Raw genomic sequence first — 217,960 nt, forward strand, 5'->3', positions numbered from 1 at the left:
CTGCATCCGGGATCCCGGCTCTTTAGATCTAGAAGACCTCGATATCGCCGCTCCAAGCGTTGACTTGCGGTCGGCTCTGGCGGAACGATCGGCGCAGATCATCAGCGCCAGCTGTGGCGTGAGCTGCAAAGGCCAGAGGCTCAATGCATCAATCGACATATGGCAAGTCCCTCGACCTTCCCGCGCTGTGCGCGGCGGAGCGGCTCTTCATCTGGGGATTTCGGGCCAAGGCACGCAGCGGAAGCGCCGTTCCGACCGCGGCCGATATCCAGCAAGTGTACGACCACTTTCGCGTCGGCGACGCCGTGCCGTCGCTGGAATCCATCATCGAGATCTTCGCTTGCACGGCGCATACGGCCATCGAAGTTCATTGCCCGACCTGTCCGAAGATGTCCGACAGCGAGCATGGAATCTTGCGGGCGATCGCCGCGGCACAGCAGGAACGCATCGACGTCGCGCGCGAGCAGTTCGAGAGCTGGCTGCCGCCGGTCGGTGCCGATTGGGCTCTCGCGCCCGTGCAGGGGCTTGCAACGATCTTCCGCATGGCCGGCCTCATTCTGCCCGACCGACACGTTCAGTCTTTCGACCATGACCGGACGATGGCGATGAAGAGCTGGCTGGTCGGAAGTCCCACGCTGCACTGACGGGATCGTTCATGCTCCACGATACGTGTGGTTCTGCGCCAGTCGAAACAGCCGGCCAGCCGCGGCTCTGTCCGCTCCAGGCCGCGCTTGCGGCGCGTCCCTGCGTCGAGAGCTACGATGAATTTTCCCGCGTTGCGCTGTCGCTGTTCCGATTCATCGGAGCGGCCTATACGACCGGCGCCTCCGATTGCTGGGAAGCGGCCTATCGCTTCGCCGACGAGGCGTCGGGCATCGCCGACAGTCCGCTGCTGGTGGCGCGTGCTGCTGCGCTCGTCAGGATCCTGCGCAGCGGCCGGCCGTGCGAACTGTGCTTCATGCCGCCCTCGTGCCGGCGCCTCTCGCAGGACGAGGCGGAATTGATGCGACTGCTGGCGGTCGCGCGCCGCAACCAGCCGGGCGAACTCGAATCCATCGTTTGCCAGTTCGTCGGGAACGAGAACGAGATCGCGACAACGCGGGCCGTCAACGCGCTTGCCTTGTGCTGACGCTTTGATGGGTTCTAGTCGCATCTCAAGCGACCTTGCGCTATCAACGTCCTCATGGAGACGCAGTGCTCGATGCCCTCCATAAAACCTCCAGACGGCCCCAGGGATCACCACCGCTGGGGTCGTCGTTTTGCGGCCTGACCTAACCGCCCTTCTTGCCGAGCACGAGATCGATGGTGTGAGCCGCGATCTTGCGCAGCTGCGGCTCGTCGCCGAAGGCACGTTCGAGCACGCCAAGGCCGCGCGTCACCGTGATGATGTGCAGCGCTGCGGCCGCGGGATTGCCATTGAACTCGCCGCGCTCTGCGCCTGCCGCCAACGTCTCTTGAACCAGCATGGTGATGCGCGAGATGAGGCCCGCAAAGGCCTGACGCGCGTCTTCATCCAAGCCCTCCCCTTCGGCCGCGCCGAGCTCCATCAATCCGCGCGTGGTCGGACATCCCCGCGGTGGCGAGCCCGAGCGGAAGTTGGTGATGGTCAGGTCGAAAAACGCGGTGAGGCGTTTTCGCAATGAGCCCGCGCCGAGCGCCTTTTGCAGGGCGAGGAGATAATCGCCCGCATAACGCTCATAGGCCTGGAGGAACAGCGCCTCCTTGCTGCCGAAGGCATTGTAGAGGCTGCCGCGCTGAACACCGGCATCGCGCGCGATGTCCGACAGCGACGTGCCGCGCACGCCCTTGCGCCAGAACTGGTCGAACGCGATACGCAGGACGTCGTCGTGGTCGAACTCGCGCGGCCTCAAATCCTGCTCCTCTGCCCGGCAAAAGTATTTGACACGACGTCAATAACGTGTTTTCTCGACATCGTGTCAAAAACTAATTGGGATTGATAGCCCGTTCCGTCAATGGGCCCAACGGCCGGCGCTTGCGTGCGCCCTGGCCGATCGGGCCCGCATGCCAAAAGGGACCCGCCCATGCCTCTCCTTCACATCTCGATGCGCGCCGGCAAACCGGAAGCCTATCGGCAGGCGATCCTCGATGGTTTGTACCTCGCCATGCGCGAGGCGCTGAACGTGCCCGAGGGCGACGAGTTCATGACCATCAGCGAGCATGACGCCTCGAACTTCCGCTGCGGCAATGCCTATGGCGTCAAACGCAGCGACGACGCCGTGCTGATCCAGATCACTGTGTTCGCATCGCGCACGGCGGAGCAGAAGAAGGCGCTGTACCGGCGGATCGCGGAGCTTCTCGGCGAAAACCCGGGCATCCGCTCCGAGGACGTGTTCGTCAACGTGCTCGACGCCCCCGCGGAGAACTGGTCCGTCGGAAACGGCATCGCGCAATTTGCGTGAAGTGAGGGGCGTGCTTCTGGCGTGATCGCTTGCTTCACCCACCCGCAATACACGCCTCCATGATCCCGTCGAGCTCGGCCTTCGAGAGCACGCCGAGTTCGGCGATGAATACGATCCGCGCGCGCGGCACGCCCGGTGCCGGCGCATCGCCGGGCGCGAGCGTCGCGCGGCCGGCGGCGAACTGAAACACCATCTGGCGCCCGGGTTGCTCGACGGTCTCGAACAGGCCTTTTGCGCGCGCAAGCTTTGGCGCCAGGCGGCCGATCGCCTGCTGCAGGCGCGGCAGCGACAGCGGCTGGTCCGAGGTCCAGCTCAGCGTCTCGAAGCGCTCCTCGGACGGCCGTCGTGGTCCAGGGTCGCGCGGCGCGGGCGCACGATTGACAGCCGCGGGAAACAGCAGCACGGACGGAATCTCGCCGTGCCTGGCATCGACCACCACGGCGGGGACGCGTTGCGCGCGGATGGCTTCGCGCATGCGGGCGCCTGCGCCCTCGTCCGCCAGGTCGAGCTTGCTCAGCGCCACGATATCGGCGACGCGCAGCTGCGACCGCATCAGCGCATCATCCAGAGCCGCCGGCAGCGTCGCCGCATCCATCACGCAGAGCACGGTTTCCAGCGGCGCCTCGCGCAGGATCACGGGGTCCATCAGGTTGCGGACGATGTCGGCGGGATCGGCGACGCCGCTGGTCTCGATGACGATATATTCGGGCTTCGGATCGCGCCGAAGCAGCGTCGAGAGCGTGCGCAGGAGATCGCCTTCGAGCGAGCAGCAGATGCAGCCATTGGCGAGGCTGACCACGCCGTCGCTCGCACCCGCGATCAACTCCGCGTCAATGTTGATCGCGCCGAAATCGTTGACGATTGCCGCGATACGCCGTCCCTCCGCGTTCGCCAGCAGATGGTTGACGACCGTGGTCTTGCCCGCCCCCAGAAAACCCGTCACCAGGAGAATGGGGACCGGCATGGGATCAGCCCTCGACGACGGGACGGCGCACGGGGCGGCCGGGCCGCGCTGCCACGTCCAGCACACCATCGCTGATCAGCGGCTGGCCGCTGACGATCAGATGCCGCACGCCTTCCGACGGACGGTTCATCGCCGTGAAGGTCGCGCGGTCCGAGAGCTTCTCGTAGTCGAACACGACGATATCGGCATCGGCGTCCATCGCGAGCCGGCCCTTGGCGCGCATCGCCGGCGTGCTCTGCGACAGGATCTCTGCGGGGATCAGCGCGCATTTGCGCACGCCTTCCAGCAGCGACACGGTCTTGCGCTCGCGCACCCATTCGCGGATGAATTTCGTGAAGCAGCCGGCCGAGCGCGGATGCGAGGTGGCATCATCCGGCAACGGCCAGGCATCGCCGGTGTAGGTCTTGCCGTCCGACGTCGTCCACGGCATCGCATCGGACGCGATCGCGCCGCCGGGATACAGCACCGACATATCGAGCAGATCGCGATGATGCGCATTATTGTCGGTATCGAGGATGTGCCAGAGCACCAGCGAGGACGGCTCTTCGGCCTGCGCCTTCAGCAGCTCCTCGCGATCGCGGAAGCGGTGACCGTCGGTCACGCGCTGCACTGAGTCATAACCGGTGCCGTTGCGCTCGACGAACTGGGGATCACTGAAGAAGGCCGCTGCCAGCACGGTCGAGCCGGTGCCGTAGGGATAGGCCTCGACCGTGATGGGCAAGCCCTGCGCCTGCGCCTTCTCGACCAGCACGCGGCAGCGCTCGATGTCGGTCTTGCTCGACGAGTTGAAATGGCAGATGTGCATGTGCGCGCCGGTGGCGCCGGCATAGCCGATCAGGCGGATATAGGCTTCCGCCGCACTTTCGGGGTCGACGCGCGACATGTAGGCGACGTGGGTGAAGGTCGGCACGTCCTGCCTCGCCGCGAGCTGGCAGACCGCGGTCAGCTCCTGCACGCCGGCACCCGGCGCATAGGCGTTCAGGATGCCGATGCCGATGCCGCCTTCGTTGAGGCCGCGCGAAAGACGCTCGAGGATGCCGGCGACCTCCGCATCGCTCGCCACGTTGTCCATCCAGCGGCGATCGCGCATGGCGTTGCCGAACGCCTCCAGCGAGCTCTCCGCATTCGAGCCGGTCATCGCACCGATGCGCGCAAAGGCCCAGTTGGTGGCGGCGCCGTAGTTCAGCACGCGTCCCTTACGCGCCTGGCGCTCATACCAGGAGGCGACCGGCAGCACGCCGGCCTCGAGATCGAGCGTCGTCGTCACGCCGTCGAACGCCTGCATGCGGTCGGCCGGGATCGACTGGCCATGCGCGTGGAGGTCGATGAAGCCCGGCGCGACCACGAGCCCTGTCGCGTCGATCACCTGCTCGGCGCCGCCGAGGCCCGTGCCGACCGCGGCGATCTTGCCGTCCATCACCGCCACATCGCCAATGGCATCCATCCCGCTCGCGGGATCCACCACCCGGCCGCCAGAGATCACCAAGCCGCTCATGTCAAAACTCCGCATGCTATTGCCAGAACCTCCGAAGGCCCGGCAGCAGCTCCGGAGGCGCGGAGCGCATAGTGCAGATTTTGGGGAGAACGACTACCGCCACTGATGCCGATGCTGCATGCGCTCGCGACCTCGCGGCATGTCTTGCCCGAAGGGCAACGGACCAACAAGCCTCCGGTAGAACGATGGAAAAGATCGCTATAAGGTTGCCGTCGCGGCAGGTCGCGTTGCCTGCGTCGGGATCATCGGCCAAGTGTGTCGTGCAAGGGGGCGAAATGTCTGCAATGTCAAATCAGGGCCTGCGCATCGGCTGCAGGGCAGCTTTGATCATCTTCATCGTCGTCTCGGCGGCAAGCGCGTTTGCGGCCACCCCACAAGACCTGAACGATTGTCAGGACAGCACCGATGTCCCGCGCATGATGGCAGCGTGCAGCAGCCTCTCCCAGGACGCCAGACTACCTCCCGGTGCAAGATCCATGGCATTGCTCAAGCATGGCTTCGGAAATTTTGCACTCGGCAACATGGATGCGGCTCAAGCCGACTTCACCGAGGCGGTCAGGCTCAACCCGAAGAACAACTACGCTCATCACGAGCTGGGACTGACCTTGGCCAAAAAGGGCGACACCACACGCGCAATCGCTTCTCTCACCGAGGCCATCAATCTTGATCCCTCAGGTGCCGCAAGCCGGTTCATTCGCGGGCAGATTTATATGTCCGAGGACAGGCTGGACGAGGCGATCCGGGATTTCACCGATGCCATCAGGCTTGGACCCGACAAGAACACCACCTTTGCCAAAGACCAGGAGGTGAGTCGTCCGGAGGCCGATCGCGTCGCGACTGACTACTACGCGGCCCGGGGAGATGCGTACTATCGGAGAGGCGATTTCAGGGATGCCGCTTCGGACTATGACCGGGAGGCGCGGTTTTCCGATCCCGATGGCTACGGCGTGATTTGGGGATCGGTGGCGCGGATGCAGGGACGATCTGCCGATGCGGGCATCGCGCTGTCTGCTGCACTCGACAAGGGCCAGCTCAGGGATTGGCCGAGAACCGTTGGCGAATTGCTCGTCGGCCGGATCACTCCCGCCGCAGCCCTGGCTTCGGCCAGGAATTCAGATCAAACCTGCGAGGCGCACTATTACGGTGGGATTGTTCAGCTCAAGGCCAACGACACAGTCGCGGCCCGGAACGAGTTTGCGGCCGCGCGAGACGGATGCCCGACCTCGTTTCGAGAGTATCGTGCCGCCATTGCCGACCTGAAGCGATTGCAGGCGCAGTGATCGCAGAGGCGGAGAAAGCGACCGGCAAAATCCTGCGCGAGGAATTTCTCGTTCCGCTCAAACTGACACCCTACGCGATCGCGGCCGCCCTGAACGTGCCGCGCACCCGGATCGGGCACATTGCGCGCGAGGAAAAGCCCGTCACGGCCGATACTGCGCTGCAGCTCGGAAAATTCTTCAAGACTGGCGCTGCGTTCTGGATGAACATTCAGACGCGCTTCGATCTGGAAACGGCCGTCGGCGTGATTATCGACACCCACGAGCACACCGGCATGGCCGAGATCCTTATGAAGAGAGAACACCGAGTTCGATGGTATGCCCTGGGCGAGAAGATCACCTTTAACTCCGCCGAGATCGCCTTCGCCTGCAACATGTTTGCTAGCGACTTGGCGTCGAAGCTACCGACCTTGCCCACCGTGGCCGTGCCATCGACTACGGGGGCAATCGCTGCTCAGCGATTACCTGAACCGGCGGAAAGGCAACGCAATCTGCCACGTCGAACAGCACTTCCATGCTTCGATCAAACGATCGCGCAAAAGCAATCGCGTCATCACGCCGCTCATCGGCGATGCGCAAGCCGAGCGTACAATGCGGCGTCCATGCCCCGGGCCGGTAATGAGGGCGGCAATGCGCCGGGTCGATTGCGGCGCTGACGGAGCTGTGGATGCGGGTTAGCGCCTCATTGGAGTTCGGCTCCGCCCAGAGAACGAGAGGCGAGCCTGCGAACCAACGAATCCGTTTGAACTCGATGCGAAATTGCGCTTCGCCAGCGACGGCCGCCAGCATGGCCGCCCATGCTATCTTTTCGTCGATCGCAGGCGAGTCGTAGATCGCAAATGTAAAATGTGGCCGGTAGCCAAGGGTGCGCATCGAAGGCTCGACTTCGAACGCTACGACCTGATCCCACAGCCGCTCGATCTCACTTGCTGAATTGTTATCGGCTCGAACGTTGATCGCCAATGCCACAAGCGCTCACCCAGCGGGGGGAACAATCAAATCGAGATCAAGGGAAGGTAGCTTCAAGGCAATGGCGCTCCCTAGGGGAGACGACGCTCAACCTTAGAAGCGACTATAAACACCGCGAAAATCAGGCTTGCTGTATTCGCATTGCTACCACTTGTTGCTACCATGGACAAGAGAGTTGGACCGAGCGCGGTTCGGTCGAATAGTCCGCGTCATAGCAGCCTTTAGCTGGCGTTGTGGTCAGTGAGTCGACTAACGTCTCTTAGGGGGGCGAGGATTCTCCGTATCGGCCTTCAGGCCACTTAATAGATCTTGCTGAGAACTCTCTGCAGCAACCTTTCGTTTCATCTCTAGATCACTTGAAATATACTTTTCCATAAGATCAACCCGTTTCGTCAATGCGTCCAGCGACCTTGATAAGAATGCAACTTGGTTTAGCGGCGCTCTAGTTCTTTGATTTTCGGAAATGATATGCGCTTGTTCATCTCGCCGCTGCACCGGGGGTGTCCCTTCGATCCGCGCGGGCTCGGCACGCCCTGTTGAAAACGGACAAGTTACTCCAAGGTAAATTTCGACGCTCAAGGAACGTGCAGCCATTCCTCGTAAAGGCAATTTGGACGCTGTCACACCGGCTAACCACCGAGAGATTTCATCATAGGAAATGTCACAATGAGGCTTTTCCTCCAAATCGCTTTCAGAAAGGAGGGCTTTGGTGACGAGGCGGCCCAAGCCTGCAAAATCACTTAAGACTCGGCTGGGAGTCCTGCTTCTCGCAGAGGCGCTCTGCAATCTGTTGAGTAAGTACTAAATCCATAAGCGGACTCGCGTGCAACCGGGAGTAGACGAATAGCAAACGCAACGTCTTTGACAAGCAGGATAAATGCTTTTGCTGCGCGCCTTCTCATAAAGTAGAAGGCAACGAGAGCCTTGTATAAAATCTAAATGACCGTATAGTTCTTATACAGCATCAGTTTGAGAGCACGGACATGTCCGACATAGCCCCGATGATCACTTACATTCGAGTTTCGACCTCGGGCCAAGGACGCTCGGGGCTGGGCATTGAGGCACAACGACAAGCGCTCGCCCATTTCGCGACCGCTGAGGGCTTTCAGGTCGCGCGAGAGTTCGTAGAGGTGGAGACAGGCAAGGGTGCAGACGCCTTGGACCGCCGCCCACAGCTCAAGGCCGCGCTAGCAGCCGCACGGAAGCTCAGGTGTCACGTTGGTGTAGCCAAGCTGGATCGCCTCAGCCGTGACGTCCATTTCATATCCGGCCTGATGGCTCACAAGGTGCCGTTCCTGGTCGCGGAGCTAGGGCCCGACGTTGACCCCTTCGTGCTTCACCTGTTCGCCGCGCTTGCCGAGAAGGAACGCGCGCTCATCTCGACACGCACCCGTCAAGCCCTTACGGCCGCTAAGGCTCGCGGGGTCACCTTGGGCAACCCTAAGCTCCATGCGGCACGTAGGAGCGCTGTGGAAGCGGTGAAGGCAGAGGCAAACAAGTACGCGGCGAATGTGCTGCCTATCATCCGCGAGGCTCAGAAGGCCGGCGCGACCTCTCTCCGAGCAATCGCTGACGCACTCAATGCGCGTGGGATAGCAACGCCGCGTGGTGGCCAATGGCACGCGACGAGCGTCAAGAACCTACTGGAACGCGCTTGAGCCCACACTGAGAGCTTGGGGGATAGAGCTGATGGCAACGGTCGAGACGGGCTTGTGCGGCCTCGCGGCCTTCGCGGTACATTGGAGAGCCATGGGCCGCGTTTGGGAAAACGAATGGGGCCCCGGAATTCCACCGGGCCCCTTTCTTGGCCGACCCAGCCACCCCGGCTTCAAAAACTCGGGGCTAAAGGCTGCCGCCGCCGCCGAGGTTACTGCAGCAGTGGCCCCCTCGCGAGGTCAGCGACAGCTATCTGAGGCCAGAGGAAACAGCACGATAGCTGGTACCCCGAACTTCTCGGGACATTTCCCATCCTGGATGGAAATGTACGGGTTGCGTCCCTTGAGCAGCCTCTCGACCTCAACCTCACCGTAATTCAATCGAGCCATGTATGTATTGAGGCTCTTCCCAGAGGCGTCAGCACGGGCCAACAATTGTTCGATGATGTCCCTATCGGGATGGCGTTGCTCCCAATCAACCGCCAAGTCGATGTCGCCCACTTCCGGGGCGTCACTAGCATACGAACCGAACGTCCGCACCCGTTTGACCCGGAAGACAAGCTCATCCCGCTCGTTGATTTCGGCGACACGCTCAAGCATCTGCTTGACCAGAGTGTCTCCCTTCGCCCGCGTAATCCGCTTGACGAAGCGGGCCACACATAGGCGCGAGCCGAGTTTAGTAATCGAGTAGTCTGATTTCGATATAGGCCTATCTTTTTCTGCCCTTGGCTCGGCAAATCCCGCGACGATCATGGCTTGTGTGACCAGCTCGGCCTGAGTTCTAGGGACACCAAGCTCAGCTTCCACCTCAGCGACAGTGAAGCTCGTGCCGTCCCGATAGTGGCGAAGGAAATTGCGGATTTCGATCAGCGGAATTCCCGCGACCGTATCGTGTTTGTTGACTTCCACGGCTACTTCCTTCCGGTGTCGTGCAGCAGGTCTCCCCGGGCCTTTAGCAAACCGGCTAGACATACGGAAGCATTGCAAGCCGCTCAACGTTGCCCTCTGCGCCTCGTCTCATAGCGTGATTGGCACCGTCTTTGCTGAATGCCGAAATGCGCGGCGAGCACGTCCCAAAACAGACCAGCGCACGGGCTACTTATGGCAAACTCGTATCTACTTGAGACGCTCCGGGCAACCGCAGCGGCGAACAGACTTCAAATCGCGACACTGATCGAGAGCCTATTGCGCTCGGTCGAGCTGCTCACCGTCGACATCGAGCACGAGGAGACCCGGGTGGGTGTTCGTGACTTGTCGGATCCAACCTACCCGGTGTTGGCGCGGAGCCTGAGGGCACGCAAGGACAACATTCGCGCTACCATGGCTTCGTTGAAAACGCTGGTTCAGTCACCGGAGGCGGCTTAGCTAGCCTAACGGCGACGGAGCACTGTCAAAACAACCACCACCGTCCCCGCCGCGGCCACAGTAGCCGCACGCGGGGCGAACGATAGATAGATAGATCGATCCGATTGGCCTCAAGCAGATAAGATTATATATTGAAAAAGCTCGCAGAACAACCTAAGGTGACGTCTTTCATGCGTTGATGGTGGGCACCACCATGACGGAATTTTTCCAAGCCGTCGCTCAAGTCCTACAGTTCGTAATTGGCTCGTCCACGGCTGCTGCTTTGACGGCGGTGGGCCTCTTACTTTTGCTTCTTACGGCGGCCATGATTTACATTGGACTGGGTAGGAAGCCAGATGAAACGCCTAATTCATTGAGAGCCGCTCTGTACCTCTGTCTGGTCGGCGGTATAATTTTCTCGGCGGCGGGTCCAAGTTTGGCCCTCTACAACGAGGTTTCCCAAGCCGCGCGATATCCGATCCGGATGATGAGTACGGATGAAATGCGCAATCGGCTCGCCGACAATACTCGTGTCCGATACGTCGTACGTTTGATCGCGTACAACAACAGCGACGAGAAGGAAAAAGGACAACTGAGCATCGACGCAATTTCGAAACTGGGATCGAAATTAGGGCCTCCAAAGCAACTTTATTCGTTCGTCGGCGACTATGAGGAGCTGAAAGGTCGCACCGTAGCAGAGGCGATCGATATGGTCGGGATTGAAAGAGGTTACGACCGCGTGACAGCAATCATCTTCCCGCTGCCTAGAAAGAAGGGTGATACGTCGAATTTCTACCCGGCGAATGCTCGTGGTCTCCTCCAAGTAATAAAAATCGCGGAAAAGGACGTGGAAGCAAAAGACCGATTTATCAAGCCCGATACATTCAACGCCGTGGAACTGACAGACCTAGGTCACGCTGATATAAACACTTACCCGATTAAGGCCCATGAAAAGCTCTATCCGGCTTATTGCCGGTCAGCGAGGTCGTATTTTTGCTCTTCTACTCATCCGTCGCGTGAACTTATCGGTGGGCTTTTCCGCGACTGGCATCCCTTGGGGTTTTCGCAAAGTGATCCTCCGGATGCGCCTTGCTCAATTCCTGAAGAGAAATTTTGCGCTTTCACTGGCTGGGACAAAGTCCGAACAGACTTCAAAAATCACTTTGGTGGCCGAGCTTTCCTTATCGAAAATCTCGACGTCAACAATATAACCGGCCGGATCATGATCGACTTCACTGATCCGAAAAATCAAAAGATCCCCGAGATTGCGTTGCCGCCGCAGTAGGAGACCAAAGACACCTCTTGGCCGGAGCTGCTGCCCAATTCGACTATGGCTCAAGGCGACATACGGGGAACTAGTCTTTACCGTGAAACCGCTCACCTTTCCCCCGGCCACCACGTAGACGGCGGGTCACTCGGCTGAAATCTTCCGGTGCCGCAGGTCGACCAAGTGGCTCCCAAGCGCTCAGTTGCGCCAGACCTTGCTGAAGGGTATCGCGTGCCCGATCATGTTATACCAGTTCGGTACGATATTCACCGACCCCGCCGCTCCGCACTCCGTACAGACCAGACACCAACCCACACGCGACCAAGGGCGATCCGCAGGAATGTCGAGCCTAAAGTCCAGGGCGCGTTTGCAGTCCCCATTGAGGCACTGAATGTTGCAGGTGACGTGACCGCCTGCGATCCACTCGGCGGGGCTCCTCGGTGGAAAACTACCGGCCCATTTTGGTGTCGGGCGTCGGGACATCCTGCGATGAAAGCACCGCCAGACACGAGCGGCAAATGATCAATCTCTTGGGGTCGTTGGGCCTACTTGAATAAGGCCCGTCGGGGGTGTGGATAGGATTTCATCGCGAGCCCTCCCCACGACCAGGAAAATTGGTCGCTAAGGGGCCGAAACGGTATGACACCAGCGATCCCTCAGGTGCCCTTTGGAGTCATTAGGAGAGTCACTGGCGCGATTTGCGCTCGGCGGGGCCCTCCGGCATCTCCGTCCGCGTTAGGAGTCCCTGAGGCTTCTGTGAGCCTCGCAAGCGGCTGGAGTTCCCACTTGGATCGCAGAAGCAACAACTGAGACGCTGATTTACACAAAGTGGTCCCAGTGTACCTATGTCTTCTCTGCTTCGTTCCTATGTCTTCTCTGCTTCGTTCCCCGCCTGCCTGTCCCCTCCTTCCCTCTCTCTGTTGTTCTCTAATTATGGTTATCCATCCTATCCTTCTCCTTGGTTCCCCTTTGGGTCTGCCTTTGCCCCTCCAGTATCCGCTTTGTGACGGCTCCTGTTGGTCTCACTTTGGCCTCAACCTGCGATGGACGGCACAGGTGCGGGCTGATTGATCTTCAATCTTGGGACCACCTTCTGCTGTGCCTGAAACCTGCTCCTCAACGTCTCGCTGGCCAGCTCCGCTTTGGAGACTGGAACGATCAGGCTGTCGTGGACGACAAGACTTGGGACTTGGTGTTCTTGCATCAATTCCCGCATGGTCGAGAACATCACCTCGCTCTCAAGCCACATCAGGTCGGCCCAGCTGTAGTTGCGACCATTGAGCGGCTCGCCCCAGCTCTTCAGCACAGGATACTTGGTGAATACGGCCTTGGAGATGCCGGCGACCCGGTGTTCCCGCAGAGCGGGGTCATCTGCGAGCATGTCCTCTGGCCATCTCTTGATTGGCTTTGCGCTGCCGAATGTCCCGACGAACCACTGCTTCACCGCTCCTCGGTGCTCCACCCCAAGCCCCGGAAGTAGGTAGGGGTCCTCTGAAAGGTCCAGTTGGAGCCCATGGAGCGACAGGAAAATGGTGAGATAGCTTCCGCTGATGTCGATTTCGGCCACCCGCTCGCCATTGATCGTCATCTTCTGCCGACTTGTTGCGGACTGCGTTTGGTAGTTTCCGGCGTGCTGGCTGTAGAGCCTGCCTCCCTTATTCCACTCGAAGTCTGAATCATCACCGTTCTGGAAGATGCGGACGTAGCCTTGATGCACTCCGCCGCGCAGCGTGTACTTGGCGAAGAACTCATTCAGCTCGGAAATGGCGTGCTCCATCCCCTTTAAAACTGGTGTACTTTCGAACTCCATCGGCTTCCCGACAAGCTCAGTCGTGCGGTAGGACGTCTTGAGCTTACGTTTCCGCAGCTGAACAGGGTGCTTGGGAAGTTCGTACTCAAATTCAAAGTGATCGAGTACAGCGGCGGGTGGCACACCATGCTCAGTGCAGAACCCGAGCAATTCCGGTGTTGCGCGGAAACGTGCAGCGTACTTCCCGGTGTCTTCGCGCTCGTCCGAGACCATGTGTCCGGGTACGTGCTGCAAGAAGCCCAATCCCTCAAGCCCGTTGTACAACTGATTGAAGGCGTGCCGCCCGACGGGAGCGCCAGTGAAGGATGCTTTGTTCAAAGACTTGTAAACCCAGCAGCCCTCGTGCTCCTCTGCCTCGAACGGACGCAAGAGGTCAGCCAGGAATGCTCCGGTGGCGTATTGGAGCTTGCCTGCGGTGTCCCTGCGTTTCCTTTCCCGCAATCCGGCGTGGATCGTGTACTCCTCCACCATCGACGCGAGCTTTGCGACAAGGGCTTGGGCTTGCTCGGATGTTGGGTGTGCTCTTAGGGTGGCGTAGGTGGCTGCTTGTAGTTCTTCTCGATGGATCATCATCTGCCCGATAGACCCGAGGCGGGTGTCACGCCTTTCCCCTGATACGATTGAATTCATCGATTTGGCGGACCAGCTCGTTCGTGCGCCTCGTCAACAGGCTTCCTTGAGTGTAACCGGACGCCTCAATCATGCACGTGATGGCCGCCCGGCAAATCCGATCAAGCGCCTTCTCGTATTCACTGCTGGGCTCTTCCTGCCAGCCGACACGTTGTGACGCTCTATCCACCAACTCCATGGCGGGCATCTTCGGTTTGAGTGCCAAGGTTTCGAGGAAAGCGCGCAGGCTCTCCACTGCTTGACCCCGGTAATGTCGATCAGCACTTCGCGAGCAACGCAGGAGATTTACATATAGATCACCGAGGTCTCTAACGACAGAGTACTCCTTGTTGGCCTCCGCTGTCAGCGCAGCGATCCTCTTGTATTCTTCTTCGTTCATAACGGTTGGCTCCAGCTCAAATAGAATGATCGACCATGCGCTCTGGAACAGCGCGTTGGGGTTGGTCAGAACTCGAATTCAGGACGTCCTCTTCTTCGAGGTCCGACTAGCTATGGGCCGAACACGCGACAGATCCAAACCGGGATAACTAATTTCATCGACTGCTCGCTTTAGGGCCGTCACGCCCCAACGCTGCAGCATGGCCTTGGCTCCATAGGTACGACTGACGGATTTGCCGCTACTGCGTCCAGTCAGAGCGTCACGCAACTCTTCATCAGGTGTCGTGCGCCGGAGAGCGTCCTGAAATCCGTGGCGAAAGCTGTGGTAAACCTTGTTGCTGTCGTTGATGCCAACATGATTTCGTAGGTAACGGCCCCACCATTTCGACCAAGCGCTCAATGCGCCCTTCTGATCAGGGGCGACCATAGGGAACAACCATGCCCGCTCGCCTTCCCTGCGCCGTGCAGCCACGTACTCAAGAAAACCGAGCGCTGTGAGCTGGGGATGTACGGGAACGACGCGCTCAGATGTCTTCGTCTTGAGCCGTCGTCCTGCCTTGGTATCCCTCGTGAACCACATGAGCAAAACTCCGGTCTCCTCAGCCTCACGAACGTCAGACACACGAAGCCCCGCGTACTCCGCTTGGCGTGCACCCGCGAACAGCGCGAGCAGAGGTAACCAAATCCCAGCGTCACCTTTCGCCCCTACGGGGAGCTTGTGCTCGGTGAACAGCGGCGTGTTGAAAATGGTTTGGCCGCCACGTTGGCCGCCTTTAGGTGCTTGGTGCCGAGTGACTTCTTGAGGAACACCTGTCGGTCCCGGCCGGTGTTGAGCACACGCGCAACAGCCTCTTGGAGGCGCTCAGGCACCTTCCGCTGGGCGTAGTACGTCCCGTTTCTGTCCTTGATCAGTCCCATCAACGCGCGCATCAAAGCTACGACCGAGTGCTACCACCTGAGCGCAGTCAAAGCCATGATTTGCGTGATGTTTTTGAAATCTCAGCGCTTCTAGAGTCGCTGGCGCTCCCTAGGGGAATCGAACCCCTGTTTCAGCCTTGAGAGGGCCGCGTCCTAACCGCTAGACGAAGGGAGCGTGAGGGACAGGACATAGCCGCGAAATTTGCCGACGGCAAGCCTCGATGGGGTACGAAAATCCCGGATATGCACGGTCAATGCGGCTCAAGCTTAATTGCGGGGCAGGCCGCCGCGCCCCGCGAAACTGCCGGGAACACTCACGGCTGCTTCAGTTTCTCGATCGCCGCAGCGCCGGCGGCCGGCTCCAGGCGGAACAGGCCCGCGCCCGCAAAGGCTGATTTGAACGGCGAAGAGGACCGGATCTGCTGGCCGCTGCTGCCGGCGAAGGCCTGGTTGAGGAGGTCCTGGCCGATGGCGCCCGTCCGCTGCACCCCGACGCCGAAATAGTAGGTCTTGCCGGCCTCGACGGGGACCTCGACCTCATAGTCCGTCATCGACATCTTCATGTGGGAGGCGATCTTGTGGACGCCCGGCGGCCGGTCGACGAAGAAGAACGTCCCCATGTCGACCTTTCCGACGGACTTGCCGTCGATCAGGATTTCCGACGAGGCTGCCATTCCGCCCATCGCGCCGAAAATGCCCTTCTCGCGCAGGAAATAGAGCCTTGCGTTCCGCGAGCCCGTTGGCTTGGCCTGCGCCGCGGGTTGTTTGGCCGGTGCGGCAAGTCCAGCCTGCCTGGCTGGCGCTGTGGGCTGCCTGGCCGGCTCTGCGAGCGCCGCAAATCCAGCGCATCCGTACGTTCCGACAACGAGTGCAATTGCGACGACGCGCGACTTGATACGTCCCATTCCCAGTCCCAGCCCAACTTCCCAAGCCCAAGAGCTAAATCAGAAGTTGCGCGGCAAGACAAACTGGACCGGAGAACGATCAACAGCCGCGGCCGGCCCTACGGCTCATTGGCAAATTTCAGCTTTCCGGCCGGCTTCAGGGTGTGGGCGTCGAAGGTGCGGATCTCGATGACGCCGCCCACGTCCAGCATGACCACGAGGCGGTCGCCGGCGACCCCGGTCGAGACGATCCTGGCGCCCTTGGGCAGGGCGGCGGTGACGTCACCGGCCATTTCGGACGCCCTTCCCTCCGACTTGAAAAGGCGGTAGCCCACCGCAATCAGGACGGCGCAGATTGCCAGCGCCGTGGTCAACCCCGCGATCAGCATCATCCGCCGCACCCGCGCGAACAGCGCGGCCTGCTCGGGGCTCGGTTCGGGAACAGCGGTATCAGACGTCGTCATGGATAGCTCAGGCTCTGCGCAAAGGTTGGAAGTTGTCGTCGCCGGCGACGAGGGCTCGGCTCGGCTTGACCGCGTGCTGGCGGCGCACCTCACCGACCTGTCGCGATCGAGGCTGAAAGCCCTGATTTTGGCGGGCGCGGTGAGCCTCAAGGACGCCGCGATCCGCGACCCCGCTTATCACGTCACATCCGGCGATACGATCACAATCGACGTGCCGGAGGCGGCCCCGCCCGAGCCCAAGGGCGAGGATATCGCCCTCGACATCGTGTTCGAGGACGACGACATCGTCGTCCTCAACAAGCCGAAGGGCCTCGTCGTGCACCCCGCGGCCGGCCACGAGACCGGCACGCTGGTCAACGCGCTGATCGCCCATTGCGGCGGCTCGCTCTCCGGCATCGGCGGGGTACGCCGGCCCGGCATCGTGCACCGGCTCGACAAGGACACGACCGGGCTGATGGTGGTCGCCAAGAACGACCTCGCCCATGCCTCGCTCACCGCGCAATTCGCCGACCACGGCCGGACGGGCGCGATGCGCCGCGGCTACATGGCCTTCGCCTGGGGGCTGCCAGGACGCCACCGCGGCACCGTCGATGCGCCGATCGACCGCCACCCGTATGCGCGCGAGAAGATGGCGGTGCGCCAGGGCGGCCGCGAGGCGGTGACGCATTGGGAGCTTCTGGAGAGTTTTGCGGGGCGTGACGGCAAGCCGATCGCCTCCCTGCTCGCCTGCGAACTCGAGACCGGACGCACCCACCAGATCCGCGTCCACCTCGCCCATATCGGCCATCCCCTGATGGGCGACGCCGTCTATGGCCCGCACTTCAAGACCAAGGCGAACCACCTCGGCCCGGAGTCGCAGGCGACTCTGGCCACGCTTGGACGGCAGGCCCTGCATGCCTATTTGCTGGTATTGGAGCACCCGAGAACCGGAGAATTACTCCACTGGGAAGCGCCTCTGCCGAAGGATTTGCTTCTCCTTCAGGACGCTCTGAAAGCGGCGCTATGACGCAGGCCGCCTTGGAAAAGCGTTACATTACAAAAAGTTATAGCTGCCACACGGGGACGTGACGTCAGCAATCCTTCCCTTTTTGACCCCCCTTGGGGTATATTGCGCTTGCGTTGGAAATGACCAACGGAACATCGCAGCTACGGCCGGCTTTAACACAGCGGTCGTCTGCCTGGCCCGCCGCTATCGGGGGCCTGAACCTTGGAGGGCTTCATCATGGCCCGTACCGCTGCTTTGCCGGTCCTCAATGGAGAATCCGGCCTTTCTCGCTACCTCGCCGAGATCCGCAAGTTCCCGATGCTGGAACCCCAGCAGGAATACATGCTCGCCAAGCGTTGGCGTGAGCATGATGATCGCGACGCGGCGCACCAACTCGTCACCAGCCATCTCCGCCTCGTGGCCAAGATCGCCATGGGCTATCGCGGCTACGGCCTGCCGATCTCCGAGGTCGTCTCGGAAGGCAATGTCGGCCTCATGCAGGCGGTGAAGCGTTTCGAACCCGAAAAGGGGTTCCGTCTCGCCACCTACGCGATGTGGTGGATCAAGGCGTCGATTCAAGAGTACATCCTGCGTTCCTGGTCGCTCGTGAAGATGGGCACCACCGCGAACCAGAAGAAGCTGTTCTTCAACCTGCGCAAGGCGAAGAGCAAGATCAACGCGCTGGACGAGGGCGATCTCCGCCCCGACCAGGTGAAGATCATTGCCAAGCGCCTCGGCGTCACCGACCAGGACGTGATCGACATGAACCGCCGCCTCGGTGGCGACGCGTCGCTCAACGCTCCGATCCGCGATGACGGCGAAGCCGGCGAATGGCAGGACTGGCTGGTCGACAACACGCCCAACCAGGAAGCCATGCTGGCGGAGCACGAGGAGTATGACGAACGCCGTGACGCGCTGAACGGCGCCATGGGCGTGCTCAACCCGCGCGAACGCCGCATTTTCGAGGCTCGCCGCCTCGCCGATGAGCCGATGACGCTGGAAGACCTTGCCGCCGAGTTCGGCGTGTCGCGCGAGCGCGTCCGCCAGATCGAAGTCCGCGCCTTTGAAAAGGTGCAGGCCGCGGTCAAGGGCACGATCGCACGGGCGGAACAGGCCGCACTGGAAGCCGCGCACTAAGCGGGCTTTCGCGGTAGATATTGGCGGATCGACAAGAGGCAGAAAGCCGGCGGCAACGCCGGCTTTTTTGTTTGTGGCGATGCTCTGTTTGAGTGATCCGCCGTGCCTTCTCTGCGCGATGCGACGCGCGCCGTACCTCCACACTCGCTGTCGTGCCCCGGCTTGAACCGGGCGATGACAGCGGTGGTTGTGGCGGAAAGTCTTACCAAGTGAGATCGCCATCACAGTCTCCTTCCCCTGGCCGACATAGAACCGGGCTTGCCTTGAACCCGCGCGTCCGGTCAACCGACCCAGAATGATCGGGCCGGCGGCCTCAACTGAACGGACACCAACCGTGTCGATCATCCTGCAATCCACCGTCGGCGGCTTCTCCGCCCAGTTCATGCGCAAGCTGCCGCTGGTCGAGCAAGCGATGCGCGAGCACGGGCTCGATCCCGCGGAGTTCGTCATCTCCAAGGACTATGCCTCGACCGCGACGATCCCGCTCATGGGCCCGTTCTTCTATAATTACAGCGTGTTCTTCGGCGACGAACAATTCACCGTCACCGAGCCGAACGACATGGTGTTCCTGGACTACTTCTTCAAACGCGTGCTGGCGTCGGACGGCCCGCCGGAATTGCCACGGCGGCCGGGATTGATGCGGCGGCTGTTCGGATGGATGGCGCAGCCGGTTTAGCTCGTCATTCCGGAGCGCGTCATGGATGCTTCCCGCTCAATCGTCCTTGTCGATCACGCTTGCCGCAGGACGCTTGCTGATGTATGTGCTGCCGCCCGGCGCGATATCGCGCCTTTGTTGTTCAGCGCAACCAAGGGAGGCGGCATGAAAAGTAGATCGATACGTTCTGACCGCCGACCTCTTTGATCGGCAATCGGTCATAAGCTGAACGCCGCTTCGCGGCTGTTCTCCATTCATTGCATCTGGCTGCGAGGGGCGCGACGCAACAAGGCGTCGCGCCGTGTCGTCATGTATTTGCGGTTCGTTACACCGCTCATCCACCCGCACAGTCGCGTGGAGAGCGGCTTCTTTCGTGCGTCCTGGTATGTCCAGCGAAACAACTGTCCGGACTGGATCCGGCATGAGCTCTCGGACCAGTTCAATTGGTTCGCGCAGCATCTGCCGCTTCCTGGACGCATCGCGCGTCACTTCAAGCGGCGCGATTCGATCTGGGGCATTTGCTGGTTCGATCCTCAAGCCCGCGAGGCTGTCAGCCGCGCGCGCTACTGCGCTTGGCTGCTCGAGGAGGGTGGCCTGCCGGTGCGCACGATTACAACCTCGCGCCAGCGCGAAGTGATCTGGCGCGACGCGCACCAGATCGTCACGAAGCCTTCCGCCGATCTTCCCAAGGCATTCCCCTGAGCCTGGGAAGACCGGTGGACTTGGGATGGCGATGAGAGCCGATAGCGATCGCTCTCGATGGCCGTCCGGCACCGGAGGTTTCGGCCTTTGGTTGCCGGACGCGCCTGCTCGTCACTCCCCCCAAATCCGCGCCAGCGTCGCGAGCCAGCAGCCTTCGCAATAGCGGGCGTCCTTGTAGTCGATCCAGTTGTGCGCATAGACGTGGTCGAGCGGGATGCCGTAGCGCGCGCGCAGCACCTTCACGAGGATCTTCCAGGCCGCGACCTGCGCCTCGGTCGGGCCCGCGGTGACATCCGGATAGTTGCCGGCGAACTCGACGCCGATCGAGTTGTCGCGCACCACCTGGCGATAGGTCGATCTGTTGTCGATATACTTGTTGTCGTTGCGGTTGGCGCCGTCGCCATGGGTCGGCACGAGATTCTCCGCAACCGCCCAATAAACCGTGCCGTCGGTCTCGACCCACACGGTGACGCCGCGGCGCGTCGGGTTCTTCGATTGCTCCGCCGCGCCACCGCGCGCCGAGCCTGCCGGCCCCTCGGTCTGGTGCACGATGATGTTGCGCCAGGGATGGGCGTCGCGGACATCGCCCCATGGCGCGAGCCAGACCATTTTCAGGCCGGGAATGTCAGGCGTGCCGGAGACGCGCGCGATCTTTGCGAGCTCGGCATCCGTCGCAGCGGCTGGGGTCAACAGAAGAAGGGCGGCGAAAAAAGCCGCGGGCAGGCGGAGGATCATCATACGGGTCCAAGGCGGGCCCAAATCCTAGCAGGCTTCATGCGAATTTGCGCGTGGCCTCGCCGAGCCCGGGCCGCTCAGGCGAGAGCGGCGGAGCCGGATCGTAGACGGCAAAGTCGTTCTTGCCGTTTTTCTTGGCGTCATAGAGGGCGTGGTCGGCATGGGCGATGAGGCGGTCCGGAAACTGGCCGATGCCGCGGTCCCATTCGGCAACGCCGATCGAGATCGCGATCGGGATGTCCCTGGTTGTACAGGCCGCGGCGTCCTGGCGGCAGACCTCAAGCACGCGGCGGGCGATCGCGGCAGCCTCGCGCAGGGACGAGGACGGCAGCACGACGCAGAACTCGTCGCCGCCGGTGCGGGCCAGCATGTCGCCCGGCCGCAGCCGCGTTTGCGCCATCAGGGTGAAGTGCCGCAAGCAGGCATCGCCCGCGGCGTGACCATGGGAGTCATTGATGGCCTTGAAGCCGTCGAGATCGATCACCAGCAGCGAGAACGGCTCGCCGCTGCGCTCAGACCGGGCGCATTCCTCGGACAGGCGCTGCAACAAATGGCGCCGGTTGGCGACGCCGGTGAGATCGTCGAGCAGCGCGAGGTCGGCGACCTCGTTGCGCAGGCGATCCATCGCCATCAGCAGGAAGCCGAAATTGAGCGTCATCGACAGGAACAGGAGGCCCAGCACCATGACGCCATGAGCCTGACCGCCGGCGCGCGCCGAGAAATCGTGGCCGAGCAGATTACCCAGCGTGCGAACCGCAAAGATCCCGATGATGGTGAGGATGACGATGCCGGACAGCCGCGCGCCCGGGCTGACGCGGCCCTCCGGCGGCGCAAGGAGCAGACGCAGCGCCAGCACCAGCGGCAAGGCCTGGCCGAGCGTGTAGCTGAGCATGCGCAGCTGCATGTGCTCGAAGCCGACCATGAAGAACACGACGCCGGCGAGGCTTAGCACCCCCGTTGCGGCCATGACGCGCCATGAGACCGGCCGGTCATAGAAGCGCTGAATGCCCATGGCGGCGAGGCAGCTCGCCGCGATGATACCGGCAGCGCCGACAAGAAGCGGCAGGGGAGAGGCGACGAACAGGCGGACTAGGGCCGTCATCGCGCCGGCGGCGCCGACGAACGACGATGCCATCCAGAACCGCGCGGCCGCAAATTTCGGATAGGAGCGCGTCACGTAGGCCCAGATCAGGCCAAGCGCCAGGAAGTTGACGACGAAGACCGTCCAGAGTGTCGGTACGTTCAGCATGGCGCGTGCGGCACGCGCAGCGTCGCACCCCCCATCTCTGGCAGCCGTTCGTCCATGACCCTTCCCCGCGTTCTTGCGGAGAAGAATGCGCGGATTGCACTTAACGGAACCTCACTGCGATCTGCGAAAGCTCGCCCTTGGTTTTGGATTCATGAACAGTGCGCCGCGATTATCGGATCATTAGGCATGTCGCGGTCTCCCTGCGCGGCCACGCCGATGCGCATCGCGATGCGGATTCGTGGGCAAAAATCACCCGAAAACGCATCTGAGCTGTGGATAACGTAATGACACAGATGTGACAGCACGGGGCAGCCGCCCGCGAATCTGCTGAGTTTGTGGTCGAGGATGTTGCGAGGCTGGCCCTCCGCCGAGCATCCCTCGTGTCGCGTTTAACCATGAACCCTTGAGAGGATACTATGGCTAAGAAAGCGAAGAAGGCGAAGAAGGCGACGAAGAAAAAGGCCAAGAAGGCCGCCAAGAAGAAGTAGCCAGCATGTTCTTTGCCCGGGTGGAGCCTCGCTCCGCCCGGGCGTCGGGTAAGGTCGAGAGAGTTTGAGGATGGCGGGCGCAAGGCCCGCTTTTTTATTGGCCGCACTCTGCTGCGGCGTCTCCCCGCAAGCGGGGAGAGATGAAGGAGAAGCCTAGCGCTCCGCAAACGCCAGCTTGGCACCAAGCGCCGCAAAGCCGGCGGCAAAGCTGCGGCGCAGCCAGGCCATGACACGCGGGCGGGAGATGACGCGATCGCGTACCGACGCCGCACAGAGACCGTAGAGGACGAACACCGCAAAGGTCATAGCCATGAAGGCGCCGCTCAATTCCAGCATCCGCGCCAGCACATGGGCTTCATCCACCGCAATGAACTGCGGCAGAAAGGCCAGGAAGAAGATCGATAGTTTCGGGTTGAGGATGTTGATCAGGAAGCCGGTGACGATGACGCGGCGGCTCGACCGCTCCTTGATCTCGCCATCGACCGCGAGCGCTCCAGTCTCACGCAGCGCCTGCCAGGACATGTAGAGCAGATAGGCGACGCCGCCCCATTTCAGCGCGGCAAAGGCGAGCGCGCTGGTATGCAGCACCGCGGCAAGCCCAAGCATCGCAGCTATCATGTGCGGCACGATTCCGAGCGTGCAGCCGAAGGCGGCAGCGATGCTCGCGCGCGAGCCGCGGGTCAGCGCCGCAGCCAGGGTGTAGAGCACGCCGGTGCCGGGCGAGGCGACGACGATGAGCGAGGTAAGCAGGAAGGACAAGGTCATGGGCAGACCCTATCACCGCGCCTCACGGCAAGAAAGCGAGCCCCCGGATCAATCGTCAGGACAGCTGCGCGAGCTCGGCCTCGCGGAGCACGTCGAGCGGAGCCCACGGCTTGGCCCAGAATTTTGCGCCGTCGGGTAACGGCTGCGCCAAGGGACGGCCGGAGGTGACGACGATATCGAGCTTTGGATTGCGGTCCTTGGCGACGTGCGCGAGCTCGACCCCGGTCATGCGCCCCGCAAGCTGGACGTCCGTCAGCATCAGACAGAGCGCGCCGGCGCTTCTGTCGAGCACCCGCTGGGCAGCCTCGGCGCTGTCGCACTGGATGACCTGGTAGCCGCTCTCCTCCAGCAGAAGACTGAGCATCTCCCGTTGCATGACGTCGTCTTCGACGATCAACGCCGTGGCGCGAAATGGTTCTGCCTGTCCCATGGGGCTGCTCCAGTGCTTGCTTGCGTAACCTATGTTAAGGAGCCAGTTCGCCGGTGGTTCAGTTCCATCATGAAAAATGTAGATCATAGTTCCACACGACCGGCTTGACGGGGGGACATCATGACTGCCATTCGCGGCGCCGCCGCCATCACGGGAGCGGCGAGCGGCATTGGCCGCGCGCTGGCGATCGAGCTCGGAAGTCGCGGCTGCGATCTCGCGCTCGCCGACCGCGACGAGGCCGGATTGAAGACGCTCGCCGCCGAGATCGGTGCCGCACGCAAGGTCAGCGTGCATCGCGTCGACGTCAGCGAGCCCGGCGACATCGCGGAGTTCGCGCGTGATGCGATCGCGGCCCATCCCGCGCTCGGCATCGTCATCAACAATGCCGGCGTGGCGCTGATGGGGACGTTCGAGGAGATCGACCAGGCGCAGATGGAGTGGCTGTTCGACATCAATTTCTGGGGCGTGGTGCACGGTACGCGCGCTTTCCTGCCGCACCTGAAGACGCTGGCAGAGGCGCACATCGTCAACGTCTCCTCGATCTTCGGCATCATCGCGCCGCCCGGACAGTCGGCCTATGCCGCCGCCAAGTTCGCGGTGCGCGGCTTTTCCGAGAGCGTGCGGCACGAGCTTGCGGTCGCGGGCAGCCCCGTAAAACTGTCGGTGGTGCATCCCGGCGGCGTCGCCACCGCCATCGCGCGCAATTCGCGCACCGGGGTCGGCGTCACCGACAATGCGCGCCGCGCGCAATCGATCGAGCGGTTCGAGAACGCGGCAAAGACCACGCCGAAAGACGCCGCGCTGCGCATCATCAAGGGCATCGAGAACAACCAGCCCCGCATCCTGATCGGCAACGACGCCCGCTTCATGGACATTTTGCAGCGCTTTCGCCCCGGGACCTATTGGGCGCCGTTGCAGCGGAAGCTGGAGAAGATGGCAAAGGGGACGGCGAAGTAGGCGTGACGCGACGGCATCGCCGCTGCGTGCTCCGCTGTCGCCACACCACCGCTGTCATGCCCCGGCTTGACCGGGGCATCCAGTACGCCGCGGCTTCTCGGTTCTAGCCGCGCCTCCTCTGGAATACTGGATCGCCCGCCCCAGTACGCAAGTGCGCACAAGGCGGGCGATGACACCGAGTATGTGGTCACTGCCCCGCCAGCCGATCCGCAAAATAGCCGATCGTCTTGCGGTAGATCACCGCTCTGTTCCACTCCCGCATCGCCTCGAAATTGGCGGTGCCTTCGCCGTAAGGCTGGCCCATCTTGAAGCCGCTGGTGTGAAGCAGGTTCGCGGTCGAGGCGAGCACGTCGGGCACGCTGTGGCGCAGATCGACGTGGCCGTCGCCGTCGAAATCGACGCCGTATTTGATGTAGGACGACGGCAGAAACTGGGTCTGGCCGATCTCGCCGGCATAGGCGCCGATGAGGTCGCGCAGCGGCAGGTCGCCGCGCTGCACGATCTTGAGCGCGGCGAGCAGCTCGCCCTGGAACAGCTCGGTGCGGCGGCAATCATGCGCGAGCGTGGCGAGCGTGCGGATCACCGGCAGCTTGCCGATGTCGCCCTTGCCGAAATCGCTTTCCAGCCCCCAGATCGCGACCAGGATATAGCGGGGCACGCCGAACTGCTGCTCGATGCGCGAGAGCAGCGCCGCGTGGCGCTGCAACAGTGCCTTGCCGCCATTGATGCGGCCAGGGCCGACGCGGGTCGAGACATACTGTTCAAAGCTCTTGTTGAAGGTGTAGCGCTGGCGCCGGTCGAAGGCGAGCACCGCGCCATCCTGGGCGATACCGCTGAAGGCCGCGCTGGTCACGCTCGCCGAGACGCCGGCTCCTTGCGCCTCCGAGCTCATGCTGGCGACGAAGCTGTTGAAGTCGCCGCCGCAACGCGCGGCCTGCGCCGATCCGCCGGCCAGACAGAGGATGAAGGCGGTGGCCAGGGCGAGTCTCGACATGCGGGAAAATCCTTTGAAGAATGAACGCGGAAGCGCGCGATCATGCCCGGGAACCGGATTCGCGTCAAAGCGGCAGATCCTCGCCAGAACCGATCGTCAGAACCGATCGTATCTTGGCCGCGACAAATGAATTGCGCTCGCCCCGTCCCCAACCGATCGAGATCACCATGCCCATTCCGCACCGGATGCTCGCTGTCCTCGCCCTGCTCTCCTTCACCGCCACGGCCGCCGCCGCGCAGACCCGCGATGTCGCAGGCAGCCGCGACTATCCCGGCATCGGCCGCTTCACCGGCAGCGTCATCACCGGCTACGTGACGAAGGATTTTGACGCCGCACGGATGCAGGCGGCCGCCTTTAGGGACGGCCAGCCGGCAGATGCGCGGCGGCTCGAAGGCCGCATCTTCCGCATCGCCTATCGCACCAATCCCGGCCCCTCGATCCTGGAAGTGTCGCGCAATTTCGAGACGCAGCTTGCGAAAGCCGGCTTCGAGACCTTGCTCGCCTGCGACACCGACGCCTGCGGTGCGATTCCCTTCACCGAGGCGATCGACACGCTGCCGGTGCCGCAGATGTGGGTCGACGGCTTCAACTACCGCTATTTTGCCGGCCGCAAGACCGAAGGCGGGCGCGAGACCTATGCCAGCGTCATCGTCAGCCAGAACAACCAGGACATTTATGCGCAGGTTACAGTCGCCGAGCTCGGCGCCATCGCGAACAAGATGGTCGATGCCGCCGCGATGGCGAAGGGTCTTGGCGAGACCGGTCACATCGCGCTCTACGGCATCTATTTCGATACCGACAAGGCGGTGCTGAAGCCGGAGAGCCGCCCGACGCTGGAGCAGATCGCAAAGCTGCTGACGAGTCAGCCGCAGCTCAACGTCTTCATCGTCGGCCACACCGACGGCCAGGGCGCTTACGAGTACAATCTCGATCTCTCGAAGCGCCGCGCCGAAGCGGTCGCAGCCGAACTCGTGAAAAGCTTTCGGATCGCGCAGACGCGGCTGCGCACCGCCGGCGTCGGATTGCTGGCACCAGTCGGTTCCAACGCTACGGACGCCGGCCGCGCGCTCAACCGGCGCGTGGAGCTGGTGGCGCCGTAACGGCCTCACTCATCTTCCCACCTGCGCTCCGAGTATCTGTTGAATGGCGTTGTCGGTGGAGAAGTGGCTCGTCGTAGCGGAACTCGTCACGTGTACGCAGTGAGATGTGCAACCACGGATATGGAACTCGTTCGCACAATGGAACACAACCTGTGCACGCGGACGGAAGACGTGCAGGCGAACGCGCATTTTTACAAAGCACGCACCTCTCGTTGCGTTGCGAGAGCGGGAAATATGAACAAAGTGATTTGGCCATCCAAACAATTGCTTTGATGCGCATCGAAACCAGATGTCGCGATCAGCGCATATCTGACGCGCTCGATGCGACATCACGGCGTCAACGATTTGCCTTGCCACGCTATGGCGCAAGTTATAGTATTCTATTCTAGGTTGTCGCCCCGCCAGCCCCGGGCGACGCTGAAGACCAAAAATAAACGGCGGGCTTTGCGGCCCGCCGTTTGTTGAGCGAAGGGTTGCATCGGATTTTACGAAGCGCCGGACGCATCCGAACATCCAGCAAACGGACTTCATCGATCGATTGCGCAGCCGAGACCGCCGCGACAGGTCCGTGTGACCACCGGAAAACCCGCCAAAGTCATTTGACTATAGCGCCCTGATCGACGACAAGCCCGCCATGGCCAAAAAACCTGGAACCAATCCCAAGGGCGAGTTCGCCTTTTTCAACGTCTTCTACGAAGACGGCTCCCAACGCTCCAACCGGCGCGTGCCTGCGGAGCTGCTCGGAGGCCTGGACGGCGACGAGCCCGCGCGCGGTTTCATCATGGAGCAGGACCGCGAGATCGCGGAAAAGTCCGGCCGCCCGCCGCTGGCAATCAAGACCCTCGACCGGGTCGGCGCGAAGAAGAAGTAGGCTCCGTCCGACTCGCGAAGCGTCGGCACAAATAGAAAACGGCGGGCTTTCGGCCCGCCGTTTTCGTTTGGATGAATGCCCGGGACTGGCCCGGGCACGACGATCCGAATTAGTTGTCCAGGAACGACCGCAACTTCCGGCTCCGCGACGGATGCTTCAGCTTGCGCAGCGCCTTCGCTTCGATCTGGCGGATACGTTCGCGGGTGACCGAGAACTGCTGGCCGACTTCTTCCAGCGTGTGGTCGGTGTTCATGCCGATGCCGAAGCGCATGCGCAGCACGCGCTCTTCGCGCGGGGTGAGCGAGGCGAGCACGCGCGTCGTGGTCTCGCGCAGGTTCGACTGGATCGCGGCGTCGATCGGCAGGATCGCGTTCTTGTCCTCGATGAAATCGCCGAGGTGTGAATCCTCTTCGTCACCGACCGGGGTCTCGAGCGACAGTGGCTCCTTGGCGATCTTGAGGACCTTGCGGACCTTCTCCAGGGGCATGCCGAGCTTCTCGGCGAGCTCTTCCGGGGTCGGCTCGCGGCCGATCTCGTTGAGCATCTGGCGCGAGGTGCGCACGATCTTGTTGATCGTCTCGATCATGTGCACGGGGATGCGGATAGTGCGCGCCTGGTCGGCGATCGAGCGGGTGATCGCCTGCCGGATCCACCACGTGGCGTAGGTCGAGAACTTGTAGCCGCGGCGGTATTCGAACTTATCAACCGCCTTCATCAGGCCGATGTTGCCTTCCTGGATCAGGTCGAGGAACTGCAGGCCGCGGTTGGTGTACTTCTTGGCGATCGAGATCACGAGACGGAGGTTGGCTTCCACCATCTCCTTCTTGGCCTGGCGTGCCTCGCGCTCGCCCTTCTGCACGGAGTGCACGATCTTGCGGAACTCGACGATCTCGAGGCCGGTGAGCGCGGCGAGCTGGTGCACCTCGTGACGGAGGTCCTTGATGCGGTCCTTCTCGATATGGACGAAGTTCTTCCAGCCCTTGGCCGAGAGCTTCGAGACGCGGTTGAGCCAGCGCGGATCGAGCTCGGAGCCGGTGTAGTTGCGCAGGAAGTCCTCACGCGCGACGCCATGGCTATCGGCAAGGCGCATCAGGCGGCCCTCGTGCGACACGAGGCGCTTGTTGATGTCGTAGAGCTGCTCGACCAGTGAGTCGATACGCGCCTGGTTCAGGCGCAGCGACTTCACCTCGACGATAATCTCGTCCTTCAGCTTGCGATATTTGCGTTCCTGGTGCGGCGACAGCGAGGGCCCGTGCGAAGTGCTCTCGAGCTGGTTCTGGATGTCCTGCTCCTGAAGCTTGCGCAGCTTCTTGTAGCTGTCGGCGATCTTGTCGAAGATCTCGACGACCTTCGGCTTGAGCTCGGCCTCGATGGCCGCGAGCGACATCTGGTTCTCGAACTCGTCGTCCTCGTCCATGTCGGCTTCGGCGGCGGCTTCGCCCGGATCCTTCTCGCCTTCGCCGGCATTGCCGGGCGCAGGCGCGGCGCGGAACGGGGTCGGCGACGGCGGCGCGGCGGGCGGAGCGACATGCGCCGGCGCAGCTCCGTTCACGACAGCGGCCTCGCCGCCTTCGGCGGACGCTTCGCCGTTCTCGCCGGTCGGACCGCCGATCATCGCGGTGTTCATGCCGCCCTTGGCGTCGGGCCCGGCATAGGTCGCTTCGAGATCGATGATGTCGCGAAGGAAGATCTTGCCTTCGTTGAGCTCGTCGCGCCAGATGATGATGGCCTGGAAGGTCAGCGGGCTTTCGCAGAGGCCTGCGATCATCGCCTCGCGGCCGGCCTCGATGCGCTTCGCAATCGCGATTTCGCCTTCGCGGGACAGGAGCTCGACCGTACCCATCTCGCGCAGATACATGCGCACGGGGTCGTCGGTGCGCTCGCCCGGCTCGCTCTTCTTGACCTCGGTGACGGCCTTCTGGGTGACCTCGACGAGCTCGTTATCGGTCTCGTCCTCGCCGCCCTCGTCCTTGTCCTCCTCGCCGTCGCTATCGTCGGCTTCGGTGACGTTGATGCCCATGTCCGAGAGCATGGACATGATGTCCTCGATCTGCTCGGGGGAGGTCTGGTCGGACGGCAAAACTTCGTTGAGCTGATCGAAGGTCACGAAGCCGCGCTTCTTGGCCTGCTTGATCATCTTCTTCACGGCCGCGTCGGACAGATCGAGCAACGGCGACGGCGCGTCCTGGGAGTCCTTCTCCGGCGCGTCCGCTGCCTTGTCGTCCTTTTCTTTGTCCTTCGCCTGCAGCGTCTTTGCCTTGGTGGCCATCCATTGCTCCTAAACGCGCTTCATGCAGAAGGCCGAACGGCCCGCCCGCCTGAATTCACTTGAACCTGTTGTTCGACGCTCTCGCTTCGTCAGATCGCGACACGGAAAGGGCGGCGCGGATATCTCTCGCCACCCCGACCTTCTCTCTCGCCGGATTTGCCTAACGCTTCGTGAGCCTCTTTGTCGCAGCGGATGCAGGTGTAGTGCCAACAGCGATTGCGCGGATTCATTCCTGACGCGTCTGTTCTGCCTGCGGCCGCCTGGTGGCCAAAGTGCTACAAGACCGTTAAGCCTCGATTAACCCTGTTTTTGCCGCCAAACCTTGGATTTGGCGAGTCTTTTAGCGGTTCCGGTCCCGGCCGTCCGCATGATTCTTTCATCACACGCTCTTCTGGAACCGGCCCGACAGCTCGCCAAAACCCTCGATCAGGGCCTCGGTACCGTCGACTTCTCCTATCCGAGCCTTGACGTCACGCAGCCACGCCAAATTGGCCTCGCTGGGGTCCTCCCCCAAGGCCAGCTCGGCGTCCTTCAGTTCTCTAAGTAGTGAATGGTATTGCCGATGCAAGGCAACGAGCTGGTGCCAGGTGGAGAGAACGTCGTCCCGGGCGGCGCCCTCGCGGGCACCCCACACCGCCGCGGTCGTGATGCCGTTCTCAACCCTTTGAAGAAGCTGTAAAAATCCGCCCTTTTCGATGTCGGCTCGCATCTTCTCGGCCAGCTCGCCGGGGTCCGGCGAGTGGTGGTGGTCGTTGGCGAAGGCGGCGATGATGCCGGCCCGGAGCTTATGGGCCTCGGGATGGGCCAGCTCCAGGGCGGCGACCTCCTCAAGGTGGTCGTGCAGCAGCCAGGGGTGGTTGATCAGGATTTGCAGGATCAGGGCTTCGCGCCGGGATATGGCGCTGCGCTGGCCCTTCATGATCGGGCTGGCCGCCAGCTGGGGGCTCGCCGCCTGGTAGGGGCCGGAGGGAATAAAGGCGGGACCGGAGGCCCCACGCCGCCCCTGGCTGCCGAATCCCTGACCCCCGAATCGATTCGCCTGTCCCCCGTTGCGCGGCTGGAAGGAGCGGCCGGAATTGCCTTGGAAATTGCCCCGGCCGGCAAAACCGCCGCGCCCGCCCTCAGGCGCGAAGGTGCGTCGAAGCCGTTCGGCAAAATCGTCGCGATAATAGCGCCGCACCACCTCGTCGCGGATGCCGTTGGACAGCTCCTTGACGCGCGCTTCCAGCGCGGCGCGACGCTCGGGCGTGGCAAAGTTGCCGCCTTCGAGTTCGCGCGACCAAATCATCTCGGCGAGCGGCTTCGCCGCAGCAATGACATCCTCGATCGCGCCGCGACCGCCCGAGCGGGCGAGATCGTCGGGGTCTTGCCCTTCCGGCAGCAGCGCAAAGCGCAGGCTCTTGCCCGGCGCAAGAAATGGCAAGGCCAAGTCGGCCGCGCGATAAGCCGCCTTCTGTCCGGCACGATCGCCGTCGAAGCAGAGGATCGGCTCGTCCGCCATCTTCCAGAGCAGCGTGAGCTGGTTTTCGGTCAGCGCGGTGCCGAGCGGCGCCACGGCACCTGCAAAGCCTGCTGTCACCATGGCGATGACGTCGACATAGCCTTCGACCACGATCAGCGCGCTACCATCGTGGGTGGCTTTGCGCGCGGTCTGGTGATTGTAGAGATTGTCGCCCTTGTGGAAGAGCGGCGTCTCCGGCGAGTTCAGGTATTTTGCCGGAACGTCCTTCTCCAGCGCGCGCCCGCCGAAGGCGATGACACGGCCACGCAGATCCGTGATCGGAAACATCACGCGATCGCGGAAGCGATCGTAGGGCACGGGAATGTCGTTGCCGGCAACGAGCAGCCCGGTCTCGATCATGTCCTCGATGGAGACGCCGAGCTTGCCGAGATGCTCCTTCAGCGCGAAACGCTCGGGTGGCGGCGGCGCATAGCCGAGGCGGAACTGCACTTGCGTCGCCGGCGAGATCGCGCGATCGGCGAGATAGCCGCGCGCCTTGGCGCCGGCGCGCGAGGCCAGCGTCTCGGCGAAGAATTTTGCAGCGAGCTCCATGACGTCATGCAGCGTGCGGCGCCGCTGCTCGTGCCGCGCCGCATCCGGCGTCACCGCCGGCAGCGGCAGGCCCGCCATGCCGGCGAGCCGCTCCACAGCCTCGGCGAACGGCAGGCCGTCGGTCTCCATCACGAAGGTGATGATGTCGCCGTGCTTGCCGGAGGAGAAGTCGTGGTAAAATCCCTTCTGGTCGTTGACGTAGAAGGACGGCGTCTTCTCCTGCTGGAACGGCGACAGCCCCTTCCATTCCCGCCCGGCCTTCTTCAGCTTCACGCGCTTGCCCACGACTTCGGAGACCGAAAGCCGGGCACGAAGCTCGTCGAGGAACTGGGGCGTGAAGCGCATGGGCTCTGGGTCTGGCGCGAATCAACGTGAGTCGGGCGAAGGGTTACGGATATAGGCGCGGCCTGCCCAAAAGTCAGGTTTGTCCGGCTTATCCGGGTTATTCGACCTATGCACAGGCGTCATTCCGGGGCGATGCGAAGCATCGAGCCCGGAATGACCGCGGAAAGACTTGAACCCGGACCGGTTCCGCGCTTCCATAGGCCATGTTCAGGATGTTTCGCGGCGGCCACAGCGGGGGCTGGCGTGTGACCTCGATTTCACCCGTGGTGGGCGAGCCCCTGCCCTTCGTGCCGGCGCTGTCGGTGACCGACAGCGAGGCGATTTCATTGCCCCTGGTGCCCTCTCGCAATGCGTGGCGGCTGGTCGGCGTTGCGAGCACGCCGCGCTATACTGAGCGCGCCGAGAAGCAGCAGCTCACCGCGGTGCAGGCCGAGCTCGGCCGGTTAGGGGCCACTTCCGCGGCGCTGATTCCGATCCGCAAATCGGAGGCGTGGTGGGAGCTGACGCAGGAAGAGCGCCGCAAGATCTTCGAGGACAAGTCGCACCACATCGCCAGCACTCTTCGTTTCCTGCCCGCCATCGCGCGGCAGCTCTATCACAGCCGCGATCTCGGCGGTCCCTTCGACTTCCTGACATGGTTCGAGTTCGCGCCCCCCGATGCCTCGCTGTTCGAGGAGCTGGTGGCGATGCTGAGGCAGACCGAGGAGTGGAGCTACGTCGAGCACGAGATCGACGTGCGCCTGGTGAAGGAAGTGCTGTCGGCTTAGTGATCGAACGCCGGCCACGATGAAGGTGCGATCCCTCGCTCCGCTTGCGCGGGAGAGGTGAAGTCCGCATCCGCGCCTAGTGCTCGAGAAAGCGCCCGGACTCGATGCGCGGCAGATCGATGACGGGCCAATTGTAGACGTAAGTCCAGGCCTTCTCCGTGGTGCCATCAGGCAGCGTCACGTCGATCAGCTTGCGCAGATATTCGGTCGGCTCCGGAAAGCCCTCGCCGCAGGCCTCGTACATGTCGAGCTCGCGCAGGAGCTCGTCGGGCACGCGCAATTGAAAAAGCTCACCATGGACGACATCGGAGGCCGCGTTCGACAGCAGCAATCCGGGATAATGCTTCACGAGAACGAGCCGGCCGCGACACGTCGCGTCACCCAAAAAGTCCGCATGTCCTGCAAGCAGCCGCGCCATCGGATGGTCGAAGCCGCGCATCAGGGTGCCGTAGACGAAAAGACGATCGGAGGTCATGGGGTGTCTATAGCCGTCAATCGAGCGAAACGACAGCCGCACATTTCCTCGTCCCAGCGAAGTCCCCGGGGGCAATCGAGATTTGGTCTTGTGATGAATCGCCGGCAACGGCATCGTCTGGCGATCATGATGATTTTGGGTGGACCGACCTGCAAGCGATTGCTGCCCAATTTGGACGGTAACTGCTTTTTCCATAGGCAATCAGGATGGACTTGAACACGGCCGACGCGACCGATCAACTGCTCGGCGCGGGGGACATTCCGCCGGTGCATGAGGTCAATGCGGATGGGGCATCGCCTTTCCTGCTCACCTCGGATCATTACGGACGGATCTTGCCGCGCGCGCTCGGCGACCTCGGCGTCGCGGCAAGCGAGCTGACGCGACACATCGCCTGGGACATCGGCATTGCCGGCGTCGCCGAGCGGCTGGCAAGAATGCTCGATGCGCATCTGATCGCGCAGCGCTATTCCCGGCTCGTGATCGACTGCAACCGCTCGCCCGGCGTAGCAAGCTCGATTCCCGTGATATCCGAGGCGACCGCGATCCCGCGCAACGAGGGCATCTCAGAGGGCGAGCGCGCGGCGCGGCGGCGCGAGATCTTCGAGCCCTATCACCGCCGCATCGATGCCGCGATCGACCGCCGCCTGCACGACACGCGGCCGACGGTGCTGGTGTCGCTGCACAGCTTCACGCCGGTTTATGCCGGCGTCGCCCGGCCCTGGCACATCGCCGCGCTGTATAACCGCGACACCGTGCTGCCGCAGCTGCTGCTGAAACATTTGCGCGCTGAAGGCGATCTCGTCGTCGGCGACAACGAGCCCTATGCGGTGAGCGACCTCAGCGACTACACCATCCCCGTCCACGGCGAAGCCCGCGGCCTCGTCAACACCGGCATCGAGATCCGCCAGGATCTGATCGCGGATCAGTCCGGCCAGCAGCAATGGGCGGAGCGGCTGGCGAGGATTTTTGCGGAGATCGAGCTGGAGTTGCGCAGGGAGAGGCTGGTCGACTAGCTGCCCCGCGTCGCGACGAACACCGCGAGCGCAGCGAAAATCGCAGCGATACCCCACAGCAGCCAGGCGATGCGGACGGGGCCGCTTGTATCGAGCGTTGCCTCGGCCGGGTTGTCGGGATTGACGCGCACCTCGACGGTCGCGCCGTGCTTGTAGCGCGACATCAGCTTCTTCAACATCTCGTCGGACCCGGACTGCGTCCCGGCCGCGACGCGCGCGCATTCATTGGTGTAGCTGATATTCTGATAGCGATAGGTGTAGGTCACGCGCTTGCCGAACATCTCGGTGCCGCGGCGCTCGCCCGGCTCGCTGGCCTCGTGATATTGCTCGATCCCCGACAGCTTGATCGTGCCCGGCACCACCGGCCAGCGCGCCGCCTTCAACGCCTGCCGCCGCACCCCATACCCCATCAGCGCGATGACGAGGCCGAACGCGCCGAAGCCGACGACAAGGCCGGCGAGATCGGGCCGCCCGATGCGGTGCGCAAGGTAGGCATAAGTCTGGTTGAGCCCGAACGCCGAGCCGAACACGATGCCAAACGCGATCGCCGTGCCGATGCCGAGGCAGCCCCACAGCCCCTTGGGCAGGTCGCGCTCGAGCACGGCCTGATCGGGATGGCGCGGATTGTAATAGACGGTGACGATGCTGCCGGCGGGATATTTTGCAAGCTTCTCGGCGACCTCGAAATTGCCGAGGTCCTCGCCGATCGAGATGCGGTTACAGCTCAGCTTGCGGCTGCCGACCGGATATTCGTAAGTCACGTTCGCAAAATTGCGGCTCTCGAGCCGATAGCCTTCCTCGCGGTCGCTGTCGGACACCCTGACCTCGCGTACCTCGGCGACCGAGCGGACGACCTTGCCCGATGCCTGCGGCCAGCTTCGCGCCTCGCGCACCTGCCAGGTCTTCACAACGGAGGCGACCAGTAACAGCCCGAGCGGTGCGAACAGCATCGCATAGACGAACCAGGGCAGATCGGGCACGGCCAAATTCCTTCGTCAGCGGCAATGCCCGATTGGACGCATCGCCGCCGCGAAGGGTTCAAGCGCGAACCGGTACGAGCGAGGTTATTTTGCCCGTGTCAGCGCCAGCCAGATACCGCCGCCGATCATGAAGCCGCCGGAGATGCGCGACATCAGCCGCGTCCGGCGGGCCGAGAAGAATTTTCGCGCACGCCCCGCGGCAAGAGCGTAGAGCGCATCCGTCATCGCCGCGGTGACCATGAAAGTGGCGCCCAGCACCGCGACTTGCGGGAAGTGATCGCGGTTCATGTCCATGAACTGCGGAATGAAGGCGCCGAAGAAGATCAGCACTTTCGGGTTCGACAGCAGCACAAGGAAGCCTTGCAGGAAGAACCCGCCGCGCGGCGGCGCCGGCGGCTCGTCGACATTGAGGCCTTCGACCGGCGCCCAGATCAGCTTGATGCCGAGCCAGATCAGATAGGCGGCGCCGGCAAAGCGCACCCAGTCGAACCAGTAACCCATGGTCGCCATCAGCGAGGTCAGGCCGACTGCGACGATGCCGATGACGATGGCGAGCCCGGCCTGCGCGCCCGCGACATTGGTCAACGCCGCGCGCGTGCCGTGACGCAGGCCGTTGGCGACGACGAGGGTGACGATCGGCCCCGGCAGCAAGGCCAGCGCAATGCAGGCGGCGACGAAGGCGAAATAGGCTTGCATGGACATCATGGGGAGGACTCGCTGAGAGCGGTTTGGCGCATTAATGCATGACACTCACTGTCCGTCCAGCGCCGCGGTCGCCCATACCTTCATCTCCCGCGTCTCCAGGAACGCCAGCGCTGCGCGTTGCACGGCGCCTGCTTCGCCACGCCCCTGGGCCGCAGCGACGAAGAGATCGCAGCGGCGCGAGACGGCGATGCCGATCGCGGCATGGCGGACGTCGTCGAGCATATCGAGATCATAGCGCCTGGCACGGCCGCGCATCTCGCCAAGACCCACCTCCTCGCCCGGCGCGACGGCGGCAAAGCGCGGGCTGATCAGATCGATGTCGGCAACGCGATCGACCTCATCATCGTCGGCGACGCCGCGGTCGCAATTGCAGAAGCCACGCTTGGCGCGCACGTAGAGCTCGGTGCCCGCGCAGGCGCCGTCGCAGCGGAACGCGCGGCCGGCGGGCCAGCCGTCGCGCGGGAACGGCCATGCGATTTCGCGCCAGCCTGCCGATTCCGCCGCCGGCGCCAGCCGATAAGCCCCGACGCCGGACACACCGAGCGCGATGGCCACAGCCGCAATCGCCGCCCCGCGCCGCATCGTCAGTTCCTCGGCAGGCCGGCGGCCGCGCGCGCCGGTCCGGTCAGTTCGAGGATATGCAGACCGGTATTGGCGCGGTCGACGATGTAGATGTAGCCGCGATCGTCGGTCTCGACATTGTTGGTCTGGATCGCGACCTTGCAGCGCTCGCCGCCCTCGACGGGAATGCAGCGCTTGTCTGTGGCCTGCGTGATCGCCGGGATGAAATAGCCGACCTCCTTCGGATGATAGGGATCGCGGATGTCGAGCGCCCGCACGCCCGCATTGAAGAAGGCGATGAAGGCCATCTTCTTGTAATAGACCGGCGCCATGCTCTCGTTCGAGGAGTGCGAGCCGAAGCGGCCGCCGCGCTGGCAGAACTGTCCACCCGCCTCCGGCACGGTGTAGCTCGAGATCATCATCGGCCGCGTCTCGGTGGTGACGTCGGCGAACCACACCATCTGCCGCGCCTCGCCGCATTCGTTCAGAATCGCCTCGTCGACGATCATGACGATGTCGCGGGTCTTGCCGTCCTTGTCCTCGGCGAATTCCGCGACCGGCATATCGAGCATCGGGAACGTCGTATGCGCGCCGTTGAAGGCGGACATCGGCATGCGCGAAATCTCGGGATAGCGAAGATTCTCCGGCGTCGGCTCCTTCGGCCCGTTCAGCAACTTGTCGCGATCGACGATCTGCAGGATGCCGCCCTTGTTGGTGCCGTAGCCGAAGAACACGCGATTGCCGTCGGGTCCGGTCGAGATCGGCCCGTGCAATTCGGTCGGCACGGCGCCGGTCGAGCCGGGCTCCTGGCCGGGCAGGCCAAAGTCGCGGATTTTCTGCGGATGCGCGGGATCGCTGAGGTCGTAGACCTGCGTCATGCGCCGCGTGCGCCAGTCCGGCGCGCCGGAGACAAGAAAGGCGATGCCGGTGTCGCACTCCCACCAGCTCTTGTGGGTGTCCTTCAGCCCGCCGATGCGGGTAACGAGCACGGGATTTACGGGGTCGGCGACGTTCCAGATCTCATGCGCCTCGCTGCCGAAGGTGCGGAGCATATAGACCGCATTGGGATCGCCCTTCGGCAGCGACTTGCCGTCGCAAACCCGTACCATCTGCGCGCCGCCGGATTCGTACTTGCCTTCCTGTCCCGGCAGATGCCGCAGATATTTTGGACGCGCGGGATCGGTGACGTCGACGATGGACGTTCCGTTCGGTTCGGCCTGCCCCGTCATCGGGTTGACGGGCGCGGGCACGTCGTCGGTGCCACCGTGATGGCCGATATAGGCGATCCAGCGATCGGCCTGATGATGGATGGTCGGCTGGTACGCGCTGCGCGCCTGCAGGTCGTTGGTGCCGACCAGCTTCATGTTGGACGCTTCCTGCGGCGCGCCGATGGTCTGCTTCTGTTGTGCCTGGGCCGTGGTGCTGCAGCCGAAAAGGACAAGACCTGCTGCGAGTGAGAAGCAACGGAACATCAAAGCTCTCCCGGAACCAATCTGCGTTGGCTGAGCTTCAAGGCTAGCACAGCCATTTCCGGGCGCCAAAGACACCATCTTGACATGCAACCATTTGGTTGCCTATTATCGCCACCATGGATGAGGTCTTCAAAGCGCTCGCCGATGCGTCACGACGGTCGCTGCTGGACAGGCTTCACGCCAGGAACGGCCAGACGCTGAACGAACTCTGCGAAGGCCTCGCGATGACGCGCCAGGCCGTGACCAAGCACCTTGTCATTCTCGAAGAGGCCAATCTGGTCACGACCATCAGACATGGCCGCGAGAAGCTGCATTACCTCAATCCGGTGCCGATCCATCAGATCGGCGAACGCTGGATCAGGAAATTCGAGCGCGGCAAGCTCGCCGCGCTCGGCGAGTTGAAACGTCAGTTGGAGAAGCGCGATGAGTAAGCCCCAATTCGTCTATGTGAGCTATATCGAGACCACGCCGGAAAAGCTGTGGGAGGCGCTGACGTCGAGCGAATTCACCAGGCAATACTGGTTCGGCGCCGAGGTCAGGTCAGACTGGAAGGTCGGCTCCCCCTTCGCGCTCACGCTCGACGGCGAGGTCACCGATTCCGGCGAGATTCTGGAGGCCGATCCGCCGCGCCGCCTGTCCTACAGCTTCAAGCACCAGAAGTTCGAAGAGCTGCGCGGCGAGCCGATATCGCGCGTCGTCTTCACGATCGAACCGTTCGGCTCGCTCGTGCGTTTGACCGTGTTGCATGACGGCTTCGTCGAGGGCGGCAAATATCTCGGCGCCGTCTCCAACGGCTGGCCGGCGATCCTGTCCCAGCTCAAGAGCCTGCTCGAGACCGGCAAGCTGCTCGGCATTCCCCGCGCCGCGCTCAACAAGGGATTCGACGCAAAATGAACCTCGATCAGTTCAAACCACTGACGGTCTACACCATCTACATCGTCTCCACGCCGGAGAAGGTGTGGGAAGCGCTGACCTCGGCCGAGTTCAGCAGGAAGTACTTTTCCGGTTTTGCCGTGGAGATGGAACGGAGGCTCGGCGGGAGTTTCACCGTGCGCGCGCCTGACGGTTCGGAGCACATCTCGGGTGAAGTCTTCGAATACGATCCGCCGAACAAGCTGACGGTGACATGGAACGTCAACTGGCCCGACCTCGTCGCAAAGCTCGGCACCACGCTCGTCACCTACGAGATCGAGCAAGCCGGCGAGGCCGTCCGCCTCACCATGAGCGAACGCCACGACCGCGCGCTCAGCGAAGGCATCCTCTCCGGCGGCCGCACCGGCTGGCCCGCGATCCTGTCGGGACTGAAGAGTTTGCTGGAAACCGGCAAGGCGCCGCAGATCAAAATGACACCGCCAGCGCAGATGCTGGCGGCGTTGAAGGCGATGGGGATCAAGACGCCGTAGCGGCCGAAATCGGCGCTGTTATCGCTTCTTCTTCACCGGCGGTTGAATCTCGTCGATCTTGCGACGGCAATCCCCTTCCGAGTCGTGCGGGCCCGAGACGAAGGTCCCGCTGACCTTGATCGCGTACCAGCCTGACTCCACGCCGAGCCGGAGCGCTTCGTCTGTCTTGACGTGCCGTGGGGAGAGAGTTTGCATCATGTGCTTTCGGTTGGCGTTCGATCTCGTATCGAACCGCTGTGGAATTTTTCAGGCGTCCGCGGCACGCCTGCTGCGTCCGGCTCGCCCGCGGGAAGTGGCAATAAGCGCGACGATCGCCGTTACGACGTCGCGATGAGAAGGCTCCGCCGATGCGAAGAATGAGTCGCTTCAAGTCGCGCGCGAATCGTCGTGACGCAGCGTGTGCGCACAGACGACCGCTCTTTCCGACATTGGCGCACCGTGCGCGCAATCGCCGCAATTAGCTATCGTTTTCTCGCCCGCGCCGCGCTTTTGAAGCGCCAAATGCCGCTCTCGATCGAATAAGGCCGTGAATGCCTTGTGTTCGATCGCTTCGTAGCCATGTTGGGAGCTTGGCCAAGAGAAAGAAGTTTGCATGAAGCTCCGCGTCGGGTTCGAGATGCTGTACGAGTTCCCGCAGCCGACGCCTATGATCATGGTGTTGGGCACGCACTTCACGCGCGCCTCTGATATCGTCGTGCCCGACCTGCTGACCACCCGACCTTCGGTGGCGATCAGTCCCTATCGCGACCTCTTCGGCAATTGGTGCAGCCGCATCGTTGCGCCGGCCGGCGCCTTCCGTCTTGCCGGCGATGGCATCGTTCGCGACAGCGGCCTGCCCGACCCGGTGTTTCCGAACGCGTTTCAGCACGCCGTCGAAGCGCTGCCGGCCGACACGCTCGTCTATCTGCTCGGCAGTCGCTACTGCGAGACCGATCGCCTGTCGGATATCGCATGGAAGTTGTTCGAACAGACGCCGCCGGGCTGGGCGCGGGTCCAGGCCATCTGCGATTTTGTTCATCGCCACATCACGTTCGGCCATGAGCACGCGCGTGCGACCAAGACAGCCCGGGAAGCCTACGACGAAGGCAAGGGCGTGTGCCGTGACTATGCCCATCTCGCCATCGCGTTCTGCCGCAGCATGAACATTCCGGCGCGTTACTGCACCGGCTACCTCAGCGACATCGGCACCCCACAACCATGGCCTGCTGGAGATTTCGCCGCCTGGTTCGAGGCTTTCGTCGGTGGAAGCTGGCACATGTTCGATCCGCGCAACAATACGCCGCGGATCGGCCGCGTGCTGATTGCGCAGGGGCGCGATGCCGCAGACGTCCCGATCGTCCAGACCTTCGGTCCGAATACCCTGCTCAATTTCAAGGTATGGACCGACGAGGTTGCCTGATGACAGACAGCACCCCTGCGCTCACCGCCGATGAATTTGCGTCCTTGGCCATAGTCGGCAAGGGTCAAGGCGACATTCCGCAGGCGCACGGCGAACGTCTGGCCAATCTGGGTTATGCGATCAGGCGGCTCGGCGAACTCGAGCTGACTTCGTCAGGCGCTCGCCGCCTGGCAACGGGCGAATAGCTCGCTTCCGTTGCGTCCGGCTTCCCCTTTACGCCACCGGCACCACCAACCGCCGGTAAAGGTGCCATGTCGCATGTCCGAGCACGGGCAGCGTCACGACCAGTCCGAGAAAGTACGGCAGCGCCGAGACGATCAGCAGCATCACGATCACCGCGGCCCACGAGATCATCGGCAGCGGGCTAGTCACCACCGCGCGTACGCTCGTCACCATGGCGGTGACGAAATCGACCTCGCGGTCGAGCAGCAGCGGAAACGACACCACCGTCAGCGAGAACAAAATCAGCGACAGCGCGGCACCGACCGCATTGCCGATGACGAGGAACAGCAGGCCCTCATTCGTCGTCAGCACCACCGTCATGAATTCCTGCAAGCTCGAGAACGAGGCGTGCAGGCCGAGCAGCAGCGCGATGAGCAGCCGCACCTGGTACATCCAGATCACGAACACGAACAGCGTGACGAAGGCCATCCAGCCGATCTCGCTGCGCGCGCGTATCGCCGACCAGATCGCGCCGAAGGAGACCGGCTCGCCGCATTCGCGGCGACGGCTGACCTCGTAGAGGCCGATCGCGACGAACGGCCCGATCAGCGCGAAGCCGGCCGCAAGGGGATAGACGAGATAGACCATGCCGAAGGCGGTGAGGCAGAGCATGATGGCGATGCCGCCGCCTGCGTAGAGCGCGCCGAAGCAGAGCCCGTAGAGCGGCAGCGCCTGGAAATCGCGCAAACCCTCGACCAGCGCCTCGGCGATGTCGGTCGCCGCCACGGGACGCACCACCGGATCGACTTTGCCCGAGATCGACATGCGGCTCCCTCTCCTCATCACCGGCACGATCTCCGTCGCGCGCGATCCCGATATTAGCGCCCTCGCGACCGGCGCGCACGCGCGCGTTGATTGCGGGATGACGGTATCCCGGGAGGCCCGACACCAGCCCGACAGGGCCTCGCGGGCGAACTTTCCGGGGACTCATCCGTGATGTACGCGGCCGAAATCTTTCCCCGCGGGGCTTTTTCGGCGGATGCCTATGGACTGAGCGGAGGGTGGTGCCGCAGATTGCATCTTCGAACCAGCACGCGCGACGACCAAATTGGACCGCCCGACCGATGAGCTTGCGTACCCGGCTACTGATACTCGTCATTGCGGCCATGCTGGTGCCGGCCATCCTCGTCGGCTTACGTTTCGTGCAAAATCGCAGCAGCGAAATCAACGCAGCCCTGGCCAATCTGACCGCGACAGCCGACGACATTGCGAGCGACCTGGACGAGAAGATCCAGGGCACCGCCCAGCTTCACTATGGTCTCGCCCGTGCACGCGACCTCGACACGCGCGACAAGGCGGCGTGCTCGGCGTTCCTGTCGGAAGTGCGCGAGGAATACCCACAGTTCACCGGGATATTGACCATCGATCCCGACGGCAGCCTGTTCTGCGATTCGCTGCGGACCAACCGCACCCTCGACCTCCGGGATCGCGCCTATTTCAAGCAGGCCCTGGCGTCGCGCGGCATCGCGCTCGAGCCGGTATTCGGCCGGCTGACCGGACTATCGGTGCTCCAGATCGCCTATCCAGTGCGATCGGAGACGGGCGCCCTGAAGCTGATCCTGCTCGCCTCCTTCAACCTGCGCAAATTCGCGGAGTTTCACGACAAGCGGCTGCTCGGCCAGAAGGAGATCCTGCTCCTCGACAGCAAGGGAACGGTTCTGGTCGCCCCCTCCCGCGGAGGATGGACCGAGCCGGTCGGCACGTCGATCGCGGGATCCGATCTGCTCCGCTTCGCTGCAACGCCGGACCGGAAGGCGTATCAGGAGGTGACCGATCGCGACGGCCGGACGCAGGTCTGGGCTGTCGCCGCGCGCTCGCCTTCGACCCGCGATGCCGGCCTCTACATCATGGTCGGACGGTCCAAGGACGGACTGGTCGCCGCGGCGAATCGCCGGCTCTACGAGGATGTGGCGATACTCGCGGTGGCCTCGCTGCTGCTGCTGGCGGCCGTCTGGATCCTTGCCACCGTGAGCGTCGGGCGCCAGGTCGGACGTCTCGCCACCATGGCGAAGAAACTTGGGCTCGGAGATCTCAGCGCGCGAATTCCGCCTCCCCACCCGGGCGGCGAACTGGGCGGATTGATGACCCTGCTCAACGACACCGCCGAGTCGCTCGAACAGCAACGCGCCGCCATCGCCGACCTCAGCCACAAGCTCAGCCAATCCCAGAAGATGGAAGCCATGGGCCAGCTCACCGGCGGCGTGGCGCACGATTTCAACAACCTCTTGACCGTCATTCTCGGCAATTCGGAGCATCTTGCCGACAGACTGGCGGGCAACAAGGAATTGCACCGGATCGCCAACGACATCGCGACCGCCGCCGAGCGCGGCTCCGACCTGACGCGGAGCCTGCTCGCCTTCGCGCGCAAGCAGCCCCTGAGGCCGCGAGACATCGACATCGCCGTGAAGATTCACGAGATGGAGCAGCTGTTGCGCCGGCCCCTGGGCGAGTACATCGAATGCACCTTCGCGCTCGAATCGGATGTGTGGCTGACCAGCGTCGATCCCGGCGAGCTGACAACGGCGCTGCTCAATCTCGTGCTCAACGCGCGCGACGTCATGCCGCTCGGCGGCAAGCTGACGATCGAGGCGCGCAACACCTCGCTCGGTGAATCCGACCTTGACGTCAATGGCGAGCCGCGGCCGGGCGACTACGTCATGGTGGCCGTGACCGACACCGGCAGCGGCATGACCGCCGAGGTGGCGAGCCGGGCGTTCGAGCCGTTCTTCACCACCAAGGAGGTCGGCAAGGGCACCGGCCTCGGCCTGAGCATGGTCTACGGCTTTGTGCGGCAATCCGGCGGCGTTGTGCAGATGCAGTCCGAACCGGGACAAGGCAGCGTCGTCAGGCTGTTCTTTCCCCGCCTTGCGGCGCCACCAAACGAGCATCCGTCACCGGCGGAACGGATCGTCGCCCCCGACGGAAGCGAGACCATTCTTGTCGTCGAGGACGACGACATGGTTCGGGCCTATGTCGAGAGCGAGCTGAAGACCCTCGGCTATCGCGTCATCGCGGCGTCGAACGGTCCCGCGGCTCTCGAACTGTTGCGCCGCCCCGGCGACATCGACCTGCTGCTCACCGACGTCGTGATGCCGGGCGGCATGTTCGGACCAGAGCTTGCCAGGCAAGCGACCGGCTTGCGGCCCGGGCTCAAGGTGCTCTTCACCTCGGGCTACACCCAAAATCCCGTCAAGACGCCCGACGGGGTCGGCGACGCCCGCATCCTGACAAAACCGTTCCGGCGGAAGGATCTTGCCGCGATGCTGCGGTCCGCCCTGTCGGCGTCGCCGCGCTGAAATCAGGAAGAGAACGCCAGCCGGAGCGCTACGCCGAGATTGGCTACGAACAGAGCCGCGTCGATGACGAAGATCCTGAGCATCGGACCTTTCAGCACGGGCCAGTAGGCCACCCCGACGCGCCCTCCGCGCATCAGGACCGGAAGGTTATAGGCGAACTGGCTGAAGTGGCAGGCGGCAAAGAACAGGAACAGCGCGAGCTGCGCCTCGATCGGCTGGAAGAAGGCCGGACGAGCGGCCAGAAGATAGAACGACAAAAGCCCGATCGGCAGATTCATCCCGCCCAGGAACGCCACGCTGGCCGCCAGCGTCGGCGCGATCGGATTGCTGCGCTCTTCGCGCGGCAGGAGTATCTTCAGCGTGTTGCCCTGGGCGACGCTGAACTGGATGAACGCGCCGCCGAACCAGAGCGTGTTGAGGAGCAGGACGAAATCCGAAAGATGCATGATCATTTTCCGTAGAAGGCTTCGCTGCGCACCACACGGCCCGCATCGTCGAAATCCATGAACTCGCTGGCGCGCGTGTCGCCGAGCTGCCACCACACCGTCAGGCGCGCGATCGCCTCGTCCCAGCTCCAGCTCAGGATCTTCAGGTCGGCGCTTTCGATGTGGCCATAAGCCTCGCGCCAATAAGCGCGGATGTTCTCGGCGCCGCTGACGACCGGAGAACCGGTCAATGATAGTGCCAGAGGGCTGCGCATCTGCGCATCGTTGGCGAAATGCGCGACGACCGCGTCGATATCGACCCGGCGCCAGCTCGCGCACCATGCCGCGACAAAGCGCTCGGCGGCTGCGCGATCCATTTTCCATCCGCTCATGGCGGAGCCCTCCCCTGGCTCGTTGCCGGGAAAGTGGCAAAGCTCGCGCCTCATGTCAACTATATTGACTTGAGGAACCGTCAGTTGTTGTCGGCGATCGCCCCCATGACGGCCATCCATGCCGCCGCACCCGACGCCCCGGCGCGATCAAACGCTTCGCGCAGGACCTTGCGCTCGTGATCCGATGCCTTTTGCTCGATGCGTCGCCCGGCCTCCGTCAGGCGCAACAGCTTGGAGCGATGCTGCTCGGGTGCCCGCTTCGACGTCAGGAGCTTGCGCTCCAGCAGCAGGTTGAGCGGCCGGTTCAGGGCCTGCTTGGAGATGCCGAGGATCTCGATCAGCGAGCCGATCGCGATATCGGGACGGCGCGCCACCACGTAGAGGATGCGGTGGTGTGGACGCGACAGGCCCTGCTTCGCAAGATATTCGTCGGCCTCCAGCGTCATCCCGCGCCAGCCGTAATACATCAGCTCCAGCGCCGCATCGAGATCGTGCAGCTTCGGAAGTGAGGCGCGGTGAAGCCCCGCAGCTTGAGACGTCTTTGCCATTGTCTGAAAGAGCCTAACCCCGCGCCCGCAGCTCGCGCCGCAGCACCTTGCCCGTAGCCGTCATCGGCAGCGTCTCCGCGAACTCGACGAAGCGTGGATATTCGTGCGCGGCGAGTTGCACCTTCACGAACTCCTGGATCTCGCGCGCGAGCGTGTCGCTTGCCGCGAAGCCGGGACGCAGCACGATCCAGGCCTTGATCGATTCGGTGCGGATCGGATCGGGGATGCCGACCACCGCCGCCATCGCCACCGACGGATGCTTCATCAGCGTGTGCTCGATCTCGGACGGGCCGACGCGATAGCCGGCGGTGGTGATGACGTCGTCCTCGCGGCTGACATACCAGAAATAACCGTCCTCATCCCGGGTACCGAGATCGCCGGTCAGCAGGAATTCGCCGGCATATTTCTTCGCCGTCGCGTCTGGATTGCGCCAGTATTCGAGCATCGTGCACGGACATGGCTGGCGCACGCCGATGATGCCGCGCTGCCCCGTCGGCAGCTCCTCGCCCTTGTCGTTGACAATGCGGACGTCGAAGCCCGGCGTCGCCTTGCCCATCGACCCCGGGCGGATCGGAAACAGGTTGGAGTTGCTGCCGATCACGAGATTGCACTCGGTCTGTCCGAACACTTCATGCGCATCGATGCCGAACGTCTCGCGTACCCAGCCCAGCAGCTCGCCGCCGAGCGATTCACCGCCGGTGAAAATGCTGCGCAGCTTGACGCCCGGATGCTTCACGCCGGCCTGCCGCATCAGCTTCAGCGCGGTCGGCGGCAGGAAGACGTTGCGGACACCGAGGTCGGCCATCATCTGCATCGCCGCCTGCGGCTCGAACTTTCGCGCGCGGTGACCGACCAGGGGGATGCCGTGATACCAGAACGCGAACAGGCCGTTGACGAGGCCGCCGATCCACGCCCAGTCCGCCGGCGTCCACATCAGATCGCCGGGGCGCGGCAGGAAATTGTGGCACATCTCGACATTCGGCAAGTGGCCGAGCACGACGCGATGCGCATGCAGCGCGCCCTTCGGATTGCCTGTCGTGCCTGACGTGTAGATGATCAGGGCGGGATCATCGGCGGAGGTGTCGACGGTCGCAAAGTCCTCGGACGCGGTTTCGATCGCCGGCCAGAACGGTTTTGCGCCGGCGTGGACGGCGCCGCTCGTGATATAGATGTCCTGCAGATAGGGCAGCCGATCGCGGACCTTCGTGAGCTTCTCCCAGCCCGCCTCATCAGTGATGATGGCTCTTGCTTGCGAATTCGACAGGCGGAATTCCAGCGCGTCCTCGCCGAACAGCGCGAACAGCGGGATCGAGATCAGCCCGGAGCGGAACGCGGCCATATGCGCGATCGGCAGCTCCAGCGACTGCGACAGGAACACCGCGACGCGGTCGCCGCGCACGAGCCCATCGGCCTTCAGCACATTGGCGAAGCGGCGCGACATCTCCGCGACCTCGTCGAAGGAGGTACGCGTGGTTGCGCCGTTCTCGTCGACATAGACCAGCGCGAGGCGGCCCGTGCCGTCGGCATGGCGGTCGCAGCACGCCTCCGTCATGTTGAAGCGCGCCGGGACGTCCCAGCGGAAGTTACGATAGAGCTCGTCGTAGGTTGCGGCTTCGGTCAGCATGGTCGTTTCCCGGCAGCGTCGTCACGGCCGGGCTTGTCCCGGCCATCCACGTTCTTGTTGGACCTGAGTTTATGCGCGTGGGTGCCCGGGACAAGCCCGGGCATGACGATGCGGAGGCATCCCCTAACGGCGCACCGTCTGGAAGAATTTCCTGACGTCGCCAACATACAGCTCCGGCTGCTCGAATGCGGCGAAATGCCCGCCCTTCTCCATCTCGCTCCAGTGCGTGATGTTAGGAAAGTTCGGCTCCATCCAGCGCCTGACCGGCGTGATGATCTCCTTCGGGAATACGGCGACGCCGGTCGGCACGTTGACCCTGGGCGTGGTGCGGCGCTTGCCAAAACTCTCCCAATAGAGCCGTGCGGAGGAGGTCGCCGTCTCCGTTGCCCAATAGAGCATGACGTTGTCGAGCAGCTCGTCCTTGTCAAAAATATTTTCGGGATGGCCGTCGCAATCGGTCCAGGCCCAGAATTTTTCCAAAATCCAGGCCGCCTGCCCGCTCGGCGAATCCGTCAGGCCATAGCCGAGCGTCTGCGGCCGCGTCGATTGCTGCTTGGAATAGCCGGAATCGAGATCGACATAATGCTTCAGGCCGGCGAGCGCGCGCTTCTCTTCCGCCGTCGGCTCGCCCTCGACCTTCGGCGCCGCGTTGAAAGCGAGCGTGATGTGGATGCCGGCGCAGTGCTCGGCGTCCTGCGCGCCCAGCGATGTCGTCACTGCCGAGCCCCAGTCGCCGCCCTGCGCGCCGTAACGCGCGTAACCGAGCCGATCCATCAGCTTCGCCCAGGTCGCGGCGATGTGGTCGACGCCCCAGCCGGTGGTCCTTGGCTTGGCGGAGAAGCCAAAGCCCGGCAGCGACGGGCAGATCACGTGAAACGCATCCGCAGGATTACCGCCATGCGCGGCAGGATCGACCAGCGGCGCGATCACTTTCTGGAATTCGACGATCGACCCCGGCCAGCCGTGGGTGATGATCAGCGGCAGTGCGGACGGCTCCTTCGAGCGCGCATGCAGGAAGTGGATATCGAGCCCGTCGATCTCGGTGGTGAACTGGTCGAAGCGGTTGAGCTTTGCCTCGCGGGCGCGCCAGTCATAGCTGTTGGCCCAGTAGGCGCAGATCTCCTGGATCCATTTCAGCGGCGCGCCCTGGCTCCAGTCGTCGACCAGCTCCGCCTCCGGCCAGCGCGTGCGGGCGAGGCGCGATTTGAGGTCGGTGAGAATGTCGTCGCTGATGGCGATGCGAAACGGTTTGATGGCGCCGATCATCGGTTGCCCCCGATTTGTCTATCGGGAGAGAGTAGACCGAACTCACGCGGCATCAAAGGTGCACCTTCTCCCCTTGCGGGAGAGGGAAGAAGCTAGCCTGTCAGCGCCGCCTTCACCAGGCCGCTGGCCTTGCCGAAATCCATCTGACCGGCGTACTTCGCGCGCAACACCGCGATCACCTTGCCCATGTCCTTCATGCCGGCTGCGCCCGTCTCGGCGATCGCATCCGCGATCGCCTTCTTGACCTCGTCGTCCGACATCTGCTTCGGCAGATAGGCCGAGATCACCGCGATCTCCTCGCGCTCCTGGGCGGCGAGTTCGGCACGGCCGCCCTTGTCGTAGAGCTCGACCGACTCCTGGCGCTGCTTGATCATCTTCTGAAACACACCGAGCAGGTCGGCGTCCGACAGCGGCGGCTTGCCGTTGCCGCGCGCCTCGATGTCGGCGTTCTTGATGGTCGAGTTGACCATGCGCAGGGTGGACAGCTTGCGCTCGTCCTTGGCCTTCATGGCCTCCTTGACCGCGTTGTTGATGTCGTCGCGCAGCATGATCGTGATCCCTTCGAATATCCGACGCCTGATCTAGGCCGTTCGCGGCCCTGAGACAACCGGGGCGGCCAGCCATTCGACCAGCGCCCGCGTCGTCGCCCCGGGCTGCTCCGGCTGCGGCAGGTGCCCGCAACGCTCGAGGATCACCAGTCTCGCGCCCGCTATGCCCTCCGCCATCTCCTTGGAGAACGCGTTCGGAATCGTGTTGTCCTGATCGCCTGTCAGCACCAGCGTCGGGCATTTGATCGTCGCCAGCGTCGGCCGTGAATCCACCCGCGCAATGATCGCGGTCTGCTGCCGCAGATAGCCTTCGACCCCGACGTCCTCGCCCTGCTCATGCACGAGCTTTCGAATGCCGACATCGTCGCGGCGCGAGGGATGCACCAGCTCCGGAAACATCTCCTCGCGCGCCGCGCTCAGCTCGCCGCGCCTGGCCCGTTCCATCAGGCCGCGGCGGCGCGCGGTCGCTTCCGGTGTATCGGGCCGGGCCTGGGTGTTGATCAGCGCGAGCTTCAAAACCCGCTCGGGCGCCTGGCGCATGATCTCGAGCGCGATATAGCCGCCCATGGAGTGGCCGGCGAGCGCAAAGCGCGGCGGGGCCTCGCTCAGCACGCGCCGGGCGATCGCCGCTATGCTGTCGTCGCGGATATGGTTGGCAATCATCACCGGGCCGAACCGCCAGAGCGCGGGGACCACCGGGGCGTAGATCCGGGCCGAAGAGGCCAACCCCGGAACCAGCAGAAGCGGGGTGGTCTGGTCCATTATTGCCTCGCAAGCCCGGGAAATTGGCGGAAATTATTCTGCCAAGCTTAAGTGCCTGAGGAGACCTGTCAAATATGCAAAAACGCATGTGAATCGGCGCTCGTCCGCTTTGACGGCGGCGCCGGCCCGGACTATGAACCGGGCTCATGACACAACATGACAACGATACCGCCTGGCCGGACCATAAACCGACCGCGCTCCTCGTGCTCGCCGATGGCACGGTGCTCGAAGGCTTCGGTCTCGGCGCCGAAGGCCATGCCGTCGGTGAAGTCTGCTTCAACACCGCGATGACCGGCTATGAGGAGATCCTCACCGATCCCTCCTATGCCGGCCAGCTCATCACCTTCACCTTCCCGCATATCGGCAATGTCGGTACCAACGAGGAAGACATCGAGACGGTGAACATGGCCGCGACGCCCGGCGCGCGCGGCGTGATCCTGCGCACCGCGATCACCGATCCCTCGAACTACCGCGCCACCAAGCATCTCGACGCCTGGCTCAAGGCCCGCGGCATCATCGGCCTGTCCGGCATCGACACCCGCGCATTGACCGCGCTGATCCGCAGCAAGGGCATGCCCAACGCCGTGATCGCGCATGCCAGGAACGGCGAGTTCGACCTGCATGGCATGAAGGAAGAAGCGCGCGAATGGCCGGGCCTCGAGGGCATGGACCTCGTGCCGATGGTCACCTCGGGCCAGCGCTTCACCTGGGACGAGACGCCCTGGCTGTGGGACAAGGGTTTTGGCCGCCAGGACAAGCCGGAGTTCAACGTCGTCGCCATCGACTACGGCATCAAGCGCAACATCCTGCGCCTGCTCGCCGGCGTCGGCTGCAAGGTGACGGTGGTGCCGGCGACGACCTCATCGGAAGACATTCTGGCGATGAAGCCGGACGGCGTGTTCCTGTCCAACGGCCCCGGCGATCCGGCCGCGACGGGCAAATACGCGGTGCCGGTGATCCGGGACGTGATCAAGTCGGGCACGCCGACCTTCGGCATCTGCCTCGGCCACCAGATGCTCGGCCTCGCCGTCGGCGCCAAGACCAAGAAGATGCATCAGGGCCATCACGGCGCCAATCATCCCGTGAAGGACGAGACCACCGGCAAGGTCGAGATCACCTCGATGAACCACGGTTTTGCGGTGGACGAGGCGACGCTGCCGAAGGGCGCGACGCAGACCCACATCTCGCTGTTCGACGGCTCCAATTGCGGCATCCAGCTCGACGGCAAGCCGGTGTTCTCGGTGCAGTACCACCCCGAGGCCTCTCCAGGCCCGCGCGACTCGCACTATCTGTTCCAGCGCTTCGCGGATCTGATGCGGCAGAAGAAGAGCGCGTAACGCCGGCTCTCCTGCAATTGCCTTGACGACATCGAGCCCGGGCCTTGACCCGGGCTCTTGTCATTCCGGGCTCGACGCTGCGGTTCGCCCGGACGCAAGGAACGTCGTCTCACGCCCCTCGTTGATTCCTGCTACGCTCACGCAGGAGCCCTGCCATGTCCGTTGTCCGCGACAATGCCGAGCCACGCGCCATCGTGTTCGAAGATGACGGGCTCGTGCCGAACAACATCCTTCCCTTCCTGGTCTATCGGGGTGCGGTGAAGCTCGATTCCAGGCGTCCCGAGGCGACCATCGAAAACCTGTTCGAAGCGAATAGCTGGGGCGGCACGTGGCGCAACGGTGTCTACGACTATCTGCACTATCACGCGACGGTGCATGAGGTGCTCGGCGTCGCGCGCGGAAGTGCCCGCGTCCGCTTCGGCGGCGATCATGGCCAGGAGCTGGAGATCAAGGCAGGCGACGTCGCGATCCTGCCTGCCGGCACGGGGCATCAGTGCATCAGGGCGAGCGACGATTTCTGCATCATCGGCGCCTATCCGCCGGGATCGAAGATGGTGGTGACGCGGGCAACTCCGGAGAACCACGCCAGGGCACTGAAGACGATTCCCGAGGTCGCGCTGCCGCCGGCCGATCCGGTGACGGGCAAGAACGGGGCGTTGATGAGGCTGTGGAGCCGGCCATAAGCGCGACGCCGTAGGGGGGGCAAAGCGGAGCGTGCCCACCAATCAGTTCAAGCCGCAAGGATAGATGGTGGGCACGGCGCGCAAGAAGCGCGCCTTTGCCCACCCTACGCAGTCGCGTACCCCCTACGCCTCGTTGCCACCCTCCTGGCGGGTGGCCTCGAACAGGAACCACGTCCGGCGCTCGGTCTCGTCGATGAAGTTTTCGAGGATGCTGGCGCTGGCGACATCGCCGGCGTCGTCGCAGACCTCGTGTGCCTTGCGCATCGCGCTCGCGACGTGCTTGTTGTCCTGCATCAGCTCGCGCAGCATCTCGCGTGGCGGGACGTAGTCCTCGTTGTTGTCCTTGATGGTCTGGAGTTTGGCGACCTGGCCGATCGACTTCAGCGTGGTGCCGCCGATCTTGCGGACGCGTTCGGCGAGCTGGTCGGTGGTGGCGAAGATCTGGTCGGACTGCTCGTCGAGCAGCAGATGATAGTCGCGGAAATGCCGGCCGCTGATGTGCCAGTGGAAATTCTTGGTCTTCAGATAGAGCGCGAACGCATCAGCCAAAAGCACGTTGAGCGCCTCAGAGACCTTCTTGACCCCATCGGGCGACAGATCGGTGGGGGTATCGAGATCGGGCGAGACCTTGGTGGGGGCTTTGCTCACGGGAAACCTTCCTGTTAGGACGCGGACATTGACGGCGCGCCGTCGCACCCCTAACGCAAGGCGGGCAGCGCCGGTTCCTTGACAGGAACCGTTTGGCCGGGACCTACGAAATACCATGGACGATTGGATCGATTATTACGACTCCACGCATACGATCTATGTCAGCAAGCTGCATCGCGACTTGCACTTCCAGATCATCGCGCGGGACATCATCGGCTACATCTCATCGCCCGAGGCGACCGTGCTCGACTATGCCTGCGGCGAGGCGCTGTCGGCGAGCCAGGTGGCCGCGGCCTGCGGCAAGCTGATTCTCGCCGAGCCCGCCCCCGGCGTGCGTGGCCGGCTGATCGCGCGATTTGCCCCGAACACCAGGATCCGCGTCCGCTCCCTCGACGACGTCCGCAAAATGCAGGACCAGTCGATCGACCTCGCGGTGATGAACTCGGTCGCGCAATACATGACGCCGGACGAGCTCGATGCCGCGCTTGTGAACATCCGGCGATTGCTGACCCCATCCGGCAAGCTCGTGCTCGGAGATATCTTGCAGCCCAATGTCGGCATGTTCAGGGATGTGATGGCGCTGCTCAGCTTCGGCCTGCGTCACGGCTTCCTGAAGGACGCGCTGATCGGGCTGATCAGCACCGCGCTGTCAGATTACCGTCATCTGCGCACGCGCATCGGGCTCCAGCGCTATAGCGAGGACGAGATCGTCGCCAAGCTGACCGCGGCCGGCTTCGCTGTCCAGCGCGCCCACACCAATATCGGCCATAATCGCTGGCGCATGACCTTCATCGCGCGGCCGCCTCTGGTCCGTTAAGCATAATGACTGCCCGAGGTGGCTTGTCACACGCCGATAGGTAAAGATCGTCGCGGCCCGGTGGCGGAAGCGTCTACGCGAGGGCGGTGCAACGCTCTTCATCCTGGTTCAAATCCAGGCCGGGTCTCCAGCCTTCGCTGGCTCCGCCAGCTTCGGCTAGGCAAGCCGTATCGTGCGAAGGCTGCCTCGGCGAAGCCCGAAGGGCGAAGACGGGCACGCTTCGACGGACCGCCCAAAGCGAATTCTCGAAAACTCGCAAACTTCAATCCACTTCAACCGTTTCGCACTCCGACAGCAGCTGTAGCCGGTCGGCATCCTTGGCTGCGGAGCTGAGGACAGCATCGAGCAGCCCCGGAAAGCGTGCGTCCAGATCCTCGCGGCGGAGCCGCATGAAGCGGTTGGTGCCCGCCACGCGCGTCAGCATCAGGCCGCATTCGCGCAGCTTGGCGAAATGGTAGGCGAGGTTGGATTTGCCGGAAAGGCCGCTGAAGTCGCCACAGCAGAGTTCGCTGCTGACACGTTCCTGCTGGGCGAGCTGATAGACGATGGCCAACCGGATCGGATCGCTCAGGCAATCCAGAACCATCGGCAGCTCGATCTGCTCGCGGGTGGGATGAAGGGGCGTGCGGCTCATGGTCTGGAATCATAGCAAACTGACCGTGATGTTCAATAGTTCTTGAACCAATTGACTTCTTAGCCTTTGCATTCAATAGTTCAATAAACGTTGAACATAGGGATATCGTCCAATGAGCGTGTTCTGGCTGGCTCTCGCGGCCTTCGCGATTGGTACGGAAGGCTTTGTCATTGCAGGGCTTTTGCCATCGATCGCCAGCGATCTTTCGATTTCCGTCCCGGCCGCCGGCCAATTGGTCACCGCCTACGCCCTCACCTATGCGGTGGGTTCGCCGATCCTGGCGGTGACGCTGAACAATATCGACCGCCGCACCGTGCTGGCCCTGGCGCTATCGACCTTCATTGCCGGAAATCTCGTCGCGATGGTGGCTTCCAGCTACGCCCTGCTGCTGGCCTCCCGCATGCTGATGGCGCTGGGCTCCGGACTGTGCATGCCGACGGCGCTCGCCGTATCGGTGGCGGTCGCCGCGCCCGAACGGCGCGGCCGCGCGGTGGCGCTGGTCACCTCGGGCCTCACGATTGCAACCGTGATCGGCGTCCCGCTCGGCAATCTCGTCGGCAGCCTGCTCGGATGGCGCGCGACCTTTGCCATGGTGGCCCTGATCGGCGCGGTTGCGCTTGCCGGCCTGCTGCTTGGCCTGCCCCGCGGCCTGCCGCGCAACACCGCCTCGCTCAGCGAACGGCTGGCAGTGGCGCGTCACAGCAATGTCGTGATCGCGCTGCTGATCACCATCTTATGGGCGCTCGGCGGCTTCACCGTGTTCACCTATTTCGCGGTCCCGCTGCGCGGCCTCGGCTTCGACGCCGCGCAGATCAGCCTCGCGCTGCTGGTGTTCGGCGGCGCCGCCGCCATCGGGAACATGCTGGGCGGTGTCCTGGCCGACCGGCTCGGGACTCTCGCCACCGCAGGCCTCGGGCTCGCCGGCATGGCGAGCGCCCTGATCCTGCATTCGCTGGTCCTGAAGTTGATGCCTGGACAGGCGCATTATGCGGTGCTGGGCGCGATCTTCCTCTGGGGCATCTCGGGCTGGGCGTTCTATCCGGCCCAGGTCGCTAGCATCATCCGGATCGAGCCGCAGGCCTCGATGATCGCACTCTCGCTCAACGCCTCCGCCATGTATCTCGGCTTTGCCATCGGCGGGGCCCTGGGTGGCGCGGTGCTGGCCACCCTTTCGCCTACTGATCTTGGCTGGATCGGCGGATCGAGCGTTGCGGCCTCGCTGCTGGTGCATCTCGCCCGTGGCTGGCAGGCACGGCCAAAACCCGTCAAAATTGCCGGTTGATGGGCGTTTTTCGGGGTTTCGCCGCCCCGAAAACTGGTCTAAGACCCACCCGCGCGCGAGGGGAGACCCCGCGCTCTCGGCTCAAGGGGACGCGCGGCAAGCGCGCCCTTTTTTTGTGCCCAAAATCCACTTCGGCGAGAGTTGATGCCCAAACGTACAGACATCACCACCATCCTGATCATCGGCGCTGGTCCCATCGTGATCGGCCAGGCCTGCGAGTTCGACTATTCGGGCACGCAAGCGGTGAAGACGCTGAAGGAAGAGGGCTATCGCATCGTCCTCGTCAATTCCAATCCGGCCACCATCATGACCGATCCGGAATTGGCCGATGCGACCTATATCGAGCCGATCACGCCCGAGATCGTCGCAAAAATCATCGAGAAGGAACGTCACGTCATTCCCGGCGGCTTCGCGCTGCTGCCGACCATGGGCGGACAGACCGCGCTGAACTGCGCGCTGTCGCTGCGCCGGCAGGGCACGCTGGAAAAGTTCGATGTCGAGATGATCGGCGCGACCGCGGATGCGATCGACAAGGCGGAAGACCGTCAGCTGTTCCGCGAGGCCATGACCAAGATTGGACTTGAGACGCCAAAGTCGCGGCTCGCCAACGCGTCCGAGTTGAAGAAGTCCTTCCGCGACAAGCACCGGGCCGAACGCGAGAAGCTGTCGGGTGCCGCCCTCGAGGAACACGAACGGCAATGGGTGCTCGGCGAAAGCGACCGCCGCAAGCGCTACCAGGAATATGCGCTCGGCCAGGCGCTGATGGCGCTGTCCGAGATCGGCCTGCCCGCGATCATCCGTCCCTCCTTCACGATGGGCGGCACCGGCGGCGGCATCGCCTACAACAAGGAAGAATTCCTCGACATCATCGAGCGCGGCCTCGATGCGTCTCCGACCAACGAAGTGCTGATCGAAGAATCCGTGCTCGGCTGGAAAGAGTACGAGATGGAGGTCGTGCGCGACAAGAAAGACAATTGCATCATCGTCTGCTCGATCGAGAACCTCGATCCGATGGGTGTGCACACGGGCGACTCCATCACGGTCGCGCCGGCGCTGACGCTGACCGACAAGGAATACCAGATCATGCGCGACGCCTCGCTGGCGGTGCTGCGCGAGATCGGCGTCGAGACCGGCGGCTCCAACGTGCAGTTCGGCGTCAATCCCGAAGACGGCCGCATGGTCGTGATCGAGATGAATCCGCGCGTGTCGCGGTCGTCCGCACTGGCCTCCAAGGCCACCGGCTTCCCGATCGCCAAGGTCGCCGCCAAGCTCGCGGTCGGCTACACGCTGGACGAGATCGCCAACGACATCACCGGCGGCGCGACGCCGGCCTCGTTCGAGCCGACCATCGACTACGTCGTCACCAAGATTCCGCGCTTCGCCTTCGAGAAATTCCCGGGCGCGTCGACCACGCTGACCACGTCGATGAAGTCGGTCGGCGAAGTGATGGCGATCGGCCGTACCTTCCAGGAGAGCCTGCAGAAGGCGCTGCGCGGACTCGAGACCGGCCTGACCGGGCTCGACGAGATCGAGATCGAGGGGCTAGGCCAGCACGACGACAAGAACGCGATCCGCGCCGCGCTCGGCACGCCGACGCCGAACCGGCTGCTCCAGGTCGCCCAGGCCATGCGGCTCGGCTGGTCGAACGAGGACATCTTCAACTCCTGCAAGATCGATCCGTGGTTCCTCAGCGAGATGCGCGGCATCGTCGACATGGAGGAGAAGGTCCGGAAGAACGGCCTGCCGGGCAACGCCTTCGGCATGCGCACGCTCAAAGCCATGGGCTTCTCCGATGCGCGGCTCGCCGTGCTGGTGGCGTCGACGGAGGCCGAGGTGACAGCGAAGCGCCACGCGCTCGACGTCCGCCCGGTGTACAAGCGCATCGACACTTGCGCGGCCGAGTTCGCCTCGCCCACCGCCTACATGTATTCGACCTATGAGGCGCTGTTTGCGGGCGCGCCTGCGGACGAGAGCTCGCCGTCGGACAAGAAGAAGGTCATCATCCTCGGCGGCGGGCCCAATCGTATCGGCCAGGGCATCGAGTTCGACTATTGCTGCTGTCACGCCTGCTTCGCACTGCATGACGCCGGCTACGAATCCATCATGGTCAACTGCAACCCCGAGACGGTGTCGACCGACTACGACACCGCCGACCGGCTCTATTTCGAGCCGCTCACCGCCGAGGACGTGCTGGAGATCATCGCGAAGGAGCGCACCAACGGCACGCTGCACGGCGTGATCGTGCAGTTCGGCGGCCAGACCCCGCTGAAGCTGGCGCGCGCGCTGGAAGCCGCCGAAGTGCCGATCCTCGGCACCTCGCCCGACGCCATCGACCTTGCCGAAGACCGCGACCGCTTCAAGCGCGTGCTCGACAAGCTCCGGCTGAAGCAGCCGAAGAACGGCATCGCCTATTCGGTCGAGCAGGCGCGCCTGGTCGCAACCGATCTCGGCCTGCCGCTGGTGGTGCGCCCGTCCTACGTACTCGGCGGCCGCGCGATGCAGATCATCCGCGAGGAGAACCAGCTCAGCGACTATTTGCTCGGCACACTGCCAGAGCTGGTGCCGGCCGACGTCAAGGCGCGCTACCCGAACGACAAGACCGGGCAGATCAACACCGTGCTCGGCAAGAACCCGCTGCTGTTCGACCGCTATCTGTCCGATGCAACGGAGATCGACGTCGACTGCCTCTGCGACGGCAAGGACACTTTCATCGTCGGCATCATGGAGCACATCGAGGAAGCCGGCATCCATTCCGGTGACAGCGCCTGCTCGCTGCCGCCGCACTCGCTCGACGCCAGGATGATCGAGGAGCTGGAGCGGCAGACGCGTGAGCTGGCGCTCGGCCTCGACGTCGTCGGCCTGATGAATGTGCAGTACGCGATCAAGGACGGCGAGATCTACGTGCTCGAAGTCAATCCGCGCGCCTCGCGCACGGTGCCCTTCGTCGCCAAGGTGGTCGGCACGCCGGTCGCCAAGATCGCAGCGCGCATCATGGCCGGCGAGAAGCTCGCCGACTTCAAGCTGAAGAAGGCGGACTTCAAGCATGTCGGTGTGAAGGAATCGGTGTTTCCGTTCGCCCGCTTCCCCGGCGTCGACACGGTGCTCGGCCCCGAGATGCGCTCGACCGGCGAGGTGATGGGCATCGACAGCTCCTTCGCGATAGCCTTTGCCAAGAGTCAGCTCGGCGGCGGCACGCGGGTGCCGCGCAAGGGCACGGTGTTCGTCTCGGTTCGCGAGAGCGACAAGACGCGCATCGCCGAGGCCGTTCGCGAATTGCATTCGCTCGGCTTCAAGGTGCTGGCGACATCGGGCACGGCGCGCTTCCTGACCGATCAGGGCATCCCGACCGAGAGGGTCAACAAGGTGCTTGAGGGACGGCCGCACATCGTCGATGCCATCACCAATGGCGACGTCCAGCTCGTCCTCAACACTACCGAGGGCCCGCAGGCGCTCGCCGACAGCCGCTCGCTGCGGCGCGCGGCCCTCTTGCATAAAGTGCCGTATTACACCACTCTTTCCGGGGCCGTGGCGGCCGCGCAGGGCATCCGCGCCTATCTGGGCGGGGACCTTGAGGTTCGTACCCTGCAGAGCTACTTTTCGGAAACCTGATCGCTAGCAACGGCGACGCTTCCGCTAAGTGACTGGCAATGAAGCCACAATGGCCGGAGGAACTGTCCGGCCGTTGTGGTTGTTCTGTTCCGGCGCCAGACCCACATAACCGTTCCGGTGGCCGTATACTCAGCCCCGGAAGTACTGACGAATCAAGGTTGCCGCGCCCTGTGTCTTGCCGGGGCGCGCGGCCGAAGGACGAGAGAAGAGATGGAAAAGGTTCCGATGACAGCGGGCGGCTTTGCCGCGCTCGGAGAAGAATTGAAGAGGCGCCAGTCCGAGGACCGTCCGCGCATCATCGAGCATATTGCGGAAGCGCGCTCGCACGGCGACCTGTCGGAGAACGCGGAATATCATGCCGCGAAGGAAGAGCAGTCCCACAATGAGGGCCGCATCGCCGAGCTCGAGGACAAGCTCGCGCGCGCCGACATCATCGATATTTCCAAGCTGTCCGGCGACACCATCAAGTTCGGCGCCACTGTGACGCTGGTCGACGAGGACACCGAGAAGAAGACGGTGTGGCAGATCGTCGGCGAGGTCGAGGCCGACGCCAAGAAGGGCCGCATCTCCATCACCTCGCCGCTCGCGCGCGCGCTGATCGGCAAGAAGAAGGGTTCAACCGTCGAGGTCAACGCCCCCGGCGGCGCCAAGGCGTATGAGATCACCAAGGTAGAGTGGCGGTAAGGATTTGCCGCTAAGCGTGATGATGTTTTGAAAAGGCCGCGCCCTGCGCGGCCTTTTTGTTTCGGGGTATTGCGAGGGCCGTGTGCCTCTCCCCGCAAGAACCGGGAGAGGGAGAAGGCTTACCTTCTCCCCTTCACATCAAGCGGCACGGCCGCCTCGTATTTCGAATTATGCAGCACCAGCGACGTGCGCACGTTACGCACATGGGGTGCGGCGGTGAGGTGCGTCACGAAATCCTGGAAGGTGGCCATGTCCGGCGCGACGCATTTCAGGATGAAATCGACCTCGCCCGACAGCATCCAGCATTCCCGCACCAGGGGCTCGGCACGGACGAACTCCTCGAAGGCGCGCAAATCCGCCTCGGCCTGGCTGGACAGGTGCACGGCGGCGAACACAGTGACGTCGAAGCCGAGCTTGCGGGCGTCGAGCAGGCCGCGATAGCCGTGGATATAGCCCTCCTCCTCCAGCGCGCGGACGCGGCGGAGGCAGGGTGGCGGCGAGATGCCGACGCGCTTGGCCAGCTCGACATTCGTGATTCGACCGTCGGCCTGGACCTCGGTGAGAATTTTCAGGTCGATCTCGTCTAGGTTCCGCGACACGTGATTGGAACTCCTGGCCTTTGCGGCTGTATTGGTGGATTTGACGCAATCCTCATAGCCAGTCCGCAGCAATTGCGCAATTTTATTGCGCGTGCAGCGCAATCGACTTTTGTTCCCTGTTGGAAAAATCCGCCGACAGGGAATGCAATTCTTGCATAGCTCACCAGAAGGCTTAGATTAGCTCTGATATTTCAGCGCTTCCGCGACGCCTCCCGGCACGTTCCGCACCCGCGCTGCAGATCCCCCGTGAAAGGCGTCCGTCAAAATGTCTGCCACTGTTCATGCAAAGGTCGTCATTATTGGCTCCGGCCCCGCCGGCTACACGGCGGCGATCTACGCCGCGCGCGCAATGCTTGAGCCGATCCTGATCCAGGGGATCCAGGCGGGCGGCCAGCTCACCATCACCACCGACGTCGAGAACTATCCGGGCTTCGCCGACGTGATCCAGGGCCCCTGGCTGATGGAGCAGATGGAGAAGCAGGCGGTCCATGTCGGCACCAAGATCGTCTCCGACCTGGTCACCAAGCTGGAGACTATGCAGCGGCCGTTCCGCCTCACCTGCGACAGCGGCGACGTCTATCTCGCCGACAGCGTCATCCTTGCCACCGGCGCGCAAGCGCGCTGGCTCGGGCTCCCGTCGGAAACGAAATTCCAGGGCGGCGGCGTGTCGGCCTGCGCCACCTGCGACGGCTTCTTCTACCGCAACAAGGAAGTCGTGGTGGTCGGCGGCGGCAATACCGCGGTCGAGGAAGCCCTGTACCTCACCAACCATGCCTCGCAGGTCACCATCGTGCATCGTCGCGATCACTTCCGCGCCGAACGCATCCTGCAGGAGCGTCTGTTCAAGCACCCGAAGATCAAGGTGGTCTGGGACTCGGCTGTCGACGAGATCTGCGGCACCGAGAACCCGAACAAGGTCACCCATGTCCGCCTCAAGAACGTCAAGACCGGCGCGCTCACGAACGTGAAGACCGACGGTGTCTTCATCGCCATTGGACACGCGCCGGCGACCGAGCTCGTGAAGGACCAGGTCAAGCTGAAACGGTCGGGCTATGTCGAGGTTGCCCCGAACTCGACCGCCACCTCGGTGCCCGGCCTGTTCGCCGCCGGCGACGTCGCCGATGAGACCTATCGCCAAGCCGTGACGGCTGCCGGCCTCGGCTGCATGGCAGCTCTCGAAGCCGAACGTTTCCTGGCCCTGCGCGCCAGCGAGCGCGCTGCAGCGGAATAAAGATCATGCCTCGAACACGCGACGGATTTACGGATATGGATTGGGACAAGCTGAAGGTGTTTCACGCGGCGGCGGAAGCGGGCAGCTTCACGCATGCGGGCGAGCAGCTCGGCCTGTCGCAATCGGCGGTCTCACGCCAGGTCTCGGCACTGGAGCAGGAGCTCTCGGTCTCGCTGTTCCACCGCCACGCCCGCGGCCTGATCCTCACCGAGCAGGGCGACCTGCTCTTCCGCACCGCGCATGACGTGTTCATGCAGCTGCAGGCGGCGCGCGCCAAGCTGACCGACAGCCGCGAGCGGCCGAGCGGCGACCTCAAGATCACCACCACGCCCGGCGTCGGCATCAACTGGCTGATCCCGCGGCTCGGCGAATTCACTGCGCTCTATCCGGAGATCCGGATCTCGCTGATCGTCACCGACGAGGAGCTCGACCTGTCGATGCGCGAAGCGGACGTCGCGATCCGCACCCGCAAGCCGACGCAGCCGGATCTCATCCAGCGCAAGCTGTTCGCGATGGGCTTCCACGCCTATTGCTCGCCGGATTACATCAAGCGCTTCGGCACGCCGCGCACGCTCGAGGAGCTCGACTCCCACCGCATCATCACGCTCTCCGACGGCAACTTCGCGCCGCATCTTCAGAACCGCAACTGGCTGGTCGAAGCCGGCCGCAACGGCTCTGGTCCGCGCGAGGCCTATTTCAGAGTGAACAACATCCTCGGCCTCGTCCGCGCCTGTCAGCAAGGCCTCGGCATCGCGGCGCTGCCGGATTATCTGATCGAGGAACAGAGCCGCCTGGTGCAGCTGTTCGGAGAATCGGATTCGATCCAGCTCGACACTTATTTCGTCTATCCCGAGGAGTTGAAGACGGTCGCGCGCGTGCAGGTGTTCCGCGACTTCGTGGTGAGCAAGGCGCAGCGCTGGCCTTCCTGATTTCCGCATGTCTGACATGCGACCTGAACGGTTGCTGCATGGCGCTCGTCGAGCCCATAATGTTTCCACGCTGAGCCTTCGCGTTGCGCATTTGTCCCCCTCCTCCAGTGGCGCGGGAGTTCAGTAATCCCTCTTGGAAGGTGATTGTGTCGGCCTCACGTGGCCAATACCTTAAGCCGGGCTCGCTTGAGCCCGGCTTTTTTTCTGTCCCATTCTGGTTTCACGTTCCGCGTGTATTGACAGTTCCACGTACACCCCGCATCATTTGCGAATGATCACGAAGTCGTGCGCAATCTCGTTCAAGGCAGTCGCCTCGAAAAAAGGCCCCCATCCGGGGACCTCGGATTTTTGCGCGCGCTAACACAGCTTCGTCATCGCTAGCAAATCCCGAAACCCCGCCGCCTGGACGGGGTTTTTTCATGTGCCCTCCGTCTCAGGTTTTTTCCCGAGAAGGAGATGGAACATGACCGGTCTACAAGATCATTTGCACGGACTCTGGCTGCCGCTGGTGACGCCGTTTCGCGACGGCGCTATCGACGAGAGGTCGTTGCGGCGGCTGACGCGACATTACAGCGGACAGGCCGTCGACGGCTTCATCCTGGGGGCGACCTCCGGCGAGGGCATGACGCTGCGCGAGGTCGAGCTCGAGCGTCTCGTCGCCATCGTGCGCGACGAGATGGCGACGGAGCGCCGCAGCATTCCGATCTGCCTCGGACTGTCGGGCGCGGACACTTCGCGGCTGAAGGAACGCCTCGACGAGACCGCGGACTGGCCGATCGACGGTTATCTGATCGCGAGCCCCTATTATGTGCGGCCGTCGCAGCGCGGGCTCCTGGCTCATTTCGAAGCCCTTGCCGATCACGCGGCGTGGCCGATCGCGCTCTACAACATCCCCTATCGCACCTCGGTGAACATCACCAACCAGACGCTGCTGCGGCTTGCCGAACATCGGAACATCGTCGGGCTGAAGGATTGCGGCGCGAACCGCGATCAATCCATCGCGCTCCTGCGCGACAGGCCGAAGGGCTTTCGCGTGCTCACCGGCGAGGATGCGAACTACCTTGAGGCGCTCACCGACGGCGCCGACGGAGGCATCGTGCTATCCGCCCATGTCGAGACCGCGACGTTTGCGGCCGTGTATGCCGAGGTGAAGCGAGGCAACCACGACGCGGCGCAGGCGCGCTGGCACGAGGTCGCCGAGCTGACGCGCCTGTTGTTCACCGAGCCGAGCCCGGCGCCGGCGAAGTACTGGCTGTGGCGGTGCGGCCTGATCGACAGCCCCGAAGTGCGCCTGCCAATGGTGGAAGTGAGCAGCGAGCTCGCAGCCCAGATCGACCGCGAGATCGAGCGACGGATGAAAGTCGCCGCGTAGCGCCTCCGCTTCCTCTCTTCACACGCACGCCGCCACCCCCTTCTCCCCGTGCGGGAGAGGGAAGGCAGCGTCGTGTCCGCTCGACACCATCTCAATCCGGAAAAGAGATCGACCTATGGACATTCGTCAATGGCGCGATGCGCTGAAGGCGGCATGGGAACGCGTTTCATATGCGAGCGAGTTATCCGACTGGCTGCGGCGCGATATCGGATTGACCGCGGATGAGGTGAAATCGCGCGCGGACTACATCGACGAGATCAGAAGGAAATACAGCGAGTGGGTTTAGCGGCGGCGCGAGTCCTTCACCCTCCCCTGGAGGGGGAGGGTCGGTCGCGCGCAGCGCGAGCGGGGTGGGGTGATCTCTCCACTCGGGCACTGTTGGCTGCGGAGGCACCGTCACCCCGCCCCGCTACGCATTTCACTTCGCGCAATGCGTAGCGACCCTCCCCCTCCAGGGGAGGGTTAGAACGTGCCCGTAGTTAACCCGCGCGAACGCGCGCACCGCGCTGGCATGGTTAATCCGTGGTAGCACCTGTGTTCGAATGCGCCCGAAATTGCGATCCGGATTCTTAAAACATCGCGGCTATCACTGGCGCCCATAAGCGAAGAAATCGCGGGGGCGTTTTGTGAATATCCAGAATGAAGTGGCGTCGCATTACGACGCCGGACAGCAGAGCTTTACCACCGAGGACATTCTCTGGGCCGCCGGCATTTGGTCGGTGATCCTGACGCTGTCGCCGGTCATCGTGTTCTACATGCTGATGGTGGCGTAACGCATCTCCACCGGGCCAAAACGCAAAACGCGCGGACTTCCGCGCGCTTTCCGTCCGGGGAATGATTTATGAAAATTATGCCGCCTGCTTGTGCATTGCGCCGGATGCCGACGCCGTGCCGCGAATAGCCTTCACTGAACGCTCGATTGCCGCCCACAGCCTTGCGATTTCCTGGGCCGCACGGCTCTCGGCCTGATACTCGCGCGCGCCTTCGCCGTGGCTGAGCGCCATCAGCAAATCCGAACGGTTGGTGATCTGGCCGCCCCACACCGGCGCGCGGAATTTCGCCAGCGCCTCGCGGGCGATGGTAACGATCGGGCTTTCGGACTCGTCGCGGCGCGCCGGCGCACCGTTGAGCACGACCGCGTAGGGCTTGCGCGCCGCGCGGCACATCTGGATGGTTTCCTGCACTGCGTTGACGTCGAACACGCCGGGACGTGCCGGAATGACCACCATGGTCGCGTTCTTGATCGCGTCGTCGACGACGGCCGAGAGATTCGGCGGCGTGTCGATCAACACCCATTCATAACCGTCGCGCTTGGCAGCGGAGACGATGCCGCTGACCGAGTTCACGGCAGCCTTGATCGGCGGCTCGTTGGTGCCGCGCAGCTTGTGCCACAGCGTCAGCGAGCCCTGCGGATCCGCGTCCACGAGCATCACCTGCTTGCTCGCCTTGATCTGCGCGGCGAGATGTGCGGCCAGGGTACTCTTGCCCGAGCCGCCTTTACGCGATGCAAAAACAATTACGTTCATACCTCTGGCCTCCAGATTGACCCCAGATCACGAAAATGAATCACCGCGCTGATTCGGGAAAGAAAAATTTACCGGCAGTTGCCTCAGAGCCACGAAATAACAAGACGTGTTGGCTTTTGAGTCACACTGCTTCGCGCGACCAGGATACCAATCGCAACGAAACGCCCTTCACGCCGGCAATCCCACGCTTTTTCGGCAGCAACGCGGGAAAAACGGAATGCAACCTCGCCGCGCAAACCCTCTCGCGACTCTTTTCCGTCGAACGCGCTGGTAATTGTCGCAGGCGTCCGCACGGCGAGGCGAACAAAAGGAGTCCGGAGGCTGGCGCGCAGCTGATGCCGGCAACACACATGCAGGGGACACCGACGCGAAGACGCTTCGCGCTGTTGCCCTGACGCGACGAGCTTCAAAGAAAGAACGCTGGCCCCGCGCTCAGCTTTCGCTGGATTTCTTCTTCTTGGCCGCCTTCTGCGAAGGCTTGGTGCTCTTCTTGGCCGTCGGCTTGCCGGCGCGAGCCTCGCCGGGCTCAGGTCCCTGACGGAAGAACACTTTGCACTGCGGCGAGAGCTGCGATTTCTTCTGGATCATGCAGGCGGTGATGGCATCGACGTTCGGAACGAACTCGCCGCACAGCCGCATCGCGTCCGGCGAGCAGGCCTGCTGCTCCTCCTGCGTGTAAGCGAAGCCGGCGCCGGGATGGACCAGGACGGCGAGCGCAATGCCCGAGATCGCAGCAGCCAAGGATTCTTTGAAACGGAGCGCCGGCATCGATCCCCCCACATGTCGAGTTAGAGCGAATAGTGGGTGAACGGGCGTTCGTTGGCAACGAGGCCTGAAGCGAAAACGGCCACCTGTGCGCTCCGGGCAACAGGCCGGTCGGCCCGGCGCGGTCCCATCCCGGGCACGATGTCGCGCTATCAGGCTAAGCCTTTGGCAGGGCTGGCGAGATCGGGTCCGCGCGCGGCTTCAGCTTCGGTCCAGCAAAAAAACGCGAAAACAACCCCATGCACAGTAGCCAGGCCACGGCGGCCATTTACGGATTTTACGAAGTCGATTTGACTCGTCGGGCAAAACAGCGGCATGATGGCATGATCGAGAACGTGGGGTGGTCGTGTGATGTCCCCGTGAGATGAGGGGCGCATGGCCACAGTGTTGATCGTCGCGCCGGTGTTCGCCCTGATCGCGGCCGGCTATGCGTCGGTGCTGTTTCGCTTCGTCTCCGAGACCGCGCACAAGGGCATCTCCGAATTCGCCTTCAGCATCGCCATTCCGGCGCTGCTGTTCCGCACCATCGTCGTGTCGGAATTCCCCGATGTCAGCCCCTGGCGGATGTGGGGCGCCTATTACGGCGCGCTCGCCATCACCTGGATCGCGGCGCTGGCGCTCTCGGCATGCTTGCGCGAACGGCGCGAAGACCGCGAGGACGGCGTCGTGTTCGCGATCGGCTCGGTCTACGGCAACATCGTGATGCTCGGCATTCCGCTGGTGCTCTCAGCGCTCGGCAACGAAGCCGCAGGCCCGATGTCGCTGATCCTGTCGGTGAACACGCCGCTGCTCTGGCTTTGCGGCATCCTCCAGATGGAGCTTGTCAGCCGCAAGCGGACGGGCTCGGTCCTGTCGGTCATCCGCCCCGTGCTCGCGGATCTCGCGCGTAATCCGCTGATGCTGGCGATCGGTTTTGGCGTGGTCTGGCGTTTTACGGGGCTCGGCCTCAACCCCGTCGTCGACCGAACGATCGAACTGCTCGCGCAGGCGGGTTCGCCGGCGGCGCTGATCGCGCTCGGCATCAATCTGTTTCGGTTCGAGGTGAAAGGCGAGATGCTGAGCGTCGCCGCGATGAGCGCGCTCAAGCTGCTGGCGATGCCGGCGGTGGCGTTCGTGCTGGCAAAGCTGCTCGGTTTGCCTCCGGTCGCGGCCGGCGTGATCGTGCTGTTCGCGGCGATGCCGACCGGCGCGAACGCCTACATCTTCGCGGCGCAGTATCAACGGCTGGTGAACCCGGTGTCGGGGGCGGTGGCGCTGGGGACGCTGCTGGCGGCGGTGACGCTGCCGGTGGTGGTGGTGATCGTGGCGGGGGTGAGGTAGCCGCACGAGCAGTCACGCGGTCATCCCGGTTGATCCGTGCGAGGAGCTGACCTCCGCAAGCGCAGGATCAAACGTATCGCCAGCCAGAGCATCAGAACGACGAGCACGAAGGCGGCAACCGGCGCAGCCAGGGCAAGAAGCGATACGAGGAGTGCACCGCCCAGTTCGGCGGTCGCAACGGTTGAGTTGCCGAGGCCAGCCGTCAGGACCGTCGATTTGGCCCGCACGGCCGCGGTGACGCCATGCACTATGCCGGCCGCGCCGCCACCCGCGACGATGGCGGCCGTCCATTTCATCATCGGTGGAAGATCTGCCATGGTCGCCGCCGACAGGATGGCTCCGGCGATCACGGCGACAGGCGCGGCGATGACATCGAGCACATTATCCACGCCGGGAATGAAATACGCACCAACCTCCAGGAGCGCGGCCACGCCAAGCATGAGCATTGCAGCAGGTGTTCCAAGCCACGCGAAACCGTCGCCCAAAGGAAGCGAACCCGAGTAAGCGGCCACGCTGGCAACCAGCATCGGCAGGAACACCCGGAAGCCCGTCGCGGCCGCAAGACCGACACCGAGCGCAATCGACAACGCGAGATCGGAGTTCGACATGAGATCCCCAACGATTGTTGCGCTCGAATTTCCTCGAAGGTTAGACGTGATGCGGCCGAGGTCATTTGGATGAGAACGGCCATCGACGCAGATCGCAACGCGCAATCAGGCTACATCGCGGAGGATGATCAAACCAAGCCAGAAATGTTGACGTAGCCGATCACTGCGCATTTCTTCCACTTCGAGTTCAAAGGCGAGCAGCATCGCAGTGATGGGCGCGCTCAAGCTTCTGGCGACGCCCGGTGGTCGCGTTCGTGCTGGCAAAGCTGCTCAACCTGCCGCCGGTCGCGGCCGGCGTGCTGTTCGCGGCGATGCCGACCGGCGCGAACGCGTACATCTTTGCGGTTCAGTATCAGCGGCTGGTGAACCCGGTGTCGGGCGCGGTGGCGCTGGGCACGCTGCTGGCTGCGGTGACGCTGCCGCGTGGTGGTGGGGGTGAACGTGGCGGGGGGGGAGGTAGCTTTGGTTAGCGTGCGCGTGTCCGCTGCGTGCTCAACGCGCTGCACAAGTGCATAGGCGGGCGTTGAACGAAAACATTACTTCGGTCAGCTCCCCTCCTCTTGCCCCCTCACCAACCCCAAGAGCCGGCGGAACTCCTCATCGTTCGAATCGCTCTTCCAAAAATTGATGAATTGGCAAACTACTTGAAGGTTGCCTGCCTCGTAATGACCGTCGCTGTCGATCCGATCCAGCGATGGCAGGAGGTTCTTGTTCGCATTGGGATTGACAAATTCAAACGGGATTCCGGTTAAGGCGCAACAGTTACCCTGTAGATCAAGCAAAGATGCGATAAGCTTCTCTAATTCAGCCGCAGTCATCCGCAATTCTTTGTTCTTCAAAATCCGTTGGACGCTTTGTCCGTTGGCGTTCCTTACCGTATTCTCGACCGACAGGCGCATTTCGATGATGGACTTCTCGCGTCCGCCAAGGATGCGCCCATCGTCTCTGGCGCCTGGCGCTTTAGCGATCGAGCCTTCCGATTCACGCTTTAGCAGCGTCGAAAAAACCCAGCAGAAGGTGTGTGCGTCAATAAGGCGGATATGTCTTAGGCCGGCGCCCTCTTCAATAAGCGGCCGCAACGAAGCGAGCGTACGGTTGTACGTCGAATAGTTCTCCCAGCCACATTGGAGTATGGTCGAAAAGTATATATTGAGTGCTCGAAATGCGCGGTCGAAACCGGTTGGCTGAATCGGCATAAATCGATCCATGTCCTTAAGAAAGAACAGATAGGCCAACAACGGATATTTGCGGGCCGTCAGATCGCTCAGTCGATCAAATGTTGCGCCTTCATCAGCGTTGCCTCGATAGAGTCCAAAAAGTAGACCTTCGATGTCACGGCGAAGCTTCGGTTTCGCCCGCGCTTCCAACAACTCCCGATGGTCGCGGTTGGCATGACCGTAGCGGTTTTGCCAGAACACAAGATTATTCGTAAGTTTGCGGCCACTGTCCTGTATCTCAATAGCCTCGATCGTACGCTCCAAGATCGCGCCTGAGCCGATACTCTCTTCCGTCCATTCCCCTGCTCGAAGCAATCCAAGGGCATGATCACGCAGACGCGGCTTATAGCCTTCCCAGACCGCAGCAAGTCCTTCGTCAAACCCTTTGAACGGATGACCGGACTTTGTCGTGACGAGTCTCTGGAAGCGTGCGAACGCTTCGCTGAAGGCAGACGGGTCAATGTCAGCGGCCATAGTCGGCCGAGCAGCGTTTCCGGAACCGGCATACCAATCAAGAAACCTGTCCAAAGCGCCGGGGCTATCGACTTCGACACGCAGCGTGGAGGGCGACCGAAGCCGTAAAAGCGGCCCGTTGATGTTGGAGTTTCCGTTTGAGGGATTATCCATCAGGCGCACACCATCGAGCTTCGGTGGAGCCGGCGGCTCGAACCAAATACGTGTTTCGCTGGCCTCGCGATGAAGGGCCAGGACCTTCCCGGTTGGCGTCGAGAAGCCGATCACATAGTCGGTGGGCGGTTTAGCGGGCTTGCCCAACCGTGACCTAAGAGTTGCTTCAGCGTCTGCAGTCACGAGCGGCATTCACAATCTCCGGCTTGCAATACCCGGCCGCTATCTGCTTCGGCCTTCCATCCCCATGAGGCCAAGGGCCTTCTCTTATCATCGAGCTATCAAGAGCTTTATTACTTTCGTTTGCTGGCTGAGAGTTTTGGTATCGCATCAATCACTACAATCTCTGACGCGCGTTCGCCGCGCGCAAGTCGCCCTTCTCGAACTTTTCTAATCTCATTGAACTTATTGCCTCCATCTCCGTAGTCGATAATGACAAATACTGCGAAATCAGTTTGTGAGGCTGTTTTGTAAAATTCCAACTGCTTTTCGTATCCGTGCACAACGGTGCCACCGGATCGCTTCATTTCAACTAAGACGCGCGCCTGATAGCCGCTTGAAAACTTGAAGTCGATGGGGCCACCACCCATGTTTGCTTCAGGTGAGATGTCAACGTCGTTCGCTTTACAAAAGCAATCCGCGATCGCGTAGTAGATTAGTTGAGAGGCCCGTTCTTTCTTTGGCTTCCCGTTCACCCACAGCTCTTCCCACAGATTACCTGCCTCAACATGACGCCTAAACAGCTCAATGGTGTCGATGACCACACGAAATATCTCGTGCGCTCCGAGTTTGAGATTGTAGGCAGCCGCCTGCTTAAGGTCCGGAAGTCCGTTTGTGAGAATTTCTTTGAGGCGATAGTAGCCGAGCGCATCCAAGTTGGGGTCGTAGTTACTTACATTACCCTTTACGGCTGCTAAGAAGAAATCAAAGTCGGACGCTGACCCTAACGCGGCGGTACGCAGCGCAGCCTTCCGCTCCGCCACTGTCGGCTCCGCAATGCCTCCCAAGAGTCGGTTGACGCGTTCTCGGATACGCGCGTTTTCCATGGCTGCCCGCTCTATATCCGACCAATCATTCGCGATTGGCAAATCGCGCACGATGTCGGTCGGCACGAGAACGATGGGCACCTGCTTGCCTCTGGCGTTCACATATTTTGGCAACTTGTGAGTTGGACAAACGTCAAACGAGAAGACTGGCACCCCATGCGCTTGACAGAAAGCCTCTGTGATCTGCGCCAAGTCATCCATGATCACCGTTGTTGTCATATCGCTGATTGTATCAGGCCCGACATCCTCCTCGAAGAAGCCCATCAGAGAGATCATTTCCGGGTCGCTTGCGCCCAGCGTGATCACCTCCTTGCTTGTGCGGAGGATCGTTTCGCGAATTAGCTCTGGCCTCGAATTTCCTGATCGGCCGGTTCCGCCGTAGCCAAGTCCGTTTTCTGGCGGCTCGCTCAAGTCAAGCTGTCGTCGAGCACCTTTCCATGCTGCATCACCTTCGCCATTGGAGATTGCAAGCATGCGGACCAATATCTCGAAGTGCTTGCGAAATCGCTCGGCTGCGGCTGTTGCGATAATTTGGTTTCCGGACTTCGCTAGGAGGACCGGATCGATGAACAATGGTACGTCTACATCCACGAATGGATCTATCAGTCCGGCGGCCGCCAATGCTTGCGACTGAACTTTGAAGTAGGTTGAAAATAGGGTGGGATTATGCACGCGAGCCATGATGATGGCACTCTACTCGCGTCCTAATTGAATCCAAATGATACTTTGGCGATGATCGGCGAGAACGAGTGCGTACAAACTCAGGTGTGCGCCGCATCCTAAATTCGCTACCCAAAGGAAGCGAACAGAGTGGTTCGATTTAGAGGGTTAGTAAGACTGGTACAGTTGGGTGGGTACTGCCGCCGCTCAACTTTGTCTTTGATAAACCTAGCTTTTTTGCTCGCCAAAGATCGGCTTTTGCAGCGCGTTTTTGTATTCTTGAGAAGCTCGACGTAGCCGGAGCACGACTGGCACTGAAGCTTCACGACCATCTAATAGGGAAGGCACTTGCGTGCTCTGCGTCGGCTTCCAGAGCTTCTTCTCTATTCTGGCAGCCCTGCCTGCCGTAGCGCGCTGTTCATTTTCTCGATGTATTCGGGCTGAAAGCAGAACATTCGATAATAACTGTCGGCCTCGCGCATGGTGAAATCCGGGCGCAATTTCAGCAGCTTTCCGACCTCCGCCTTGGCCTCGTCGAACCGACCGAGAAACGGCAGCGCGTACGCCTGATCGAGATGACTGAGCCAAAAACCCTCAAGGTAGGCGTGCCGGAAATCCTCAAGCGCCTGTTGGTATTCGCCTTTCCACCAGTGTCGCTTTGCGGGCGCTAACCACCAAGCAAACGAGGCATTGGGACCCGCCAAGCGAATGGCCCTTTCGGCCATTGCGGTCCCGTCATCCCAGTCCCCCATGAAGGCGAGCCACATACCTCCTGAGAGGGTTCGCGCATCGTTGGAATTGAGCGCGAGGGCCTTTTCCAATTCTTGTCGGTACAGGTGGATTTGACATTTGGTACTCATCGCCAGAGCGTAGGTTCTTTGAGCGAACGCATCGTCGGGTGCAAGCTCCACGGCCCGTGTCGCGCCCCGTAAGATTTCCTCGTTCAAATACAGACGCTTATCGGTGTGTTGAATTTGGTCGGACGGTAGACCGATCCCCATGCTTCTTTGGTTAAAAAGAACAGTGGCGCGTGCTGACCACGCGAATGCGTTATTCGGCTGTCGCTCGGTAAGTCGCTTGGAGCACTCTAACGCTTTCAGAATTGCGGATGACAATCCACGTACAGACCCGACTACCGCATGAACAATACATTCATATGGACTGAGTTCGAAGACCGGCTTGTTCTGGGATTGCGAGTAATCTGCGTTCATAATTGCGCCGGGGTAGCCACCAATCTGCACGGCGGCGGCGTCGCCAATTTCGTACGCGGACGTTTCCGTTTGCACGCCTTCGGCATTCGCATCGAAGGACTTCGACCAAATCTCTGTACCAGTGCGCAGGTCCGAAACGTGGATATTCGCGCGAGCACCGCCGCCCAATGGATGAACCTCACCGCTCACCAGATAGTCGACTTGCGCCTTCCGGGCCGCTTTGATGGCATCATCACCTTCCTTTAGAAAGTTTGCAGCGGTTGCGCGCGGTATCACTCGCAAAGTGCTGAACCTGCCGAGGGAGGATGCAAGTTGTTGGGTTACCCTGTCGGCAAACGAAACAAGCCCCGGCGCGGCGATGGGGCTCGAAACAGGCAATACAGCTACTGAAGGCCCCTTCGAGACGATCAGACCGGTGGACGCGGCAGTCGTGGTCGTATCTCTGCCGACGTGGCTGTGCAAAATGTCCCATGCGTGCCAGTAGCCCGCGAGCCCGCCGACCACAGCACCAACGGACGCAATGATCGCGCCGAGTTTCCCAAGGCGAAGACGCAGGCGAGTGGAGAACGATGCGGATTTGCTATCGTTCAACTTCGGAGCGTCGTTTAGGGGCGTGTCTGCCACCGTCCACCGTTCCTCCGAACGTCAACCTTTGGAAAGTTACAACCAGGTTGCAAAGCTGTCCATATAAGGGTCTTCGTGGTAGCTGTCGGGCGCCTCGGGGTAGATGACATTCCACACGAGATGGTCACCGAACTCCCGCCAGTATTTTGCTGGATCGGGATTGGCCTCGTGCTGCTTCACGAACCAAACGTACCAGCGCCCAGCGAGTGCTATAGCGTTAAGCCTAGAGGCTGGCCTTCGCCATTCCTATGCGCCCGTAATGCAGCGATACGGGTCTCAATCTCAGCTAACCACTCGCCGTGCTGTGACTTCGCAAAGGGGATTGGCGTCCCGCTCGGTATCCGAAGCTGAGCTTCCCAGCGCACCCCATACAAGCGCTCATAGTCGTCGCGCACATCGGCCGGGATACCTTTTCGAGCGATAAAGCCGCCACCCTTCGCTCGAACTAACTCAACCATCCGCAATGCCATTTGTAGCGCCTTTTGTATTTTAGGCGGCGCAAATACATCAGGCCTATCAGTAAGTTGCTGGGAAAGCGGACTTATCCGCAACGGTGGTACAGTTGGGTGGGCTCGAACCACCGACCTCCTGTTCCCACAGACAGCGCCGAAGGGTCGACACGGGTTCGCTCAACTGTCAATCACAGGAGGCCTGCCACACGCAAAAGCCGCCAAGGTCTCCCTCGACGGCTCGTGCCGTTGCGTTTGCGTAGAGGTACTGTGTCGAGCGGTGCTCGAACGCAGCCCGTACTCGCTCTTATTGGACGCACGCGACCTTCAATGAGGGCCGGTGGGTGCGTTGCCAGTGTGCCGGGCCAACGATCCCCGATCCCTATGAGATGTGACTGGCGGCGATGCTCTTCAAGCGAGCACTGCTGTCCCATTCGATGAAATGGCAAAGCGCGTTTTCAATTGAGCACACTTCGATCATCATCAGCAATCAAGGTCAGCAACTGATCCACCACAACCCGGATACACGTGTCGAAACTCGTATCGGTGATGATTTCGCCGAGGGCGGAAGGGGTCTAGCGGCCTTAAAACGTGCGCCCGGCGTTCTACATGCTAGGCCTTCCGGAGCTAGGTCGGAGGGACCACTCTCGCTGCATCTCAAGGAAAACGGCCCGCCAACGGGTCACCGTCTTCGGCGCCGGCTTTGTTGCAAGCACGAAAGCCTCAAAAAGCTCCCAGCAACTCACACTGGGCGAGCGCGGCGCCCCGTCTGCGAACGGCGGGAAGGTATCGGGCCTCTCGTCACGGGCGTAGTCGCCATTCGCGCGCTTCTCCAATAGCTGGATTGCGGGCAACAGATTGTCGCTGACAGCGTCCACGAACAGCGCATGCGCGGTAAGGTTCAACGCCTTCCCCTCGTTGGCGAGGAAGGTTGCGACCCGCGCCAATTCGGCAATCTGCGGCCTCACGGCTTCCCGCACCTCTGGGTCATATTGCCAATCTGCGTGAGGGTCGGACCCTGGATCCTCTTCGTACTCGTCAGGCGCCTCTGGGCGGATCACATTCCACACGACGTGATCGCTGAAGTCCCGCCAGTACGTTGGCTTCCCTGGATCGGCCTCGTGCTGCTTCACGAACCAGTTGTACCAACGGCCCGCAAGCGCGATTGCGTTGAGCTTGGTGAGTGGTTGACCCTCGCCATTCCTTTGGGCCCGCAGGGTCGCGATGCGGGTCTCGACCTCGGCCTCCCACTCTCCGAGGCGGGCCTTGGCTTCGTGCTTAGGCGTACCGGCCGGAAGCCTGAGGTGCGCCTCGCGCTTGTGCCCATAGAGCCGTTGGTAGTCCTCGCGTACGTCCTCGGGGATGCCCTTACGGGCGAACCACCGACCATCTGCGGCTCGATTCAACGCGACCATTCGCAACGCCATTTGTGCAGCCTTTTGTATTTTAGGCGGCGCAAATCCTGCTGGTCTATCAGTAAGATGCTGGGAACGCGGTGTTATCCGCAATCTTGGTACAGTTGGGTGGGCTCGAACCACCGACCTCCTGTTCCACAGACAGGCGCTCTAACCAACTGAGCTACAACTGCATCCTTGCGAGCCGCCTTGGGCGCCTGGACGGGCCGTCGACCTAAGGGGGGCTGGACGGGGCGGAAACTAGGTGCAACGGGCGTTTTTGGCAAGGCCGCAAAACCCGAGAATCGCGCTTCCGACGAGGTTATTTCCAAAGCAAAACCCGGGCTCTAGGCCCGGGTTTCTTAATTTAAACCAGCCGGCCTAATCAGGCGGCGGGCTTGTAGAACTTCGAGGCAGAGGCCTTGATCGGCTCGACGGTCTCGGCGGCGACGCGCTGGGTCAGCTCGGCCAGCTCCTTGGCCTGGGACTGGAAGGTCTCGAGCTGGGTGCGGGTGTGGCCGGTCCACAGCTCCAGCGCTTCCGCCGGCGACTTGAGGCCGAACAGCTGCTGGGCGAAGTCCAGCTGGGCGCTGGTATTGGCCTTCATGAACTCCACCAGCTTGGCGGTGTACTCGCTCGCGCCCTTGTTGGCGGAGGTGAACACGGCCTCGACGGTGCCGTTGTGGGTCTCGGCCGCGTCCTTGAACTTGGCGTAGCTCTCGCGGGCCTGCGACACGCCCTTTTCGGCGAACGCACGCATCTGCTCGGGAACCTCGAACGGAATGATCGAGGCAGAAAACGGATCAGTCGCACCTGTCATGATGTCCCTCACGATAAAGAAAAAATGGAGTGAGCCTTCTGGCGCGCCCGCCGGCCCCGACCTAGGCCTCAAATTCAGCGGGAACGAACACTGGAACGCGATACAAGAAGATGGCTCGCCCAGCGCCGATCACTATCGCTGCCTAAGATGTCAACATTGTGCAACGCAAACGTGATCCGGGCTGCGCCGCGAAATTTAATCGCGGTCAGGGTGATGGTTCCGCCTGAGGGAACCCTGGGTTGAGGTAGTCTGGTGCCTGCTGGCCGCTCTCTTACCCTCCCCTGGAGGGGTCGAGACGAGCGGAGCTCGCTCGGGGGTCGATCGCGCAAAGCGCGAGCTGGGTGGGGTGATCTCTCCACTCGGGCACCGCCTCCATTGAGAGACTGTCACCCCACCTCGGTTCGCATGCCGCTTCGCTGCGTGTGAACCGATCCTCCCCCTCCAGGGGAGGATGGGCACCTGTGATGCCGCTGACGATCTGGCGCATTTCGCTGGGCTGCCCCGCCCGCGAATCCTGCGGATGCCGTTGGGCTGCGGCTTGCGGGGGCGGCTACATTAAGGTTATCGCGGCTTTAGGCTTGGCCGTGTAGACCGGAGCCGTGGACCTGCCTGCGCCTGCGCGCGATACTAACCCTTTCTTAAGGCTGTCATTCCGGCAGCCTTGCACCCTGATGTTGACAAGCGAGACTTGAAGCCGGTCGGATGACGAGTTCGGATTTCCAGTTGCGAGGCGTGGGCGATCCCCGGCTGGCCGTGCACGCGACCTCTCCGTTGCCCGCCTGGCTCTGGTCGATCGACGGCACGCGCGTGCTCTGGGCCAATCCGGTCGGCGCAAGGCTGTTCGGCGCGGCCCATGGCACAGCGCTCGCGGACAGGACCTTCGGCCCGGCGGACAGCCATCGCCGCCAGGTCGCCCGGCTCGCGCGCCGGCTGGCGCCGAACGGCGCGATCAGGCTCGAACGGCTGCACGGGTTCGGCGCCCGCTTGGGCATGCTGATGACCTGCGCCTGCGCCCGCCTCGACTTCGCCGATGGAAGCTCCGGCGTGCTCGTCACCGCGATGGATCCGACGCTGCGCTCCATGCCGCTGGTCGAACGCCTGCATCGTCTCGTCGAGGGCGCCAGGGTGCCGATGGCGGCGTTCGCGCCCGACGGCCTGTTCGTCGGCGCCAGCGAAGCCGCCCGCTCCCTGCTCGGCTTCCGCGATCTCGGCGATGCCGGCCTCGACCAGGCCCGCAGCGATGCGCTGATGAAAGGCCGCGCCGAGACGCCGATCGGCATCGGCCAGATGGTGCTGCAACGGGTCGGCATCGGCGCCGATGTCGGCCTGGTCGCGCTGATCGAGCCTGCCGCCCGGCCGGCGGCGCCCGATGTCGAAGAGAATAGCGCGCGCGAACAAGATGCTCAGCCCGCGCCCGACGCTCCGCCGGTCCCTCCGGCTGCGGTGCCGGACCATGCGCGGCCTGCGCGCCCGAACGAGGCCGCCTCCGGAATCGCGCTGTTCGACGCCTTCGCCGAGCCGGTCGAAACGCCGGCTCCGAGCGAGACCGTCCCGCCATCGGAGGCGATCGCGGACGCGCACGCCTCGAGCGACGCGATGCCGGAGGTCGTCACGATCCAGGAGGCGGCCGAAGCGCCTGTCCAGGAAACTGTCAGCGAAGCGATCGACGCCGCGCCCAAAACTCCGGTTGAAAACCCGCGAGAAGCCATTGTGTCGCCGCAGGCCGCGCCGATCACCTCACACATGGTCGAACCGCCGCCAGCGGAGCCGTCCGCACCGCGTCAGCATCCGCTGCGCTTCCTGTGGCAGGTGGATGCGGAGGGGCGCTTTGTGCTCGGCTCAGACGAGTTCATCCACCTGATCGGCGCACACACCGCCGCCGGCTTCGGCCGCCCCTGGCGCGAGATTGCCGACGAGTTTGCACTCGACCCTGATGGCCGCGTGGCGCAGGCGCTTGCAAGCCACGACACCTGGGCCGGGATCACCGTGAACTGGCCGGCCGACGGCGGCGAGCATCTGCCAGTCGAGCTCGCGGGCCTGCCGGTCTACGACCGCGAGCGCAATTTCGCGGGCTTCAGGGGCTTTGGCGTCTGCCGCGATCTCGACGGACTGAACCGGCTCGATGCGCTCAGGCGCTTTGAGCTGTTGGCCGCGCCGCCCGCACAGCACGGCCTCTCCGCCGACGTCGTCGAACTGGATCCGGAGCCGGAGCCCATGGCGGAGGCACCGCCTCCGCCGAGCGAGCCGCCCGCACCCGAGCCTGAGCCTGAGCCGACACCTGAACCCGAACTGCCCGAACCCGTAGCCGACGCGAATTCACACCCAACCGATCCGGAAACACCAGTGGAAACGCCTCCCAATGTCGTGCCGTTCCGCCCGCCCGGCGATGCGCGATCGCCGACGCTGACCCCGGTCGAGAACAGCGCGTTCAACGAGCTCGCCCGGCAATTGTCCGAGCGCCTCGAACGCGAACGCGAGACCATTGCCGCCGTCGCGTCCGAGCCGCCGACGGCGGAAACCACGCCCGAACCTCCGATGCCGGAGCCCGAGGCGCCGCAGGCGCCGGCCGAATGGCTGACCGAACCGGCGCCGCCCGCGCAGGGCCACAGCGTGCGCGACCGCGCGCTGCTCGATCTGCTGCCGACGGGCATTTTGATCTACCGGCTCGACCGGCTGCTCTACGCCAACCCCGCCTTCCTCGCGCGCATGGGCTATTCCAATTTGGGCGCGCTCGAGGATGCCGGCGGGCTGGACGCGCTCTATGTCGAGCCCGGCGTGTCGTCGGCGAGCAGCACGTCGCAAGCCGGCACGCCGGTGACGATCAGCGCGACGGTGGCGAACGGCGAAGAGCCGCTTCCGACCACCGAAGCGCATCTGCACACGATCGACTGGGACGGCGCGAGCGCGCACGCGCTGATCTGCGCGCTGCCGCAAGCGGCGCCCGTCGTTGTTGCGCCAGTCATCGCGCCGCCTGTCGTCGTCGAACCCGTCGTCGCGGAATCCTTCCCCTACGCGCCCGAACTCGAGCCCGAGGCCGGCGATGCCGACGCCCAGGATCTCGCCGCGATCCTCGACACCACCGCCGAGGGCATCGTCATGTTCGATGCCGAAGGCAACATCCACGCCTGCAACCGCAGCGCGGAAGCGCTGTTCGGCTATGACGGCGAAGCGCTGATGCAGCGGAACCTGGTGACGCTGTTCGCGCCGGAGAGCCAGCACGTCGTGGTCGACTATCTCGAGAGCCTCAAGAGCCAGGACATCGCGAGCCTGCTCGACCACGGCCGCGAGGTGCTGGGGCGCGAGAAGAAGGGCGGCGTCATTCCGCTCGCCATGATCATGGGCCGCACCAGGCCCGACGGCCCGAACTTCTTCGCCGTGTTCCGCGACCTCTCGCAGAACAAGAAGGGCGAGAGCGAGCTCAAGAACGCCCGCCGTCTCGCCGACGGCGCGGCGAATGCCAAGGCCGACATGCTGGCGCGGATCAGCCACGAGATCCGCACGCCGCTCAACGCCATCATCGGCTTCGCCGAGGTGATGATCTCCGAGCGCTTCGGGACGCTCGGCAACGAGCGCTACGGCGAATACATGAAGGACATCCGCGCCTCCGGCGAGCGCGTCATCACCATCATCGACGATCTGCTGGAGCTGTCGCGGATCGAGACCGGCAAGCTCGATCTCAATTTCGCCAACCTCAATCTCAACGATCTCGTCGAAGCCTGCGTCACGGTGATGCAGCCGCAGGCCAACCGCGAGCGCATCATCATCCGCACTTCGCTCGGGCATGCGCTGCCGCAGGTGAGCGCGGACGCGCGCGCGATGCGGCAGATCACCATGAACCTGATCTCGAACTCGATCCGGCTCGCCAGCGCCGGCGGACAGGTCATCGTCTCGACCGCGCTCACCGACCGCGGCGAGATTGCCCTGCGCATCCGCGACACCGGCCACGGCCTGAGCGAGCGCGAGGTCGCCGCCGCGATGGAGCCGTTCCGCACGCCACCGCCCGGCGATGCCGCGGACAGTTCGGCGCTCAGCCTGTCATTGACCAAGGCCCTGGTCGAAGCCAACCGCGCCCGGTTCAACATCAAGAGCGCAGGCAATTCCGGCACGCTGATCGAGGTGGTGTTCGCACCGGTGGCGGTGGGGGCTTAAGTTGCCTTCAACCTCTCCCCGCCCTTCTGCGGGGAGAGGTCGGATCGCCCCCGGCGACGCGCAGCATCGTCCGGCGCGATCCGGGTGAGGGGCAGGGCAACGTGCAGCCACGATGGGCGGTCCACCCGACATCTCTGATGCCGCCGAACCCTTCATACCCTCAACTCAAATCAAGCCTGTGGAGACAGCCCCTCACCCCACCCTCTCCCCGTAGGAGCGGGGTGAGGGAGCGAGAGAGCGGCGCGTCCCTTACTGTTCAACCAAAACTCATCTCGCTCTCTGGCAAAGCCCAAGCAAAAAGGGCACGGCGCGCGCCGCTATGCAGCCTGTTTCCCGTCCATGAGCCAATAGACGATGGCGGTCAGGGCAAGGGTCGATGCGCCTGCAACGATGAACGCGGCGAGATAGTCGCCATTCGGGCTGAGTTGCAGGGCCGCGCCCAGAAGCGCGATCCCGAAGCTGAAACCGATTTGCCGCATCGTGACGCAAATGGCCGATGCGGTCGCCGCACGATCGCCGGGAACCGCCGACACGGCGGCGGCGGTGATCTGAGCGTTGATCACGGCACAGCCTGATCCGCTGACCAGCAACGCGATGACGGTCATGGCCAGCGTGCCCGGCCCCGCATGTGCGCCGGAGATCGCGCCAAGCGCCAGGTCAGCCACGCCGATAAGAGCGAGACCACCACAGAAGAACGACCGTGACGGGATGCGGGTCGTCAAGGCCGCGCCATAGCGCGGCAACACCATCATCGGCAACGTGAGCGCGACCAGGAGCCAGCCCGCCCCGAGCGGACTGAGTCCCAATGGTCCGCGCGCCAATTGCGGCACGTAGACGAGCAGCGACCAGAATCCGGTCGATCCCGCGATCGGGACGAGGCACATCGCGATGAATTGCCGGGATCCGAACAGCTTGAGATCGAACGCCGGGTTGGGGTGCCGGCGTTCCACCCAAACGAACAAAAGCAGCGCAATCCCCGAAGCGGCGAGGCCCGCCAGGAACGTCGCCGACGCGATGCCGCCGAGCGCGGGCGCTTCCAGCAACATAAACGCGAGCGTCGCCGACGTGATCGCAAGAAGGCCGGCACCGAGCCAATCCACCTTGGCGCTCGAACGCTGCTGGTCGAGCCCATTGCCAATTCTGCACAGCACCAGAACAACCAAGAGTGCGCAAAGCGGCAAGTTGACCCAAAAAATCCAACGCCACCCGATCGTATCGGCCAGCAACGATCCGAGCGGCGGGCCAGCGACCATCGAGGCACCGACGATCGTGCCCCAAAGTCCAAACGCCCGCGCACGGCGAGGCCCCTCGTAGGCACCGGCAAGGAGGGCGGACGAGGTGCTGGTGATGCAAGCACCGGCGATACCTTGCAATGTGCGGAATGTCAGCAGAACGTCGAACGTGGTCGCGCACGCACACAGCAGAGAAGCCAGGCCAAACAGCCCTGCACCCCAAGTGAACATTTGAACGCGTCCGTATCTGTCGGCAAGGCTACCTGCAATCGGCAGACAGAAGATCAAGGCAAGGCTATAGACGTCGATGGCCCAGGCCGCTCGCGCGGAAGCGGCGCCGAGGTCGCGGCCAATGTCGGGCAAGGCAGCTGCCAGAGCGGTCAGGTCGACTTGAAACAGAAAGCCGCTCAAGCACGCTGCAAGCAGCGTCGCCGTTTCCAGGGACATGCGATTGCCGCGATGGCCGTCGTCGGCACGCCAACTGGCGCTCCGCGTTTCATCATCATTCTGCTGGGGTTTGTCGAGCATGATCGTTGCGGCCTCCATCGAGCATGGATGGCCGGGCAACAGGCTCTGGTCGAATGATGGTTCCTCAAAAGCTCATGAATCTGTATCATGGCTTGAGGAGACCGAGATGCCACGCCGCTTGCCACCCTTCGCACCCCTCGTCGCGTTCGACGCCGTCACCCGCCATGGTTCATTCACACGCGCCGCGGCGGAGCTGGGCGTCACACAGAGTGCGGTCAGCCATCAGATCCGAAAGCTGGAGGACCATTTCGGGGTCGCATTGTTGCAACGGCAGAACCCGGGGATCGGGATAACACCCGCCGGCGCGCAGCTCAGGCAGGAGCTTGCGGCAGCACTCGACGCGCTTGGTGCGCTGGATGCTCAGGTGCGGCGGCGCTCGAACCGAACGACGTTGCGCGTGGGCGCGAGCTCGGCGTTGGCAACATGGTGGCTCGTCCGCCGTCTGCCGGACTTTACGGCGCGACATCCGTCGATCAACGTTGATCTCAAACCACTGGAGACAGGGGACAGCTCAAGGCGGCCGCTCGACGTGCGAATTGTCTGGAACGCGAGCGAAGACGCACGGCGGACGTCGACGCAATTGCCGCTGTTTTGGGAGCGGATCTTTCCCGTCTGCGCACCGCACCTGTTGCCCCGGCGGCGTCCCTTGACCGACCCCGACGGCCTGCTGGCCCTGCCGCTCATCCACAAAGGCGACAACGCGACCGGCGACTGGGGCTGGCCCTCCTGGTTCAGACGCCTGGGATTGCCGAAATCGGGCGCTGCCGCCGGCAGCCTGACGCTGGACGACATGGGAATGTGCATGTCGGCTGCGGCCGAGGGGGCCGGCGTGACACTGGGGCGCTCGCTTCTGATCGCAGATGCGGTTTCGTCTGGACGCCTCGTGTCCGCACTCGCCAATTACCCCACAGTCGAGTGCACAAAAATTCAGGTTGCCCAGTGGCCAGCCGATCTGATCGGCGATCGCAGCGTCGAATTGTTCGTGAACTGGCTCGCCGAGCAAGCCGAGACGACCGTGAAGAATATGTCGGCTGCCTAGTCCAAGATGCGTCTTGCTGTCGCGAGCGGCGCGCGATCATGCCGCGCACCGTGTCCAGGAACCTGCTGACCTCGAGCTTGAGGCGATTGCTGCAACGAAAAAGGCACGGCGCTTGCGGCGCCGTGCCTTTCTCATTCACGTGGCCTGGCTCAGCTGTAGATCTCGAACAGGCCGGCGCCACCCTGGCCGCCGCCGATGCACATGGTCACGACGCCCCACTTGGCCTTGCGGCGCGCACCTTCCTGGAGGATGTGGCCGGTGAGACGCGCGCCGGTCATGCCAAAGGGATGACCGATCGCGATCGAGCCGCCGTTGACGTTGTACTTGGCGGGATCGATGCCGAGCTTGTCGCGCGAGTAGAGGCACTGGCTGGCGAAGGCCTCGTTGAGCTCCCACAGATCGATGTCGTCGATCTTCAGGCCGGTGCGCTTCAGCAGCTTCGGGATCGCGAACACCGGGCCGATGCCCATCTCGTCCGGCTCGCAGCCGGCCGTTGCCCAGGCGACGAACCGGCCGAGCGGCTTGAGGCCGCGCTTCTCGGCATCCTTGGCTTCCATCAGCACCACGGCGGCGGCGCCGTCCGAGAGCTGGCTGGCATTGCCGGCGGTGACGAACTTGCCGGGGCCCTTCACCGGCTCGAGTTTTGCCAATCCTTCCAGCGTGGTTTCAGGACGATTGCACTCATCGCGATCGACGACGTAGTCGACGATCGATTCCGCCTTGGTCGCCTTGTCGACGACCTTCATTTTGGTCTTCATCGGGACGATCTCGTCCTTGAACTTGTTCGCCTGCTGGGCCGCGGCCATGCGGCGCTGCGATTCCAGCGAGAACTCGTCCTGGTATTCGCGGCTGAGCTTGTAGCGCTCGGCGACGATGTCGGCGGTGTCGATCATCGCCATGAAGATATCGGGTGCGACCTTGAGCAGCTCCGGATCGATCGATTCCTTCGGCGAGCCGCCGCCCGGGATCGAGATGCTCTCGACGCCGCCGGCAACGATGCAGTCGGCGCCGTCGGAGCGGATCGAGTTGGCGGCCATCGCGATGGTCTGCAGGCCCGACGAGCAGAAGCGGTTCACGGAGACGCCGGCCGTGGTCGTCGGCAGGCCGGCGAGCAGCGCGGCCTGCCGGCCGATGTTCGGCGCGCCATGGGCGCAATTGCCGAGATAGCAATCCTCGACATAGTCCTTCTCGACGCCGGCGCGGTCGACCGCGTGATGAATGGCATGCGCGGCCAGCGACATCGGCGGCGTGATGTTGAACCCGCCGCGGCCGGACTTGGCGAGGCCCGTGCGTGCATAGGAAACGATGACGGCTTCACGCATTGTCTTCTCCCTTTTCGAACGATTTTGAACGGAGCGTCCTGGACGCCATTGGTACACAAAGTTCGACTGGCTTGGGAGAAATAAAGCGGGCCGCAGCATTAACAAAAACGCCGCCCTCTCGGGAGGGCGGCGTGGTTGTTCCGCAGGTCGGAATATATGACGGCCGTCATTCCGTGGCGCGCGAGCGCCTCAGAACGTCAGTGCCTTGACCTGCTTGACCTGCGGCAGGGCCTGCACCTTGGCGAGCAGATCGGGCGGCACGACGCCATCGACCTCGATCAGCGCGATGGCATCGGAGCCCGGCGCGACGCGGCCGAGATGGAAGGTCGCGATGTTGATCTTGGCGTCGCCCAGCAGGCTCGCGAACTTGCCGATGAAGCCCGGCTTGTCCTCGTTGGTCACGTAGATCATCGACTTGCCGAACTCGGCGTCGACGCGGATGCCCTTGACGTCGACGAGGCGCGGCTTTCCGTCATGATACACGGTGCCGGAGACCGAGCGCTCCTGGCGCTCCGTCGCCACCGTGACGGTAATCAGGCTCTCATAGTCGCTCTGGGCGGCGCGCACGATCTCGTCCACCACCATGCCGCGCTCCTTGGCGACGACGGGGGCGGACACCACGTTGACCTCGCCCAGCATCGGCCGCAGCAGGCCCGACAGCACGGCCGAGGTGATCGCCTTGATCTTCATCTCGGCGACGTGGCCCTCATAGGTGATCTGCACCTTGAGGATGCCGGATTCGGTCAGCTGGCCGGCGAACGAGCCGAGCTTCTCGGCGAGCGAAATGAACGGCTTCAGCTTCGGCGCTTCTTCAGCCGTGATCGACGGGAAGTTGACGGCATTCGAGATCGCGCCGGTGAGCAGGTAATCCGACATCTGCTCGGCGACCTGGAGCGCGACGTTCTCCTGCGCTTCCGTGGTGGAGGCGCCGAGATGCGGCGTGCAGATCACGTTGGGATGGCCGAACAGCACGTTCGCGTTCGCCGGCTCCTCGACGAAGACGTCGAAAGCGGCACCCGCAATGTGCTTGGAGTTCAGCGCATCGACCACCGCCTGCTCGTCGACGAGGCCGCCGCGGGCGCAGTTGATCAGGCGCACGCCCTTCTTCATCTTGGCGATCGCGGATGCGTCGATGATGTTCTTCGTCTTCTCTGTGAGCGGGGTGTGCAGCGTGATGAAATCGGCGCGCTTCAAGAGGTCGTCGAGCTCGACCTTCTCGACACCGATGTCCTTGGCGCGCTCCGGCGACAGGAACGGATCGAAGGCGACGACCTTCATGCGCAGGCCGAGCGCGCGGTCGGCCACGATCGAGCCGATGTTGCCGCAACCGACGACACCGAGCACCTTGCCGGTGATCTCGACGCCCATGAAGCGGTTCTTCTCCCACTTGCCGGCCTGGGTCGAAGCGTCGGCCTGCGGGATCTCGCGGGCGAGCGCAAGCATCAGCGTGATGGCGTGCTCGGCGGTCGTGATCGAATTGCCGAACGGCGTGTTCATCACGATGATGCCCTTGGCCGTGGCGGCGGGAATCTCGACATTGTCGACGCCGATGCCGGCGCGGCCGATCACCTTGAGGTTGGTCGCCTTCTCGAGGATTTTTGCGGTCGCCTTGGTCGCGGAGCGGATGGCGAGACCGTCGTAATTGCCGATGATCTCGGCAAGCTTGTCCTTGTCCTTGCCGAGGTTGGGCTGGAAGTCGACCTCGACACCGCGATCCTTGAAGATCTGCACGGCAGCGGGAGAGAGCGCGTCGGAAATGAGAACTTTGGGTTTGGTCATGGGGATGATCCTTCGCCTTCCCTAACGGGAGGATCGGCCTGCGACGGCCGGAATTGAGTGAAGAAGCTTTGTCTTCCCCCTCTCCCCGTTCTTACGGGGCGAGGGTTGGGGTGAGCGGCAGCCACAGGCGAAGGTGCAAGCGGAGAGAGCCCCTCACCCGGATTGCTGCTGGACGATGCTTCGCATCGCCAGGCGCGATCCGACCTCTCCCCGTAAGAACGGGGAGAGGTGAAAAAACTAAGCTGCCTTGGCGAGCTGTGCCTTGGTCTCGGCGAAGGCCCAGTCGATCCACTGGGTCAAGAGCTCGACGTCCTTCGCCTCGACGGTGGCGCCGCACCAGATGCGCAGGCCGGCCGGCGCATCGCGGTAGTAGGCGAAGTCGTAGCCCGCGCCTTCCTTCTCGACCAGCGCGACCAGCTTCTTGGAGAAGTCGGCCTGCGCGTCCTCGGAGAGCGAGGTGATCGCGGGATCGGTGAACTTCAGGCACACCGAGGTGTTGGAGCGGATCGCGGCGTCCTTGGCCAGGAAGTCGATCCAGGGCGTCTTCGCCTTCCAGTCGGCCAGCACCTTGGTGTTGGCGTCGGCGCGCGCGATCAGCGCCTTCAGGCCGCCGATCGACTTGGCCCAGTTCAGCGCATCGAGATAATCCTCGACGCACAGCATCGACGGCGTGTTGATGGTCTCGCCGACGAAGATGCCTTCGTTGATCTTGCCGCCCTTGGTCATGCGGAAGATCTTCGGCAGCGGCCAGGCCGGCTTGTAGGTCTCGAGCCGCTCCACCGCGCGGGGCGACAGGATCAGCATGCCGTGCGCGGCTTCGCCGCCGAGCGCCTTCTGCCAGGAGAAGGTGACGACGTCGAGCTTGGCCCAGTCGAGCGGCTGCGCAAACGCGGCCGAGGTGGCGTCGCAAATGGTCAGGCCTTCGCGGGTCGCGCTGATCCAGTCGGCGTTCGGTACGCGCACGCCTGACGTGGTGCCGTTCCAGGTGAACACGACGTCGCTGTTGGGATCGACCTTCGAGAGATCGGGGATTTCACCGTAGGCAGCGTTGAGCTTGGTGACGTCCTTGAGCTTCAATTCCTTGACGATGTCGCTGACCCAGCCCTCGCCGAAGGATTCCCAGGCGAGCGTGGTGACGGGCCGCGCACCGAGCAGCGACCACAGCGCCATCTCGACCGCGCCGGTGTCGGACGCCGGCACGATGCCGATGCGATAATCGGCGGGCACTTCAAGCACTTCGCGCGTCAGATCGATCGCGAGCTTGAGCTTGGTCTTGCCGACCTTCGCGCGATGCGAACGGCCGAGCGCTGCGTCCTTGAGATTTTGGGCGTTCCAGCCGGGGCGCTTGGCGCAGGGGCCGGAGGAGAAATGCGGCACGTTCGGCCGCGAAGCGGGCTTCGCTACAGTCATGATCTACCCTTCCAGATAGTAAGCCTCCCGTTGGGGGGAGGTGTCCCGCCGCGGCTGATACGGGAAACGGGAAGAGTCGTCAAGGAAGTTCCGGCGTCTCACGCTGGAGTGAAGGCGCTTCCGGCGCAATCTTGGGGGATTCGACCACGGCAAGCGCGTTCAGCAAGTCCGTGGCATCGCTGATCAATTGCGCGGCACGACGGCGGCTGCCGACTTTCAAAATGCATTTGTCATTGGCCTGCACGACGTAATCGTTGCCGACTTTGATCATGGAATAGCTTGTCATCGAAATCCCCGAACCGACCGAGCCCGGTGTCTGACGCTGCCGTAGCACCGTTCGTTCCCGGCTCAACGTGAACGACGGCTGGGTAGTTTACCGGCTCTTAATATGAACGAATGCGCGATCCGAATTTGCTGATCGCGCAAGGCTCGCGACGAGCTGCGTCAAAAGCGGACAGTCATACCGACGTGACTCGCAGCGAACCCGAGCCGCTTGTAGAAGCGCTGCGCGTCTGTTCGCGTCTGATGCGTCAGCAGTTCGACCAGATTGCAGCCGCGCGCTTTCGCTTCCGCGACCGCCCATTGCACCAGCTGCTCGCCGATGCCGCGGCTGCGACAATCGGAAGCAACGCGGACATCTTCGAGCAGACCGCGGATGCCGCCTTGCGTGCTGATGCCCGGCAAGATCGCAAGCTGCAGGCAGCCGACCACCCTGCCCTCGCTCTCTGCGACCACGAGCGTGAGATTTTGATCGCGCGCGACCCGCTCGAACGCCTGGTAATAGGACTCAGGCAGCGGATCCTCCACGCGCTCGCGGGCGCGCCCGAGATGATCGTCGGCAAGCATGGCGACGATCGCCGCAACGTCCTCGCGGCGCGCGGGACGGATGGAGACGGACTTCTCGTTCATGTCGGGAAACTCCAAGAATCAGCGCGACTCTCAGCGCGCCGGTGGAAGGCCGAGCCAGGCTTCGGCCTCGCCGATCCAGCGGCGGATGGCGGCATGGCGGCCGAGATCGAAGCCACCTTCATGCGCGAGGCGGGTATAGGCGAGCAGCGAGACGTCGGCGAGCGAAACTTCCTCGCCGGCGAAGAAGCGGCTTGCCGCAAGATGCTGCTCCATGCGGTCGAGCGCCGCATAGCCGCGCTTGACCTTGTCAGGATCGAGCTCGGACGCATCCTTGCCGAGATAGACCAGCTGGAAGCGGCACACCGCGATATAGGGCTCGTGGCTGTACTGCTCCCAGAACAGCCATTCGTCCATCTTGGCCGCAGTGAAGGTATCGCGCGGAACGAGCGCGCTGTCGCGGGCGAGATAGCGGATGATGGCATTGGACTGCGCCAGCGTGCGGCCGTCGTCGAAGGCGACAGTGGGCACCTGGCCGGCGCCGTTCATTTTCAGGAATTGCGGCGTGCGCGTCTCACCCTTGCGGGTGTCGATTTCGATCCAGTCGTAGGGCAATGCGAGCTTGTCGCAGACCCACTTCACCTTGAGACAATTGCCGGAATTGGTGTCGCCGTAGATCTTCATCGCCGTCGCCCCGTTTTGGAGCGACAGAGCATCAGGACGGAGGGAACCTGTCAACCGCGGCGCGGCGAAGCAGCGTCAGAACTTGTAACCGAGCCCGACGCGCGCATTGTTCAGCGTCACCGACGTGTTCATGACGGGAGAGAACTTCACGTATTCATATTCCACCCGTGCGAACAATCCTTCCCACAGGCAGTATTCCAGTCCGAGACCGGCGGTCCAGCCGACCACGAAATTGTTGGTCCTGTGCTGGGTCTGCGTCTGCGACTGCGCCAAAACCTGGTGCGGCGTTCCGATGATGGTGATGACGTTACCGAATGCGTCCTGCACGGTCGCATCCTGACGCAGCTTCACATCGCTCGTCACGGTGCGGGAGACGTCCATGCGGCCGACGGCCGCGCCGGCGAACGCGTAAGGCATGAAATCGCCACCGTCCCAACCCACGCGCCCGCGGAGCGTGACCATGTCCTTGACGGTCGCTGCGGCGGTGCCGGTCAATGTCGTGAGATAGTGGTTGGTCACGCCGGTGGGCTGGACGTCACCAGGCGGGTTGACGATATCGAGCGAATTGGAGCCGGACGACTGCGAGGAAATCTTGTTGAAATAGGTGTAGGTGCCCTCGAGGCCGAGAACGGCATCGTACCATTGCCAGTTGCGGCCGACGAAGCCGCCGAAATTTGCGCCTTGCGTCGTGGTCTTGTTGAGGAGCGACCACGACGACGTCGGCCCTTGCAGCACGCTGTCGCGGAAGATGAAATTGGTCAGGCCGACGACGCTCTGGCTGAAATCGGTCGATGCCGAGGAGTAGCCGAAGCTGCCGCCGGCATAGACGCCGTCCCAGTTGCGCGTCGTCTTCGACAGGCCGTCGGTGAAGCCGCCGCGCAGGATGGGCAGATCCGGCATGTCGGCCGCTTGCGCGGCAGACACCGTCCCCAACATCGCCGCTGCCAACATCAGCCTACGCATTGCAACGCTCCATCGAACTCGAACTTTCACTCGTGATCATGGCTCGTTAACCTTAACCAATGGTTGCGCCTGACGTTTTCGTCGCCGCTCGCCATGAAAAAAAATGCAAAGCAAAACGGCGCGGGATGATCCCGCGCCGTTAAGAGACGTTAAGCGATGGAACTGACGATCAGCCTTTGGTGACGAGCGGCGGCATGTAGGTCGGCGGGCTGCTCAGATCCCAACGCACGCCGAGTTTCACGTCATGCGAAGTGATATCCTTGATCTTGATCGTCGACGGACCCGAGATGCTATTGTCGTAGGCGCGGAAGTTGCCGGGATTGGCGTCGCCGAGATCCATGTAGCTGTAGGCGAGTTCGACGGTGAAGCCGGGGCTGACCTTGTAGGCAAGACCGGCGTGGGCGGCCCAGGCGAAATTCCACTTACCGTTGTCGGCAAAGTAGGTTGCGCTGCTGGACGGCACGCCGCCAGCGATCTGAATGCCGTCGTCACGGAATCCACTGAGCTTGTTGTAGGAGCCGCCGACACCAGCACCGACGAACGGGGTGATACACCACCAGGTGCCGAGATCGACATAGGCATTCGCCATGACGACCCACTCCGACTTGCTACCGGAGTAGCTGTCGGACCCGACGAAGCCGGGTGCGATGACGTTGTCCGCACCGTGCAGATTGGCCCTGCCGCGATACTGGCCGATCACGTCGGCGCGGAACCAGTTGTTGAAGCGATAGCCGACGCCGAGGTCGAACAGCGGCGAGGAGTCGAAGCCGAGTCCCACCGTGGTCGTCGGGAACGTCTGCGCGGTCGCGCTGTCGATCCGCTTGGCGCTCTGGTTGGTCATGCCGATGTCGCCGCGGAGATACCAGCCGCCGAAGTCGGCGGGCGGAGCCGGCGGCGCGTACATGGGAGGCGGAGCGGCGATCGGCATATCGGCGGCGAACGCCATCGAAGAGATGAGGGTCGCCGCACCTGCGGCAAGGAGAGACTTAACGCTACGCATTTGGCTTCGTCCTTATGGCCGGTGAGGCAAAATGCTGACGCCCCACGTTCTGGAAACTCACGGGAAGACGATGGCACCAAATGTTTAAGCGCCACTTAACCCTAATTTTTAAGGTTGATTTTTTCTCACCACTCGCGCGCATGCGGCAGAAGCGTTGCAAAAATGCGGCGCCCCGACGCACCAATTGCTAACGATTGATGAAGCCGCAACGCAGCGAAGCAGGATTTGTTAACGCAGGTGCCGCGGCAGCTTGGGCAGGAACACCGCAAGCAGGCCGATCGCCGGCAGCCAGGCACAAACCTGGTAGACGAACTCGATCGAGGTATGATCGGCGAGCTTGCCGAGCACGGCGGCACCCAGACCGCCGATGCCGAAGGCAACGCCGAAGAACACGCCCGAGATCATGCCGAAGCGGTGCGGCACCAGTTCCTGCGCGAACACGATGATCGACGACGTCGTCGAGGAGATGATCAAGCCGATGATCACCGACAGCACCGCGCTCGCATAGAGCCCGGCATAGGGCAGCGCCAGCGTGAACGGCAGCGCACCGAGGATCGAGATCCAGATCACGATCTTGCGGCCGAAGCGATCGCCCAGCGGACCGCCGAAGAACGCGCCGACCGCATTCGCGGCAAGGAAGATGAAAAGATAGATCTGCGCCGCCTGCGTCGACACGCCGAAGCGGTCGATCAGATAGAAGATGTAGTAGCTCGACAGGCTCGAGACGTAGAGCTGCTTCGAGAACAAGAGCGCCACCAGCACGGCAAGCGCGACCGCGACGCGGCGCGAGCTCGGCGCGTCGGGATGGGCCTGAACCGTCGCCGTCTTCTTCGCCTTGATCTGCGGCTCATACCAGCGGCCGATGCGCCAGAGGATGAGGATCGCGAGGAACGCGATCGAGGAGAACCATGCGATGCTGCCCTGCCCGAACGGCACCACGATCAACGCCGCCAGCACCGGCCCCATCGACGTGCCGAAGCTGCCGCCGAGCTGGAACACCGATTGCGCAAAACCGTAGCGACCGCCGGAGGCGAGCCGCGCGATGCGCGCGGATTCAGGATGAAACACCGCCGAGCCGAGGCCGACCAGCGCGGCAGCAATCAGGATGACGAGATATTGGTGCGCGGCGCTGAGCAGCAGCAGGCCGAAGAAGGTCGAGGCCATGCCGATCGACAGCGAATAGGGCTGCGCCTTCTTGTCGGTGTAGTGCCCGACCACCGGCTGGAGCAGCGAGGCCGTGAACTGGAAGGCCAGCGTGATCATGCCGATCTGCGCGAAGTCGAGCGCGTAGGTGTCCTTCAGGATCGGATACACCGAGGCGATCAGCGACTGCATGGTGTCGTTGAGGAAGTGCGAGAAGCTGATGCCGGCGAGCACGACATAGGCCGGTCCTGCGGCAGCCCGTGCGGCGGGCGCCACGTCGCTGACGACGACCGGTTCGGTCAGCGTTTCCTCGGAGACGACGACAGGCTTGTTCAATGGAGCATCCTGGCGGGCACGGCAGATTGCCGCACCGCCTAACTACGATGCCGGCTGCGGCCGATCCACCGCCAATCGTCGATGGCTGGAATGCACGTGCCGGATTCACCGCGAGGCGACACGCCCTGCTTGGTTCGAGACGCCCGCCGTTGGCGGGCTCCTCACCATGAGGGTCCGGGATTTCGTAGCCCGGATGGAGCGAAGCGTAATCCGGGACGTCTATGTCCGCGAGCGCGATCCCCGGATTTCGCTGCGCTCCATCCGGGCTACGATCGTGCTTCGCGTAGCGATGCGCCTCAGGCCGCCGCCTGTCCGAGCGCGGAGACGATGGTGTCGACGACGTCCTCGACCAGCAGGCGGTCCTCGCCCTCGCCCATGACGCGGATCACGGGCTCGGTGCCGGACGAGCGGATCAGAAGGCGGCCGTGGCCGTTGAGCCGCTTCTCGCCGTCGGAGATCGCGGATTTGACGTCGGAATCCTCGAGCGGCTTGCCGCTCTTGTAGCGGACGTTCTTCAGGATCTGCGGCAGCGGGTCGAAACGGTGGCAGACCTCCGACACCGGCCGGCGCAGCTTCTGCACCACGGCCAGCACCTGCAGCGCCGCAACGAAGCCGTCGCCGGTGGTGGCATAGTCGGACAGGATGATGTGGCCGGACTGCTCGCCGCCGAGATTGTAGCCGCCTTTCAGCATCTGCTCGAGCACGTAGCGGTCGCCGACCGGCGTGCGCACGAGATCGAGCCCCTGCCCCTTGAGGAAGCGTTCGAGGCCGAGATTGGACATCACGGTGGCGACGATGCCCGGCCGCGACAGCCGGCCGTCTTCCTTCCAGCTCTGCGCGATCACCGCGAGCAGCTGGTCGCCGTCGACGGTGTGGCCGCGCTCGTCGACCAGGATGACGCGATCGGCGTCGCCATCGAGCGCGATGCCGATGTCGGCGCGCATCTCGCGCACCTTCTTCGACAGCGTTTCCGGCGAGGTCGAGCCGCATTCCTTGTTGATGTTGAAACCGTCGGGCTCGACGCCGATCGGCACGACGTCGGCGCCCAATTCCCACAGCGCTTCCGGCACCACCCTGTAAGCGGCGCCGTTGGCGCAATCGACCACGACGCGCAGGCCGTCGAGCGAGAGATCGCGCGGCAGCGTGCGCTTGGCGAATTCGATGTAGCGGTCATGCACGCCGTCGATACGGCGGGCGCGGCCGAGGCTCGCGCTCTGAGCGAGCCGCTTGTCGAGGGATTCGTCGAGCAGCTGCTCGATCTGCTTCTCGACGTCGTCGGAGAGCTTGAAGCCCTGCGGGCCGAACAGCTTGATGCCGTTGTCCTCGAACAGATTGTGCGAGGCCGAGATCATCACGCCGAGATCGGCGCGCATCGACTTGGTCAGCATCGCCACCGCCGGCGTCGGCATCGGGCCGACCAGCAGCACGTCCATGCCGACCGAGGTAAAACCCGCGACCATCGCATATTCGATCATGTAGCCGGACAGACGCGTGTCCTTGCCGATCACGACCCGGTGGCGATGGTCACCACGCTGAAACGCAAGGCCTGCGGCCTGGCCGACCTTGAGCGCGAGCTCCGGCGTGATCAGTCCGTTGGCGCGGCCCCGGATCCCGTCCGTCCCGAAATATTTGCGGCTCATATCGTCCCCCACGCAACAACCAGGGACCCCTCTACAACTACGGGATGCCCGAAAGGGACCCGCATCCCTGATTTGCTGAGACGTTATAATGCCTTCGCGGCCAACTTGGCTTCAAAAAATGTGATTAATCATTACGGGACCGGGCCCAAGGCGCCCCGGTAACTTATTGTTAGCACTATATTTCCGGCCGACAGGGCGGAACGGAGCGGAACCCGCCCCTAGTCGGAGCGCTTCACATGGCCGTCCTGGCGGCTCGGCGCCGGCTGGGTGACGTTGACGGGATCGGACCCCGGGAAGGTCTCTTCCAGACCCTCCTCCAGCGCGTCGTCGAGATCCTGCTTCTCCTTGATCTCTTCCGGTGTCGGCTGGCCGCGCGGTTTGCTCATGGCGCCCTCCTCCCAAACGATTTGGCTGTGCATCCAACCATGCTAGATGACCCCTCGATCTTCCGATGCAAGACTTCTGAAGCAAGACTTCTGATGCAAGACGGGCCGGGGAAACGTTCATGAAGCACATCACCTGTATCGACGATCTTCGCACGCTGCATCAGCGCCGCGTGCCGAAGGCGTTCTTCGACTATTGCGACCGCGGCTCCTATGCCGAGGAAACGCTGCGCGCCAACCGCGAGGACATGCAGGCGATCAAGTTCCGCCAGCGCGTCCTGGTCGACGTCTCCAGGCGCGACACCTCGACCATGATCCTCGGCGAGTCGTCGACCATGCCGTTGATATTGGCGCCCGTCGGCCTCCTGGGCATGCAGCATGGCGACGGCGAGATTCACGCCTGTCGCGCCGCGCAGGCCGCCGGCATCCCGTTCACGCAGTCGACGATGTCGATCTGCTCGATCGAGGACATCGCCGCCAATGTCGAGAAGCCGTTCTGGTTCCAGCTCTACGTGATGAAGGACCGCGGCTTCATCAAGGAATTGATCCAGCGCGCGATGGCGGCGAAATGCAGCGCGCTCGTGCTGACCGTCGATCTCCAGGTGATCGGCCAGCGCCACCAGGACATCAAGAACGGCATGACGGTGCCGCCGGAATGGTCGCTGTCGAAGCTGATCGATTTCGCCACCAAGCCGGCCTGGGTGTCGGGCGTGCTGCAGGGCAAGCGCCGCACCTTCGGCAATCTCGCCGGTCATCTGAAGGTCAGCGACGACATCACGTCGCTGTCGACCTGGATCAACTCGCAGTTCGACACCTCGCTGAACTGGAACGACATCGAGTGGATCCGCAGCATCTGGCCGGGCAAGCTGATCCTGAAGGGCATCCTCGACGTCGAGGACGCCGAGCTCGCTGCGAAGACCGGCGCCCAGGCGCTGGTCGTCTCCAACCATGGCGGCCGTCAGCTCGACGGCGCGCCGTCCTCGATCGAGGCACTGCCGGAGATCGTCGACGCGGTCGGCTCGCAGATGGAGATCATGTTCGACGGCGGTGTCCGCTCCGGCCAGGACGTGATGCGCGCGCTCGCGCTCGGCGCAAAGTCCTGCATGATCGGCCGCGCCTACGCCCATGGCCTCGGTGCCGGCGGCCAGGCCGGCGTCGCCAAGGCGATCGACATCATCCAGAAGGAGCTGCTCACGACCATGGGCCTGTGCGGCGTCAACAGGATCGACGAGATCGACGATCACATCATTGCGGTGTGAGGCGTAGCGGCAGCACCGTAGGGTGGGCAAAGCGAAGCGTGCCCACCAACTTTCGCGAAACACAGGAGCGTGGTGGGCACGGCGCAAGTGCGCCTTTGCCCACCCTACGAGTTCAGCGCTAGTCCCTCACATCGGCGGCGTAATCCCGTCGCGACCGACGTTCACCCGGTTGGCTTCCAGCGAGCCGTCCTCCTTCTTCGCCGCGCCGAAGATGATCAGCTTGGCGCCGGGCTTGATCTCGGATTTGTCGCTGGCGACGAAGGTGACGATCGGCGTATCCGGCGGCACCACCACTTTCTTCTCGCCGTCCTTGTACTTGACGGTGATGTTCTGGCCGTCGGTGCCTTCCACCGTCTGCGCCACGGTCGCGTTCGTCATGGTCGAGTTCGCGCGCGCATCCCAGGGACGAAAACCTTCGGCCGCGCCGCGCTGGTTTTCCGGGAAGATGTGCACCGCGATCGCCTTCTGCGTGCCGTCGGGCTGGGGCATGCCGGTGACGCCGATATAGGAGCCTTCCTTGATCTCCGCGAGCGACGTCTTGACCACGGCAAAGACCGCGACGTTGTCGGTCATGCGCACCTTCACGTCGCTGCCTTCGCGCGTCTTGATGCCGAGCGTGTTGCCGTCGACGCTCTCGATGGTGCCGCGGATGCGGACCGTCGGCGACTGCTGCGCCGAGGCGGAGAACATGGAAGTGACGACGAACGCGGCTACGAACAGGCGCGGCATCCAGCTTGATTTCGACATGTTGCGATTCTCCATCACATCGGTGGTGTCAGGCCGTCGAGGCCGACACTGACGCGGTTGGTTTCGAACGAGCCGTCCGGCAGCTGCTTCATGAAGGCGACGACTTTTGCGCCGGCCTTCAGCTCGGATTTGTCGCCGGGCACGAAGGTCACGACCGGCGTGTTGTCGGCGACGAACACCTTCTTCTCGCCGTCCTTGTACTTCACCAGCAGCGTATGGCCGTCATTGCCGACCACGCTCTCCGACACCGTGGCGTTGGTCATGGTGGAGTTCGGCTTGAGGTCATAGGGCCGCGAGCCCTCGCCGGTGCCGCGCATGCTCTCCGGAAACACGTGGACCTCGACCGCGTTCTGGCCGCCGTCCGGACCCGGCACCGTGGTGGCGCCGACGAAGGAGCCGACCTTGATGTCGGCGAGTGAAATTTTGGTAACGCCCGACACGTTCACGTCAGGGGCGATGCGAAGCTTGACGTCCTCGCCGCTGCGCGACTTGACCTGCATGGTGTCGCCATTGACGCTCTCGATCGTGCCGCGAACGCGCGTCGGCACCGGCGCCCTCTGCGCGACGGCATAGAGGGTGGAAGCGGCCACCATCGCGACGGCGATGAGCGGACGTGTGAAAGTTGCACGTTGAACAGGCATGACGGTCTCCGGATTGTCCCCACGGGGATAGAACTCCGGAGGTGGGGTGCTATTCGCCGTTATCCTTTCAAGTCTTTGTGAGATCGGCCTCGACCAGCGCGCGCAGCTCGGCCGTGACAGCAGGCCTTTGCCCGAACCACAGCTCGAAGCCGCGCACCGCCTGATGCAGGAGCATGCCGAGGCCGTCGGCGGTGTTCAGGCCGCGCGCTTTCGCAGCCGCCAGCAGCGGCGTCACCAGGGGAACATAGACGAGGTCGGCGACGACCGCCCCATCCGGCAGGCGCGCCACGTCGACATCGAGTGAAGGCTGGCCGTGCATGCCGAGCGAGGTCGTGTTGACGAGAAGTCTTGCGCGCGGCAGCACGTCGTTGATGCCGTCCCAGGGAATCGGATGCACGTTCGGCCCGAACTGTCTTGCCAGCGTCTCGGCGCGCGCGATGGTGCGATTGGCGAGATGGATGCGCTTGATGCCGCGTTCGAGCAGGCCGAACACGACCGCGCGCGAGGAACCGCCGGCCCCGAGCACCAATGCCTCTTCCGCGCTGTCCCAACCGGCCGCTCCGGCATCGAGATTGCCGATGAAGCCTTCGACATCGGTATTGGTCGAGCGCAGCTCGCCGTCGGCAAACCACAGCGTGTTCGCAGCGCCGACGGCCCTGGCACGCGCATCGGGCGTGGACAGCGCCAGCACGTCTTCCTTGTGCGGGATGGTGACGTTGGCGCCGACGAAGCCGCGCAGCGACAGCCGCAGCACGAAGTCGCGCAGATCCTCGGGCGGGACCGCCTCGATGACGTAACCACCCTCGATCCCGAGCGTGCGCAGCCAGTAACGATGGATCAGCGGCGAGCGCGAATGCGCGGCCGGCCATCCGATCAAACAGGCTGCGGGAGTCCTGAGCGCGGTCATCTTTCCCTCGGGTCGTGTTCGAGGCGATCCATTTCGCGTCCCGCCGGCTCTGTCAAGCGCGCGACCGCCGCATCGCCGCAGCCACGATCGCAGCCAATGCCAGCGCCGCGGCAGCGGCGAACCAGATCGCGGCGAGGTTGATCCGGGCATAGCCGAGCGCCCCGCCCGCCGCCCCCGCAACGAGCGCCGCCCACAACAGCAGGTTCGGCGCCCAATTCCAGCGCGGCCCGCCGGTGAGGCTCACCGCGAGGAACTGGCCGACCTTGACCAGCGCGCCCGTGACATAGGTGAGGCCAAGGCCCGCGCCGCCATCGATCTGGAACACGGCGTTCTCCAGGCCCATCGCGAGCACGATGGCCGCGATCGCGAGGTTCGACAGGCCGTAGGCATGGCAAAGTCCGGCACCCGCAAGCAGCCCGGTTTCAATGAGGAGCAGCCAGGGCTGCCGCTCGGCCCCGCCGCCGAGCACGACGAGGCTGCCGGCCGCAGCTCCGGCCACGAACAGCGCGATCAGGCCGAGGGCGCTGGCGGCCTGCCACCACTGCGCTTCGGCAAGGCTGACGCCGAGACGCGTGGAGTTGCCGCTCATGAACGAGACGAACAGGCCGCCGAGATGCAAGAAGCCGATGCCGTCGACATAGCCCGCCAGCATGCTGAGCGCGCAGGCCAGCGCAATATTGCGACGCGAATCCAGCATTCCCTGCACCACCGCCGTGACGCGGCAGTGTCGATCAAATCGGCCGGCTTGAGAAGTGCGCTGCCGTCAGGTCGCGGCCGCGTCATCGGCCACGGGCCGCGCCGCGCCGCCCTTGATGTCAGCGACGGCACGCGCGATCGTCGCGCGATAGCGCGCACGCGGCGGCGTCACGCCGTGGGTGAGCAGCGCGCGGCGAACCGCGGGCGACGCCCCCGTGATGAACAGCCGGATGCCGTGGCGGTGCGCCTTGACGGCGACGCGACCGAGCACGTTGGCGGCCGTCGAATCCAGGAACGGCACCGCGGCGAAATCGACCACAAGACCCTTGCGCTGGTCGGCGATGCCGTCGAGCACGTTTCCGATTGCCGAGGCGGCACCGAAGAAGAACGCACCGGTGATGCGATAGACCAGCACGTCGCGATCGATGGCGAGCGCGGGATCGTAAGGCACGCGCTCGCCATTGCCGTCATCGGGACGATCGGCGGCCACCAGCGGGGAGCGCTCCTCGATGCCCGTCATCTCCGCCATGCGGTGGATGAACAGCACCGCGCCCAGCGCGAAGCCGACCAGGATGCCTTCGGTCAGGTCGCGGAAGATGGTGAGCAGGAAGGTCGCAAGCAGCACGACGGCATCGCCCCAGGATGAGCGCAAGAGCGTCGCGAATTCGTGCTTCTCCGCCATGGTCCAGGCGACGACGACGAGCACGGCGGCCAGCGCGGCCAGCGGGATGTAGCTCGCGAGCGGCGCTGCGATCAGCATGAACAGCAGCAGGAAGACCGAATGCAGCATGCCCGCGAGCGGCCCGCGTCCGCCGGCGCGGATGTTGGTGGCGGTGCGCGCGATCAGTCCGGTGACGCAGATGCCGCCGAACAGCGCCGAGCCGATATTGGCCGCGCCTTGCGCCACCAGCTCGCAATTGGAGCGGTGACGGCGACCGGTCATGCCGTCGGCCACCACCGCCGACAGCAGCGATTCGATCGCGGCGAGCAGCGCGAAAGAGATCGCATCCGGCAGCACGGCCGTCGCCTTCGCAAGCGAGAACGCCGGCAGCGCCGGCGACGGCAATTCGCGCGGAATGCCGCCGAACCGGCTGCCGATGGTTTCGACCGGCAGCGACAGCACGGCAGTCGCGACCGCCGCGAGCACGACCGCGATCAGGATGCCGGGCCAGGACGGCCGCCAGCGCCGCAGGCCGGCGATGACGGCAATGCTGACGATCGCGACCGCGACGGCGGAGGGATTGATGGTGTGCAGGCCTGCGGCTAGCGCAACGAGTTTCGGCACGAATTCGCTGGGCTCTTTCCCAGCCAGCGTGATCCCGCCGAGATCGCGGAGCTGGCTGGCGAAGATGATCACGGCGATGCCCGCGGTGAAGCCGACCGTGACGGGGTAGGGAATGAACTTGATGTAGGTGCCGATCCGCAACAGGCCCGCGGCGATCAGGACCATGCCCGCCATCAGGGTGGCGAGGATGACGCCGTCGACGCCGTGCCGCTCCGCGGTCACCGCGACCAGCACGATGAAGGCGCCGGCGGGCCCGCCGATCTGGAAGCGACTGCCGCCGAGCAGCGACACGATGAAGCCACCGACGACAGCGGTGTAGAGCCCGCGGTCCGGCGTCACGCCCGAGGCGATTGCGATCGCCATCGACAGCGGCAGCGCGACGATGGCAACCGTCAGGCCCGCGAACACATCGGCGCGGAGATCCGCGAGGCCGTAGCCTTCGCGCCAGACGGTGACGAGCTTGGGGAGATAGAGTTCGGCAAAGGTCGGTCGACGCAGCTGATGCAGCTTGCCTGCGTGTTCGCCTGTGATGCTCATGTCCGCAGAGTGCTCCGCTGCCCACAATGCTCCGGTGCATCGTGCAGCGCGCGCGTGCGACGATGCGCTAGCTCATCCCGAGCACGATCAATGCGATCATGCTCCCACGCGGCGCGGCGGCCCCGGCTCCTTCAGGCGAACGCCCCGCCCGCCGCTGTCGCTGCGGGCCTGCTCGCCGATCAGCTCGACGCCGGCTCGGTCGAACGCCTCGACCACCTTGATCAAGGTCTCGACCACGCCGCGCACATTGCCGGTGCTGGCCTCCATCCGCTGGATGGTCGGCAGCGAAACGCCGGCGAGCTCGGCCAAGGCTTTCTGGTCAATGCCAAGCAGCGCGCGGGCTGCCCGCATCTGGAACGACGTGATCACCGTGGCCTCACGTATCAGAGTTTATAAGTGATATCTGGAGCATGTACAATGATGTAAAATACATCATTGTAGGGCGGGCGCAAGGGGTGCCCGTCCTGCCGCCTCCGCCATTGCGAGGAACTCTTGCGACGAAGCAATCCAGACCGCCTCCGCAGCCAGTCTGGATTGCTTCGCTGCGCTCGCAATGACGGAGGTTGGGCGCGGGTTCGGCCAAACGAAACACCGTGGGCGCGGAAACAGCCCCTCACCTCAGCCTCCCCCCGTAAAGAACGGGGAGAGGGAGTGAGAGAGCCGTGCTTCCCTTACATCACGCCGCGTGCTGATGCGCGGCGATGATCTGGTCGGCGGCGCGGCCGGTCACCTCGGCCATGTGGTCGAACTGACGGGTGAAGCTGCCGGCTCCGGCCGTGGCCGAACGCAGCTCGACGATGAGTTCGCCGATCTCCGCTTCCGGCATCATGGCGCGGACGCAGTCCCATCCGCTCCAGCCGTCACGGGTGTCGAAGCCGAGGATCTGGCCGCGCCGCGCCGACAGGATCGCGTTGATCTTGGCGGTGGCGTCGGTCGGGCAGACGATCTCGACCACGTGGATCGGCTCCAACAGCACCGACTGGCATTGCGGCAGGCCTTCGTTGAGTCCGACCCGCGCCGCCGTGCGGAAGGCGAGGTCGGAGGAGTCGACGCTGTGATAGGAGCCGTCGGTCAGCGTCACCTGCAGATCGGTGACGGGGAAACCGAGCGGGCCGCGCGTCAGTCCGTCGACAACGCCCTCTTCCACCGCGCCGATATAATTGCGCGGCACCGCGCCGCCGACCACTTTCTCGGTGAACTTGAAGCCCTCGCCGCGCGGCAGCGGCTTGATGTCGAGCACGACATCGCCGAACTGCCCGTGGCCGCCGGATTGCTTCTTGTGGCGGCCGCGCTGGACGATCGGCTTGCGGATGGTCTCCTGGTAGCCGATCGCGGGTGGATGCGAGGTGATCTTGACGCCGAAGCGGTCGCGCAGCCGCTCGCTCGCCACGCGCAGATGCATCTCGCCCTGGCCCCACAGCACGGTGTCGTGGGTCTGGGCGTTCATCACGACGCCGAGCGAAGGATCCTCCTCGTGCAGCCGAGCAAGGGCCTGGCCGAGCTTGACGTCGTCCTTGCGGTCGGTGGCGGCGACCGAGATCGCGAGCACCGGCGGCGTCGGCTCCGGGGCGAACAGCGCAGCCGGCGGGGACTTGCCGCTCGAGACCGTGTCGCCGGTCTTGATCGGGTCGACCTTGGCGAGCGCAACCGTGTCGCCGGCTTCGGCCGCGGCACGCTTGGTATCGTAGGCGCCGTTGACGGCGAGGATGCCGGAGATGCGGCCGCTCCCGCCGGAGGCGGATTGCAGCGTGGCTCCGTCGTCGAGATGGCCGGCGAGCAATCGCGTCAGCGACAGCTTTCCGCCGTGCTGCGAATGCAGCGTCTTGAAGACGTAGCCGAGCGCCTCCTTGCTGGCAGGCACACCGAGACGCTTTGCAGTTTCCTCGATGCCGGGCGCCTCGTGGCGCAGGGCCTTCATCAGGCGCAGCACGCCGTTTTCGCGCGCGGCGGCACCCAGCAGCACGGGGCAGATCTGCCCCTCGCGCAATTCGCGCGCGAGATCGTCGAACACCGCATCGCGCGGGGGCTGGATGTCCTCGAGCAATTGCTCCATCAGCGCGTCGTCGTGATCGGCGAGCTTCTCCAGCATCGAGAAGCGGGCCTCCTTCTCGCGATCGAGATCTCCGCCTTCGAGCGCGACCACCTCGGAGGCCTTGTGCTCGCGGTAGATGAACGCACGTTCCAGCGCGAGATCGACGAAGCCCTCGATCAGCTCGCCCTTCCAGATCGGGATCTGGCGCAGCACCAGCGGTACGCGCGAGGCGGGCTGGAGTGTCGCCAGCGTCTCGCGGATGCGCTTGTTGGCGCGGTCGATCTTGTTGAGGAACAGGAAACGCGGGATCTTCAGTTCCTCCAGCTCGCGCAGGATGATCTGAAGCTGCGGCAGCTTCTTCTCGTCGGCCTCGCAGACCACGACCGCGGCGTCGACAGCGGGAAGCGCTGCACGCATGTCGTGGGCGAACTCAACGGAACCGGGACAATCGAGGAAGGTGTAGCTGTCGCCCATGAAACTCGTGGTGGCGGCAGTCAGGCCGACGGTCATCTTGTGATGACGGGCCTCCGGGGAGGCGTCGCCGACGGATGTTCCGGCGTCGACGCTGCCGACGCGGGGTATTGCGCCCGTTCGCGCCAGTATTGCTTCGAGAAGTGTGGTTTTACCGCTTTGGAATGGGCCCACCAGTGCGATGCACCGTGGACCTCGGGGACTTCTGACGTCTTGTCCCATTCGCCGCCTCCTTGGTGTGGAGCTCGGCCCATGATTGGGTCGGCAAACGCCGATGCTCTGCCCGTCCCCGAGATTTGGCAAGCATCAAAAATCGCTGCGGTGCGTCGTTGCCGAGATCGCGTCGGACCGACGCGATCTGCACACGCGAAATTGTCAACGACCCGGACGGAGTTCCAGACTCTCGAGGCCGGCGGCGACGTTGAGGCCGACCTGGCCCTGTACGCTGAGCGGCTGGAGCGCGATCGAATTGTTGGAGCCGCCGATCAGCGCGTTGCCACCGATACCGACGCCGACCGAGGCGCTGCCCTGCGCGCCGGCATAATTGCCCGAGAGATCGCCGGGGCCGAGCCGATCGACCGGCGCGAACACGCCCCAGGCAAGTGTGGTCTCCTGGGTGATGCCGATGTCGAGGCCCACTTTACGAATGGTCGCGACGTAGCGATCTTCCGGCAAACCGTCGGCACGCAGGACGCAACCGAGATTGGTCACCGATCCCACGATGAAGCCAACGCTGGCGCCGCCGCGGCATTCGAGCACGCCGACCCGGACCATCCGCTGCTGCTGAGCGCCGCTGTTTGCGACGGAGGCAACGAGGCTGGCCGCGGCGAGCCCGGCGAGGATGAACGAACGGCGCATGAATATCTCCGGCGATGAATGTGATGCGAGCAGAGAGAGCGCCCCACCCGTGTTGCGCGATGGTCTATGCCACAAGAGCCGTGGTGGTGCCAGATCACGCGTGACGATAAGCGTGCAAACAATAAAAAGGCCCGCCGGAGGCGGGCCTTTTCGATAGGTATTTGCGACGGGCTCAGCGGAGATTACCGCAGAAGCGCTGGATGCGCTTGCAGGCGTCTTCGAGGTCCGAGGTCTTGGTCGCGTAGGAGATGCGGAACGCCGGGCCGAGGCCGAAGGCCGAGCCCTGCACCACGGCGACGCCTTCGGTCTCGAGCAACTCGGTCACGAAGGTCTCGTCATTGTCGATCACCTTGCCCGACGGCGCGGTCTTGCCGATGGTGCCGGCGCAGGAGGGATAGACGTAGAACGCACCTTCGGGACGCGGGCACTCGATGCCCTTGGCCTGGTTGAGCATGGAGACCACGAGGTCGCGGCGCTCCTTGAACACCTTGTTGTTGGCGGGGATGAAGTCCTGCGGACCGTTCAGCGCTTCGACCGCGGCCCATTGTGCGATCGACGACGGGTTCGAGGTCGACTGCGACTGGATCGTCGACATCGCCTTGATCAGCTGCGCCGGACCGCCGGCGTAGCCGATGCGCCAGCCGGTCATGCAATAGGCCTTCGACACGCCGTTCACGGTGAGCGTGCGGTCGTAGAGTTTCGGCTCGACCTGCGCGACCGTGGTGAACTGGAAGTCATCATAGACGAGGTGCTCGTACATGTCGTCGGTCATCACCCACACATGCGGATGCCTGACCAGCACGTCGGTGAGCGCCTTCAGCTCGGTCCTGGTGTAGGCCGCGCCGGTCGGGTTCGACGGCGAGCACAGGATCACCCATTTGGTCTTCGGCGTAATCGCACGCTCGAGCGCCTCGGCCTGGAGCTTGAAGCCGGTCGCGGCGGTGCAGACCACCGGCACCGGCTCGCCGCCGGCGAGCGCCACCATCTCGGGATAGCTGACCCAGTACGGCGCGGGGATGATCACCTCGTCGCCCGGATTGATGGTCGCCATCAGCGCGTTGTAGAGCACCTGCTTGCCGCCGGTGCCGACGATGATCTGGTTCGGCTTGTAGGCCACGCCGTTCTCGCGCTGAAACTTGCCGATGATGGCTTCCTTCAGCTCGGGAATGCCGTCGACGGCGGTGTACTTGGTCTTGCCGGCTTCGATGGCATGGATCGCAGCCAGCTTGATGTTGGCGGGCGTGTCGAAGTCGGGCTCGCCGGCACCGAGGCCGATGACGTTGCGGCCCGCCGCTTTCAGCGCACGTGCTTTATCCGTGACCGCGATGGTCGCGGACGGCTTCACACGGTCGAGCGCAGCGGCAAGGAAGGACATCGTCATCTCCTGACAAGCGTCGTGAACCCTTTGGCCTCACGACTCCGATTGTGGGAATGAGCCACCCTAAAACGTGTGCCGCTGCGCCGCAAGAAACTTCGGCCCGATCTCGAAAAAGTTTACGGATCTGGAGCGCTTCTAGGCGCGTTTTCCCGCAATTTTCCGTAACTTTGCCGCCGGAATCCCTCATATCCGGCAAGGCCTGTCCTCGGAGCAATTTGGCGCGTTGCGCGCCGCCATGAAGCTGACGGCAGTCTGACGCTCGAGAGGACACTTGAGACAACCTTTGAGCGACTTGCTTTGAAAGACTTGGACCCGTCAGCAGCCGAGGCGATCACGACCGTTCAATCGTCCTGCACGAACGTGCGGCCGCGATGCGTCCGCGCGCTGACGCAAGCGTGATCTGATTTGTAGCGTCGCGCGAAAATGATCTTCCGCGGCATTGCAGTGCGGTAGGGTTTTCGAGTTTTTCTATGGCGCGGGTCTTGCGGCGGATTCGCAACGGCATCATTGTTTGGCCGCGGTACTGGGCAACGAGTACCGCGCCTTCCCGTTTTCGGAACGAACTCCCAGAATGTACAAGCTCTATTCGATGCAACGCTCCGGCAACAGCTACAAGGTCCGCCTTGCGCTGGCCCTGTTGAACGTGCCTTACGAAGCAGTCGAAGTGGACATTCTGCGCGGCGAGAGTCGCACGCCGGACTTTCTGACCAAGAACCCGTCGGGCCAGGTGCCGCTGCTCGAGGTCGGCGACGACCGCTATCTCGCCGAGTCCAACGCCATCCTCTGGTACGTCGCGGTCGGCACGCCGCTTGCGCCCGAGAACCGCATTGACCGCGCCGAGGCGCTGCAATGGATGTTCTTCGAGCAGCACGCGCTCGAGCCGAACATCGGCGCCGCCTATTTCTGGCTGTCGCTGGTCAAGGGCGGCCGCGATCTCCAGACCCACTCCCTGGAAGACTGGATGGAGCGCGGCTATGGCGCGCTCCAGGTGATGGAAAACCACCTCAAGACCAACGCCTATTTCGCCGCCCGCCAGCTCACGGTCGCCGACATCGCGCTCTACGGCTACACCCACCTCGCCGAGCGCTGCGACTTCGACCTCTCGACCTTCCCGGCGATCCGGGACTGGCTGAAGCGCGTGGAAGCTGCACCCGGCTTCGTGGCGATGGACTGGCGGCCGGCCGACGTCGACGACCCCGCCAGCATCGCGGCGGGCGCCTGACGGCGCGCTGGCCCCGGGAATAGCGGGCATAAGGGCAGCCTATGCCGCATTCTCGCCATTTTCGACGCTATGGCCGCCCCAATATTGCCGGTTGAAACGGGGAAATTGTTCGAGTCGCGGGTGATTCGCTCGCACGTTGAAGGATTTAGACCATGATTCGGGCGTCCGGCACGGCAGGCTTTCGGGGCCAAACCGTTACCGTTTCGTCTTCCCGGCTGACCAACGCGGTCGTGGCCTCGCTCGCCGTCGCCGCGCTCTCGCTGTGCCTGATCGTCACCCTGACGGTGCTGTCGACCAAGGCGACCATGGCGATGGGCCTGCCGGTCTGATCCCCGTTTCATCCCGGACCCGCCTTCAAGGTGCCACGCGGCCCGCGCCGACCGGCATCGCGACAGGACACCGATGAAATCGCCTGTGGTAGTCGTTGCAATCACCCTGACTGCGGCCATCCTGGTCGCGGCATCGCTGTTGATTTTCACCGGGGTGCGCAAGAGCTCCGGGACGTCGACGCTGAATGCGCCGGCGCAGCAGCAGCGCCTCAGGCACGCGCATTTGGCCTAAAATCATGCGAAAGCTTTGCCCTTGCCGGCAAGTGCTCCTTAAGCGCACCGCATGAAATCGCATCGCATGGGCGCAACGATCGGCCAGTGTTGCGGCCTTACCTCGTTCGGGAGGAGCGAGACTGGCCCATGCGGTTTGGATGGCGTGCGATCTCCGGTCCGGCGCTGACAGCGGCAATTGCGCTGCTGGCGATCCTGCTCGATCGCTATATCCACGTTCCCTCGCCTGCCCCCCTGTTCGTCTGCATCGTGGCGCTCGCCGGCTCGCTATCGGGTCTCGCTTCCGCCATGACCAGCGCTGCCGTCGCCGTGATCGGCGCGGCGTTGTTCTTTCTGGCCCATCGAGCCCTGCCGGGCTATGCGACGGCGGATCTGGTCCGGCTCGGCCTCCTCGCCGTGACGACTGCCGGCACCGCCGCAATCACCGGCCTGATGCGCGAGCGGCTGCTCGGCACATTCGCCGCCGAGCGCCAGAGCCACGCCACCGCCGCGCGGCTGTCGGCCGCGCTCGACCAGGTCGATATCGGCATCGTGCTGCTCGACGCCGAAACGCGTGCCGAATTCATCAACCGCGCATTTCGCGACTATTTTGCGCTGCCGGACGAAGTGGCCGACGGCAAGCCGCCCTTCATTGCGCTGATGTATCACGGCCGCGACACCGGCGCGTTCGAGCTGCCCGAGGATGAGCTTGGCACCTTCATCGCGCAGCGGATGCAAATGGTGCGGATCGGCGATGCCAGGCCGATCAACATCGCCTTGCGCAATGGCGAGGTGCTGCGCTTCGTCTGCGCCGTCCTGCCCGATGGCGGGCGCATGCTGAGCTACACGCCCGTGACCGACCTCGTACGCCACACCGACCCGCCCGCGCGCGCCGAGTACTACCGCTCGCTGCGCGATCCCGCGGGCCGCAGGCTGATGCGGTACTTGCGCGTCGCGGAGTGATGCGACGGCGCGATTGATCGGCAGTGCGATCATCACGTATGAAGGACGCTTCATCGTCTTGCGTCCTCCGAGATCGCGGAAACCCACATGTCGCTCACCATTCGCTCCGTCACGAAACAGGACTACGATCAATGGCTGCCGTTGTGGGATGGCTATAACGCTTTCTACGGCCGCTCCGGCCCGACCGCGCTGGCGCCCGAAATCACGCGGATGACGTGGCAGCGCTTCTTCGATGGCTATGAGCCGGTGCATGGGCTGGTCGCCGAGAGCGACGGCAAGCTGCTCGGCATGACGAACTATCTGTTTCACCGCAGCACCACGGCGATCGAACCGTCCTGCTATCTGCAGGACCTGTTCACGCTGGAGGCCTCGCGCGGCAAGGGCGTCGCCTCAGCGCTGATCTACGGCGTCTACGAGCGCGCAAAGCTCGCGGGGTCCCCGCGGGTCTACTGGCAGACGCACGAGACCAACGTCACGGCGCAGAGCCTGTACGACAAGGTCGCCGAGCGCTCCGGCTTCATCGTCTATCGCAAGATCTTCTGATCGCGGCAGCCGCGGAGTCCCTGTGGATAACTCTGCCTGTCACCCGCGCGTAACATAGCGGGACTACGTTGCACCTGCGTCTGATCAGGCCCCCCGTCACCGATCAAGCGCCCCAAAGCGGTCCCCGTCAGTCGCCGCGTCTGACAGGGGCCGCATTTTTTTGCCTTCAGTTCCCGGCAGCATGGCAGCAACGCAAGGCGACGCCTTGCCGCTAGCGGGCAGCGCGGCCACAATGGCCCGCTTTCTCCTGACAGGACCTCCCATGGAAATTCGTAATCTCGGCGCCTCCGGCCTCCGCGTGTCCGCGGTCGGGCTCGGCTGCAACAATTTCGGCCAGCGCATCGACCTCGAGGCCTCGCGCAAGGTGATCCACCGCGCGCTCGATCTCGGCATCACGCTGTTCGACACTGCCGACATCTATTCGGCCATGGGCGGCTCGGAAAATGTGCTCGGCGCCGTGCTGGGCGATCGCCGCAAGGACATCGTGCTGGCGACGAAATACTCCAAGCCGATGGCGGAGGACGGAACCAAGCAGGGCGCCTCGCGCCGCTACATCATGGCGGCCGTGGACGCGAGCCTGAAGCGGCTGAAGACCGATTACATCGATCTCTACCAGCAGCACGATTACGACCCGCTGACGCCGATCGAGGAGAGTCTTCGCGCGCTCGACGATCTCGTCCGCCATGGCAAGGTCCGCTACATCGGCAACTCCAACTTTCCGGCGTGGCGGATTGCGGAAGCGGAGTATGTCGCGCGCGCGATGAATGTCAGCCGCTTCGTCTCCTGCCAGGACGAATATTCCCTGGTCGTGCGCGACATCGAGAAGGACCTGCTGCCGGCAGCAACGGAATACAAGCTCGGCCTGTTGCCGTTCTTCCCGCTCGCAAGCGGACTTCTGACCGGCAAATACAAAAAGGGTGAGTCTGCACCCGGCGACACCCGCTTTGGCCAAACTCCGCGACTGCGCGACCGCTATGTCACCCCGCGCAACGAGGCGATCGTCGAGAAGCTGCAGGCCTTTGCGCAAGCGCGCGGTCACTCGATGCTCGAGCTCGCCTTCTCCTGGCTCGCCGGCCGCCCGCAGGTCTCGAGCGTCATCGCGGGCGCCACCCGCGTCGAGCAGATCGAGCAGAACGTCAAGGCGATCGCGTGGAAGCTCAGCGCCGATGAGATGGCGGAGATCGACAAGATCACCCAGGGCTGATGTTTAAAGCGCGGCGCGTTACTTCGCGCCGCGTCCCACCGTCTGCATCACCTCAAAGCCCTCGAACTGGGGATGGCCGAGATAGAGCGGCTTGTTATCGCCAGCGCGCTGATGCGCCGCGCGAAACGCCTCCGACTTGGTCCACGCCTCGAACGCGGCATGGTTCGCCCAGATGGTGTGCGAGGCATAGAGCGTGTGGTCCTCGAGCTCGGGACCGCGCAGCAGATGGAATTCGACGAAGCCCGGCACCCCGTCGAGAAACGTGTCGCGCGAGAGCCAGACCTGTTCGAAAGCGGCTTCAGAGCCCTTGGCGACGCGGAAGCGGTTCATGGCGATGTACATGCGGGTGATCTCCTGATGCTCGGCTCATCATGTCGTCATTCCGGGACGCACCGCAAGACACGGGCCCGGAATGACGGTGGCTGTTATTACGCCACCAATCCCTTCATCGGCCGCGCTGCGGCGCTGTCCGGGAATACGGTTTCAGCCAGCACGCGATCGGACAGGCCGAACTGTCCCTGCAGCACTCCCTTGATCACGGAGCGCAAGTCCGTGGTGGGCTTGAGGTCGCGTCCCTCATACAAGTTCGCGAGCTTGAGACCGGGCCAGTCGGAGATGACGCGGCCGCCTTTCACCGCGCCGCCGGCGAGCAGCGCGATCGTTCCCGTGCCGTGATCGGTGCCGTCGGTGCCGTTGATGCGCGCGGTGCGGCCGAACTCGGTGGCGACGACGATTGCGGTGTCGCGCCAGCGCTCGCCAAGGCCGCTTTCGAACTCGGCGAGCGCGCCATCGAGGCCGCCGAGCAGGAAGGCCAGACGCCCGACCGGACCGCCTTCATTGGCATGCGTATCCCAGCCGTCGAAGGCGAGCGCGGCGATGCGCGGGCCGTCATCGGCCGCCATCAGCTTTGCGGCGCCGCGCGCGACCTGGCGCATCTGCGCAACCTGGTTGCCGGGTTTCGGCTTCATGTCGTCGCCGCTCGCTGCCTTCTCCAACTGGAGGCCCTGCGACAGCGCGGAGGCCAGCGCGGGATCGCGGTGACGGTAGAGATCGACGAGGCGCATGGCGGTGTCGTCGTCGGCTTGCGGCAGCGCCACCGGCGCCCAGCCGACGGTCGGCGCATTGCCGCGCAAGACCAGCGGCGTGGTCGGACCGACCGCGAGCCCACTCGACACACGCTCGCCGCGCGGCAGCGCTTCGAGCGCGCGATTGAGCCAGCCCGATTGAACGCGGCCGGGACCGGCATAACCGCTTTCGAGCACGTCCTGGCCATCGAAATGCGAGCGGTCGCGATAGGGCGTCGCCACCGCATGGATCACCGCGGCATGCATGTCGCGATACATGCGCGCGAACTCCGGCATCGCCGGATGCAGCGCGAAAAAAGTATCGAGCATGATCGCGGGATGCGCGCCGTCGGCGGCAAGCGCGATCGAGCCGTGAAGGCCGGCATAATCGGGATCGCCAAGCGGCGCGACGGTCGAGAGCCCGTCGAGCGCGCCGCGCAGGATCACCACGATCAAGCGCGGATCGCGCCCGCCGGCCGCGCGGGCGAATTTCGGCAAATAGGCCCAGGCCGCGAAGGACGCGCCGCCGAGCAGGAGGCCGCGGCGCGAGGTGAGGAGCCGGTTCTCGACGCAGTCGATCATCATCATCTCCTCTGCATTTCCGGCGACATCAGCAGCAGTGCCAGCGCCTGCTGCCGCGACTCCGCGCGCTCGATGGTTTTGCGCGTCTCGATCGAGGCCGCATCCGCAGCCGCGAACTCCAGCAGGTCGAGCGGATCGATGTTGTTACCGAGCCGCGCGCCCATCTGTGCCGCGATGTCGAGCCGGAGCTTGATGCCTTCGGGTGCGGCCCAGGCCGCGCTGGTATCCGGAAAACCGTTCGGCCCGGCCGGCGACCACAGTGGCTGGCCGAGCAGGTTCAGGTTATTGAGATAGCCACCGGGATCCTCCGGCACGCGCGCGAGCAGCCGTCCGCTCGCGACCACGAAGTCGTAAGGCGAGCGCATCTTCGTCAGCGGCGCCTTCCAGGCCTCGTCGGAATCGACTAGCGCAACAGCCATTGCCTTGAGATCACCGTCGGTCTTGACGAAGACGTCGCGCAATCGCGCAACGAGCGCCGGCGGCGGATCGTCGGCAACGAAATGGCGGACGAATTTGGTGGCGATGAAATTGGCGGTCGAGGGATGGCGCGAGATGTCGGCGAGCGCGGCCTCGCCTTGCGCAAGGCCGGTCGGCCCGTAGGTCTTGCCGAGCAGCATTTGCGGCCCGGGCTGGTGCGCGTTGGCGTTGAACGCGAAGGAGCCGGGCGTTCCCAGCTGCCCCTGCCGTCCGGCAAAGGTCCAGCCGGTGATGATGCGCGCGAGCGAGGTGACGTCGTCCTGCGTGTAGCCGCCGCCGACGCCGAGCGTATGCAGCTCCATGATCTCGCGCGCGAGATTTTCGTTCAGCCCGCGCTTGCGGTTTTGCCCGGCGCGCGAGTCCGGCCCGAGCGATTGCTGGTTGTCGAGGAAGAACAGCATCGCCGGATGCTGCTCGACCGCCCTCAGCATGTCGGCGAAGCGCCCGAGCACATGCGGCCGGATCGCCTCGCGCTCGAACGCGCCGGCCCAGATCCGCGCCAGCTCGCCCTTGCTCGCGGAGATGCAGAAATGGTTGGACCAGAACACCACCAGCCGCTCGGTGAAGCCGCACTCGACCAGCGTCGCGCGTTGCAAGCGCGCCAGCGCCTCGGCGCGAAAGGTTTTCTGGATCACGTTGAGCGGCTGCGGCGCGGGCTTGGCGGCAGGGGGTGCGGCAGCGCTGGGCTGCATGGCGTCCGGTTTCGCCGCATTGTCGGCGGGCTTGGCCTCGGCCATCTGGCCGGCGATCTCGGTCGCGGCCGCGTTCAGCGAAAGATTGCGGCGCAGCCCCGGCTTCTGATCGGCCGGTGCCTGCTGCGACCCTTCGGCGGGCGCAGCGGCCTTCGCGGCCTCGCGCGCCTGCTTGACCTGGTCCTGATAGGCGAACACGGCCTGCCCGAGTTGCGGCGTCGATTGCAGCCCCGGCGCTTCCAGCAGCACGCCGTTGGGGCGGGCGAGTTCCGCCTTCACGAAGCCGCGCGGATCGGACGCCGCGTTGACGAGATCGCCGGACGCCCCGCCGCGCGCTCCGAAACCGAAACGGTTGAGCGCGACGAGGGCAGCTTGCGAATCGCGGGCCATCGATGTGTCCTTCGCGCGTTGCCAACCGCTTTCCGAGTCTGAGCGCAGCGCCTAATATACCGTAGCGGGAGATGAACCCGGCATGAAAATGACGGCGCAGCGTTTGGGCAAATCATGACAAATCCGAAAGAATTTCCCTCCGATTTTCCCTTGCCGGAACCGCGCCGCCTCGCCTGCTCCCGTTGCGGCACCGAGTTCGGCTGCGATCTCTCGGGAAACTGCTGGTGCGCGGAGGAAACGGCGCGGCTGCCGATGCCAGTCAAGGGCGAGGATTGTTTGTGCCGGGAATGTCTGAGGAAGGCGGCGGCAGAAGCGCGTAGCCCGGATGGAGCGCAAGCGTAATCCGGGAATCCTTCCGCGGGCACCAATCCCGGATTTCGCTGCGCTCCATCCGGGCTACGAAGCTACACCGCGTGCCCCGGCGACTTCCGCGCCATGCCGTCGAACGCGTCGAGCAGTTTTTCGCGCCACGCATAGACGGGATCATCCACTTCCAGCAGCCTGAACGGGCTCACCACACGCGCCCATTGAAAACCGCCGAACACGATATAGTCGGCATAGTTCGGCGCGCTGCCGCCGAGATAGGCCTGCGTCTTGAACGTCTGCCGCATTACTTCGAGCGACTTGCGGAACGCGACGACGCCGGTCTCGCGGCTCGCCTGGACCTCTTCCAGGGGCTTGCCGAACCGCGCCTCACGCGACTGGCGGAAATAGGCGGCGTCGACCTGGCCGAGGTTTTTCGGGATGTCGGCGACGATCAGCAGAGAGAGGCCGCCGACGATGGCGATGTCGCCCCAGGCATTGAGCATGCGCGCCATGGCGCGGCCGCCCTCGCCGCCGAACAGCGACGGCTGGTCTGGAAAATTGTCTTCGAGATAGTTCGCGATCGCCCAGGAATCGATCACGGGCTTGTCATGATGCAGGAGCACCGGGACCTTCTCCGAGCCGTGCGGCGAAATCGCGCCCTTCTCGGTGAAGCGCCAGGGCAGCGATTCCGCCGACAGGCCCTTGTGCGCCAGCGCCATCCGCGTGCGCCAGCAATATGGGCTGAACGGGCGCGCAGCATCGGTACCGACGAGTTCGAAGAGCTTGAGCGACATGAAAGGCCTTCCCTGCCAGACCCTCATCCTGAGGAGCGCGGAACGCGCGTCTCGAAGGATGAAGGCCCGATCTCGGCCTCGCCCTTCGAGACGCGCGCAAGATGCGCGCTCCTCAGGGTGAGGGTCTCCCATTCTGGATTGCTTCGCTTGCGCTCGCAATGACGATGTGGAGGCGGAGGTGTGTGTCACCGCCCGTTCGTGCGCAGCAACCTCTCGCCGTCCGTCGTCACCGCGATGATCAGCCCCACACCGGGCAGCGTGTCACGGGTGACGTAGCCGCGCTCGGCGGCGTCTTCCCAGATGGTGAGACGCGGGCACGAGGTCTTCCAGGTCGCGATCACCTCGGCATAGGCGCGCGGCTCGCGCGCGACCCATTCGACGAAGTCCAGCACCAGCGGATCGGCCGTCTCGCTCATTGCAAACCTCCCTTGTCGAAGGCCGCCAGCACCGGCGTGCGAACCAGCAGCCAGCCGCCATAGGCCATATAGTAGCAAGCGATGGTGGTGATCAGCTTGTTCGACCAGGCCACGAATTGCTGGTCGGTCATGGCTTCGAGGATGCGCCGCGCCAGCGTGGTGCCGAGCATCGAGGCGAGAATCGCGACGCCGGCGAGCACGGGATCGAGGCTCGCGGCCTGGTCGATGATGCCGCCGAAATAGACGAGCTTGGTGAAATGACTGACGAGCTGGCACATCGCCTTGGTCGCCACCTTCTCACGCCGGCCGAAATCGCCGCCGAGAAAGAAGGTGTCGAGCAACGGGCCCGACACGCCGGTCATCAGCATCAGGCCCATGCAGATCGTGCCATAGACGGTGCCCTGCCAGAGACGGTCAGGATCCGGCTTGATGTTCGACGGCAGCAGCCGCGCCATGAACGGGGTGACGCCGAGCAGCAGCAGCGCCATCGGCTTGTCCGGCACGTAGCGGGTGAGCGACCAGGCCGCGAGCGCGACGGCTGCGCCGACCATGTAGTTCGCGACCGGCCGCCAGCGGATATGCGCGCGCCAGAGGAAAGCGCGCCAGCCGTTCGAGGCCATCTGCGTGATCGCATGCAGCACCATCGCGGTCGGCAGCGGCATCAGCGCCAGCAGCACGCCGATCAGGATCAACCCGCCCGCCATGCCGAACAGCCCCGACAGGAACGCGGTGGCGACCATCAGCAATCCAAGGGCAGCGATCATGATGGGCGTCACGGGCGGAATCTCCTGGGGTACGGTTCAAGTCAGGGACGCAGAGTGCATCACTCCCTCGCCCCGCTTGCGGGGAGAGGCTGGGGCGAGGGGGGAGTCTCCGCAAGGAAGGTGGCAGAGGGGCTCGCGGAGAGTCCCCTCACCCGGAATTTGCTCTCGCAAACTCCGGCCTCTCCCCGCGTGCGGGGAGAGACGAAGAACGCGGCGGCGGCCCCGAAACACAACTTGGAATTACTCTCATTCTTGTGCCTCGCTTGCCCTAGCTTCGCAAACTGAGTTATCTTGGCCTTGCATCAGCTTTCCTGAGGGTGGGTCATTTGCGGCGGCTGCTGTTTCTCAACGGCATCAAGGCATTCGAGGCGGCGGCGCGGACCGGCAGTTTTGCGGCGGCCGGGCTCGAGCTCAGCGTGTCGGCGGCGGCCGTCAGCCGCATGGTGCATCTGCTGGAGGAACGTCTCGGCGTCGCGCTGTTCGAGCGCAAGGCCAACAAGCTCGTGCTGACGCAGGCAGGCCGCGCCTATCAAGGCGGGCTGACGCCGATCTTCGACGCGCTGGCAAGCCTCACCGCGCAGGTGACGGCGCCCTCCAGCGTCCGCGTACTCACCATCGGCGTCGGCCACACCTTTGCGATGCGCTGGCTGATCCCGCGGCTGTCGGAGTTTCGCAGCGAGGAGCCCGACATCGAGGTGCGCTTCACCACCGGTGGTGCCGAGGTCCCATTCGGCGAGGACTGGAGCTGCGGCATCAAGCTCGGCACCGGCGACTGGCCCGGCCTGGTCGCCGAGCCCTTGTTCGCCGGCGACCTCACGCCGGTCTGCGTGCCCCGCCTCGCCACCGGCCTGAAGCGGCCCGCCGACCTCAAAGGGCCAGGCCTGATCCGCGTCACGCATTCGCCGGAGGATTGGCCGATCTGGCTCAAGGCGGCGAACCTCACCCGCATCAACGCGCGCGGACCGGAATTCCAGTTCTACGGCCAGGCGCTCCAGGCCGCCGCCGACGGCCTCGGCATCGCCATGGGCATCCGGCCCTATATCGACGACGATCTCGCCGCCGGCCGGCTGGTCGCGCCGTTCGATCTCTCGGTTCCCAAGGGCATGCGCTGGTACCTGCTGTATCGCAGTTTTCAGACCGAGCAGCGCGACTTCGCCGCGTTCCGGCGCTGGATCATGCGGGCGGCCTCGGAGCCCGCCGCACGCCCCGCCAGGCGGATCGGCCGCGCCGCGCCACGGAACTGACGCCCGTTCCACGAGGCCCTTAGGCAAAAAAGCCGGCCGCTTGTGAATGGCTTCACATACTGAACCCGCCAAACGTGGTCCCCTGACTCTTCAACAAGACACTTACGGAACATTTGGGGACTACAATGACGACCATCTACGACGGCTTTGACATCGAATCCTTCGAGGCCGGCAAAGGCCTCTGGCATGCCCGCATCCGCCGCGCCGATCTCAGCCCCCTCGCCATCGACGGCGTGCTGTTTCCGGCCATGGAAGTCGGTTTCGCCTGGCCGGATCAGAACGCGGCGATCGCCGATGCCAAGCACCACATCGATCGCTTCCGCCGGCGGGCCGACGACAGCGACGACGAATAAGCGCGGGACTCCAAGCGAACCAAGGGACAGCGCAGCATAAAGGGGGAACCGGTCATGTCAGTCATCGAATTCGAAGACACGCCGCGGCCGAGAATCTATGCCCGCAATGTGCTGTCGAAATGTCCCGAATGCGATGGCGATCTCGCGGTGCTTCGCGTGATCGGCGGCCGCGCGGGGTGCGAGTACTGGACCATGCGCTGCACCGATTGCGGCGGGATCCATCTCGACATCCTCGAGCCGCACCGGGCGAGCAACGACGACGAGGCCCCGCCGCCGGCGGCTTAAAGAGGCTGCTGCCAACCTGCTGTCAGCAGCCTGCGCACGGACGTACCTTCGCTCTTTTCTGAAGGGCTGACTCGTCCCATATTCGGGGCATGGCGAAGAAACCTGCTCCCCCGAAATCCCCCAAATCCAAGGCCCCGAACTCCAAGGCGCACCGGCCTGACGTGCAGCCGATCGGGCCGGCGCTGGCCGAGTTGCTCAATCCCGCGATCAATCGCGGCGATGCCGGGCTGGGATCGGGCACCGGGCTGCAGCCGCCGCCGGACAATTCGCGCGACCGCCGCGCCGGGGGCGAGGCTGCCGCCCATCGCGCACGGGCCTCGACGCCAAAGGAGTTTCCGCAGGATAATGCCAAGCCGATGCCGCTGCGGCCGAATCCGCAGCCGCCGGGCGCGCGCGCGACCACCGAAGGCTTTGAAGAAGCGCCGCAGGCCAATTACGGCACCGCGGCCACGATCCCGACGCTCGATCCGGAACTGGCGCGGCAGCTCGGGCTTCCCACCGAGGAGGACGACGCCGAAGCGCTGGCGCGTCCGCCGCGCACCAAGATGGAGGCGCTCGGCGTCAAGGCGACCGCCGACGCGCTGGAATCGCTGATCCGCGAGGGCCGGCCGGAGTTCCGCAGGGACGACGGCTCCACCAAGGTGTGGACGCCGCACCGCCCGCCGCGCCCGGAAAAGTCCGAAGGCGGGGTGCGCTTCGAGATCAAATCGCCGTACCAGCCGCGCGGCGACCAGCCGACCGCGATCGCCGAGCTGGTCGAAGGGATCCAGCGTAACGACCGCTCGCAGGTGCTGCTCGGCGTCACCGGCTCCGGCAAGACCTACACCATGGCCAAGGTGATCGAGGCGACGCAGCGGCCCGCTATCATCCTGGCGCCGAACAAGACGCTGGCCGCCCAGCTCTACGGCGAGTTCAGGAGCTTCTTCCCCGATAACGCGGTCGAATATTTCGTCAGCTATTACGACTACTACCAGCCGGAAGCCTACGTCCCGCGCACGGACACCTACATCGAGAAGGACTCCTCGATCAACGAGCAGATCGACCGCATGCGCCACTCGGCGACGCGCGCGCTGCTCGAACGCGACGACGTCATCATCGTGGCGTCGGTGTCCTGCATCTACGGTATCGGCTCGGTCGAGACCTACACCGCGATGACCTTCGCGCTGAAGAAGGGCGAGCGCATCGACCAGCGCCAGCTGATCGCCGACCTCGTCGCCCTCCAGTACAAGCGCACCCAGGCCGATTTCACCCGCGGCACGTTTCGCGTGCGCGGCGACGTCATCGACATCTTCCCGGCGCACTATGAGGACCGGGCCTGGCGCGTAAACCTGTTCGGCGACACCATCGAGACCATCGAGGAGTTCGATCCGCTCACCGGCCACAAACAGGACGAGCTCGAATTCATCAAGATGTACGCCAACTCGCACTACGTGACGCCGCGCCCGACGCTTGTGCAGGCGATCAAGTCGATCAAATCGGAGCTGAAGCAGCGGCTCGACCAGCTGCACGACCAGGGCCGCCTCTTGGAGGCGCAGCGGCTGGAGCAGCGCACCACCTTCGACCTCGAGATGATGGAGGCGACCGGAAGCTGCGCCGGCATCGAGAACTATTCGCGCTATCTCACCGGGCGCCTGCCCGGCGAGCCGCCGCCGACGCTGTTCGAATACGTCCCCGACAATGCGCTGGTATTCGCCGACGAGAGCCACGTCACCGTGCCGCAGATCGGCGGCATGTTCCGCGGCGACTTCCGCCGCAAGGCGACGCTCGCCGAATACGGCTTCCGCCTGCCCTCCTGCATGGACAACCGCCCGCTCCGCTTCGAGGAGTGGGACATGATGCGGCCGCAGACGGTCGCGGTGTCGGCGACGCCGAGCGGCTGGGAGCTGAACGAAAGCGGCGGCGTGTTCGTCGAGCAGGTGATCCGACCGACCGGACTTATTGATCCTCCCGTTAATATCCGCCCCGCTCGCACCCAGGTCGACGATCTCGTCGGCGAGGTCCGCGCCACCGCCCAGGCAGGCTATCGCTCGCTGATCACGGTGCTGACCAAGCGCATGGCGGAGGACCTCACCGAATATCTGCATGAGCAGGGTATTCGCGTTCGCTACATGCACTCCGATATCGACACCATCGAGCGTATCGAGATCATCCGGGATCTTCGCTTGGGCGCCTTCGACGCGCTGGTCGGCATCAACCTCTTGCGCGAAGGCCTCGACATTCCCGAATGCGCGCTGGTCGCGATCCTTGACGCCGACAAGGAAGGCTTTTTGCGCAGTGAAACGTCCTTGATTCAGACCATCGGCCGCGCCGCGCGCAACGTCGACGGCAAGGTGATCCTCTATGCCGACCAGATGACGGGCTCGATGGAGCGCGCCATTGCGGAAACCAACCGGCGCCGCGAAAAGCAAGTCGAGTACAACACCGCCAACGGCATCACGCCGGAGAGCGTGAAGAAGCAGATCGGCGACATCCTCAACTCGGTCTACGAGCGCGACCACGTGCTGGTCGAGGTCGGCGGCCACGACATGACCGATGACGTCATCTCGATCGGCCACAATTTCGAAGCCGTGCTCGCCGATCTCGAAACAAGGATGCGCGAGGCCGCCGCCGATCTGAACTTCGAGGAAGCCGCCCGCCTGCGCGACGAAGTCAAGCGCCTGCGCGCCACCGAGCTCGCGGTGGTCGACGACCCCACCGTCAAGCAGCGCACCGTGCAGGGCAAGGCCGGCGCCTATGCCGGCACCAAGAAGTACGGCGACGCCGCCAACCTGCCCGTCAGCGCGATGAAGAAGAAAACCGTGAGCTCCGCACTGAAAGCCAGCGGTGGCGGCAGCGGCTCGAAGGTGCACAAGCCGCATCTCGACGAGATGCACGGCCCGGAGTCGTTGCCCTACCGCGAAAACCCGAGCCTGCCGGCAAAGCCGTTCGGCAGCACGAGCCGGATCATCCAGCCGACGGATTCAAGGCAGTCCGGGCCGGAGTTCGGGCCGGCGCCGAAGTCGACGGGTGGGCAGCCGGGACGGCGGGGTGGGTGGAAGAAGAGGTAGGGCGACGGAGTATCGTCCGCGCTTGTCGTGGCTATAGATTCCGGGCTCGCCGCTTTGCGGCGCCCCGGAATGACGAGGGCGCATGTGGTGCCGTTCGCGCCTACAGCTTCCCCTGCCCGTTCACCTGTCCCTGCTGTTGCTGCTGCTTTTCCTGCTCCTTGGCGTGATGCCTGCCGTAGAGGCAGCCGGCGGCGGCGCCCAGGACGCCGTGATGGCCGGCATAGTGGCCGGCGACGCCGCCGACGACCGCGCCCTTGATGCAGCCCTTGGCGTTGGCGGCGGAGGTCGCGCCCAGCATCAGAAGTGCTGCGGCGACGGTGAGAAGCGGGGATTTCATAATCGATGTCTCCGGATCGGTTTCGGTGTCTCAACGAGCACCGACGGGCGCGGGTTCCCGCGTACCGGTGTGGCGGGACGCGCCCACCGGCATGCACGCGGCGTCATCGCGGGGCGCGAAAACCCGCTCGAAATCGTGCAGGCGACTACGTACGCAATCCCTAATTGCATTTCATGAACCCGGCCTTGCATCGGCGCGTCATATGATCCGGACACCTTTGTTTTTGCGGATTAATGGACCCGCGGAGCGCGCATTGGCGTTTGCAATCGACACCCCAAGAGGGCGGGAGCGGCATGACGGTTGAATCGCTGAACAGGCAACGCGTGCTGCATCTGCTGGACAGTTTTGCGCGCGGCGATATCGAGGCCGCGCTGTCGTGCTGCACCGACGACGTCGACTTCCTCACCCACGCGCCGATCGACGTGCTGCCGCACATGGTGCCGCGCCACGGCAAGCAGGAACTGCGCGAGCTGTGGCAGACGGTCTGGTCGCGCTATTCCGAAATCCGCTACAAGGCGCCGCACATCCTCGCCGAGGGCGACGAGGTCGCGACCTACATGCACACCTACTTCAAGAAGCGCAGCAACGATCGCGTCGTGCAGTTCGACATGGCGGTGTTCTACAGCTTCCGGGGCGGACTGGTGGCGCAGATCCGCGAGATCATCGATTCCTACGATCTGGTGCAGCAGGTGCTGGAGCGGGAGATCGGGCCGCTGATCGTGGGCGCGCGGGTAGACGGGGGATGATCCTTCTCCCTCGCCCCGTTCTTACGGACAGGTGAAACGGAGACCGGGAGATTACGGGGTTCTGTTGTAAATCTCACAAACCCGCATCAATTGTGCATTGCGAAAACGTGAATTGCGTTTTGGCCGAAATCGCCTATTTTATTTGTATACGAACGAGTTGAGCGTCCCCGGCACCTTTTCTGTGCATGGGGTTGCTTTCCGTTTTTTCTGCAAGCCAGCTTCAGGACGCCCCCCAAATGACAGAGCACAGCCTCTGGCGTTTCTCGCGCGCGTTGCATCGCGCGGTGAACGACCGGGATTTCAGGGACATCGAGGCCCTGATCGACGAGGACGTCGAGTGGGCGATCTACGGCCCGATCGACATGTTTCCGTTCCTCGGCGCGCGCCAGGGCCGGGACGCCGTGCTCGACGTCATCCGCCAGCTCGCCGACAATTTCCATGTCCGCCGCTTCGACCGCGAGAGCATCATGCTCGGCGTGGATTCCGCCGCCTCGATGCTGCGCTATTCGCTGACCGCGCTGGATTCCGACAAGCCGATCAGCTTGCGGGTGGCGCAGTTCGCCCAGTTCAGGGCGGGCAAGCTGATCAGCATGCGCGTGCTGGTCGACACCTTCGATCTGGTTGAACAGGCACTCGGCCGCGCCATTCATCTGCCGAAGATGACCCGCGTCGGCTGAGGGGGACGCCAACGGGCCCCGCTTGCCGGGACCGATGATTGATGCTCGCCCGACCCGCGTCCTGGCCTCCAGCCCCGCCGGATGCCGTCGTGGCGAAGCTCGTCATCGGGCGCGCGCCTTTCGCGCGGCCCGTTGGTTCGCCATTCCAGTGGTTTGAGCATGATCTCCGCGCAAACGCGTTCCGCGTTTGTCGCGAGGGAAAACCCGCTGCACACTTTGCGCCGGCGCGGCCCTTCGGGTCCGGATCATGCCCTGGCCGAGGCGAGCCGCCACAATTTCGCAACGATAGATCACCATGTGTTGAGTGGACCGAATGGCGCATGGTCATCACCGAAGGCCGCATTATAGTGGCGGCAAGCATGCGCTGGGCTCGCGGGCAGGACGATGGAATTCTCGACAGGTTTTGGCTGGACCAGGCTGCCGGTGCTGGCGGCCACATTCATTTTGGGCTCGGTTCTGACGGTCTCGGCGCAGATCATCCCGCCCTTCTCGGCGGCGGCGCCTGACGACGAGGCCGAGACCGAAGCCACAGAGACCGCCGCAGCCCCCGACGTCAACGACCCCGACATCTTAAAGGGCATCGACGTCGACAAGCTCGACTGGAGTCAACTCGCGATCGACGCCGGCACCGGCAACGACGTCATGGCCGCCAAGAAGCGCGCCCAGGCCGCCGCCAAGGACGGACTGAACTGGTCGTCGAACGCGAACGCCAACGGCTCCTCGGCGGTGACGGTGAAGCAGTCGGTCTCCTCGTTCTGGGACGCCCGCATCGGAGCCGACATGACGGTGACGAGCGAGCCGCGAACGATGTCCGAGCTGCTGGCGCAGAAAGCCACCAATGGCGGCAGCCTGCCGCAATCGTCCGGCAGCGCCTGGGCGGCGGCGACCGCGCCGGGCGCCGGCTCGATCTGGGACAAGACCGCGGTGGAAGCCCGCGTCGATCCCGGCGCCGAGCAGAGCAAGCTCGGGGCATCGCTGACCAAGTCGGTGCCGCTGTCGAGCGACACGTCGCTGACGCTCCAGAACGGCTACAGCGTCAACCAGCAGGGCACCACCGCGGTGCCCGGCATCGGCGGGCACGTCACGCGCAATTACGAGACCGAGCAGAGCGCCAAGGTCACCCTCACCGACACCGGCACCAGCATCACCGCGGGCCAGTCGCTGTCGACCACCGACGACAAATGGCTGCGCAAGGTCGGCGCGGAGCAAAAGCTGTTCGACAACGTCACCGTCTCCGGCTCGGTCGGCGAGACCTCGCAGGGCGCGATCAACAAGAGCCTGACGGCGGGCTTCAAGAAGAGCTGGTAGCAGTCCAGCCCCCCTCTCCCATCATCCCGGGATAGGTTCGTTTTCCCAGCAGTTCAGACTCTCGTAACCATACGCCACGGCAAAGCCCCCGAATCGTCCGCCCTTGCCGTATCTCGGCCAAGTTGCGGTCAAAATCCGACGCCCTAGTCGGATGACCGAACTCGTCGTGCGGGGGACACTCGCGCCGCGCTCAACGCGAACAGGGGAATAACGATGAACGCCATGCGTCCGGAAAAGACCGAAGCCACCGAGACCGAGACGGTCGACACCAACCTCGCCGCAGTGACGGAAGTTGAAGCCGGCATCCGCGACTTCGTCCGCAACGACATCGCCTATCTGCGCCGGCCGGCATCGGGAACCACCGACACGCCGCCGCTCGATCCGAGCGCGGAAGCCACCGTCACCAACGTCAACTCGCTGATCCAGCGCGTCGCCGGCACCTCGCTCGCCGAGATCGAGAACCTGATCTCCGAGCTCGAGAGCCTGCGCGACCTGCTCCATGCCGAAGGCCAGCGCGTCCAGCGCGAGATCTCCGGCTACGCCCAGCTCAGCCAGGCCGCGATGAAGTCGACCCGCATGATCGCCGACAACGTCGCGCAGTGGAAGCGCGCCGCCGACGGCCTGCGCAACAGCTGATCACTCACGTCAAGCATCACCAGCCGCCGTGTTCCGCAAGGGGCGCGGCGGTTTTGATTCGTGGGGAGTTGGATGCGCACAAGCTCCCCACAATAGGTGTCATCGCCCGACTTGCCGCCTTCGCTAAGGCTTCGGCGGCCGAGTGAGTTCTTGGCCCGGCGAAGCCCTTGGCGGAGACGGGATCGGGCGATCCAGTATTCCAGAGACAATGAGGCAAGAGCCGAGACGCCGCAGCGTACTGGATGCCCCGGTCCCGGCTCCGCCAAGGCTACGCCGGGCCACAAGCTCGCCCGGCCGCCGAAGCTTCAGCGAAGGCGGCAAGCCGGGGCATGACAGCGAAGGGTGTGGCTGCGAAAGATTGGGGCAGTGGACATGCGTTCACACAGTCAATGCAGCCGACCCGGTTCACTTTGAACCCTCCGCGCCCCAGCGCCGACCAATGCCAAGCGCCCGCAGCCTTGCGGCCGGGTCCGGGGACATTTCAGATGGAAAGCATTCGGCCCGACAATACGGACCCTATCCCGCTGCGGCCCGCGCCGAACCAGTTCGGCACGATCATGCTGCGCTTCGTCGGATTGCTGGCGGTCGCGATCGCGGTGCTGGCGTTCGTCTATAGCCGCTGACGGCGGAGGCCGGACGTCCGGCCCCGAAGAGTTAACGAGCCCTTAACGGCTCGCGTCGACCGTCGAGGCTTCCAGGGTGTAGCCGCCATCGGCATAGCCCTTCACCACCATGCCGGCGACCAGCATCACTGCCAGCGTCGCGGTCGCAAAGATAAATCCCACCAGCTTGAGTGCGCCGCGGTCTGCCATGGTCCTCGTCCCCTGTTCTCTGCCCAATTCGTTTCAATTAGACAGCGACAGGTTCATAATTGGTTAGCAACTCGATGGTTCCGCCAACTGCTTCGCGGGTCATCATGTTGAGCAGGCTTATGGCAGCCGCCCGGAATCGCGTCCATAGCGCGCGGGCAACACTCGCACACACATTTGGACCGTTCATCTTGGAACAGGTCTAATCGCCCTTCCGCATCGGCACGAAGGCGCTGGCGGTGATGGAATAGACCTCCTCGCCGCGCTGGTTGGTGCCGGTGGTGCGGGCCGTCAGAATGCCCCACCCGGGGCGCGAGGCGGAGCTGCGCTTGTCGATGACTTCGTTGACGTAGGCGACGGTGTCGCCGGCGAGCACCGGCCTGATCCAGCGCAGGTCGCGAAAACCCGGCGACGGCCCCCACACCGCGACCTCCTCGCCGCGCGAAGCGGCCTCACGCGCCAGACGCTGGCCATCGGCGACAAGCAGGCTCATGCAGGCCGAGCCGACATGCCAGCCCGAGGCCGCGAGGCCGCCGAACAGCGAGTTCTTGCCTTCCTCCTCGTCGAGGTGGAAGCGCTGCGGATCGAACTTTGCGGCGAAAATCTTGATGGACTCCGCGGTGAACGTGTAGGCGCCGATCTCGCGGCGGTGGCCGATCTCGATCTCCTCGAAGAAGGGCATCAGACTGCTCCCTCGCGGCGCTTGATCAGGATCGGCGAGGTCATCTCGCACAGCGCCTCGCCCTTGGCGTTGCGCACCGTGCATTTGAACTTGACGATGCCGAGCTCCGGCCGGCTCTTCGAGGCGCGCGCCTCCAGCACGTCGACGTCGAGCATGAGATCGTCGCCGGGCCGCAAGGGTGACAGCCAACGCACCTCGTCGACGCCGGGCGAGCCGAGCGAAGCGGCGCGTGTGATGAAGCCATCGGCCATCATCCGCATCATCAGCGAGCAGAGGTGCCAGCCCGAGCCGGACAGGCCGCGCAGCATGCTGTTGGCCGCGGCCTCCTCATCGAGGTGCATCGGCTGCGGATCGAACTCGGCGGCGAAAGCCAAGATCTCGTCGCGGGTGACATGGCGCGGGCCGAATGTTCCGAACCGGCCGGGCGGGAAATCTTCGAAGGTCAGGGTCATCTCGGGAATGCTTTGAGGGAATGACAGATTGTGGCCGCACTTTGCGGCAATCTCAACCCGCCGGCCCGCATGGCTCGTGCTACATATGGGGTGTCGGCGTTGGTCTTGAGTCGGATCAACCGGCAGGCCGAGGCCCGATTTGCCCTGGGGAGAGCAATGTTTTCATTCAGCGACCTGTTTCAATGGGACCGATTCATAACCCCTACGATCATCAAGACCTTCTACTGGCTGGTGATCGCACTGATCTGCCTGTTCGGCCTTTCCGGAATCTTCTCCGGTCTCGCGACGATGGCGATCAGCCCGTTCGGCGGCTTCCTGGTGCTGCTGTCATCGATCGCGAGCATCGTCGTCGGCATCGTGTTCTCGCGCATCGCCGCGGAGCTGATCCTGATCGTCTTCCGCATCAACGAGCATCTCGGCGCGATCCGCGACCAGGGCGGCGGGGCGCGGTGAGGCGGCCGTAGGGTGGGCAAAGGCGCAAGGCGCCGTGCCCACCATCCTTTCGCGATTTGAGAGAGACGTGGTGGGCACGCTTCCGCCTTCGCTCTTCGAGCTACGGCGGACAAGTCGCTTTGCCCACCCTACAGCACCGCTCTTTCGCGTCTTACGTATTAAACCTGAAATGCATCACGTCGCCGTCGGCGACGACGTATTCCTTGCCTTCGAGACGCAGCTTGCCGGCATCGCGGGCGCCGGCTTCGCCGTTCAGCGCGACATAGTCCTCATACGCAATCGTCTCGGCGCGGATAAAACCCTTCTCGAAGTCGGTGTGGATCACGCCGGCCGCGCCCGGAGCCTTGGTACCGCGATAGATGGTCCAGGCGCGCGCTTCCTTCGGGCCCACCGTGAAATAGGTGATGAGGTCGAGCAGCGTGTAGCCGGCGCGGATCAGGCGATCGAGCCCGGCCTCTTCGAGACCCAGCGTCTCCAGGAAGTCGGCGCGCTCCTCGCGCGAAATGGTGGCGATCTCGGATTCGATCTTGGCGGAGATGACGACGGCAACGGCGCCTTCCTTGGCCGCCTGCTCCTCCACCGCCTTGGAGAACGAATTGCCCGTGGCGACCGAGCCTTCCTCGACATTGCAGACGTAGAGCACGGGCTTCGACGAAAGCAGGCCGAGCATCCCGAAGGCCCGCTCCTCCTCCGCCTTGCGCTCGACGAGGCGGGCGGGTTTGCCCTCGCGCAGCAGCACCAGCGTGCGGTTGACGAGGTCGAGCTGCTCCTTGGCGTCCTTGTCGTTGCCCTTGGCCTTCTTCGTGAGGTTGTCGACGCGCTTCTCGAGGCTGTCGAGGTCGGCGAGCATCAGCTCGGTCTCGATGGTCTCGATGTCGGCGAGCGGGGCGATCTTGCCCTCGACATGCGTGATGTCGGAATCCTCGAAGCAGCGCACGACATGCGCGATGGCGTCGACCTCGCGGATGTTGGCGAGGAACTGGTTGCCGAGGCCTTCACCCTTGGAAGCGCCGCGCACGAGGCCGGCAATGTCGACGAAGGTCAGCCGGGTCGGGATGATCTGCGCCGATTTGGCGATGGCCGAGAGCTTGTCGAGCCGCGGATCGGGCACGGCGACTTCGCCGACATTCGGCTCGATGGTGCAGAACGGATAGTTCGCGGCCTGCGCAGCGGCCGTCTCGGTCAGCGCGTTGAACAAGGTCGACTTGCCGACATTGGGCAACCCGACGATCCCGCATTTAAATCCCATGGTCGTCCTCTATCCGTATTCGTCATGGCCGGGCTTGACGGAGAAAACGGCGCCCTATTCCTTGCCGTTCTCGTCCTTGGTCAAGAATCCCTTCGCCTGCATGGCGAGATGCACCCTGTTGGCGAAGGTCGCGTCCGTGCCTTTGGCAACCAGTGCCGCGTGCTCGGCCACCGCCTCGCACAGCGTCGCCACCCAGTCATTGTCGGCCTTGGCGAAGTCCGACAGCACGTGGCCGTGCACCAGTTCCTTGACGCCGGGATGACCGATGCCGAGCCGGACCCGGCGATAGTCGTTGCCGATATGCGCCGAGATCGAGCGCAGGCCGTTGTGGCCGGCGATGCCGCCGCCGATCTTCACGCGCACCTTGCCCGGCGGCAGTTCGAGCTCGTCGTGGAACACGGTGACGTCGCCCGGCGCGATCTTGAAGAAGCTTGCCGCCTCCTGAACGCTGCGGCCCGAGTCATTCATGTAGGTCGTCGGCTTGAGCAGGATAACGCGCTCAGTGCCGATCGCACCTTCCGATGTCTCGCCCTGAAAACGACGGCGCCATGGCGAGAAACCATGACGCCGCGCGATCTCGTCGACGGCCATGAAGCCGACATTGTGCCGGTTACGTGCGTATTTAGCGCCGGGATTGCCGAGCCCAACAAAGAGTCGCATGACGCGGCGCGCCCCTCGCTCGGCGCGCGATCAAGGACCGCGCGCCAGCTTTGAGAGATTACTTCTTCTTGTCGCCGCCGGCGGGAGCCTTGGCAGCCGCAGCCGGAGCAGCAGCACCCGCAGCCGGAGCCGCAGCGCCAGCCGCCGGAGCAGCCGCAGCAGCGCCCGGAGCTGCAGCCGCAGCCGCGGCCTTCTGCTCTTCGGCGTAGCCGGACGGCGGCACGATGGTGACGAGGGTCGCGTCCTCGCGGGTCAGCGCCTTCACGCCGGCCGGCAGCTTGACGTCCGACAGATGGAGCGAGTGACCGATTTCGAGTGAGCCGACATCAGCCTCGATGAATTGCGGGATGCTCTCGACGCCGCATTCGAGCTCGATCGAATGCGCGACGATGTTGACGGCGCCGCCGCGCTTCACGCCGGGCGAACCTTCCGCTTTCACCACATGCAAGGGAACGCTGATGCGGATGGTGGCACCTTCGCCGAGACGCATGAAGTCGACATGGATCGGGAAATCCTTGACCGGATCAAGGTGATAGTCGCGCGGGATCACGCGGTGCTTCTTGCCCTCGAGGTCGATGTCGACCAGCGTGGTCAGGAACCGGCCGGCGAGGATGCGCTGGCGCAGTTCACGATCGTCAACCGAGATCGGGAGCGGGGGTTGCTTGTTGCCATAGATCACTCCGGGCACTTTCCCGGCGCGACGCTCAGCCCGGGCGGCCCCCTTGCCGCTCTTCGGACGTGCGGTCGCCTTCAATTCCTTGACGGTCGTCGCCATAGTCTAAGTCCTTGTTTTTGCAAAAGTTAATGGGCCGCAGCGCGGCCCATGGTGCAGTTCGCAGCAAGCCTCCAGGGGTGCGGGGGCCGCGAACTTGGCGGGCTTTTAGCCGGAAGATGCGGAAATGACAAGGAGAATGGGCGGGCAGCCCGGGCTCTTACCCTCCCCTGGAGGGGGAGGGTCGGCTCACATTGAGCGCAGCGAAATGTGAGACGGGGTGGGGTGATCCCTCCCCACGGGCACTGTTCGACGCGGATAGACTGTCACCCCACCCCGCTCGCGCTACGCGCGATCGACCCTCCCCCTCCAGGGGAGGGTAAGGAAGAGCGCCGTACGCCGGCGCTACCCGCCCAGCTTAGCCTCCAGCGCTGTAATCCGCACCTTCAGGGCCTCGTTCTCCTCGCGGGCGAGGCGGGCCATGTCCTTGACCGCCTCGAATTCCTCGCGCTTGACCAGGTCCATGTCGCGCAGGAATTTCTCGGCCTGGGTGCGCATCACGGTGTCGAACTCGCGCTTGACGCCCTGGGCGGCACCGGCGGCGTCGTTCATCAGGCGGCCGATCTCGTCGAAAAACCGGTTGTTGGTCTGGGTCATGTCGGTCTCCTGGCGGCCTCAGATAAACTTTGCGCGAACGCGCGAAAAGACAATGGCAATCCGGGCGAAACGGTTCAAGAGCCGATCTGCGGTATCCTTGTCATGCCCCGGTTTCCTTGCAATCGTATTCAACGTCCCTGCATAACAAGAATCAGAAGGCGCACGAGATGATCGATCAGCAGATCGCGATTCCCACCAAGGACGGCCACACCGCAACCTTCATCACCCATCCCGAACGCGGCGGGCCGTTTCCGGTCATCCTGTTCTACATGGATGCGCCGGCGATCCGCGAAGAGCTGCGCGACATGGCGCGCCGGCTCGCCACCTCGGGCTATTACGTGATGCTGCCGAACCTCTATTACCGCTCCGGCGTGATGGAGCTCGGCGCGCTGCCGGCCGATCCGAATGCACCCGAGCGCAAGCGCATGTTCCAGCTCATGGCCTCGCTCAATATTCCCATGATCATGGAGGACACCAGGGCCCTGCTCACCTATGCCGAGGGCCAGGCGGCTGCCAATACGAAAATCGTCGGCACCGTCGGCTATTGCATGAGCGGCCGTTACGCCGTCAACGCGGCCACGCACTTTGCCGACCGCGTCAAGGCCGCCGCCTCGATCTACGGAACGCATCTGGCGACCGACGAAGACAACAGCCCGCATCTCGCCGCCGGCAGGACCAAGGCCGAGCTCTATTTCGCCTGCGCCGAGACCGACATCTACGCGCCCGCCGAGGTCATCGAGAAGGTCAAGCAGGGCATGAGCGGTCCGAAAGCCGAGGTCGAGATCTATCCCGGCACGCATCACGGCTTCGCCTTCCCCAAGCGCCCGGTCTACGACCGCGACGCCGCCGAGCGGCATTGGGAGCGTCTGCTGGCGCTCTATCGCCGCAATCTCGTTTAAGTCTAGAAGGCCTGATGCCCTTTCTGCTCATCGACTTTCCCGCCTTCAAGCCGATCGCGATCGAGATCGGTCCGTTCGCGATCCGCTGGTATGCGCTGGCCTATATCAGCGGCATCGTGTTCGGCTGGCTCTATGCGCGCTCGCTGCTGAAGAAAGAGCGCCTGTGGAGCGGCCCCGCGCCGATGTCGCTGGTGCAGATCGACGACTTCATCCTGTGGGTCACGCTCGGCATCATCCTCGGCGGCCGCACCGGCTACGTGCTGTTCTACAATCTGCCCTTCTTCATCGATCACCCCGCCGCGATCTTCAAATTGTGGGAGGGCGGCATGTCCTTCCATGGCGGCTTCCTCGGCTGCGTCGTCGCGGTGATGTGGTTTGCCTATCGCAACCGCATCTCGATCCTGTCGCTGGGCGACATCACCACGGCAGTCGCCCCGGTCGGGCTGCTGCTCGGACGCATCGCCAATTTCATCAATGGCGAATTGTGGGGCCGCGCCACCGACCCCAGCCTGCCCTGGGCGATGATCTTCCCCAACGATCCGACGCAGCTGCCGCGCCATCCGAGCCAGCTCTATGAGGCCGGCATGGAGGGCATCCTGCTGTTCACCGTGCTCGCGATCATGATCCGTTTCGGCGCCCTGAAGCGGCCCGGCATGATCCTCGGCGCCTTCATCCTGATCTATGGCCTGACCCGCATCGCCGGCGAGCATTTTCGCGAGCCGGACGTCCAGCTCGGCTTCCTCTGGGGCGGATTAACCATGGGCATGCTGTTGTCGATCCCGATGCTTATTGTAGGCCTCATACTTATTGTATTGGCTATCAGGCGCGGCGCGCCGAAGCCCGCCGGGGCCATCAGTTAATTCCTTTCGAGAAGACAGACCTTGACCGAACAGCCGCTACTCAACGAGATCAGGGCGCTGATCAAATCCTCAGGGCCCATGCCGGTCTGGCGGTACATGGAACTGTGCCTGATGCATCCGCGCTATGGCTATTACGTTTCGCGCGATCCGCTCGGGCGCGAAGGCGACTTCACCACCGCGCCCGAGGTCAGCCAGATGTTCGGCGAGCTCCTGGGGCTGTGGACCGCCTCGGTGTGGAAGCAGATGGGCTCGCCGCAATTCCTGCGGCTGATCGAGCTCGGCCCCGGCCGCGGCACCATGATGGCGGATGCGCTGCGCGCACTGCGCGTGCTGCCGCCGCTCTACCAGGCGCTTCACGTCCACATGGTCGAGGTCAATCCCGTGCTGCGCGAGCGGCAGAGTGCGACGCTGGCGGGCGTGCGCAACATCGCCTGGCACGACAGCATCGACGACGTGCCTGAGGGCCCGAGCATCATCCTCGCCAACGAATATTTCGACGTGCTGCCGATCCGCCAGATGGTGAAGCGCGAGAACGGCTGGCACGAGCGGGTGATCGAGATCGATCCCAACGGCAGGCTTCAATTCGGCGCGGCCGCCGACCCGACGCCGCGTTTCGACGTGCTGCTGCCGCCTCTGGTGCGCGCCGCTCCCGTCGGCGCCGTGTTCGAATGGCGGCCCGACGGCGAGATCATGAAGCTCGCCACGCGCGTGCGCGACCAGGACGGCGCGGCGCTGATCATCGACTACGGCCATCTGCGCAGCGATGCCGGCGACACCTTCCAGGCGATCGCGCGCCACACCTTCACCGATCCCCTGAAGGCGCCGGGCCAGGCCGACGTCACCGCCCATGTCGACTTCCAGGCCCTGGCGCGCGCGGCCGAGGATGTCGGCGCCCGTGTGCACGGCCCGGTGACGCAGGGCGATTTCCTCAAGCGCGTCGGCATCGATACCCGCGCAGCCGCCCTGATGCAGAAGGCGACGCCTGAAGTCGCCACCGACATTTCGGTCGCGCTCAAGCGCCTGACCGATACCGGGCGCAGTGGCATGGGCTCGATGTTCAAGGTGCTCGGCATCTCCGAGCCGCGGCTGACCGGCATCGCCGGCCTCAGCGATCTCGAACGGGCCGGAGGCACCTCATGACGCTTGCTTCGTCACTGCTGTCGGCCGTGCCCGGCCTGCGCCACGCCTTCTTCACCCGCGAGGGCGGTGTCTCAGGCGGGATTTATTCGGCGCTCAATGGCGGGCTCGGCTCCAACGACGATCCGGCGCATGTCGCGGAGAATCGCCGCCGCATGGCCGAGCATGTCGGCGTCGCCCCGGAGCGCTTCATCAGCCTGCACCAGATCCATTCGCCCGATGTCCTCGTTGCCGAAGCGCCGTGGCCGAGCGGACCGCGGCCGAAAGGCGATGCGCTGGTCACGAAAACACCCGGCATCGCGCTCGGCGTCTCCACCGCCGATTGCGGGCCGGTGCTGTTCGTCGATCCCAACGCGCGCGTGATCGGCGGCGCCCATGCCGGCTGGAAAGGCGCGCTGACCGGCGTGCTGGATCAGACGATCTCGGCGATGGAGAAGCTCGGCGCCACGCGCAGCGGCATCATCGCCGCGATCGGCCCCTTGATCCGCCAGGACAGCTACGAGGTCGGCAACGAATTCGTGGCGCGCTTCATCGAGGCGGACGCGGACAACGCCATGTTCTTCATCCCGTCGGTGCGCGCCGGACACGCGATGTTCGACCTCGCCGGATTCATCCGGAAGCGGCTCGAAGCCGCCGGCATCCTGATGATCGACGATCTTGGCCTGGACACCTATGCCGACGAGCGCTTCTTCAGCTATCGCCGCTCGGTGCATCGCAAGGAGCCGGATTACGGCCGGCACATCCACGCGATCGCGCTGGAGAATTAAGAACGAATTCGGCCTAGTTCTTGCCGCAACCCATTAGGTTAGTCGCTGCATCTTTCGAACAATGGCGTTTCATTCTTTCCGCGAAGCCATTTAGTCGGCAAATCAACGTACATTTGAGTTGGTGGAGGCGGCGGCGGTCGGACCTCGAAACCTTCATCGACTTCGATCTTCTTCCAATCGTCGCGATGCGCGGAGAAAGTCCGATATTTGTCGCCGACCTTGAGCAGAACGATCTCCCAAACCTCGCCCGGCTGACGCCACCAGATCAGTGTCGTGCTGGGTGGAGGGTCCTGAACCGACACGATCTTGATCTTGTCGTCGGCAATACGCGTCGCCGAATAGATCGCGCTGATGAATGTCCTTACCTGCCCAGGTGTGAACGTCCCGATCACATTCCTTGTCGTCGGCGCTCCGGAGGACGACGCGATGTACGTCAATCGCGCGCCACAGCGGTTGTTCTCACAGGCCTGATACGGATCCCGTTTGCAATCAACCGACCAGGTACCGGTCAGTCCGAAAGCCCGGATTGCCTCGGCCGCACTTTCTGCCGCCGCGGCCCGCCCCACGATGAGGCAGGCAACGATTACCCCCAAAGTCGCGCCCCTCATCGACAATTCCTCGGCCGGATCGGCCCAATGATGTGTCCTTCCTGCCCTAGACCTTAATCGATTTTAACGATATCGCTGCCCTCCATAATGAGGGACGCGTCATTCATCCTGGGCCGCGCGGGTTCGCGCGTGCTGGCGGTCATGCTGCTGGCGGCGGCGGTCGCGCTTGGCGGCTGCGCCGGCGGCGGCGGTGCCGCCAACTCCTATGCGATGGCGCCGAGCGCCGGCTCAGGGGCGACCGTGGCCTTCGAATCGATCGACGGGCCGCCCCCGCAGGTGTTCGACCGCATGGTCGGCGTGCTCGACAGCGAATCCAAGCTGCGCAGCCTGTCCGTCGTCTCCCGCGAGGGGACGGCTGCCTATCGCGTGCGCAGTTACCTCTCCGCCCAAATCGTGCGCGGCAAGACCGTGATCGCCTGGGTCTGGGACGTCTACGACGCCAACCAGCAGCGCGCATTGCGCCTCTCCGGCGAGGAACTGACCGCCGCCAAGGGTGGCCGCGACCCCTGGGGCGCCGCCGACGACCTCGTACTGCGGAAGATCGCCCAGGCCGGATTCAGCGGACTTTCCAACATGATCAGCGGCACACCGGACGCGCCGGGCACTGTTCCCGGCTTGCGGGGACCGGCGGTGGCCAGCGTGATCCCGGAGGCTCCGGCGGCCGAGATGCCGGCCTCGGCGCTGGGCTATGCCGAGCGATAACCCCCGCGAAACCACGGCCCCAAGTTGCGGCCAAACCGTTGGCCCGACTCAGGATTTCGGAGGGAAAACGTAGCATGCCGGGTTGCCATTGCAGGCCCCGGCCTGATATTTCCTCGCCCGTCGTAACCGTGCTTCCAGTGGGTATTCTCTGATGTTGAACGTCGTATCCAGCAAAGCGCGGGAGGAAGCGTCCATGTCGGCCAAGAACGGCTCCATCAAGCTTGTCGCCGGCAACTCAAACCCGGCCCTCGCGCAGGCGATCGCGCAAGGCCTCGACCTGCCGCTAACCAAGGCGGTGGTACGGCGCTTCGCCGACATGGAGATCTTCGTCGAGATCCAGGAGAACGTCCGTGGCTCGGATGCCTTCGTCATCCAGTCGACCTCGTTCCCCGCCAACGACCATCTGATGGAACTGCTGATCATCACCGATGCGCTGCGCCGCTCCTCGGCACGCCGCATCACCGCGGTGCTGCCCTATTTCGGCTACGCCCGGCAGGACCGCAAATCGGGTTCGCGCACGCCGATCTCGGCCAAGCTCGTCGCCAACCTGATCACGCAGGCCGGCGTCGACCGCGTCATGACGCTCGACCTGCATGCCGGCCAGATCCAGGGCTTCTTCGACATCCCGACCGACAATCTCTACGCGGCGCCGCTGATGGTGCGCGACATCAAGGACAAGTTCGACCTCTCCAAGACGATGGTGATCTCGCCCGACGTCGGCGGCGTGGCGCGCGCACGTGGCCTTGCCAAGCGCATCAACACCCCGCTCGCGATCGTCGACAAGCGCCGCGAGAGGGCGGGCGAATCCGAGGTCATGAACGTGATCGGCGACGTCGCCGGCTACACCTGCATCCTGATCGACGACATCGTGGACTCCGGCGGCACGCTGGTGAACGCAGCCGACGCGCTGATCGCCAAGGGCGCCAAGGACGTCTACGCCTACATCACCCACGGCGTGCTCTCCGGCGGCGCGGCCGCCCGCATCGCGGGCTCGAAGCTGAGGGAGCTCGTGATCACCGACTCGATTCTGCCGACGGAGGCGGTGACCAAGGCTCCGAACATCCGCACGCTTCCGATCGCCAGCCTGATCTCGGACGCCATCGCGCGCACCGCGGCGGAAGAGTCGGTGTCGAGCCTGTTCGACTAGGTTAAGTTTCGCGATGCCATAGGGTGGGCTAAGGCGCGACGCGCCACGCTCACCTTTTTCTTTGGCACGCGGACGGTGGGCACGCTGCGCTTTGCCCACCCTACGATCTCGTGCACTGACGCCCCACAGCCCCCCTCGCAAACCCCACGGGTTGTTGCCGGCTGCGGCCCATGACATCATCCGGATACTGAGCCATCTTTGCCCTCTGGATGCCTGATGCCACGCCGGAAATTTGCCTGGGAGAAGCTGTCGGATGACGAGTTGCTCAAGCAGCGCCTCTCCAGCCTGAGGGTTACGGTCAAAGGCACCTGGCTCGAGGACTGCGTCAGCACGCTCCATGAGGAGCTCGAAGAGCGGGGCATCCGGCTGCGACCGCACACATGGATCTCGAGCGAATGGTTCAGTCCGGGCGATGTGCCGGGCATCGCCATCCCCTTCTATCTCGCCCATCCCCGTCTGATGAAGCTCGAGAAGAAGATGATGTTCGACGTCGAGGGCGGAACCTGGCGCGAGTGCATGGGTATCCTCCGTCACGAGGCCGGCCATGCCGTGCAGCACGGCTATCAGCTGCAGCGCCGCCGGCGCTGGCAGCAGCTGTTCGGCCCGTCGTCGAAACACTACCCGCGCTACTACCGGCCCAATCCTGCCAGCAGGCGCTACGTCCAGCACCTCCGGCTGTGGTACGCGCAAAGCCATCCGGATGAAGACTTCGCCGAGACCTTCGCGGTGTGGCTGCGCCCACGCTCGAACTGGCGGACGCGATATGCCGGATGGCCGGCGCTGAAGAAGCTCGAATATGTCGACGAGCTGATGCACGAGATTGCGGGAAAGCGGCCGCTGATCACGACGCGGGAGCGTGTCGATACGCTGGGCCGGCTCAGCCAGACGCTCGAAGACCACTACAAGAAGAAGCAGGCGTTCTACGCCTTCACAGCGCCGAAGACCTACGACCGCGACCTCTCCAGGCTGTTTTCAGCCGATCCACGGCATCACCGCTCAAAGCCGGCTTCGGCCCTGATCAGGCGTCACCGCGCGCAGATCAGGCAGCTGGTCGCGCGGTGGACGGGCGAGAACCAGCTCACGCTCGATGCCGTGCTCGATGATATGATCTCCCGCTGCCGTGAGCTCGATCTGCGCGCCGTCGGCCCCGAACAGAAGCTCGTTCTCGATTTCACCGTCCTCGTGACCGCCAAGACGATGCACGCGCTGTTTGGCCCGTCTCGGCGCAAATGGATCGCGCTATGAGACGCTCACGCATTCTGGTGCTGATGCATCCGGACTTCATGCCTCCGGACTCCTCCGACGGATACACGCCGCAGGAAATCAACAACTGGAAGACGGAATACGACGTGGTGAGCACCTTGCGTGCGGCCGGCCACGAGGTTCGCGCCCTCGGTGCGCAGGACGAGATCAAGCCGATCCGCGAGGCGATCGAAGAATTCAAGCCGCACGTGGTCTTCACGCTGCTCGAGGAATTCCACAACAACGTCGCCTACGACCAGCACATCGCCAGCTATCTCGAGCTGATGAAAGTCCCTTATACCGGGTGCAATCCGCGCGGCCTGATCCTGGCGCGCGGCAAGGATTTGTCCAAGACGCTGGTGCATCACCGCCGGATCGCAGCGCCGGCCTTCGCCGTCTTCCCGATGCGCCGCAAGGTGAAGCGCCCGACGCGCCTTGCGCTGCCGCTGATCGTCAAGAGCCTGAACATGGACGGGTCCTTCGGCATCTCGCAGGCCTCGATCGTCGATACCGACGAGAAGCTCGTGGAGCGCGTCGCCTTCATCCACGAGCGGGTCGAATCCGCCGCCATCGCCGAGCAGTTCATCGAGGGGCGAGAGCTTTATGTCGGCGTGCTCGGCAACAACCGGCTGCGCGTCCTGCCGGTTTGGGAACTGAAATTCGGCAGCATGGGCGGGCGCAGATCACGGCACATCGCCACGGAGAAAGCCAAGCACGACACCGACTATCAGGAGAAGCTCGGCATCGTCGACGGGCCGGCGAAGGACCTTGCGCCCGAAGTCACCGCGCGCATCCAGCGCGCCGCGAAGCGCATCTACCGGGCGCTTGGCCTCGACGGCTATGCGCGCATCGATTTTCGTCTCGCCGCCGACGGCACGCCGTATTTCATCGAGGCCAATCCCAACCCCGAGATCGCCAAGAGCCAGGAGTTCGCCACGGCGGCCCAACATGCCGGACTCAAATATCCGGATCTCCTGCAGCGCATCCTGACGCTGGGGATCAGCCGGGCCAAGGCGGGGGTGTCGCTGGGGTGATGGCGGCTTGCGCAACTATCGTAGGGTGGGCAAAGGCGCAAAGCGCCGTGCCCACGTTCTTTGTTTGCGATAGAGAATGGTGGGCACGCTTACGCTTTGCCCACCCTACGAGACCTATTGCGCCTCGACCTTCGCGCTCACCACGTCCGCAAATGACTTGAAGAACTCCCCCGCCAGCTTCGTCGCGGTCGAATTGATCAACCGCGCTCCCAACTGCGCGAGCTTGCCGCCGATCTGCGCATCGACTTCGTAATGCAACACTGTCACGTCGGCACTCTCGGATTCCAGCCGCACCAGCGCGCCGCCCTTGGCGAAGCCGGCGACGCCGCCGGAGCCCTCGCCCGAGATGCGATAGGAGTTGGGCGGATCGAAATCGGACAGCGTCACCTTACCGCTGAACGTCGCCTTCACCGGGCCGACCTTGAAGACCACCGTCGCCGTCATCTCGTTCGGGGCGGTCACCTCGAGCGACTGGCAGCCGGGGATGCACTGCTTCAGCACAGCGGGATCGTTCAGCGCCGCCCACACCTGCTCGCGTGAGGCGGGAATTCGCTGGCTGTCGTTCATCTGCATGATCGGTGTCTCACTCTCTGCTTGCTGTTTGATTGGCCGCGCGCTGGCCACGCCGTCGTTCCCTTGTGATCTCCGCGAGGATCGACATTGCGATCTCCTCCGGCGTGATCGCGCCGAGATCGAGGCCGGCCGGCGCCTTGAAATCATCGATCGCGGCGGCATTGGCGCCTTCCGCGAGAAGCTTGGCGCGCAACGAAGCCATCTTGCGGCGGCTGCCGACGAAGGCGTGGTAGTCGGCTTTGGTCGCGACCGCGGCACGCAAGGCGGCTTCATCACCCTTGCCTTGCGTCGAGACCACGACGAAGCGCTTAGCGTCGTTGAGCTCGCCGAGGTGATAACCATCGATGACTGCATCGGCATCCGGCTGCGCCGTGCGATCGGTGGCGGGTGCAGCCAGCGTGACGTGATAACCGAGCACGCGCGCCTGCGCCGCAAGTGACAGCGCCACCGGGCTTGCCCCGAGAATGACAAGCGAGGGATGCGGCAGCACCGGCTCGACGAAGATGTCCATCGTGCCCTTGCTCGGGCACATGTTGCTGGCGAAGCGAATGCCGTCGCGGCTCTCGCCTGCGCTGACGCCCAGCTCGGCCAGAAGGTTCTCCGGCTGCACCGAGACCATCCGCGGCTCGCCATCGGCGAGCGCCTCGCGCGCCGCCTTCAGCACCGCGCCCTTGGCGCAGCCCCCGCCGATCCAACCCGCGACGATGGTGCCGTCGGCGGCGATGATCGCCTTGGCGCCAGCCTTCGCCGCGGTCACCGACACCGTGCGCACCACCGTCGCGAGCACGAAGGCGCGCTCGGCCGCCTTCATCTGCGCAATGAGATCGAGTACTTCGACATGGGCGATCATCGGCGTATCCTCAGAGCTTCGCCAAATAGGGTTCGAGCGCGCGCAGGCTTTGCAGCGAATTCGCGGGCGCATAGAGATCGACATGCGGCAACGCAGCTCTTATGCCCCGCGCTTCGGGCGTGTAGCCCTCCCACGCCATCATCGGGTTGAGCCAGACGATGCGGCGACAGCGCCGGTGCAACGCCGCCATCTCGCGGCCAAGCAATGCGGCATCCCCGGTCTCGTAGCCGTCGGACACGATCATCACGCAGCTGCGGGAATGGATCACGCGCGCGGCGTGCCAGCGATTGAAGGTTTGCAAGCACTCGCCGATCCTGGTGCCGCCACCCGCGCCTTGCGCCATGATCGAGAGCCGGTCGAGCGCGCGGCCGGCATCCTTCTCCTTCATCGCATCGGAGACATAGGCGAGCCGCGTGTGGAACAGGAACGCCTCGGCCTCGCGGAACTGGTCGAGCACACCGTGGATGAAGCGCAGGAAGACTGACGTGTACATGCTCATCGATCCCGAGGCATCGAGCAGCACGACGAGCCGCAACGGCTTGTCCTTGCGCTGGCGTTTCACCAGGCTGATAGGAACGCCGCCATGGCTGATGTTGCGATGAATGGTGCGGCGGAGATCAAGCCGGTAGCCGCGCCGGCGCGCGAGATCGCGCCGGGTCAGCCGCGTGCGCATTGCCTTGGCGAGCGCTGCTGCGGCCTCATGGGCCTGCGCGACCTGATCTGGATCGCTCAGCTTTCGGAAATCGACCTCGGCAAGATTGTCGGCGCGTGAAGCACCTTCCATGCGGCCCTCGCCGGAGCGGCCTTCCGGCGCGTCGTCGGAGGACGGAAGCTGGTCGACGGCGGACTGGTTACTGCCCTGCTCCGCCGCCTTTTCTTGCAAGCTTTTCAGCGAAGGATTGCTGGCGCCCGGCGCGGATCCAATCGTGCGGGAACGCGAGCGCACACGCTTCCCGAGCCAGAATGCATCGAACAGCCCGTCGAACTTGTCCCAGTCGGATTTGCGTGCCGAGAACAGGTGCTTGAACGCCGCGCGCAGCAGGTTCGGCCGGGCCGCATAGCCCGATGACATCAGCGTCGCCGCATCCTGCCCCTCGGCAAGCCCGACGCGAAAGCCGGCCTCGCGCAGCGTGCGCAGGAACGCCGCAAGCTTCGCGGAGACGAGGCGCGAGACCTCGTTGAGGTCATCATATCCGGGGCTGGAGCCACAGCAGCTCATGCGACCTTTCCCAGCAGGCGCTGCGTCACCTCTGGCGTGACACGGGCGCGGTCTTCGTGAGTCTTCAACAGGCAGACGAGCGTCTCATGCACAGTCTCGGGTGCGTCGTGAAGATTGGTTACGTCGAGGCCGACGAGAGCTGCCGCCCAATCCAGCGTCTCCGCCACGCCCGGGACTTTTCGCAGTTCCTCCTTGCGCACACCCTCGACCATGCGCGCGATCTGGAGCGACAGCGACGGGCTGGCGCCCATGACGCGCGTCAGGATGATGCGAGTCTCGCGGTCGACGTCGGGATATTCGACATAGTGATAGAGGCAGCGCCGGCGCAACGCGTCGGACAGTTCGCGCGTGCCGTTCGAGGTCAGCACGACATGCGGGATCGTGACGGCCGCGATCGTGCCGAGCTCGGGGATCGAGACCTGGAAGTCGGACAGCAATTCCAGCAGGAAGGCCTCGAACTCGTCGTCGGCCCGGTCGATCTCGTCGATCAGCAGCACCGGCGCCCTCGGCCGGCGGATCGCGGCGAGCAAGGGGCGCTCGAGCAGGTATTTTTCCGAGAACACCTGGTCCTCGATGCTATCGCTGCCACGATGGGCCTGGATCGCCAGCAATTGGCGCTGGTAATTCCACTCGTAGAGCGCGGAGGACTGATCGAGGCCCTCGTAGCATTGCAGCCGGATCAGCTCGGTCGCGTGCACTTTTGCAAGTGCTTTCGCCACTTCCGTCTTGCCGACGCCCGCTTCGCCTTCGAGCAGCAGCGGACGCCGCAACAATTGCATCAGCGAGATCGCGGTCGCAAGGTCCGCATCGGCGATATAGCCCGATGCGGCCAAGGCTTGCGCGATCTCGTCTCGATTCTTCATTGGTCCTCGAACTAAATGCCGCACGTTCCGTGGCCTTCATGGTTCGAGACGCGCGAAGACGCGCTCCTCACCATGAGGGTCTATGACCTCATCCTGAGGAGCGGCGCGTACGCCGCGTCTCGAAGGATGAAGGCCCGGCTTTCGCCAATCACCCTACGCCACCGCGCCCAGATCCTTCGCCGCCTTCCAGTTGCGCCAGAAATCATGCGGCATCTGGATGTGCGTGGAGCCTAAGAACGAGAACGCGTCGTTGACGGCGTTGGAGAAGGCCGGCACGCCGCCGACATTCGGGCTTTCGCCGACGCCCTTGGCGCCGATCGGGTGATGCGGCGACGGGGTGACAGTGAAGTCGGTCTCCCAATGCGGCGTCTCCACCGCGGTCGGCATGAAGAAGTCCATGAACGAGCCGGTGACGACGTTGCCGACCTCGTCGTAGCGGATCTCCTGGCCCATCGCGATGGCGAAAGCTTCGGTGAGGCCGCCATGCACCTGACCCTCGATGATCATCGGGTTGATGCGGGTGCCGCAATCGTCGAGCGCGTAGAAGCGCCGGACCTTGTACACGCCGGTATCGACATCGATGTCCATCACGCAGAGATAGGCGCCGAACGGATAGGTCATGTTGGGCGGATCGTAATAGCTGACCGCCTCCAGCCCGGGCTCCATGCCTGGCGGCACCGAGTTGTACGCCGCCCAGCAGATGTCCTTCATCGACATGAACTTCTCCGGCAGGCCCTTCACCCGGAAACCGTCGATGTCGAATTCGAGATCGTCCTCGTGGACCTCGAGCTTGTAGGCCGCGATCATCTGCGCCTTGGCCTTGATTTTTCGCGCAGCCATCGCGATCGCCGCGCCCGCCACCGGCGTCGAGCGCGAACCGTAGGTGCCGAGCCCGTAGGGCGCGGTGTCGGTGTTGCCCTCCTCCACCATGATGTTGTCGGCGGGAATGCCGATCTCGGTCGCGATGATCTGGGCCCAGGTGGTCTCGTGACCCTGGCCCTGGCTCTTGGTGCCCATGCGCGCGATGCCCGCACCGGTCGGATGCATGCGGATCTCGCAGGAATCGAACATGGCGATGCCGAGGATGTCGCAGTTCTTCGACGGGCCAGCACCGACGATCTCGGTGAAGAAGGAGATGCCGAGCCCCATGATCTCGCGGGTCTCCCCCCGCGCGAACGCGGCACGCTTCTCCGCCTGCTCCTTCCGGAGCGCGGCGTAGCCGGTCGTCTCCATCATCTTGCGCATGGCGGTGTGGTAGTCGCCGGAATCGTATTCCCAGCCGAGCGCCGAGTGATAGGGGAACTGCTCCGGCTTGATGAAGTTCTTCAGCCGGAGTTCAGCGGGGTCCATGTTGAGCTTCTGCGCCAGAATATCCATGGCGCGCTCGATGCAGTAGGCCGCCTCCGTGACGCGGAACGAGCAACGGTAGGCGACGCCGCCCGGCGCCTTGTTGGTGTAGACGCCATCGACAGCCAGATGTGCGGTCGGGAAGTCATAGGAGCCAGTGACGATGTTGAAGAAGCCGGCAGGCCATTTCGACGGGTCGGCGCAGGCGTCGAACGCACCGTGATCGGCGAGCACGTGGACACGAAGGCCGGTGACCTTGCCGTCCTTGGTCGCGGCGATCTCGGTGGTCATGTGATAGTCGCGCGCGAACGAGGTCGCGGTGAGGTTCTCGATGCGGTCCTCGACCCATTTCACCGGCTTGCCGGTGACGATGGAGGCCACCGCCGCACAGATATAACCGGGATAGGCGCCGACCTTGTTGCCGAAACCGCCGCCGATGTCGGGCGCGATGACGTGGATCTTGTGCTCCGGAATTTTTGCGATCAGCGCCACCACGGTGCGGATCACGTGCGGGGCCTGGAACGTGCCGTAAATCGTCAGCTCGCCCTTGAACTTGTCGAAGGAGCAGACGCACTGGCAGGTCTCCAGCGGCGATGGATGGGTGCGGTGGTAGGAGATCATCTCCTTGATCTTGACCTCGGCCTTGTTGAAGGCCGCGTCGGTCAATTCCTTGTCGCCGACGGTCCACTCGAAGATGTGGTTGTCGTGCTTGCGCGGACCATGCGCGCCGGACATCTTGCCGACGAGATCCTCGCGCAGCACCGGCGCATCCTTGTCCATCGCCTTGAAGGGATCGACCAGCGGAGGCAGCGGCTCGTATTCGACGACAACCGCGTTGATGCCGTCATCCGCCGCATAGCGGTCGGTGGCGACAACGAAGGCGACCTCCTGATTCTGAAACAGCACCTTGCCGTCGGCCAGAACCATCTGCACGTCGCCGGCCAAGGTCGGCATCCAGGCGAGGTTCACGGTCTTCAGCGTCTCAGCGGTGATGACCGCGAGCACGCCGGGCACCTTTAGCGCCGCGCTGTCGTCGATCTTCTTGACGCGCGCATGCGGATGCGGCGAGCGGACGAAGTCGCCGTGCAGCATGCCGGGCAGCTTGACGTCGTCGACGTAATTGCCCTTGCCCTGGGTGAAGCGGATATCCTCGACGCGCTTGCGCTTGCAGCCCATGCCTTCGAGTGCGGCGGTGCGTTGTTCCCGCGTGGGAGTGAGGTCGTTCATTCTGCGGCCTCCTGGAATTCCACGCCGTTGATCTTTGCGGCGGCGTATTGAATGGCTTTGACGATGTTCTGGTAGCCGGTGCAGCGGCAGATGTTGCCGGAGATGCCCATGCGGATTTCCGGCTCGCTCGGCGAGGGATTTTCCTTCAGCAGCCGATGCGCGCGGACAATCATGCCGGGCGTGCAGAAGCCGCATTGCAGACCGTGCATCATGCGGAAACCTTCCTGGAGCGCCGAGAGCGTGCCGTCGGCATTGGCCATGCCTTCGATCGTGGTGATGTCACTGCCATCGGCCTGCACCGCAAACATGGTGCAGGACTTCACCGACATGCCGTCGATATCGACGGTGCAGGCGCCGCAATGCGTCGTCTCGCAGCCGATATGGGTGCCGGTCATCTGCAGATTCTCGCGGATGAAATGCACCAGCAGCGTGCGCGGCTCGACGAGGCCTTCGACCTCGGCGCCGTTCACCTTCATGGTGACGTGTGTTTTAGCCATCGATCCCTCTCCCTTACTTCGCGACAGCGGCGGCGCGCTGAAGCGCGCGCGTCACCATGATGCCGCCGACATGTTTTCGGTATTCGACCGGGCCGCGGGCATCCGCAGCTGGCGCCATGATCGCTGCGGCCGCAGCGGCGGCCTTCTTCAACGTCGCCGCATCGAGGCTGGTGCCAATCACGGCCTTGGCGGCATCGGCAGCCAGCAGCGGCGTCTCGTGGACGTTGGTGAGCCCGATCGCGCAGGTCGCGACCTTGCCACTCGCCATGGTGAGAACGACGGCGGCGGCGGCGGTGGCGTAGTCTCCGACCTTGCGCTTGAGTTTTTCGTAGGCGTAGCCGTGGCCGGCCGCGGGCACGGGAACCGAGACGGAGGTCAGGATCTCGCCCGGCTCGAGCGCGGTGAAATAGGCGCCCTGATAGAAGTCGGCCGCCGCGACGTCGCGGGAGCCACCCGGGCCTTCGAGGCGATAGGTTGCCCCCAAGGTCATCATCAGCGCCGGCATGTCGTTGCCGGGATCGCCATTGGCGACATTGCCGCCGATCGTGCCGCGGTAGCGCACCTGCGGGTCGGCGATCAGCAGTGCCGCTTCATGCAGGATCGGCATCGACTTGGCAACGTCGTCCGAGACCAGCAGCTCGTGCTGGGTGGTCATCGCGCCGATGACCAGATTGTTGCCGTCGCGGCTGATGCCCTTGAGGGCGGCGATGCCGTGCAGGTCGATCAGATGGGCGGGGGTGGCGAGCCGAAGCTTCATCATCGGCACCAGGCTATGCCCGCCGGCCAGAGGCCGGGCATCCTCGCCGAGGTCTGACAATAGCTTGACGGCATCGGCGACACACGCCGGCCGGTGATAGCTGAATGAGCCTGGGATCATCATCTCCTCCTCGTCGTCCTTTGCGCGTGACGGCGCGGACGTTGAGGGGAGGCTCACTCCGAGAGGGGCGCGCCGCAATCATTCGGGCACGGAACAGCGGATTTCGCACGAGTTGCGGCGGGGAACGCACGAATTGCGTCAGGGGTAGCGACGTATGGCGGCGGCCACTTACCCTCCCCTGGAGGGGGAGGGTCGACCGCGCGAAGCGCCGGCGGGGTGGGGTGATCTCTCCACTCGGGCAGTATTCATCGCGGAGGGACCGTCACGCCACCCCGCTCCGCATTACGCTCCGCTCCATGCGAAGCGACCCTCCCCCACCAGGGGGGTAAGAAAGAACGCGCCTCCCGTGCGGCCCGACTCTACGCGTGCCGCCGGTTCGCTAGCCCCAACCTTGCCTTCACCTCGGCTATCTTGGCACGGCTGACCGGGACCCGATGCGGCGACGGACCGTCGAGCTCGAGCACGGCGCCATCCCCCTCTTTGCGGACCAATGCGACATGGGGGATGGCAACGATATGGCTGCGGTGCACCCGGAGGAACAGCGAGGGATCGAGCTGCGCCTCGGCCTCCGAGATCGACCAGGGGCACATTCGCTCGCGGGTGCCGTCGTGAACACGGGTGTAGTGCGCATCGGCCCGGACGCTGCGGACATTGGCTGTCTCGATGAAGTGCGTGCCGTCGGCGCTCTCGACCGGCAATCGGGGAACCGGCGCGCGGGGCGGCTGGCCGAGACCGCCGAGGGGTGCCACCGGGCGCGGAGCTGCAGCCGGCGCAGCGATCAGTTCGATGGCGGCCACCGCGACCGGCGAAGCAACCGGTTCGGCGGCAACAGAGGTCGAAGTCTGACGCCGCTGGTCGGGAACCAGCGACAGCAGGAAGCCGGCTGCGATGACGAAGCACAGCACCGCAACGATGATCGACAAGATTTGTTGCGACGCGGCAAGACCGCCGCCGGCGTGGTGATGCGCCGCACCGGTCAGCGGCTCGAAATGCATACCCAGCATCGCCGTGTAATGCATGCCGGAGACGGCGACGCCAAAAACAATCGAGCTGACGATCAGCCGGACGCCCTCCTGCTGCGCCAGGAAGGCGCGCAGGCCGCCATAGGCCGTGACGATTGCGACCACGACCGAGAGCAGCACCATGGTCCGGTCGTGGACGATAATGAAATGACCGGCGAGGCCGTGGATGCCGACATAATGCATGCTGGCGATGCCGACGCCGAGCAAAACGGCCGACGAGGCCACTCGCTTCAGGGATGGCTCGCCGATCGAGACAAAGAACAAGGAGATGCCGACCACCAGCGCGCAGATCAGGAACGAGATGATGGTGGGAAGAACGAGATAGACCGTGTCCGGCGGCAGCGGCGCAGCCAGCATGCCGACGAAATGCATGGTCCAGATGCCGACGGCCAGAAACGCGGCCGCACCCGCGAGCAGAACGCGGTTGCTGACGCCGGGCGTGTTGCGGATGCGAGCAGCAAGCGCAAAGCCGGTATAGCCACCCAGACTCGCGACCGCCACAGAGAGCGCGACGAGATAGGGATCGTGTCCTTCGAACATGATCTTGTCGGCCGTCCGTCTCCACGGCACGGCCTCCTCCCGCCGCCGACTTTATAGGGACGGCGACGGGATTGACAATCAGCGGCGTGTGAGCGGACGGCTACACAATGCCCGCCGCGACCTGGCCGCGCAGGCGCTCCAGGCCGAGCAACGTCTCGGCGCAGGCTGCGGCGACCTCGACGCCCTTGATCGCAAAATGCCTGCGGAAGAAATCGTAATGCACCTCGGTCTCGTGGAATTGCTGCGGCGTCAGCACCGCTGAGAACACCGGCACCTCGGTGCGCAGCTGCACGTCCATCAGCGCCTTGATGACGGTGTCGGCGACGAACTCGTGTCGGTAGATGCCGCCATCGACAACGAGGCCCGCCGCGACGATCGCGGTGTAGCGCCGCGTCTTGGCGAGGATCTGCGCATGCAGCGGGATCTCGAACGAGCCCGGCACCTCGAACACGTCGACATGATTGAGGTGACGCGCGGCCGCCTCCTTCACGAAGGCGATGCGGGCCTCCTCGACCACGTCGTGATGCCAGCAGGCCTGCACGAAGGCCACCCGCTGCGGTTTCGCGAAGCGCGGATGCTCGGGTGCCGGATCCTGCGGAACCGGCGGTTGGGTGACTTCGGAAGTTTCGGTTTGGGGGTCTTGCAACATCTGATTCATGGCTTTCCTTCAAAGGACCAGAATCAGGGCACACGGAACGACAAGCAGCCGCACCTTGCGATGCGTCTGCCACCGACCGTTCTCTTTCATCCGGACTTTAACCGTCGGCTTCGGAGTTGCACCGAATCTGCTGACCCTTCCCTTCGGCAAAATTCCTTTTCAGGAAGATTCCTGGGGGAAGGCGCTCGCGGGCTTGGGCCTTGCGACCCTTACCGCCGGTGGGGACTTTCACCCCGCCCTGAGAACATCGGCCGCCCGGGATGAACGGCCTGACCGGAAATATGACGCCGCCCGGCGGCCGCAGCAAGCGCGTTCCGCATGAAAAACCGCATGGTCCCATGCCGCCATGACGGGTGTGCCCTCGCCCGGCGGAATTAACGATTGGCGCGCCATCGGCGAATCCGATTCCGATTTGTTCTCATTCGTTAAGAATTGTGGCGGAGATGAGCTGTGGACGAACGAGTCCTGGCTTGTGGACGGACTCGGCAGCCAGTTGCGCAGATTCCGCAAATCACATCACTTGATCCGCGACAGGCTCGCGCTGATCCGAGGGGATCGCGACAGCGACGTTGAGGGAGCGCGCCGGGCCGACCGCGTGCGTATCAAAGACAACAAAAAGGCAAGAGGTCGAGACGGAATGTCCCTGCTCGAAGGCACTATCGATTCCAGAAATCACCCGCTCGCGGTGGTCGAGGACATCGCTGCCAGCAACAACTGGCCGTTCGAACGCTCCGGCGAAGACGAGCTCACGATTGTCTCCAAGGGACAATGGACCGACTATCAGATCTCCTTCACCTGGATGGGTGAGATCGAGGCGCTGCATCTGGCTTGCGCCTTCGACATGAAGATTCCGGTTGCGCGGCGGGGCGAAGTGCAACGTCTCGTCGCTGCGGTCAACGAGCAATTGTGGGTCGGCCATTTCGACCTGTGGACCAACACCGGCATGATCATGCACCGCCAGGCCCTGGTGCTGCCGGGCGGGCTCACCGCCTCGACCGCGCAATGCGAGGCCATGCTCGCCGGGGCCATCCATGCCTGCGAGCGCTACTTTCCCGCGTTCCAGTTCGTGGTGTGGGCCGGTAAGACCACCGCGCAGGCGATGGACGCGGCGATGTTCGACACGGTCGGAGAGGCGTAAGGCCTCTCTCCAAGATGGTGAGGGGCGCGCGCCCCCTCCTCAGCATCGTGCCGGACAAGCGGGGCGCAGATCCGGACCCTTACCGCGCGAGTTCTCCGTATCGCGCGATGCTTGTTGCTCCGCCCTCCATCCACTAGAACCGCCTGTGGTTATGGGTCCCGGCCTTCGCCGGGACGACACCTTTGTTTGTGGTGACCACAGTGGCAGACAGCAGCACTCTCAAGAACATCACCGGCACCATCCTCCTCGCCGGCGCCGGCAAGATGGGCGGCGCGATGCTGACCGGATGGCTTGCGGGCGGGCTCGACCCGCGCCGCGTCGCGGTGATCGATCCGCACATTTCATCTGAGATCACCGCTCTTGCCGCCAACGGCGTTGCGCTCAATCCCGATGTCAAGGCCGCCGGCACAGTCGAGACACTGGTCGTCGCGGTGAAGCCGCAGATGTTCCGCGAGGCCGGCGCCAAGCTGAAGCAGTTCGTCTCGGAGAAAACATCGGTGGTCTCGATCATGGCGGGAACCACGATCGCATCGCTCGAAGAGGTCTGCGGCGGTGCCGTGGTGCGCGCGATGCCGAACACGCCGGCCGCGATCGGTCGCGGCATCACGGTCGCCGTCGCGGCGAAGAACGTCAGCACCACGCAGCGCGCGGTAGCCGATGCGCTGCTGCGTGCCACCGGCTCGGTCGAATGGGTCGAGGATGAAGGCCTGATGGATGCGGTCACCGCGGTGTCCGGCTCAGGCCCGGCCTATGTGTTCCTGCTCGCCGAAGAGCTCGCGCGCGCCGGCGTCGAGGCCGGACTGCCCGAAGCGCTGGCGACGAAGCTTGCACGCGAAACCGTCGCCGGCTCTGGTGAACTTCTGCATCAGTCGGAGCTTCCCTCCAGCACGCTGCGCCAGAACGTCACCTCGCCCGGCGGCACCACCGCCGCAGCACTCGGCGTGCTGATGGGCGAGCCGGGCCTGCGCGATCTGATGATCAGCGCGATCGCGGCCGCGACGAAGCGGTCGAAGGAGCTGGCGAAATAGCGAGGTGTCGTAGGGTGGGCAAAGCGGCTTGTCCGCCGAAGCTCGACGAGCGAAGGCGGAAGCGTGCCCACCAACTTCGTTCGCGATCCCGAAAGATGGTGGGCACGGCGCTTCGCGCCTTTGCCCACCCTACGACATTCGCGCTCGCCGCTACGCCCCCAGCCGCTTGTTGAACATCTCGACATTCACAAGCCCGCGCGCATGGCGGCCCTCGCCGAGCCTGCGCGTGCCCTCGAACGCCTCGACCTCGAAGCGGATGACGCGGCGCTCGACCGCGACCACCTTCGCGGTGGTCCGCACCGTCGCGCCGACGAGAGCGGCTGCGAGATGGCGGATGTCGACCTCGGTGCCGACAGTGACCCAGCCCGGCTGAAGCGCGGCGCGGATCGCATCGCCCGACGTCATCTCCATCTCCAGGATCATCATCGGCGTCGCATAGACCATGGGCATGCCGGGCACGAAATGCCCGACCGTGCGCTCAGCCGGCACCACCAGCGTGCGCTCGGCGCTCATGCCGACCTTGATGAAGTCGCGTGCGTCCATGGGGGCCTCAAACTCCGCTGTCGTCCCGGACAAGCGCAGCGAAGCGGAGCGCTGGTCCGGGACCCATAACCACAGGGAGTAGTTTGGCGAAGACTCCGAGTTACCAGCTCGCCAAATAACCACTGCCTGTGGTTATGGGTCCCCGCTTTCGTGCGCAATTGCGCACTCGGCGGGGACGACAGTAGAGACTGCCGATATAGCGCTGGCTATTTCTTCGCAGCCGCCGCGCGCTCCACAAAGGTCTTGCCGCCCTTCATCTTGTGACGGAGCGGGGCTTCGTTGATCTGGATGACGACGGCATCGGCATCGACGCCGAGATTCTTCACCAGGGCCTGGGTGATGTCGCGCATCATGCCGGCCTTCTGCTCGTCGGTGCGGCCTTCGGCCATGCTGACGGTAATCTCAGGCATCGTTCTCTCCCTTGCGGCCGAACACCGGCCATTGACGGTCGCCATCAAACAAGACGTGGATGCCTGGGACAAGCCCGGGCGTGACGGCCTTCCGGAATGGCTATCCCCACTTTACGTCATGGCGGCCCAGGACTTCGCGCACCTTGGCGACGAGGTCGGCTTCGCTGCACGAGAACTGCGCCGGACGGCTCTCGCGCCACTCCTGGTTGGAGGCGATGGCGGCAGCGGCCTTGGCGCCTTCGATCAGATCCTTGATCTGCAGCTCGCCGCGCGCCTTTTCATCCGAGCCCTGGATGATCACGCAAGGTGAGTTGCGGCGGTCGGCATATTTGAGCTGGTTGCCCATGTTCTTGGGATTGCCGAGATAGAGCTCGGCGCGGATGCCGGCAGCGCGCAAGGACGCCACCATTTTCTGATAGTCCGCGACGCGGTCGCGATCGAACACGGTGACGACGACGGGGCCGAATTCGGGCCGCGTGTCGAGCTTGCCGAGCAGCGTCAGCGCGGCCTGGAGCCTGGACACGCCGATCGAGAACCCGGTCGCCGGCACTGGCTCACCGCGGAAGCGCGAAACGAGTCCGTCGTAACGTCCGCCGCCGCCGACGGAGCCGAACCGCACGGGCCGGCCCTTCTCGTCCTTGGTCTCGAGCAGCAGTTCAACCTCATAGACGGGGCCGGTGTAATATTCGAGGCCGCGCACGACGGAGGGATCGATTTTGATGCGGTCCGCGCCATAACCCGACGCTGTCACCAGCTTGGCAATCTCTTCCAGCTCGCTCACGCCGGCCTGACCAATCTCGCTCTTGGCGAGGTAAGTTTCCGCCGCGGCGACGGCCTCTTTCCAATCGTCGCGCGGTTTGGTGATGGCGAGAACGACGTCGGCCTCAGCTTCGCTCAAATTGGCGCCTTTCGTGAAGTCGCCCTTGCCTTCTTCGCCGCCATCCCATCGTCCGGGACCGAGCAGCTTGCGCACTTCGTCGGCGGAAAACTTGTCGAGCTTGTCGATCGCGCGCAGCACAGTCAGTCTGCGCGCGGCATTCTCGTCACCGCCGAGCCCGATGGCTTCCAGAACGCCGTCGAGCACTTTGCGGTTGTTGACCTTCACGACATAGGAGCCGCGCGCAATACCGAGCGCCTCCATCGTGTCCGCGGCCATCATGCAGATCTCGGCATCCGCCGCCGGCGTCGCCGAGCCGACCGTGTCGGCATCGAACTGCATGAACTGGCGGAAGCGGCCGGGGCCGGGCTTCTCGTTGCGGAACACGTAGCCGACGCGGTAGCTGCGGTAGGGCAGGACCAGACCGTCGGTGCCGTATCGCTCGCCGACATAGCGGGCGAGTGGCGCGGTCAAATCGTAGCGCAAGCTGATCCACTGCTCGTCATCGTCCTGGAACGAGAACACGCCCTCGTTCGGACGGTCCTGGTCGGGCAGGAACTTGCCGAGCGCATCGGTGTATTCCATCGCCGGCGTTTCCACGGGCTCGAACCCGTAGAGCTCGTAGACGGCGCGGATCTTCTCGACCATCTCGCGCGTCGCCCGGATCGCGGTGGGGTCGCGATCCTCGAGCCCGCGCGGCAGGCGCGCCTTCAGTTTCTGGGGTTTTTTGGGTTTCTCGGCCATGCGCGGCGTTTACCAGCCGACGCGCGGTGCGGCAACCGAAGTTCGCTTTACCTCGCCCCGCTTGCGGGGAGAGGGGAAGAGAATCTACGGCTGCTCCATCCGCGCCCTCAGGGCATCGGCGTCCGCCTTTGGCAGCGACTTCAGCGTCGGCTTGATGGTTTCGCCGCCGACGATCTTGCCGTTGCGCATGAACATCCAGTCTGAAATGTCGGCTTCGCTGAACTTGACCGCGTCGCCGGCCCGCTTGCCCGGCAGATCGCGCGGCTCGTTGGCGAAGAGGCCCGAATAGGTACCGTTCGGCAGCTTCTTCACGTCGCCGATCCAGATATGCTCTCCGCCCCTGCGGGTCGAAAAGCGCACCTTCAAGGCGTGCCCGGTCTCCGACGGCTTTGGCGCGTCATAGGACGCCCAGAAGGTGGGAAGCGTGCCGCGAGCGCGCGCGATCGCGGTGTTCATCTCGGGATCGGTGGTGCGCACGTCGACGATCGGCGAGCGGTCTTGTGCGACGACCTCCGGCATGGGCCCGATGGTCAGGATGCCGAGAACGCTGACGCCGGTGATTGCGGCGAGAACGACCCATTTCATGGGCTGGGAGAGTTTTGTTGCCATGTTCGCGATGTCCAGGATGCTTCGATGTCTCCTGGCTTTGTCGCGTGTCGGCAGCAGCACGTTCAGTGCGCAATAAGCCACAAACGTTGCGCGTTTCCCCTCTCCCTTGTGCGAGAGGGGAAACGTAATCGCCGTCGATCAAAACACCTTGCGGATCCAGTTGTGCGGATCGTTGGTGCGGCCGTACTGGATGTCGATGAGCTGCTTGCGCAGGCCTGTGGCGACGGGGCCGGCGGCGCCGCCGCTGATCTCGAAATCGCCGCTCACCGAGCGCACCTTGCCGATCGGCGAGATCACGGCAGCGGTGCCGCAGGCGAACGCTTCCTTCAGCTTGCCGCTCGCCGCATCCTTGCGCCACTGGTCGAGCGAGTACGGCTCCTCGCGCACCGTCTTGCCGGCATCCTTCGCGAGCGCGATGATGGAGTCGCGGGTGATGCCGGGCAGGATCGTGCCGAGCGGCGGCGTCGAGAGCGAGCCGTCCTCGAACACGAAGAAGACGTTCATGCCGCCGAGCTCCTCGATGTAGCGGCGCTCGACCGCGTCGAGGAAGACGACCTGATCGCAACCGTGCTGGATCGCTTCGGCCTGCGCACGCAGGCTCGCGGCATAATTGCCGCCGCACTTGACGGCGCCGGTGCCGCCGATCGCGGCACGGGTGTAGTTCTCCGAGACCCAGATCGAGACCGGCGCAGGTCCGCCCTTGAAATAGGAGCCAACCGGCGAAGCGATCACCGCGAAGATGTATTCGGACGACGGCTTGACGCCGAGGAAGGTCTCGCTCGCGATCATGAAGGGGCGCAGATAAAGGCTGCCCTCGCCGCCCGGCATCCAGGCGCGATCGATGCGCACGACCTGCTCGACCGCCTCGATGAAGACGTCCTCGGGCAGCTGCGCCATCGCCATGCGGTCGGCGGAGTCCTTGAAGCGCCGCGCATTGGCGTCGGGGCGGAACAGGTTCACGCCGCCGTCGTCACGCTTGTAGGCCTTGAGGCCTTCGAAGATTTCCTGCGCGTAGTGCAGGACCGCGCCGGCCGGATCGAGCTGGAAGTTGGCGCGCGCCTCGATGCGTGCTTCGTACCAGCCGCCCTTGGCCTGGTTGTAGCGGACGATCGCCATGTGATCGGTGAAAACCCGACCGAAGCCGGGATCCACCAGCTTGGCGACGCGGTCCTTCTCGGATGTCGGATTGGATGCGGGCTGGATGTCGAATTTCATACTCATGTCCTTGCCTCCCGCTGCCGGTAGCGGCGCTGTTCTGGCGCCCGCCTGCCCTGTTTGGGCCCGGCTGGCTTGATTAGGTTGTGGCTGGACCGCCGCCAGCCTTGTTACGGCCGGTTTCCGTGGCCAGCATGTCGCCGAGGACATGCTTTTGCGGAAGGCGGAAGTCCAGTATGTTTTGCCGAAATGCCGCTCGACAATCGCACGGTAGATCTGCTTCGGCCGTCGCCGCCTGTCCGGCTCTCTCCGGCCGCTCCTAGAACTGCCACCCGACGCGAAGCGATCTAAAATTTCGTGCGGGCTGATCGTTTTGTAACATTGAACCCAAGATACGTCAATATGCCTGACATAAATTTCGCAACTCCCTCTCAAGACGCAGCCGAGCCGCGGCCGGCCGCAGGCGATGGAGGCAATTTGCGCTGGGATATCATCGAACTGCTGTTCTTCGCCTATCGTGATTTCGTCGGCGATCCCGACCAGGAGCTGGAGGCTTTCGGCTTCGGCCGGGCCCACCACCGGGTCATGCATTTCGTCTATCGTTATCCCGGCCTCAAGGTCGCCGACCTGCTCGATGTCCTGCGCATCACCAAGCAGTCGCTCGGCCGCGTGCTCAAGCAGCTCCTGGACGAGGGCTATATCGTGCAGAAGACCGGCGACAATGACCGCCGCCAGCGCCTGCTCTACGCGACGCCGAAGGGCGAGGCGCTGGTGCAGAAGCTCGCCGGGCTCCAGACCACGCGGATCACCAAGGCGCTCGCCGAGCTGGCGCCGCAGGATGCCGATACCGTCAAGCGTTTCCTGCGCGCGATGATCGACCGCGACGATCCGGACAAGGTGCTGGAGACGATCTTCGCCAACGTCAATCAGGACGGAAAGGAGTGAACGTGCCGTTCGCTGCCACGCTCGCCCGCCCGCCGGTAGAACCGGCCGACGATGCGCCGCATCTGCTGCTGGTCGACGACGACCGCCGCATCCGCGATCTGTTGTCGCGCTTCCTCGCCAGCGAAGGTTATCGCGTCACCACCGCCGCAAGCGCCGGCGATGCACGCTCGAAGCTCATGGGCCTGCATTTCGATCTCCTGATCCTCGACGTCATGATGCCCGGCGAGACCGGCTTCGATCTCGCCCGCTTCATCCGGACCTCATCCTCGGTGCCGATCGTGATGCTGACGGCGCGGCACGAGGCCGAAGCCCGCATCGAGGGCCTGCAGATCGGGGCCGACGATTACGTGGCAAAACCGTTCGAGCCGCGCGAGCTTGCGCTGCGCATCAACAACATCCTCAAGCGCGCCGCACCGCCGCCGCAAACCGCCGCGGTGGAGAAGATCGCGTTCGGCCCTTACGTCTACCATCTCGATCGCGGCGAGCTGCGCCAGGGCGAGGAAGTCATTCACCTCACCGACCGCGAGCGCGAGATGCTGCGGATTCTCTCGGAGACCCCGGGCGAGACCGTGCCGCGCAGCGCGCTCACCGGCAATGGCAGCGTCAACGAGCGCGCCGTCGACGTGCAGATCAACCGCCTCAGGCGCAAGATCGAGACCGACCCCGCCAATCCGCTGTTCCTCCAGGCGGTGCGCGGCATCGGCTACCGCCTGGTGGCCTCGCCATAAAGCAGTGAAGCGCGACCGATGAGCACGATCGATACCGGCCTGACGCTGTTGAAGAGCGCCGCCGGCCGCGTCTCTGCCGCCAATGGCTGGATGGGCAACGCGTTCAAGGGCTGGATGCCGACCGGCCTCTATGCGCGCGCGCTCCTCATCATGATCGTACCGATGGTGATCCTGCAATCGGTCGTCGCCTTCGTGTTCATGGAGCGGCACTGGAACACGGTGACGCGCCGCCTGTCGGCTGCCGTCGTGCAGGACATCGCCGCGCTGATCGACGTCTACAAGGGCTATCCGCAGGACAAGGACCGCAACGAGATCCGCCGCATCGCCCAGCAGCGCCTCGGCCTCGTGGTGGACTTCCTGCCTGCCGGTGACATGCCGCCGCCGGGGCCAAAGCCGTTCTTCTCGCTGCTCGACCAGACGCTGTCGGTGCAACTCGGCCGCCAGATCGGACGCTCGTTCTGGATCGACACCGTCGGCCGCTCCAACCTCGTCGAGATCCGCATCCAGCTCGACGATGCCGTGATGCGCGTGTTCGCGCAGCGTAGCGCCGCCTATGCCTCGAACTCGGAGATCTTCCTGTTCTGGATGGTCGGCACGTCCTCGATCCTCCTGATCGTCGCGGTGCTGTTCCTACGCAACCAGATCAAACCGATCCTGCGGCTGGCGGACGCCGCCGAAAGTTTCGGCAAGGGCCGCGAGGCGCCGAACTTCAGGCCGCGCGGCGCGCGCGAGGTACGGCGCGCGGCGGTCGCCTTCCTCGAGATGAAGTCACGCATCGAGCGCACGATGGAGCAGCGCACCGCGATGCTAGCCGGCGTCAGCCACGATCTGCGCACCATCCTGACCCGGTTCAAGCTCGAGCTGGCGCTGATTGGCGACAACCCAGAGCTCGAAGGCATGCGCAAGGACGTCGACGAGATGTCGATGATGCTGGAGGACTACCTTGCATTTGCCCGCGGCGATTCCGGCGAGCAATCGCAGCCGACCGACATGGCGCAGGCGCTCGAGGAACTGCGCAGCGACGCCGAGCGCCACGGCCACACCGCGACCGTCGCGTTCCACGGCCTGCCCGTGGTGACCGTGAAGCCGGCCTCGTTCAAGCGCTGCCTCGCCAACCTCGTCACCAACGCGGCGCGCTACGGCAAGAGCATCGCCATCAGCGGCCAGCGCGATCACCGTTATTTGACCGTCACGGTCGAGGACGACGGCCCCGGCATTCCCGCGCACTTGCGCGAAGAGGTGTTCAAGCCGTTCCTCCGTCTCGACAACGCCCGCAACCAGGACGAAGGCGGCACGGGCTTGGGGCTAGCCATCGCCCGCGACATCGCGCGCTCGCATGGCGGCGACATCACCCTCGGCGACAGCCCGATGGGGGGATTAAGGGCGAGCGTCAGGATACCGGTGTAGCTTTGCTCTTCCTTCTCCCCTTGTGGGCCTGTTGCGTTATCGGCTTTTGAGGCTGAAGACGTCAGGAGAGAAGGCCTTGGTCCTGGCAATGCCTGCGAAGATCTGTAGTTGTTGCCCTCAGCGGGCAGCTCACGCGGCGATCGTGGCCCACCGCCTCATGTTGAAGGCGATTGAGGCGAGCAGAACTTGCCCGGTCGCCTTGATCAGACCGACGTAGCGGATGCAGGTCAGCCGCATGCGGCGTTTGAGAGTAGCGAAGGTGGTCTCGACCTGGGCTCGGCGGCGCGCGATGAGGAGGTTGTAGCGTTTGAGCCTCGGCGGCAACTCCGGGTGATGCCGGTTGGGCCGACGAGCAATGCGGGGTTTCTTGCCCTCCGCCTTCAGCCGGGCCCGTCGGGCATGGGTGTCGTAAGCCGCATCGGCCCACACCGCAGCTTCATCGCCGCGGATCAAAGCGTCCGCCGGTGTCGTGTCGTTGATGTTGGCCGGTGTGGTCAGTACCGTGCGGATCAAGCCGGATCCTTCGTCGACACCGACATGGGCCTTGTAACCGAACGTCGTGCCGCTCTTGCCTTGCCGCTTGGTGAAGCGGGCGTCGGGATCGTTTGAGGGGCGATCCTCCTTCGGAGGAGCCGACACCGCCTGGATCAAGGTCGCATCCAGCATCGTGCCGCGCTTGAGGATGACGCCGGCATTCTCAAGCTGACGATCCAGCTCACCAAACAGCTTCTCCAGCAGGCCTTGTTCGACAAGCTGGTTCCGAAAGCGGTTCAGGACCGTATGGTCGGGCGTCGCATCCTCAAGGCTCAAACCGACGAAGCGCTTGAACGACAACCGGTCGCCCAGTGCTTCCTCGAGTTCGCGCTCCGAAAGACCATACAGCGACTGCAACAGCACAGCACGAAACAGCACCAGCACCGGATAGCCTGGTCGACCGGGGCTCCCTTCATCCCGCAAATGGCCGATCAGCTTCTCGAACCGGTACCACTTGACCAGGCCAGCCAGCCGATCCAGCGCCGCATTGGCGCCGGCCCCCTTCGGCATCAGCGCTTCCACAAAGCTCGGCTGTCCCGTCCGCTTGACCGCCATCGCTACCCTCCAAGGCTTTGCCCTAGGGAATCACAATTGACGAATTACGCAACAGGCCCCTTGTGGGAGAAGGTGGCGCGAAGCGCCGGATGAGGGGTTGTTTCCGCGAATTCAGAAGTAAGAGAGTCACGCGCGGAGACCCCTCACCCGTCTCGCCGCTACGCGGCGAGCCACCCTCTCCCACAAGGGGAGAGGGAAGACAAACCTACTTCGGCAACAGCGCCTTCAGCTTGTCCATGTCGCGCACGTTCATCTTGAAGCCGCCGGGCATCACGATGTCACCGGGCTTCTGGTCGGGCTTGCAGGCCCCCAGCCACTTGGCTTCGAGCTGCATCGTGGTGTCGCGGCCTGCTGCGCCGGCGGCGCCGCCTTGCGCGTGCGACGAGGTCTTCACCGTATAGGCCGAGTTGAAATCGCCGGTGATCTCGGCATGCGAGGTCGTGCTGATGCCGGCGACGTTGCACTCGGAATCGCTGACATAGCCGGTCGCGGTCTTCTTGATGTCCTGCTTGGCGCAGATCTGCTTGGCCATCGGGGAGACGTTGTTGTTCATCTCCTTGTCGACGGTCTCGTCGGTGCAGTGCTGCATGGTCATCTCGGGCATGGGCGTGCCGGTCCTGACCATCTTCATTTCCCAGAGACCGGCCTTGCGCACCGGCAGATCGTCGGCGCTGGCGCTGCCTGCCGACACCACAAGACAAAGGGCCGAGCCGAGCAAAGCGAGCTTGCGCGTCATGTGGAAGCTCCCGACGTTCCGAAAGCGCCTCAGTACAGCGTGCGGATCGGCTGTTGGGCAGCGCCATAGGGCACCCAACGGCAGGAGAACGAGATGTAGCCGCCCTCAAAGGCCTGCACCGCGAGGAATTTCACGACCTTGCCGTAGCGCGCGCAGTGATCGACCGCGACCTGCCGCGCATCCGCCTGGGTCGCCAGCGAATAAGCGATGATGCCGCCGGTGTCGTTGCCCTTGAACGGAGGCACCGGAAGGAGATCGGCGCGTGCCGACTGGCTGGCCATCATACCCAGGGCAAGAAAGCCCGCGGCCGCAATGATTCGCATTCCCGTCACTCCAATTGGTTGGCGCCAGTTTACGGTGCCGGGAGGTCCATGAAAAGAACTGATGCCCCGCCGGCTGCGAGGTTGGGGTCAACTCTTGGCCAAGTGTTGCCGCGCTGCACTTGACCTGCCCCGGCCTTCGCGGCACCGTCCATCCTTCGCAAGACCCAGCTGTCCGGATTGCCCATGCGCGCCCTCCCCCTGAAATCGCTCCGCTTTGCCACCTTGCTTGGCCTCATGTTCGGAGCGCTGTCGCTCGGTGAGGCCAGGGCCGCCAATCCGCTGGAGCTGAACTTCTGGCTGAACGGGCCGCGCTATGACGGCGCCGTCGTCGATTGCGAGAGGGCGCTGCCGACCATCGCCACCCAGTTCTGGGAGAAGGAAAGCTCGTTCTGGAATTCCTCGTTGAAGATCACCGGCTTCGCCGCCGTTCACGAGATCGCGTTCCGGCCCTGGCAGTCCGACAACATTCCGCGCCGCTATTGCACCGGCGACGCCATGCTCAATGACGGCAAGGTGCGCAAGGTGCATTTCTCGATCATCGAGGATGGCGGCTTCTCCGGCTACGGCAATGGTGTGGAATGGTGCGTGGTCGGGCTTGACCGCAACTGGGCCTACAATCCGTCCTGCCGCGCCGCCAGGCCCTGAGCCTCGATCGAAAGGCCTGAATCGGACTGATCAGGCGCCTGACGGGCCGGCCCGAATTTTGTTCTTGAAATGTTCTTGTTGCCTGCTAGGCTGATTGCACAGTCTAGTTGAGGGGCGTCGCCATGTTTCATTTTAGATTGCGTTCGTTCACCCGTCTCGTGATCTCACTGACCCTCCCCCTGGTTCTGGCCGCCGGGCTGGTCGCGCTGCCGGGCGGCGCGAAGGCCCAGGACAAACGGCAGAACGCGCCCGGCGAATTCGACTTCTATGTGCTGTCGCTGTCATGGTCGCCCTCGTTCTGCGAGGAGGCGTCCGAGCGCAACCGCGGCGGCGGCGGCGGTGGTCGCTCGCAGATGCAGTGCAGCGGGCGGCCCTACGCGTTCGTGGTGCACGGGCTGTGGCCGCAATATGAGAATGGCTTCCCTGAATATTGCCAGCGGCCGTCGCCACGCCTGAACCGCAACATCGTCTCTTCGATGCTCGATTTGATGCCGGCGCCGGGGCTGATCTTCAACGAGTGGGACAAGCACGGCACCTGCTCCGGGCTCGACAGCCGCAATTATTTCGAGACGATCCGAAAGGCGCGCGCCGCGATCAAGATCCCGGCGGAATATCTCGAACTGTCGCAGGCCAAGACCGTGGCGCCGGGCGAGGTGGAGGAAGCCTTCATCAAGGCCAATGCGGGCCTGAGCAACGCGGCCATCTCGGTCACCTGCAATCGGACCCGGCTCTCCGAGGTCCGCATCTGCCTCAGCAAGGACCTGCAATTCCGGGCCTGCGAGGAGATCGAGCGCCGCGCCTGCCGCCGCGACCAGGTGACGATGCCGCCGATCAGAGGTGGCTAGTCCAAGTGTTTGTGCCCCGGACGCAGCGCCGGTTCGGCGGTGCGCTGCAGATTCGGGGCCCATGCCGGCACAGGCGCGCATCCCGCTTTGCTCAAGCCGTGACGTAGCGTAGTCCTGTCTCATGAACTACCGTCACGCCTTCCACGCCGGAAACTTCGCCGATGTCATCAAGCACATCGTGCTCGCGCGCATCATTACTTACCTCCAGGACAAGCCGGGGGCATTCCGTGTCATCGACACCCATGCCGGCGCTGGCCTCTACGATCTCGAAAGCGACGAGGCGCGCCGTAGCGGCGAATGGCTGACCGGCATCGCGCGGCTGATGCAGGCGCGCCTGTCGAACGACGCCGTGGCGCTGGCCAAGCCCTATCTCGACATCGTTCGCGCCTACAATCCGAAGGGCGAGCTCAAGGCCTATCCGGGTTCGCCGCTGATCACGCGCGGCCTGCTGCGGCCGCAGGACCGCCTCGTTGCCTGCGAGCTCGAGCCGAAGGCGCGCAAGGCGCTGATCGGTGTGCTGCGCCGCGACGAACAGGCGCGCGTGGTCGATCTCGACGGCTGGGTCGCGCTGCCGGCCTTCGTGCCACCGAAGGAACGGCGCGGGCTCGTGCTGATCGACCCGCCGTTCGAGGCGAAAGACGAGTTCGAAAAGCTCGGCGACGCCTTCGCGGCGGCTTTCACCAAATGGCCGACCGGTATCTATGTAATCTGGTATCCGGCCAAGAGCCGGCGCGCCACCGACACGCTGGTGCAATCAGTGGCGCGGCTCGCAGCCGCAGCAAAACCGCCAGGAAAATGTCTGCGTCTCGAATTCAGTGTCGCGCCGCAGCTTGATGGCGCCGCCCTCACCTCCGCCGGATTGTTGATCGTCAATCCGCCGTACACGCTGCATGGCGAGCTCAAGACGATCCTGCCCGAGCTGGAGATACCGCTCGGACAGGGCGGAGCTGCCAGATTCCGATTAGAGGTGCCGAGACCGTAACACCCCGGCATTCTTGGGAAAAAGATGCAGGAGCGGTAGTCAATCTGCAGAGAACCGTATTATGCTGTTTCCGTGACTGGCTTTACGTTCCGCTTCCGCGAATGGTTGCGGCGGAGTGAAGGCCTAAGAAAGATCCGATCGGACCGAAAGAAAGGTCCGCCCAAGGATGGCCAGCTCCCGGGCTTCGTAAGGCCCGGTCATGTCGTGACGTGAGTCTGCGTCGCGACGGAGGAGCAATGAGGGGGAGTTTCCCGATGGCCATGACGGGAACGGTCAAGTTTTTTAACGGCGAGCGCGGCTACGGTTTCATCAAGCCCGACGACGGCGGGCGCGACGTCTTCGTGCACATTACTGCTGTGGAGCGGGCGGGACTGAAAGATCTCGCCGAAGGACAGCGCATTACTTTTGAAGTCGAGCCGGACAAGAAGGGGAAGGGACCAAAGGCAGTCAATTTGGTCATCGTCTCCTAGAGCGTTTTCGAGCGAACACCTGGCGAAAAAAATCCCGGCCGCGAGCGGCCGGGAGGCTGTTGTCCGGTATTTTCTTCTTCAACTATCAGAAGTGATAGTTCACGCCTGCGCGCACAACGCTGGCGCTATAGCCGTTTGACACGCCGGTAATTGCGAACTGGCTCGTCGACAGATCGATGTAGAGATATTCGAGCTTGGCGCTCCAGTTCGGCGCGAAGCCGACTTCCGCGCCGGCACCGATGGTCCAGCCTGCGGTGGTGTGCGACTCCGTCCAGCCGAATGTCTGCGCGCGCAGTTCGCCGAAGGCGAGGCCGGCGGTGCCGTAGAACAGCACGTTGCTGAAGGCATAGCCCGCACGGCCGCGCAGCGTGCCGAACCAGGGGTTGGAGAACTTCCACGGCGCGAAGGTGTCATCAGCGCCCGCGGCCTGGATATCGCCCTCGACGCCGAACACCCATGGACCGTTCTGGAAATTGTAGCCGGCCTGTACACCGCCGACGAAACCGGAGGGCTTGACGGGCGAGTTACTCACCGAGCCCCACTCATAGCCGAGATTGGCACCGAGATACGGACCGGCCCAACTATAGGCATTGAGCGGCTGATTGACGGTGTAGGGCGCACCCTGCCCGTAATTGAGATCGGCGGCCTCTGCCGAAGCTGTCCAGCCGGCTGCAACCAACACGGCTGCGCCTACAACGAACCCCCTCATCGGTACTCTCCAACGCAACGGCCGCCCCCCGCGATGCCTGCGCCGCCGCGCAAGGCAAAATCGCATGGTTACGGAACCTCCTCTTTTTCGCGTAAGATTTATCGAGAGTTTTAAGTTAAAGGCCTGTTAAGCCGGGTTACCACGCTCTTAACAGGCTTAAGCAAGTGTTACCCGGAACCGCGCCGCCATCCTGTGTGTGCCGCAAGGCTGGAACTTCAAATCGGCACCCCCAGCGCTTAAATTCGCATCATGGCTCACGATTCCACCGACAATCCGGACGACGCACGCGCGCGCAAATCTCCGCGCGGCACGACGGCCGACGCCCCGCCGGAGAGCCTGGCGCCGCCGGACCTCGATCCCGCCACCACCGCTGGCGAGGACGAGGACGACGCGCTGCTGCCTGACATCCTGGAGGAGAGCGGCGCGGTCGGCGAAGAGCCGCTGGCGACCGGCCATGAAGCGATCGAGCGCGCGGTCCGCCTCGCGCCCACCTCGCCGGGCGTCTATCGCATGCTCAGCGCCAATGCCGACGTGCTCTATGTCGGCAAGGCCAAGAACGTCAAAAAGCGCCTGTCGAACTATGCGCGCCAGAGCGCGCCGCAACCGGCGCGCATCCTGCGCATGATCGCAGCCACGGTGACCGTGGAGATCGTCTCGACCAACACCGAGACCGAAGCGCTGCTGCTGGAAGCCAATCTCATCAAGCAGCTCCGGCCGCGCTTCAACGTGCAGCTGCGCGACGACAAGTCGTTTCCCTACATCCTGATCACCGGCGACCATTGGGCGCCGCAGATCCTCAAGCATCGTGGTGCGCAGTCGCGGCCCGGCCGCTATTTCGGCCCGTTCGCTTCCGCCGGTGCGGTCAACCGCACCATCACCGCCTTGCAGCGCGCGTTCCTGATCCGCTCCTGCACCGATTCCTTCTTCGAGAGCCGCTCGCGGCCCTGCCTGCTCTACCAGATCCGTCGCTGCGCCGGCCCCTGTACCCGCGAGATCGATTTCCCCGGCTATACGACGCTGGTGCGCGAGGCGACAGACTTCCTCTCCGGCAAGAGCCAAGCGGTGAAGCAGGAGCTTGCCGGCGAGATGGAGAAGGCCTCCGGCGAGCTCGAATTCGAGACCGCGGCACTCTACCGCGACCGCCTCGCCGCGCTGTCGGCGATCCAGTCGCAGCAGGGCATCAATCCGCGCACGGTGGAAGAAGCCGACGTGTTCGCCATCCACCAGGAGGGCGGCTTCTCCTGCGTCGAAGTGTTCTTCTTCCGCACCGGACAGAACTGGGGCAACCGCGCCTATTTCCCGCGCGCAGAGAAGACCTATACGCCGGAGGAAGTGCTGGGGTCCTTCCTCGCCCAGTTCTACGACGACAAGCCGCCGCCGAAGAACATCCTGCTCTCGCACGAGATCGAGGAAAGCGAGCTGCTCGCCAATGCGCTGTCGATCAAGGCCGGCCACAAGATCGAGGTCACGGCGCCCAAGCGCGGCGAGAAGAAGGAGCTGGTCGCCCACGCGCTGACCAATGCGCGCGAGGCGTTGGGCCGCAAGCTCGCGGACACCGCGACACAGAGCCGCCTGCTCGACGCCATGGCCACGACGCTGAGCCTGCCGCATTCGCCCAAGCGCATCGAGGTCTACGACAACAGCCACATCCAGGGCACCAATGCGGTCGGCGCCATGATCGTCGCCGGGCCCGATGGTTTCGTGAAGAACCAGTACCGCAAGTTCAACATCAAGTCGGAAGGGCTCACGCCGGGCGACGATTATGGCATGATGAAAGAGGTGCTGGAGCGCCGCTTCAAGCGCCTGATCAATCCGCCCGAGGACGCCGCCGGCAAGGCCAAGGACGACGACTTCCCGCAATGGCCCGACCTCGTGATCATCGACGGCGGTCGCGGCCAGCTCAACGCCGTCCGGGAGATCTTTACGAATCTCGGCCTGACCCAGGTGTCGCTGATGTCGGTCGCCAAGGGACCGGACCGGGATGCCGGCCGCGAAACCCTGTTCATGCCGGAGCGCGAGGCGATCAAGCTGGAGCCGCGCGATCCCGTGCTTTATTTCATCCAGCGCCTGCGCGACGAGGCCCACCGCTTCGTCATCGGCTCGCACCGCAAGCTGCGCAAGAAGGACATCCGCGAGGCCGGTTTGCAGGAGATTCCGGGCATCGGCCCGTCACGCAAACGTGCCTTGCTGCACCATTTCGGAACCCTGAAGGAGATCGAGCGGGCCTCGATCGCCGATCTCGGCAAGGTTCCGGGGGTGAGCGCCGAGAGCGCCCGCAGGATTTTCGACTATTTCCATCCCCAGCCGGGGTGAACTAAGGGGGCCGCGGTCATATGGTCGTCGCATGCTGCACCTCATTTGGGGAGCGGGACGGTTGACCTTCAGGCACGAGCGGTATTGGTAGGACGGATGAACATCGCCACGACACGAGGGACGACCAGCCGCGCGATGTCCCTCCCGAACATCCTGACCTATGGCCGGATCGCCGCGATCCCGGTCGTGGTCGGGTGCATCTATGCACAGTCGATTCTGGATCAGCCGCTGTGGCTGCGGTGGGTCGCGGTCGCCATCTTTATCGCGGCGGCAGTGACCGATTACCTCGACGGCTATTACGCGCGGATCTGGAATCAGCAATCGGCGTTCGGCCGGATGCTCGATCCGATCGCCGACAAGCTGCTGGTGGCCTCCTGCCTGCTGATGCTCGCCGCCGACGGCATCATCCATGGCTGGTCGCTATGGGCCGCCATCGTGATCCTGTGCCGCGAGATCCTGGTCTCGGGCCTGCGCGAATATCTCGCGGCGTTGCGGGTGAGCGTTCCCGTGACAAAGCTTGCGAAGTGGAAGACGACCGTTCAGCTCATCGCCATCGGCTTCCTGCTCGCTGGCCCGGCCGGCGATGAGGTGGTGCCCGTGGTCTCGATGATCGGGCTGGCGCTGCTCTGGGCCTCGGCGATCCTCACCATATACACGGGCTACGACTATTTCCGCGCCGGCATCCATCACCTCATCAAGGAGGATGAGGCATGAAGGTGAAGTACTTCGCCTGGGTGCGCGAGCGCGTCGGCAAGGCCGAGGAGACCATCGAGCCGCCGGCGACCGTGCGCACCGTCGAGGAGCTGATCGCCTGGCTGTCCGGCCGGAGCGAGGCCTATGCCTACGCCTTCGAGAAGCCGAAGGTGATCCGCACCGCGATCGATCATGCCCATGTCAAATCGGACGCCGCGATCGCGGGCGCCCGCGAGATCGCGTTTTTCCCGCCGATGACCGGCGGCTAGGCCATGACCTCCCCCGCCGGCCCCTGCCCCGTCACCATCCGCATCCAGCAGGACGATTTCGACATCGCGCGCGAGATCGCGATCCTGACCGGGAGCCGCACCGACATCGGCGCGGTCGTAAGCTTTTCCGGCATCTGCCGCGGCGACGAGAACAGCGCGAAGATCGCCGCCCTCACGCTCGAACATTATCCCGGCATGGCGGAAGAAGAGATCAAGCGCCATGCCGACGAAGCTACATCGCGCTGGCCGCTGAACGGCGTCACCATCATTCATCGCGTCGGGCGGTTCATGCCCGGGCAGAATATCGTGCTGGTGCTCACGGCGTCGCAGCACCGCCAGGCGGCGTTCCAGGCGGCCGAGTTCCTGATGGATTATCTCAAGACCAGCGCCCCGTTCTGGAAGAAGGAAGAGAGCGCCACCGGTACCGGCTGGGTCGAAGCCCACGCCCGTGACGACGAGGCCGCCGCACGCTGGACCCGATCCTGATGGCACAAGCATCCAAGAAGACCACGCGCGGCCGCGCCGCGCCAAAGCTCGCGAAGGTCGGCCGCGGCGAGTTGCTCACGCTGATCGATTTCGTGCGCTACGCCGTGAGCCGCTTCACCGAGGCGAAGCTCGCCTTTGCCCATGGCACGACCGATCCGGTCGCGGAAGCAGCCTTCCTGGTCTGCGAAGCCCTGCATCTGCATCCCGACCAGTTCGAGATCTTTGCCCATGCCTGCGTCACGTCGGCGGAAGGCAAGACCATCGTCGACCTCATCCATCAGCGCGTCACCACGCGCAAACCGACCGCCTATCTCGTCAACAAGATCTACATGCGCGGCCTGCCCTTCTATGTCGACGAGCGCGTCATCGTTCCGCGCTCCTTCATCGGCGAGCTGCTGGAGTCGCATTTCGGCGGCGACGGCGAGGCGGGCTCGCTGATCGACGACCCCACGGCCGTCGAACGTGTGCTCGATCTCTGCACGGGCTCGGGATGTCTCGCCATCCTTGCCGCGCATCATTTCCCGAATGCCACCGTTGATGCCGTCGACATCTCCAAGGGCGCGCTCGAAGTCGCCACACGAAATGTCGGCGAATTCGGGCTCGATGACCGGATCAGCCTGCATCGCGGCGACCTGTTCGCCCCGCTCGGCGACAACAGATACGACCTGATCATCACCAACCCGCCCTACGTCGATGCCGAAGGCATGGCGGCGCTGCCGCCGGAGTGCCGCGCCGAGCCGAAGCTCGCCTTTGACGGCGGCGCCGACGGTCTCGACGTGGTGCGCCGGATCTTGCGCGATGCGCCCGATCACCTGACGCCGGATGGCGGCTTGATCTGCGAGATCGGCCGCGGCCGCGAACTGGTCGACGAGGCCTTTCCGGAACTGCCGCTGCTCTGGCTCGACACCGAGGAATCCGAGGGCGAGGTGTTCTGGATCGCGGCCGCCGATCTCGGCTGATCCGTCCCGGCACCCGCGCTCCGCGCGGAACAAGTCAAATTCCGCCACGTTCATCCCCCGACGATTTTTTCGTTCTCGGAGGATGTCCGCATGCTCGCGCCATCGGGCGAACTGCTGCGCGCCGGCATGGCGCTCAAGATCAATCACCTCAAGCGCGCCGCGCGATCGTACTTGCGCGACCGCACCAATCAGGCCACGGGCCGCGCGACGTCCTATGCGGTCGCGGCAGGACTGTTCGCAATGGCCGGGCTGTTCCTGATCGCCACCCTCTTTGTCGGCCTGATCGCCCTTTATCGTTGGGTCGCAATCACCCACGGACAATTCTGGGGCTTCGGTGCCGTCGCGGCCGTGCTCCTGGTGCTGGCCGTATCCTGCGCCGGCCTGGCTCAGGCCCAAATGAAGCGTCGGGACAAGCCGATCGTGCCGCTTGCCAGCCGTATGCGCGTTGCGATCGCCACCCCGCGGATCCCGCGCGGAACGGTCAAGCAGGCGGTGAAAGAGGTCGCAACGACGATTCCGCTGGTGTCGCCCGCACCGGGCGAACGTGGCCGTGGCGGCAACGCCGTGTCGGCTCGGACCAACCGGCCCGTGCAGCTAGGTCTGATGCTCGCAGCCGTCGGGCTGCTGGGCTTCACGGCCGCACGGCGGCGGCGACACGGCCACAGATTGGACGCTTGAAATGCGCGCGCGGCGCACCGAGCACCTCGACAGTTGGTTGCTGGTCGCCGCCACGGCCGTCTTCGTGCTGTCCGCGGAACGCTACTTTCAGGAGTCCGGCCCCATCCGGCCGGGGCCTCCGCAAGACCATCGCAATAATGAAGCAAACTCGCCGGAAACGAGCCCGGCCGGCGCGGCGATGCAGCTTGGCCACGGCCGGCACGCGAAAAGCCCTTTCGCGATCCCGTGGGCGGGCTGGAAAGACATCTTCTGGCGCACCTATCAGCGCATCGACGACGATCGCCTGCTCGCGACTGCGGGCGGCGTCGTCTTCTTCGGGCTGCTCGCGATCTTTCCCGCCGTGACCGCGCTGGTCTCATCCTACGGCCTGTTCGCGGATCCCTCGACGATCAGTTCCAACCTGCATTCGCTCGCGATGCTGCTGCCCGAGGGCGCGTTCCAGATCGTCGAGGACCAGGTCGCGCGCGTGGTGTCCAACGGCAATACCGCCCTGGGCGTCACCTTCCTGTTTGGCCTCTTGCTCGCGATCTGGAGCGCCAATGCGGGCGTCAAAGCCATCTTCGATGCCCTCAACGTCGCCTATGAGGAGCGCGAAAAGCGCAGCTTCGTCCGGCTGAACACGGTGTCGTTGGCTTTCACCGTCGGCAGCATCGCGGCGCTGCTGCTGATGGTGGGCACCGTGGTCGCCTTCCCGCTCGCGCTCAACCATCTCGGCATCGCGCCGGAAAGCAGGCTGATCGTCGCTCTCGCGCGATGGCCGGTGCTGTTCGTCATCCTGCTGGCGGCGCTTGCCGTCCTCTACCGCTTCGCACCGAGCCGCGACGCGCCGCGCTGGCAATGGCTGAGCCTCGGCGCGGTGACGGCCGCCATCCTCTGGATCGCCGGCTCGGCGCTCCTGTCCTGGTATCTCTCGGAATTCGCCAATTACAACGCGACCTACGGCTCGCTCGGCGCGGCGATCGGCTTGATGATGTGGATGTGGATGTCGGCGATCGTCATCATGTTCGGGGCCGAGCTGAACTCGGAGATCGAGCGGCAGACCCTTCGGGATACGACCACCGGACCGCCCAAGCCGCTCGGCACCCGCGAGGCCGTCTCGGCCGACACGGTCGGCGCCGCCGCGCCATCCTGATTGCCGGCGGTCAGGCCGGGGCTCGGCCTGACCGGATCACGACCGCAATTCAGCGCTTGCTGATCACGACCTCCAGATACTCGCTATGCACCACCACCGTACCGTCGTCGGCACGGTTGAATTCGCCGAGCAGCGCCATGAGATCGCGCCGCAGCGCGGCCTGGCCGGTCTCCTCCAGCGCCACGAACGCTTTCAGCATCGGCCCGTAATAGGATTTGAAAACCTCGAGCCAGTGCTCCGGAGAGCGATAGCGGAAGGCGAACATGCGCGGCTCGGCGGCGATCTCGGAGGCTTGGCTGCCGAACATCTCCTCAAGCCGTGCCGGCGTGCCCCACAAGGCCGGCGACTTCACGCCCGCCGGCGGCGGCAAATGCCTGCCGATGGTCTTGAAGAGCTGACCGATGAAGCCCTGGGGCGTCCAGTTGGCGAGGCCGATCTTGCCGCCGGACTTGCAGACCCGCGCGAGCTCGGACGCCGCCTTGTCCTGATCCGGCGTGAACATGACACCGAAGGTCGAGAGCACGACGTCGTAGCTGGCATCCGCAAACGGCAGCGCTTCGGCATCCGCTTCACGGAATTCGACCATCAAATGCTCCGCCGCGGCCCGTTCGCGTCCCCGCTTGAGCAACGCTGGAACATAGTCGGTCGATGTGACGTCGCACCAGCGCCGCGCGGCGGCCAGCGTCGCATTGCCGTTGCCGGCGGCGACATCAAGCACCTTGCTGCCGGCACGCAAGTCGAGCGCCTCGCAGAGCTGCTCGCCGACGATCTGCAAGGTGGTGCCGACAATGGCATAGTCGCCGGACGACCAGGCGCTGTGCTGGCGCTGCTTGACGGCGGCGAGATCTGGTTGGGCGAGGGCCGGCTTGAGCGCGGCGGACGTCGACATGGCAATTCTCCTGCGGTTGAAGACGCCGGGACGATAGGGCGCATGCGGCTCGCTGGCCTTGAGAGTGGCGTTATTTTACGCTGAGAACACCTTGATTTCCCGCTGGAGCCGAGGGCGGCGTGACATTTCATTTCGAGGATTTCGTGCTCGACCCCGCACGCCGCGAATTGCGGTGGGCAGAGACGCTCGTCGGGCTCGAGCCCCAGGTGTTCGATCTCCTGCTTTATCTGGTCCGCAACCGCGAGCGCGTGGTGACGCGGGACAACATGCTCGACGCGATCTGGAATGGCCGCGTCGTCTCGGAATCGACGCTGACCAGTCGGATCAACGCGGCGCGGCGCGCGGTCAATGACAATGGAGAAGATCAGCGGCTGATCCGCACAGTCGCGCGCAAGGGCGTGCGGTTCGTCGGCGCAGTGACCGAACGCTCCGCCGCAGCCTCATCGTCGGCGCCGGGCAAGCCGCCCGACCCAACACCGACGGAATTGCCGCTGCCCGATCGTCCCGCAATTGCCGTCCTGCCCTTCACCAACATGAGCGGCGAGGCCGAGCAGGATTATTTCTCCGACGGCATCAGCGAGGACATCATCACCGCGCTGTCGAAGCTGCGCTGGTTCTTCGTGATCGCGCGCAACTCCTCCTTCATCTACAAGGGCCGCACGGTTCACCTGCGGCAGGTCGCCGAGGAGCTCGGCGTGCGCTATGTCGTCGAGGGCAGCGTCCGCAAGGAGGGCGATCGCGTCCGCATCACCGCGCAGCTCAACGATGTCGCCACCGGCAGCCATCTCTGGGCCGAACGCTACGACCGCGAGCTCGCCGACGTCTTCGCCGTACAGGACGAGATCACCGAACGCATCGTCGCCGCGATCGAGCCGCAGCTCTATGCCGCGGAGAATTTTCGCGCCGAGCGCAAGCCGCCCGACAGCCTGGACGCCTGGGACCTTCTGATGCGCGCCCTCTCCCATTACTGGCGCGTAACGCGGCAGGACCACGTCGCGGCGCGAGCCCTGCTCGAAAAGGCCATCGCGCTCGACCCGAACTACGGCAAGGCACTCGGGCTGCTCGGCACCAGCTACATGTTCACGGCGCATATGGGCTGGATGGAGATGGCCGCCGCGCTGCCGGTGGCCGAGCGCGCGGCGCGGGCCGCGATCCGCGCCGACGACCAGGATGCCTGGGCGCATAATGCGCTCGGCCATGTCGATCTGTTCGCACGCCGGTTCGAGGATTCGCTTGCCGAATTCGAGACCGCGCTACGGCTCAATCCGAACTTTGCGCTGGCGCAGGGCTATTATGGCCTGACGCTCAGCTATTGCGGCCGCTGGCGGGATGCCGACGACGCCGCGCGGCGGGCGATCCGCCTCAGCCCGCGCGACCCCTATGCACCCGTCTATTTCGGCATCGCCGCCTTTGCCCGCTTCCTCGGCAGGGACTATGCGGAAGCGATCCGGCTCGCGCAGGAGGCCCTGCGCCAGCGCAGTGACTTCGTCGGCGGGCACCGGGTGCTGACCGCGGCCGCGGCGATGGCCGGGCAAACCGAGACCGCCCGCGCGGCGCTGAAGGAACTCCAGCGTGCCCAGCCCAACGTCTCGCTCGCCTGGATCGCCGAGTTCATGCCGATCAAGCTCGCCGCCGACCGCGAGCACTACCTCGAAGCCTTTCGCCGGGCCGGCCTGACCTAGACTGTCTGGGCATGATCTCCGCGACAAACGCGTTCCGCGTTTGTCGCGGGGGAAAACCGTTGCACACTTTCCGGATCATGCTCCGGCGCCGCGAACAGGCCGCTATCCCCTCGAATCAACAATGATGTTAAGGTCGCCCTGCTTGGGGGAGCATGAGGCGTGACGGGTTCGCACACTGACCCGTGTTTTCCCGGATGAGGCAGTCAGCTCTTTGAGGCGTAACGCGCGGCATGATTCGCATTTCGACGATCTTCATCGCCATCTGCATGGTTCTGGTCGCGGCCTCGCTCGGGCTTGTCCTCTACTCGGTCGCCGGCATCAGCGGAACCGAATCCGCCATCGTGGCGCTGACCGCGCTGACCTTCCTGATCCTCTACAACGCGGTCTCGATGCGGCTGCGCGATCGCAGTGACGTCGGCGGCCAGATCGCCGACCTCTCGCGCGGCACCGCCGACCTCGCCCGCCAGGTCGCCGAGTTCGGCCGCCGGCTCGCGGCGATGGAGGGGCGCATCGCCTCGGCCAATTCGACCAACTCCGACCGCATCCAGTCAGTGGTCGGCGAGATCAACGAGCTCGGTGGGCTGGTCAGGCAGCTCGCCACCACCGTGTCAGCCCATGAAGACCTGTTGGCCGGGGCCGCGCCGACCCCCGCCCCCGCTCCGGTCGCCCGGCCAGAGCCGGAGGCGCCTCTCGACCTGATTGCGGCCTTCGAGGAGCGGCCGGCCGCCCCTCCGCCGCTGCCCGCACCGCCGCCGCGGCCAACACCGGCGATCCAGACCCACACCGCCGTTCCGGTTCAGACGGCCAATGGCCGCAACCCGACCCAGTTACTGGCGACACTGCGCAACGCCATCGACGAGAACCGCATCGACATCTTCCTCCAGCCGATGGTGACGCTGCCGCAGCGCAAGGTGCGGTTCTACGAAGCCGTGACGCGCCTGCGCGACGAGCGCGACCAGCTGATCGCCGCCGAGGAATTCATCAGCATCGCCGAAGCCTCGGGTCTGATCGGACGCATCGACAACATGGTGATGCTGCGCTGTGTGCAGGTGCTGCGGCGCCTGATGGTGCGCAACAAGGATGTCGGCGTGTTCTGCAACGTCGCGGCCTCCACGCTCGGCAATTCCACCACCTTCGCGCAGTGCCTCGACTTCCTCGAAGCCAACCGGGCGCTGGCGCCCTCGCTGGTGCTGGAGTTCAAGCAGTCGACCTTCCGCAATCTCGGCCCGGCCGAGACCGAGAACCTCGCGGCGCTCGCCCAGCGCGGTTTCCGCTTCTCGATCGACCATGTCACTGACCTCAGGATCGAGCCGCGCGAGCTCGCCGATCGCGGCGTGCGCTTCATCAAGGTGCCGGCGTCCCTCCTGCTCGACCCCAGGCAGGCCTCGACCTCGGACATCCACCCTTCCGACCTCTCCGACCTGCTCGGCCGCTTCGGCATCGACCTGATCGCCGAACGGATCGAGGGCGAGCGCGCAGTGGTCGATTTGCTCGACTTTGACGTGCGGTTCGGTCAGGGGTTCCTGTTCGCGCCACCCCGGCCATTGCGGCCTGAAGGGGCATCTGCTACCGGCGGGGCCTCGCCGAACCCGGCGCAGGAAATTCAGGGATCCAATGGCTCCGCTTCTCCCAGCCCAGGCGCCACGTCTTCAGCGCCTCCAGCCCAGCGTATCACCGGCAACGCGGCGCTCGCGCGCCGGATCTGATCGGCCGCACGCATCATGACCACGCTGCATTTCGCCGAAAGCCTGCGCGAGCTCGTGGGCGGCGTTGACGTTGTGCTCAGCGACATCTGGGGCGTGGTTCACAACGGCCTGGAATCCTTCCCCGAGGCCTGCGAGGCGCTGCACACCTATCGCAGCCGCGGCGGTACGGTGATCCTGATCACCAATGCCCCGCGCCCGGCCGACTCTGTCCAACGGCAATTGCGCAAGCTCGGCGTCGCGGACGAGACCTATGACGCGATCGTCTCGTCGGGCGACCTGACGCGGCTCTATGTCGCCGAGCATCCCGGCCGCAAGATGTTCTGGCTCGGACCCGAGCGCGACAACTCGATCTATCGCGGCCTCGATGCGACGACCGCGCCGCTGGAAGAAGCCGACTACATCGTCTGCACCGGCCTCTATGACGACGAGACCGAGACGGCGGAAGACTATCGCGGCATGATGCTGAAGGCGCGCGAGCGCAAGCTGACGCTGGTCTGCGCCAATCCCGATATCGTGGTGGAGCGCGGCGACCGGCTGATCTATTGCGCCGGCGCGATCGCGGAACTCTATCGCGAACTCGGCGGCGAGGTGATCTTCTACGGCAAGCCGCATCGCCCGATCTACGAGCGCGCGATGATGCTCGCCGGCGAACGCCAGGGTCACATGATCGACCGGAAAAAGGTGCTGGCGATCGGCGATTCCGTCCGCACGGACCTCACCGGCGCGCGCGAATTCGGCATCGACTGCCTGTTCGTCACCCGCGGCATCCATGCCGAGGAGTTCGAGGGCCTCGACCAGCTCGACCCGAATTCGGTGATGGAGTTGTTCGGCCACCCGCCGAAGGCGCTGATGCGCGAATTGAAGTGGTGACGGTTGCGGCTTGAACCGACGCCGGCTTAGACGAATTGCTAAGCCCCGGTCGTCGTCATGGCCGGGCATAGCCAGCCGAAGGACGGCGGCGCTCGCGCGCACCTACGCCCCGGCCATCCACGCTTTTGGCACCCGCAAACGCGGATGCCCGGGACAAGCCCGGGCACGACGTTCCAAATGGAAGATAATTGTCCGGCGAAGAGCGCGCTTACGCGCTCGCCATGTCCGGGAAGACCGCTTCGATCTTGGTCTTCAGCGTCGCCGCGTTGAACGGCTTGACGATGTAGTTGTTCACGCCGGCCTTCTTGGCCGCGATCACGTTCTCGGTCTTCGATTCCGCGGTGATCATGATGAAAGGCGTGGTGGCGAGGTTCGGATCCGCGCGCACTTCGCGCAGCAGGTCGTAACCCGTCATCGGCTCCATGTTCCAATCGGAAATCACGAGCCCGTACTTCTTGCCACGCATCTTGTTCAGCGCCGCCGAACCGTCGCTTGCATCATCGATATTCTCGAAGCCAAGCTGCTTCAGGAGATTCCTGATGATACGGATCATGGTGCTGTAGTCATCAACCACCAGAACCGACATCGACAAATCAACCGCCATCTCGACTCCCCCAACGCAAACCCAGGAAATATTACGATCGGACCCGCCGGGGCCGGAGCCCCGCTGTTCCACAATTCAAGGACTAGCACCAAGGCGTTAAACAGCGCGTTAACTGGGGGCGCCTCCGAAGGACTGAAATCACGTTCAATGCGGCCGCTCTCCCTGCCGCTTGACTTCGTCCGGCCGGTCAAGCCACGGTCCGCAGGTCCTGCCGCTTCGAGAATTCCCCTGATGGTCCCGCATTTTACCGTTATCCGCGACACAACGCCGGATTCCGCGATTTTGAGGGGCGCCGTGGTCGCCATGGGCAATTTCGACGGCGTTCATCTCGGCCATCGCGCGGTGATCGCAGCCGCGCTGGAAATGGGCCGGGCGCATGGCCGCCCTGCGCTGGCATTGACCTTCGAGCCGCATCCGCGCCGGTTTTTCAGCCCGAACACCCCGCAATTCCGCCTGACGGACGAGCCGGCCAAGCTGCGGCTTTTGGCCGGCACCGGGCTCGCCGGCGCCGTGGTCATGACCTTCGACAAGGCCAGGGCCGGGACCAGCGCGCAAGACTTCATTCACCATGACCTGATCGGGCGCCTCGGCGTCAGCGGCATCGCGGTCGGCTACGACTTTCATTTCGGCAAGGGTCGCGTCGGCTCGCCGAGCCTCCTGGTGAACGAGGCGCCCCGGCTCGGCATCGAGGTCGACGTGCAGGCCCATGTCGACATCGACGAGCGGCCGGTCTCCTCCAGCGCCATCCGGATCGCGCTCGCCGAGGGCCTCATTGACGAGGCCACCACCATGCTGGGCGCGCCCTGGTTCATCACCGGCGAGGTGATCCACGGCGAGAAGCGCGGCCGCGACCTCGGCTATCCCACCGCCAACATCCGCCTCGATGCCAATTGTGGCCTCAAGCACGGCATCTATGCGGTGCGGGTCAGCCGCGGCGCCGAGCGGCTGGACGGGGTGGCAAGCTTCGGCCGCCGTCCGACCTTTGATAATGGTGCGCCGCTGCTGGAAATCTTCCTGTTCGACTTCAAGGGCGACCTCTACGGACAAGCGCTCGACTGCGCCTTCGTCGGCTTCATCCGCGAGGAGCTGAAATTCGACAGCCTGGAGGCCCTGATCCGCCAGATGGACGACGATTCCGCCCGCGCCCGCGCCGTGCTGGCCGCCGCCCCGGACGCGTTTCCGCGGCTTGGCGTGATCGATTGAGGCCCAAATCCGGCCCGCCGTACCTTTTGCGCTTCTACCTTTTGCGCTTCCCTTGGCCCCCTGCTATGGAGAGCCCATGTTTGCGCGGTGCATCATAGGGATTAGCGGCCCGGCTTCCGCCTGAGCCTGAAGGCTCGGCGCAAGACCGGGATTTCGTCGTTTCACCCCGCGATTCCAGTCGCTATCCGTTTCCGCGCCCTTCCGAGCCAGTCAGCCCCATGTCCGAAAAGCCGCAAAAGTCCGACGCCAAAGACTATTCCAAGACCCTTTATTTGCCGCAGACGGATTTCCCGATGCGCGCCGGCCTGCCGCAGCGCGAGCCGGAACTGCTGAAGTATTGGAACGACATCGGCCTCTACGACAAGCTGCGCCGGGAAGCCCAGGGCCGCGCCAAATTCGTGCTGCATGACGGCCCGCCCTACGCCAACGGCAACATCCATATCGGGCACGCGCTGAACAAGATCCTCAAGGACGTCGTGACCAAGAGCCAGCAGATGCTCGGCTTCGACTCCAATTACGTGCCGGGCTGGGACTGCCACGGCCTGCCGATCGAATGGAAGATCGAGGAGGAGAACTACCGCAAGAAGGGCAAGCAGAAGCCCGATTTCCGCGACTCCGCCGCGATGGTGGCGTTCCGCAAGGAATGCCGCGCCTATGCGACGCACTGGATCAACGTGCAGCGCGAGGAGTTCAAGCGGCTCGGCATCATCGGCGACTGGGATCATCCCTATCAGACGATGAGCTATCCGGCCGAAGCGCAGATCGCCCGCGAGCTGATGAAGTTCGCGGCCAACGGCACGCTGTATCGCGGCTCCAAGCCGGTGATGTGGAGCGTGGTCGAGAAGACCGCGCTTGCGGAAGCCGAGGTCGAGTACGAGGACTACACCTCCGACATGGTGTGGGTGAAGTTTCCCGTCACGTCACCGGCGCATGGCGCACTCGCCAGTGCCTCGGTCGTGATCTGGACCACCACGCCCTGGACGCTGCCCGGCAACCGCGCGATCTCGTTCTCGCCGAAAATCGCCTACGGCCTTTATAAGGTGACGGATGCGCCCGCCGACAACTGGGCCAAGACTGGCGATCTCCTGATCCTGGCCGATGCGCTCGCCGCAGAAGTGTTCAAGCAGGCGCGCGTCACGTCTTACGAGAAGGTGCGCGACATTCCCGGCGACACGCTGGATGCCGTGGAATGCGCCCATCCCCTGCGCGGGTTCGGTGGCGGTTACGAGTTCATCGTGCCGCTGCTCGCCGGCGAGCATGTCACCGACGACACCGGTACCGGCTTCGTGCACACCGCGCCGAGCCACGGCCGCGAGGACTTCGACGTCTGGACGGCCAACACCCGCGAGCTCGATGCGCGCGGCATCCCGACCGCGATCCCCTACACCGTCGACGAGAACGGCGCCTACACCGCGCAGGCCCCCGGCTTCACCGGCAAGCGCGTGCTCAACGACAAGGGCGAGAAGGGCGATGCCAACGAGGCCGTGATCAAGGCGCTGATCGAAGGCGGCAAGCTGCTCGCGCGCGGCCGCCTCAAGCACCAATATCCCCATTCGTGGCGCTCGAAGAAGCCGGTGATCTTCCGCAACACGCCGCAATGGTTCATCGCGATGGACAAGGACATCAACGATGACGGCCATGCGAAGAAGGGCGACACGCTGCGCGCCCGCGCGCTGCACGCGATCTCGGTCACGCAATGGGTGCCGCCGTCGGGCGAGAACCGCATCAACGGCATGATCGCCAACCGTCCGGACTGGGTGATCTCGCGCCAGCGCGCCTGGGGCGTGCCGATCGCCGTGTTCGTGCGCGAGAAGAGCGACGGCTCGGCAGAGATCCTGCAGGACGAGATCGTCAACCAGCGCATCGCCGAAGCCTTCATGGAGGAAGGCGCCGACGCCTGGTACATGGACGGCGCCCGCGAGCGCTTCCTCGGGTCCCGCGCGAGCGAGGACTGGAAGAAGGTCGACGACATCTGCGACGTCTGGTTCGATTCGGGCTCCACGCACGCCTTCGTGCTCGAGGATCGCCAGAACTTCCCGCAGCTCGGCAACATCGTCCGCAAGATCGACGGCGGCAACGACACCGTGATGTATCTGGAAGGCAGCGACCAGCATCGCGGCTGGTTTCATTCCTCGCTGCTGGAAAGCGCGGGCACGCGGGGCCGCGCGCCCTACGACATCGTGCTCACCCACGGCTTCACGCTCGACGAGAACGGCCGCAAGATGTCGAAGTCGCTCGGCAACACCGTCGAGCCGCAGAAGGTGATCAAGGATTCGGGCGCGGACATCCTGCGCCTGTGGGTCTGCGCCACCGACTATGCCGACGACCAGCGCATCGGCCCGGAGATCCTGAAGAACACCATCGAGACCTATCGCAAGCTGCGTAACTCGATCCGCTGGATGCTCGGTACGCTGCATCACTTCAAGGCGAGCGAGAAGGTCGCCTATGCCGAGATGCCCGAGCTCGAGCGGCTGATGCTGCACGAACTGGCCGGCCATGCCGAAACCGTTCGCAAGGCCTATGCCGCCTTCGACTACAAGACCGTCGTCGCGAGCCTCGCGGCCTTCATGAACTCCGAGCTTTCGGCGTTCTACTTCGATATCCGCAAGGACACGCTCTATTGCGACCCGCCGTCCTCGCCGGCGCGCAAGGCCGCGCTCACCACGATCGACCTGTTGTGCGATGCGCTCCTGAAGTGGCTTGCGCCGATCCTGAGCTTCACGACCGATGAAGCCTGGCGCATGTTCCGGCCGAACGCGGAGCCTTCGGTCCATCTGACCCTGTTTCCCGAAGGCATCGAGACGCTCCGCGACGACAAGCTCGCCGCGAAATGGGAGACGATCCGCAACGTCCGCCGCGTCGTCACCGGCGCGCTGGAGCTTGAGCGCGCCGCCAAGAACATCGGCTCGTCGCTCGAGGCCTCACCAGTGATCTATGTCGCCGACCGCGACATGCTGGCGACGCTGTTCGACACCGATCTCGCCGAGGTCTGCATCACCTCGAACTACGAGGTGCGTGAGGGCGAAGCGCCTGCGGGCGCGTTCCGTCTCGATGCGGTGCCCGGCGTCGCGGTCGTCGTCGAGAAGGCGGTCGGCACCAAATGCGCCCGCTCCTGGAAGATCTCGCCCCTGGTCGGTGAAGACCCTGAATACCCCGACGTCAGCCCGCGCGACGCCCAGGCGCTGCGCGAATGGAAGGCGCTGGGGGTGGGGGTCTGATCCCCGGCCATGACCCCGCTTCGCGCCGGCATCCTCGCGGCCGTGGTCACGCTGGTGGCCGACCAGGCCTCAAAGCTTTGGCTCCTGAACGTGTTCGACCTCGCCCGCCGCGGCGTAGTGAAGGTGACGCCGTTCTTCGACCTGGTGCTGGCCTGGAACATCGGCATCAGCTTCGGCTGGCTCCAGAACGACGGCCAGTCGGCGCAGATCGCGCTGATGGCGGTCAAGGTCGTCGCCGTGGTCGCCCTGGCGATCTGGATGGCCCGCTCGCACACCCTGCTCGCCACGGTCGCACTCGGGCTGATCATCGGCGGCGCGATCGGCAACGGCATCGACCGCTTCGCCTACGGCGCGGTGGTCGATTTCGCCCTGTTCCACATCGAGCTCGGCGGAAATACCTATAATTGGTATGTGTTTAACCTCGCGGACGTGGCCATCGTTGTCGGGGTGGCGGCGCTATTGTATGATTCCTTCCTGGGGGTACCCGCCGCAAAAGCGCCCTGATCCCGGCCGATACGGACCGGCAGGTGGAACCCTGCTTTTTGCGAGGATTGGCCGCGTGCGAGCGGCAAAGTGCAGCAATCTGCCACAATATGGAACAGGTACAGTGATGCGCAGCTCCGAGACCAGCGGTTCGATGGTTCGAGACCCCAAGGCAGGGTTCTGGCGGGCGTTGAAATTGTCCGCTGTCGCGCTCGGCATCGGCCTCGTCATGACGGCAGGCCCGGTCCGTGCCGGTGACGACGACGATGATGATGACGGGATGACCTTCGAAGAGAAGATCATCGACAATCTGATGTCCGGCATCGGCGCCAAGAGCATGGAAAAGCCCGGCATCGAATACCGCGAGCGCTCGCCGCTCGTCGTGCCGCCCAAGCTCGACCTGCCGCCTCCGGCAACCCAGGCCAAGAATGCTCCGAACTGGCCGAAGGACCCCGAAGAGAAGCGCCGCAAGGAAGCCATCGCAGCGCGCAAGAAGGCGACCAAGGCGACGGAGAACTGGCAGGCGGCCCAACCGCTGACGCCCGCCGAGATGAAGGCCGGCGAGGTCGCCGCAGCCCCCCGTACAAGCAATGACCCGATCCAGCCGGGCACCAACGGCAACCCGTCGCTCAGCCCCACCGAGCTCGGTTACGCCGGTGGTCTCTGGAACATGATGAAGGGCGGCAACAGCTCCGAAGAGAAGAAATTCACCAGCGAGCCGCCGCGCTCGTCGCTGGTCGAGCCGCCGCCGGGCTACCAGACGCCGTCCCCGAACTACGCCTATGGCGCCGGGCCGGACAAGTCGCGCCGGACCTATTTCGACATCATGTCGGGCAAGGAAAAGGAATAATAGCGCTCCTGCCCCACCGCGACATCCTGACAGGCGCATCCTGGCACCGGCGGCTTACGCACGCCGGACGCAGTCTGCATATTGCTTATCAGTAACTTGCCAGCGCGTTGAGTTCTCTGCTTCGTGACGCGAAGCCTCAGCCGCACGGTGTAGCATGCAGTGCCTCCGAGCCGGACATCCGGGTTCGGCCTTTTCATAAGGATTATGATGTCCTCTTACCGATCGGCCGCCTGCCTCCTTGCCGCGCTGCTTTCGACGAGTGTCCTCTCAGCCAGCGCCGCCCTCGCCCAGACCACGGTGACATCGGCCCCGCCCGCCAGCTTCACGCTCGCCAACGGCATGCAGGTCGTGGTGATCCCGGACCACCGCACGCCCGTGGTCACGGAGATGATCTGGTACAAGGTCGGCTCGGCCGACGAGACGCCGGGCAAGTCCGGGCTCGCGCACTTCCTCGAACATCTGATGTTCAAGGGCACCTCGAAGCATCCGGTCGGCGAATTCTCCCAGACCGTGCTCCGCGTCGGCGGCAACGAGAACGCCTCGACCTCGGTCGACTACACCAACTACTACCAGCGCGTGCCGAAAGAGCAGCTGCCGACCATGATGGAGTTCGAGGCCGATCGCATGACCGGCCTGATCCTTAAGGACGAGAACGTGCTGCCCGAGCGCGACGTCGTGCTCGAAGAGTACAACATGCGGGTCGCCAACAATCCGGACGCGCGGCTCAACGAGCAGATCATGGCCGCGCTCTATCTCAATCATCCCTACGGCCGGCCGGTGATCGGCTGGCACCAGGAGATCGAGAAGCTCGACCGCGAGGATGCGCTCGCCTTCTACCGCCGCTTCTACGCGCCGAACAACGCGATCCTCGTGATCGCCGGCGACGTGGAAGCCGCCGACATCCGCCCGCTGGTCGAGCGGAATTTCGGCTCCATTCCGGCCCAGCCCGCGATCCCGGAGCGGCGCATCCGTCCGCAGGAGCCGGAGCCGGCGGCGCCGCGCACGGTCACGCTGGCCGACCCGCGCGTCGAGCAGCCGAGCCTGCGCCGCTACTATCTCGTACCGTCGGCGACGACCGCCGCCGCAGGTGAAAGCGCCGCCCTCGACGTGCTGGCGCAGCTGATGGGCAGCGGCAGCAATTCCTATCTCTACCGCGCGCTCGTGGTCGACAAGCCGCTCGCGGTGTCCGCCAGCGCCAGCTATTCGAGCATCTCGCTCGACCCGACCCAGTTCGCGATCTCGGCCTCGCCGAAACCGGGCGTCAGCTTTGCCGATGTCGAGCAAGTGGTCGACGGCGTCATCGCCGACATCGCACAGAACCCGATCCGCGCCGAGGACCTCGAGCGGGTCAAGACCCAGCTCATTGCGGAAGCGATCTACGCCCAGGACAACCAGGCGGTGCTGGCGCGCTGGTATGGCGGCGCGCTGACCACGGGCCTCTCGATCGAGGACATCAGGAGCTGGCCCGACCGCATTCGCGCGGTCACCGCCGAGCAGGTTCGCACTGTCGCGCAGAAATGGCTCGAGAAGAAGCGATCGGTGACGGGCTATCTGATCAAGGACACCAGTGCCGCCAAGCGCGAGGAGAAGCGTTCGTGACCTATCCCTTCCTTCGACGCGTTGCATTCTCGCTTGCCACCGGCGCGGCACTCGCGCTGGCTACGGTGTCGCCGTCACAGGCGGCTGCAAAAATCCAGCACCTGACTTCGCCGGGCGGCATCGAAGCCTGGTTCGTACAGGATGCGACGGTGCCGCTGATCGCCATGGAATATTCCTTTGCCGGCGGCTCGGCGCAGGATCCCAAGGACAAGTCCGGCGTCGCCAATCTGGTCGGCGACCTTCTCGACGAAGGCTCCGGCGATCTCGACTCCAAGACCTTCCATGAGCGGCTCGACCGCCGCGCCATCGAGCTCTCCTTCAGCGCCACCCGCGATACGTTCCGCGGCAGCCTGCGGATGCTGCGCGACAACAAGGACGAGGCCTTCGACCTGCTCAGGAGCGCGCTGACCTCGCCGCATTTCGACACCGCCGACGTCGAGCGCATCCGCTCACAGGTGATCTCGGGCCTGCGCCGCGAGACCACCAATCCGTCGTCGCTGGCGAGCCGCAAATTCCTGGAGGTCGCGTTCGGCGACCATCCCTATGGCCGGCAGACCAATGGCACGCTGGACAGCGTGCCGACCATCACGGTCGCCGACATGAAGGATTATGTCGGCCGCGTGATTGCGAAGGACGGGCTGAAGATCGCGGTGGTCGGCGACGTCGATCCGGCCACCCTCGGCAAGCTGCTCGACCACACTTTTGGTAGCCTGCCCGCAAAAGCCAATCTCACGCCGGTCGCCGACGTCGAGGCGGCAAAACCGCCGCAGCGCGCCTTCGTGCCGCTCGACGTGCCGCAGACCGTCATCACCTTCGGCGGCCCCGGCGTGAAGCGCAGCGATCCGAACTTCATGGCCGCCTATGTCGTCAACCACATCCTGGGCGGCGGCGGATTGTCCTCCCGGCTCTATCGCGAGGTACGCGAGAAGCGCGGGCTGGCTTATTCCGTGTTCGAATCGCTGCTCTGGATGGAGCATTCGGCGGTCTTCATCGGCAACACCGGCACCCGCGCCGACCGGGCCGGCGACACCATCGACGCCATCGACAAGGAAGTGCGCCGCATCGCCGAGGAGGGCCCGACGCAGAAGGAGCTCGACGAAGCCAAGTCCTACCTCAAGGGCTCGCAGATGCTGGCGCTGGATACCTCCTCGAAGCTCGCGCAGGCGCTGCTGCAATACCAGCAGGACAAGCTGCCGATCGACTATATCGAGAAGCGCAACGCCATCGTCGATGCGGTGACACTGGACGACGCCAAGGCCGCCGCCAAGCGCCTCTGGGGCCAGGGCCTCCTGACCGTCGTCGTCGGCCGCGCCCCACAGGCGGCCGCGGCACCGGCGACGAAGTCGAACTGACGTCCCCTGACGTTTCCTGAAATGGCCGGGCTCGCCCGGCCATTTGCGTTTCCAGGATGCGCCATTGCCGAACGTGGACGTCCGCGATATGTCCGGACATCACGAATGGTGCCAGCATGCTGCGGATATCCCGCGATCTCGTCATCGACGAGGACGATATCGAGATCGGCTTCGTCCGCGCCTCCGGCCCGGGCGGGCAGAACGTCAACAAGGTCTCGACCTCGGCCCAGCTGCGCTTCGACACGCGCAAGCTGACCTTGCCGGAGGATGCGGTGATCCGGCTCGCCCGCATCGCCGGCCAGCGCATGACCAAGGACGGCGTGATCGTGATCCACGCCCAGCGCTTCCGCACCCAGGAGCGTAACCGTCAGGACGCCATCGACCGGCTCACCGAGATCCTGACCGAAGCGATGATACGGCCAAAGCCGCGCCGCGCGACACGGCCGACCTTTGGCTCCAAGCAGCGCCGGCTCGACGGCAAGAAGCGCCGCAGCGACATCAAGGCAGGGCGCGGCGGCGGCCGCTTCGACGACTAGCAAAGCAGACCCAGTCAAAAAAACTCCGGCCGCGGGGCGACCGGAGTCTGCTTGCTTCACCCGGCGGGACTAGTAACGCTTGGCCGGGGCTGCACCGCCCGTCGCGGAATCGTCGGCGGTTCCCTTATGCGCAGCGCTACCGGTGGTGCCGACCGTGCCCCTGGTGCCTTTGGTCGACTTCATGCCCGTCTTCTCGCCCGCCGCGCCCGGCTGAGCATTCATCTCCTCATCCCCGCTGCCCATTGTGCTGCCCTGCATCGATTTGCCTTGCACGGCGCCGCCCGTCTTGGCGGGTGGCGCGCCTTGCGCGAGAACCGGCGTCGCAATGAGAGCCGACAGAGCGCATGCGATCATCGAGGTCTTCACCAACTTCATCCATTTCTCCTGGATTTTTCCGCGACGAATGGCTCGGCTGCATCCTGCGCCGCTCACCTGCACCGGGTCATTGCATCGCGTAGAGAGTTCAAGCGGCGCGGTCGTCATGCAATGCGCATGGTGTGGTGATCGTTTAGGGATTTGACGGCGGTTTCGCGGAATTGTGCTCCGCATATAAGGCATTGCGGAACACACGCGGCCACCAGTGTCTCCGCGCGCATCGAAACAGCCCGCTACTACCACCGCATCTTTGACGCCGCCTAGAGTTTGCGCACGTTGATGTGGATGGGCGGATTCTTGGCGATGCGCGCAATCGTGCTGGGATTGTGCACCGCGATGGTGCTGGTGACGCGGGTTGCCGATGCGCAAATGCCCTTGCCGGCCGCCAAGCCGCCGGATGGCGCGACGCTGTTCAAACAGCAATGCGCGGTGTGCCACACGACAAGCCTGTCAGAGCCGGCGCGGCAAGGCCCACCGCTGGTGAAGGTCGTCGGCCGTCCCGCCGGCAAGACCGAAGGTTTTAAATACTCGGAGGCGCTGTCGAAAGTGGACTTCGCCTGGGACGAGACCAGGCTCGACGCCTGGCTGAGCAATCCGCAAGCCGTCATTCCCGGCGTGACCATGGTCTACCGGCAGGCGAAGCCGGAGACGCGCGCCGCCATCATCACCTACCTGAAGGAGCTGAACTGAATGGCAAAGCCCGTTCATTCCATGATCCGCGTGCTCGACGAGGCCCGCTCGCTCGACTTCTACAAGCGCGCCTTCGGCTTGGAGGTCGCCGACCATCTGAAATTTTCGGACTTTGCCCTGATCTATCTGCGTCATCCCTCCTCACCTTTCGAGGTCGAGCTGACGGTGAATTTCGATCGCAAGGAGCCGTACCAGCTCGGCGACGGCTACGGACATATTGCCGTGGTGGTCGAGGATCTCGATACCGAACATGCCCGCTTCGAGCGCGAGAAGCTCGCACCGGGACCGCTGCACGACTTCAAGCACGACGGCAAGACGCTGGCGCGCTTCTTCTTCGTCAGCGATCCCGATGGCTACAAGATCGAGGTGATCCAGCGAGGGGGTCGTTTCGGCTGATCAAAATCACAAAAATCCAAATCACAAAATCTACGGAGGAATGCCATGAGAGAAGTCGATCGTCGAAGCAAGCACAGCCGCCGCGTCTTTCTCAAGGGCGCGGCGACCGCCGTTCCGGTCGTCGCTGTCGCGACCAGCGTCGCCGTCAGCATCGAGGATGCCTGGGCGGATGATGCCAGCACGCTCTCGCCCGCAACGATGAAGACGCTGCTGAAGGTCGCGCGCGACATCTATCCGCACGACGTCCTCGGCGACAGCTACTACATCACCGCGATCAAGCCGTGGGACGGCAAGGCGGCCAAGGACCCCGCCGTCAAGTCTCTGATCAGCGACGGCATCACGCGGCTCGATCAGAACGCGCGGGATCGGCACAAGGTGGCTTACGCCGAAGTGCCATGGGAAGCCGACCGCGTGGTGCTGCTGACGGAGATCGAGCAGAGCGACTTCTTCCAGAAGGTGCGCGGCGACCTCGTGGTGTCGCTCTACAACCAGAAAGAGGTCTGGCCGCGGTTCGGCTACGAAGGCTCCTCCGCAGAGCACGGCGGCTACATCAACCGCGGCTTTGCCGACATCGACTGGCTGCCGAAGGCTTAAGGCTCACCCAACGGTTCAGGAGAACGCATATGGCAAAATTCGATCTGAACGACTCCAGCGTTGTGGTGATCGTCGGCTCCGGTGCCGGCGGCGGCACGCTGGGCAACGAGCTCGCGCAGAAGGGCGTCAAGGTGGTGATCCTCGAAGCAGGTCCCCGCATCGAGAACCAGGACTTCGTCAACGACGAGTGGGAGAGCTTTTCCCAGCTCGCCTGGACCGATGCCCGCACCACGTCGGGGACATGGCGCGTCGCCAAGGACTTCTCTGGCCTGCCCGCCTGGATCGTCAAGGCGGTCGGCGGCTCGACCACACACTGGGCCGGCGCATCGCTGCGCTTCGACGAGCACGAGTTCAAGGTGAAGAGCACCTACGGCAACATTCCCGGCGCCAATCTTTTGGACTGGCCGGTGACGCTCGCGGAAATCGAGCCGTGGTACGCCAAGGCTGAGAACAAGATGGGCGTGACCCGCACCAACGGCATTCCCGGACTGCCCGGCAATAATAATTTCAAGGTGCTGGAGGCCGGTGCGAAGAAGCTTGGCTACAAAACCGTGCACACCGGCAACATGGCCATCAACAGCCAGCCGCGTGACGGCCGCGGCGCCTGCCAGCAGATCGGCTTCTGCTTCCAGGGCTGCAAATCCGGCGCGAAATGGTCGACGCTCTACACCGAAATCCCCAAGGGCGAGGCGACCGGCAATCTCGAAGTACGGCCGAGCAGCATGGCGGTCAAGATCGAGCACGACGCCTCCGGCAAGGTGACCGGCGTTGTCTATGCCGACGAGAGTGGCGCGATGCAGCGCCAGAAGGCGCGCGTCGTCGCGGTGGCCGGCAACTCGATTGAAAGCCCGCGGTTGCTGTTGAACAGTGCCTCGACCATGTTCCCCGATGGCCTCGGCAATTCATCGGGCCAGGTCGGCCGCAACTACATGCGGCACATGACCGGCAGCGTCTACGCCGTGTTCGAGAAGTCGGTGCACATGTATCGCGGCACCACCATGGCCGGCATTATCCGTGATGAATCCGCCAACAATCCGAAGCGCGGCTTCGTCGGCGGCTACGAGATGGAGACGCTGTCGATTGGCCTGCCGTTCATGGCGGCCTTCCTCAATCCCGGCGCCTGGGGCCGTCCGTTCACCGCGGCGCTCGACGGCTATCCCAGGATGGCCGGCATGTGGCTGGTCGGCGAGGACATGCCGCAGGAGACCAACCGCATCACGCTCGACCCCGTCGTCAAAGACAAGTTCGGCCAAGCGGTCGCGAGCGTCCATTTCGACGACCATCCCAACGACCTCGCGATGCGCGCACATGCCTACAAGCAGGGTGCGGCCGTCTACGACGCCGTCGGCGCCACCGTGACCTATCCAACGCCACCCTATCCGAGCACGCACAATCTCGGCACCAACAGGATGAGCGAGAAACCGCGGGATGGCGTGGTCAACAAGTTCGGACAGAGCCACGACGTCAAGAATCTGTTCGTCTCGGATGGCAGTCAGTTCACCAGCGGGGCGGCGTGCAATCCGACGCTGACCATCGTCGCGCTCGCGATCCGGCAGGCTGATTACATCGCCGGCGCGATGCAGAAAAAGGAGATCTGACGTCGGGCGTTATCCCGTCTGATTGGAAGAACGTGGCAGGCATTTCGCTTGCGGCCATCCTTCGAGACGCCCGCCTACGGCGGGCCCTCAGGATGAGGTCGTGTTGCGCGGCGAGATATCAGACCCTCATGGTGAGGAGCCCGCCGAGGCGGGCGTCTCGAACCATGCAGGCCAAGAACGTTCGGCATGATGGCATTGAGAATGCGGATGCGGGCCGCCACAGCAACGGCTACTCGGCCGCATCGAGGATGGGCGCGACGGTTGCCTTGAACTCCTGCACCTGCGTCACGCTCCGGGAGCGGTAGATCAGGCAGGAGCAGCGCAGCAGCGAGGCGAAATTATTGACCTCGCCGTGATGGTCGAGCACCTCATTGTAGAGCGTGGTCAGGAACTTGCCGACGCTCATGCTCTCCTTGGCCGCGATCTCCTCCAGCGTGTCCCAGAACGCCATTTCCAGCCGGATCGAGGTGCAGTGCCCGCCGATCCGCAACGAGCGGGTCTGGGATTCGTAGTTGCGTTGGGGCTGGTGCGCGAAGAAATTGCACATGGCGTCCTCCCGTCCTGTTGCCATTTTTTCACGATGCTACACCGCTGCCCGTGCCCCCACAATCAGGACGGCAGGCAGGGCGACCGCTCCGTCCCGGTTGCGCAATTTTCTCGAACGTCCAATCCCTTCAATGTGATAGGCATCCCTCTTCCCCAGCCCGCCACACGGCTGTTGCCCAACACATGCTTTTGACGCAACACGGCCTAGAATAGCGCCGTCAGCGAATCCAGATCGAAAGCCCCATGCCCGTCCGCCAGCTGCCAGAGCAAGTCGTCAACCGCATCGCCGCCGGCGAGGTGGTCGAACGTCCGGCAAGCGTGGTCAAGGAACTGGTCGAGAACGCCATCGATGCCGGTGCGAGCCGGATCGACGTCTTCACCGATGGCGGCGGGCGGCGGCGGATCGGGATCACCGACGACGGCAGCGGCATGACCGCGAAGGACCTCGCGCTCGCGGTCGAACGCCATGCCACCTCCAAGCTCGACGACGAGGACCTGCTCCAGATCCGCACGCTCGGGTTCCGCGGCGAGGCGCTGCCCTCGATCGGCTCCGTGGCGCGTCTTTCCATCACCACGCGGCACGCGAGCGAGCCGCATGCCTGGGCGCTGTCAGTCGAGGGCGGCGACAAGTCCGAGATCATGCCGGCCGCGCTGGCGCATGGCACGCGCGTCGAGGTCAACGACCTCTTCTATGCAACGCCCGCGCGGCTGAAATTCCTGAAGACCGATCGCACCGAGGCGGAGGCGATCCGCGAGGTGGTCAGGCGCCTCGCCATGGCGCGGCCCGACGTCGCCTTCACGCTCGCGGGCGAGGAGCGCGCGCCGGTGACCTGGACCGCCGCGCTGCCCGGCGCCGCCGGACGGCTGACGCGGCTCGGCGATATCCTCGGCGCAGAATTCCGCAGCCACGCCATCGAGGTCCACGCCGAGCGCGAGGGCGTCGTCATCGCCGGCTATGCCGCGGCGCCGGCGCTCACCAAGGCCAACGCGCTCGGGCAATATCTCTTCGTCAACGGCCGCCCGGTGCGCGACAAGCTGATCCTCGGCGCCGTGCGCGGGGCCTATGCCGACTATCTGCCGCGCGACCGCCATCCGGTGCTGGCGTTGTTCGTCACGCTCGATCCGCGCGAGGTCGATGCCAACGTGCATCCGGCCAAGACCGAGGTGCGCTTCCGCAATGCCGGCCTCGTGCGCGCGCTGATCGTGCACGGATTGAAGGACGCGCTCGCGCGCGAGGGCCGGCGCACGGCCGCCAACAGTGGCGAGAGCGCATTGTCCTCGTTCCGGCCCGCTTTCACGCCACGGCCTGCGAGCTGGGACTGGCGGGCTTCGCCATCCGCCCCGGTCGCGCCGATGCCGTCCTTCGAAGGTGCGGCCGCACCCGCCTTCGCCGAGCGCGCGCAGGCCGCGTTCGACGTCGGCGCACCTAGTGCGGACGTGCGGTTCGAGACGCAACCGACGGCTGACCTGGTCGACCGTCCGCTCGGCGCGGCGCGCACGCAGATCCACGAGACCTACATCGTCTCGCAGACCCGCGACGGCCTGATCATCGTCGATCAGCATGCCGCGCATGAGCGCATCGTCTACGAGCGGCTGAAGGCCTCGCTCGCCGCCAATGGCGTGCAGCGGCAGATCCTCCTGATTCCCGAGATCGTCGAGATGGACGAGGCGACAGTCGAGCGCCTGCTGGAGCGCAGCGAGGAGCTTGCGTCGTTTGGGCTGGCGATCGAATCCTTCGGCCCCGGCGCGGTCGCGGTGCGCGAGACGCCGTCGCTGCTCGGCAAGACCAATGCGGGCGGGCTGCTCCGCGATCTCTCCGAGCATATGGCCGAATGGGACGAGGCGCTGCCGCTGGAGCGCCGCCTGATGCACGTCGCCGCGACCATGGCCTGCCACGGATCGGTGCGCGCCGGCCGCCGGCTGCGGCCGGAGGAAATGAACGCCCTGCTCCGCGAGATGGAGGACACCCCGAACTCCGGCCAGTGCAATCACGGCCGGCCGACCTATGTCGAGCTGAAGCTGAGCGATGTGGAGAAGCTGTTCGGGCGGCGATGATTTCGTAGGGTGGGCAAAGCGAAGCGTGCCCACCACCTATCGCGATCGCAGAAAGTTGGTGGGCACGGCGCGTTGCGCCTTTGCCCACCCTACGGCAGCGAGACTACGGCTTCCTCAAAAACACGAACTCCGTGTCGTCATACGCCCGCCGCTCCAATTCCTCGAAACCTTCCGGCGTCACGAACTCCGCAGCCTTAGCCTCTTCCACCACGAGCAGCGCGCCCGGCGTGAGCCAGCCACCATCGCGCAAGCTCGCAAGCGCCTTCTCCGCAAATCCCTTGCCATAGGGCGGATCGAGGAACACCAGCGAGAACGGCTCGACGGGATGCGCAGGGCCGAGATCGGTCGCATCGCGGCGATAGACCTTGGTCACGCCGCCAAGGCCGAGCGTCTCGACATTGTTGCGCAACAGCGCGCGCGCTTCCGCGCCGTTGTCGACGAACAGTGTGAACTTTGCGCCGCGCGAGGACGCCTCGATGCCGAGCGCGCCGGTGCCGGCGAAGAGATCGAGCACGCGCGCATCCTCGATCGGATCGTCATAGGCGTGCACGAGGATGTTGAACACGGACTCGCGCAGGCGGTCCGCCGTGGGGCGGATGTCGCGCGAGGACGGTGAGGCGAGATTGCGCCCCTTCAAACGACCGCCGACGACGCGCAATCAGTCCTCCCGCGGCGTCAAATCGCGCTTGCCGTGATAGCCGCGCTTGGGGCGGCGCGGCGGGCCGTAGCCGTTGGCCTCGGACTCGTTGCGCTCGCGCGCTTCCTCGCTGCCGGTGCGCTGTACCAGCACACGGCGGCCCTTGCGATCGTTGATCACGTCACGCTTGCTGGCGGGCTTCTTCTCGCGTGGCGCTTCGCCGTCGGGTGAAGAAGATTTCTTCGGCACGTCGAACTGCGCGCCCGACTTCTCGATCACCTTGTCGCCGAGCTGATCACGCAGCACGCGCGACTTGATCTCCTCGACCTGGCCTTCGGGGACCTCGCCGAGCTGGAACGGTCCGTAGGACACGCGGATCAGCCGGTTCACTTCGAGCCCGAGATGGGCGCAGACGTTGCGCACCTCGCGGTTCTTGCCTTCGCGGATCGCGAACACCAGCCAGACATTGGCACCCTGATCACGCTCCAGCGTCGCCTCGATCGGGCCGTATTTGACGCCTTCGACCTCGATGCCTTCCTTCAATTGATCGAGCTGGGCCTGCGTGACGTCGCCATGGGCGCGAACGCGGTAGCGGCGCAGCCAGCCGGTGTCCGGCAGCTCGAGCGTGCGCGCGAGCCCGCCATCATTGGTGAGCAGCAGCAGGCCTTCGGTGTTGAAGTCGAGGCGGCCGATCGAGATCAGCCGCGGCAGGCCTTCGGGCAGATTGTCGAACACGGTCGGACGGCCCTCAGGGTCGTCATGCGTGGTCATCAGGCCGCGCGGCTTGTGGTAGAGGAACAGCCGCGTGCGCTCACGCTCCGGCAACGGCTTGCCGTCGACAGTGACGACATCGTTCGAGGTGATGTCGAGCGCCGGTGAATTGATGACGCGGCCGTTGACGGAGACGCGCCCCTGCGTGACCATCTCCTCGGCGTCGCGGCGCGAGGCGAGGCCCGCACGCGACAGCACTTTTGCGATACGCTCGCCGGCCTTCTTCGGCTTCGGTGCTTCGTCACGGCGCGGACGGCCCTCGAAATCCCGATCACGGTCACGATAGGCGCCGCGACCGCCGAAGGCGGGGCGCTTCTCGAAGATCCTGCTCTCATCCTCGTTTTCACGGCGCGGACGGTCGCCGAAGCGGCCTTCGTTGCGCGGATGCTCGTGCCAGTCGGAGCGGCCCTCAGAGCGCTCGCGCGGACGATTGAATTTGGGACGGTCACCGCCGCGTTCGCCATCGCCATCACGACGGGGCCGATCGAATTTCGGACGGTCGTCGCGCGGGCGATCGAACTTGGGTCGATCGAACTTGGGCCGCTCGCGGAACGGACGATCGCCGGACGCGCGATCGTCGCGCGAGCGCGAGAAACGCGGACGGTCATCGCCGCCACCCTGCCGATCGTCGCGCTTCTGCCAGGGCTTGTCTTCGCTGCGGTCGCGGCCGCCGAAATCCTTGCGCGGACCCTTGCTGAAGTCCTTGCGCGGCGGACGATCGCCACGCGGACCCGCGTCGCGCTTCTGCCACGGCTTTGAATCGCTGCGCTCGCCGCGATCGCGCGGGCGGTCGCCGAAGTCGCGCGGGCGGTCGCTGCGATCCCCACGGTCGCGCTCGCGATCCGGTGCGCCGCGCGAAAACTTCCGCTCGCCGTCGAACTTGCGTTCCGGGCGGTCGCCACGCGGCGCGTAGGGCCGCTTGTCGCCGAACTTCTTGTCACCGAACCGGCCGGCGGGACGGGAATCGTCGCGATCCCGGCTGCGCGGCGGACGGTCGTCACGGCCATAGGACGGACGATCACCACGCGGCTTGAATGGCCGCTTCTCGCCATCGCGCGAGCCGCGATCGGAGAACGGGCGGTCGCCGCGCGGCTTGAAGCTGCGCTCGCCGCGCTCCTCACCACCACGGTCGTCGCGCTTGAATTTCGGACGGTCGCTGAAATCGCGGCGCGGGGCATCGCCCTCCTCGCGGCGGCGGAACGGACGATCCCCGCGGTCGGCGCGAGGCGGACGGCTGTCGCGGTCGCCACGGGGCGGGCGGGCGTCGCCCCTGCCCTCAGGGCCGCGCTTGGCGAATTTCTTCTCAGGGCCACGCGGCTTGCCGGACCGGCCCTTGGGCGGGCCTCCCCTTGCCGGGCCTCGATCACGCCGGCCGCGGGAATCGTTGTCTTTGTCGCTGTCGCGAGGCATGAATAATCTCACTTAGGGGGTGGCCAGAAAGCATTGTGCGCGCTCGTTTCGAGCCGCATGCTCAGGCAAATCCGGTATTCACTCTTGCTGAAGGCGGAGCTACTAGCAGGTTTCTGACGATGATACGAGGCTTGAAAGCCCCCTCTTTCATGGATTTGGCGCTCAAAACGGCCGAAAATGCCGGAAAGGCGGGCGAAGTTCCGATCGGATGCGTCGTGGTCCGCAATTACGAGGTCATCGCCACCGCGGCGAACCGGACGCTGACCGATTACGACCCGACCGCCCATGCCGAGATCATTGCGCTGCGCGAGGCCGCCAAAAAGATCGGCAGCGAGCGCCTGGTCGACTGCGACCTCTACGTGACGCTGGAGCCCTGCACCATGTGTGCGGGCGCGATCTCCTTTGCAAGGGTCAGGCGGCTCTATTACGGCGCCGCCGATCCCAAGGGCGGCGCGGTCGAGTCCGGCGTGCGGTTCTTCGCTTCGCCCACCTGCCATCATGCGCCGGACGTCTATTCCGGGGTCGGCGAGAGCGAGGCGGCGCGGCTGCTCAGGGACTTCTTTCGGGAGCGGCGGTAGATTCACATATTCCGCCGTCATGCCCCGCGAAGGCGGGGCATCCAGTACGCCGCGGCCTATCGATCAACCACCACCGTCTCGGAGTACTGGATCGCCCGGTCAAGCCGGGCGATGACAGTTGTGTGTGTCGCGACAGCTTAGTTCAGCCTGCGAAGAACTCGCGCAGCGCCTTTGCGGTGGCGTCCGGGTTCTCCTCGGTGAGGAAATGGCCGGAGTCCACCGGCATGCCGTCGACGTTGGTCGCCCATTGCTTCCACGTATCGAGCGGCGTCGCGGCGGCCTGGGCGATGCCCGCGCCACCCCAGAGGGCCAGCATCGGCACCGTGATCTTCTTGCCGGCCTCGAAATCGGTCTTGTCTAGGTCGTAATCGAAATAGGCGCCGGCGCGGTAGTCCTCGCACATCGCATGCACGCGGGCGGGATCGCGGAACGGGGCGATGTAATGTTCCAGTGCGCGCTCGTCGATGGCGTCCAGCGTCTTCGACTTGGTCTGGCTCGCCATCTTGAAGCGCAGGAAGAACTCGCCATTGCCCGAGATCAGCGTCTCCGGCAGCGGCGCCGGCTGGGCGAGGAAGGTCCAGTGATAGATCTTCAGCGCGTAGGCGCGGTTCATCCGCTCCCAGTAATTATAGGTCGGCAGGATATCGAGCACCGCAAGGCGCGACAGCCGGCCGGGATGATCGAGCGCCAGCCGATACGACACCCGGCCGCCGCGGTCGTGGCCGGCAAGCGCGAAGTGGACGTGGCCGAGTTGCTCCATCGCCTCGACCATGGCCTTGGCCATCGCGCGCTTGCTGTAGGGGATGTGCTGCGCATCGCTCTCGGGCATGTCGGACCAGCCATAGCCCGGCAGATCGGCAATGATCAGCGTGAACTTGTCGGCGAGCTGCGGCGCCACGCGGTGCCACATCACGTTGGTCTCGGAGAAGCCGTGCAGCAGCAGCAGCGGCGGCCCCTTGCCGCCGACGCGGGCGAAGATGCGGCCGAAGGAGGTGTTGACCCACTCGGAGCCAAAGCCCGGATAGAGGTCGGCGAGATCGGACATCTTCTGCATCCATATCTGGTCAGTCCTGTCTGGTCAGTCCTGGGCCGCCTCAAACAAAAATGTCGAAAACAACCCCATGCACAGTAGCACGGTCGTCACCTGTGAGGGTTGCTAACCCCAACAGGCGATTGCGCAATTTTGGAATGTCGATGTGGCGGGGCGGAGGCACGCGGCAATCTTGATGCCACCATGCGTGTATTCCGGAAAAAAGCCTGTCAGCCCCGGGCCTTCTCGGCTTCCACCGCCTGCCAGCCGATGTCGCGGCGGCAGAAGCCTTCCGGCCAGTTGATGCGGTCGACGGCCTGATAGGCACGCGCCTGCGCCTCGGTCACGGTCTTGCCGAGCGCGCACACGTTGAGCACGCGGCCGCCATTGGCGAGGATCGCGCCGTCCTCCTCGACCGTGCCCGCATGGAATATCTCGGCGGTCTCGACCTTGGCGGCGTCATCGAGCCCTTCGATGCGCGTGCCCTTCTGATAGTCGCCGGGATAGCCCTTCGCCGCCATCACCACGGTGAGCGCGGAGTCCGGATGCCAGCGCAGGTCGAAGTGCTTAAGCTCCCCGTCGCAGGAGGCGAGGAACGCCGGCACGATGTCGGATATCATCCGCAGCATCAGCACCTGACACTCGGGATCGCCGAAGCGAACGTTGAACTCGAACAGCTTTGGGCCATGGGTGGTCAGCATGATCCCGGCGTAAAGTATGCCGCGGAACGGCGTGCCGCGCTGCTTCATGCCGGCGACCGTCGGCAAAATGATCTTTGCCATGATCGCATCGTGGATCGCGGGCGTGACCAGCGGCGTCGGCGAATAGGCGCCCATGCCGCCGGTGTTCGGGCCGACGTCGTGGTCGAACACCCGCTTGTGGTCCTGCGCGGAAGCGAGAGGGATGGCGGTCTCGCCGTCGCACAGCGCGAAGAAGCTGATCTCGCGGCCCGGCAGAAATTCCTCGATCACGACCTCGGCGCCGGCATCGCCAAAGGCGCCCTCGAACATCATGGCGATGGCGTCCTCGGCCTCGCGCACGGTCTTGGCGACCACGACGCCCTTGCCGGCGGCAAGGCCGTCGGCCTTGACCACAATCGGCGCACCCTGGCTCTGCACGTAGGCACGCGCATCATTGGCGTTGGTGAAGCGCTTGTAGGCGCCGGTCGGAATGCCGAATTCGGTGCACAGCGCCTTGGTGAACCCCTTGGAGCTTTCAAGCTGCGCCGCCACCCCGCTCGGCCCGAACGCCTTGATGCCGGCGGCGGTGAGGTCGTCGACGATGCCGGCGGCCAGCGGCGTCTCCGGGCCGACCACCACGAGCTCGACCGCATTCGTCTTGCAGAAGTCGATCACCGCGGCATGGTCGGCGACATCGAGCGCCACGCATTCCGCCTCCCGCGCGATGCCGGCATTGCCGGGCGCGCACCAGAACTTGGTCACCAGGGGGGAGGCTGCGATTTTCCACGCCAGGGCATGTTCGCGGCCGCCGGAACCGAGCAGGAGAATGTGCATCGAGGGCTCAGAATAAGGGGTTTGCTGGTGCCGGAGGTCGCACGAATCGCCGCGGGTCTCAAGGGGAAACGCCCCGAACTCCCCGTCATTCCGGGGGCGCGGCGAAGCCCGCTTTCCTTCTCCCCTTGCGGGAGAAGGTGGCGCGAAGCGCCGGATGAGGGGTATCTATCCACACGCATAAAAGCTCGTGGAGGCAGCCCCCTCACCCGAGTGAGCCTGCGTCCACCGGCGGAGATGCCCTCTCCCGCAAGGGGAGAGGGCACAACAATCTGCACCGCGTCAGCGACGCCCGAGAACGACAATCGCCGCTACACCTGCTTCCCCGCAATGATCTCCTGCAGCGTCGCGACATGGCGTGCGAAGGCGCCGCGGCCGGCGGCGGTGGCGGTGACCGTGGTCTGCGGTTTCTTGCCGACGAAGGCCTTGTCGACCGAGACGTAGCCCGCCTTCGCCAGCGTCTCGATGTGTGCGCCGAGATTGCCGTCGGTGGCGCCGGTGAGCTTTTTCAGCCTCGAAAATTCCAGACCTGCAGTCGCAGGCAGCGCGTTCAATGCCGCCATGATCTTGAGCCGCAGCGGCTGGTGGATGATGTCGTCGAGCTCGGCCATGCGCTAGATCCGCCGCATCCAAAGGCCGCCGAGGATCAGACCGCCGCCATTGACGAACGCCATCCAGAGCGGGAACGCCTCTCCGATGTAGAAGAACCCAATCAGTGTCAGCGCAGCGATGCCAAGACCGATCGCGACGAAGGCGTAGCCGAACCAGAGACCCGCCAGCGTATAGAACAGCATGAAGTAGAGCGGCCAGAACGCGCCGAGCTGGCGTGGACCGAAATGGCCGACGACGTTGGTGCAGAGATAGCCGAAGGCGAAGAACAGCACGAAGACCAGAACGAGCCTGACATCGAAGGCGGCACCATGCGGACGGGGTGATGGATTGAGCAACCGGATTCCGACCAGACCGCCGACGCCCAGAACGTCCACGGCAACCCAGGCGTGGACCGCGTAGACCGGCCAGAGCCAGGTCACGAGATTGCCTGCGAACACCAGGACTCCCCACCAGACCGCTGCGAGGCTTGCGAGCTCGTAGAGCTGCGATTGCTTCACGCGCTGGACGATGTCGTCGATGTCGGCCAACGCTGCAGACGCCTCCTTGCTGTCGATCATGACTGGCCTGCTCCGCGCGTTGCCACGTCCTCGGCGATTGCATTGACCGCCTTCGGGTTGGTGACCATGCCCATGTGATTGACGCCGTCGATCATCTTGACGTCGACCGACGGCTTCACCGCCTGCACGGTCTCGGCATATTTGTCCGAGATCATCATCTCGTCCTCGGCACCGCCGAAAATCGTCATCGAATGAGTCACCGCCGGAAAATCGAGGCGATAGCCGCGCGTCGCAAAGTTGCGCATCAGGCGATCGGAATAGGTCGGCACCAGGATCCGCTCCGAGTTCGGCGGCACGGCGAAGGCGAGCACTGGAAGCTGCGAACAACAGTCGATGCCGAGCTTGCGCAGCGCCGCCAGCCCGAAGTAGCGCGGAAGGTCAGCATTGGCCCAACCGCCGGCGTGCGGTTTGTTGGTCGGCGCGTCGTAGCCGAGATAGGGCGCAATCAGGACGGTGCGGACGAACAGGTCCTGCATGATCGGCGTCGCGGCAACGCGCAGCGAGAAGCCGGCGCCGGCGGAATGGCCGATCAAGGTCAGTGGCAAATCGGGCGCGCTCTTGCGGACATGGGCGACGAAGTCGACCAGATCGTCCTCGAGCTGGCCGACATAGCCGATATCACCGCGCGTGCCGGAGGCGCCGTGGCCGCGCGTATCGAGTGCCCAGGTCTCGACGCCGTGCGCGGCGAATGCTGCCGTCAGGGCATGGTTCACGGTGCCGGAGGAACCGGACGATCCATGGATGAAGATGGCGCCGCGGTCGGTGGCCGTCCCCTTCGGCGCGTAGTGCCGGAAGCCAAGCCAGGTACCGTCGCGGGCCTGGAACCGCTCCAGCGGCGGGAGGGTGGACCAGTCGATCCCCTTGGCGGAGTCCGAGACTGAGCGCATCTCCGCAGGTCGTTCCAGCGGCGTCGCGATCAGGGCGGTGAGCAGCAGCGCGACTGCGCCAACCGCGCACAGGCCCCATTTCAACAGGCTTAGAGAACCCCGCAGCAGCCGCATCGCCATCGCAAACTCCCTCGAACTGGTCATCGATAGAGAACTCTATATTACAGAGTACTCTTCATATCAATCCCCGGATTGGCGCTGCGCCGCGAAAATCCTTAACGTCGGGTCTGACCCCAAAATGCCGAATCGTTTGCCGATGCCGCCTGCGGAACCACTGCTCAACGCCCCCGAATTCACCGTCTCCGAGCTCTCGCAGTCCCTGAAGCGGACGGTCGAGGACGCCTTTGGCCATGTCCGGGTCCGCGGCGAGATTTCCGGTTTCCGCGGCGCCCACTCCTCCGGCCACTGCTATTTCGCGCTCAAGGACGAGAGCGCCAAGATCGAGGCGGTGATCTGGAAGGGCGTGCACGGGCGGATGCGCTTCAAGCCCCAGGAAGGGCTCGAGGTCATCGCCACCGGCAAGCTCACGACCTATCCGGGCTCCTCAAAATACCAGATCGTGATCGAGGCGCTGGAGCCGGCTGGCATCGGCGCGCTGATGGCGCTGATGGAGGAGCGCAAGAAGAAGCTCGCCGCCGAGGGCCTGTTCGACGAGGCGCGCAAGCAGTTGCTGCCCTGGCTGCCGGAGGTGATCGGCGTGGTGACCTCGCCGACCGGCGCCGTCATCCGTGACATCCTGCATCGGCTTGAGGACCGCTTTCCCCGCCACGTGCTGGTGTGGCCGGTCAAGGTGCAGGGCGAAGGCTCGGCCGAGCAGGTCGCAGCCGCGATCCGCGGCTTCAATGCGCTGCCCGAGGGCGGCAAGATTCCGCGGCCCGATGTGCTGATCGTGGCACGCGGCGGCGGCTCGCTGGAGGACCTCTGGTCGTTCAACGAGGAGATCGTGGTGCGGGCGGCAGCCGAGAGCATGATCCCGCTGATCTCGGCGGTCGGGCACGAGACCGACATCACGCTGATCGACTTCGTCGCCGACAAGCGCGCGCCGACGCCGACGGCAGCGGCCGAGATGGCGGTGCCGGTGCGCAGCGACTTGTTCGTCGAGGTCGCCGATCTCGCGCGGCGCACCCGCGCCTATTGGCAGCGTGCCCATGAGAGCCGCCGCAGCGAGCTGCGCGCCGCCGCGCGCGCCCTGCCCGCGGCGGGCGATCTGCTCGCAATCCCGCGGCAACGGCTGGATTCGGCGGGCGCGTCGCTACCCCGCGGCCTCAAGGCCAACACGCATGCGCATTTCCGCCGGTTTACCGCGGCGAGCGCAAAGCTGACGCTGCGGGTGCTGCACGGGCAGATTTCGCAGGCCGATCACCGCCTCACCGTGTGCGGCGAGCGGCTCGGCCTGTCCGCGCGCTCGCTGCTGCGGCAACGGCGCGACCGTTTCGCCGGGCTGGAGGTGCGCTTGCGCGCCTCGAAACTTTCGAATGCACAGGCGCAGCGCAACGCAATTGCCCGCCAGCGCGAGCGCACGCATCGTCTGGCCGAACGCGCCAACCGCGCGCTTGTCACGCTGTTGCAGCGATTGGATGCCCGCATCGAGAACAGCGGCAAGCTGCTCTCGGCGTTGTCGTATCGCGGCGTGCTCGCCCGCGGCTTTGCTCTGGTACGGGACGAGGCCGGCCATCCCTTGCATTCGGCCGACGCGATTGGTCCCGGCGCACGCGTCGAGATCGAGTTTGCGGACGGCCGTGTCGGTGCGACGGCGGATGCGGATCGTGCAGTTCCGACGGCAAAGCGTGCGTTGGCGCAAGCAAAGCCGGCCGCGCAAGACGCAAAACCGGCGCCGAAGCGCGTGGCGAAGCCGGTGGATCAGGGCAATTTGTTCTGAGGCGCGAGGGCGGCGTTCCGCCCTCGGTGTCATTCCCCGCGCAGGCGGGGAATCCAGTACGCCGCGGCTTCTCGGTGACTCACGGACGTCTCGGAGTGCTGGATCGCCCGGTCAAGCCGGGCGACGACACCGACTGTGTGGTGCACGCATGCAGCCCCAACCACGTCATTGCAGCCCGTCCTACCGGCAGGACAATCCCGCGTCGATCGTGGTCCAGAAGCCGCAATGTTCCGGCGCGATCATCGGCGCGCCGGCGTGGGCTTCGAACAGGAAGATCGCGACGGTGAAGACGATCAGTGCGGATGAGAACAGGACGAAGCGGTTGCGCATGAGGACTGCGTTTAATCGACATCGTGGTCGAACTAAGGCGCCGTCACCTGCTGAAACCGCCGCGACACGCGATACGTAGATTCACGGTCGGCCATACTCCGTGCAGGGCGGTGGTCGATGCGGGGCTGTCCGCCAGATTTGTTCCTCGGGCGGCCCCGCTTCCGCCTTCGCTCTATCGAGCTACGGCGGGACAAGCCCGCTCCATCCGGGCTACAGGACCGCCCTCACCGCGCCAGCCACTCCGCGACTTCCCGCTGCGACTCCGCGCGCGCCTCTGCGTCCGTGCCGAGATGGCCGTGCTCGGGCGCGGCGGCGTCGGTGGTACCGGCAGCTGCATGCAGCGGCGTATTGGCGCGGTCGAAATCGTGATAGGCGCCGGGATAGACCACGATGCGCGTGAGCGCGCTGCGGCCGCGCGCACCATCGACCATCTGGCGGCAGGCCGGCGGCGACGAGACGTCGTCATTGGCGCCGATCAGCACCAGGGTCGGCACCCGCGCGCTCCAGCCGAGGCCGGCGGAGATCCGGCAATCCGGATAGAACGCGATCGCCGCGCGAAAATCCGGCCCGGCTTCGCGCGCGGCGCTCTGCGGACGCACCGCCCAGAGCAGCGCGCTGGCACCGTTGGCCCAGCCGATCAGGCTGACGCGGTCGCGCGCGACCCAACTCTGCTTCATCAGCCAGGCGCGCGAGGCCGCGATGTCGGCGACGCGCTCGCGACGTGCCTTGATGTGCATCTCCTTGACGCGGCATTGCGGCCCAAGCTCGCGCGAGCCGTAGCTGTCGGGCAGCAGCACGGCATTGCCGGCCTTCAGCAATTGCAGCGCCCAGTCGCGATAGCGCGGCAGCACCGATTCTGAATGATTGCCGAGGCCGCCGCAGCCGTGCAGCGCGATCACGGTCGGAAACGGCCCCTCGCCTTCGGGCTTGTAGAGCTGCCCATGCAGGATTCCGGACGACAGCGGAATGTCGACCTGCTGCGGCGCCGGCGCGGCGTGCGCGGCCGACATCAGCAGCATCAGGAACAGGGCGGTCAGTCGAAGGCGCATCGGATTCTGCCGTGGAAGATGCCGGAACCGGCCATCCCTCGCGCGAAGCACTATCATGCGGAAACGGCGGCAAAACATCACAAACCGGTGGGTTTACCGGGCGGACAAGCCACCCTATCTATGCTAAATCCCGTCCAACACATCGTGCCCTCCAGGGTTTTCCACGGAGAGGCCTTCCACGGAGACTTTCGACCGTGCTGAACAAGTTCGGCCCCTCGGGCCATGGCGAAGCGCAGGTGCAATATCTCGACGGCGATTTCCGCGTGATCTCGCCGGGGACCTTCGTGCGCTGCGCGATCACCGACACGCGGATACCGCTCGACGAATTGAAGTACTGGAGCGTGGACCTGCAAGAGGCCTACGCCACGCCCGCCGCCGTGCTGCAGCGGCATTTCCCCGGCGCGCTGAAGCCGCAGCCGTGAGGCCGCGCCTGCGCTTCTATTGCTGTTCAGTGGCATCTCCGCCCACGCAGGTCTTGATGAAGGTCTTCCTGGGCTCGCCGACGACCTTCTGATCGATCGCCTGCTTGAGGCAATCGACCCGCGCCTGCGCCATGCAGAGCTGCATCTGGTCGCGCTTGTCCTGGCCCTTCAGGCTTTGCGTCGTCGCAAGACATGTGACGCGCTTGGTCGCGGGGACTGGCACCGTGCTGGTTGGAGCAGCGGGAGCCGTCGTCGGCGCCGTCTGCGCAAACACGGGCGCAATGATCAGACACACAAGACTGGCAGCGACGGCTGCGGATGGCAGTTTCATCGGATTCTCCTGATCGTCTGGAACCGATAGGCGTCTTGCGATGAATGTCGGCTGAATGGCAGGCTGCTGCAGGGTGAGCAAAGTGTAGCTGTCCTGCCGGCATCGCACGAGCGGCACAGCCTTTCGCGCAGCATGAGGATGGAGACGATGTTCGTGCGCACCTGAACTGCAGGCCTTACCGCCGAAATGATCTCCGTCGTGCCGATCTGCGTTGCATCGAATCGCGCTTGCACTCCGTGGTAAGTCACTTCGCGCTGTAGTTGGATTTTTCGCTGCGGTTCGGCGCCCTCAAGTTGTTTGACGAAGTCTTGGTGAAACAGAGCGCTGCTAAAGTGCGCGTTAGGTAATTAGCCCTGCTGCTTTGCCGCACAGACCATCAAGTCAACCAAACGACCATTGAGCTTTGGAATTGATGCAGTCTGTGAACGGGCTCACATCGGAAGAGCCATCTGACGGGCTACGATCACCTCGAAAATTCGCGGTGGATACTTTTTAAATCGAAAGTCAACGATGGGGGTGATCATGCCCACCATACTAGACATGCTCTATCGTGAATATTGCCGCGCCCGCCTCGCTGAAATGCGGAAACAGCTTCTGATCATAGCTCAACGCTCTGAAGCTTCCGAAGCGCATCATCATCTTGCGGATCAGGGTGACGATGAGAGGACGGACGCACAACGCAAGACCGGTCGCGGCGTGCCGCATTGAAGCGGCCCGAGACCGGCGAACTCTCCCGCGTAGCAGTGACCAAGCAATTGGCGGCAGTTTGGGAGCAAGCGATGAATACACCCGAATGCTATACTGTCATGGTGGCCTGCGTCTCGTGCCTGACCATCATCGGAATGATGGCTGTTGGAGCCTGGTGAGGGGACTGACCGCTGAGCCGGGATTGCATGCCCTTGACGGGTCCGCTGGCAAGCACGTTCAGTCGGACCTGTGGCGCCGGACACAGCACGCGCCCTCCGCATCGTCCGTCGATAGACGCCGGAAGGCCTTCGCCTCGCCTCAGCGCGCAGACCTGCTTTTTGCTGTGAGGTAAGCGTTGCCGCCGCCCGATACGATTGCGGCGGCATCGCTTGAGATCCGGATGTCAGCCTCCGGGCGGACTATACGAAGAGCGCAGCTTCGCCGCGTTCTGGCGGACCTGCTTGATCTCGTCCTGCGTGAACAGCCGGGTCAGTTTCACGTTCTGCAGGGTGCCCACCGTGACGGTCAGACCGGAGATGGCCGGAGCCGTGCTCGGATCAGGCACATCGAAAATCACCAGAACGCCCGGACCGTCGGCAGCAACGCTGTACATCGAAATCAGCTTGCCGCCGGCCGCTTCAATGAGTTTTGTCGCCGCCTCCTGGCGATTGATCGTGGGGTTTTCCAAAATGGCGTTGAGAGCGCGTGGTGTATATTGTCCAGTGAGGCAAAAATGCATGGCATGTTCTCCTCTGAGCTTTTGGCAATAACTCTCCGGCCGTTCCGAACTGATCGTAACGGTCTCGCATCTGAAATGATGATGGTACGTTGCCCGCCGTGGGCATAAACGCCGCCGATGATTGCCGGGAGTTCGGCACGTCCCGGTGACGGCTCTCATGCGAGGCTACATCAACTCCCGAACGTGCGGAAGACAATTCATCCGCCGCGACATGTCGCCCCGGTCAATTGTCGCATATCGCATGGCGCGCGGTGTTGGGCTACGGCGGAGCGCTTTGCCCACGCCAAGAAATCATCAAGACATCATCGCCTGCCGAACCGCCGCTCGCGCGCCCTGTAGAGATGATCGCTGATCAATTGCCGGAGCGCTGCCGGATCATCGAATTCGAGCTGCACCGCGAACGGCACGATGCCGTCGGGCACGCCCTCGCGGCCGCGCAGGCGCGCAAGATCCTTTTCCGTCGTCACCAGCGTGAGCTGCTCGCGCTGCGCCTCCGCTGCGAGCGCCGCGATCTCGTTCTGCGAAAACATGTGGTGATCGGCAAAGGGGCGCGTGCGCGCGACCTCGATGCCGCAGGCACGCAAGCTGCGGAAGAAACGCGCGGGATCGCCGATGCCGGCGAACGCAAAGACTCGTTTGCCGAGGAGTTGCGCGACCGAGGCCGCATCCGGCTTCAGGCGCGCGCGCAGCTCCGGCTTGTTGCGCTTCGCAAGCTCCGCCGCGACATCGTTGGCGGCATGGCCATTGCCGATCAGCACCAGCGCATCGGTGCGCGCGAGCTGCGCCTTCAGCGGCGCGCGCAAGGGACCGGCCGGAAACACCTTGCCGTTGCCGAGGCCGCGCTCGCTGTCGATCACGATCAGGGAGGCGTCCTTCAGCAGGCGCGGGTTCTGGAAACCGTCGTCCATCAGGACCACGGTCGCGCCCCGCGACTTCGCGAGCGCAACGCCTTCGAGACGGTCGTGCGCGACCACGACAGGAACGTCGCGCACCATCATCAGCGGCTCGTCGCCGATGTCGGAAGCGGTGTGACGCTCGCGATCGACCATGACCGGACCCTTGAGGCGCCCGCCATAACCGCGGCTGAGCACCACCGGCGTCTCGCCGAGCTCGCGCAACAGCTTTGTCAATGCGAGCACGGTCGGCGTCTTGCCGGCGCCGCCGACATGGTAGTTGCCGACGCAGATCACGGGGATGCCGGCGTCAAAGCCCTGGCGCAGCATGCGCCGTTCGGTGATCGCGCCATAGAGCAAGCCCAACGGCCGTAACGCATGAGACTTGAAGGAACGCGGCCGGTACCAGAAGGCCGGCTCACGCATTGGCGGCCCCCATCTCGATGGTAAGCTGCAACAGATAGGGCTCGAGCGCCGTCATGGTGCGATTAAGCGCACCGCCGAGCTCCTCGACCACGCCTGCGCCGGCGCGCTGCATCCCGTCGCGCACGGCGGCATCGGCCAGCAACTGGCCGAGCTGCTTGACCAGCGCCTCCTGTGTGTCGGCCTGGCGCGCGCCGCCGCTGCCGTCGAGCGCCTCGTAGACATCGGCGAAGTTGAAGACGTGCGGACCATGGACGATCGCGGCGCCGAGCTTGATCGCCTCGATCGGATTCTGGCCGCCATGGCGGATCAGCGATCCGCCCATGAACACGACCGGCGAGAGGCGGTAGAACAGGCCGAGCTCGCCCATGGTGTCGGCGACATAGACGTCGGTCGCGGCCGTCGGCAATTCCTCGCGCGAGCGCAACGCCGGCTTCAGGCCCGACGCCGTGATCAGGCCCGCGATCGAGGTGCCGCGATCCGGATGCCGCGGCACGATCACGGTCAGAAGCTGCGGGAAGAAACCGACGAGGCTGCGATGCGCCGCGACCAGCATCTCGTCCTCGCCCGGATGGGTCGAGGCCGCGACGATGATCGGGCGGCCGCGCGTTATCGCCATCAGCCGCTCGAGCTTGGCGGGATCGGCCGGCGGCGCGGCCACGTCGAGCTTGAGATTGCCCGTGGTGACCACGTCGCGGCCGCCGAGCGCGGAGAAACGTTCAGCATCGGTCTTCGATTGCGCCAGGCAGATGTCGAACCGCGACAGCAGCGCCGAGATGGTGCCGTACATCCGCCGCCAGCGCGGGAAGGAGCGCGGTGACATCCGCCCGTTGATCAGCACCATCGGCAGGCGGCGCGCGGCGCCCGCCAGGATCAGGTTCGGCCACAAATCGGATTCGATGAACAGCGCCAACGACGGCTTCCAGTGATCGAGGAAGCGCGCGACATAGCGCGGGGAATCATACGGCACGTATTGATGGATGACGTCGGGCGGAAAGCGCTTTGCGACGACGGCGGCGGAGGTGACGGTGCCCGAGGTGAGCAGGATGCGCAGATTGAGGTCGCGCAGGCGCTCGATCAGCGCGGCTGCGGCGAGCACCTCACCGACGCTGGCGCCGTGAATCCAGACCAGGGGGCCGTGCGGACGCACGTCCCGGGACAGGCCCCGCCGCTCGCCGACGCGGGCGGGATCCTCCTTGCCCTGCTTCAGCCGCCGCTTGATCAGCGCCGGCGCAAGCGGCACCAGGCCCGAGGCCAGGCGCCGGTACATCCGCAGCGTTATCGGCAGCGAATTAGCCATCTTGGGGCCCCGGACGGCCGAGTTGCGCGTATGCGCGGCGGGTCGCCTCGTTCAAGGTCTCTTCCAGCTCCAGCCGCAGCGCTTCCATGGTGGCGGCGTCGGCATCCGGCGGCACGTGGATTTCCTTGATGCCGACCAATGCGCCCCGCCCGAACGGCAGGTTGATGGTGGTGCGGTCCCAGTTCTTGAGCCGGATGAAGCGGCTGGTCGCCATCGCGAAAGGCATGATCGGCCGCCCCGATTCCCGTGCCAGCATGATGATGCCGAGCCCGGCCACGCGCGAGCGCTTGGGGACATCGGCGGTCAGCGCGACATTACAACCGTCCTGGAGCGTGTGCACCATTTCCCTGAACGCGCCCACCCCGCCCTTGCGGTGGAAGGCGCCGCCGTGGTCACCGGAACCACGGATGAGGCCGATGCCGAGCCGCTCGACGGCGATCGCGTTGAACTCGCCGTCGCGATGCCGCGAGATCAGGACCTTGGCCCGGTAGGACTCCTTGGTCTTGATGAAGGGCGTGAGGAAATGCTGGCCGTGCCAGAAGGCGAAGATCGCGGGGATCTGCGGCTCGACGATGTCATAGACGTCAGGCGGATCGAACGTGAATTTGTTGGTCCGCCAGACCAGGCGCAGATATTCGGCCGCCAGAACCCCGACGGCACGCTGAAACCAGCTGCTTCGCAGCGTATTGCGAAGCAGTTTTTTCAACGCGCCGGTTCTTGATTCGGGTCGAGCAACCGATGGAGATGGACGATGAAGTAGCGCATCTGCGCGTTGTCGACCGTGCTCTGCGCCTTGGCGCGCCAGGCGACGTGAGCGGACGCATAGTTCGGATAGAGGCCGACGACCTCGACGTCATCGAGGTTCTTGAAGGTGTTGTGCTCGAGATCGAGCAGTTCGCCGCCGATGACGAGATGCAGCAATTGTTGCGGGGCACTATCTGGCATGGGTTCTGTTCCTAACGGGCTGCCCGGCAAAGCAGTGTTCGAGAAGCACGACGGACGCACTCAGGGCAAGGGACGATTTCGAAAATGCGCGACGATGCCCGCATGACGATCGCGACCCGCTGCCACCAGCACCCCGTGCGTGACTTCCCGGCGGTTATAGAGGATGGGATCTCCGGAGAGGTCGCTCATCCTACCATCCGCTTCCTGCACGATCAAATCGGCCGCCGCAAGGTCCCAATCATGGCTGTTGCCCCCGGCAAAAGCCGCATCCAGCACGCCATCGGCGACCCGGCACAGGCGCAGCGCGAGCGAACCGATTCGCGGATGCAGCTTGATGTCGCCGCCAGCAATATTGAGCCGCTCGACCATCGGCTTCGGGCCGGCGACGCGGGAGAAGTCGAGCGCGGATCCGGACGCCGCCCGCACGGCTTTGCCGTTGAGCGTCGTGCCCTGCCCGCGGGCCGCGAAGAAGAACTCGTCGGTCGCGGGCGCAAACACCGCAGCCAGCACCGGCGAGGCATCCTCGACCAGCGCGACGCTGACGCACCATTCGTCATGACCGCCGAGATAATTGCGGGTGCCGTCGATGGGATCGACCACCCAGGTCCGCCGCCGCGACAGCCGCACCTCGTCGTCGGCGCTCTCCTCGGACAGCCAGCCATAATCGGGCGTCGCCGAGCGCAGGCGCGCTTCGAGCAAATCGTTGACGGCAATGTCGGCTTCCGACACCGGCGAGGACGCGCCCTTGGTCCACGTCCTCAATTCGGTGCGGAACATCGACTGCGCGAGGCTGCCTGCCTCCCGCACCGCGTCCTGCAGCAGCGCCGCGTCGCGCGTCAGGATGGTTTCGTCAGTTGCATGCGCGTCAGCGTCCGCCAAGCGTCAAACCCTCGATGCGCACCGTCGGCGCATTGATGCCGTAGCGGAACTCGAGATTGTTCGCCGGCTGCATCGACTTGAAGATCTCGAACAGATGGCCCGCGATCGTGACTTCGCTGACGGGATAGGTCAGCTCGCCATTCTCGATCCAGAAGCCGGAGGCGCCGCGGCTGTAATCGCCGGTGACGCCGTTGACGCCGGAGCCGATCAGGTCGGTGACGTAGAAGCCCTGCTTGATGTCGGCGATCAGCTCGGCCGGGGTCGGCGTGCCCGGTTCGAGATGCAGATTGTACGGCCCGGGCGACGGCGAGGACGAGACGCCGCGATGGGCGTGGCCGGTGGTGGTGAGGCCGAGCTCGCGCGCGGTCGCGCAGTCGAGCAGCCAGGTCGTCAGCACGCCCTCGTCGACCAGCGCGATCTTCTTCACCGCGACGCCTTCGGCATCGAACGTCTGCGAGCGCAGGCCGCGCTTGCGCAGGGGATCGTCGATGATGCGGATGTTCCTGGCGAACAGCTGCTGGCCGAGCTTGTCCTTCAGGAAGCTGGTCTTGCGTGCGATCGAGGCGCCGTTGATGGCACCGACGACGTGGCCGACCAGCGAGCCCGCAACGCGCGGATCGAACACGACCGGCACCTTGCAGGTCTCGACCTTGCGCGGATTGGAACGCGCCACGGTACGCTCGCCGGCGGAACGGCCGACGATTTCCGGCGACAGGAGATCGGCGCCGTGCGGCGCCGAGGTGAAGTCGTAATCACGCTCCATGCCGGTGCCTTCGCCCGATATCGCGGTCGCTGAAATGCCCTGGCTGGAACGCAAATAAGAACCATGAAAGCCGGTGCTGGTGACGAGCACCATGCCGCCCATGCCGGCGGAGGCGGAGGCGCCGCCGGACTTGGTCACCCCCTTCACGGCGAGCGCGGCAGCCTCGGCTTCGAGCGCGCGGCGCTCGAGCTCGGAGGTCGCGGGCACGTCGGGATCGAGCAGATCGAGATCGGGGAAGTCGCGCGCCAGCAGCGCGGGATCGGCCAGGCCGACATATTTGTCGTCGGGCGCGACGCGCGCCATCGCAACCGCGCGCTCGGCAAGCTTGGTCACGGCATCGCCGCTGACGTCGTTGGTCGAGACCACCGCCTGGCGCTGGCCGACCAGCACGCGCAGGCCGACATCGTCGCCCTCGGAGCGTTCGGATTCCTCGACGCGCCCGTCACGCACCTCGACGCCCTGCGAGACGCCGCGCACGGCGACGGCATCGGCCGCATCCGCACCGGCGCGCTTGGCCGCCTCGACCAGCCGCTGCGCGAGATCGGAGAGCGCGGTCTGATCGAACAGGTCGCGATTGGCTTTGGACGAATCCTGGGGCGAAAGCGTCGAGCTTGGTGAAGGGTTCACAAACGAAATCCTGTTGCGGCGGGAGGTTTCGGGGCGATACCGGCCCTGAACACCAGATGTGCCCAATTGGTACGGACTTCAAGCGTTTTCAGCCCGCAAAAAGCTCAGATTCGCAAGTCTAGCGCAACGTCTCGTCAATCATGCGTGCCAAGGTCTTGTCAATCATGAGCGGCGGTGACGCTGGATTAACCAGCCTTTTTAAGTGGTTTCGGAACGGCGCGCGCTAAGGTCCTCGCATCGACCGGGAACATAATCCCGGCGGGGAGAACTAAAGCCGTGAGGCGTCAAACAGCAACAAGCGGGATCGCTCCCGCCGGGTCGGGCCGCAGCTTGCGGCTCGACCCTCTTTCCCTTCCGGTCCGCTTCGATGCGCACGATCCGCGCGCCGACGGATACACCAGGCAGATCGAGCTTCATCGCGAGCGTGTCGTGCTGCGCCGTGCCGTCCGCGGCATGCAGATGGCGATCAACGTCCGCGTCAGCGACTTCATCGGCGTTGCGTTGCGCGGCAATGACGAGGCGCAGACCCTCGTCCTCGTGCATCGCGATCCCTCGCTGTCCGTTCCGCTGCTGGTCAGCAACGATGGCGACGAGCTCGCCGAGGCCTGGGCGATCTGGAGCGAGCTGTTTGCGCTTCCGCAGCTCGACGAAGGTGCCCGCAAGCCGACGCCGCGCCGTCGTCGCGCCAACGCGATCCGCGCCCGCCGTCCGAAATTCCTGATGCGCCGGCGCACCGCCATGACGCGCGAGCTGTCGGTTCATCAGGGCGAACGCGAGATCATCGCAAGGAATTGAACGGCACGCACAGTGCCGTAGGGTGGGCAAAGCGAAAGCGTGCCCACCTTTTTTATCTCAATCCCGGGAAGATGGCGGGCACGGCGCAAGAGCGCCTTTGCCCACCCTACGGGCTACGCCGCCCGCATCACCGCGTCGACCAGCAATCCCGCAAACAGCAGGAAGCCCGCATACTTGTTCGAGAAGAACAGGCGCTTGCAGAGCAAGGGGTCGCTGATATCGAGCCGCACGATCTGCGAGGCCAGATGCACGGCGAACGCCGCAAGCCCGAGCCAGGCCGGCCAGCGCGCATCGCCTGAGGCCAGCGCGACGCCGATCAGCATCACCGCAAGCCCGTAGAACAGGATCAGCGCCTGGTGCGTGTGCGCGCCGAACAGCCGCGCGGTGGATTTGATGCCGATCAGCGCGTCGTCCTCGGCGTCCTGGTGCGCATAGATCGTGTCATAGCCGATCACCCACGAAATCGATCCGGCATAGAGCACCAGCGCGGTCAATTCGATGCGCCCGAAGGTGACGGCAAATCCCATCAGCGCGCCCCAGGAGAAGGCGAGGCCGAGCACGATCTGCGGCCACCAGGTGATGCGCTTCATGAAGGGATAGATCGCGACGATCAAAAGCGAGGCGATGCCGGTCAGGACTGCGAAGCGGTTGAATTGCAGCAGCACCACGAGACCGGTCAGCGCCTGCGCGACCATGAAGGCCAGCGCCTGCTTGGTCGTCACCTGGCCCGACGGCAGCGGCCGCGAGCGGGTGCGCTCGACCTTGTCGTCGAGATCCCGGTCGGTGATGTCGTTCCAGGTGCAGCCTGCTCCGCGCATGACGAAGGCGCCGATGAAGAACAGCACGATGGTGAGGGGCAGGCCGCGGACATCATGCGCCATGCCCGCCGCGAGCGCCGCCGACCACCAGCACGGCATCAACAGGAGCCAGGAGCCGATCGGACGATCGAAGCGGGACAAGCGCAAATAAGGCCGCGCCCATTGCGGCGCAAGCGTATCGACCCAGTTGCCGGTGGAATCGGCAACGCGGGCGGATGTATCACTCATCGGGTGAGGACGTTGCCGTTGAGCGTATCGAAGGTGCTGCCGCCCTTCTTGCCGGCATTGGCTTCAGGCGCCGAGCCCGAGCCCAGCACCTCGCTCAGCGACGGACCGGCCGGACCGCGCGGCTGGTTCTGCATCTGCTGCGCGACGTTGCAGACCTTCGTCGCCATGGCCTCGGTGTTCTTGTGGCCGTCCTTCATCTGCGCGCTGACCTGCGCCGGAATCCCGCACTTCGAAGCGTTGACCTCGATGTACTTGATCATCTTGGTCTCAGCCTGGCTGAAATTGCGAATCAGCTTGCAGGCTTCGTCCGGCGAGGCGTGACGATCGCTCGCGGCCTTGATCAGCTTGCCGCGCTTCTCGGCTTCCTCGCGCAGCGGCATGAAGGTTTTCATGCAGTCCTCGCCGGGACCGCCTTGCGTCGGCGGGGCGGCGCTGAAGGCACCTGCGCCACCGACGGGCGCGGCGCCGTTCACGGGAAACGATCCTTGGGGCGCTGCACCGACCGAAGCGCTCGGCGCCGAGCCGTTCACGGGCGGAAACGCGGAACTGGTTGGGGCTTGGCCAGGCAGCGGCGCAGGGAAGCCCTGCGCGTGGGCACCCGCGGCGCCCAAGGTGACCATGGCGGCAGTGATCGGAACCATCAAATGACGGATCATCAAGGCAGTCTCTCCGGCAGGAGCTTACGGGGCTTGGCGTCTTCCCAATTGAAGCGCAACCAGCGTGCTCGCGATTTTACGATTCCCGCCGGCCCTTAACAACCCGTCGAATAGGGCAAGAGCGCGGCGCGCCGACGCACCGATTTGGCAATATTTACCCCCGAAATGGCGGCTTTCGGTTAATAACGGCGGCAAATTGGACCTTTGAACGATGCCCTCCCACGATTTTCGTGCCCCCCGCCTGTTTGTCGATGTCCCCCTTGCCCAGGACGCCAGGGTTCCGCTCGACCGCGACCAGAGCAATTATCTCGGCAATGTGCTGCGGCTTACCGCCGGGGCCGAGGTTTTGGCGTTCAACGGCCGCGACGGCGAGTGGCAGGCCGCGATCGAAGGCCGCAAGCGGCCGGACGGCCTCGTCATCCTCCAGCAGGCCCGGCCCCAGGACCGGCTCGCTGACCTCACCTACGTCTTTGCCCCGCTCAAGCATGCCCGGCTGGACTACATGGTCCAGAAGGCCATCGAAATGGGCGCTGCCACGCTTCAGCCGGTCCTGACCCGCTTCACCCAGGCCTCCCGGGTCAACACCGAGCGGATGCGCGCCAATGTCGTCGAGGCCGCCGAGCAATGCGGCATCCTCAGCATCGCCACGGTCGCCGAGCCGGTGCCGCTGGACCGGTATCTCAGTCAGCGCCCTGCCGACCGGCTGCTCATCTTCTGCGATGAAGCGGCGGAGGTCCAAAACCCCATTCAGAGCCTGCAAGACGCGCGCGAAGCCGGACATGACCAAGGCAGCGTTGGCATCGACGTGCTGATCGGCCCCGAAGGCGGCTTTGCCGAGGAGGAGCGCGCCCTGCTGTTGCGGCAGCCGAAAATCCTGCGGCTGGCGCTGGGACCCCGAATCATGCGGGCCGACACGGCCGCGGTGGCGGCGCTGGCGCTGGTGCAGGCGGTGCTGGGCGACTGGGGCGGCACCTAACCTAGTCAGGCGAACCTAAGGTCGATTCACGCGCGGCGGCTCTACAGGTTCGCGCTTTAGATGATCTCTCGCTTCGACCGATGCAGGGTCTCGGACGGCAGCTCTCCGAAAGCCGCCCTATAGCTCGCTGCGAACTCGCTCAGATGCCAGAAGCCATGGCCGATTGCGCAGGCCTTCACACTGCGACGAGCCGGGCCGGTGCGCAGCTGCTTTCGTACCGACCAGAGGCGCAAGACCCGGCTGTAGCGATGAGGGCTCATGCCGCAGATGGCCTGCGTCGCACTCTGGAGGGTCCGAACGGACACTCCCACCCGCTCTGCCAGTTCGGTCGTCTTGTGCCAGATCGCGAGATCGTGGCGGATCAATCGTTCCATCTCTGCGACGATCCGCTGATAGCTGTCCGTCGTGGAGTGCATGGGCCCGCGCTTCACGTTGGACCGAATGGCAGCATCCATTGCGGCGAACAGGGATTGTTCGACCGCCGTTCGCGACGTCGGCTCGTTCAGGAAGTCTGGATCATGTGCCGCGGTTTCAAGCGTCGTGGAAATCGAGCCATGCAGGGAGGCAAGTACTTCCGATGCCGGACTCAGCAAATGATAGCCGTCATCCAGCTGAGACCAGGGCTCGCGCTCGGGCGGGCTGAAATAGGCGACAGCCCACAAACGCCCCGCCGGCTCATAGACCAGGCAATCGGATCTCCCCTTGAGAACGAGTATGGAGCTGCCAATTGATTGCCCGTTGATGCGGGTGGAGGTCACATGGTCCATCGGCACCGCCACCGCGATGGCGTGCGCCAGATCATAACCGCGGATGATCCGCGGGAAGGTCTTCACCAGAGACAGCGTCAGGACCGGCAGGCTGAGCTGGGCACGCTTGATTGCAGTCGCCCCCGCCGACAGCGGCATGCTGGATGCGCCGGCATATCTCTCACTCTCTCCGAAATGATCGATGTCGTACGATCGGAGCTCGAGAGCCGCGGATGGCTTGAGGCCCTGAAACGACAGCAAGCCGTCTAATGCTGTTCTTTGCGTTCCATCGCGAGCAGTATCGAGAAGGCTTTGATCCATATCCTGCCGCTTACTTCGCCTTCCTTGTCGATGCAGCGCCCTTGGGGGCACGCAGATCATCCGGCCCGTTGATGCCGGCGCGCTTGAGATCGCGAAGCAGTTTTGTGAGCAGCAGCATATTAGTCTTCTGCAGTTCGTGATTGTTTCCAAACCTGAATGCGTTCTGCTCGGTCACGATGAGCCCGGCCTTGGTTTCGGCGAGAATCTTTCGTCTCTTAAGTCCCGTCACGCGACGGCGAACCGTCTCGAGCGGCAGGCTGAGGAAGCGAGAGAGCGCCGCGCGGGACACCCCTTGCTTGATCGCATCCGGCTCGACCGCGTGAATGCTGGAGAATCTCTCGTCCAGCGACGGATCGTTCATCACATTGATCACGTTTGCGTTGAGAATCGCATGAACGATCAATAGGTCCAGCGGATCGAATTCGTCGTAGTGCCGGAACAGCTCGCTGATCGAAAACAGCATATAGGCCAGCGTGTGTCGCGAGACCGTCCGGATAGCATCTGATGCATTGCGCATGAATCGAAACCAACATTCACATTGTAAGCGAAGGCAGCAGCGAACGGGTCATCCGCCATACCCAATATGAGTATGCGACGACTTGCCTGTCCTCCTCAATTTCTCAATGTGACGTTGAGCTTGCGGTTGCTGCATTGAGTCGCATGCCCGGACAGGAATCAGCGACGGGCAATGAGGCTGTCGCGCAGGACGACATGGCCATGGACGACGATGTTGCATCGGACAGGCGGCGACGCGAGGAGCTAGGGCTCATCAAGGCATTTCTCGGCATAAGGGACCCGAGCAGGAGGCAGAGAATTCTCGAGCTTGCCGAGGAGCTCGCAGATCACGCCGCGTCCGAAACCGCAGGGATTGCCTTCGCCTCGACCGATGCATCGCTTGGCGATGCGCCCAGAGATCTCCCTGGCCAAACTGAGTGAAAGCCAGGCCCCTCCCGCCCTAGGTATTAAAATACCTAAAATACTTTCTGACAGATCGCTGCGTCCCGCCTCCAAAGCCGTTAAGCGATTGATCCTTTGGAGGTCGAAACCGCTTTCGCGCCATGCTAAGGCCTGCGCCAATTCGCCTCCCTTCTTTCGCCCTGCCCGGTTCCACCGGGACGATGGACCCCTGTTATGACCGCGACTGCCACCTCAAATGCTGCCGGCTCCGCCGCCTGGGCGGACACGCTGCTCTTGTCGTTCGCGCAGGCCGGCTATGTCAGGGCCGAGCCCGCGATCCTGCAACCGGCCGAGCCGTTCCTGGACCTCTCCGGCGAGGACATCCGCAAGAGCCTGTACCTGACGACGGACCTGTCCGGCGAAGAGCTTTGCCTGCGCCCGGACCTGACCATTCCCGTCGCCCGCGACTACCTCACCTCGAGCCGCGCGGGCCAGCCGGCCGGGTTCAGCTATCTCGGCCCGGTGTTCCGCTACCGCAGCGGCCAGGCCAGCGAATTTCTGCAGGCCGGCATCGAATCGTTCGGCCGCCAGGACCGCGCCGCGGCCGACGCCGAGATGCTGGCGCTGGCGCTGGAAGCGACCGCAGCCTTCGGTGTCCGCGATGTCGAGATTCGCACCGGCGACGTGGCGCTGTTCAACGCCCTGCTCGATGCGCTCGACCTCTATCCGGTCTGGCGCCGCCGCCTGGTCAAGGATTTCAACCGCAAGATCAGCCTGGAAAAAGATCTGGAGAAGCTGGCGGCCGCGACCACCGCGACCCGCAGCGAATATGAGGGTGTGCTGGCCGCGCTCGCCGGCTCCGACCGCAAGGCGGCGCTCGCCTTCGTCACCGATCTGATGTCGATCGCCGGCACCACCAATGTCGGGGGCCGCACCACGGCCGAGATCGCCGACCGTTTCCTCGAGCAGTCGACGCTGAAGGGCGGCGCGCTGCCGCGCGAGGCGATCGCCGTGCTCAAGCGCTTCCTGTCGATCGCAGGCAATCCCGACGATGCCGTCGCCGAGCTCCGCGCGCTCACCACGGACGCGAAGCTCGACCTCAGCGCCGCCGTCGACCAGTTCGAAAGCCGGGTCGGCTTCATGGCCGCGCGCGGCATCGACGTGAAGCAGACGCGCTTTTCGACCGCGTTCGGACGCGGCCTCGACTATTACACCGGCTTCGAATTCGAGCTGCATCACAGGGGCAACGGCGCCGAGCCGCTGGTCGCCGGCGGCCGCTATGACGGGCTGATGACCCAGCTCGGATCGGCCGAGCCGATCCCCGCGGTCGGCTTCTCGGTCTGGGTCGACGCGCTGACCCGGATCGGTCGCAAGGTGGGAGCTTAAGTCATGAGCGCGCCATTCGTCCTGGCCGTTCCCTCCAAGGGCCGCCTGCAGGAAAACACCGAGGCGTTCTTCGCCCGCGCCGGGCTCAAGCTGTCGAAGGCCGGCGGCGCGCGCGACTATCGCGGCACGCTCGCGGGCCTCGACAATGTCGAGGTCGCCTATCTCTCGGCGAGCGAGATCGCATCGCAACTGTCGCGCGGCTTCGCGCATCTCGGCGTCACCGGCGAAGACCTGGTGCGCGAGAACATCGCGGATGCCGACAAGCGCGTGTCCCTGATCGACGGGCTCGGCTTCGGCTATGCCGACGTCGTCGTCGCGGTGCCGCAGGCGTGGATCGACGTCCGCACCATGGCCGACCTCGACGACGTCACCACCGGCTTCCGCGAGCAGCATCACATGCGGATGCGGGTCGCGACCAAGTTCATCAACCTCACCCGCACCTTCTTCCAGAGCCACGGCATCACCGATTACCGCATCGTCGAAAGCGCGGGCGCGACCGAAGGCGCGCCGGCGGCCGGCAGCGCCGAGCTGATCGTCGACATCACCACGACCGGCGCGACGCTCGCCGCCAATGGCTTGCGGGTGCTCGACGACGGCGTGATCCTGCGCAGCCAGGCCAATCTGGTCGCCTCGAAGGATGCCGACTGGTCGCCGCAGGCGCGGGAGACCGCGCGCGTCATCCTCGATCACATCGCAGCAAGGGCGCGGGCCAACAAATACCGCGAGGTCCGCACCCGCTTCCAGCAATGCGACGCCGCCCTGCTCGGCGAAGCCCACGAGCGCTTCGGTGTCGAAGCCCCGTTCGGCGGGCCGACCTCGTCGGGCATGCTGACGCTGCACTGTCCGCCGGGTCAGCTCTATGCGCTGGCGAGCTTCCTGCGCGAGCATGGCGCCGAGACCGTCTCGGTGGTTTCGCTCGACTATGTGTTCGACCGGGAGAACCCGCTGTTCGCCAAGCTCG

226 protein-coding genes, 3 tRNA genes, 1 pseudogene and 1 riboswitch (1 of these 231 cut by a window edge) are annotated in these 217,960 nt (G+C 64.3%); of the genes and pseudogenes, 105 read left to right on the forward strand and 125 right to left on the reverse strand.

What is annotated here, in order from left to right; all coding sequences use genetic code 11:
- Window positions 1–143 precede the first annotated feature (143 nt).
- Together AB7Z56_RS37095 and AB7Z56_RS37100 are read left to right on the forward strand one after the other, a co-directional pair.
- On the forward strand, window positions 144–644 hold the full coding sequence (locus tag AB7Z56_RS37095; RefSeq protein WP_063985468.1) for a hypothetical protein: 501 nt from the start codon (window positions 144–146) through the stop codon (window positions 642–644).
- An 11-nt stretch (window positions 645–655) separates the two neighbouring features.
- Window positions 656–1,129, forward strand: coding sequence for a hypothetical protein (locus tag AB7Z56_RS37100; protein ID WP_063985469.1), 474 nt, complete (start codon window positions 656–658; stop codon window positions 1,127–1,129).
- A gap of 142 nt (window positions 1,130–1,271) precedes the next feature.
- Here AB7Z56_RS37100 and AB7Z56_RS37105 read toward each other — a convergent pair whose 3' ends face one another.
- The gene (locus AB7Z56_RS37105) at window positions 1,272–1,871 is read right to left on the reverse strand and encodes a TetR/AcrR family transcriptional regulator (protein ID WP_063985470.1); all 600 of its coding nucleotides are present in this window, start codon (window positions 1,869–1,871) and stop codon (window positions 1,272–1,274) included.
- A gap of 171 nt (window positions 1,872–2,042) precedes the next feature.
- Between AB7Z56_RS37105 and AB7Z56_RS37110 the strand changes: the two genes are divergently transcribed.
- Window positions 2,043–2,420 carry a tautomerase family protein gene (locus tag AB7Z56_RS37110; RefSeq protein ID WP_063985471.1) on the forward strand — a complete coding sequence of 126 codons (378 nt, stop codon included), beginning with the start codon at window positions 2,043–2,045 and terminating at the stop codon, window positions 2,418–2,420.
- Between the two features lie 34 nt (window positions 2,421–2,454).
- Here AB7Z56_RS37110 and AB7Z56_RS37115 read toward each other — a convergent pair whose 3' ends face one another.
- Together AB7Z56_RS37115 and AB7Z56_RS37120 are read right to left on the reverse strand one after the other, a co-directional pair.
- Window positions 2,455–3,384 carry a CobW family GTP-binding protein gene (locus AB7Z56_RS37115; protein WP_063985472.1) on the reverse strand — a complete coding sequence of 310 codons (930 nt, stop codon included), beginning with the start codon at window positions 3,382–3,384 and terminating at the stop codon, window positions 2,455–2,457.
- Window positions 3,385–3,388: 4 nt separating this feature from the next.
- Window positions 3,389–4,879 (reverse strand): amidohydrolase family protein, encoded by a 1,491-nt coding sequence (locus AB7Z56_RS37120; protein WP_063985473.1) that lies wholly within the window; start codon window positions 4,877–4,879, stop codon window positions 3,389–3,391.
- 185 nt (window positions 4,880–5,064) lie between these two features.
- Here AB7Z56_RS37120 and AB7Z56_RS37125 point away from each other — a divergent pair, with 185 nt between their 5' ends.
- Together AB7Z56_RS37125 and AB7Z56_RS37130 are read left to right on the forward strand one after the other, a co-directional pair.
- The gene (locus tag AB7Z56_RS37125; RefSeq protein WP_084795304.1) at window positions 5,065–6,159 is read left to right on the forward strand and encodes a tetratricopeptide repeat protein; all 1,095 of its coding nucleotides are present in this window, start codon (window positions 5,065–5,067) and stop codon (window positions 6,157–6,159) included.
- The gene (locus AB7Z56_RS37130; protein ID WP_341850541.1) at window positions 6,093–6,812 is read left to right on the forward strand and encodes a HigA family addiction module antitoxin; all 720 of its coding nucleotides are present in this window, start codon (window positions 6,093–6,095) and stop codon (window positions 6,810–6,812) included. The genes AB7Z56_RS37125 and AB7Z56_RS37130 overlap by 67 nt, the downstream gene beginning before the upstream one ends.
- Here AB7Z56_RS37130 and AB7Z56_RS37135 read toward each other — a convergent pair.
- Window positions 6,748–7,029, reverse strand: a pseudogene (locus AB7Z56_RS37135) (2'-5' RNA ligase family protein); the annotation flags it as partial. The gene AB7Z56_RS37130 and the pseudogene AB7Z56_RS37135 sit on opposite strands and share 65 nt — an antisense overlap.
- 1,079 nt (window positions 7,030–8,108) lie before the next feature.
- Here AB7Z56_RS37135 and AB7Z56_RS37140 point away from each other — a divergent pair.
- On the forward strand, window positions 8,109–8,783 hold the full coding sequence (locus AB7Z56_RS37140) for a recombinase family protein (protein WP_441256756.1): 675 nt from the start codon (window positions 8,109–8,111) through the stop codon (window positions 8,781–8,783).
- A 237-nt stretch (window positions 8,784–9,020) separates the two neighbouring features.
- Here the strand turns inward: AB7Z56_RS37140 and AB7Z56_RS37145 are convergent, their stop codons facing one another.
- Window positions 9,021–9,689, reverse strand: a complete 669-nt coding sequence (locus tag AB7Z56_RS37145; protein ID WP_441256757.1) for a hypothetical protein — start codon at window positions 9,687–9,689, stop codon at window positions 9,021–9,023.
- A gap of 192 nt (window positions 9,690–9,881) precedes the next feature.
- On the opposite strand from AB7Z56_RS37145, the gene AB7Z56_RS37150 reads away from it, so the two are divergent.
- Both AB7Z56_RS37150 and AB7Z56_RS37155 read left to right on the forward strand, forming a co-directional pair.
- Entirely contained in the window at window positions 9,882–10,145 is a 264-nt protein-coding gene (locus AB7Z56_RS37150; protein ID WP_441256758.1) for a hypothetical protein, read from the forward strand.
- 193 nt (window positions 10,146–10,338) lie between these two features.
- Window positions 10,339–11,409: a hypothetical protein gene (locus AB7Z56_RS37155; protein ID WP_441256759.1), complete on the forward strand. Its 1,071-nt coding sequence runs from the start codon at window positions 10,339–10,341 to the stop codon at window positions 11,407–11,409.
- Between the two features lie 1,015 nt (window positions 11,410–12,424).
- Here AB7Z56_RS37155 and AB7Z56_RS37160 read toward each other — a convergent pair.
- From AB7Z56_RS37160 to AB7Z56_RS37190, 7 genes are all read right to left on the reverse strand, one after another.
- A complete protein-coding gene (locus AB7Z56_RS37160) occupies window positions 12,425–13,774 on the reverse strand; it encodes a hypothetical protein (protein ID WP_441256760.1) in 1,350 nt (449 codons plus the stop codon).
- Window positions 13,775–13,799: 25 nt separating this feature from the next.
- On the reverse strand, window positions 13,800–14,210 hold the full coding sequence (locus AB7Z56_RS37165; RefSeq protein ID WP_441256761.1) for a hypothetical protein: 411 nt from the start codon (window positions 14,208–14,210) through the stop codon (window positions 13,800–13,802).
- Window positions 14,211–14,288: 78 nt separating this feature from the next.
- The gene (locus tag AB7Z56_RS37170; protein ID WP_441256762.1) at window positions 14,289–14,789 is read right to left on the reverse strand and encodes a hypothetical protein; all 501 of its coding nucleotides are present in this window, start codon (window positions 14,787–14,789) and stop codon (window positions 14,289–14,291) included.
- A gap of 125 nt (window positions 14,790–14,914) precedes the next feature.
- The gene (locus AB7Z56_RS37175; protein ID WP_441256763.1) at window positions 14,915–15,139 is read right to left on the reverse strand and encodes a DUF6538 domain-containing protein; all 225 of its coding nucleotides are present in this window, start codon (window positions 15,137–15,139) and stop codon (window positions 14,915–14,917) included.
- A gap of 88 nt (window positions 15,140–15,227) precedes the next feature.
- Window positions 15,228–15,302: transfer RNA gene (locus tag AB7Z56_RS37180), tRNA-Glu, on the reverse strand.
- Between the two features lie 139 nt (window positions 15,303–15,441).
- The gene (locus AB7Z56_RS37185) at window positions 15,442–16,032 is read right to left on the reverse strand and encodes a DUF2846 domain-containing protein (protein WP_063985477.1); all 591 of its coding nucleotides are present in this window, start codon (window positions 16,030–16,032) and stop codon (window positions 15,442–15,444) included.
- 98 nt (window positions 16,033–16,130) lie between these two features.
- A complete protein-coding gene (locus tag AB7Z56_RS37190; protein ID WP_441256764.1) occupies window positions 16,131–16,475 on the reverse strand; it encodes a hypothetical protein in 345 nt (114 codons plus the stop codon).
- Here AB7Z56_RS37190 and AB7Z56_RS37195 point away from each other — a divergent pair.
- The 4 genes from AB7Z56_RS37195 (at window position 16,474) to AB7Z56_RS37210 (ending at window position 19,954) form a co-directional block, all read left to right on the forward strand.
- A complete protein-coding gene (locus AB7Z56_RS37195) occupies window positions 16,474–17,481 on the forward strand; it encodes an RluA family pseudouridine synthase (RefSeq protein WP_441256765.1) in 1,008 nt (335 codons plus the stop codon). The genes AB7Z56_RS37190 and AB7Z56_RS37195 overlap by 2 nt on opposite strands.
- 216 nt (window positions 17,482–17,697) lie before the next feature.
- Window positions 17,698–18,597 (forward strand): RNA polymerase sigma factor RpoH, encoded by a 900-nt coding sequence (gene rpoH, locus AB7Z56_RS37200; RefSeq protein WP_014492123.1) that lies wholly within the window; start codon window positions 17,698–17,700, stop codon window positions 18,595–18,597.
- 334 nt (window positions 18,598–18,931) lie between these two features.
- A complete protein-coding gene (locus AB7Z56_RS37205; RefSeq protein ID WP_063985480.1) occupies window positions 18,932–19,273 on the forward strand; it encodes a hypothetical protein in 342 nt (113 codons plus the stop codon).
- Window positions 19,274–19,606: 333 nt separating this feature from the next.
- Window positions 19,607–19,954, forward strand: a complete 348-nt coding sequence (locus AB7Z56_RS37210; RefSeq protein WP_223153852.1) for a hypothetical protein — start codon at window positions 19,607–19,609, stop codon at window positions 19,952–19,954.
- A gap of 111 nt (window positions 19,955–20,065) precedes the next feature.
- Here AB7Z56_RS37210 and AB7Z56_RS37215 read toward each other — a convergent pair whose 3' ends face one another.
- From AB7Z56_RS37215 to AB7Z56_RS37230, 4 genes are all read right to left on the reverse strand, one after another.
- Window positions 20,066–20,692 carry a peptidoglycan recognition protein family protein gene (locus tag AB7Z56_RS37215; RefSeq protein ID WP_063985481.1) on the reverse strand — a complete coding sequence of 209 codons (627 nt, stop codon included), beginning with the start codon at window positions 20,690–20,692 and terminating at the stop codon, window positions 20,066–20,068.
- Between the two features lie 34 nt (window positions 20,693–20,726).
- Window positions 20,727–21,938, reverse strand: a complete 1,212-nt coding sequence (locus tag AB7Z56_RS37220) for a GGDEF domain-containing protein (RefSeq protein WP_063985482.1) — start codon at window positions 21,936–21,938, stop codon at window positions 20,727–20,729.
- Window positions 21,939–22,579: 641 nt separating this feature from the next.
- Window positions 22,580–23,191: a LysE family translocator gene (locus AB7Z56_RS37225; RefSeq protein ID WP_063985483.1), complete on the reverse strand. Its 612-nt coding sequence runs from the start codon at window positions 23,189–23,191 to the stop codon at window positions 22,580–22,582.
- A 55-nt stretch (window positions 23,192–23,246) separates the two neighbouring features.
- Entirely contained in the window at window positions 23,247–23,621 is a 375-nt protein-coding gene (locus AB7Z56_RS37230; RefSeq protein WP_028150703.1) for a response regulator, read from the reverse strand.
- 120 nt (window positions 23,622–23,741) lie between these two features.
- Between AB7Z56_RS37230 and AB7Z56_RS37235 the strand changes: the two genes are divergently transcribed.
- Window positions 23,742–24,578 (forward strand): SDR family NAD(P)-dependent oxidoreductase, encoded by an 837-nt coding sequence (locus AB7Z56_RS37235; protein WP_063985484.1) that lies wholly within the window; start codon window positions 23,742–23,744, stop codon window positions 24,576–24,578.
- A gap of 187 nt (window positions 24,579–24,765) precedes the next feature.
- Here AB7Z56_RS37235 and AB7Z56_RS37240 read toward each other — a convergent pair whose 3' ends face one another.
- Window positions 24,766–25,572: a lytic murein transglycosylase gene (locus AB7Z56_RS37240; protein ID WP_063985485.1), complete on the reverse strand. Its 807-nt coding sequence runs from the start codon at window positions 25,570–25,572 to the stop codon at window positions 24,766–24,768.
- 167 nt (window positions 25,573–25,739) lie between these two features.
- Between AB7Z56_RS37240 and AB7Z56_RS37245 the strand changes: the two genes are divergently transcribed.
- Window positions 25,740–26,672: an OmpA family protein gene (locus AB7Z56_RS37245; protein WP_187387816.1), complete on the forward strand. Its 933-nt coding sequence runs from the start codon at window positions 25,740–25,742 to the stop codon at window positions 26,670–26,672.
- A gap of 634 nt (window positions 26,673–27,306) precedes the next feature.
- Window positions 27,307–27,543 (forward strand): hypothetical protein, encoded by a 237-nt coding sequence (locus AB7Z56_RS37250; RefSeq protein ID WP_028150700.1) that lies wholly within the window; start codon window positions 27,307–27,309, stop codon window positions 27,541–27,543.
- 109 nt (window positions 27,544–27,652) lie between these two features.
- Here the strand turns inward: AB7Z56_RS37250 and rpoD are convergent, their stop codons facing one another.
- A complete protein-coding gene (rpoD, locus tag AB7Z56_RS37255; RefSeq protein ID WP_063985486.1) occupies window positions 27,653–29,812 on the reverse strand; it encodes an RNA polymerase sigma factor RpoD in 2,160 nt (719 codons plus the stop codon).
- A 379-nt stretch (window positions 29,813–30,191) separates the two neighbouring features.
- A complete protein-coding gene (dnaG, locus tag AB7Z56_RS37260) occupies window positions 30,192–32,210 on the reverse strand; it encodes a DNA primase (protein ID WP_063985487.1) in 2,019 nt (672 codons plus the stop codon).
- A gap of 203 nt (window positions 32,211–32,413) precedes the next feature.
- On the opposite strand from dnaG, the gene AB7Z56_RS37265 reads away from it, so the two are divergent.
- Complete coding sequence (locus AB7Z56_RS37265) at window positions 32,414–32,977, forward strand: chlorite dismutase family protein (protein ID WP_063985488.1); 564 nt, start codon at window positions 32,414–32,416, stop codon at window positions 32,975–32,977.
- A gap of 76 nt (window positions 32,978–33,053) precedes the next feature.
- On the opposite strand, the gene AB7Z56_RS37270 is transcribed toward AB7Z56_RS37265, so the two are convergent.
- Entirely contained in the window at window positions 33,054–33,452 is a 399-nt protein-coding gene (locus tag AB7Z56_RS37270; protein WP_063985489.1) for a gamma-glutamylcyclotransferase family protein, read from the reverse strand.
- Between the two features lie 206 nt (window positions 33,453–33,658).
- Between AB7Z56_RS37270 and AB7Z56_RS37275 the strand changes: the two genes are divergently transcribed.
- A complete protein-coding gene (locus tag AB7Z56_RS37275; protein ID WP_231143624.1) occupies window positions 33,659–34,465 on the forward strand; it encodes an N-formylglutamate amidohydrolase in 807 nt (268 codons plus the stop codon).
- On the opposite strand, the gene AB7Z56_RS37280 is transcribed toward AB7Z56_RS37275, so the two are convergent.
- From AB7Z56_RS37280 to AB7Z56_RS37295, 4 genes are all read right to left on the reverse strand, one after another.
- Window positions 34,462–35,445: a DUF3592 domain-containing protein gene (locus AB7Z56_RS37280; RefSeq protein ID WP_084795399.1), complete on the reverse strand. Its 984-nt coding sequence runs from the start codon at window positions 35,443–35,445 to the stop codon at window positions 34,462–34,464. The two genes, AB7Z56_RS37275 and AB7Z56_RS37280, sit on opposite strands and share 4 nt — an antisense overlap.
- Before the next feature lie 84 nt (window positions 35,446–35,529).
- Complete coding sequence (locus tag AB7Z56_RS37285; RefSeq protein ID WP_080586526.1) at window positions 35,530–36,150, reverse strand: LysE family translocator; 621 nt, start codon at window positions 36,148–36,150, stop codon at window positions 35,530–35,532.
- Window positions 36,151–36,195: 45 nt separating this feature from the next.
- Window positions 36,196–36,732 (reverse strand): hypothetical protein, encoded by a 537-nt coding sequence (locus AB7Z56_RS37290; RefSeq protein ID WP_063985490.1) that lies wholly within the window; start codon window positions 36,730–36,732, stop codon window positions 36,196–36,198.
- A gap of 2 nt (window positions 36,733–36,734) precedes the next feature.
- Window positions 36,735–38,183 (reverse strand): LVIVD repeat-containing protein, encoded by a 1,449-nt coding sequence (locus AB7Z56_RS37295; protein WP_354124664.1) that lies wholly within the window; start codon window positions 38,181–38,183, stop codon window positions 36,735–36,737.
- Window positions 38,184–38,299: 116 nt separating this feature from the next.
- Between AB7Z56_RS37295 and AB7Z56_RS37300 the strand changes: the two genes are divergently transcribed.
- Genes AB7Z56_RS37300 through AB7Z56_RS37310 form a run of 3 tightly spaced genes read left to right on the forward strand, consistent with a single transcriptional unit; the run spans window position 38,300 to window position 39,586 of the window.
- Complete coding sequence (locus AB7Z56_RS37300; protein WP_063687468.1) at window positions 38,300–38,614, forward strand: ArsR/SmtB family transcription factor; 315 nt, start codon at window positions 38,300–38,302, stop codon at window positions 38,612–38,614.
- Window positions 38,607–39,077, forward strand: a complete 471-nt coding sequence (locus AB7Z56_RS37305) for an SRPBCC family protein (RefSeq protein ID WP_014492102.1) — start codon at window positions 38,607–38,609, stop codon at window positions 39,075–39,077. Before AB7Z56_RS37300 ends, AB7Z56_RS37305 begins: the two co-directional genes overlap by 8 nt.
- Window positions 39,074–39,586 carry an SRPBCC family protein gene (locus AB7Z56_RS37310; RefSeq protein WP_063985492.1) on the forward strand — a complete coding sequence of 171 codons (513 nt, stop codon included), beginning with the start codon at window positions 39,074–39,076 and terminating at the stop codon, window positions 39,584–39,586. Before AB7Z56_RS37305 ends, AB7Z56_RS37310 begins: the two co-directional genes overlap by 4 nt.
- 18 nt (window positions 39,587–39,604) lie before the next feature.
- On the opposite strand, the gene AB7Z56_RS37315 is transcribed toward AB7Z56_RS37310, so the two are convergent.
- Window positions 39,605–39,784, reverse strand: a complete 180-nt coding sequence (locus AB7Z56_RS37315) for a hypothetical protein (RefSeq protein ID WP_063985493.1) — start codon at window positions 39,782–39,784, stop codon at window positions 39,605–39,607.
- Between the two features lie 394 nt (window positions 39,785–40,178).
- On the opposite strand from AB7Z56_RS37315, the gene AB7Z56_RS37320 reads away from it, so the two are divergent.
- Both AB7Z56_RS37320 and AB7Z56_RS37325 read left to right on the forward strand, forming a co-directional pair.
- On the forward strand, window positions 40,179–40,985 hold the full coding sequence (locus tag AB7Z56_RS37320; protein ID WP_063985494.1) for a transglutaminase-like domain-containing protein: 807 nt from the start codon (window positions 40,179–40,181) through the stop codon (window positions 40,983–40,985).
- On the forward strand, window positions 40,985–41,170 hold the full coding sequence (locus AB7Z56_RS37325) for a hypothetical protein (protein ID WP_063985495.1): 186 nt from the start codon (window positions 40,985–40,987) through the stop codon (window positions 41,168–41,170). The genes AB7Z56_RS37320 and AB7Z56_RS37325 overlap by 1 nt, the downstream gene beginning before the upstream one ends.
- Before the next feature lie 28 nt (window positions 41,171–41,198).
- Here AB7Z56_RS37325 and AB7Z56_RS37330 read toward each other — a convergent pair whose 3' ends face one another.
- The gene (locus AB7Z56_RS37330; protein WP_063985496.1) at window positions 41,199–41,972 is read right to left on the reverse strand and encodes a DUF2189 domain-containing protein; all 774 of its coding nucleotides are present in this window, start codon (window positions 41,970–41,972) and stop codon (window positions 41,199–41,201) included.
- A gap of 299 nt (window positions 41,973–42,271) precedes the next feature.
- Between AB7Z56_RS37330 and AB7Z56_RS37335 the strand changes: the two genes are divergently transcribed.
- Window positions 42,272–44,503: an ATP-binding protein gene (locus tag AB7Z56_RS37335; protein WP_063985497.1), complete on the forward strand. Its 2,232-nt coding sequence runs from the start codon at window positions 42,272–42,274 to the stop codon at window positions 44,501–44,503.
- Window positions 44,504–44,505: 2 nt separating this feature from the next.
- Here the strand turns inward: AB7Z56_RS37335 and AB7Z56_RS37340 are convergent, their stop codons facing one another.
- The 7 genes from AB7Z56_RS37340 to AB7Z56_RS37370 form a co-directional block, all read right to left on the reverse strand.
- A complete protein-coding gene (locus tag AB7Z56_RS37340; RefSeq protein ID WP_028159430.1) occupies window positions 44,506–44,949 on the reverse strand; it encodes a hypothetical protein in 444 nt (147 codons plus the stop codon).
- Window positions 44,950–44,951: 2 nt separating this feature from the next.
- The gene (locus AB7Z56_RS37345) at window positions 44,952–45,320 is read right to left on the reverse strand and encodes a YybH family protein (protein ID WP_063985498.1); all 369 of its coding nucleotides are present in this window, start codon (window positions 45,318–45,320) and stop codon (window positions 44,952–44,954) included.
- 80 nt (window positions 45,321–45,400) lie between these two features.
- Window positions 45,401–45,868 (reverse strand): MarR family winged helix-turn-helix transcriptional regulator, encoded by a 468-nt coding sequence (locus tag AB7Z56_RS37350; RefSeq protein WP_028159428.1) that lies wholly within the window; start codon window positions 45,866–45,868, stop codon window positions 45,401–45,403.
- Between the two features lie 13 nt (window positions 45,869–45,881).
- The gene (locus AB7Z56_RS37355; RefSeq protein ID WP_063985499.1) at window positions 45,882–47,492 is read right to left on the reverse strand and encodes an acyl-CoA synthetase; all 1,611 of its coding nucleotides are present in this window, start codon (window positions 47,490–47,492) and stop codon (window positions 45,882–45,884) included.
- 123 nt (window positions 47,493–47,615) lie between these two features.
- Window positions 47,616–48,755: an epoxide hydrolase family protein gene (locus AB7Z56_RS37360; protein ID WP_063986690.1), complete on the reverse strand. Its 1,140-nt coding sequence runs from the start codon at window positions 48,753–48,755 to the stop codon at window positions 47,616–47,618.
- Window positions 48,756–48,850: 95 nt separating this feature from the next.
- Window positions 48,851–49,306, reverse strand: a complete 456-nt coding sequence (locus AB7Z56_RS37365) for a GatB/YqeY domain-containing protein (protein WP_028150679.1) — start codon at window positions 49,304–49,306, stop codon at window positions 48,851–48,853.
- Between the two features lie 33 nt (window positions 49,307–49,339).
- Complete coding sequence (locus AB7Z56_RS37370) at window positions 49,340–50,068, reverse strand: alpha/beta fold hydrolase (protein WP_063985500.1); 729 nt, start codon at window positions 50,066–50,068, stop codon at window positions 49,340–49,342.
- A gap of 146 nt (window positions 50,069–50,214) precedes the next feature.
- Between AB7Z56_RS37370 and carA the strand changes: the two genes are divergently transcribed.
- On the forward strand, window positions 50,215–51,405 hold the full coding sequence (carA, locus tag AB7Z56_RS37375; RefSeq protein WP_063985501.1) for a glutamine-hydrolyzing carbamoyl-phosphate synthase small subunit: 1,191 nt from the start codon (window positions 50,215–50,217) through the stop codon (window positions 51,403–51,405).
- Between the two features lie 155 nt (window positions 51,406–51,560).
- Window positions 51,561–52,088, forward strand: a complete 528-nt coding sequence (locus tag AB7Z56_RS37380; RefSeq protein ID WP_063985502.1) for a cupin domain-containing protein — start codon at window positions 51,561–51,563, stop codon at window positions 52,086–52,088.
- A gap of 123 nt (window positions 52,089–52,211) precedes the next feature.
- On the opposite strand, the gene AB7Z56_RS37385 is transcribed toward AB7Z56_RS37380, so the two are convergent.
- Window positions 52,212–52,736, reverse strand: coding sequence for a Dps family protein (locus tag AB7Z56_RS37385; protein WP_063985503.1), 525 nt, complete (start codon window positions 52,734–52,736; stop codon window positions 52,212–52,214).
- A gap of 115 nt (window positions 52,737–52,851) precedes the next feature.
- On the opposite strand from AB7Z56_RS37385, the gene AB7Z56_RS37390 reads away from it, so the two are divergent.
- Window positions 52,852–53,553 carry a class I SAM-dependent methyltransferase gene (locus tag AB7Z56_RS37390; RefSeq protein ID WP_231143628.1) on the forward strand — a complete coding sequence of 234 codons (702 nt, stop codon included), beginning with the start codon at window positions 52,852–52,854 and terminating at the stop codon, window positions 53,551–53,553.
- Window positions 53,554–53,607: 54 nt separating this feature from the next.
- Window positions 53,608–53,683, forward strand: a tRNA-OTHER gene (locus tag AB7Z56_RS37395).
- A 132-nt stretch (window positions 53,684–53,815) separates the two neighbouring features.
- Here AB7Z56_RS37395 and AB7Z56_RS37400 read toward each other — a convergent pair.
- A complete protein-coding gene (locus AB7Z56_RS37400; RefSeq protein ID WP_028150674.1) occupies window positions 53,816–54,187 on the reverse strand; it encodes an ArsR/SmtB family transcription factor in 372 nt (123 codons plus the stop codon).
- A gap of 112 nt (window positions 54,188–54,299) precedes the next feature.
- Here AB7Z56_RS37400 and AB7Z56_RS37405 point away from each other — a divergent pair, with 112 nt between their 5' ends.
- From AB7Z56_RS37405 to greA, 3 genes are all read left to right on the forward strand, one after another.
- Window positions 54,300–55,469 carry an MFS transporter gene (locus tag AB7Z56_RS37405; RefSeq protein ID WP_063985504.1) on the forward strand — a complete coding sequence of 390 codons (1,170 nt, stop codon included), beginning with the start codon at window positions 54,300–54,302 and terminating at the stop codon, window positions 55,467–55,469.
- A 144-nt stretch (window positions 55,470–55,613) separates the two neighbouring features.
- Entirely contained in the window at window positions 55,614–59,078 is a 3,465-nt protein-coding gene (gene carB / locus AB7Z56_RS37410; protein WP_283017707.1) for a carbamoyl-phosphate synthase large subunit, read from the forward strand.
- A gap of 210 nt (window positions 59,079–59,288) precedes the next feature.
- Window positions 59,289–59,762: a transcription elongation factor GreA gene (gene greA, locus AB7Z56_RS37415; protein ID WP_063985506.1), complete on the forward strand. Its 474-nt coding sequence runs from the start codon at window positions 59,289–59,291 to the stop codon at window positions 59,760–59,762.
- Window positions 59,763–59,881: 119 nt separating this feature from the next.
- On the opposite strand, the gene AB7Z56_RS37420 is transcribed toward greA, so the two are convergent.
- On the reverse strand, window positions 59,882–60,361 hold the full coding sequence (locus AB7Z56_RS37420) for an Lrp/AsnC family transcriptional regulator (protein WP_028150670.1): 480 nt from the start codon (window positions 60,359–60,361) through the stop codon (window positions 59,882–59,884).
- A 265-nt stretch (window positions 60,362–60,626) separates the two neighbouring features.
- Here AB7Z56_RS37420 and trxB point away from each other — a divergent pair, with 265 nt between their 5' ends.
- The 5 genes from trxB (at window position 60,627) to AB7Z56_RS37445 (ending at window position 64,666) form a co-directional block, all read left to right on the forward strand.
- Window positions 60,627–61,592 carry a thioredoxin-disulfide reductase gene (gene trxB, locus AB7Z56_RS37425; RefSeq protein WP_063985507.1) on the forward strand — a complete coding sequence of 322 codons (966 nt, stop codon included), beginning with the start codon at window positions 60,627–60,629 and terminating at the stop codon, window positions 61,590–61,592.
- 5 nt (window positions 61,593–61,597) lie between these two features.
- Window positions 61,598–62,521 carry a LysR family transcriptional regulator gene (locus AB7Z56_RS37430; protein WP_027534296.1) on the forward strand — a complete coding sequence of 308 codons (924 nt, stop codon included), beginning with the start codon at window positions 61,598–61,600 and terminating at the stop codon, window positions 62,519–62,521.
- Window positions 62,522–62,984: 463 nt separating this feature from the next.
- Window positions 62,985–63,893 (forward strand): 4-hydroxy-tetrahydrodipicolinate synthase family protein, encoded by a 909-nt coding sequence (locus AB7Z56_RS37435; RefSeq protein ID WP_063985508.1) that lies wholly within the window; start codon window positions 62,985–62,987, stop codon window positions 63,891–63,893.
- A 115-nt stretch (window positions 63,894–64,008) separates the two neighbouring features.
- Window positions 64,009–64,179, forward strand: coding sequence for a hypothetical protein (locus AB7Z56_RS37440; RefSeq protein WP_161495798.1), 171 nt, complete (start codon window positions 64,009–64,011; stop codon window positions 64,177–64,179).
- A gap of 340 nt (window positions 64,180–64,519) precedes the next feature.
- The gene (locus AB7Z56_RS37445) at window positions 64,520–64,666 is read left to right on the forward strand and encodes a hypothetical protein (protein WP_014492080.1); all 147 of its coding nucleotides are present in this window, start codon (window positions 64,520–64,522) and stop codon (window positions 64,664–64,666) included.
- A 75-nt stretch (window positions 64,667–64,741) separates the two neighbouring features.
- Here the strand turns inward: AB7Z56_RS37445 and AB7Z56_RS37450 are convergent, their stop codons facing one another.
- Both AB7Z56_RS37450 and AB7Z56_RS37455 read right to left on the reverse strand, forming a co-directional pair.
- Window positions 64,742–65,419 (reverse strand): ParA family protein, encoded by a 678-nt coding sequence (locus tag AB7Z56_RS37450; protein ID WP_028150667.1) that lies wholly within the window; start codon window positions 65,417–65,419, stop codon window positions 64,742–64,744.
- 432 nt (window positions 65,420–65,851) lie between these two features.
- Window positions 65,852–66,187 carry a hypothetical protein gene (locus AB7Z56_RS37455; protein ID WP_063985509.1) on the reverse strand — a complete coding sequence of 112 codons (336 nt, stop codon included), beginning with the start codon at window positions 66,185–66,187 and terminating at the stop codon, window positions 65,852–65,854.
- Window positions 66,188–66,559: 372 nt separating this feature from the next.
- Here AB7Z56_RS37455 and AB7Z56_RS37460 point away from each other — a divergent pair, with 372 nt between their 5' ends.
- Window positions 66,560–67,504 carry an AEC family transporter gene (locus AB7Z56_RS37460; RefSeq protein ID WP_063985510.1) on the forward strand — a complete coding sequence of 315 codons (945 nt, stop codon included), beginning with the start codon at window positions 66,560–66,562 and terminating at the stop codon, window positions 67,502–67,504.
- Window positions 67,505–67,524: 20 nt separating this feature from the next.
- Here the strand turns inward: AB7Z56_RS37460 and AB7Z56_RS37465 are convergent, their stop codons facing one another.
- Window positions 67,525–68,112 carry a DUF4126 domain-containing protein gene (locus tag AB7Z56_RS37465; RefSeq protein WP_063985511.1) on the reverse strand — a complete coding sequence of 196 codons (588 nt, stop codon included), beginning with the start codon at window positions 68,110–68,112 and terminating at the stop codon, window positions 67,525–67,527.
- Window positions 68,113–68,354: 242 nt separating this feature from the next.
- Here AB7Z56_RS37465 and AB7Z56_RS37470 point away from each other — a divergent pair, with 242 nt between their 5' ends.
- Complete coding sequence (locus tag AB7Z56_RS37470; RefSeq protein ID WP_063985512.1) at window positions 68,355–68,582, forward strand: hypothetical protein; 228 nt, start codon at window positions 68,355–68,357, stop codon at window positions 68,580–68,582.
- 75 nt (window positions 68,583–68,657) lie between these two features.
- Here AB7Z56_RS37470 and AB7Z56_RS37475 read toward each other — a convergent pair whose 3' ends face one another.
- The 7 genes from AB7Z56_RS37475 to AB7Z56_RS37505 all read right to left on the reverse strand — a co-directional run bounded on the left by AB7Z56_RS37475 (window position 68,658) and on the right by AB7Z56_RS37505 (window position 76,160).
- Window positions 68,658–70,148 carry a hypothetical protein gene (locus AB7Z56_RS37475; RefSeq protein ID WP_084795305.1) on the reverse strand — a complete coding sequence of 497 codons (1,491 nt, stop codon included), beginning with the start codon at window positions 70,146–70,148 and terminating at the stop codon, window positions 68,658–68,660.
- A gap of 101 nt (window positions 70,149–70,249) precedes the next feature.
- Complete coding sequence (locus AB7Z56_RS37480; RefSeq protein WP_283017709.1) at window positions 70,250–71,683, reverse strand: chromosomal replication initiator DnaA; 1,434 nt, start codon at window positions 71,681–71,683, stop codon at window positions 70,250–70,252.
- Between the two features lie 362 nt (window positions 71,684–72,045).
- Complete coding sequence (locus AB7Z56_RS37485) at window positions 72,046–73,497, reverse strand: tetratricopeptide repeat protein (protein WP_441256766.1); 1,452 nt, start codon at window positions 73,495–73,497, stop codon at window positions 72,046–72,048.
- Between the two features lie 36 nt (window positions 73,498–73,533).
- Window positions 73,534–73,677: a hypothetical protein gene (locus AB7Z56_RS37490; protein ID WP_166103377.1), complete on the reverse strand. Its 144-nt coding sequence runs from the start codon at window positions 73,675–73,677 to the stop codon at window positions 73,534–73,536.
- Between the two features lie 874 nt (window positions 73,678–74,551).
- Window positions 74,552–75,361, reverse strand: coding sequence for a hypothetical protein (locus AB7Z56_RS37495; protein WP_231143631.1), 810 nt, complete (start codon window positions 75,359–75,361; stop codon window positions 74,552–74,554).
- 96 nt (window positions 75,362–75,457) lie between these two features.
- Window positions 75,458–75,534: transfer RNA gene (locus AB7Z56_RS37500), tRNA-His, on the reverse strand.
- 191 nt (window positions 75,535–75,725) lie between these two features.
- Entirely contained in the window at window positions 75,726–76,160 is a 435-nt protein-coding gene (locus AB7Z56_RS37505) for a phasin (RefSeq protein ID WP_063985516.1), read from the reverse strand.
- A gap of 702 nt (window positions 76,161–76,862) precedes the next feature.
- Between AB7Z56_RS37505 and AB7Z56_RS37510 the strand changes: the two genes are divergently transcribed.
- Window positions 76,863–80,309 carry a PAS domain-containing protein gene (locus tag AB7Z56_RS37510; RefSeq protein WP_231143632.1) on the forward strand — a complete coding sequence of 1,149 codons (3,447 nt, stop codon included), beginning with the start codon at window positions 76,863–76,865 and terminating at the stop codon, window positions 80,307–80,309.
- A 317-nt stretch (window positions 80,310–80,626) separates the two neighbouring features.
- On the opposite strand, the gene AB7Z56_RS37515 is transcribed toward AB7Z56_RS37510, so the two are convergent.
- On the reverse strand, window positions 80,627–82,069 hold the full coding sequence (locus AB7Z56_RS37515) for an MFS transporter (RefSeq protein ID WP_231143633.1): 1,443 nt from the start codon (window positions 82,067–82,069) through the stop codon (window positions 80,627–80,629).
- A gap of 106 nt (window positions 82,070–82,175) precedes the next feature.
- Between AB7Z56_RS37515 and AB7Z56_RS37520 the strand changes: the two genes are divergently transcribed.
- Window positions 82,176–83,108, forward strand: coding sequence for a LysR substrate-binding domain-containing protein (locus tag AB7Z56_RS37520; RefSeq protein WP_063985519.1), 933 nt, complete (start codon window positions 82,176–82,178; stop codon window positions 83,106–83,108).
- 149 nt (window positions 83,109–83,257) lie between these two features.
- Here the strand turns inward: AB7Z56_RS37520 and AB7Z56_RS37525 are convergent, their stop codons facing one another.
- The 11 genes from AB7Z56_RS37525 to AB7Z56_RS37575 all read right to left on the reverse strand — a co-directional run bounded on the left by AB7Z56_RS37525 (window position 83,258) and on the right by AB7Z56_RS37575 (window position 94,617).
- Complete coding sequence (locus AB7Z56_RS37525; RefSeq protein WP_063985520.1) at window positions 83,258–84,430, reverse strand: thiolase family protein; 1,173 nt, start codon at window positions 84,428–84,430, stop codon at window positions 83,258–83,260.
- Window positions 84,431–84,619: 189 nt separating this feature from the next.
- A complete protein-coding gene (gene serA / locus AB7Z56_RS37530) occupies window positions 84,620–86,209 on the reverse strand; it encodes a phosphoglycerate dehydrogenase (RefSeq protein ID WP_063985521.1) in 1,590 nt (529 codons plus the stop codon).
- A 237-nt stretch (window positions 86,210–86,446) separates the two neighbouring features.
- Entirely contained in the window at window positions 86,447–87,619 is a 1,173-nt protein-coding gene (locus tag AB7Z56_RS37535; protein ID WP_028151805.1) for a phosphoserine transaminase, read from the reverse strand.
- A gap of 79 nt (window positions 87,620–87,698) precedes the next feature.
- On the reverse strand, window positions 87,699–87,890 hold the full coding sequence (locus AB7Z56_RS37540) for a hypothetical protein (RefSeq protein ID WP_014492058.1): 192 nt from the start codon (window positions 87,888–87,890) through the stop codon (window positions 87,699–87,701).
- Window positions 87,891–88,063: 173 nt separating this feature from the next.
- The gene (locus AB7Z56_RS37545; protein ID WP_063985523.1) at window positions 88,064–88,528 is read right to left on the reverse strand and encodes a GNAT family N-acetyltransferase; all 465 of its coding nucleotides are present in this window, start codon (window positions 88,526–88,528) and stop codon (window positions 88,064–88,066) included.
- A 30-nt stretch (window positions 88,529–88,558) separates the two neighbouring features.
- Window positions 88,559–89,149 carry a glutathione S-transferase family protein gene (locus AB7Z56_RS37550; RefSeq protein ID WP_063985524.1) on the reverse strand — a complete coding sequence of 197 codons (591 nt, stop codon included), beginning with the start codon at window positions 89,147–89,149 and terminating at the stop codon, window positions 88,559–88,561.
- 75 nt (window positions 89,150–89,224) lie between these two features.
- Window positions 89,225–90,112 (reverse strand): outer membrane protein, encoded by an 888-nt coding sequence (locus tag AB7Z56_RS37555; protein ID WP_063985525.1) that lies wholly within the window; start codon window positions 90,110–90,112, stop codon window positions 89,225–89,227.
- Between the two features lie 169 nt (window positions 90,113–90,281).
- A complete protein-coding gene (locus AB7Z56_RS37560; protein ID WP_063985526.1) occupies window positions 90,282–91,112 on the reverse strand; it encodes an outer membrane protein in 831 nt (276 codons plus the stop codon).
- Window positions 91,113–91,340: 228 nt separating this feature from the next.
- Window positions 91,341–92,591, reverse strand: coding sequence for an MFS transporter (locus AB7Z56_RS37565; protein WP_063985527.1), 1,251 nt, complete (start codon window positions 92,589–92,591; stop codon window positions 91,341–91,343).
- 296 nt (window positions 92,592–92,887) lie between these two features.
- Window positions 92,888–94,231: a phosphoglucosamine mutase gene (gene glmM / locus AB7Z56_RS37570; protein ID WP_063985528.1), complete on the reverse strand. Its 1,344-nt coding sequence runs from the start codon at window positions 94,229–94,231 to the stop codon at window positions 92,888–92,890.
- A gap of 218 nt (window positions 94,232–94,449) precedes the next feature.
- The gene (locus tag AB7Z56_RS37575) at window positions 94,450–94,617 is read right to left on the reverse strand and encodes a hypothetical protein (RefSeq protein WP_166103414.1); all 168 of its coding nucleotides are present in this window, start codon (window positions 94,615–94,617) and stop codon (window positions 94,450–94,452) included.
- 119 nt (window positions 94,618–94,736) lie between these two features.
- Between AB7Z56_RS37575 and AB7Z56_RS37580 the strand changes: the two genes are divergently transcribed.
- Window positions 94,737–95,873: an alpha-hydroxy acid oxidase gene (locus AB7Z56_RS37580; protein WP_014492050.1), complete on the forward strand. Its 1,137-nt coding sequence runs from the start codon at window positions 94,737–94,739 to the stop codon at window positions 95,871–95,873.
- A 126-nt stretch (window positions 95,874–95,999) separates the two neighbouring features.
- Here AB7Z56_RS37580 and AB7Z56_RS37585 read toward each other — a convergent pair whose 3' ends face one another.
- The 9 genes from AB7Z56_RS37585 to AB7Z56_RS37625 all read right to left on the reverse strand — a co-directional run bounded on the left by AB7Z56_RS37585 (window position 96,000) and on the right by AB7Z56_RS37625 (window position 105,422).
- On the reverse strand, window positions 96,000–96,620 hold the full coding sequence (locus AB7Z56_RS37585) for a hypothetical protein (RefSeq protein WP_063986692.1): 621 nt from the start codon (window positions 96,618–96,620) through the stop codon (window positions 96,000–96,002).
- A gap of 14 nt (window positions 96,621–96,634) precedes the next feature.
- Window positions 96,635–97,261: a hypothetical protein gene (locus tag AB7Z56_RS37590; protein ID WP_028151813.1), complete on the reverse strand. Its 627-nt coding sequence runs from the start codon at window positions 97,259–97,261 to the stop codon at window positions 96,635–96,637.
- A gap of 67 nt (window positions 97,262–97,328) precedes the next feature.
- On the reverse strand, window positions 97,329–98,168 hold the full coding sequence (locus AB7Z56_RS37595) for a shikimate dehydrogenase (protein WP_063985530.1): 840 nt from the start codon (window positions 98,166–98,168) through the stop codon (window positions 97,329–97,331).
- A gap of 52 nt (window positions 98,169–98,220) precedes the next feature.
- Window positions 98,221–98,865, reverse strand: coding sequence for a YoaK family protein (locus AB7Z56_RS37600; RefSeq protein WP_063985531.1), 645 nt, complete (start codon window positions 98,863–98,865; stop codon window positions 98,221–98,223).
- Between the two features lie 66 nt (window positions 98,866–98,931).
- On the reverse strand, window positions 98,932–100,686 hold the full coding sequence (locus AB7Z56_RS37605) for a SulP family inorganic anion transporter (protein WP_063985532.1): 1,755 nt from the start codon (window positions 100,684–100,686) through the stop codon (window positions 98,932–98,934).
- Between the two features lie 96 nt (window positions 100,687–100,782).
- Window positions 100,783–101,055, reverse strand: a complete 273-nt coding sequence (locus tag AB7Z56_RS37610; RefSeq protein ID WP_014492044.1) for a helix-turn-helix domain-containing protein — start codon at window positions 101,053–101,055, stop codon at window positions 100,783–100,785.
- Between the two features lie 307 nt (window positions 101,056–101,362).
- Entirely contained in the window at window positions 101,363–103,411 is a 2,049-nt protein-coding gene (locus tag AB7Z56_RS37615; RefSeq protein WP_063985533.1) for an elongation factor G, read from the reverse strand.
- 153 nt (window positions 103,412–103,564) lie between these two features.
- Window positions 103,565–104,047 (reverse strand): DUF992 domain-containing protein, encoded by a 483-nt coding sequence (locus AB7Z56_RS37620; protein WP_063985534.1) that lies wholly within the window; start codon window positions 104,045–104,047, stop codon window positions 103,565–103,567.
- Between the two features lie 172 nt (window positions 104,048–104,219).
- Window positions 104,220–105,422: a pyridoxal phosphate-dependent aminotransferase gene (locus AB7Z56_RS37625; protein WP_039157959.1), complete on the reverse strand. Its 1,203-nt coding sequence runs from the start codon at window positions 105,420–105,422 to the stop codon at window positions 104,220–104,222.
- Between the two features lie 574 nt (window positions 105,423–105,996).
- On the opposite strand from AB7Z56_RS37625, the gene AB7Z56_RS37630 reads away from it, so the two are divergent.
- The 6 genes from AB7Z56_RS37630 to AB7Z56_RS37655 all read left to right on the forward strand — a co-directional run bounded on the left by AB7Z56_RS37630 (window position 105,997) and on the right by AB7Z56_RS37655 (window position 109,896).
- Window positions 105,997–106,647, forward strand: a complete 651-nt coding sequence (locus tag AB7Z56_RS37630; RefSeq protein WP_063985535.1) for a glutathione S-transferase family protein — start codon at window positions 105,997–105,999, stop codon at window positions 106,645–106,647.
- Window positions 106,648–106,799: 152 nt separating this feature from the next.
- The gene (locus tag AB7Z56_RS37635; protein ID WP_187387820.1) at window positions 106,800–106,976 is read left to right on the forward strand and encodes a hypothetical protein; all 177 of its coding nucleotides are present in this window, start codon (window positions 106,800–106,802) and stop codon (window positions 106,974–106,976) included.
- Between the two features lie 85 nt (window positions 106,977–107,061).
- Window positions 107,062–107,208 (forward strand): hypothetical protein, encoded by a 147-nt coding sequence (locus tag AB7Z56_RS37640; RefSeq protein WP_162137015.1) that lies wholly within the window; start codon window positions 107,062–107,064, stop codon window positions 107,206–107,208.
- A gap of 128 nt (window positions 107,209–107,336) precedes the next feature.
- Window positions 107,337–108,149, forward strand: coding sequence for a PAS-domain containing protein (locus AB7Z56_RS37645; protein ID WP_063985536.1), 813 nt, complete (start codon window positions 107,337–107,339; stop codon window positions 108,147–108,149).
- Between the two features lie 87 nt (window positions 108,150–108,236).
- Window positions 108,237–108,692 (forward strand): GNAT family N-acetyltransferase, encoded by a 456-nt coding sequence (locus AB7Z56_RS37650; RefSeq protein ID WP_014492036.1) that lies wholly within the window; start codon window positions 108,237–108,239, stop codon window positions 108,690–108,692.
- A 262-nt stretch (window positions 108,693–108,954) separates the two neighbouring features.
- A complete protein-coding gene (locus tag AB7Z56_RS37655; protein WP_063985537.1) occupies window positions 108,955–109,896 on the forward strand; it encodes an aldo/keto reductase in 942 nt (313 codons plus the stop codon).
- Window positions 109,897–109,914: 18 nt separating this feature from the next.
- Here AB7Z56_RS37655 and AB7Z56_RS37660 read toward each other — a convergent pair whose 3' ends face one another.
- The 3 genes from AB7Z56_RS37660 to AB7Z56_RS37670 all read right to left on the reverse strand — a co-directional run bounded on the left by AB7Z56_RS37660 (window position 109,915) and on the right by AB7Z56_RS37670 (window position 113,101).
- Entirely contained in the window at window positions 109,915–110,238 is a 324-nt protein-coding gene (locus AB7Z56_RS37660) for an antibiotic biosynthesis monooxygenase family protein (protein ID WP_028151824.1), read from the reverse strand.
- Window positions 110,239–110,324: 86 nt separating this feature from the next.
- On the reverse strand, window positions 110,325–111,542 hold the full coding sequence (locus AB7Z56_RS37665) for a DUF1501 domain-containing protein (RefSeq protein ID WP_063986693.1): 1,218 nt from the start codon (window positions 111,540–111,542) through the stop codon (window positions 110,325–110,327).
- 2 nt (window positions 111,543–111,544) lie between these two features.
- Window positions 111,545–113,101 carry a DUF1800 domain-containing protein gene (locus AB7Z56_RS37670; protein WP_063985538.1) on the reverse strand — a complete coding sequence of 519 codons (1,557 nt, stop codon included), beginning with the start codon at window positions 113,099–113,101 and terminating at the stop codon, window positions 111,545–111,547.
- Window positions 113,102–113,215: 114 nt separating this feature from the next.
- Between AB7Z56_RS37670 and AB7Z56_RS37675 the strand changes: the two genes are divergently transcribed.
- Window positions 113,216–113,443 (forward strand): cysteine-rich CWC family protein, encoded by a 228-nt coding sequence (locus AB7Z56_RS37675; RefSeq protein ID WP_084795306.1) that lies wholly within the window; start codon window positions 113,216–113,218, stop codon window positions 113,441–113,443.
- Between the two features lie 62 nt (window positions 113,444–113,505).
- Here the strand turns inward: AB7Z56_RS37675 and AB7Z56_RS37680 are convergent, their stop codons facing one another.
- The 3 genes from AB7Z56_RS37680 to AB7Z56_RS37690 all read right to left on the reverse strand — a co-directional run bounded on the left by AB7Z56_RS37680 (window position 113,506) and on the right by AB7Z56_RS37690 (window position 115,393).
- Window positions 113,506–114,201: a glutathione S-transferase family protein gene (locus AB7Z56_RS37680; RefSeq protein WP_063985539.1), complete on the reverse strand. Its 696-nt coding sequence runs from the start codon at window positions 114,199–114,201 to the stop codon at window positions 113,506–113,508.
- Between the two features lie 185 nt (window positions 114,202–114,386).
- On the reverse strand, window positions 114,387–114,617 hold the full coding sequence (locus tag AB7Z56_RS37685) for a hypothetical protein (RefSeq protein ID WP_063985540.1): 231 nt from the start codon (window positions 114,615–114,617) through the stop codon (window positions 114,387–114,389).
- Entirely contained in the window at window positions 114,614–115,393 is a 780-nt protein-coding gene (locus AB7Z56_RS37690) for a sulfite exporter TauE/SafE family protein (RefSeq protein WP_063985541.1), read from the reverse strand. Before AB7Z56_RS37690 ends, AB7Z56_RS37685 begins: the two co-directional genes overlap by 4 nt.
- A gap of 314 nt (window positions 115,394–115,707) precedes the next feature.
- On the opposite strand from AB7Z56_RS37690, the gene AB7Z56_RS37695 reads away from it, so the two are divergent.
- From AB7Z56_RS37695 to uvrB, 4 genes are all read left to right on the forward strand, one after another.
- Complete coding sequence (locus AB7Z56_RS37695; protein WP_063985542.1) at window positions 115,708–116,625, forward strand: LysR substrate-binding domain-containing protein; 918 nt, start codon at window positions 115,708–115,710, stop codon at window positions 116,623–116,625.
- A gap of 125 nt (window positions 116,626–116,750) precedes the next feature.
- A complete protein-coding gene (locus AB7Z56_RS37700) occupies window positions 116,751–116,978 on the forward strand; it encodes a hypothetical protein (RefSeq protein ID WP_063985543.1) in 228 nt (75 codons plus the stop codon).
- A gap of 54 nt (window positions 116,979–117,032) precedes the next feature.
- Window positions 117,033–117,263 (forward strand): hypothetical protein, encoded by a 231-nt coding sequence (locus AB7Z56_RS37705; protein ID WP_063985544.1) that lies wholly within the window; start codon window positions 117,033–117,035, stop codon window positions 117,261–117,263.
- A gap of 89 nt (window positions 117,264–117,352) precedes the next feature.
- Window positions 117,353–120,310 carry an excinuclease ABC subunit UvrB gene (gene uvrB, locus AB7Z56_RS37710; RefSeq protein ID WP_084795307.1) on the forward strand — a complete coding sequence of 986 codons (2,958 nt, stop codon included), beginning with the start codon at window positions 117,353–117,355 and terminating at the stop codon, window positions 120,308–120,310.
- Between the two features lie 100 nt (window positions 120,311–120,410).
- Here the strand turns inward: uvrB and AB7Z56_RS37715 are convergent, their stop codons facing one another.
- The gene (locus tag AB7Z56_RS37715) at window positions 120,411–120,647 is read right to left on the reverse strand and encodes a hypothetical protein (RefSeq protein WP_028151579.1); all 237 of its coding nucleotides are present in this window, start codon (window positions 120,645–120,647) and stop codon (window positions 120,411–120,413) included.
- Window positions 120,648–120,940: 293 nt separating this feature from the next.
- On the opposite strand from AB7Z56_RS37715, the gene AB7Z56_RS37720 reads away from it, so the two are divergent.
- The 5 genes from AB7Z56_RS37720 (at window position 120,941) to AB7Z56_RS37740 (ending at window position 124,637) form a co-directional block, all read left to right on the forward strand.
- Window positions 120,941–121,393: a nuclear transport factor 2 family protein gene (locus AB7Z56_RS37720; RefSeq protein WP_063985545.1), complete on the forward strand. Its 453-nt coding sequence runs from the start codon at window positions 120,941–120,943 to the stop codon at window positions 121,391–121,393.
- A 236-nt stretch (window positions 121,394–121,629) separates the two neighbouring features.
- A complete protein-coding gene (locus AB7Z56_RS37725) occupies window positions 121,630–122,070 on the forward strand; it encodes a nuclear transport factor 2 family protein (protein WP_063985546.1) in 441 nt (146 codons plus the stop codon).
- A 384-nt stretch (window positions 122,071–122,454) separates the two neighbouring features.
- Window positions 122,455–123,378 carry a hypothetical protein gene (locus AB7Z56_RS37730; protein WP_231143635.1) on the forward strand — a complete coding sequence of 308 codons (924 nt, stop codon included), beginning with the start codon at window positions 122,455–122,457 and terminating at the stop codon, window positions 123,376–123,378.
- 213 nt (window positions 123,379–123,591) lie between these two features.
- Window positions 123,592–124,014: a hypothetical protein gene (locus tag AB7Z56_RS37735; protein WP_063985548.1), complete on the forward strand. Its 423-nt coding sequence runs from the start codon at window positions 123,592–123,594 to the stop codon at window positions 124,012–124,014.
- 485 nt (window positions 124,015–124,499) lie between these two features.
- Window positions 124,500–124,637 (forward strand): hypothetical protein, encoded by a 138-nt coding sequence (locus tag AB7Z56_RS37740; protein WP_014492018.1) that lies wholly within the window; start codon window positions 124,500–124,502, stop codon window positions 124,635–124,637.
- Window positions 124,638–124,679: 42 nt separating this feature from the next.
- On the opposite strand, the gene AB7Z56_RS37745 is transcribed toward AB7Z56_RS37740, so the two are convergent.
- The 3 genes from AB7Z56_RS37745 to AB7Z56_RS37755 all read right to left on the reverse strand — a co-directional run bounded on the left by AB7Z56_RS37745 (window position 124,680) and on the right by AB7Z56_RS37755 (window position 125,957).
- Window positions 124,680–124,826: a hypothetical protein gene (locus AB7Z56_RS37745; RefSeq protein WP_166103493.1), complete on the reverse strand. Its 147-nt coding sequence runs from the start codon at window positions 124,824–124,826 to the stop codon at window positions 124,680–124,682.
- 199 nt (window positions 124,827–125,025) lie between these two features.
- Window positions 125,026–125,505, reverse strand: coding sequence for a MaoC family dehydratase (locus AB7Z56_RS37750; protein ID WP_063985549.1), 480 nt, complete (start codon window positions 125,503–125,505; stop codon window positions 125,026–125,028).
- Entirely contained in the window at window positions 125,505–125,957 is a 453-nt protein-coding gene (locus AB7Z56_RS37755) for a MaoC family dehydratase (protein ID WP_063985550.1), read from the reverse strand. The genes AB7Z56_RS37750 and AB7Z56_RS37755 overlap by 1 nt, the downstream gene beginning before the upstream one ends.
- A 156-nt stretch (window positions 125,958–126,113) precedes the next feature.
- Here AB7Z56_RS37755 and AB7Z56_RS37760 point away from each other — a divergent pair, with 156 nt between their 5' ends.
- A complete protein-coding gene (locus AB7Z56_RS37760) occupies window positions 126,114–126,410 on the forward strand; it encodes a DUF4282 domain-containing protein (protein ID WP_063985551.1) in 297 nt (98 codons plus the stop codon).
- Between the two features lie 151 nt (window positions 126,411–126,561).
- Here AB7Z56_RS37760 and ychF read toward each other — a convergent pair whose 3' ends face one another.
- The 4 genes from ychF to AB7Z56_RS37780 form a co-directional block, all read right to left on the reverse strand.
- Entirely contained in the window at window positions 126,562–127,659 is a 1,098-nt protein-coding gene (gene ychF, locus AB7Z56_RS37765) for a redox-regulated ATPase YchF (protein ID WP_354234208.1), read from the reverse strand.
- Window positions 127,660–127,713: 54 nt separating this feature from the next.
- Window positions 127,714–128,319 carry an aminoacyl-tRNA hydrolase gene (gene pth / locus AB7Z56_RS37770; RefSeq protein WP_063985552.1) on the reverse strand — a complete coding sequence of 202 codons (606 nt, stop codon included), beginning with the start codon at window positions 128,317–128,319 and terminating at the stop codon, window positions 127,714–127,716.
- 58 nt (window positions 128,320–128,377) lie between these two features.
- Entirely contained in the window at window positions 128,378–129,094 is a 717-nt protein-coding gene (locus AB7Z56_RS37775; RefSeq protein ID WP_063985553.1) for a 50S ribosomal protein L25/general stress protein Ctc, read from the reverse strand.
- A 342-nt stretch (window positions 129,095–129,436) separates the two neighbouring features.
- Window positions 129,437–129,688 carry an accessory factor UbiK family protein gene (locus AB7Z56_RS37780; RefSeq protein ID WP_063985554.1) on the reverse strand — a complete coding sequence of 84 codons (252 nt, stop codon included), beginning with the start codon at window positions 129,686–129,688 and terminating at the stop codon, window positions 129,437–129,439.
- Between the two features lie 167 nt (window positions 129,689–129,855).
- On the opposite strand from AB7Z56_RS37780, the gene AB7Z56_RS37785 reads away from it, so the two are divergent.
- Genes AB7Z56_RS37785 through pgeF form a run of 4 tightly spaced genes read left to right on the forward strand, consistent with a single transcriptional unit; the run spans window position 129,856 to window position 133,351 of the window.
- Complete coding sequence (locus AB7Z56_RS37785; protein ID WP_063986695.1) at window positions 129,856–130,587, forward strand: dienelactone hydrolase family protein; 732 nt, start codon at window positions 129,856–129,858, stop codon at window positions 130,585–130,587.
- A 14-nt stretch (window positions 130,588–130,601) separates the two neighbouring features.
- Entirely contained in the window at window positions 130,602–131,447 is an 846-nt protein-coding gene (gene lgt / locus AB7Z56_RS37790) for a prolipoprotein diacylglyceryl transferase (protein WP_063985555.1), read from the forward strand.
- Window positions 131,448–131,468: 21 nt separating this feature from the next.
- The gene (locus AB7Z56_RS37795; RefSeq protein ID WP_063985556.1) at window positions 131,469–132,587 is read left to right on the forward strand and encodes a class I SAM-dependent methyltransferase; all 1,119 of its coding nucleotides are present in this window, start codon (window positions 131,469–131,471) and stop codon (window positions 132,585–132,587) included.
- Window positions 132,584–133,351 (forward strand): peptidoglycan editing factor PgeF, encoded by a 768-nt coding sequence (gene pgeF, locus AB7Z56_RS37800; protein ID WP_063985557.1) that lies wholly within the window; start codon window positions 132,584–132,586, stop codon window positions 133,349–133,351. The genes AB7Z56_RS37795 and pgeF overlap by 4 nt, the downstream gene beginning before the upstream one ends.
- Window positions 133,352–133,389: 38 nt before the next feature.
- Here pgeF and AB7Z56_RS37805 read toward each other — a convergent pair whose 3' ends face one another.
- Entirely contained in the window at window positions 133,390–133,959 is a 570-nt protein-coding gene (locus AB7Z56_RS37805; protein WP_187387821.1) for a hypothetical protein, read from the reverse strand.
- 87 nt (window positions 133,960–134,046) lie between these two features.
- Here AB7Z56_RS37805 and AB7Z56_RS37810 point away from each other — a divergent pair, with 87 nt between their 5' ends.
- The 4 genes from AB7Z56_RS37810 (at window position 134,047) to AB7Z56_RS37825 (ending at window position 138,084) form a co-directional block, all read left to right on the forward strand.
- Window positions 134,047–134,661, forward strand: a complete 615-nt coding sequence (locus AB7Z56_RS37810; RefSeq protein WP_283017726.1) for a hypothetical protein — start codon at window positions 134,047–134,049, stop codon at window positions 134,659–134,661.
- Window positions 134,662–134,854: 193 nt separating this feature from the next.
- Window positions 134,855–135,808, forward strand: a complete 954-nt coding sequence (locus tag AB7Z56_RS37815; protein WP_063986696.1) for a ribose-phosphate pyrophosphokinase — start codon at window positions 134,855–134,857, stop codon at window positions 135,806–135,808.
- A gap of 216 nt (window positions 135,809–136,024) precedes the next feature.
- Window positions 136,025–137,053, forward strand: a complete 1,029-nt coding sequence (locus AB7Z56_RS37820) for a putative zinc-binding metallopeptidase (protein WP_063985560.1) — start codon at window positions 136,025–136,027, stop codon at window positions 137,051–137,053.
- On the forward strand, window positions 137,050–138,084 hold the full coding sequence (locus AB7Z56_RS37825; protein ID WP_063985561.1) for a D-alanine--D-alanine ligase family protein: 1,035 nt from the start codon (window positions 137,050–137,052) through the stop codon (window positions 138,082–138,084). The genes AB7Z56_RS37820 and AB7Z56_RS37825 overlap by 4 nt, the downstream gene beginning before the upstream one ends.
- 114 nt (window positions 138,085–138,198) lie before the next feature.
- Here the strand turns inward: AB7Z56_RS37825 and AB7Z56_RS37830 are convergent, their stop codons facing one another.
- The 9 genes from AB7Z56_RS37830 to AB7Z56_RS37870 form a co-directional block, all read right to left on the reverse strand.
- Complete coding sequence (locus tag AB7Z56_RS37830) at window positions 138,199–138,657, reverse strand: SRPBCC family protein (RefSeq protein ID WP_063985562.1); 459 nt, start codon at window positions 138,655–138,657, stop codon at window positions 138,199–138,201.
- Window positions 138,658–138,667: 10 nt separating this feature from the next.
- On the reverse strand, window positions 138,668–139,507 hold the full coding sequence (locus tag AB7Z56_RS37835) for an XdhC family protein (protein WP_063985563.1): 840 nt from the start codon (window positions 139,505–139,507) through the stop codon (window positions 138,668–138,670).
- A gap of 10 nt (window positions 139,508–139,517) precedes the next feature.
- Window positions 139,518–140,726: a vWA domain-containing protein gene (locus tag AB7Z56_RS37840; protein WP_063985564.1), complete on the reverse strand. Its 1,209-nt coding sequence runs from the start codon at window positions 140,724–140,726 to the stop codon at window positions 139,518–139,520.
- The gene (locus AB7Z56_RS37845) at window positions 140,723–141,589 is read right to left on the reverse strand and encodes an AAA family ATPase (protein WP_063985565.1); all 867 of its coding nucleotides are present in this window, start codon (window positions 141,587–141,589) and stop codon (window positions 140,723–140,725) included. The genes AB7Z56_RS37840 and AB7Z56_RS37845 overlap by 4 nt, the downstream gene beginning before the upstream one ends.
- A 153-nt stretch (window positions 141,590–141,742) precedes the next feature.
- Window positions 141,743–144,163 (reverse strand): aerobic carbon-monoxide dehydrogenase large subunit, encoded by a 2,421-nt coding sequence (locus tag AB7Z56_RS37850; protein ID WP_063985566.1) that lies wholly within the window; start codon window positions 144,161–144,163, stop codon window positions 141,743–141,745.
- Window positions 144,160–144,660 carry a (2Fe-2S)-binding protein gene (locus AB7Z56_RS37855; protein ID WP_063985567.1) on the reverse strand — a complete coding sequence of 167 codons (501 nt, stop codon included), beginning with the start codon at window positions 144,658–144,660 and terminating at the stop codon, window positions 144,160–144,162. Before AB7Z56_RS37855 ends, AB7Z56_RS37850 begins: the two co-directional genes overlap by 4 nt.
- Window positions 144,661–144,673: 13 nt before the next feature.
- Window positions 144,674–145,537: an FAD binding domain-containing protein gene (locus AB7Z56_RS37860; RefSeq protein WP_283017728.1), complete on the reverse strand. Its 864-nt coding sequence runs from the start codon at window positions 145,535–145,537 to the stop codon at window positions 144,674–144,676.
- Between the two features lie 359 nt (window positions 145,538–145,896).
- The gene (locus tag AB7Z56_RS37865; protein ID WP_063986698.1) at window positions 145,897–147,099 is read right to left on the reverse strand and encodes an MHYT domain-containing protein; all 1,203 of its coding nucleotides are present in this window, start codon (window positions 147,097–147,099) and stop codon (window positions 145,897–145,899) included.
- 100 nt (window positions 147,100–147,199) lie between these two features.
- Window positions 147,200–147,757 (reverse strand): 6,7-dimethyl-8-ribityllumazine synthase, encoded by a 558-nt coding sequence (locus AB7Z56_RS37870; RefSeq protein WP_063985568.1) that lies wholly within the window; start codon window positions 147,755–147,757, stop codon window positions 147,200–147,202.
- A gap of 74 nt (window positions 147,758–147,831) precedes the next feature.
- A riboswitch (FMN riboswitch) is annotated at window positions 147,832–148,007 on the reverse strand.
- 387 nt (window positions 148,008–148,394) lie between these two features.
- Here AB7Z56_RS37870 and AB7Z56_RS37875 point away from each other — a divergent pair.
- On the forward strand, window positions 148,395–148,895 hold the full coding sequence (locus AB7Z56_RS37875; RefSeq protein WP_028151553.1) for a YbjN domain-containing protein: 501 nt from the start codon (window positions 148,395–148,397) through the stop codon (window positions 148,893–148,895).
- Window positions 148,896–149,086: 191 nt separating this feature from the next.
- A complete protein-coding gene (gene proC, locus AB7Z56_RS37880) occupies window positions 149,087–149,923 on the forward strand; it encodes a pyrroline-5-carboxylate reductase (RefSeq protein WP_231143637.1) in 837 nt (278 codons plus the stop codon).
- Window positions 149,924–150,073: 150 nt separating this feature from the next.
- Here proC and AB7Z56_RS37885 read toward each other — a convergent pair whose 3' ends face one another.
- The 5 genes from AB7Z56_RS37885 to AB7Z56_RS37905 all read right to left on the reverse strand — a co-directional run bounded on the left by AB7Z56_RS37885 (window position 150,074) and on the right by AB7Z56_RS37905 (window position 154,327).
- Window positions 150,074–150,466: a thioesterase family protein gene (locus AB7Z56_RS37885; RefSeq protein WP_063985570.1), complete on the reverse strand. Its 393-nt coding sequence runs from the start codon at window positions 150,464–150,466 to the stop codon at window positions 150,074–150,076.
- Window positions 150,467–150,672: 206 nt separating this feature from the next.
- Complete coding sequence (locus AB7Z56_RS37890) at window positions 150,673–150,921, reverse strand: tautomerase family protein (RefSeq protein WP_071909549.1); 249 nt, start codon at window positions 150,919–150,921, stop codon at window positions 150,673–150,675.
- A gap of 55 nt (window positions 150,922–150,976) precedes the next feature.
- Window positions 150,977–152,497 carry a histidine--tRNA ligase gene (gene hisS, locus AB7Z56_RS37895; protein ID WP_063985571.1) on the reverse strand — a complete coding sequence of 507 codons (1,521 nt, stop codon included), beginning with the start codon at window positions 152,495–152,497 and terminating at the stop codon, window positions 150,977–150,979.
- 84 nt (window positions 152,498–152,581) lie between these two features.
- Window positions 152,582–153,106, reverse strand: a complete 525-nt coding sequence (locus AB7Z56_RS37900) for a YegJ family protein (RefSeq protein WP_063986699.1) — start codon at window positions 153,104–153,106, stop codon at window positions 152,582–152,584.
- A 138-nt stretch (window positions 153,107–153,244) separates the two neighbouring features.
- Window positions 153,245–154,327, reverse strand: coding sequence for a branched-chain amino acid aminotransferase (locus AB7Z56_RS37905; RefSeq protein WP_063985572.1), 1,083 nt, complete (start codon window positions 154,325–154,327; stop codon window positions 153,245–153,247).
- A 336-nt stretch (window positions 154,328–154,663) separates the two neighbouring features.
- Between AB7Z56_RS37905 and AB7Z56_RS37910 the strand changes: the two genes are divergently transcribed.
- From AB7Z56_RS37910 to AB7Z56_RS37920, 3 genes are read left to right on the forward strand one after another with little or no spacing between them, the layout of a single operon-like run.
- The gene (locus tag AB7Z56_RS37910; RefSeq protein ID WP_063985573.1) at window positions 154,664–155,206 is read left to right on the forward strand and encodes a MarR family winged helix-turn-helix transcriptional regulator; all 543 of its coding nucleotides are present in this window, start codon (window positions 154,664–154,666) and stop codon (window positions 155,204–155,206) included.
- On the forward strand, window positions 155,203–155,934 hold the full coding sequence (locus AB7Z56_RS37915; protein ID WP_028169830.1) for a response regulator: 732 nt from the start codon (window positions 155,203–155,205) through the stop codon (window positions 155,932–155,934). The genes AB7Z56_RS37910 and AB7Z56_RS37915 overlap by 4 nt, the downstream gene beginning before the upstream one ends.
- Before the next feature lie 18 nt (window positions 155,935–155,952).
- Window positions 155,953–157,341, forward strand: coding sequence for an ATP-binding protein (locus AB7Z56_RS37920; protein WP_063985574.1), 1,389 nt, complete (start codon window positions 155,953–155,955; stop codon window positions 157,339–157,341).
- Window positions 157,342–157,470: 129 nt separating this feature from the next.
- Here AB7Z56_RS37920 and AB7Z56_RS37925 read toward each other — a convergent pair whose 3' ends face one another.
- The 3 genes from AB7Z56_RS37925 to AB7Z56_RS37935 all read right to left on the reverse strand — a co-directional run bounded on the left by AB7Z56_RS37925 (window position 157,471) and on the right by AB7Z56_RS37935 (window position 159,489).
- The gene (locus tag AB7Z56_RS37925; RefSeq protein WP_166348444.1) at window positions 157,471–158,430 is read right to left on the reverse strand and encodes an IS5 family transposase; all 960 of its coding nucleotides are present in this window, start codon (window positions 158,428–158,430) and stop codon (window positions 157,471–157,473) included.
- A 205-nt stretch (window positions 158,431–158,635) separates the two neighbouring features.
- Window positions 158,636–159,166: a DUF3617 domain-containing protein gene (locus tag AB7Z56_RS37930; protein WP_063985575.1), complete on the reverse strand. Its 531-nt coding sequence runs from the start codon at window positions 159,164–159,166 to the stop codon at window positions 158,636–158,638.
- 29 nt (window positions 159,167–159,195) lie between these two features.
- Window positions 159,196–159,489 (reverse strand): hypothetical protein, encoded by a 294-nt coding sequence (locus AB7Z56_RS37935; RefSeq protein ID WP_063985576.1) that lies wholly within the window; start codon window positions 159,487–159,489, stop codon window positions 159,196–159,198.
- Between the two features lie 183 nt (window positions 159,490–159,672).
- On the opposite strand from AB7Z56_RS37935, the gene AB7Z56_RS37940 reads away from it, so the two are divergent.
- From AB7Z56_RS37940 to AB7Z56_RS37955, 4 genes are all read left to right on the forward strand, one after another.
- Window positions 159,673–160,134, forward strand: a complete 462-nt coding sequence (locus AB7Z56_RS37940; protein WP_063985577.1) for a hypothetical protein — start codon at window positions 159,673–159,675, stop codon at window positions 160,132–160,134.
- A gap of 122 nt (window positions 160,135–160,256) precedes the next feature.
- The gene (locus AB7Z56_RS37945) at window positions 160,257–160,979 is read left to right on the forward strand and encodes a ribonuclease T2 family protein (protein WP_063985578.1); all 723 of its coding nucleotides are present in this window, start codon (window positions 160,257–160,259) and stop codon (window positions 160,977–160,979) included.
- Between the two features lie 121 nt (window positions 160,980–161,100).
- Window positions 161,101–161,961 carry a 23S rRNA (adenine(2030)-N(6))-methyltransferase RlmJ gene (locus AB7Z56_RS37950; RefSeq protein WP_063985579.1) on the forward strand — a complete coding sequence of 287 codons (861 nt, stop codon included), beginning with the start codon at window positions 161,101–161,103 and terminating at the stop codon, window positions 161,959–161,961.
- 254 nt (window positions 161,962–162,215) lie between these two features.
- The gene (locus tag AB7Z56_RS37955) at window positions 162,216–162,431 is read left to right on the forward strand and encodes a cold-shock protein (RefSeq protein WP_063986700.1); all 216 of its coding nucleotides are present in this window, start codon (window positions 162,216–162,218) and stop codon (window positions 162,429–162,431) included.
- An 85-nt stretch (window positions 162,432–162,516) separates the two neighbouring features.
- On the opposite strand, the gene AB7Z56_RS37960 is transcribed toward AB7Z56_RS37955, so the two are convergent.
- Window positions 162,517–163,140, reverse strand: a complete 624-nt coding sequence (locus AB7Z56_RS37960; RefSeq protein ID WP_014491976.1) for an outer membrane protein — start codon at window positions 163,138–163,140, stop codon at window positions 162,517–162,519.
- Between the two features lie 249 nt (window positions 163,141–163,389).
- Here AB7Z56_RS37960 and uvrC point away from each other — a divergent pair, with 249 nt between their 5' ends.
- The 7 genes from uvrC to AB7Z56_RS37995 all read left to right on the forward strand — a co-directional run bounded on the left by uvrC (window position 163,390) and on the right by AB7Z56_RS37995 (window position 169,670).
- Entirely contained in the window at window positions 163,390–165,453 is a 2,064-nt protein-coding gene (uvrC, locus tag AB7Z56_RS37965; RefSeq protein ID WP_085403343.1) for an excinuclease ABC subunit UvrC, read from the forward strand.
- Window positions 165,454–165,549: 96 nt separating this feature from the next.
- Window positions 165,550–166,167, forward strand: a complete 618-nt coding sequence (gene pgsA, locus AB7Z56_RS37970) for a CDP-diacylglycerol--glycerol-3-phosphate 3-phosphatidyltransferase (protein ID WP_014491974.1) — start codon at window positions 165,550–165,552, stop codon at window positions 166,165–166,167.
- Window positions 166,164–166,415 (forward strand): molybdopterin converting factor subunit 1, encoded by a 252-nt coding sequence (moaD, locus tag AB7Z56_RS37975; protein ID WP_015688556.1) that lies wholly within the window; start codon window positions 166,164–166,166, stop codon window positions 166,413–166,415. The genes pgsA and moaD overlap by 4 nt, the downstream gene beginning before the upstream one ends.
- Before the next feature lie 3 nt (window positions 166,416–166,418).
- Window positions 166,419–166,901, forward strand: coding sequence for a molybdenum cofactor biosynthesis protein MoaE (locus tag AB7Z56_RS37980; protein ID WP_063985580.1), 483 nt, complete (start codon window positions 166,419–166,421; stop codon window positions 166,899–166,901).
- Window positions 166,901–167,860, forward strand: coding sequence for a 50S ribosomal protein L3 N(5)-glutamine methyltransferase (prmB, locus tag AB7Z56_RS37985; protein ID WP_063985581.1), 960 nt, complete (start codon window positions 166,901–166,903; stop codon window positions 167,858–167,860). The genes AB7Z56_RS37980 and prmB overlap by 1 nt, the downstream gene beginning before the upstream one ends.
- Window positions 167,861–167,950: 90 nt before the next feature.
- Window positions 167,951–168,538, forward strand: coding sequence for a phage holin family protein (locus AB7Z56_RS37990; protein WP_063985582.1), 588 nt, complete (start codon window positions 167,951–167,953; stop codon window positions 168,536–168,538).
- A gap of 1 nt (window position 168,539) precedes the next feature.
- Window positions 168,540–169,670: a YihY/virulence factor BrkB family protein gene (locus AB7Z56_RS37995; protein ID WP_231143638.1), complete on the forward strand. Its 1,131-nt coding sequence runs from the start codon at window positions 168,540–168,542 to the stop codon at window positions 169,668–169,670.
- Window positions 169,671–169,719: 49 nt separating this feature from the next.
- On the opposite strand, the gene AB7Z56_RS38000 is transcribed toward AB7Z56_RS37995, so the two are convergent.
- A complete protein-coding gene (locus tag AB7Z56_RS38000; protein ID WP_063985583.1) occupies window positions 169,720–170,559 on the reverse strand; it encodes a class I SAM-dependent methyltransferase in 840 nt (279 codons plus the stop codon).
- A gap of 119 nt (window positions 170,560–170,678) precedes the next feature.
- On the opposite strand from AB7Z56_RS38000, the gene AB7Z56_RS38005 reads away from it, so the two are divergent.
- The 3 genes from AB7Z56_RS38005 to AB7Z56_RS38015 all read left to right on the forward strand — a co-directional run bounded on the left by AB7Z56_RS38005 (window position 170,679) and on the right by AB7Z56_RS38015 (window position 174,817).
- Window positions 170,679–172,241 carry a winged helix-turn-helix domain-containing protein gene (locus AB7Z56_RS38005; protein WP_063985584.1) on the forward strand — a complete coding sequence of 521 codons (1,563 nt, stop codon included), beginning with the start codon at window positions 170,679–170,681 and terminating at the stop codon, window positions 172,239–172,241.
- Window positions 172,242–172,471: 230 nt separating this feature from the next.
- Window positions 172,472–173,947 (forward strand): EAL domain-containing protein, encoded by a 1,476-nt coding sequence (locus tag AB7Z56_RS38010; RefSeq protein ID WP_063985585.1) that lies wholly within the window; start codon window positions 172,472–172,474, stop codon window positions 173,945–173,947.
- A gap of 15 nt (window positions 173,948–173,962) precedes the next feature.
- Window positions 173,963–174,817 carry a TIGR01459 family HAD-type hydrolase gene (locus tag AB7Z56_RS38015; protein ID WP_063985586.1) on the forward strand — a complete coding sequence of 285 codons (855 nt, stop codon included), beginning with the start codon at window positions 173,963–173,965 and terminating at the stop codon, window positions 174,815–174,817.
- A 208-nt stretch (window positions 174,818–175,025) separates the two neighbouring features.
- Here AB7Z56_RS38015 and AB7Z56_RS38020 read toward each other — a convergent pair whose 3' ends face one another.
- Entirely contained in the window at window positions 175,026–175,421 is a 396-nt protein-coding gene (locus AB7Z56_RS38020) for a response regulator (RefSeq protein ID WP_007596883.1), read from the reverse strand.
- Between the two features lie 231 nt (window positions 175,422–175,652).
- On the opposite strand from AB7Z56_RS38020, the gene AB7Z56_RS38025 reads away from it, so the two are divergent.
- The 7 genes from AB7Z56_RS38025 (at window position 175,653) to arfB (ending at window position 184,662) form a co-directional block, all read left to right on the forward strand.
- A complete protein-coding gene (locus AB7Z56_RS38025; RefSeq protein ID WP_063985587.1) occupies window positions 175,653–176,624 on the forward strand; it encodes a bifunctional riboflavin kinase/FAD synthetase in 972 nt (323 codons plus the stop codon).
- A 218-nt stretch (window positions 176,625–176,842) separates the two neighbouring features.
- Window positions 176,843–179,842 (forward strand): isoleucine--tRNA ligase, encoded by a 3,000-nt coding sequence (ileS, locus tag AB7Z56_RS38030; RefSeq protein WP_063985588.1) that lies wholly within the window; start codon window positions 176,843–176,845, stop codon window positions 179,840–179,842.
- Between the two features lie 9 nt (window positions 179,843–179,851).
- A complete protein-coding gene (gene lspA, locus AB7Z56_RS38035; protein WP_063985589.1) occupies window positions 179,852–180,346 on the forward strand; it encodes a signal peptidase II in 495 nt (164 codons plus the stop codon).
- Between the two features lie 106 nt (window positions 180,347–180,452).
- Entirely contained in the window at window positions 180,453–181,175 is a 723-nt protein-coding gene (locus AB7Z56_RS38040) for a hypothetical protein (RefSeq protein WP_063985590.1), read from the forward strand.
- 204 nt (window positions 181,176–181,379) lie between these two features.
- Window positions 181,380–182,774, forward strand: coding sequence for a M16 family metallopeptidase (locus tag AB7Z56_RS38045; RefSeq protein WP_371496566.1), 1,395 nt, complete (start codon window positions 181,380–181,382; stop codon window positions 182,772–182,774).
- Window positions 182,771–184,126, forward strand: a complete 1,356-nt coding sequence (locus AB7Z56_RS38050; protein ID WP_063985591.1) for a M16 family metallopeptidase — start codon at window positions 182,771–182,773, stop codon at window positions 184,124–184,126. Before AB7Z56_RS38045 ends, AB7Z56_RS38050 begins: the two co-directional genes overlap by 4 nt.
- A 116-nt stretch (window positions 184,127–184,242) precedes the next feature.
- The gene (gene arfB, locus AB7Z56_RS38055; protein ID WP_063985592.1) at window positions 184,243–184,662 is read left to right on the forward strand and encodes an alternative ribosome rescue aminoacyl-tRNA hydrolase ArfB; all 420 of its coding nucleotides are present in this window, start codon (window positions 184,243–184,245) and stop codon (window positions 184,660–184,662) included.
- 69 nt (window positions 184,663–184,731) lie between these two features.
- Here arfB and AB7Z56_RS38060 read toward each other — a convergent pair whose 3' ends face one another.
- On the reverse strand, window positions 184,732–185,145 hold the full coding sequence (locus AB7Z56_RS38060) for a hypothetical protein (protein ID WP_245328492.1): 414 nt from the start codon (window positions 185,143–185,145) through the stop codon (window positions 184,732–184,734).
- Window positions 185,146–185,340: 195 nt separating this feature from the next.
- Here AB7Z56_RS38060 and AB7Z56_RS38065 point away from each other — a divergent pair, with 195 nt between their 5' ends.
- Genes AB7Z56_RS38065 through AB7Z56_RS38080 form a run of 4 tightly spaced genes read left to right on the forward strand, consistent with a single transcriptional unit; the run spans window position 185,341 to window position 188,315 of the window.
- Entirely contained in the window at window positions 185,341–185,727 is a 387-nt protein-coding gene (locus AB7Z56_RS38065; RefSeq protein ID WP_084795402.1) for a c-type cytochrome, read from the forward strand.
- The gene (locus AB7Z56_RS38070) at window positions 185,728–186,123 is read left to right on the forward strand and encodes a VOC family protein (RefSeq protein ID WP_063985595.1); all 396 of its coding nucleotides are present in this window, start codon (window positions 185,728–185,730) and stop codon (window positions 186,121–186,123) included. It abuts the gene before it with no gap.
- 45 nt (window positions 186,124–186,168) lie between these two features.
- Window positions 186,169–186,717 carry a hypothetical protein gene (locus tag AB7Z56_RS38075; protein WP_063985596.1) on the forward strand — a complete coding sequence of 183 codons (549 nt, stop codon included), beginning with the start codon at window positions 186,169–186,171 and terminating at the stop codon, window positions 186,715–186,717.
- 29 nt (window positions 186,718–186,746) lie between these two features.
- Entirely contained in the window at window positions 186,747–188,315 is a 1,569-nt protein-coding gene (locus AB7Z56_RS38080; protein WP_063985597.1) for a GMC family oxidoreductase, read from the forward strand.
- A gap of 229 nt (window positions 188,316–188,544) precedes the next feature.
- Here AB7Z56_RS38080 and AB7Z56_RS38085 read toward each other — a convergent pair whose 3' ends face one another.
- Window positions 188,545–188,862: a ribbon-helix-helix domain-containing protein gene (locus tag AB7Z56_RS38085; protein WP_063985598.1), complete on the reverse strand. Its 318-nt coding sequence runs from the start codon at window positions 188,860–188,862 to the stop codon at window positions 188,545–188,547.
- Between the two features lie 242 nt (window positions 188,863–189,104).
- Between AB7Z56_RS38085 and mutL the strand changes: the two genes are divergently transcribed.
- Window positions 189,105–190,916, forward strand: coding sequence for a DNA mismatch repair endonuclease MutL (mutL, locus tag AB7Z56_RS38090; RefSeq protein WP_063985599.1), 1,812 nt, complete (start codon window positions 189,105–189,107; stop codon window positions 190,914–190,916).
- Between the two features lie 103 nt (window positions 190,917–191,019).
- Here mutL and rsmD read toward each other — a convergent pair whose 3' ends face one another.
- Together rsmD and AB7Z56_RS38100 are read right to left on the reverse strand one after the other, a co-directional pair.
- Window positions 191,020–191,574 carry a 16S rRNA (guanine(966)-N(2))-methyltransferase RsmD gene (rsmD, locus tag AB7Z56_RS38095; protein ID WP_063985600.1) on the reverse strand — a complete coding sequence of 185 codons (555 nt, stop codon included), beginning with the start codon at window positions 191,572–191,574 and terminating at the stop codon, window positions 191,020–191,022.
- Window positions 191,575–193,734, reverse strand: coding sequence for a pseudouridine synthase (locus tag AB7Z56_RS38100; RefSeq protein WP_231143639.1), 2,160 nt, complete (start codon window positions 193,732–193,734; stop codon window positions 191,575–191,577).
- A gap of 119 nt (window positions 193,735–193,853) precedes the next feature.
- Here AB7Z56_RS38100 and AB7Z56_RS38105 point away from each other — a divergent pair, with 119 nt between their 5' ends.
- Entirely contained in the window at window positions 193,854–194,312 is a 459-nt protein-coding gene (locus AB7Z56_RS38105) for a nucleoside deaminase (protein WP_038945284.1), read from the forward strand.
- Between the two features lie 142 nt (window positions 194,313–194,454).
- Here the strand turns inward: AB7Z56_RS38105 and AB7Z56_RS38110 are convergent, their stop codons facing one another.
- The 5 genes from AB7Z56_RS38110 to AB7Z56_RS38130 form a co-directional block, all read right to left on the reverse strand.
- Window positions 194,455–195,357, reverse strand: coding sequence for an alpha/beta fold hydrolase (locus AB7Z56_RS38110; RefSeq protein WP_063986702.1), 903 nt, complete (start codon window positions 195,355–195,357; stop codon window positions 194,455–194,457).
- 215 nt (window positions 195,358–195,572) lie between these two features.
- On the reverse strand, window positions 195,573–196,856 hold the full coding sequence (gene purD, locus AB7Z56_RS38115) for a phosphoribosylamine--glycine ligase (protein ID WP_063985602.1): 1,284 nt from the start codon (window positions 196,854–196,856) through the stop codon (window positions 195,573–195,575).
- Between the two features lie 308 nt (window positions 196,857–197,164).
- A complete protein-coding gene (locus tag AB7Z56_RS38120) occupies window positions 197,165–197,464 on the reverse strand; it encodes a winged helix-turn-helix domain-containing protein (RefSeq protein ID WP_063985603.1) in 300 nt (99 codons plus the stop codon).
- A gap of 3 nt (window positions 197,465–197,467) precedes the next feature.
- Window positions 197,468–198,022 carry a hypothetical protein gene (locus tag AB7Z56_RS38125; RefSeq protein WP_063985604.1) on the reverse strand — a complete coding sequence of 185 codons (555 nt, stop codon included), beginning with the start codon at window positions 198,020–198,022 and terminating at the stop codon, window positions 197,468–197,470.
- Window positions 198,019–199,029, reverse strand: a complete 1,011-nt coding sequence (locus AB7Z56_RS38130) for an alpha/beta hydrolase (protein WP_063985605.1) — start codon at window positions 199,027–199,029, stop codon at window positions 198,019–198,021. Before AB7Z56_RS38130 ends, AB7Z56_RS38125 begins: the two co-directional genes overlap by 4 nt.
- A 118-nt stretch (window positions 199,030–199,147) precedes the next feature.
- Between AB7Z56_RS38130 and xseA the strand changes: the two genes are divergently transcribed.
- Window positions 199,148–200,788, forward strand: coding sequence for an exodeoxyribonuclease VII large subunit (gene xseA, locus AB7Z56_RS38135; protein WP_084795308.1), 1,641 nt, complete (start codon window positions 199,148–199,150; stop codon window positions 200,786–200,788).
- A gap of 180 nt (window positions 200,789–200,968) precedes the next feature.
- On the opposite strand, the gene AB7Z56_RS38140 is transcribed toward xseA, so the two are convergent.
- Together AB7Z56_RS38140 and AB7Z56_RS38145 are read right to left on the reverse strand one after the other, a co-directional pair.
- Window positions 200,969–201,118: a hypothetical protein gene (locus AB7Z56_RS38140; RefSeq protein WP_008130160.1), complete on the reverse strand. Its 150-nt coding sequence runs from the start codon at window positions 201,116–201,118 to the stop codon at window positions 200,969–200,971.
- Window positions 201,119–201,342: 224 nt separating this feature from the next.
- Entirely contained in the window at window positions 201,343–202,167 is an 825-nt protein-coding gene (locus tag AB7Z56_RS38145; RefSeq protein ID WP_063985607.1) for a dienelactone hydrolase family protein, read from the reverse strand.
- A gap of 194 nt (window positions 202,168–202,361) precedes the next feature.
- On the opposite strand from AB7Z56_RS38145, the gene AB7Z56_RS38150 reads away from it, so the two are divergent.
- Window positions 202,362–202,589, forward strand: a complete 228-nt coding sequence (locus AB7Z56_RS38150; RefSeq protein WP_014491939.1) for a DUF2093 domain-containing protein — start codon at window positions 202,362–202,364, stop codon at window positions 202,587–202,589.
- A gap of 16 nt (window positions 202,590–202,605) precedes the next feature.
- On the opposite strand, the gene AB7Z56_RS38155 is transcribed toward AB7Z56_RS38150, so the two are convergent.
- Window positions 202,606–202,920 (reverse strand): hypothetical protein, encoded by a 315-nt coding sequence (locus AB7Z56_RS38155; RefSeq protein WP_063986703.1) that lies wholly within the window; start codon window positions 202,918–202,920, stop codon window positions 202,606–202,608.
- A 510-nt stretch (window positions 202,921–203,430) separates the two neighbouring features.
- Between AB7Z56_RS38155 and AB7Z56_RS38160 the strand changes: the two genes are divergently transcribed.
- On the forward strand, window positions 203,431–203,628 hold the full coding sequence (locus AB7Z56_RS38160; RefSeq protein WP_223153847.1) for a hypothetical protein: 198 nt from the start codon (window positions 203,431–203,433) through the stop codon (window positions 203,626–203,628).
- A gap of 382 nt (window positions 203,629–204,010) precedes the next feature.
- Here the strand turns inward: AB7Z56_RS38160 and AB7Z56_RS38165 are convergent, their stop codons facing one another.
- The 7 genes from AB7Z56_RS38165 to AB7Z56_RS38195 all read right to left on the reverse strand — a co-directional run bounded on the left by AB7Z56_RS38165 (window position 204,011) and on the right by AB7Z56_RS38195 (window position 210,176).
- On the reverse strand, window positions 204,011–204,346 hold the full coding sequence (locus AB7Z56_RS38165) for a GYD domain-containing protein (protein ID WP_063985608.1): 336 nt from the start codon (window positions 204,344–204,346) through the stop codon (window positions 204,011–204,013).
- Window positions 204,347–204,648: 302 nt separating this feature from the next.
- A complete protein-coding gene (gene lpxK / locus AB7Z56_RS38170) occupies window positions 204,649–205,665 on the reverse strand; it encodes a tetraacyldisaccharide 4'-kinase (protein WP_231143640.1) in 1,017 nt (338 codons plus the stop codon).
- Window positions 205,658–206,962, reverse strand: coding sequence for a 3-deoxy-D-manno-octulosonic acid transferase (locus AB7Z56_RS38175; RefSeq protein WP_063985610.1), 1,305 nt, complete (start codon window positions 206,960–206,962; stop codon window positions 205,658–205,660). Before AB7Z56_RS38175 ends, lpxK begins: the two co-directional genes overlap by 8 nt.
- On the reverse strand, window positions 206,955–207,668 hold the full coding sequence (locus tag AB7Z56_RS38180; RefSeq protein WP_063985611.1) for a lysophospholipid acyltransferase family protein: 714 nt from the start codon (window positions 207,666–207,668) through the stop codon (window positions 206,955–206,957). Before AB7Z56_RS38180 ends, AB7Z56_RS38175 begins: the two co-directional genes overlap by 8 nt.
- Window positions 207,665–207,907 carry a DUF4170 domain-containing protein gene (locus AB7Z56_RS38185; RefSeq protein WP_063985612.1) on the reverse strand — a complete coding sequence of 81 codons (243 nt, stop codon included), beginning with the start codon at window positions 207,905–207,907 and terminating at the stop codon, window positions 207,665–207,667. The genes AB7Z56_RS38180 and AB7Z56_RS38185 overlap by 4 nt, the downstream gene beginning before the upstream one ends.
- Before the next feature lie 60 nt (window positions 207,908–207,967).
- On the reverse strand, window positions 207,968–208,786 hold the full coding sequence (locus AB7Z56_RS38190) for a 3'(2'),5'-bisphosphate nucleotidase CysQ (protein ID WP_063985613.1): 819 nt from the start codon (window positions 208,784–208,786) through the stop codon (window positions 207,968–207,970).
- Complete coding sequence (locus AB7Z56_RS38195) at window positions 208,773–210,176, reverse strand: TldD/PmbA family protein (protein ID WP_063985614.1); 1,404 nt, start codon at window positions 210,174–210,176, stop codon at window positions 208,773–208,775. Before AB7Z56_RS38195 ends, AB7Z56_RS38190 begins: the two co-directional genes overlap by 14 nt.
- A 276-nt stretch (window positions 210,177–210,452) precedes the next feature.
- On the opposite strand from AB7Z56_RS38195, the gene AB7Z56_RS38200 reads away from it, so the two are divergent.
- Window positions 210,453–210,971: a DUF6101 family protein gene (locus tag AB7Z56_RS38200; protein WP_063985615.1), complete on the forward strand. Its 519-nt coding sequence runs from the start codon at window positions 210,453–210,455 to the stop codon at window positions 210,969–210,971.
- A gap of 113 nt (window positions 210,972–211,084) precedes the next feature.
- On the opposite strand, the gene ubiA is transcribed toward AB7Z56_RS38200, so the two are convergent.
- Entirely contained in the window at window positions 211,085–212,017 is a 933-nt protein-coding gene (gene ubiA, locus AB7Z56_RS38205) for a 4-hydroxybenzoate octaprenyltransferase (RefSeq protein WP_063985616.1), read from the reverse strand.
- Window positions 212,014–212,673, reverse strand: coding sequence for a hypothetical protein (locus AB7Z56_RS38210; RefSeq protein ID WP_063985617.1), 660 nt, complete (start codon window positions 212,671–212,673; stop codon window positions 212,014–212,016). The genes ubiA and AB7Z56_RS38210 overlap by 4 nt, the downstream gene beginning before the upstream one ends.
- 211 nt (window positions 212,674–212,884) lie before the next feature.
- On the opposite strand from AB7Z56_RS38210, the gene AB7Z56_RS38215 reads away from it, so the two are divergent.
- Window positions 212,885–213,649 carry a 16S rRNA (uracil(1498)-N(3))-methyltransferase gene (locus tag AB7Z56_RS38215; protein ID WP_063985618.1) on the forward strand — a complete coding sequence of 255 codons (765 nt, stop codon included), beginning with the start codon at window positions 212,885–212,887 and terminating at the stop codon, window positions 213,647–213,649.
- A 56-nt stretch (window positions 213,650–213,705) separates the two neighbouring features.
- On the opposite strand, the gene AB7Z56_RS38220 is transcribed toward AB7Z56_RS38215, so the two are convergent.
- The gene (locus AB7Z56_RS38220; protein WP_441256767.1) at window positions 213,706–214,716 is read right to left on the reverse strand and encodes a helix-turn-helix domain-containing protein; all 1,011 of its coding nucleotides are present in this window, start codon (window positions 214,714–214,716) and stop codon (window positions 213,706–213,708) included.
- Between the two features lie 10 nt (window positions 214,717–214,726).
- Window positions 214,727–215,179: a hypothetical protein gene (locus AB7Z56_RS38225; RefSeq protein ID WP_223153845.1), complete on the reverse strand. Its 453-nt coding sequence runs from the start codon at window positions 215,177–215,179 to the stop codon at window positions 214,727–214,729.
- A gap of 248 nt (window positions 215,180–215,427) precedes the next feature.
- Between AB7Z56_RS38225 and AB7Z56_RS38230 the strand changes: the two genes are divergently transcribed.
- The 3 genes from AB7Z56_RS38230 to hisG form a co-directional block, all read left to right on the forward strand.
- Window positions 215,428–215,652, forward strand: coding sequence for a hypothetical protein (locus AB7Z56_RS38230; RefSeq protein ID WP_063986705.1), 225 nt, complete (start codon window positions 215,428–215,430; stop codon window positions 215,650–215,652).
- A gap of 195 nt (window positions 215,653–215,847) precedes the next feature.
- Window positions 215,848–216,999 (forward strand): ATP phosphoribosyltransferase regulatory subunit, encoded by a 1,152-nt coding sequence (locus AB7Z56_RS38235; RefSeq protein ID WP_028157923.1) that lies wholly within the window; start codon window positions 215,848–215,850, stop codon window positions 216,997–216,999.
- Between the two features lie 3 nt (window positions 217,000–217,002).
- Window positions 217,003–217,960 carry the 5' portion of an ATP phosphoribosyltransferase gene (gene hisG / locus AB7Z56_RS38240; RefSeq protein WP_063985620.1) on the forward strand. It continues 20 nt past the right edge of the window, so only the first 958 of its 978 coding nucleotides appear in the window; it begins with the start codon at window positions 217,003–217,005; its stop codon lies beyond the right edge, outside the window.

Origin of the sequence: Bradyrhizobium sp. 482_C4_N1_8 (assembly GCF_052075965.1) — a bacterium.
In the GTDB taxonomy this organism is placed as follows: Bacteria; Pseudomonadota; Alphaproteobacteria; order Rhizobiales; family Xanthobacteraceae; genus Bradyrhizobium; species Bradyrhizobium barranii.

What these genes read in the sequence shown, in the direction of transcription:
- AB7Z56_RS38015 (WP_063985586.1), top strand. Translation starts at nt 173,963, where the DNA reads ATGACCACGCTGCATTTCGCCGAAAGCCTGCGCGAGCTCGTGGGCGGC.
- AB7Z56_RS37665 (WP_063986693.1), bottom strand. Translation starts at nt 111,542, where the DNA reads ATGATCGACTGCGTCGAGAACCGGCTCCTCACCTCGCGCCGCGGCCTC.
- AB7Z56_RS37235 (WP_063985484.1), top strand. Translation starts at nt 23,742, where the DNA reads ATGACTGCCATTCGCGGCGCCGCCGCCATCACGGGAGCGGCGAGCGGC.
- AB7Z56_RS38225 (WP_223153845.1), bottom strand. Translation starts at nt 215,179, where the DNA reads ATGCTGTTTTCGATCAGCGAGCTGTTCCGGCACTACGACGAATTCGAT.
- AB7Z56_RS37125 (WP_084795304.1), top strand. Translation starts at nt 5,065, where the DNA reads ATGGAAAAGATCGCTATAAGGTTGCCGTCGCGGCAGGTCGCGTTGCCT.
- AB7Z56_RS37575 (WP_166103414.1), bottom strand. Translation starts at nt 94,617, where the DNA reads ATGAGCAAACCGCGCGGCCAGCCGACACCGGAAGAGATCAAGGAGAAG.
- AB7Z56_RS37760 (WP_063985551.1), top strand. Translation starts at nt 126,114, where the DNA reads ATGTTTTCATTCAGCGACCTGTTTCAATGGGACCGATTCATAACCCCT.
- rpoD (WP_063985486.1), bottom strand. Translation starts at nt 29,812, where the DNA reads ATGGCCACCAAGGCAAAGACGCTGCAGGCGAAGGACAAAGAAAAGGAC.
- AB7Z56_RS37275 (WP_231143624.1), top strand. Translation starts at nt 33,659, where the DNA reads ATGGACTTGAACACGGCCGACGCGACCGATCAACTGCTCGGCGCGGGG.
- AB7Z56_RS37250 (WP_028150700.1), top strand. Translation starts at nt 27,307, where the DNA reads ATGGCCAAAAAACCTGGAACCAATCCCAAGGGCGAGTTCGCCTTTTTC.
- AB7Z56_RS37755 (WP_063985550.1), bottom strand. Translation starts at nt 125,957, where the DNA reads ATGACCCTGACCTTCGAAGATTTCCCGCCCGGCCGGTTCGGAACATTC.
- AB7Z56_RS38070 (WP_063985595.1), top strand. Translation starts at nt 185,728, where the DNA reads ATGGCAAAGCCCGTTCATTCCATGATCCGCGTGCTCGACGAGGCCCGC.
- AB7Z56_RS37780 (WP_063985554.1), bottom strand. Translation starts at nt 129,688, where the DNA reads ATGACCCAGACCAACAACCGGTTTTTCGACGAGATCGGCCGCCTGATG.
- ileS (WP_063985588.1), top strand. Translation starts at nt 176,843, where the DNA reads ATGTCCGAAAAGCCGCAAAAGTCCGACGCCAAAGACTATTCCAAGACC.
- AB7Z56_RS37920 (WP_063985574.1), top strand. Translation starts at nt 155,953, where the DNA reads ATGAGCACGATCGATACCGGCCTGACGCTGTTGAAGAGCGCCGCCGGC.
- serA (WP_063985521.1), bottom strand. Translation starts at nt 86,209, where the DNA reads ATGACCAAACCCAAAGTTCTCATTTCCGACGCGCTCTCTCCCGCTGCC.
- AB7Z56_RS37165 (WP_441256761.1), bottom strand. Translation starts at nt 14,210, where the DNA reads ATGAACGAAGAAGAATACAAGAGGATCGCTGCGCTGACAGCGGAGGCC.
- AB7Z56_RS37845 (WP_063985565.1), bottom strand. Translation starts at nt 141,589, where the DNA reads ATGAAGAATCGAGACGAGATCGCGCAAGCCTTGGCCGCATCGGGCTAT.
- AB7Z56_RS37285 (WP_080586526.1), bottom strand. Translation starts at nt 36,150, where the DNA reads ATGATGTCCATGCAAGCCTATTTCGCCTTCGTCGCCGCCTGCATTGCG.
- AB7Z56_RS37240 (WP_063985485.1), bottom strand. Translation starts at nt 25,572, where the DNA reads ATGTCGAGACTCGCCCTGGCCACCGCCTTCATCCTCTGTCTGGCCGGC.
- AB7Z56_RS37905 (WP_063985572.1), bottom strand. Translation starts at nt 154,327, where the DNA reads ATGAGTATGAAATTCGACATCCAGCCCGCATCCAATCCGACATCCGAG.
- AB7Z56_RS37350 (WP_028159428.1), bottom strand. Translation starts at nt 45,868, where the DNA reads ATGGCAAAGACGTCTCAAGCTGCGGGGCTTCACCGCGCCTCACTTCCG.
- AB7Z56_RS37980 (WP_063985580.1), top strand. Translation starts at nt 166,419, where the DNA reads ATGACCTCCCCCGCCGGCCCCTGCCCCGTCACCATCCGCATCCAGCAG.
- AB7Z56_RS38020 (WP_007596883.1), bottom strand. Translation starts at nt 175,421, where the DNA reads ATGGCGGTTGATTTGTCGATGTCGGTTCTGGTGGTTGATGACTACAGC.
- AB7Z56_RS37725 (WP_063985546.1), top strand. Translation starts at nt 121,630, where the DNA reads ATGACAGAGCACAGCCTCTGGCGTTTCTCGCGCGCGTTGCATCGCGCG.
- AB7Z56_RS37700 (WP_063985543.1), top strand. Translation starts at nt 116,751, where the DNA reads ATGACGACCATCTACGACGGCTTTGACATCGAATCCTTCGAGGCCGGC.
- AB7Z56_RS37290 (WP_063985490.1), bottom strand. Translation starts at nt 36,732, where the DNA reads ATGCGGCGCGGGGCGGCGATTGCGGCTGTGGCCATCGCGCTCGGTGTG.
- AB7Z56_RS37520 (WP_063985519.1), top strand. Translation starts at nt 82,176, where the DNA reads ATGCCACGCCGCTTGCCACCCTTCGCACCCCTCGTCGCGTTCGACGCC.
- uvrC (WP_085403343.1), top strand. Translation starts at nt 163,390, where the DNA reads ATGGCTCACGATTCCACCGACAATCCGGACGACGCACGCGCGCGCAAA.
- dnaG (WP_063985487.1), bottom strand. Translation starts at nt 32,210, where the DNA reads ATGCGCTTCACGCCCCAGTTCCTCGACGAGCTTCGTGCCCGGCTTTCG.
- pgeF (WP_063985557.1), top strand. Translation starts at nt 132,584, where the DNA reads ATGACGCTTGCTTCGTCACTGCTGTCGGCCGTGCCCGGCCTGCGCCAC.
- rpoH (WP_014492123.1), top strand. Translation starts at nt 17,698, where the DNA reads ATGGCCCGTACCGCTGCTTTGCCGGTCCTCAATGGAGAATCCGGCCTT.
- AB7Z56_RS37380 (WP_063985502.1), top strand. Translation starts at nt 51,561, where the DNA reads ATGTCCGTTGTCCGCGACAATGCCGAGCCACGCGCCATCGTGTTCGAA.
- AB7Z56_RS38125 (WP_063985604.1), bottom strand. Translation starts at nt 198,022, where the DNA reads ATGATCGACAGCAAGGAGGCGTCTGCAGCGTTGGCCGACATCGACGAC.
- AB7Z56_RS37220 (WP_063985482.1), bottom strand. Translation starts at nt 21,938, where the DNA reads ATGCTGAACGTACCGACACTCTGGACGGTCTTCGTCGTCAACTTCCTG.
- AB7Z56_RS37890 (WP_071909549.1), bottom strand. Translation starts at nt 150,921, where the DNA reads ATGGCGACCGTCAATGGCCGGTGTTCGGCCGCAAGGGAGAGAACGATG.
- AB7Z56_RS37110 (WP_063985471.1), top strand. Translation starts at nt 2,043, where the DNA reads ATGCCTCTCCTTCACATCTCGATGCGCGCCGGCAAACCGGAAGCCTAT.
- AB7Z56_RS37715 (WP_028151579.1), bottom strand. Translation starts at nt 120,647, where the DNA reads ATGAAATCCCCGCTTCTCACCGTCGCCGCAGCACTTCTGATGCTGGGC.
- pgsA (WP_014491974.1), top strand. Translation starts at nt 165,550, where the DNA reads ATGAACATCGCCACGACACGAGGGACGACCAGCCGCGCGATGTCCCTC.
- AB7Z56_RS37310 (WP_063985492.1), top strand. Translation starts at nt 39,074, where the DNA reads ATGAACCTCGATCAGTTCAAACCACTGACGGTCTACACCATCTACATC.
- AB7Z56_RS37625 (WP_039157959.1), bottom strand. Translation starts at nt 105,422, where the DNA reads ATGTCCTTCCTTGCCGCTGCGCTCGACCGTGTGAAGCCGTCCGCGACC.
- AB7Z56_RS37750 (WP_063985549.1), bottom strand. Translation starts at nt 125,505, where the DNA reads ATGCCCTTCTTCGAGGAGATCGAGATCGGCCACCGCCGCGAGATCGGC.
- AB7Z56_RS37660 (WP_028151824.1), bottom strand. Translation starts at nt 110,238, where the DNA reads ATGTACATCGCCATGAACCGCTTCCGCGTCGCCAAGGGCTCTGAAGCC.
- AB7Z56_RS37515 (WP_231143633.1), bottom strand. Translation starts at nt 82,069, where the DNA reads ATGCTCGACAAACCCCAGCAGAATGATGATGAAACGCGGAGCGCCAGT.
- AB7Z56_RS37550 (WP_063985524.1), bottom strand. Translation starts at nt 89,149, where the DNA reads ATGAAGATCTACGGCGACACCAATTCCGGCAATTGTCTCAAGGTGAAG.
- AB7Z56_RS37935 (WP_063985576.1), bottom strand. Translation starts at nt 159,489, where the DNA reads ATGCGAATCATTGCGGCCGCGGGCTTTCTTGCCCTGGGTATGATGGCC.
- AB7Z56_RS37265 (WP_063985488.1), top strand. Translation starts at nt 32,414, where the DNA reads ATGTTCAGGATGTTTCGCGGCGGCCACAGCGGGGGCTGGCGTGTGACC.
- AB7Z56_RS37865 (WP_063986698.1), bottom strand. Translation starts at nt 147,099, where the DNA reads ATGTTCGAAGGACACGATCCCTATCTCGTCGCGCTCTCTGTGGCGGTC.
- AB7Z56_RS37925 (WP_166348444.1), bottom strand. Translation starts at nt 158,430, where the DNA reads ATGGCGGTCAAGCGGACGGGACAGCCGAGCTTTGTGGAAGCGCTGATG.
- AB7Z56_RS37495 (WP_231143631.1), bottom strand. Translation starts at nt 75,361, where the DNA reads ATGGTCGCGTTGAATCGAGCCGCAGATGGTCGGTGGTTCGCCCGTAAG.
- AB7Z56_RS37245 (WP_187387816.1), top strand. Translation starts at nt 25,740, where the DNA reads ATGCCCATTCCGCACCGGATGCTCGCTGTCCTCGCCCTGCTCTCCTTC.
- glmM (WP_063985528.1), bottom strand. Translation starts at nt 94,231, where the DNA reads ATGAGCCGCAAATATTTCGGGACGGACGGGATCCGGGGCCGCGCCAAC.
- AB7Z56_RS37345 (WP_063985498.1), bottom strand. Translation starts at nt 45,320, where the DNA reads ATGAGCGGATGGAAAATGGATCGCGCAGCCGCCGAGCGCTTTGTCGCG.
- AB7Z56_RS37960 (WP_014491976.1), bottom strand. Translation starts at nt 163,140, where the DNA reads ATGAGGGGGTTCGTTGTAGGCGCAGCCGTGTTGGTTGCAGCCGGCTGG.
- AB7Z56_RS37400 (WP_028150674.1), bottom strand. Translation starts at nt 54,187, where the DNA reads ATGAGCCGCACGCCCCTTCATCCCACCCGCGAGCAGATCGAGCTGCCG.
- carB (WP_283017707.1), top strand. Translation starts at nt 55,614, where the DNA reads ATGCCCAAACGTACAGACATCACCACCATCCTGATCATCGGCGCTGGT.
- AB7Z56_RS37990 (WP_063985582.1), top strand. Translation starts at nt 167,951, where the DNA reads ATGCTCGCGCCATCGGGCGAACTGCTGCGCGCCGGCATGGCGCTCAAG.
- AB7Z56_RS37185 (WP_063985477.1), bottom strand. Translation starts at nt 16,032, where the DNA reads ATGGGACGTATCAAGTCGCGCGTCGTCGCAATTGCACTCGTTGTCGGA.
- prmB (WP_063985581.1), top strand. Translation starts at nt 166,901, where the DNA reads ATGGCACAAGCATCCAAGAAGACCACGCGCGGCCGCGCCGCGCCAAAG.
- AB7Z56_RS37930 (WP_063985575.1), bottom strand. Translation starts at nt 159,166, where the DNA reads ATGACGCGCAAGCTCGCTTTGCTCGGCTCGGCCCTTTGTCTTGTGGTG.
- AB7Z56_RS38175 (WP_063985610.1), bottom strand. Translation starts at nt 206,962, where the DNA reads ATGGCTAATTCGCTGCCGATAACGCTGCGGATGTACCGGCGCCTGGCC.
- ubiA (WP_063985616.1), bottom strand. Translation starts at nt 212,017, where the DNA reads ATGAGTGATACATCCGCCCGCGTTGCCGATTCCACCGGCAACTGGGTC.
- AB7Z56_RS37650 (WP_014492036.1), top strand. Translation starts at nt 108,237, where the DNA reads ATGTCGCTCACCATTCGCTCCGTCACGAAACAGGACTACGATCAATGG.
- AB7Z56_RS37870 (WP_063985568.1), bottom strand. Translation starts at nt 147,757, where the DNA reads ATGAATCAGATGTTGCAAGACCCCCAAACCGAAACTTCCGAAGTCACC.
- lspA (WP_063985589.1), top strand. Translation starts at nt 179,852, where the DNA reads ATGACCCCGCTTCGCGCCGGCATCCTCGCGGCCGTGGTCACGCTGGTG.
- AB7Z56_RS37580 (WP_014492050.1), top strand. Translation starts at nt 94,737, where the DNA reads ATGAAGCACATCACCTGTATCGACGATCTTCGCACGCTGCATCAGCGC.
- AB7Z56_RS38040 (WP_063985590.1), top strand. Translation starts at nt 180,453, where the DNA reads ATGCGCAGCTCCGAGACCAGCGGTTCGATGGTTCGAGACCCCAAGGCA.
- AB7Z56_RS37730 (WP_231143635.1), top strand. Translation starts at nt 122,455, where the DNA reads ATGGAATTCTCGACAGGTTTTGGCTGGACCAGGCTGCCGGTGCTGGCG.
- AB7Z56_RS37590 (WP_028151813.1), bottom strand. Translation starts at nt 97,261, where the DNA reads ATGCCTGTTCAACGTGCAACTTTCACACGTCCGCTCATCGCCGTCGCG.
- AB7Z56_RS37645 (WP_063985536.1), top strand. Translation starts at nt 107,337, where the DNA reads ATGCGGTTTGGATGGCGTGCGATCTCCGGTCCGGCGCTGACAGCGGCA.
- AB7Z56_RS37335 (WP_063985497.1), top strand. Translation starts at nt 42,272, where the DNA reads ATGAGCTTGCGTACCCGGCTACTGATACTCGTCATTGCGGCCATGCTG.
- AB7Z56_RS37170 (WP_441256762.1), bottom strand. Translation starts at nt 14,789, where the DNA reads ATGTGGTTCACGAGGGATACCAAGGCAGGACGACGGCTCAAGACGAAG.
- AB7Z56_RS38235 (WP_028157923.1), top strand. Translation starts at nt 215,848, where the DNA reads ATGACCGCGACTGCCACCTCAAATGCTGCCGGCTCCGCCGCCTGGGCG.
- AB7Z56_RS37675 (WP_084795306.1), top strand. Translation starts at nt 113,216, where the DNA reads ATGACAAATCCGAAAGAATTTCCCTCCGATTTTCCCTTGCCGGAACCG.
- mutL (WP_063985599.1), top strand. Translation starts at nt 189,105, where the DNA reads ATGCCCGTCCGCCAGCTGCCAGAGCAAGTCGTCAACCGCATCGCCGCC.
- AB7Z56_RS37330 (WP_063985496.1), bottom strand. Translation starts at nt 41,972, where the DNA reads ATGTCGATCTCGGGCAAAGTCGATCCGGTGGTGCGTCCCGTGGCGGCG.
- AB7Z56_RS37390 (WP_231143628.1), top strand. Translation starts at nt 52,852, where the DNA reads ATGGACGATTGGATCGATTATTACGACTCCACGCATACGATCTATGTC.
- AB7Z56_RS37810 (WP_283017726.1), top strand. Translation starts at nt 134,047, where the DNA reads ATGAGGGACGCGTCATTCATCCTGGGCCGCGCGGGTTCGCGCGTGCTG.
- AB7Z56_RS37840 (WP_063985564.1), bottom strand. Translation starts at nt 140,726, where the DNA reads ATGAGCTGCTGTGGCTCCAGCCCCGGATATGATGACCTCAACGAGGTC.
- AB7Z56_RS38145 (WP_063985607.1), bottom strand. Translation starts at nt 202,167, where the DNA reads ATGCGCCTTCGACTGACCGCCCTGTTCCTGATGCTGCTGATGTCGGCC.
- AB7Z56_RS37830 (WP_063985562.1), bottom strand. Translation starts at nt 138,657, where the DNA reads ATGCAGATGAACGACAGCCAGCGAATTCCCGCCTCACGCGAGCAGGTG.
- AB7Z56_RS37745 (WP_166103493.1), bottom strand. Translation starts at nt 124,826, where the DNA reads ATGGCAGACCGCGGCGCACTCAAGCTGGTGGGATTTATCTTTGCGACC.
- AB7Z56_RS37615 (WP_063985533.1), bottom strand. Translation starts at nt 103,411, where the DNA reads ATGGGACAAGACGTCAGAAGTCCCCGAGGTCCACGGTGCATCGCACTG.
- moaD (WP_015688556.1), top strand. Translation starts at nt 166,164, where the DNA reads ATGAAGGTGAAGTACTTCGCCTGGGTGCGCGAGCGCGTCGGCAAGGCC.
- pth (WP_063985552.1), bottom strand. Translation starts at nt 128,319, where the DNA reads ATGCGACTCTTTGTTGGGCTCGGCAATCCCGGCGCTAAATACGCACGT.
- AB7Z56_RS37600 (WP_063985531.1), bottom strand. Translation starts at nt 98,865, where the DNA reads ATGCTGGATTCGCGTCGCAATATTGCGCTGGCCTGCGCGCTCAGCATG.
- AB7Z56_RS37190 (WP_441256764.1), bottom strand. Translation starts at nt 16,475, where the DNA reads ATGACGACGTCTGATACCGCTGTTCCCGAACCGAGCCCCGAGCAGGCC.
- uvrB (WP_084795307.1), top strand. Translation starts at nt 117,353, where the DNA reads ATGGCGAAGAAACCTGCTCCCCCGAAATCCCCCAAATCCAAGGCCCCG.
- AB7Z56_RS38140 (WP_008130160.1), bottom strand. Translation starts at nt 201,118, where the DNA reads ATGCGCAACCGCTTCGTCCTGTTCTCATCCGCACTGATCGTCTTCACC.
- AB7Z56_RS37595 (WP_063985530.1), bottom strand. Translation starts at nt 98,168, where the DNA reads ATGACCGCGCTCAGGACTCCCGCAGCCTGTTTGATCGGATGGCCGGCC.
- xseA (WP_084795308.1), top strand. Translation starts at nt 199,148, where the DNA reads ATGCCGAATCGTTTGCCGATGCCGCCTGCGGAACCACTGCTCAACGCC.
- AB7Z56_RS37620 (WP_063985534.1), bottom strand. Translation starts at nt 104,047, where the DNA reads ATGCGCCGTTCGTTCATCCTCGCCGGGCTCGCCGCGGCCAGCCTCGTT.
- AB7Z56_RS37835 (WP_063985563.1), bottom strand. Translation starts at nt 139,507, where the DNA reads ATGATCGCCCATGTCGAAGTACTCGATCTCATTGCGCAGATGAAGGCG.
- lpxK (WP_231143640.1), bottom strand. Translation starts at nt 205,665, where the DNA reads ATGCGTGAGCCGGCCTTCTGGTACCGGCCGCGTTCCTTCAAGTCTCAT.
- AB7Z56_RS37720 (WP_063985545.1), top strand. Translation starts at nt 120,941, where the DNA reads ATGACGGTTGAATCGCTGAACAGGCAACGCGTGCTGCATCTGCTGGAC.
- AB7Z56_RS37160 (WP_441256760.1), bottom strand. Translation starts at nt 13,774, where the DNA reads ATGATGATCCATCGAGAAGAACTACAAGCAGCCACCTACGCCACCCTA.
- AB7Z56_RS37465 (WP_063985511.1), bottom strand. Translation starts at nt 68,112, where the DNA reads ATGTCGAACTCCGATCTCGCGTTGTCGATTGCGCTCGGTGTCGGTCTT.
- AB7Z56_RS37705 (WP_063985544.1), top strand. Translation starts at nt 117,033, where the DNA reads ATGTCAGTCATCGAATTCGAAGACACGCCGCGGCCGAGAATCTATGCC.
- AB7Z56_RS37325 (WP_063985495.1), top strand. Translation starts at nt 40,985, where the DNA reads ATGACAGACAGCACCCCTGCGCTCACCGCCGATGAATTTGCGTCCTTG.
- AB7Z56_RS38185 (WP_063985612.1), bottom strand. Translation starts at nt 207,907, where the DNA reads ATGCCAGATAGTGCCCCGCAACAATTGCTGCATCTCGTCATCGGCGGC.
- AB7Z56_RS37955 (WP_063986700.1), top strand. Translation starts at nt 162,216, where the DNA reads ATGGCCATGACGGGAACGGTCAAGTTTTTTAACGGCGAGCGCGGCTAC.
- AB7Z56_RS38110 (WP_063986702.1), bottom strand. Translation starts at nt 195,357, where the DNA reads ATGTCCGATCTCGCCGACCTCTATCCGGGCTTTGGCTCCGAGTGGGTC.
- AB7Z56_RS38065 (WP_084795402.1), top strand. Translation starts at nt 185,341, where the DNA reads ATGCGCGCAATCGTGCTGGGATTGTGCACCGCGATGGTGCTGGTGACG.
- AB7Z56_RS37560 (WP_063985526.1), bottom strand. Translation starts at nt 91,112, where the DNA reads ATGCGTAGCGTTAAGTCTCTCCTTGCCGCAGGTGCGGCGACCCTCATC.
- AB7Z56_RS37670 (WP_063985538.1), bottom strand. Translation starts at nt 113,101, where the DNA reads ATGGCCCGCGATTCGCAAGCTGCCCTCGTCGCGCTCAACCGTTTCGGT.
- AB7Z56_RS37365 (WP_028150679.1), bottom strand. Translation starts at nt 49,306, where the DNA reads ATGCTGCGCGACGACATCAACAACGCGGTCAAGGAGGCCATGAAGGCC.
- AB7Z56_RS37635 (WP_187387820.1), top strand. Translation starts at nt 106,800, where the DNA reads ATGATTCGGGCGTCCGGCACGGCAGGCTTTCGGGGCCAAACCGTTACC.
- AB7Z56_RS37815 (WP_063986696.1), top strand. Translation starts at nt 134,855, where the DNA reads ATGTCGGCCAAGAACGGCTCCATCAAGCTTGTCGCCGGCAACTCAAAC.
- AB7Z56_RS37320 (WP_063985494.1), top strand. Translation starts at nt 40,179, where the DNA reads ATGAAGCTCCGCGTCGGGTTCGAGATGCTGTACGAGTTCCCGCAGCCG.
- AB7Z56_RS37775 (WP_063985553.1), bottom strand. Translation starts at nt 129,094, where the DNA reads ATGGCGACGACCGTCAAGGAATTGAAGGCGACCGCACGTCCGAAGAGC.
- AB7Z56_RS37155 (WP_441256759.1), top strand. Translation starts at nt 10,339, where the DNA reads ATGACGGAATTTTTCCAAGCCGTCGCTCAAGTCCTACAGTTCGTAATT.
- AB7Z56_RS37655 (WP_063985537.1), top strand. Translation starts at nt 108,955, where the DNA reads ATGGAAATTCGTAATCTCGGCGCCTCCGGCCTCCGCGTGTCCGCGGTC.
- AB7Z56_RS37735 (WP_063985548.1), top strand. Translation starts at nt 123,592, where the DNA reads ATGAACGCCATGCGTCCGGAAAAGACCGAAGCCACCGAGACCGAGACG.
- AB7Z56_RS37095 (WP_063985468.1), top strand. Translation starts at nt 144, where the DNA reads ATGCATCAATCGACATATGGCAAGTCCCTCGACCTTCCCGCGCTGTGC.
- AB7Z56_RS37120 (WP_063985473.1), bottom strand. Translation starts at nt 4,879, where the DNA reads ATGAGCGGCTTGGTGATCTCTGGCGGCCGGGTGGTGGATCCCGCGAGC.
- AB7Z56_RS37475 (WP_084795305.1), bottom strand. Translation starts at nt 70,148, where the DNA reads ATGCCGCTCGTGACTGCAGACGCTGAAGCAACTCTTAGGTCACGGTTG.
- AB7Z56_RS37805 (WP_187387821.1), bottom strand. Translation starts at nt 133,959, where the DNA reads ATGAGGGGCGCGACTTTGGGGGTAATCGTTGCCTGCCTCATCGTGGGG.
- AB7Z56_RS37510 (WP_231143632.1), top strand. Translation starts at nt 76,863, where the DNA reads ATGACGAGTTCGGATTTCCAGTTGCGAGGCGTGGGCGATCCCCGGCTG.
- AB7Z56_RS38155 (WP_063986703.1), bottom strand. Translation starts at nt 202,920, where the DNA reads ATGAAACTGCCATCCGCAGCCGTCGCTGCCAGTCTTGTGTGTCTGATC.
- ychF (WP_354234208.1), bottom strand. Translation starts at nt 127,659, where the DNA reads ATGGGATTTAAATGCGGGATCGTCGGGTTGCCCAATGTCGGCAAGTCG.
- AB7Z56_RS38000 (WP_063985583.1), bottom strand. Translation starts at nt 170,559, where the DNA reads ATGTCGACGTCCGCCGCGCTCAAGCCGGCCCTCGCCCAACCAGATCTC.
- AB7Z56_RS37505 (WP_063985516.1), bottom strand. Translation starts at nt 76,160, where the DNA reads ATGACAGGTGCGACTGATCCGTTTTCTGCCTCGATCATTCCGTTCGAG.
- AB7Z56_RS37995 (WP_231143638.1), top strand. Translation starts at nt 168,540, where the DNA reads ATGCGCGCGCGGCGCACCGAGCACCTCGACAGTTGGTTGCTGGTCGCC.
- AB7Z56_RS37115 (WP_063985472.1), bottom strand. Translation starts at nt 3,384, where the DNA reads ATGCCGGTCCCCATTCTCCTGGTGACGGGTTTTCTGGGGGCGGGCAAG.
- AB7Z56_RS37910 (WP_063985573.1), top strand. Translation starts at nt 154,664, where the DNA reads ATGCCTGACATAAATTTCGCAACTCCCTCTCAAGACGCAGCCGAGCCG.
- AB7Z56_RS38025 (WP_063985587.1), top strand. Translation starts at nt 175,653, where the DNA reads ATGGTCCCGCATTTTACCGTTATCCGCGACACAACGCCGGATTCCGCG.
- AB7Z56_RS37140 (WP_441256756.1), top strand. Translation starts at nt 8,109, where the DNA reads ATGTCCGACATAGCCCCGATGATCACTTACATTCGAGTTTCGACCTCG.
- AB7Z56_RS37295 (WP_354124664.1), bottom strand. Translation starts at nt 38,183, where the DNA reads ATGTTCCGTTGCTTCTCACTCGCAGCAGGTCTTGTCCTTTTCGGCTGC.
- AB7Z56_RS37540 (WP_014492058.1), bottom strand. Translation starts at nt 87,890, where the DNA reads ATGATCAAAGTCGGCAACGATTACGTCGTGCAGGCCAATGACAAATGC.
- AB7Z56_RS37740 (WP_014492018.1), top strand. Translation starts at nt 124,500, where the DNA reads ATGGAAAGCATTCGGCCCGACAATACGGACCCTATCCCGCTGCGGCCC.
- AB7Z56_RS37305 (WP_014492102.1), top strand. Translation starts at nt 38,607, where the DNA reads ATGAGTAAGCCCCAATTCGTCTATGTGAGCTATATCGAGACCACGCCG.
- AB7Z56_RS37555 (WP_063985525.1), bottom strand. Translation starts at nt 90,112, where the DNA reads ATGCGTAGGCTGATGTTGGCAGCGGCGATGTTGGGGACGGTGTCTGCC.
- AB7Z56_RS37585 (WP_063986692.1), bottom strand. Translation starts at nt 96,620, where the DNA reads ATGTCGAAATCAAGCTGGATGCCGCGCCTGTTCGTAGCCGCGTTCGTC.
- AB7Z56_RS37630 (WP_063985535.1), top strand. Translation starts at nt 105,997, where the DNA reads ATGTACAAGCTCTATTCGATGCAACGCTCCGGCAACAGCTACAAGGTC.
- AB7Z56_RS37195 (WP_441256765.1), top strand. Translation starts at nt 16,474, where the DNA reads ATGGATAGCTCAGGCTCTGCGCAAAGGTTGGAAGTTGTCGTCGCCGGC.
- AB7Z56_RS37130 (WP_341850541.1), top strand. Translation starts at nt 6,093, where the DNA reads ATGCCCGACCTCGTTTCGAGAGTATCGTGCCGCCATTGCCGACCTGAA.
- AB7Z56_RS37685 (WP_063985540.1), bottom strand. Translation starts at nt 114,617, where the DNA reads ATGAGCGAGACGGCCGATCCGCTGGTGCTGGACTTCGTCGAATGGGTC.
- AB7Z56_RS37370 (WP_063985500.1), bottom strand. Translation starts at nt 50,068, where the DNA reads ATGGACCAGACCACCCCGCTTCTGCTGGTTCCGGGGTTGGCCTCTTCG.
- AB7Z56_RS37355 (WP_063985499.1), bottom strand. Translation starts at nt 47,492, where the DNA reads ATGCTGACCGAAGCCGCAACCTACGACGAGCTCTATCGTAACTTCCGC.
- AB7Z56_RS37300 (WP_063687468.1), top strand. Translation starts at nt 38,300, where the DNA reads ATGGATGAGGTCTTCAAAGCGCTCGCCGATGCGTCACGACGGTCGCTG.
- AB7Z56_RS37825 (WP_063985561.1), top strand. Translation starts at nt 137,050, where the DNA reads ATGAGACGCTCACGCATTCTGGTGCTGATGCATCCGGACTTCATGCCT.
- AB7Z56_RS37340 (WP_028159430.1), bottom strand. Translation starts at nt 44,949, where the DNA reads ATGCATCTTTCGGATTTCGTCCTGCTCCTCAACACGCTCTGGTTCGGC.
- AB7Z56_RS38085 (WP_063985598.1), bottom strand. Translation starts at nt 188,862, where the DNA reads ATGTGCAATTTCTTCGCGCACCAGCCCCAACGCAACTACGAATCCCAG.
- AB7Z56_RS37450 (WP_028150667.1), bottom strand. Translation starts at nt 65,419, where the DNA reads ATGAACGTAATTGTTTTTGCATCGCGTAAAGGCGGCTCGGGCAAGAGT.
- AB7Z56_RS38100 (WP_231143639.1), bottom strand. Translation starts at nt 193,734, where the DNA reads ATGCCTCGCGACAGCGACAAAGACAACGATTCCCGCGGCCGGCGTGAT.
- trxB (WP_063985507.1), top strand. Translation starts at nt 60,627, where the DNA reads ATGTCTGCCACTGTTCATGCAAAGGTCGTCATTATTGGCTCCGGCCCC.
- AB7Z56_RS37950 (WP_063985579.1), top strand. Translation starts at nt 161,101, where the DNA reads ATGAACTACCGTCACGCCTTCCACGCCGGAAACTTCGCCGATGTCATC.
- AB7Z56_RS37455 (WP_063985509.1), bottom strand. Translation starts at nt 66,187, where the DNA reads ATGCCGGCGCTCCGTTTCAAAGAATCCTTGGCTGCTGCGATCTCGGGC.
- AB7Z56_RS38080 (WP_063985597.1), top strand. Translation starts at nt 186,747, where the DNA reads ATGGCAAAATTCGATCTGAACGACTCCAGCGTTGTGGTGATCGTCGGC.
- AB7Z56_RS38010 (WP_063985585.1), top strand. Translation starts at nt 172,472, where the DNA reads ATGATTCGCATTTCGACGATCTTCATCGCCATCTGCATGGTTCTGGTC.
- AB7Z56_RS37940 (WP_063985577.1), top strand. Translation starts at nt 159,673, where the DNA reads ATGCGCGCCCTCCCCCTGAAATCGCTCCGCTTTGCCACCTTGCTTGGC.
- AB7Z56_RS38075 (WP_063985596.1), top strand. Translation starts at nt 186,169, where the DNA reads ATGAGAGAAGTCGATCGTCGAAGCAAGCACAGCCGCCGCGTCTTTCTC.
- purD (WP_063985602.1), bottom strand. Translation starts at nt 196,856, where the DNA reads ATGCACATTCTCCTGCTCGGTTCCGGCGGCCGCGAACATGCCCTGGCG.
- AB7Z56_RS38220 (WP_441256767.1), bottom strand. Translation starts at nt 214,716, where the DNA reads ATGGATCAAAGCCTTCTCGATACTGCTCGCGATGGAACGCAAAGAACA.
- greA (WP_063985506.1), top strand. Translation starts at nt 59,289, where the DNA reads ATGGAAAAGGTTCCGATGACAGCGGGCGGCTTTGCCGCGCTCGGAGAA.
- carA (WP_063985501.1), top strand. Translation starts at nt 50,215, where the DNA reads ATGACACAACATGACAACGATACCGCCTGGCCGGACCATAAACCGACC.
- AB7Z56_RS37860 (WP_283017728.1), bottom strand. Translation starts at nt 145,537, where the DNA reads ATGATCCCAGGCTCATTCAGCTATCACCGGCCGGCGTGTGTCGCCGAT.
- AB7Z56_RS37175 (WP_441256763.1), bottom strand. Translation starts at nt 15,139, where the DNA reads ATGCGCGCGTTGATGGGACTGATCAAGGACAGAAACGGGACGTACTAC.
- AB7Z56_RS37230 (WP_028150703.1), bottom strand. Translation starts at nt 23,621, where the DNA reads ATGGGACAGGCAGAACCATTTCGCGCCACGGCGTTGATCGTCGAAGAC.
- AB7Z56_RS38165 (WP_063985608.1), bottom strand. Translation starts at nt 204,346, where the DNA reads ATGCATTTTTGCCTCACTGGACAATATACACCACGCGCTCTCAACGCC.
- AB7Z56_RS38160 (WP_223153847.1), top strand. Translation starts at nt 203,431, where the DNA reads ATGGGGGTGATCATGCCCACCATACTAGACATGCTCTATCGTGAATAT.
- AB7Z56_RS37405 (WP_063985504.1), top strand. Translation starts at nt 54,300, where the DNA reads ATGAGCGTGTTCTGGCTGGCTCTCGCGGCCTTCGCGATTGGTACGGAA.
- AB7Z56_RS38215 (WP_063985618.1), top strand. Translation starts at nt 212,885, where the DNA reads ATGCCCTCCCACGATTTTCGTGCCCCCCGCCTGTTTGTCGATGTCCCC.
- AB7Z56_RS38045 (WP_371496566.1), top strand. Translation starts at nt 181,380, where the DNA reads ATGATGTCCTCTTACCGATCGGCCGCCTGCCTCCTTGCCGCGCTGCTT.
- AB7Z56_RS37315 (WP_063985493.1), bottom strand. Translation starts at nt 39,784, where the DNA reads ATGATGCAAACTCTCTCCCCACGGCACGTCAAGACAGACGAAGCGCTC.
- AB7Z56_RS37535 (WP_028151805.1), bottom strand. Translation starts at nt 87,619, where the DNA reads ATGACTGTAGCGAAGCCCGCTTCGCGGCCGAACGTGCCGCATTTCTCC.
- AB7Z56_RS37225 (WP_063985483.1), bottom strand. Translation starts at nt 23,191, where the DNA reads ATGACCTTGTCCTTCCTGCTTACCTCGCTCATCGTCGTCGCCTCGCCC.
- AB7Z56_RS37460 (WP_063985510.1), top strand. Translation starts at nt 66,560, where the DNA reads ATGGCCACAGTGTTGATCGTCGCGCCGGTGTTCGCCCTGATCGCGGCC.
- AB7Z56_RS38060 (WP_245328492.1), bottom strand. Translation starts at nt 185,145, where the DNA reads ATGACGACCGCGCCGCTTGAACTCTCTACGCGATGCAATGACCCGGTG.
- AB7Z56_RS37875 (WP_028151553.1), top strand. Translation starts at nt 148,395, where the DNA reads ATGTCCCTGCTCGAAGGCACTATCGATTCCAGAAATCACCCGCTCGCG.
- AB7Z56_RS38210 (WP_063985617.1), bottom strand. Translation starts at nt 212,673, where the DNA reads ATGATCCGTCATTTGATGGTTCCGATCACTGCCGCCATGGTCACCTTG.
- AB7Z56_RS37215 (WP_063985481.1), bottom strand. Translation starts at nt 20,692, where the DNA reads ATGATGATCCTCCGCCTGCCCGCGGCTTTTTTCGCCGCCCTTCTTCTG.
- AB7Z56_RS37150 (WP_441256758.1), top strand. Translation starts at nt 9,882, where the DNA reads ATGGCAAACTCGTATCTACTTGAGACGCTCCGGGCAACCGCAGCGGCG.
- AB7Z56_RS37545 (WP_063985523.1), bottom strand. Translation starts at nt 88,528, where the DNA reads ATGAACGAGAAGTCCGTCTCCATCCGTCCCGCGCGCCGCGAGGACGTT.
- AB7Z56_RS37680 (WP_063985539.1), bottom strand. Translation starts at nt 114,201, where the DNA reads ATGTCGCTCAAGCTCTTCGAACTCGTCGGTACCGATGCTGCGCGCCCG.
- AB7Z56_RS37785 (WP_063986695.1), top strand. Translation starts at nt 129,856, where the DNA reads ATGATCGATCAGCAGATCGCGATTCCCACCAAGGACGGCCACACCGCA.
- AB7Z56_RS37525 (WP_063985520.1), bottom strand. Translation starts at nt 84,430, where the DNA reads ATGCGTGAAGCCGTCATCGTTTCCTATGCACGCACGGGCCTCGCCAAG.
- AB7Z56_RS37945 (WP_063985578.1), top strand. Translation starts at nt 160,257, where the DNA reads ATGTTTCATTTTAGATTGCGTTCGTTCACCCGTCTCGTGATCTCACTG.
- AB7Z56_RS38230 (WP_063986705.1), top strand. Translation starts at nt 215,428, where the DNA reads ATGGCCATGGACGACGATGTTGCATCGGACAGGCGGCGACGCGAGGAG.
- AB7Z56_RS38105 (WP_038945284.1), top strand. Translation starts at nt 193,854, where the DNA reads ATGATACGAGGCTTGAAAGCCCCCTCTTTCATGGATTTGGCGCTCAAA.
- AB7Z56_RS37480 (WP_283017709.1), bottom strand. Translation starts at nt 71,683, where the DNA reads ATGGCTCGCGTGCATAATCCCACCCTATTTTCAACCTACTTCAAAGTT.
- AB7Z56_RS37100 (WP_063985469.1), top strand. Translation starts at nt 656, where the DNA reads ATGCTCCACGATACGTGTGGTTCTGCGCCAGTCGAAACAGCCGGCCAG.
- AB7Z56_RS37435 (WP_063985508.1), top strand. Translation starts at nt 62,985, where the DNA reads ATGACCGGTCTACAAGATCATTTGCACGGACTCTGGCTGCCGCTGGTG.
- hisS (WP_063985571.1), bottom strand. Translation starts at nt 152,497, where the DNA reads ATGGCCGAGAAACCCAAAAAACCCCAGAAACTGAAGGCGCGCCTGCCG.
- AB7Z56_RS37855 (WP_063985567.1), bottom strand. Translation starts at nt 144,660, where the DNA reads ATGGCTAAAACACACGTCACCATGAAGGTGAACGGCGCCGAGGTCGAA.
- AB7Z56_RS37885 (WP_063985570.1), bottom strand. Translation starts at nt 150,466, where the DNA reads ATGGACGCACGCGACTTCATCAAGGTCGGCATGAGCGCCGAGCGCACG.
- AB7Z56_RS38130 (WP_063985605.1), bottom strand. Translation starts at nt 199,029, where the DNA reads ATGGCGATGCGGCTGCTGCGGGGTTCTCTAAGCCTGTTGAAATGGGGC.
- AB7Z56_RS37430 (WP_027534296.1), top strand. Translation starts at nt 61,598, where the DNA reads ATGCCTCGAACACGCGACGGATTTACGGATATGGATTGGGACAAGCTG.
- AB7Z56_RS37270 (WP_063985489.1), bottom strand. Translation starts at nt 33,452, where the DNA reads ATGACCTCCGATCGTCTTTTCGTCTACGGCACCCTGATGCGCGGCTTC.
- AB7Z56_RS38120 (WP_063985603.1), bottom strand. Translation starts at nt 197,464, where the DNA reads ATGGCCGAGCTCGACGACATCATCCACCAGCCGCTGCGGCTCAAGATC.
- AB7Z56_RS37900 (WP_063986699.1), bottom strand. Translation starts at nt 153,106, where the DNA reads ATGGCAACAAAACTCTCCCAGCCCATGAAATGGGTCGTTCTCGCCGCA.
- AB7Z56_RS37820 (WP_063985560.1), top strand. Translation starts at nt 136,025, where the DNA reads ATGCCACGCCGGAAATTTGCCTGGGAGAAGCTGTCGGATGACGAGTTG.
- AB7Z56_RS37440 (WP_161495798.1), top strand. Translation starts at nt 64,009, where the DNA reads ATGGACATTCGTCAATGGCGCGATGCGCTGAAGGCGGCATGGGAACGC.
- AB7Z56_RS37850 (WP_063985566.1), bottom strand. Translation starts at nt 144,163, where the DNA reads ATGAACGACCTCACTCCCACGCGGGAACAACGCACCGCCGCACTCGAA.
- arfB (WP_063985592.1), top strand. Translation starts at nt 184,243, where the DNA reads ATGCTGCGGATATCCCGCGATCTCGTCATCGACGAGGACGATATCGAG.
- AB7Z56_RS37605 (WP_063985532.1), bottom strand. Translation starts at nt 100,686, where the DNA reads ATGAGCATCACAGGCGAACACGCAGGCAAGCTGCATCAGCTGCGTCGA.
- lgt (WP_063985555.1), top strand. Translation starts at nt 130,602, where the DNA reads ATGCCCTTTCTGCTCATCGACTTTCCCGCCTTCAAGCCGATCGCGATC.